The organism is Hymenobacter baengnokdamensis (assembly GCF_008728635.1).
GTDB classification, from domain to species: Bacteria; Bacteroidota; Bacteroidia; order Cytophagales; family Hymenobacteraceae; genus Hymenobacter; species Hymenobacter baengnokdamensis.
Genome location: NZ_CP044285.1, coordinates 1,947,599 through 2,175,311, shown reverse-complemented (window position 1 = coordinate 2,175,311; position 227,713 = coordinate 1,947,599). Strand labels below are relative to the sequence as shown.

201 protein-coding genes, 1 tRNA gene, 3 rRNA genes, 1 other RNA gene and 5 pseudogenes (1 of these 211 only partly in view) are annotated in these 227,713 nt (G+C 58.1%); 58 read left to right on the top strand and 153 right to left on the bottom strand.

Annotated features, from left to right (window positions below; all coding sequences use genetic code 11):
• Window positions 1-264: 264 nt before the first annotated feature.
• The 3 genes from F6X24_RS09310 to F6X24_RS09300 form a co-directional block, all read right to left on the bottom strand.
• Window positions 265-1,155 carry a T9SS type A sorting domain-containing protein gene (locus tag F6X24_RS09310; protein WP_151087732.1) on the bottom strand — a complete coding sequence of 297 codons (891 nt, stop codon included), beginning with the start codon at window positions 1,153-1,155 and terminating at the stop codon, window positions 265-267.
• Window positions 1,089-3,461, bottom strand: coding sequence for a beta strand repeat-containing protein (locus F6X24_RS09305; RefSeq protein WP_151087731.1), 2,373 nt, complete (start codon window positions 3,459-3,461; stop codon window positions 1,089-1,091). The genes F6X24_RS09310 and F6X24_RS09305 overlap by 67 nt, the downstream gene beginning before the upstream one ends.
• A gap of 559 nt (window positions 3,462-4,020) precedes the next feature.
• Window positions 4,021-7,410 carry a pectinesterase family protein gene (locus F6X24_RS09300; RefSeq protein ID WP_151087730.1) on the bottom strand — a complete coding sequence of 1,130 codons (3,390 nt, stop codon included), beginning with the start codon at window positions 7,408-7,410 and terminating at the stop codon, window positions 4,021-4,023.
• A gap of 433 nt (window positions 7,411-7,843) precedes the next feature.
• Between F6X24_RS09300 and F6X24_RS09295 the strand changes: the two genes are divergently transcribed.
• On the top strand, window positions 7,844-8,719 hold the full coding sequence (locus F6X24_RS09295; protein ID WP_151087729.1) for a hypothetical protein: 876 nt from the start codon (window positions 7,844-7,846) through the stop codon (window positions 8,717-8,719).
• On the opposite strand, the gene F6X24_RS09290 is transcribed toward F6X24_RS09295, so the two are convergent.
• The 4 genes and pseudogenes from F6X24_RS09290 to F6X24_RS09275 all read right to left on the bottom strand — a co-directional run.
• Window positions 8,702-8,926, bottom strand: a complete 225-nt coding sequence (locus F6X24_RS09290) for a ribonuclease HepT family protein (protein ID WP_151087728.1) — start codon at window positions 8,924-8,926, stop codon at window positions 8,702-8,704. The two genes, F6X24_RS09295 and F6X24_RS09290, sit on opposite strands and share 18 nt — an antisense overlap.
• Before the next feature lie 61 nt (window positions 8,927-8,987).
• Window positions 8,988-9,227, bottom strand: coding sequence for a nucleotidyltransferase family protein (locus tag F6X24_RS09285; RefSeq protein ID WP_229725470.1), 240 nt, complete (start codon window positions 9,225-9,227; stop codon window positions 8,988-8,990).
• A gap of 152 nt (window positions 9,228-9,379) precedes the next feature.
• A complete protein-coding gene (locus F6X24_RS09280) occupies window positions 9,380-9,775 on the bottom strand; it encodes a type II toxin-antitoxin system VapC family toxin (protein WP_151087727.1) in 396 nt (131 codons plus the stop codon).
• Between the two features lie 437 nt (window positions 9,776-10,212).
• Window positions 10,213-10,473: pseudogene (locus F6X24_RS09275) on the bottom strand (hypothetical protein); the annotation flags it as partial.
• A gap of 72 nt (window positions 10,474-10,545) precedes the next feature.
• On the opposite strand from F6X24_RS09275, the gene F6X24_RS09270 reads away from it, so the two are divergent.
• Both F6X24_RS09270 and F6X24_RS09265 read left to right on the top strand, forming a co-directional pair.
• The gene (locus F6X24_RS09270) at window positions 10,546-10,767 is read left to right on the top strand and encodes a hypothetical protein (RefSeq protein ID WP_151087725.1); all 222 of its coding nucleotides are present in this window, start codon (window positions 10,546-10,548) and stop codon (window positions 10,765-10,767) included.
• 32 nt (window positions 10,768-10,799) lie between these two features.
• A complete protein-coding gene (locus F6X24_RS09265) occupies window positions 10,800-11,174 on the top strand; it encodes a putative toxin-antitoxin system toxin component, PIN family (protein WP_229725468.1) in 375 nt (124 codons plus the stop codon).
• 67 nt (window positions 11,175-11,241) lie between these two features.
• Here the strand turns inward: F6X24_RS09265 and clpB are convergent.
• The 10 genes and pseudogenes from clpB to F6X24_RS09215 form a co-directional block, all read right to left on the bottom strand.
• Window positions 11,242-13,850: pseudogene (gene clpB / locus F6X24_RS09260) on the bottom strand (ATP-dependent chaperone ClpB).
• 161 nt (window positions 13,851-14,011) lie between these two features.
• Window positions 14,012-14,455 carry a hypothetical protein gene (locus F6X24_RS09255; RefSeq protein ID WP_151087723.1) on the bottom strand — a complete coding sequence of 148 codons (444 nt, stop codon included), beginning with the start codon at window positions 14,453-14,455 and terminating at the stop codon, window positions 14,012-14,014.
• Window positions 14,452-14,976 (bottom strand): hypothetical protein, encoded by a 525-nt coding sequence (locus F6X24_RS09250; RefSeq protein ID WP_151087722.1) that lies wholly within the window; start codon window positions 14,974-14,976, stop codon window positions 14,452-14,454. Before F6X24_RS09250 ends, F6X24_RS09255 begins: the two co-directional genes overlap by 4 nt.
• A 134-nt stretch (window positions 14,977-15,110) precedes the next feature.
• Window positions 15,111-15,440, bottom strand: a complete 330-nt coding sequence (locus F6X24_RS09245; RefSeq protein ID WP_394349946.1) for a PIN domain-containing protein — start codon at window positions 15,438-15,440, stop codon at window positions 15,111-15,113.
• Window positions 15,441-15,549: 109 nt separating this feature from the next.
• On the bottom strand, window positions 15,550-15,825 hold the full coding sequence (locus F6X24_RS09240) for a hypothetical protein (protein ID WP_151087720.1): 276 nt from the start codon (window positions 15,823-15,825) through the stop codon (window positions 15,550-15,552).
• Between the two features lie 84 nt (window positions 15,826-15,909).
• The gene (locus F6X24_RS09235) at window positions 15,910-16,164 is read right to left on the bottom strand and encodes a hypothetical protein (RefSeq protein WP_151087719.1); all 255 of its coding nucleotides are present in this window, start codon (window positions 16,162-16,164) and stop codon (window positions 15,910-15,912) included.
• Between the two features lie 178 nt (window positions 16,165-16,342).
• Entirely contained in the window at window positions 16,343-16,543 is a 201-nt protein-coding gene (locus F6X24_RS09230) for a hypothetical protein (RefSeq protein ID WP_151087718.1), read from the bottom strand.
• Between the two features lie 328 nt (window positions 16,544-16,871).
• Complete coding sequence (locus F6X24_RS09225) at window positions 16,872-17,186, bottom strand: hypothetical protein (protein ID WP_151087717.1); 315 nt, start codon at window positions 17,184-17,186, stop codon at window positions 16,872-16,874.
• 108 nt (window positions 17,187-17,294) lie between these two features.
• Window positions 17,295-18,230, bottom strand: a complete 936-nt coding sequence (locus F6X24_RS09220) for an aromatic alcohol reductase (RefSeq protein ID WP_229725466.1) — start codon at window positions 18,228-18,230, stop codon at window positions 17,295-17,297.
• 99 nt (window positions 18,231-18,329) lie between these two features.
• Window positions 18,330-18,779 (bottom strand): GNAT family N-acetyltransferase, encoded by a 450-nt coding sequence (locus tag F6X24_RS09215; RefSeq protein ID WP_151087716.1) that lies wholly within the window; start codon window positions 18,777-18,779, stop codon window positions 18,330-18,332.
• A 220-nt stretch (window positions 18,780-18,999) separates the two neighbouring features.
• Here F6X24_RS09215 and F6X24_RS09210 point away from each other — a divergent pair, with 220 nt between their 5' ends.
• Together F6X24_RS09210 and F6X24_RS09205 are read left to right on the top strand one after the other, a co-directional pair.
• On the top strand, window positions 19,000-20,595 hold the full coding sequence (locus F6X24_RS09210; protein WP_151087715.1) for a protein adenylyltransferase SelO: 1,596 nt from the start codon (window positions 19,000-19,002) through the stop codon (window positions 20,593-20,595).
• Between the two features lie 25 nt (window positions 20,596-20,620).
• Complete coding sequence (locus F6X24_RS09205) at window positions 20,621-21,364, top strand: DUF72 domain-containing protein (RefSeq protein WP_151087714.1); 744 nt, start codon at window positions 20,621-20,623, stop codon at window positions 21,362-21,364.
• A 210-nt stretch (window positions 21,365-21,574) separates the two neighbouring features.
• Here F6X24_RS09205 and F6X24_RS09200 read toward each other — a convergent pair whose 3' ends face one another.
• Both F6X24_RS09200 and F6X24_RS09195 read right to left on the bottom strand, forming a co-directional pair.
• Window positions 21,575-22,912 (bottom strand): DUF885 domain-containing protein, encoded by a 1,338-nt coding sequence (locus F6X24_RS09200; RefSeq protein WP_151087713.1) that lies wholly within the window; start codon window positions 22,910-22,912, stop codon window positions 21,575-21,577.
• Between the two features lie 42 nt (window positions 22,913-22,954).
• Window positions 22,955-23,398: a DMT family transporter gene (locus tag F6X24_RS09195; protein ID WP_151087712.1), complete on the bottom strand. Its 444-nt coding sequence runs from the start codon at window positions 23,396-23,398 to the stop codon at window positions 22,955-22,957.
• Window positions 23,399-23,493: 95 nt separating this feature from the next.
• Here F6X24_RS09195 and F6X24_RS09190 point away from each other — a divergent pair, with 95 nt between their 5' ends.
• Window positions 23,494-24,174, top strand: coding sequence for a hypothetical protein (locus F6X24_RS09190; protein ID WP_151087711.1), 681 nt, complete (start codon window positions 23,494-23,496; stop codon window positions 24,172-24,174).
• On the opposite strand, the gene F6X24_RS09185 is transcribed toward F6X24_RS09190, so the two are convergent.
• Window positions 24,175-25,257 carry a glycoside hydrolase 5 family protein gene (locus tag F6X24_RS09185; RefSeq protein ID WP_151087710.1) on the bottom strand — a complete coding sequence of 361 codons (1,083 nt, stop codon included), beginning with the start codon at window positions 25,255-25,257 and terminating at the stop codon, window positions 24,175-24,177.
• A 40-nt stretch (window positions 25,258-25,297) separates the two neighbouring features.
• Entirely contained in the window at window positions 25,298-26,743 is a 1,446-nt protein-coding gene (locus F6X24_RS09180) for an amidohydrolase family protein (RefSeq protein ID WP_151087709.1), read from the bottom strand.
• Window positions 26,744-26,825: 82 nt separating this feature from the next.
• Between F6X24_RS09180 and yiaK the strand changes: the two genes are divergently transcribed.
• Window positions 26,826-27,815, top strand: coding sequence for a 3-dehydro-L-gulonate 2-dehydrogenase (yiaK, locus tag F6X24_RS09175; protein WP_151087708.1), 990 nt, complete (start codon window positions 26,826-26,828; stop codon window positions 27,813-27,815).
• A gap of 46 nt (window positions 27,816-27,861) precedes the next feature.
• Window positions 27,862-28,584: a DUF72 domain-containing protein gene (locus tag F6X24_RS09170; protein ID WP_229725464.1), complete on the top strand. Its 723-nt coding sequence runs from the start codon at window positions 27,862-27,864 to the stop codon at window positions 28,582-28,584.
• A 118-nt stretch (window positions 28,585-28,702) separates the two neighbouring features.
• On the opposite strand, the gene F6X24_RS09165 is transcribed toward F6X24_RS09170, so the two are convergent.
• The 4 genes from F6X24_RS09165 to F6X24_RS09150 all read right to left on the bottom strand — a co-directional run bounded on the left by F6X24_RS09165 (window position 28,703) and on the right by F6X24_RS09150 (window position 33,729).
• Window positions 28,703-29,599, bottom strand: a complete 897-nt coding sequence (locus F6X24_RS09165; RefSeq protein ID WP_151087706.1) for a hypothetical protein — start codon at window positions 29,597-29,599, stop codon at window positions 28,703-28,705.
• A gap of 311 nt (window positions 29,600-29,910) precedes the next feature.
• Window positions 29,911-31,455, bottom strand: coding sequence for a M20/M25/M40 family metallo-hydrolase (locus F6X24_RS09160; protein WP_191906526.1), 1,545 nt, complete (start codon window positions 31,453-31,455; stop codon window positions 29,911-29,913).
• A gap of 265 nt (window positions 31,456-31,720) precedes the next feature.
• Window positions 31,721-33,349 carry an OmpA family protein gene (locus tag F6X24_RS09155; protein ID WP_151087705.1) on the bottom strand — a complete coding sequence of 543 codons (1,629 nt, stop codon included), beginning with the start codon at window positions 33,347-33,349 and terminating at the stop codon, window positions 31,721-31,723.
• A 185-nt stretch (window positions 33,350-33,534) separates the two neighbouring features.
• Window positions 33,535-33,729, bottom strand: a complete 195-nt coding sequence (locus tag F6X24_RS09150; RefSeq protein ID WP_151087704.1) for a hypothetical protein — start codon at window positions 33,727-33,729, stop codon at window positions 33,535-33,537.
• A 577-nt stretch (window positions 33,730-34,306) separates the two neighbouring features.
• Here F6X24_RS09150 and bglX point away from each other — a divergent pair.
• Window positions 34,307-36,625 carry a beta-glucosidase BglX gene (gene bglX / locus F6X24_RS09145; protein WP_151087703.1) on the top strand — a complete coding sequence of 773 codons (2,319 nt, stop codon included), beginning with the start codon at window positions 34,307-34,309 and terminating at the stop codon, window positions 36,623-36,625.
• Here the strand turns inward: bglX and F6X24_RS09140 are convergent.
• The 4 genes and pseudogenes from F6X24_RS09140 to nuoK form a co-directional block, all read right to left on the bottom strand.
• Window positions 36,609-37,036: pseudogene (locus F6X24_RS09140) on the bottom strand (alcohol dehydrogenase catalytic domain-containing protein). The gene bglX and the pseudogene F6X24_RS09140 sit on opposite strands and share 17 nt — an antisense overlap.
• 255 nt (window positions 37,037-37,291) lie before the next feature.
• The gene (locus F6X24_RS09135; protein WP_151087702.1) at window positions 37,292-39,745 is read right to left on the bottom strand and encodes a S9 family peptidase; all 2,454 of its coding nucleotides are present in this window, start codon (window positions 39,743-39,745) and stop codon (window positions 37,292-37,294) included.
• A 152-nt stretch (window positions 39,746-39,897) separates the two neighbouring features.
• Entirely contained in the window at window positions 39,898-41,847 is a 1,950-nt protein-coding gene (gene nuoL, locus F6X24_RS09130) for an NADH-quinone oxidoreductase subunit L (protein WP_151087701.1), read from the bottom strand.
• 61 nt (window positions 41,848-41,908) lie between these two features.
• Complete coding sequence (gene nuoK, locus F6X24_RS09125; protein ID WP_151087700.1) at window positions 41,909-42,247, bottom strand: NADH-quinone oxidoreductase subunit NuoK; 339 nt, start codon at window positions 42,245-42,247, stop codon at window positions 41,909-41,911.
• 278 nt (window positions 42,248-42,525) lie between these two features.
• Between nuoK and F6X24_RS09120 the strand changes: the two genes are divergently transcribed.
• Both F6X24_RS09120 and F6X24_RS09115 read left to right on the top strand, forming a co-directional pair.
• Window positions 42,526-43,104, top strand: coding sequence for an RNA polymerase sigma factor (locus F6X24_RS09120; protein ID WP_229725462.1), 579 nt, complete (start codon window positions 42,526-42,528; stop codon window positions 43,102-43,104).
• Window positions 43,105-43,204: 100 nt separating this feature from the next.
• Window positions 43,205-43,582 carry a hypothetical protein gene (locus F6X24_RS09115; protein ID WP_229725461.1) on the top strand — a complete coding sequence of 126 codons (378 nt, stop codon included), beginning with the start codon at window positions 43,205-43,207 and terminating at the stop codon, window positions 43,580-43,582.
• A gap of 82 nt (window positions 43,583-43,664) precedes the next feature.
• Here the strand turns inward: F6X24_RS09115 and F6X24_RS09110 are convergent, their stop codons facing one another.
• The 3 genes from F6X24_RS09110 to mutL are packed head-to-tail and all read right to left on the bottom strand — an operon-like array spanning window position 43,665 to window position 47,405.
• On the bottom strand, window positions 43,665-44,564 hold the full coding sequence (locus tag F6X24_RS09110) for a rhomboid family protein (protein WP_151087698.1): 900 nt from the start codon (window positions 44,562-44,564) through the stop codon (window positions 43,665-43,667).
• Window positions 44,565-44,576: 12 nt separating this feature from the next.
• Window positions 44,577-45,383: a rhomboid family intramembrane serine protease gene (locus F6X24_RS09105; RefSeq protein WP_151087697.1), complete on the bottom strand. Its 807-nt coding sequence runs from the start codon at window positions 45,381-45,383 to the stop codon at window positions 44,577-44,579.
• A gap of 48 nt (window positions 45,384-45,431) precedes the next feature.
• Entirely contained in the window at window positions 45,432-47,405 is a 1,974-nt protein-coding gene (mutL, locus tag F6X24_RS09100) for a DNA mismatch repair endonuclease MutL (RefSeq protein ID WP_151087696.1), read from the bottom strand.
• Window positions 47,406-47,674: 269 nt separating this feature from the next.
• On the opposite strand from mutL, the gene F6X24_RS09095 reads away from it, so the two are divergent.
• Window positions 47,675-50,671 carry a glycoside hydrolase family 3 N-terminal domain-containing protein gene (locus tag F6X24_RS09095; protein WP_151087695.1) on the top strand — a complete coding sequence of 999 codons (2,997 nt, stop codon included), beginning with the start codon at window positions 47,675-47,677 and terminating at the stop codon, window positions 50,669-50,671.
• Between the two features lie 266 nt (window positions 50,672-50,937).
• Here the strand turns inward: F6X24_RS09095 and F6X24_RS09090 are convergent, their stop codons facing one another.
• The 3 genes from F6X24_RS09090 to F6X24_RS09080 form a co-directional block, all read right to left on the bottom strand.
• Complete coding sequence (locus F6X24_RS09090; RefSeq protein ID WP_229725459.1) at window positions 50,938-52,830, bottom strand: M1 family metallopeptidase; 1,893 nt, start codon at window positions 52,828-52,830, stop codon at window positions 50,938-50,940.
• 239 nt (window positions 52,831-53,069) lie between these two features.
• Window positions 53,070-54,557 (bottom strand): M28 family peptidase, encoded by a 1,488-nt coding sequence (locus tag F6X24_RS09085; RefSeq protein ID WP_151087694.1) that lies wholly within the window; start codon window positions 54,555-54,557, stop codon window positions 53,070-53,072.
• Between the two features lie 135 nt (window positions 54,558-54,692).
• Window positions 54,693-56,486: a DUF885 domain-containing protein gene (locus F6X24_RS09080; RefSeq protein ID WP_151087693.1), complete on the bottom strand. Its 1,794-nt coding sequence runs from the start codon at window positions 56,484-56,486 to the stop codon at window positions 54,693-54,695.
• Between the two features lie 157 nt (window positions 56,487-56,643).
• On the opposite strand from F6X24_RS09080, the gene bshA reads away from it, so the two are divergent.
• Window positions 56,644-57,777, top strand: coding sequence for an N-acetyl-alpha-D-glucosaminyl L-malate synthase BshA (gene bshA, locus F6X24_RS09075; RefSeq protein WP_151087692.1), 1,134 nt, complete (start codon window positions 56,644-56,646; stop codon window positions 57,775-57,777).
• Between the two features lie 50 nt (window positions 57,778-57,827).
• Here bshA and F6X24_RS09070 read toward each other — a convergent pair whose 3' ends face one another.
• Entirely contained in the window at window positions 57,828-58,364 is a 537-nt protein-coding gene (locus F6X24_RS09070; RefSeq protein WP_151087691.1) for a DUF7935 family protein, read from the bottom strand.
• 221 nt (window positions 58,365-58,585) lie between these two features.
• Between F6X24_RS09070 and F6X24_RS09065 the strand changes: the two genes are divergently transcribed.
• Genes F6X24_RS09065 through F6X24_RS09050 form a run of 4 tightly spaced genes read left to right on the top strand, consistent with a single transcriptional unit; the run spans window position 58,586 to window position 59,766 of the window.
• On the top strand, window positions 58,586-58,933 hold the full coding sequence (locus F6X24_RS09065; RefSeq protein WP_151087690.1) for a HesB/IscA family protein: 348 nt from the start codon (window positions 58,586-58,588) through the stop codon (window positions 58,931-58,933).
• A 46-nt stretch (window positions 58,934-58,979) separates the two neighbouring features.
• A complete protein-coding gene (locus F6X24_RS09060; RefSeq protein WP_151087689.1) occupies window positions 58,980-59,237 on the top strand; it encodes a hypothetical protein in 258 nt (85 codons plus the stop codon).
• Between the two features lie 31 nt (window positions 59,238-59,268).
• Entirely contained in the window at window positions 59,269-59,565 is a 297-nt protein-coding gene (locus tag F6X24_RS09055; RefSeq protein ID WP_229725457.1) for a type II toxin-antitoxin system RelE/ParE family toxin, read from the top strand.
• Window positions 59,566-59,577: 12 nt separating this feature from the next.
• Window positions 59,578-59,766 (top strand): hypothetical protein, encoded by a 189-nt coding sequence (locus tag F6X24_RS09050; protein WP_151087687.1) that lies wholly within the window; start codon window positions 59,578-59,580, stop codon window positions 59,764-59,766.
• Window positions 59,767-59,827: 61 nt separating this feature from the next.
• On the opposite strand, the gene F6X24_RS09045 is transcribed toward F6X24_RS09050, so the two are convergent.
• Both F6X24_RS09045 and F6X24_RS09040 read right to left on the bottom strand, forming a co-directional pair.
• The gene (locus F6X24_RS09045) at window positions 59,828-60,868 is read right to left on the bottom strand and encodes an IS630 family transposase (RefSeq protein ID WP_151086484.1); all 1,041 of its coding nucleotides are present in this window, start codon (window positions 60,866-60,868) and stop codon (window positions 59,828-59,830) included.
• 69 nt (window positions 60,869-60,937) lie between these two features.
• Window positions 60,938-61,150, bottom strand: coding sequence for a heavy-metal-associated domain-containing protein (locus F6X24_RS09040; protein ID WP_151087686.1), 213 nt, complete (start codon window positions 61,148-61,150; stop codon window positions 60,938-60,940).
• 274 nt (window positions 61,151-61,424) lie between these two features.
• Between F6X24_RS09040 and F6X24_RS09035 the strand changes: the two genes are divergently transcribed.
• Window positions 61,425-63,719: a heavy metal translocating P-type ATPase gene (locus F6X24_RS09035; protein ID WP_229725455.1), complete on the top strand. Its 2,295-nt coding sequence runs from the start codon at window positions 61,425-61,427 to the stop codon at window positions 63,717-63,719.
• 194 nt (window positions 63,720-63,913) lie between these two features.
• Here the strand turns inward: F6X24_RS09035 and F6X24_RS09030 are convergent, their stop codons facing one another.
• Window positions 63,914-64,678 carry a phosphatase PAP2 family protein gene (locus tag F6X24_RS09030; protein ID WP_151087685.1) on the bottom strand — a complete coding sequence of 255 codons (765 nt, stop codon included), beginning with the start codon at window positions 64,676-64,678 and terminating at the stop codon, window positions 63,914-63,916.
• A 189-nt stretch (window positions 64,679-64,867) separates the two neighbouring features.
• Here F6X24_RS09030 and F6X24_RS09025 point away from each other — a divergent pair, with 189 nt between their 5' ends.
• On the top strand, window positions 64,868-65,632 hold the full coding sequence (locus tag F6X24_RS09025) for a COG4705 family protein (RefSeq protein ID WP_151087684.1): 765 nt from the start codon (window positions 64,868-64,870) through the stop codon (window positions 65,630-65,632).
• On the opposite strand, the gene F6X24_RS09020 is transcribed toward F6X24_RS09025, so the two are convergent.
• The 7 genes from F6X24_RS09020 to F6X24_RS08990 all read right to left on the bottom strand — a co-directional run bounded on the left by F6X24_RS09020 (window position 65,629) and on the right by F6X24_RS08990 (window position 72,436).
• Window positions 65,629-66,525 carry a ChaN family lipoprotein gene (locus tag F6X24_RS09020; protein ID WP_229725453.1) on the bottom strand — a complete coding sequence of 299 codons (897 nt, stop codon included), beginning with the start codon at window positions 66,523-66,525 and terminating at the stop codon, window positions 65,629-65,631. The two genes, F6X24_RS09025 and F6X24_RS09020, sit on opposite strands and share 4 nt — an antisense overlap.
• 69 nt (window positions 66,526-66,594) lie before the next feature.
• The gene (locus F6X24_RS09015; protein WP_151087683.1) at window positions 66,595-67,995 is read right to left on the bottom strand and encodes an ABC transporter permease; all 1,401 of its coding nucleotides are present in this window, start codon (window positions 67,993-67,995) and stop codon (window positions 66,595-66,597) included.
• A gap of 4 nt (window positions 67,996-67,999) precedes the next feature.
• The gene (locus F6X24_RS09010; protein ID WP_151087682.1) at window positions 68,000-68,962 is read right to left on the bottom strand and encodes an ABC transporter ATP-binding protein; all 963 of its coding nucleotides are present in this window, start codon (window positions 68,960-68,962) and stop codon (window positions 68,000-68,002) included.
• Between the two features lie 259 nt (window positions 68,963-69,221).
• Window positions 69,222-69,854, bottom strand: coding sequence for a hypothetical protein (locus F6X24_RS09005; RefSeq protein WP_151087681.1), 633 nt, complete (start codon window positions 69,852-69,854; stop codon window positions 69,222-69,224).
• Window positions 69,855-69,875: 21 nt separating this feature from the next.
• Window positions 69,876-70,382: an RNA polymerase sigma factor gene (locus F6X24_RS09000; protein WP_151087680.1), complete on the bottom strand. Its 507-nt coding sequence runs from the start codon at window positions 70,380-70,382 to the stop codon at window positions 69,876-69,878.
• A 274-nt stretch (window positions 70,383-70,656) separates the two neighbouring features.
• The gene (dnaJ, locus tag F6X24_RS08995; protein WP_151087679.1) at window positions 70,657-71,796 is read right to left on the bottom strand and encodes a molecular chaperone DnaJ; all 1,140 of its coding nucleotides are present in this window, start codon (window positions 71,794-71,796) and stop codon (window positions 70,657-70,659) included.
• Between the two features lie 70 nt (window positions 71,797-71,866).
• Window positions 71,867-72,436, bottom strand: a complete 570-nt coding sequence (locus tag F6X24_RS08990; protein ID WP_151087678.1) for a nucleotide exchange factor GrpE — start codon at window positions 72,434-72,436, stop codon at window positions 71,867-71,869.
• A gap of 137 nt (window positions 72,437-72,573) precedes the next feature.
• Between F6X24_RS08990 and F6X24_RS08985 the strand changes: the two genes are divergently transcribed.
• Complete coding sequence (locus tag F6X24_RS08985) at window positions 72,574-72,903, top strand: hypothetical protein (protein WP_151087677.1); 330 nt, start codon at window positions 72,574-72,576, stop codon at window positions 72,901-72,903.
• Window positions 72,904-72,992: 89 nt separating this feature from the next.
• On the opposite strand, the gene F6X24_RS08980 is transcribed toward F6X24_RS08985, so the two are convergent.
• From F6X24_RS08980 to F6X24_RS08970, 3 genes are all read right to left on the bottom strand, one after another.
• Window positions 72,993-74,100, bottom strand: a protein-coding gene (locus F6X24_RS08980; protein WP_394349945.1) for an IS3 family transposase whose coding sequence is annotated in 2 segments (ribosomal slippage) — window positions 72,993-73,836 and window positions 73,835-74,100 — 1,110 coding nt in all. Because the reading frame shifts where the segments join, the coding sequence is not laid out codon by codon here.
• Window positions 74,101-74,280: 180 nt separating this feature from the next.
• A complete protein-coding gene (locus F6X24_RS08975; RefSeq protein WP_151087676.1) occupies window positions 74,281-74,478 on the bottom strand; it encodes a PID-CTERM protein-sorting domain-containing protein in 198 nt (65 codons plus the stop codon).
• A gap of 58 nt (window positions 74,479-74,536) precedes the next feature.
• Entirely contained in the window at window positions 74,537-78,337 is a 3,801-nt protein-coding gene (locus F6X24_RS08970) for a beta strand repeat-containing protein (protein ID WP_151087675.1), read from the bottom strand.
• A gap of 267 nt (window positions 78,338-78,604) precedes the next feature.
• On the opposite strand from F6X24_RS08970, the gene F6X24_RS08965 reads away from it, so the two are divergent.
• From F6X24_RS08965 to F6X24_RS19445, 3 genes are all read left to right on the top strand, one after another.
• A complete protein-coding gene (locus tag F6X24_RS08965) occupies window positions 78,605-78,811 on the top strand; it encodes a transposase (RefSeq protein WP_229725452.1) in 207 nt (68 codons plus the stop codon).
• 740 nt (window positions 78,812-79,551) lie between these two features.
• Window positions 79,552-79,797 carry a DDE-type integrase/transposase/recombinase gene (locus F6X24_RS08960; protein WP_151087673.1) on the top strand — a complete coding sequence of 82 codons (246 nt, stop codon included), beginning with the start codon at window positions 79,552-79,554 and terminating at the stop codon, window positions 79,795-79,797.
• A 35-nt stretch (window positions 79,798-79,832) separates the two neighbouring features.
• The gene (locus tag F6X24_RS19445) at window positions 79,833-79,955 is read left to right on the top strand and encodes an integrase core domain-containing protein (protein WP_191906525.1); all 123 of its coding nucleotides are present in this window, start codon (window positions 79,833-79,835) and stop codon (window positions 79,953-79,955) included.
• A gap of 301 nt (window positions 79,956-80,256) precedes the next feature.
• On the opposite strand, the gene F6X24_RS19440 is transcribed toward F6X24_RS19445, so the two are convergent.
• The 7 genes from F6X24_RS19440 to F6X24_RS08930 all read right to left on the bottom strand — a co-directional run bounded on the left by F6X24_RS19440 (window position 80,257) and on the right by F6X24_RS08930 (window position 87,487).
• Window positions 80,257-80,856 carry a DUF6252 family protein gene (locus tag F6X24_RS19440; protein ID WP_394349939.1) on the bottom strand — a complete coding sequence of 200 codons (600 nt, stop codon included), beginning with the start codon at window positions 80,854-80,856 and terminating at the stop codon, window positions 80,257-80,259.
• 42 nt (window positions 80,857-80,898) lie between these two features.
• The gene (locus F6X24_RS18950) at window positions 80,899-81,252 is read right to left on the bottom strand and encodes a hypothetical protein (protein WP_191906524.1); all 354 of its coding nucleotides are present in this window, start codon (window positions 81,250-81,252) and stop codon (window positions 80,899-80,901) included.
• A 312-nt stretch (window positions 81,253-81,564) separates the two neighbouring features.
• Window positions 81,565-82,563, bottom strand: a complete 999-nt coding sequence (gene obgE / locus F6X24_RS08950) for a GTPase ObgE (protein ID WP_151087672.1) — start codon at window positions 82,561-82,563, stop codon at window positions 81,565-81,567.
• 149 nt (window positions 82,564-82,712) lie between these two features.
• The gene (locus F6X24_RS08945; RefSeq protein ID WP_151087671.1) at window positions 82,713-83,336 is read right to left on the bottom strand and encodes an adenylate kinase; all 624 of its coding nucleotides are present in this window, start codon (window positions 83,334-83,336) and stop codon (window positions 82,713-82,715) included.
• A gap of 67 nt (window positions 83,337-83,403) precedes the next feature.
• Window positions 83,404-83,982, bottom strand: a complete 579-nt coding sequence (locus tag F6X24_RS08940; protein WP_229725450.1) for a phosphoribosyltransferase — start codon at window positions 83,980-83,982, stop codon at window positions 83,404-83,406.
• 264 nt (window positions 83,983-84,246) lie between these two features.
• Window positions 84,247-86,481 carry a sodium-translocating pyrophosphatase gene (locus F6X24_RS08935; RefSeq protein ID WP_151087670.1) on the bottom strand — a complete coding sequence of 745 codons (2,235 nt, stop codon included), beginning with the start codon at window positions 86,479-86,481 and terminating at the stop codon, window positions 84,247-84,249.
• Between the two features lie 88 nt (window positions 86,482-86,569).
• Window positions 86,570-87,487, bottom strand: coding sequence for a zinc-binding metallopeptidase family protein (locus F6X24_RS08930; protein ID WP_151087669.1), 918 nt, complete (start codon window positions 87,485-87,487; stop codon window positions 86,570-86,572).
• A 118-nt stretch (window positions 87,488-87,605) separates the two neighbouring features.
• Here F6X24_RS08930 and F6X24_RS08925 point away from each other — a divergent pair, with 118 nt between their 5' ends.
• Window positions 87,606-88,886, top strand: a complete 1,281-nt coding sequence (locus F6X24_RS08925; protein ID WP_229725448.1) for a tol-pal system protein YbgF — start codon at window positions 87,606-87,608, stop codon at window positions 88,884-88,886.
• Window positions 88,887-88,904: 18 nt separating this feature from the next.
• Complete coding sequence (locus F6X24_RS08920) at window positions 88,905-90,251, top strand: hypothetical protein (protein ID WP_151087668.1); 1,347 nt, start codon at window positions 88,905-88,907, stop codon at window positions 90,249-90,251.
• Window positions 90,252-90,258: 7 nt separating this feature from the next.
• Here the strand turns inward: F6X24_RS08920 and F6X24_RS08915 are convergent, their stop codons facing one another.
• From F6X24_RS08915 to asnB, 24 genes are all read right to left on the bottom strand, one after another.
• On the bottom strand, window positions 90,259-91,335 hold the full coding sequence (locus tag F6X24_RS08915; RefSeq protein ID WP_151087667.1) for a glycosyltransferase family 4 protein: 1,077 nt from the start codon (window positions 91,333-91,335) through the stop codon (window positions 90,259-90,261).
• Between the two features lie 6 nt (window positions 91,336-91,341).
• Window positions 91,342-92,478: a dTDP-4-amino-4,6-dideoxygalactose transaminase gene (gene rffA / locus F6X24_RS08910; protein ID WP_151087666.1), complete on the bottom strand. Its 1,137-nt coding sequence runs from the start codon at window positions 92,476-92,478 to the stop codon at window positions 91,342-91,344.
• A gap of 46 nt (window positions 92,479-92,524) precedes the next feature.
• Complete coding sequence (locus F6X24_RS08905) at window positions 92,525-93,409, bottom strand: formyltransferase family protein (RefSeq protein ID WP_151087665.1); 885 nt, start codon at window positions 93,407-93,409, stop codon at window positions 92,525-92,527.
• A gap of 23 nt (window positions 93,410-93,432) precedes the next feature.
• Window positions 93,433-94,431 (bottom strand): glycosyltransferase family 2 protein, encoded by a 999-nt coding sequence (locus F6X24_RS08900; protein ID WP_229725446.1) that lies wholly within the window; start codon window positions 94,429-94,431, stop codon window positions 93,433-93,435.
• Between the two features lie 43 nt (window positions 94,432-94,474).
• A complete protein-coding gene (locus tag F6X24_RS08895) occupies window positions 94,475-95,971 on the bottom strand; it encodes a DUF6056 family protein (protein ID WP_151087664.1) in 1,497 nt (498 codons plus the stop codon).
• A gap of 102 nt (window positions 95,972-96,073) precedes the next feature.
• A complete protein-coding gene (locus tag F6X24_RS08890) occupies window positions 96,074-97,105 on the bottom strand; it encodes a glycosyltransferase family 4 protein (protein WP_191906523.1) in 1,032 nt (343 codons plus the stop codon).
• 121 nt (window positions 97,106-97,226) lie between these two features.
• Window positions 97,227-98,390 (bottom strand): acyltransferase family protein, encoded by a 1,164-nt coding sequence (locus F6X24_RS08885; RefSeq protein WP_151087662.1) that lies wholly within the window; start codon window positions 98,388-98,390, stop codon window positions 97,227-97,229.
• A 6-nt stretch (window positions 98,391-98,396) separates the two neighbouring features.
• On the bottom strand, window positions 98,397-99,659 hold the full coding sequence (locus F6X24_RS08880; protein WP_151087661.1) for a glycosyltransferase: 1,263 nt from the start codon (window positions 99,657-99,659) through the stop codon (window positions 98,397-98,399).
• Window positions 99,660-99,687: 28 nt separating this feature from the next.
• A complete protein-coding gene (locus F6X24_RS08875; protein WP_191906522.1) occupies window positions 99,688-100,713 on the bottom strand; it encodes an acyltransferase family protein in 1,026 nt (341 codons plus the stop codon).
• Between the two features lie 212 nt (window positions 100,714-100,925).
• Window positions 100,926-102,152 (bottom strand): glycosyltransferase family 4 protein, encoded by a 1,227-nt coding sequence (locus F6X24_RS08870; RefSeq protein ID WP_151087659.1) that lies wholly within the window; start codon window positions 102,150-102,152, stop codon window positions 100,926-100,928.
• A 132-nt stretch (window positions 102,153-102,284) separates the two neighbouring features.
• Window positions 102,285-103,247 carry a glycosyltransferase family 2 protein gene (locus F6X24_RS08865; protein ID WP_151087658.1) on the bottom strand — a complete coding sequence of 321 codons (963 nt, stop codon included), beginning with the start codon at window positions 103,245-103,247 and terminating at the stop codon, window positions 102,285-102,287.
• A 59-nt stretch (window positions 103,248-103,306) separates the two neighbouring features.
• Window positions 103,307-103,945, bottom strand: coding sequence for a PglD-related sugar-binding protein (locus F6X24_RS08860; RefSeq protein ID WP_151087657.1), 639 nt, complete (start codon window positions 103,943-103,945; stop codon window positions 103,307-103,309).
• A 4-nt stretch (window positions 103,946-103,949) separates the two neighbouring features.
• Window positions 103,950-105,026 carry a DegT/DnrJ/EryC1/StrS family aminotransferase gene (locus F6X24_RS08855; protein WP_151087656.1) on the bottom strand — a complete coding sequence of 359 codons (1,077 nt, stop codon included), beginning with the start codon at window positions 105,024-105,026 and terminating at the stop codon, window positions 103,950-103,952.
• 65 nt (window positions 105,027-105,091) lie between these two features.
• Window positions 105,092-106,870, bottom strand: a complete 1,779-nt coding sequence (locus F6X24_RS08850; RefSeq protein ID WP_191906521.1) for an ABC transporter ATP-binding protein — start codon at window positions 106,868-106,870, stop codon at window positions 105,092-105,094.
• Between the two features lie 350 nt (window positions 106,871-107,220).
• Entirely contained in the window at window positions 107,221-108,315 is a 1,095-nt protein-coding gene (locus F6X24_RS08845) for an acyltransferase family protein (protein WP_151087654.1), read from the bottom strand.
• An 18-nt stretch (window positions 108,316-108,333) separates the two neighbouring features.
• A complete protein-coding gene (locus F6X24_RS08840) occupies window positions 108,334-109,338 on the bottom strand; it encodes a glycosyltransferase family 2 protein (protein WP_151087653.1) in 1,005 nt (334 codons plus the stop codon).
• A 22-nt stretch (window positions 109,339-109,360) separates the two neighbouring features.
• Window positions 109,361-110,923 carry a lipopolysaccharide biosynthesis protein gene (locus F6X24_RS08835; RefSeq protein WP_151087652.1) on the bottom strand — a complete coding sequence of 521 codons (1,563 nt, stop codon included), beginning with the start codon at window positions 110,921-110,923 and terminating at the stop codon, window positions 109,361-109,363.
• Between the two features lie 33 nt (window positions 110,924-110,956).
• Window positions 110,957-111,898, bottom strand: coding sequence for a glycosyltransferase (locus F6X24_RS08830; protein WP_151087651.1), 942 nt, complete (start codon window positions 111,896-111,898; stop codon window positions 110,957-110,959).
• Between the two features lie 40 nt (window positions 111,899-111,938).
• Window positions 111,939-112,514, bottom strand: coding sequence for an N-acetyltransferase (locus F6X24_RS08825; RefSeq protein ID WP_151087650.1), 576 nt, complete (start codon window positions 112,512-112,514; stop codon window positions 111,939-111,941).
• Entirely contained in the window at window positions 112,504-112,914 is a 411-nt protein-coding gene (locus F6X24_RS19435; RefSeq protein WP_151087649.1) for a sugar 3,4-ketoisomerase, read from the bottom strand. Before F6X24_RS19435 ends, F6X24_RS08825 begins: the two co-directional genes overlap by 11 nt.
• A 42-nt stretch (window positions 112,915-112,956) precedes the next feature.
• Entirely contained in the window at window positions 112,957-114,063 is a 1,107-nt protein-coding gene (locus F6X24_RS08815) for a DegT/DnrJ/EryC1/StrS family aminotransferase (protein ID WP_151087648.1), read from the bottom strand.
• A 395-nt stretch (window positions 114,064-114,458) separates the two neighbouring features.
• Window positions 114,459-115,403: a UDP-glucuronic acid decarboxylase family protein gene (locus F6X24_RS08810; RefSeq protein WP_151087647.1), complete on the bottom strand. Its 945-nt coding sequence runs from the start codon at window positions 115,401-115,403 to the stop codon at window positions 114,459-114,461.
• Between the two features lie 54 nt (window positions 115,404-115,457).
• Window positions 115,458-116,798 (bottom strand): UDP-glucose dehydrogenase family protein, encoded by a 1,341-nt coding sequence (locus tag F6X24_RS08805; RefSeq protein ID WP_151087646.1) that lies wholly within the window; start codon window positions 116,796-116,798, stop codon window positions 115,458-115,460.
• Between the two features lie 92 nt (window positions 116,799-116,890).
• A complete protein-coding gene (gene asnB / locus F6X24_RS08800) occupies window positions 116,891-118,795 on the bottom strand; it encodes an asparagine synthase (glutamine-hydrolyzing) (RefSeq protein WP_151087645.1) in 1,905 nt (634 codons plus the stop codon).
• 153 nt (window positions 118,796-118,948) lie between these two features.
• Here asnB and F6X24_RS08795 point away from each other — a divergent pair, with 153 nt between their 5' ends.
• On the top strand, window positions 118,949-119,470 hold the full coding sequence (locus F6X24_RS08795) for an acyl-CoA-binding protein (protein WP_151087644.1): 522 nt from the start codon (window positions 118,949-118,951) through the stop codon (window positions 119,468-119,470).
• A gap of 61 nt (window positions 119,471-119,531) precedes the next feature.
• On the opposite strand, the gene F6X24_RS08790 is transcribed toward F6X24_RS08795, so the two are convergent.
• From F6X24_RS08790 to radC, 7 genes are all read right to left on the bottom strand, one after another.
• Complete coding sequence (locus F6X24_RS08790) at window positions 119,532-120,383, bottom strand: N-acetylmuramoyl-L-alanine amidase (RefSeq protein WP_151087643.1); 852 nt, start codon at window positions 120,381-120,383, stop codon at window positions 119,532-119,534.
• Window positions 120,384-120,456: 73 nt separating this feature from the next.
• Window positions 120,457-122,157: a ribonuclease Y gene (gene rny, locus F6X24_RS08785; RefSeq protein WP_151087642.1), complete on the bottom strand. Its 1,701-nt coding sequence runs from the start codon at window positions 122,155-122,157 to the stop codon at window positions 120,457-120,459.
• Window positions 122,158-122,287: 130 nt separating this feature from the next.
• Window positions 122,288-122,581: a cell division protein ZapA gene (locus F6X24_RS08780; RefSeq protein ID WP_151087641.1), complete on the bottom strand. Its 294-nt coding sequence runs from the start codon at window positions 122,579-122,581 to the stop codon at window positions 122,288-122,290.
• A gap of 37 nt (window positions 122,582-122,618) precedes the next feature.
• Window positions 122,619-122,918 (bottom strand): hypothetical protein, encoded by a 300-nt coding sequence (locus F6X24_RS08775; protein ID WP_151087640.1) that lies wholly within the window; start codon window positions 122,916-122,918, stop codon window positions 122,619-122,621.
• 121 nt (window positions 122,919-123,039) lie between these two features.
• On the bottom strand, window positions 123,040-125,472 hold the full coding sequence (pheT, locus tag F6X24_RS08770) for a phenylalanine--tRNA ligase subunit beta (RefSeq protein WP_151087639.1): 2,433 nt from the start codon (window positions 125,470-125,472) through the stop codon (window positions 123,040-123,042).
• A 124-nt stretch (window positions 125,473-125,596) separates the two neighbouring features.
• Window positions 125,597-126,229 (bottom strand): DUF1684 domain-containing protein, encoded by a 633-nt coding sequence (locus F6X24_RS08765; protein ID WP_151087638.1) that lies wholly within the window; start codon window positions 126,227-126,229, stop codon window positions 125,597-125,599.
• Window positions 126,230-126,307: 78 nt separating this feature from the next.
• Window positions 126,308-127,063, bottom strand: coding sequence for a RadC family protein (radC, locus tag F6X24_RS08760; protein WP_151087637.1), 756 nt, complete (start codon window positions 127,061-127,063; stop codon window positions 126,308-126,310).
• Between the two features lie 114 nt (window positions 127,064-127,177).
• On the opposite strand from radC, the gene F6X24_RS08755 reads away from it, so the two are divergent.
• The 5 genes from F6X24_RS08755 to F6X24_RS08735 all read left to right on the top strand — a co-directional run bounded on the left by F6X24_RS08755 (window position 127,178) and on the right by F6X24_RS08735 (window position 131,458).
• A complete protein-coding gene (locus F6X24_RS08755) occupies window positions 127,178-128,425 on the top strand; it encodes a metallophosphoesterase (protein WP_151087636.1) in 1,248 nt (415 codons plus the stop codon).
• Window positions 128,426-128,526: 101 nt separating this feature from the next.
• On the top strand, window positions 128,527-129,207 hold the full coding sequence (locus tag F6X24_RS08750) for a hypothetical protein (protein WP_151087635.1): 681 nt from the start codon (window positions 128,527-128,529) through the stop codon (window positions 129,205-129,207).
• 158 nt (window positions 129,208-129,365) lie between these two features.
• On the top strand, window positions 129,366-130,022 hold the full coding sequence (locus tag F6X24_RS08745; RefSeq protein ID WP_191906520.1) for a carboxypeptidase-like regulatory domain-containing protein: 657 nt from the start codon (window positions 129,366-129,368) through the stop codon (window positions 130,020-130,022).
• Window positions 130,023-130,085: 63 nt separating this feature from the next.
• Complete coding sequence (gene uvsE / locus F6X24_RS08740; RefSeq protein WP_151087633.1) at window positions 130,086-131,063, top strand: UV DNA damage repair endonuclease UvsE; 978 nt, start codon at window positions 130,086-130,088, stop codon at window positions 131,061-131,063.
• A 53-nt stretch (window positions 131,064-131,116) separates the two neighbouring features.
• Entirely contained in the window at window positions 131,117-131,458 is a 342-nt protein-coding gene (locus tag F6X24_RS08735; protein WP_151087632.1) for a hypothetical protein, read from the top strand.
• Between the two features lie 95 nt (window positions 131,459-131,553).
• Here F6X24_RS08735 and F6X24_RS08730 read toward each other — a convergent pair whose 3' ends face one another.
• The 4 genes from F6X24_RS08730 to ssrA form a co-directional block, all read right to left on the bottom strand.
• Window positions 131,554-131,967, bottom strand: coding sequence for a hypothetical protein (locus tag F6X24_RS08730; RefSeq protein ID WP_151087631.1), 414 nt, complete (start codon window positions 131,965-131,967; stop codon window positions 131,554-131,556).
• Between the two features lie 92 nt (window positions 131,968-132,059).
• A complete protein-coding gene (locus F6X24_RS08725) occupies window positions 132,060-132,335 on the bottom strand; it encodes a hypothetical protein (RefSeq protein ID WP_151087630.1) in 276 nt (91 codons plus the stop codon).
• A gap of 816 nt (window positions 132,336-133,151) precedes the next feature.
• A complete protein-coding gene (locus tag F6X24_RS08720; protein WP_151087629.1) occupies window positions 133,152-133,367 on the bottom strand; it encodes a hypothetical protein in 216 nt (71 codons plus the stop codon).
• A gap of 234 nt (window positions 133,368-133,601) precedes the next feature.
• Window positions 133,602-133,973, bottom strand: a transfer-messenger RNA (tmRNA) gene (gene ssrA / locus F6X24_RS08715).
• A gap of 157 nt (window positions 133,974-134,130) precedes the next feature.
• Here ssrA and F6X24_RS08710 point away from each other — a divergent pair.
• The 5 genes from F6X24_RS08710 (at window position 134,131) to F6X24_RS08690 (ending at window position 141,393) form a co-directional block, all read left to right on the top strand.
• Window positions 134,131-136,101: a DNA polymerase III subunit gamma/tau gene (locus F6X24_RS08710; protein ID WP_151087628.1), complete on the top strand. Its 1,971-nt coding sequence runs from the start codon at window positions 134,131-134,133 to the stop codon at window positions 136,099-136,101.
• The gene (locus F6X24_RS19430; protein ID WP_151087627.1) at window positions 136,088-136,450 is read left to right on the top strand and encodes a CapA family protein; all 363 of its coding nucleotides are present in this window, start codon (window positions 136,088-136,090) and stop codon (window positions 136,448-136,450) included. Before F6X24_RS08710 ends, F6X24_RS19430 begins: the two co-directional genes overlap by 14 nt.
• Window positions 136,451-136,480: 30 nt before the next feature.
• The gene (locus tag F6X24_RS08700) at window positions 136,481-137,521 is read left to right on the top strand and encodes an IS630 family transposase (RefSeq protein ID WP_151086484.1); all 1,041 of its coding nucleotides are present in this window, start codon (window positions 136,481-136,483) and stop codon (window positions 137,519-137,521) included.
• Window positions 137,522-137,588: 67 nt separating this feature from the next.
• Window positions 137,589-138,752, top strand: a complete 1,164-nt coding sequence (locus F6X24_RS08695; RefSeq protein ID WP_229725444.1) for a CapA family protein — start codon at window positions 137,589-137,591, stop codon at window positions 138,750-138,752.
• 193 nt (window positions 138,753-138,945) lie between these two features.
• Window positions 138,946-141,393, top strand: coding sequence for a DUF3160 domain-containing protein (locus tag F6X24_RS08690; RefSeq protein ID WP_191906518.1), 2,448 nt, complete (start codon window positions 138,946-138,948; stop codon window positions 141,391-141,393).
• A gap of 5 nt (window positions 141,394-141,398) precedes the next feature.
• Here F6X24_RS08690 and F6X24_RS08685 read toward each other — a convergent pair whose 3' ends face one another.
• The 3 genes from F6X24_RS08685 to F6X24_RS08675 form a co-directional block, all read right to left on the bottom strand.
• On the bottom strand, window positions 141,399-142,316 hold the full coding sequence (locus tag F6X24_RS08685; protein ID WP_151087624.1) for a 1,4-dihydroxy-2-naphthoate polyprenyltransferase: 918 nt from the start codon (window positions 142,314-142,316) through the stop codon (window positions 141,399-141,401).
• A 165-nt stretch (window positions 142,317-142,481) separates the two neighbouring features.
• Complete coding sequence (locus F6X24_RS08680) at window positions 142,482-143,057, bottom strand: glutathione peroxidase (RefSeq protein WP_151087623.1); 576 nt, start codon at window positions 143,055-143,057, stop codon at window positions 142,482-142,484.
• A 76-nt stretch (window positions 143,058-143,133) separates the two neighbouring features.
• Window positions 143,134-145,290: a transglycosylase domain-containing protein gene (locus tag F6X24_RS08675; RefSeq protein WP_151087622.1), complete on the bottom strand. Its 2,157-nt coding sequence runs from the start codon at window positions 145,288-145,290 to the stop codon at window positions 143,134-143,136.
• A 331-nt stretch (window positions 145,291-145,621) separates the two neighbouring features.
• Here F6X24_RS08675 and purB point away from each other — a divergent pair, with 331 nt between their 5' ends.
• The gene (purB, locus tag F6X24_RS08670; protein WP_151087621.1) at window positions 145,622-146,962 is read left to right on the top strand and encodes an adenylosuccinate lyase; all 1,341 of its coding nucleotides are present in this window, start codon (window positions 145,622-145,624) and stop codon (window positions 146,960-146,962) included.
• An 82-nt stretch (window positions 146,963-147,044) separates the two neighbouring features.
• Complete coding sequence (locus F6X24_RS08665) at window positions 147,045-148,151, top strand: glycosyltransferase family 9 protein (RefSeq protein WP_151087620.1); 1,107 nt, start codon at window positions 147,045-147,047, stop codon at window positions 148,149-148,151.
• A gap of 108 nt (window positions 148,152-148,259) precedes the next feature.
• On the opposite strand, the gene F6X24_RS08660 is transcribed toward F6X24_RS08665, so the two are convergent.
• The 15 genes and pseudogenes from F6X24_RS08660 to tsaB all read right to left on the bottom strand — a co-directional run bounded on the left by F6X24_RS08660 (window position 148,260) and on the right by tsaB (window position 165,241).
• A complete protein-coding gene (locus F6X24_RS08660; RefSeq protein WP_151087619.1) occupies window positions 148,260-149,393 on the bottom strand; it encodes a glycosyltransferase in 1,134 nt (377 codons plus the stop codon).
• Window positions 149,390-150,340 (bottom strand): glycosyltransferase family 2 protein, encoded by a 951-nt coding sequence (locus F6X24_RS08655; RefSeq protein ID WP_151087618.1) that lies wholly within the window; start codon window positions 150,338-150,340, stop codon window positions 149,390-149,392. Before F6X24_RS08655 ends, F6X24_RS08660 begins: the two co-directional genes overlap by 4 nt.
• Window positions 150,341-150,359: 19 nt before the next feature.
• Window positions 150,360-150,887 carry a DUF4199 domain-containing protein gene (locus F6X24_RS08650; protein ID WP_151087617.1) on the bottom strand — a complete coding sequence of 176 codons (528 nt, stop codon included), beginning with the start codon at window positions 150,885-150,887 and terminating at the stop codon, window positions 150,360-150,362.
• Window positions 150,888-150,918: 31 nt separating this feature from the next.
• Entirely contained in the window at window positions 150,919-151,476 is a 558-nt protein-coding gene (locus tag F6X24_RS08645) for a DUF4199 domain-containing protein (protein ID WP_151087616.1), read from the bottom strand.
• 55 nt (window positions 151,477-151,531) lie between these two features.
• Window positions 151,532-153,136, bottom strand: coding sequence for a hypothetical protein (locus F6X24_RS08640; protein ID WP_229725442.1), 1,605 nt, complete (start codon window positions 153,134-153,136; stop codon window positions 151,532-151,534).
• Between the two features lie 270 nt (window positions 153,137-153,406).
• Window positions 153,407-153,583 (bottom strand): annotated as a pseudogene (locus F6X24_RS19425) (BatA domain-containing protein); the annotation flags it as partial.
• Between the two features lie 416 nt (window positions 153,584-153,999).
• Window positions 154,000-154,111, bottom strand: a 5S ribosomal RNA gene (gene rrf / locus F6X24_RS08635).
• An 87-nt stretch (window positions 154,112-154,198) separates the two neighbouring features.
• Window positions 154,199-157,111, bottom strand: a 23S ribosomal RNA gene (locus F6X24_RS08630).
• A gap of 187 nt (window positions 157,112-157,298) precedes the next feature.
• Window positions 157,299-157,372, bottom strand: a tRNA-Ile gene (locus tag F6X24_RS08625).
• Between the two features lie 92 nt (window positions 157,373-157,464).
• Window positions 157,465-158,979: ribosomal RNA gene (locus F6X24_RS08620) — 16S ribosomal RNA — on the bottom strand.
• The 16S, 23S and 5S rRNA genes sit together here with 1 tRNA gene alongside, the layout of an rRNA operon.
• Before the next feature lie 827 nt (window positions 158,980-159,806).
• Entirely contained in the window at window positions 159,807-161,096 is a 1,290-nt protein-coding gene (locus F6X24_RS08615; RefSeq protein ID WP_151087614.1) for a serine hydrolase, read from the bottom strand.
• A gap of 145 nt (window positions 161,097-161,241) precedes the next feature.
• The gene (locus F6X24_RS08610) at window positions 161,242-162,468 is read right to left on the bottom strand and encodes a hypothetical protein (protein ID WP_151087613.1); all 1,227 of its coding nucleotides are present in this window, start codon (window positions 162,466-162,468) and stop codon (window positions 161,242-161,244) included.
• A 96-nt stretch (window positions 162,469-162,564) separates the two neighbouring features.
• Window positions 162,565-163,902, bottom strand: a complete 1,338-nt coding sequence (locus tag F6X24_RS08605) for an APC family permease (RefSeq protein ID WP_229725440.1) — start codon at window positions 163,900-163,902, stop codon at window positions 162,565-162,567.
• A 103-nt stretch (window positions 163,903-164,005) separates the two neighbouring features.
• Entirely contained in the window at window positions 164,006-164,527 is a 522-nt protein-coding gene (locus tag F6X24_RS08600) for a DUF2480 family protein (protein WP_151087612.1), read from the bottom strand.
• Between the two features lie 15 nt (window positions 164,528-164,542).
• On the bottom strand, window positions 164,543-165,241 hold the full coding sequence (gene tsaB / locus F6X24_RS08595; RefSeq protein WP_151087611.1) for a tRNA (adenosine(37)-N6)-threonylcarbamoyltransferase complex dimerization subunit type 1 TsaB: 699 nt from the start codon (window positions 165,239-165,241) through the stop codon (window positions 164,543-164,545).
• A 92-nt stretch (window positions 165,242-165,333) separates the two neighbouring features.
• On the opposite strand from tsaB, the gene F6X24_RS08590 reads away from it, so the two are divergent.
• Complete coding sequence (locus tag F6X24_RS08590) at window positions 165,334-166,746, top strand: FAD/NAD(P)-binding protein (protein WP_151087610.1); 1,413 nt, start codon at window positions 165,334-165,336, stop codon at window positions 166,744-166,746.
• A 65-nt stretch (window positions 166,747-166,811) separates the two neighbouring features.
• Here F6X24_RS08590 and F6X24_RS08585 read toward each other — a convergent pair whose 3' ends face one another.
• The gene (locus F6X24_RS08585) at window positions 166,812-167,081 is read right to left on the bottom strand and encodes a hypothetical protein (protein ID WP_151087609.1); all 270 of its coding nucleotides are present in this window, start codon (window positions 167,079-167,081) and stop codon (window positions 166,812-166,814) included.
• A gap of 293 nt (window positions 167,082-167,374) precedes the next feature.
• On the opposite strand from F6X24_RS08585, the gene F6X24_RS08580 reads away from it, so the two are divergent.
• Window positions 167,375-167,632: a hypothetical protein gene (locus F6X24_RS08580; protein WP_229725438.1), complete on the top strand. Its 258-nt coding sequence runs from the start codon at window positions 167,375-167,377 to the stop codon at window positions 167,630-167,632.
• 125 nt (window positions 167,633-167,757) lie between these two features.
• Window positions 167,758-168,039, top strand: coding sequence for a hypothetical protein (locus tag F6X24_RS08575; protein WP_229725437.1), 282 nt, complete (start codon window positions 167,758-167,760; stop codon window positions 168,037-168,039).
• 72 nt (window positions 168,040-168,111) lie between these two features.
• Here F6X24_RS08575 and F6X24_RS08570 read toward each other — a convergent pair whose 3' ends face one another.
• The 7 genes from F6X24_RS08570 to F6X24_RS08540 form a co-directional block, all read right to left on the bottom strand.
• Window positions 168,112-168,759 (bottom strand): NAD(P)H-binding protein, encoded by a 648-nt coding sequence (locus tag F6X24_RS08570; RefSeq protein ID WP_151087608.1) that lies wholly within the window; start codon window positions 168,757-168,759, stop codon window positions 168,112-168,114.
• A gap of 78 nt (window positions 168,760-168,837) precedes the next feature.
• Window positions 168,838-169,638, bottom strand: a complete 801-nt coding sequence (proC, locus tag F6X24_RS08565; protein WP_151087607.1) for a pyrroline-5-carboxylate reductase — start codon at window positions 169,636-169,638, stop codon at window positions 168,838-168,840.
• A 151-nt stretch (window positions 169,639-169,789) separates the two neighbouring features.
• The gene (locus F6X24_RS08560) at window positions 169,790-170,926 is read right to left on the bottom strand and encodes an acyltransferase family protein (protein WP_151087606.1); all 1,137 of its coding nucleotides are present in this window, start codon (window positions 170,924-170,926) and stop codon (window positions 169,790-169,792) included.
• 87 nt (window positions 170,927-171,013) lie between these two features.
• Window positions 171,014-172,879, bottom strand: a complete 1,866-nt coding sequence (locus F6X24_RS08555) for a glycoside hydrolase family 10 protein (RefSeq protein ID WP_229725435.1) — start codon at window positions 172,877-172,879, stop codon at window positions 171,014-171,016.
• 163 nt (window positions 172,880-173,042) lie between these two features.
• Window positions 173,043-173,462, bottom strand: coding sequence for a (R)-mandelonitrile lyase (locus F6X24_RS08550; protein WP_151087605.1), 420 nt, complete (start codon window positions 173,460-173,462; stop codon window positions 173,043-173,045).
• Between the two features lie 26 nt (window positions 173,463-173,488).
• Complete coding sequence (locus tag F6X24_RS08545; protein WP_151087604.1) at window positions 173,489-173,755, bottom strand: hypothetical protein; 267 nt, start codon at window positions 173,753-173,755, stop codon at window positions 173,489-173,491.
• Between the two features lie 100 nt (window positions 173,756-173,855).
• Entirely contained in the window at window positions 173,856-174,155 is a 300-nt protein-coding gene (locus F6X24_RS08540; protein WP_151087603.1) for a hypothetical protein, read from the bottom strand.
• A gap of 128 nt (window positions 174,156-174,283) precedes the next feature.
• Between F6X24_RS08540 and F6X24_RS08535 the strand changes: the two genes are divergently transcribed.
• From F6X24_RS08535 to F6X24_RS08525, 3 genes are all read left to right on the top strand, one after another.
• Window positions 174,284-175,105, top strand: a complete 822-nt coding sequence (locus F6X24_RS08535; RefSeq protein ID WP_151087602.1) for a hypothetical protein — start codon at window positions 174,284-174,286, stop codon at window positions 175,103-175,105.
• 34 nt (window positions 175,106-175,139) lie between these two features.
• Window positions 175,140-175,994, top strand: a complete 855-nt coding sequence (locus F6X24_RS08530; RefSeq protein WP_151087601.1) for a rhomboid family intramembrane serine protease — start codon at window positions 175,140-175,142, stop codon at window positions 175,992-175,994.
• An 82-nt stretch (window positions 175,995-176,076) separates the two neighbouring features.
• Window positions 176,077-177,078, top strand: a complete 1,002-nt coding sequence (locus F6X24_RS08525; protein ID WP_151087600.1) for a zinc-binding dehydrogenase — start codon at window positions 176,077-176,079, stop codon at window positions 177,076-177,078.
• A gap of 87 nt (window positions 177,079-177,165) precedes the next feature.
• Here the strand turns inward: F6X24_RS08525 and F6X24_RS08520 are convergent, their stop codons facing one another.
• The 7 genes from F6X24_RS08520 to F6X24_RS08490 all read right to left on the bottom strand — a co-directional run bounded on the left by F6X24_RS08520 (window position 177,166) and on the right by F6X24_RS08490 (window position 182,040).
• Window positions 177,166-177,684, bottom strand: coding sequence for a hypothetical protein (locus F6X24_RS08520; protein ID WP_151087599.1), 519 nt, complete (start codon window positions 177,682-177,684; stop codon window positions 177,166-177,168).
• A gap of 60 nt (window positions 177,685-177,744) precedes the next feature.
• A complete protein-coding gene (locus F6X24_RS08515) occupies window positions 177,745-178,434 on the bottom strand; it encodes an OmpH family outer membrane protein (protein ID WP_151087598.1) in 690 nt (229 codons plus the stop codon).
• Window positions 178,435-178,538: 104 nt separating this feature from the next.
• The gene (locus F6X24_RS08510) at window positions 178,539-179,495 is read right to left on the bottom strand and encodes a succinylglutamate desuccinylase/aspartoacylase family protein (protein WP_229725433.1); all 957 of its coding nucleotides are present in this window, start codon (window positions 179,493-179,495) and stop codon (window positions 178,539-178,541) included.
• A gap of 107 nt (window positions 179,496-179,602) precedes the next feature.
• Window positions 179,603-180,547, bottom strand: coding sequence for a 30S ribosomal protein S6--L-glutamate ligase (rimK, locus tag F6X24_RS08505; protein ID WP_151087597.1), 945 nt, complete (start codon window positions 180,545-180,547; stop codon window positions 179,603-179,605).
• A gap of 121 nt (window positions 180,548-180,668) precedes the next feature.
• Window positions 180,669-181,181, bottom strand: coding sequence for an ATP-dependent zinc protease family protein (locus F6X24_RS08500; RefSeq protein ID WP_229725432.1), 513 nt, complete (start codon window positions 181,179-181,181; stop codon window positions 180,669-180,671).
• A 90-nt stretch (window positions 181,182-181,271) separates the two neighbouring features.
• Window positions 181,272-181,586, bottom strand: coding sequence for a 2TM domain-containing protein (locus F6X24_RS08495; protein ID WP_151087595.1), 315 nt, complete (start codon window positions 181,584-181,586; stop codon window positions 181,272-181,274).
• Between the two features lie 136 nt (window positions 181,587-181,722).
• The gene (locus F6X24_RS08490; protein ID WP_151087594.1) at window positions 181,723-182,040 is read right to left on the bottom strand and encodes a 2TM domain-containing protein; all 318 of its coding nucleotides are present in this window, start codon (window positions 182,038-182,040) and stop codon (window positions 181,723-181,725) included.
• 170 nt (window positions 182,041-182,210) lie between these two features.
• On the opposite strand from F6X24_RS08490, the gene F6X24_RS08485 reads away from it, so the two are divergent.
• Window positions 182,211-182,756 carry an O-acetyl-ADP-ribose deacetylase gene (locus F6X24_RS08485; protein WP_151087593.1) on the top strand — a complete coding sequence of 182 codons (546 nt, stop codon included), beginning with the start codon at window positions 182,211-182,213 and terminating at the stop codon, window positions 182,754-182,756.
• Between the two features lie 9 nt (window positions 182,757-182,765).
• On the opposite strand, the gene F6X24_RS08480 is transcribed toward F6X24_RS08485, so the two are convergent.
• Together F6X24_RS08480 and F6X24_RS08475 are read right to left on the bottom strand one after the other, a co-directional pair.
• Window positions 182,766-183,461 (bottom strand): hypothetical protein, encoded by a 696-nt coding sequence (locus F6X24_RS08480; RefSeq protein ID WP_151087592.1) that lies wholly within the window; start codon window positions 183,459-183,461, stop codon window positions 182,766-182,768.
• 38 nt (window positions 183,462-183,499) lie between these two features.
• Entirely contained in the window at window positions 183,500-184,387 is an 888-nt protein-coding gene (locus F6X24_RS08475) for a 4-hydroxy-3-methylbut-2-enyl diphosphate reductase (protein ID WP_151087591.1), read from the bottom strand.
• A gap of 180 nt (window positions 184,388-184,567) precedes the next feature.
• Here F6X24_RS08475 and F6X24_RS08470 point away from each other — a divergent pair, with 180 nt between their 5' ends.
• Both F6X24_RS08470 and F6X24_RS08465 read left to right on the top strand, forming a co-directional pair.
• Entirely contained in the window at window positions 184,568-186,034 is a 1,467-nt protein-coding gene (locus F6X24_RS08470) for an MBOAT family O-acyltransferase (protein ID WP_151087590.1), read from the top strand.
• Window positions 186,035-186,038: 4 nt separating this feature from the next.
• The gene (locus F6X24_RS08465; protein ID WP_151087589.1) at window positions 186,039-186,980 is read left to right on the top strand and encodes a hypothetical protein; all 942 of its coding nucleotides are present in this window, start codon (window positions 186,039-186,041) and stop codon (window positions 186,978-186,980) included.
• Window positions 186,981-187,021: 41 nt separating this feature from the next.
• On the opposite strand, the gene cmk is transcribed toward F6X24_RS08465, so the two are convergent.
• The 4 genes from cmk to F6X24_RS18945 form a co-directional block, all read right to left on the bottom strand.
• Window positions 187,022-187,729, bottom strand: coding sequence for a (d)CMP kinase (gene cmk, locus F6X24_RS08460; RefSeq protein WP_151087588.1), 708 nt, complete (start codon window positions 187,727-187,729; stop codon window positions 187,022-187,024).
• Between the two features lie 33 nt (window positions 187,730-187,762).
• The gene (locus F6X24_RS08455) at window positions 187,763-188,170 is read right to left on the bottom strand and encodes a hypothetical protein (RefSeq protein ID WP_151087587.1); all 408 of its coding nucleotides are present in this window, start codon (window positions 188,168-188,170) and stop codon (window positions 187,763-187,765) included.
• A 58-nt stretch (window positions 188,171-188,228) separates the two neighbouring features.
• Entirely contained in the window at window positions 188,229-188,861 is a 633-nt protein-coding gene (locus F6X24_RS08450; RefSeq protein ID WP_151087586.1) for a hypothetical protein, read from the bottom strand.
• A 63-nt stretch (window positions 188,862-188,924) separates the two neighbouring features.
• Window positions 188,925-189,095 carry a hypothetical protein gene (locus F6X24_RS18945; RefSeq protein WP_191906517.1) on the bottom strand — a complete coding sequence of 57 codons (171 nt, stop codon included), beginning with the start codon at window positions 189,093-189,095 and terminating at the stop codon, window positions 188,925-188,927.
• Window positions 189,096-189,175: 80 nt separating this feature from the next.
• On the opposite strand from F6X24_RS18945, the gene ade reads away from it, so the two are divergent.
• Window positions 189,176-190,837, top strand: a complete 1,662-nt coding sequence (ade, locus tag F6X24_RS08445; RefSeq protein WP_151087585.1) for an adenine deaminase — start codon at window positions 189,176-189,178, stop codon at window positions 190,835-190,837.
• Window positions 190,838-190,953: 116 nt separating this feature from the next.
• Here the strand turns inward: ade and F6X24_RS08440 are convergent, their stop codons facing one another.
• Window positions 190,954-191,367 carry a response regulator gene (locus F6X24_RS08440; protein ID WP_151087584.1) on the bottom strand — a complete coding sequence of 138 codons (414 nt, stop codon included), beginning with the start codon at window positions 191,365-191,367 and terminating at the stop codon, window positions 190,954-190,956.
• Between the two features lie 69 nt (window positions 191,368-191,436).
• Window positions 191,437-192,411, bottom strand: a pseudogene (locus tag F6X24_RS08435) (PLP-dependent cysteine synthase family protein); the annotation flags it as partial.
• A gap of 140 nt (window positions 192,412-192,551) precedes the next feature.
• Here F6X24_RS08435 and sucD point away from each other — a divergent pair.
• Window positions 192,552-193,433, top strand: a complete 882-nt coding sequence (gene sucD / locus F6X24_RS08430) for a succinate--CoA ligase subunit alpha (RefSeq protein WP_151087582.1) — start codon at window positions 192,552-192,554, stop codon at window positions 193,431-193,433.
• Window positions 193,434-194,475: 1,042 nt separating this feature from the next.
• On the opposite strand, the gene F6X24_RS08425 is transcribed toward sucD, so the two are convergent.
• Window positions 194,476-195,360 carry a DUF2231 domain-containing protein gene (locus F6X24_RS08425; RefSeq protein ID WP_151087581.1) on the bottom strand — a complete coding sequence of 295 codons (885 nt, stop codon included), beginning with the start codon at window positions 195,358-195,360 and terminating at the stop codon, window positions 194,476-194,478.
• A 515-nt stretch (window positions 195,361-195,875) separates the two neighbouring features.
• Between F6X24_RS08425 and F6X24_RS08420 the strand changes: the two genes are divergently transcribed.
• The gene (locus F6X24_RS08420; RefSeq protein ID WP_151087580.1) at window positions 195,876-197,276 is read left to right on the top strand and encodes a mercuric reductase; all 1,401 of its coding nucleotides are present in this window, start codon (window positions 195,876-195,878) and stop codon (window positions 197,274-197,276) included.
• A gap of 57 nt (window positions 197,277-197,333) precedes the next feature.
• Here F6X24_RS08420 and F6X24_RS08415 read toward each other — a convergent pair whose 3' ends face one another.
• Together F6X24_RS08415 and F6X24_RS08410 are read right to left on the bottom strand one after the other, a co-directional pair.
• Window positions 197,334-197,861 carry a gliding motility lipoprotein GldH gene (locus F6X24_RS08415; protein WP_151087579.1) on the bottom strand — a complete coding sequence of 176 codons (528 nt, stop codon included), beginning with the start codon at window positions 197,859-197,861 and terminating at the stop codon, window positions 197,334-197,336.
• A gap of 6 nt (window positions 197,862-197,867) precedes the next feature.
• Window positions 197,868-199,517, bottom strand: coding sequence for a PSP1 domain-containing protein (locus tag F6X24_RS08410; protein ID WP_191906516.1), 1,650 nt, complete (start codon window positions 199,515-199,517; stop codon window positions 197,868-197,870).
• Between the two features lie 577 nt (window positions 199,518-200,094).
• Between F6X24_RS08410 and F6X24_RS08405 the strand changes: the two genes are divergently transcribed.
• The gene (locus tag F6X24_RS08405) at window positions 200,095-200,895 is read left to right on the top strand and encodes a M57 family metalloprotease (protein ID WP_151087578.1); all 801 of its coding nucleotides are present in this window, start codon (window positions 200,095-200,097) and stop codon (window positions 200,893-200,895) included.
• 356 nt (window positions 200,896-201,251) lie between these two features.
• On the opposite strand, the gene F6X24_RS08400 is transcribed toward F6X24_RS08405, so the two are convergent.
• The 7 genes from F6X24_RS08400 to rsfS all read right to left on the bottom strand — a co-directional run bounded on the left by F6X24_RS08400 (window position 201,252) and on the right by rsfS (window position 210,425).
• Window positions 201,252-203,834 (bottom strand): S8 family serine peptidase, encoded by a 2,583-nt coding sequence (locus F6X24_RS08400; protein ID WP_191906515.1) that lies wholly within the window; start codon window positions 203,832-203,834, stop codon window positions 201,252-201,254.
• Window positions 203,835-204,024: 190 nt separating this feature from the next.
• Complete coding sequence (locus tag F6X24_RS08395; protein WP_151087576.1) at window positions 204,025-205,188, bottom strand: zinc-dependent alcohol dehydrogenase; 1,164 nt, start codon at window positions 205,186-205,188, stop codon at window positions 204,025-204,027.
• Between the two features lie 189 nt (window positions 205,189-205,377).
• Window positions 205,378-206,244: a hypothetical protein gene (locus F6X24_RS08390; RefSeq protein WP_151087575.1), complete on the bottom strand. Its 867-nt coding sequence runs from the start codon at window positions 206,242-206,244 to the stop codon at window positions 205,378-205,380.
• A gap of 106 nt (window positions 206,245-206,350) precedes the next feature.
• Window positions 206,351-207,142: a UDP-2,3-diacylglucosamine diphosphatase gene (locus F6X24_RS08385; RefSeq protein WP_151087574.1), complete on the bottom strand. Its 792-nt coding sequence runs from the start codon at window positions 207,140-207,142 to the stop codon at window positions 206,351-206,353.
• A complete protein-coding gene (locus tag F6X24_RS08380) occupies window positions 207,120-207,782 on the bottom strand; it encodes a LutC/YkgG family protein (protein WP_151087573.1) in 663 nt (220 codons plus the stop codon). Before F6X24_RS08380 ends, F6X24_RS08385 begins: the two co-directional genes overlap by 23 nt.
• An 83-nt stretch (window positions 207,783-207,865) precedes the next feature.
• On the bottom strand, window positions 207,866-209,938 hold the full coding sequence (gene ftsH, locus F6X24_RS08375; RefSeq protein WP_151087572.1) for an ATP-dependent zinc metalloprotease FtsH: 2,073 nt from the start codon (window positions 209,936-209,938) through the stop codon (window positions 207,866-207,868).
• A gap of 94 nt (window positions 209,939-210,032) precedes the next feature.
• The gene (rsfS, locus tag F6X24_RS08370; protein WP_151087571.1) at window positions 210,033-210,425 is read right to left on the bottom strand and encodes a ribosome silencing factor; all 393 of its coding nucleotides are present in this window, start codon (window positions 210,423-210,425) and stop codon (window positions 210,033-210,035) included.
• 48 nt (window positions 210,426-210,473) lie between these two features.
• Here rsfS and F6X24_RS08365 point away from each other — a divergent pair, with 48 nt between their 5' ends.
• The 4 genes from F6X24_RS08365 to F6X24_RS08350 all read left to right on the top strand — a co-directional run bounded on the left by F6X24_RS08365 (window position 210,474) and on the right by F6X24_RS08350 (window position 215,004).
• Window positions 210,474-211,232, top strand: coding sequence for a biotin--[acetyl-CoA-carboxylase] ligase (locus F6X24_RS08365; RefSeq protein WP_317132524.1), 759 nt, complete (start codon window positions 210,474-210,476; stop codon window positions 211,230-211,232).
• Between the two features lie 31 nt (window positions 211,233-211,263).
• Entirely contained in the window at window positions 211,264-213,639 is a 2,376-nt protein-coding gene (pbpC, locus tag F6X24_RS08360) for a penicillin-binding protein 1C (protein ID WP_151087570.1), read from the top strand.
• A 143-nt stretch (window positions 213,640-213,782) separates the two neighbouring features.
• The gene (locus F6X24_RS08355; protein WP_151087569.1) at window positions 213,783-214,403 is read left to right on the top strand and encodes a hypothetical protein; all 621 of its coding nucleotides are present in this window, start codon (window positions 213,783-213,785) and stop codon (window positions 214,401-214,403) included.
• A 91-nt stretch (window positions 214,404-214,494) separates the two neighbouring features.
• On the top strand, window positions 214,495-215,004 hold the full coding sequence (locus F6X24_RS08350) for a YybH family protein (RefSeq protein ID WP_151087568.1): 510 nt from the start codon (window positions 214,495-214,497) through the stop codon (window positions 215,002-215,004).
• Window positions 215,005-215,102: 98 nt separating this feature from the next.
• On the opposite strand, the gene F6X24_RS08345 is transcribed toward F6X24_RS08350, so the two are convergent.
• The 3 genes from F6X24_RS08345 to F6X24_RS08335 all read right to left on the bottom strand — a co-directional run bounded on the left by F6X24_RS08345 (window position 215,103) and on the right by F6X24_RS08335 (window position 218,315).
• Window positions 215,103-215,495: a DUF779 domain-containing protein gene (locus F6X24_RS08345; protein WP_151087567.1), complete on the bottom strand. Its 393-nt coding sequence runs from the start codon at window positions 215,493-215,495 to the stop codon at window positions 215,103-215,105.
• A gap of 50 nt (window positions 215,496-215,545) precedes the next feature.
• Window positions 215,546-216,664, bottom strand: a complete 1,119-nt coding sequence (locus F6X24_RS08340; protein ID WP_151087566.1) for a serine hydrolase domain-containing protein — start codon at window positions 216,662-216,664, stop codon at window positions 215,546-215,548.
• A gap of 121 nt (window positions 216,665-216,785) precedes the next feature.
• Window positions 216,786-218,315 carry an aldehyde dehydrogenase family protein gene (locus F6X24_RS08335; protein ID WP_151087565.1) on the bottom strand — a complete coding sequence of 510 codons (1,530 nt, stop codon included), beginning with the start codon at window positions 218,313-218,315 and terminating at the stop codon, window positions 216,786-216,788.
• Between the two features lie 228 nt (window positions 218,316-218,543).
• On the opposite strand from F6X24_RS08335, the gene F6X24_RS08330 reads away from it, so the two are divergent.
• Both F6X24_RS08330 and F6X24_RS08325 read left to right on the top strand, forming a co-directional pair.
• Window positions 218,544-219,470 carry an AraC family transcriptional regulator gene (locus F6X24_RS08330; RefSeq protein WP_151087564.1) on the top strand — a complete coding sequence of 309 codons (927 nt, stop codon included), beginning with the start codon at window positions 218,544-218,546 and terminating at the stop codon, window positions 219,468-219,470.
• A 30-nt stretch (window positions 219,471-219,500) separates the two neighbouring features.
• Window positions 219,501-221,708 (top strand): glycoside hydrolase 5 family protein, encoded by a 2,208-nt coding sequence (locus tag F6X24_RS08325; protein ID WP_151087563.1) that lies wholly within the window; start codon window positions 219,501-219,503, stop codon window positions 221,706-221,708.
• Here F6X24_RS08325 and F6X24_RS08320 read toward each other — a convergent pair.
• On the bottom strand, window positions 221,702-222,217 hold the full coding sequence (locus F6X24_RS08320; RefSeq protein WP_151087562.1) for a GreA/GreB family elongation factor: 516 nt from the start codon (window positions 222,215-222,217) through the stop codon (window positions 221,702-221,704). The two genes, F6X24_RS08325 and F6X24_RS08320, sit on opposite strands and share 7 nt — an antisense overlap.
• 116 nt (window positions 222,218-222,333) lie before the next feature.
• On the opposite strand from F6X24_RS08320, the gene F6X24_RS08315 reads away from it, so the two are divergent.
• Window positions 222,334-223,533 carry an MFS transporter gene (locus F6X24_RS08315; RefSeq protein ID WP_151087561.1) on the top strand — a complete coding sequence of 400 codons (1,200 nt, stop codon included), beginning with the start codon at window positions 222,334-222,336 and terminating at the stop codon, window positions 223,531-223,533.
• Between the two features lie 9 nt (window positions 223,534-223,542).
• Here F6X24_RS08315 and F6X24_RS08310 read toward each other — a convergent pair whose 3' ends face one another.
• The 7 genes from F6X24_RS08310 to F6X24_RS08280 all read right to left on the bottom strand — a co-directional run.
• Window positions 223,543-223,983 (bottom strand): hypothetical protein, encoded by a 441-nt coding sequence (locus F6X24_RS08310; RefSeq protein WP_151087560.1) that lies wholly within the window; start codon window positions 223,981-223,983, stop codon window positions 223,543-223,545.
• 82 nt (window positions 223,984-224,065) lie between these two features.
• Window positions 224,066-224,947 (bottom strand): dTDP-4-dehydrorhamnose reductase, encoded by an 882-nt coding sequence (gene rfbD / locus F6X24_RS08305; protein ID WP_229725430.1) that lies wholly within the window; start codon window positions 224,945-224,947, stop codon window positions 224,066-224,068.
• A gap of 60 nt (window positions 224,948-225,007) precedes the next feature.
• A complete protein-coding gene (locus tag F6X24_RS08300; RefSeq protein WP_151087559.1) occupies window positions 225,008-225,910 on the bottom strand; it encodes a TIGR03915 family putative DNA repair protein in 903 nt (300 codons plus the stop codon).
• Between the two features lie 39 nt (window positions 225,911-225,949).
• Complete coding sequence (locus F6X24_RS08295; RefSeq protein WP_151087558.1) at window positions 225,950-226,813, bottom strand: alpha/beta fold hydrolase; 864 nt, start codon at window positions 226,811-226,813, stop codon at window positions 225,950-225,952.
• 33 nt (window positions 226,814-226,846) lie between these two features.
• Complete coding sequence (locus tag F6X24_RS08290) at window positions 226,847-227,065, bottom strand: hypothetical protein (RefSeq protein ID WP_151087557.1); 219 nt, start codon at window positions 227,063-227,065, stop codon at window positions 226,847-226,849.
• Window positions 227,066-227,122: 57 nt separating this feature from the next.
• Window positions 227,123-227,506, bottom strand: a complete 384-nt coding sequence (locus tag F6X24_RS08285) for a hypothetical protein (protein WP_151087556.1) — start codon at window positions 227,504-227,506, stop codon at window positions 227,123-227,125.
• A 31-nt stretch (window positions 227,507-227,537) separates the two neighbouring features.
• On the bottom strand, window positions 227,538-227,713 hold the final stretch of the coding sequence (locus tag F6X24_RS08280) for a putative DNA modification/repair radical SAM protein (RefSeq protein ID WP_151087555.1). The gene runs 1,093 nt beyond the window's last position; only the last 176 of its 1,269 coding nucleotides appear in the window; its start codon lies off the right edge, out of view — the gene reads right to left on this strand; the stop codon is at window positions 227,538-227,540.

Genomic DNA, 227,713 nt, shown 5'->3' with positions numbered 1-227,713 from the left:
AACCGGGATAACAGGCATTCATAGCTCAGGCAAGCTGCTATTCACTATTAGCTTAGCCGAGCTATGAGCAGGCAATATAGGGGTAACTTCATCTAATATTTACCTGTTCTTCAGGTATTCTTTAGAATCTTGTCTATTTTCTAAGCTGGCACGAACGCTGGCTGGTAGAAACGGTCCACGTCAAGCAGCTTATTCAGCAAAAAAGCTCCCCGACTTTGCAGTCGGGGAGCTTTCAGCAAAAGGCTTGGCTTTTAGCAGGCAGGCCTAGTATTTAGCGAAGCGCAGGGTCTGCAGGCCCTGGTCGGGGGCGCTCACGCGCAGCAAGTACACCCCGTTGGCCAGCTCGCTCAGGTCCACCTGCGTCGTGCCGTTGCCAGCTTGCGCCGGCAGCTGGCGCACCACCTGGCCCAGCGTATTGACCACGCTCAGCGTGGCCGCCTTGCGGTAGCCGCTCAGCTCTACGGAGAGCTGGCCGTCGGGCGTCGGGTTGGGATACAGGCGCACAGTGGCCGCGCTCTGGGCACTGGCCGTGGCCGTGACCGTAACGCTGACAGGGGCTGAGCTGGCCGAGGCGCAGCCGCCCGTGCTCGTCACGACCACCGTGTAGGAGCCGTTGCGCGTGCCCGAGTTTACCACGTACGTCTGGCCCGTGGCCCCGGCAATAGCCGTCCCGTTGAGGTAAAACTGGTTGCCCGTGGCCGCAGACGACGTCAGCACCAGCCCCGTGCTCGGCGTGCCCGTTACCGTCAGCGTCGGCGTAGCCGGCGTGGCGTTGATGGTGAACGTGCTCGTGCTCGACACGGCCGCGCACCCGCCCGAAGCGGCCACCGTGTTGGTGATGGCATAAGTGCCCGCCGTTGAGCCGGCCAGGCTGATGACACCAGTCGTCGCGTTAAGAGCCAGGCCCGTCGTTGAGGAGAAGGTACCGGCCGTAGCACCCGTAGCCAGCGCAGGAGCAAACGTGCCCGTGCTGCCAGCGCAGGCCCCGCCAATGCCCGGTGTGGCATAGCTAAAGCCCGCCGTGGCGGGAGTGGTGACGGTCACCGTTTGGGTAGAGCTGCTACCGCAGGCACCAGCTACCGTATACGTCACCGTGTACGTGCCGGCGGTGCTGGCAGCCAGGTTGATAGCCCCGGTCGTCGCGTTAATCGACAACCCGGCGGTCGAGCTGAATGCCCCCCGGTAGTACCGGTGATGGCCGGGGTGGGGTTAGCTCCGCTCTGGCAGAAGGGCGAGCCGCTGTAGCTGAACGTGGCCGTGGTCGGAGCCGAAATTATGATAGTAGCCGTGGCCGTTACCGCCGCGCAGCCGCCTGAGGCCGCCACCGTGTTGGTCACCGTATAAGTACCGGCTACGCTGCCGGATACATCTACTGCACCCGTAGTAGCATTCAGGCTCAGCCCGGTGCTGGAAGTAAAGGTACCAGCCGTGGCACCCGCTGCCAGGGTAGGCAGCACCATACCCGTGGTTCCGGCGCATACCGCAGTAGTTGGGTAGCTGAAAGCAGCCGTGGCGGGAGCGGTGATGGTGACAGTCTGAGTGCTGCTGCTGCCGCAGGCGCCGCTCACGGTGTACGTGACCACGTAGGTGCCGGGCGTGCTGGCAGCCAGATTAATCGTGCCGGTTGTGGCGTCAAGGCTTAGACCTGTAGTCGAAGAGAACACCCCGCCCGTAGTGCCCGTGATGGTGGGCACCGGATTGGTCGCGCTCTGGCAGAAGGGTGAGCCTGCGTAGCTGAAGGTGGCCGTGGTCGGGGCCGAAATCGTGATAGTAGCCGTGCTCGACACTGCCGCGCAGCCGCCCGAGGCCGCTACCGTATTGGTTACGGTATAAGTACCAGCAGTCGAAGTAGAGGGAGTGACTACGCCGGTGGTCGAGTTCAGCGTCAGGCCGGCCGTCGAAGTAAACGTGCCTGCCGTGGCCCCCGTAGCCAGCACAGGACTGACCGTGCCGCTCGTGCTGGTGCAGTTTGGGGCGGCCGGATACGAGAAAGCGGCCGTAGCCGGGGCCGTGATGGTTACCGTGGTTCCGCCAGTCACTGCGGCGCAGCCACCGCTGGCAGCTACCGTATTCGTGATGAAGTAGGTGCCCGGCGTCGAGGTGGAGGGCGTAATCGTACCCGACGCATCAATTGTGAGGCCCGCAGCCGGGTTTACCGTAATGGTGCCGCGCGTACTGCCCGTGCCAATACCCAGGGGTACGGTGCCGGCAGTGGTAGTGCAGTAGCTGGTAGCTCCGTAGCCAATATTGGCTTTCGGCGGAGCCGTAATTGTAACGGTGCTGGTAGCGGTAGCCGCCGAGCAGCTGCCGCTGGCGGCCACGGTATTGGTCACGGTATACGTGCCGGCGGCCGAGCTGCTCGGCGTAATAGTACCGGTAGCGGGGTCCAGGGTGAGGCCGGTGGGCGTAGCCGAAAAAGTACCCGCGCTGGCGCCGGTTGCCAGCGTTGCCGGGGCAGTAGCGGTGCTGCTGGTGCAGTAGCTGCTGGCGGCGTAGCTAAAGCTGGCCGATGAGCCCGCCGTGATGGTAACAGTCTGGGTACTGTTGCAGGTGCTGCTGGCCGTGTAGGTAACGGTGTAGGTGCCGGCCGTGCTGCTGCTCAGCGTAATGGTGCCGGTAGTTGCATCAATCGTCAGGCCGCTGGTCGAAGAGAAGGTGCCGCCCGTCGTACCCGTGATGGTGGGTGTAGGGTTGGCTCCGCTCTGGCAGAAGGAGCTGCTGGCGTAGGCGAAGGCGGCATTGCAGGCTACTGTGCTGGCTCCCTTGGCCGATACCGACTTAAGCTGGGCCTGGCGCGGAGTGCCCGAAGAGCCTACCCCGTAATATAAACGGATGCTCAGGGTTTTGCCGCTGGCTACGGTAACGCCCGTAGCGCCGTTGAGCGCCAGGCGAAACGTATTCGCATTCACTGTGGGGCCGGCAGTCTGATTGGGCAAAGTCACCGGATTCGGAAAGCCGCCGGTTGTACCCGTTGGCTGCGTCACCCCGGAAGCAGTAAAGTTGCCACCGCTTACCTCGTTGATGGTGGTAAAGCCGTCAGTCGAGTAAGAAACCCCCAGGTGCCCCGCTGCGGAGTTGTTGATAGCCGAAGTCAGAATCAACGAATCGACGCGTAGCGAGTAGCCAGAGGCCGCAAGCACCGTAAACTCTTCATAAAATGAGCGCGAGGGGTTAGTGCCAGGCCCCGGAGGCGTGGCCGTGCTGCTCCAGCCGCCACCCGTACTCAATGGTGCGAACGCCTGGCCTCGAGCTGCCGAATAGCCCGGAATAGTACCAGAGGCTGCCGAATTATCCGATAGAACGAGGCTCGTAAACGTAGGGGTAGTCGGCGTTATACCGGTAACTGCCACCGTGGCGACATTATCGGCCAATAGCGGCCACTGCTCCAGTACGGTACTCTGAGCCTGGCTTTTGGCAGCAAATCCCAGACTCAATAAACCAAGCACCAGGCCTGGCAGCATTCGAAAACTTCGGCGCGACCTGGAGGGAAGCGCCTGACTTGTGGAGGCCTGGTAACTGGATTTAGCTACCATACCGGGTATAGCTTGCTGCATATGGGGTGGGAAGGTGGAAAAGATGAAAAAATGAAAAACGGCTCAATACCTTATCACATAGCTGTCGGCAGCCTGTTGGCCATAAAAGTACTTGATTCCTATTGGCCGTAAGATGAAAAAATAATGTTTTTACTATCTTACTTTATTGAGAAACAAAATAGGTAAATTTTACCTGCTTTCACCCTGCCCGTAATGGGCATCAGACTAGCCAAAGAGTCAGAGGTTTACTTGCCTTTGGCTGGCGCCAGCTTATTTGCGCTCAGTAGTGCTGTGTCAGGGAAAATAATTACCTAAAGTATCGACTGGCTCCCCCTCTCCTTTTCGGAGAGGGGGCCGGGGGGTGAGGCGCCCACCAGAACGATTAGGTAAGGAACTTGCCTGACGCAGCACTAGTGCTAAAAAAAGCGTAAAAGCCCCCTGGCACTTATACCAAGGGGCTTTTTGACAGTGAGAGTGCTGGTGTATGCTAGTATTTAGCGAAGCGCAGGGTCTGCAGGCCCTGGTCGGGGGCGCTCACGCGCAGCAAGTACACCCCGTTGGCCAGCTCGCTCAGGTCCACCTGCGTCGTGCCGTTGCCAGCTTGCGCCGGCAGCTGGCGCACCACCTGGCCCAGCGTATTGACCACGCTCAGCGTGGCCGCCTTGCGGTAGCCGCTCAGCTCTACGGAGAGCTGGCCGTCGGGCGTCGGGTTGGGATACAGGCGCACAGTGGCCGCGCTCTGGGCACTGGCCGTGGCCGTGACCGTAACGCTGACAGGGGCTGAGCTGGCCGAGGCGCAGCCGCCCGTGCTCGTCACGACCACCGTGTAGGAGCCGTTGCGCGTGCCCGAGTTTACCACGTACGTCTGGCCCGTGGCCCCGGCAATAGCCGTCCCGTTGAGGTAAAACTGGTTGCCCGTGGCCGCAGACGACGTCAGCACCAGCCCCGTGCTCGGCGTGCCCGTTACCGTCAGCGTCGGCGTAGCCGGCGTGGCGTTGATGGTAACGGTCGTGCCGCCCGTCACGGCCGCGCACCCGCCCGAGGCGGCCACCGTGTTGGTGATGAAGTACGTGCCCGGCGTGGAGGTCGAAGGCGTCAGCGTGCCGTTGGCCGCGATGCTCAGGCCCGTGGCCGGGTTCACCGTGAGCGTGCCCAGCGTCGAGCCCGTGCCGAGGCCCAGCGCCACCGTGCCGCTCGTGCCCGTGCAGTAGCTGCTGGCCCCGTAGCCGATGTTCGCCAGCGGTGCCGCCGTGATGGTGACGCTCTGCGTGCTCGAGCAGCCGGTGCTGGCAGTGTAGGTTACTACGTACGTACCGGCCGTGCTGCTGCTGAGGGTAATAGCGCCCGTGGTGGCATTAATCGTGAGGCCGCTGGTTGAAGAGAAGGTGCCACCCGTAGTACCCGTGATGGTTGGGGTAGGGCTAGTGGTGCTGCTCTGGCAGAAGGGCGAGCCGCTGTAGCTGAAAGCCGCGTTGCAGACGGCCAAAGAAGCCCCTTTCACTACTACGTTTTTCAGCATCGCGTACCGGGGCGTGCCGGTGCTGCCGCAGGCAAAGTACACCCGGAAGGTCAGGGTCTGGCCGGCCGTCAGGCTTACGCCCGTGCTGCCATTGAGTACCAGATGATACACATTGGTGGGGCCGCCAGTCTGGTTGGGAAGGGCAATGGGCGCACCGAACGCCCCGTAGGCCGTGCTGGTCACGCCGTTGCCGGTGCCGCCGCTGACGTCGGTCGAGTCTGATACGAAGCCCGACTTCGAGTACACGACTGCCATCTTCGTGTTAGAAGAGGTATTGTAGAAAGCCGCCGATAGCAGGACCGAATCCAGGCGCACCGTGCCGGTGGCCGACGTGGTTACCGTAAACTGCTCGTAGTAATTACGCTTCAGCGTGCCGCCTACGGCCGTCCAGGTGCCGTCGCCGTTGGGGGTAGCGCCCAGCGCCTGTCCAAATTTGGTAGAATAAGCCGGAATGGTCGAAAGCGTCGTGCCGTTCGACAAATACAAAGCTTTGAGAGTGGGTGCGGTAGCCGTCAGCTGCGACGAGCGAATGGCCGTGCTGTCTTGGGCATTGCGCGTGAGCGGCCAGTAAATGAGTGGGTCCGATTTCGGGGCCACCGTGGTAAGGCGCGAGCCGGTTACGGCTACGTTGACCGTAGTGGCTCCCGAGCTGGTATGGGTGATATTGCCGCTGTACGAGCCGGGCGTAGCTGCGTTCAGGCGCACGCTCACCGTAGTGCTGGCAATGGTATTGGCCGTAGGCGTGAGTACTACCGGCGTGGTGGAGCCCGTCCAGGTGCTGCCGCCGTTGGTGGAAATCTCGAAGCCGGCGGGCGGCGTAATGGTCAGGTTATCGGTCATGTTCACCGCCGACACGGTGTAGTTCTGCGCGGCCGAGGTGCCCGTGTTATACTGGGTAAAAGCGGCCAGCGCCGTCGAAGAAGTGGTAATCGTGGGAATGCTCGATACCTGAATCGAGGGCGTAGTGTGGGTAGCCAGACCGGCTTTCGAAGCCACTACCTTGTAGTAGTAGGCCGAGCCGGCTACCGGCAGCGCGTCGGTCGCGCTAAAGTTGTAGAGCGAGTCGGTAGTAGCCGTCTGGGTGCTCAGCAAGGTAAAGTTGGTGTTGTCGGTCGAGCGCAGCAGGTCGTACTTGATGCCGGCCATCGCCCAGCTGATGTTCCACTGAATGGCAGTTTGGGTAGCGCCTTTCGTGGCTTGCAGGTTCGATACCGCAATGTCGGGGGTAGAGTAGCTGGCAAAGCCGGGGGCCACGGTGGTGGGGTCCCAGGCAGCCGCTACGGCCGAGGTGCCACCGGTGCCAGTGCCAGTACCAAACATAGTGTTTATTGAATATTGCACCGTATCGGCCGGGGCCAGCTGCTTCGCCCAGCTCACGCGCTGGCTGGTGTTTACCAGATTGCCACCGAAGTACCGGGTCTGAAACTCGCCGTCCGTAATCTTGGTCACGTCGGTGCCGGCATCCCAGGTCACCCAGCCGGCGGGCTGAATCTGGTTTGCGCCAACCTTGGTTTTCGAGAAGATAACCTTATTGTGCGCCAGCGTACCGGCCGCTTCCGAGAAGCCGGTCGAGTTCTGCCAGGGCCGGCCCAGGTAGTAGAGCGTAGTACCGTTGTTAGACGGAATGCGGGCGTTGCGAAACAGGTAGCCGTAGTTCTGGGTGGCGGGCGTATTGGCCGCCGTGATATACGACGTGGACGTAGAGCCGCTCACGACACGCGTCTTGGCATAAATGGTGCAGTTGTCGAAAATGGCGATGGCGTTGCCAAAGATAAAATCGACGTTGCCATCAATGTAGCAGTCCTTGAAGTAGTGGCGCGAAACGGCGCCCCCGCTTTCATAAGTCAGCAGCGTGTCCTGGTTGCCCATAAAGCGGCAGCCCTTAAAGGCGGCGCGGTCGGCATACAAGCTCACGGCCACGGCCTGCGAGCCATCGCCGAACGAGTTGACGAATGTCATGGTCAGGGCCGAGAAGTCGGTGCCCTGCACCACGAGGCTACCCGAGCCGCCGGTACCCAGCGTGCCGCCTTTGCCGTCGGGGGTCAGGTTGTTGTCGTTCCAGGTCAGGATGGTATTGGCCACGCTCTGGCCCACAAACTGAATAAAGGGCTTATTGGACGGAACAGTTACTTTTTCAGTATATATACCATCTTTAATATAAATAACATAAGCTGCCGTGCGGCCCGTCGGAGCGGCCGTTACGGCCGCCTGAATCGTGGTAAAGTTGCCCGTGCCATCTTTGGCTACCGTCACATCGTAGGCATATAGCTTGGAGCAGGCTAGCAGCAAAAAGCCCAGCAGCGCCCAAAAGCGGCCAGCCGGGCTCTTCCTGCCAACGCGGGTAGAGGTTGTAGTCATTAGTAGAAAGGGGAAAATAGGTGGGAATTCCTTTCAATATTACCTCTTTAGCCTATCTAACAAGGCTTAATTACCAGCCTTTTTTTATGCAATCGTTGCCGGCAACGTTGTCTGAAGCGGGGGCAGCCCTGGCCTTTACCACAGCGCTGGCCAGGCTGTTTTAAGCAGCTGCCTTGCCGCGCGGCCGGTAGCGTGCTTGAAACGGGGCGCCTAGCTTGCCAGCGCCAACCTAGCCCCGGCTCGCCACTGGGCGCCTTTAAGGCTATGGCATTGCTGCTGCTCATACTGCAAAACCTGAATATGAAGCAGCTTGAAATAGCGACTTTTAGAATCTAAGTTTGCCGGGCCGAAACCGCGTTTTGCGGAATTTTATAATCGCCGGCTGCTTTTCTTAAGCCAGGTGGCATTTTTGAGCAGCGTCTTACCAACCACCATGAGCTTTTTTATACGCCTATTTTACACTGCCTTATTGCTGGGAGCTGGCCTGTGTACCAGTGGCGGAGTGTGCGCGCAGGCCCTACCGGGCGCGTCCGTACCCGCAGCCAGAGCAGCAACATCGCTTGCACCCAACAACTTAACCCGCGCCGATACCGCCCGGGCCATTCGCAAGCTGTTTAAAAGCCGACGGGGCGGCGGTATTGGCTGGCTCTCGTTTGGTACTGCCGGCATATTGGCTTCTACCCTACCGGCCTTGCAAACCACCAGCGCCGGCGTCTGGACGCCGGGGGTGCTGGCCGGTTCCGCCTTTATGCTCATCGGGGTAAACAAGCGTATTCAGTTTCGGCCCGGCCGCGAGCGGCAAGTGCTGCGCGAGCTGGCGGCTACCGGCCACCTGCCCACGAGCGTAGCCCGGCGCCTGCGGGGCCGCTTTGTGCCGGTACACGGCGCGGCGACGGATTACGACCCACTTTCGGCCCCCGGCATCCGACCTGCCAATGTGGCTCTTCACCTCACACCGGCCCAGGTAGCGGAGGCCGCACACGCCGATACGCTGCGGGCCATCAACCGCCTGTTTGCGCGCCGCCGCAAGGGCGGCCGAGCCTGGAACTACCTTGGGCTGAGCGGGGTGTTGACCCTGACCCGCGCCCTCACCAGCGCTAGCAGTGAAGGAACCAGCGTAGATGGCAGCGGCATAGCCATCCTGACCGGGGCCTTCATCGTAGCCCCGGTAGCCATCGGTATAGTAAACCTTACGGCTTACAGTGAAACCCACGAAGCTGAGGTTGAGAGTTCCTACCGCTCCGGTAATCCGCTGCCGAAGAAAATTCGGCAGCGGATTAAAAAGAAGGACTTACAGCCATACGACTAAAAAAAGTCCCGCCAGCACAACGTCAGCGGGACTTTTCCATTTCAGACGCCGGTTGTTGGTAGCTTCGCCAATAATCTCAATGCTGTTAACGACGGCCCGGTACATTGCTTCAGCTGCCCCGAGCTCGGACAGCACCTGGCAGCACCGCTGCAAAAACTGAATCTCGTCGCGGATAGGCAGCAGTCGCTCAAGCGGCAGCAAGGACATACTCCGTAGTACTTAGAATATGTGGCCCGATGCAGGGCGACAGCCCTGGCCGCGTTAGCAGTTACACGTCGCGCCCTAGCAGTTCCGTTAAAAAGTCAACTACCTCCAAAAAGCCGTTGAACGTCTTGCGCTCCGGCTTAAAATCCACCAGCAAATCTACCTCACTATTCGGCCCGGCCTCATTGCGCACAAACGAGCCAAACAGCCCTAGTTGCGCCACATCCAGCGCCCGCAGCTGGCGCTCAATACTTCGGCTTTCATTTGAACGGGGGCAGCATTGGGCGAAGCTAACGCCCGCCACGAGCGCGAAGTTGCCGCTGCTATCTCGACCTTGCGGTGCCGGTTAGTTACGGCCAAGCCTGGCTCCGATTTGCCGCTAGGCGGCAGTGGAAGCGCAGCCTCCACGCCAAATTAGTCGTGAATTACGCTGCGTTAAACTCGCGCCAGTGGTAGCTATTGTAACACGTTCACCCCGTACAGGTGAAACTTGCCATCCGAGGTAAGAACGGGCAGATTTTCCGTCAGCGCCTGCGCGATGATGAGCAGGTCAAACGGGTCGCCGTGGTCCTTCACTTTCGGCAGCGTGGCGATGTAGAGCAGCTGGCTCTGCTTAATTGGCAGCAAGTGAATACCAAACTTGCGACGAATAACCGTAGCAAAGGTTTCCAGCGAAAGACCATTCAAGTCCAGCTTGCCCAGCCGCACCTTGATAGATATTTCCCACAAGCTGGCCGGGCTCAGTACGAAGTCATTGCGCTGGTCAGTCAGCACCGCTTGAACAGTCGGCGACAAGGCGCTAAAGTTGGTACCCAGCGCAATCAGCGCGTTAGTATCAAGCAGATACTTCATTCCGCACTCGGCCAGTTGGCCGGCCGGTCGTGCTCGTCAAAAAAGTCTGGATGCACGATAATCTTCCCTTTGAAGTAGTCAGGAATGATGTTAGATTTCTTCACTGGCTTCTTCGGCGCAGGCTTAGGGGCCGCTCCACCCTTGGCGGGCGCGGTCTTCCTCTTAGGGCTGGGGGCGGTGGCAGGCATGACACTACAGTTAAAGCTGAGTAAAGATAACGCCCGCCACAAGCGCGAAGTTGCTTACCCTCGCCCCCGCGGTGCTGGTTGGTCCATGTAGCTTCAGCTTGCCGCGAAGCGGCAGCGGAGGCGCAGCCTCCACGCTAAAATTGGTCACGAGTTACGCTGGGCTAAACTCGCGCCAGTTTAGGGGGTTAGCAAAAAAAAGCCCCGCTAGCACACTGCTACCGAGGCTTTTTTATTCAAATTAACCCTATGTTACACCGTCGGCAACTCCACATTCTCAAACCGGACGGCACCGTCTTCCAGCACGGCTTCTACCACCGCGTCCTTGCTGACTTTGCCGGAGAGTATCTCCTTGCTCAGCTCGTTGAGAATCACGCGCTGCAACACGCGCTTGAGGGGCCGGGCGCCGAACTGCGGGTCGAAGCCCTGCTCGCCGAGGTAGTCGAGCACCTCGTCGGTGGCTTCGAGGGCGATGCCGACTTCGTGCAGGCGCTGCTGAATCTGCTTGAACTGGCTGTACCGCAAACGGCACCCTTTTTTGAGGACGTGGCGTTAACTTGTTGCATCATTAGTTTCCTCACTGCCATGACTCCCGCTACTGAGCCTCAATCTACTAAACTAAACGGGCTACAAATCAGCCTACTCCGCTTATTCGACCGGGGCATGAGCGATGAAGAAGTATTGGAATTGCGGCGGGTACTGGTCGCGCATATGTCTCAAAAATTATTGACCGAAGTAGAGCGCGTGAATGAAGAGCGCGGCTATACAGCGGCTGACGTGGAGGAAATGCTCAACGACCCTTCCTGATGCAGCGTCTGGTAGTGGATACTAATTGCCTATTGGCTTCTATTAACCCTCGTGGCACTTATTTCCGCCTATACGAGCTATTTATCAACCAGCAATTTGAGTGGGTACTCAGCAACGAAATCCTGACCGAGTATGAGGAGCAAGTTACCCGTCGCTACTCCATCCGTACCGCGCAGCAGGTGCATGATGTGCTAACCACGGCCTCTAACACCCACTTCCAAGAAGCATATTATAAATGGCAACTCATCGAAGCCGACCCGGACGATAATAAGTTCGTTGATGTAGCCGTAGCCGCCAACGCCGACTTTCTTATTACGAACGACCGGCATTTTGATGTACTCAAGCAAATTGCATTTCCACGAGTACCAATTAGTAGCTTACAGCCATTTCTAAACAATTTTCGGTAGCCCGGTTCCAATAGCAAAGCCCCGCCAGCATACAGCTAGCGGAGCTTTGCTATTCGAACTGATTCATTTACACCGTCGGCAGCTCCACATTCTCAAACCGTACGGCACCGTCTTCCAGTACCGCCTCAACCACGGCGTCCTTGCTGACTTTGCCAGAGAGAATCTCCTTGCTCAACTCGTTGAGGATGACGCGCTGCAACACGCGCTTGAGCGGCCTAGCGCCGAACTGCGGGTCGAAGCCCTGCTCACCGAGGTAGTCGAGTACCTCGTCGGTGGCTTCGAGGCTGATGCCGGCTTCGTGCAGGCGCTGCTGAATCTGCTTGAACTGGATATCGACAATCTTGCGGATTTCCTTGCGCTTGAGCGGCTGGAACATCACGATTTCGTCGATGCGATTCAGGAACTCGGGGCGCATGTGCTGGCGCAGGCGCTCCACTACTTCATCGCGGGTGCGGTCCACTACTTCTTCGTGGTTGTACTCGTTCAGCTCCTTGAAATTGCGCTGAATAATGTCGGCCCCGTGTTTGAGGTCATGATGATGATGGTGTTCTTGAAGTTCGCCACCCGGCCTTTGTTGTCGGTGAGGCGACCATCGTCGAGCACTTGCAGCAGGATGTTGAACACATCGGGGTGCGCTTTCTCAATCTCGTCGAGCAGCACCACCGAGTAGGGCTTGCGGCGCACGGCCTCCGTGAGCTGGCCGCCCTCGTCGTAGCCCACGTAGCCGGGAGGCGCCCCGATGAGGCGCGATACGGCGTGGCGCTCCTGAAACTCGCTCATGTCGATACGCACCATCGCGTTCTCGTCGTTGAACAGGTACTCGGCTAGGGCCTTGGCCAGCTCGGTCTTGCCTACCCCGGTAGTACCCAGGAAGATAAACGAGCCGATGGGCCGCTTGGGGTCCTGCAAACCGGCGCGCGAGCGGCGCACGGCATCCGAGATGGCGGCGATAGCTTCGCTCTGGCCGGCCACGCGGCGGCCCAGCTCAGCTTCGAGGCCCAGGAGCTTGTCGCGCTCGGCTTGCAGCATCTTGCTAACCGGGATGCCGGTCCACTTGGCCACTACCTCGGCAATGTCCTCGCTGGTCACGACCTCTTGCAGCATGCCGCCGCCGTCTTTGTTGGCGTTGGCTTCGTCCTGCAAGGCCTTAAGCTTCTGCTCGGCCTCCTGGATTTTACCGTAGCGCAGCTCGGCCACGCGGCCGTAGTCGCCCTGGCGCTCGGCCTGCTCGGCCTCAGTCTTGAAGCGCTCGATGTTCTCTTTCTCGGTCTGAATGCCGGTGAGCACGGATTTTTCACCTTCCCACTTCGCCTTTAGCTCGTCGCGCTGGGTGCCCAGCTCGGCCAACTCCTTGCTCAGCACGGCCTCGCGGTCGTGGTTTTCCTCGCGCCGGATGGCCTCGCGCTCAATCTCCAGCTGCATGATGCGGCGCTGGATTTCGTCGAGCTCCACGGGCATGGAGTTCAGCTCGATGCGCAGCTTGGCGGCGGCCTCGTCCATGAGGTCGATGGCTTTGTCGGGCAGGAAGCGGTCGGTGATGTAGCGGCTGCTCAGCTCCACGGCCGCAATCACGGCGTCGTCGGTGATACGCACGCCGTGGTGCAGCTCGTACTTTTCCTTGATGCCGCGCAGGATGCTGATGGCGTCGGGCACGCTCGGCTCATCGACCATCACGGCTTGGAAGCGACGCTCCAGGGCCTTGTCTTTCTCGATGTATTTCTGGTATTCCTTGAGCGTGGTAGCCCCTATGGCGTGCAGCTCGCCGCGGGCCAGGGCGGGCTTGAGCAGGTTGGCGGCGTCCATCGCGCCTTCGCCCCCGCCGCCGGCCCCAATCAGGGTATGAATCTCGTCGATGAAGAGAATAATCTCGCCTTCGGCGTCGGTCACTTCCTTGATAACGGCCTTGAGGCGCTCCTCAAATTCGCCCTTGTACTTGGCGCCGGCCACGAGCAGGCCCAGGTCGAGACTCATCAGGGTTTTGTCTTTCAGGTTTTCGGGTACGTCGCCGGCCACGATGCGCTGGGCCAGGCCCTCGGCAATGGCGGTTTTACCTACGCCAGGCTCGCCGAGTAGCACGGGGTTGTTTTTGGTGCGGCGCGACAAAATCTGGAGCACGCGGCGGATTTCCTCATCGCGCCCGATTACGGGGTCCATCTTGCCGGTGCGCACGCGCTCATTCAGGTTGATGGCGTAGCGGTTCAGGCTCTGATACTGCTCCTCGGCCGTCTGGCTGGTCACCTTGCGCCCGCCGCGCAATTCCTGGATGGCGGCTTTCAGGTCTTTCTCCGTGAAGCCGCTGTCCTTCAGCAGCGTAGCCACGCTGTCTTTGCCGCCCAGGATACCCAGCAGCAGGTGCTCAACCGACACAAACTCGTCGCCCATGCTGCGCATCTGGTCGTTGGCGCGCTGCACGGCGGCGGCGGCATCATTAGCCAGGTAGGGCGAGCCGCCGCTTACCTTGGGGTAGGCCGCCACGATGGCATCAAGCCGCTGGCCGAGGTTGCCCATGTTGGCGCCCAGCTTCTTACCCAGAAAAGCCAGCGTGTTCTCGTCGTTCTGTAATAAAGCCTTCAGCAGGTGGCCGGTTTCGATGGCCTGCTGCTGGTTGGCTCCGGCAATCTCGGTGGCCTTCTGCACGGCCTCCTGTGCCTTGATGGTGAAGTTTTTAAAGTCCATTGGTTTGCTTGGTTCTCGGTAGGTGCTTCGGGTTAGGAAGAGTGTACGAGGGTACTAGCAAACGAGGTGCAGAAGTATGAAATCAGACTTTTTGGCTGATTATTTGGTATTTTTCAGCATCATATATGACACAATTACCAGAAAATTTTTACGGGCTAAACTCATCTGGTATAATAAAACGTGAGAATCCACTTTCCATGAGGCGCTGATTTATCATAATAATCTACTTTGTTTTCATTCACTGTAACTAACGTGTCTGTTGACACCTTTTTTATCAACATTGGCGAATATGGAGGCAAATAAATAGAATCACCTTTAACCTTGTACTGGTAAACCATATCTCCATTGGATTTATATAAACCGCCACTAAATACTAACTCACCATATTTTGTAAACTTTAGTAGTGCAGGGTTAGTAGTAGAACCAGCGTATCCACCATCTCCATCTTTAGCTGGAAATGATGTAACTTCTTTGCCGTTAAGGTAGCAAACAACTTTTTTCACTGTCCAAATTCCAGAGAGGTCTTTATCCTCCAATTTATGGTCTTTTGAACACGACATTACAAACAGTGCAAATAAGCTAATTAATGCTACATTAATTTTCATGACAAAACGAAGTGTTTTAAAGAAACAGAATTATTACAATTACCGCTTCTTGGTAAGAATAAAAGAAAAATCTTTTCAGAATCCGGCCACTCTCTATAGGCAATAAATAATGAGCCTAATACTCTTTTTATCACTTCAGTATCAATTCCAACAATAATTAGTCCCGCTGACATATAATGATAATTTCTCACAAACCGAAACAGCTTATCTAAATCACGTTGAATGTTTAATAGCTCAATTTCAACTTTTACCTCTAATGCGACAGCGTTATGGGCATCAGACCCAGGCTTATGAAATACAAAATCTGGTTTCTCATTATTGAAATCAGGATATCCGCTTTTATCAAGCTCGCCATGAATAATTATCTTTTTCGTGCGAAGTTTTTTCCGCGTTTGATGATACAACTCATAACAAAATACACGTTCCCGGCTCAGACCATCTACATTATGAATAGCTGGAACAAGAATATAATCTTGCTCAACTGAATTTAGCGCACCCTCTATAGAAGCTAGATATTTCATAAGTTTATTTACATCACCTGCTTTAATCTGCTTGTACTGTAGTACACATTGTGCGCAAGCTATTCAGGAAACTTCAAATATCCGCTGGCACCATGACGAGCCAGCAAATAGAGCCTCTCCCGGCGCAGCGGGCGCTAGGGGGTGGCGGTAGACTGCTGCCCGTCCTCATACTCCTGCACCCAATCTTCCAACACGATACTAACCATATCGGAAAAGTGACGGGTGCTACGCGTAACCAGCGTTAAGCCGTGCGCCACCGTTACGCTGCCAATTAGCATGTCGAACTCGCCTTGTAGGCGGCCAATTCGTTTCAAGTGGGCTTTCTGCTGGGCGTAGGTTTCCAACGAATCGGAGAGGGATAGAAGCCTCCCAGCAAACAGCCGCCGGAACTCCGCGAGGCGCTGCCGATTCGCCAATTGGTGCGTGGGAGAGCTATTGGCTACACCGTACAGTAACTCGGCCACCGTCAGTTCACTCAGGTAGCAATTGGCGATACCAGCGCGCTTCAAGCGAGCAGCCAAGTCAAACTTGCGATGATGTGAACGCAGCTGTTCGTATCGAGTAAGTAAGCCGTCATAGGTTCACCTCGCGGGGAGCGTCGTGCCGCCCACCGTAAATCTGGCTCAACAGGTCTTCTTCGCCTTCCTCCTGTTGCCAGGAGCCAAATACTTGGTCAAGCAGCGCGTGCTGCTCGGCTTCCGAGAGTTCTTCAGTTGCTGGGGTAGCTACTGCCTCCCGTTTCCTTCGGCCTTCAAAATGCGCCACTAGGCCGTCGGGCAGGCTCTGGAGCCATTCAAGTGCCACCGCGGCCTGCTCAGCGGGAAACTCTAATTGAACATCAATTTTCATCTGGCTAAACTAACGTTGAAGGCTGTATTTTTCATTCATGCACCTAAAGCCCGCAGCTACTATTATTGCGCAAGTAGCGCGGGCTCATAGCTCGATATCGCGTTGCTCAGTATAGCGGGCCGCCTGCAACAGGCGGTTGAGGTCGTCGCCGGTTTCACCCTCCGATTGCCAAGCCCCAAAAAGGGAGCGAAACAGCGCGGCGCGGCGGGCGACATCGGCTTGGCGATTAGTAGAAGCCGTCGTTTCCGACACCTTAACCCCTAGGCGGTGCGCCAGGCTCATCAGTTCCTGAATAGCCTGTTCATTACTGGTTTCGAAGGATAAGACGTGCGGCTGCATGGCGGATAAATTAAATCGGGATACTACGAAACACTACGGCGGGCTCGGCAATTTCCAAAATCAACGCAGTGGGTGCGAGTAAGTGAAGCCAAAACCGTGACAGGTAACTCAAGTTATGGCGAGCCGCTAGGGCCCCAACAAGTTACTACGGAATACTTTAAGCCTCCATTCGGAAACGCTACGCCTTACTGCCTTCCTCGGCCAGCGGGTCTTTGCCATAGCTGTGGTACAGCCGCTGGCGAAACTCGGCGATGCGCTGCCGCTCGGCGGCTTCGGCGGCGGTAGCGGGTGGCCGTATGCGGACACCGGGCATTCGTTCCAGCAGCTCCAGCATAAACACGGCATCCTCGTCAGGGAATTCTACTTCAATCAGCGTCATTGGCGGGTGTATTTATATACTATGGCAAGCTACGGCAAAACAGCTGCCCCTCAGCAACGGTATAGACTGCGTTAAGCCTAAGAGCGTAGTTGGATTTTGCTAAAAACGCATCTAGCGCAGTTTCGAACTGGCAGAATAGTAGCGCGGACTTTTAGTCCGCGAGCACGACATGTTAGCACTCGCGGACTAAAAGTCCGCGCTACTTGCTAGCCGTACACTGACTGTGAAACCGAATACCCTAGCCGCTTTTATCCGACGCGCCAGCCCCAGGCCCTGATTCCGCAGCTGGCCTGTTGTCGCTGCATACGGGGCGAGGCGGCGCTGGCCGCTATTTTTTCCCGCCCTGCTTCTCCGCATCGGATGTATAATGCATCTTACCCATTTTCCGCAGCTGCTTGCGGTCCTGGCGGTCCAGGCCAGGCACTTTCTCGTCGTGGCGCGGGGCGCGGGGGCTGCCGCCATCGCGCGTGGCGGGCGTGCTCAGGGGCTGGCTGCCCGGCACCGTAGCCGGCGATACGAGCACCCCGGATGGAGTCACCACGGAACCGGCGGGCGCCACGGCCCCCGATGGCAATACGGTTTGGGCCAGCGCGGCGCTGGTACCGCAGGCAAAGAGGCCGGCTAGAAACAGGAAGGATTTCATAAAAAATTACTGAAATGAGAAGTAGTTGTGCGCTGCGCAGCCGCGTTGGTGCGGGTAGCAAGCAGCTGGGGCTTGCGGTGGGTTTGGGGCCAGCGTACCGGCTGCAAACTACTTCCGCGCCGCCAGCACCTCGCGCACCGAAGTCCAGCGGATATCGGGATAGCGGCTGTTGTCCAGCGGCGTGAGCCTGGGCAGGCCGGTAAACATGTTGTGCAGGTACTGCATGCCCTGCCAGGGCGGAAATACTTCGTTGGGAGCCGGCACCAGGCGGCGCGTTACCCGAATCATCAGCTTCAGCAGCCACAGGCCACCGGCGCGCAGCCGGCGAAAGCGCTGGCCGGTGGCCTCGGTGGCCGCCCGCTGCAAGTCGCGGATGCTGGCCACTTCGCCGGCCACGCGCAGGTAGCGGGGCGTGGTGGGGTCGAGGGCAGCGGCGGCCGTGAAAGCGGCCGTATTGTCGATGGTGGTGAAGTCAAGCGGCTGGTCGGCCGAGCCCCAGTAAAGCACCCGCTTGATTTTGAACAGCACCACCGGAGCCTGCCCGGTGAGCAACTCCATAAACATGCCGTTGAGGACCGACGTGGCCCGGATGGGCGCCTGGTCGAGCCGGCGGCCGAACTCGCGGCGCAGGTCGAGGTTGCGGTTGGAGCCTTCGGGGAGCCTGGTGAAGTCGATGGCGAAATCGGACGGAATAAAGCGGGGCACGCCGGCCGCTACGGCTGCTTCGAGCAGCCGCGTCTGGGTGTCCACAATCACGTCGCGCAGGCCGGAGAGGGCCGATACTACGCAGGCGGCCCCCGCGCAGGCTTGCGTGAGGGCGGGAACGCTGGTGAAATCGACCTCCACGATGGTCACTCCCTGCGCGCGCAGAGCGGCAACTTCCGGCCTGGTATTGCCGGGGCGAACGAGGGCCCGCACGCGGGCTCCGTGGGCGAGCAGCGCCTGCGCGATGCGCTGACCCAGGTCGCCGGTAGCGCCAGCCAGCACAATGGTAGCGGGCCCGACTGGCGAGTCGAGGCGGGTAGCGGGGGTTGGCTTTATCAAGGGGAGAAGGTTGGCCGCCCGAGGTTTTGCGCGGCTTTCCGGCTGCTATACGCGCAATTGGCAGCGCCGGGCTACTTGTGCGCGTCGGAAGCGCTGAGCCTACGCCCGCAGCATATACTGGTGCGGAATACCATCTTCCAGGTAAGGCTCGCCCTGCTGCACAAAGCCCAGGCTCTCGTAAAAAGCCTGCAAGTAGCACTGCGCACCTATTTTGATGGGCTGCTCCCCAAACAGCGCGGCGCACTCGGCAATGGCCTGGCTCATCAGCTGCCGGCCCAGGCCAGCGCGGCGGTAGCGCGGCGCAGTCACGACCCGGCCGATGCTCACCTGCGCGTAGCTGCGGCCGGCGGCAAACAGCCGGGCATAGGCCGCCAGCTCGCCGGAGGCGGTGCGCCCGAGCAGGTGGTAAGCAGCCTGGTCGTGGCCATCAATATCGAGAAAAGGGCAGGTTTGCTCCACCACAAACACCTCGCTGCGAAGCTGGAGCAGCGCATAAAGCTCCGTCAGGGTGAGCGTATCGAAGGGCTTGGTAGTCCAGTGTACTGTCATGGGCTGCGAAGCTAGCGCCGGGCCGGGGTTACTGCCGCGGTTTGGCCGGCTGCGTACAAGCCAGTAAGCAGCCAGGACCTTATCCTTGTCAATTGGGGCCAGCCAAAAGGCGCAGCGAGCAAAAGGGCTGAAACAAGCCTTGCAGCGCCACGTTTGCAACCAGGCAGGCAACCCCAGGGCCGCCAATACATAGTACATTCACTATATAAACCCCGACCTTATGCCTGCTGTTCAGCTTGACGAAATAACCTTTGAAAACCCTTTTGTAGAGGAGCTGCGCGGCGAAGCCTCGGGCACCAGCGGCTCGCGGCAGGTGCCGGGGTATTGCTACTCGCGGGTAGCCCCTACGCCCGTGCGGGAGCCGCGCCTGCTGGCGTGGTCTGAGGAGCTGGCCGAGTACCTGGGCCTCGAAAAACCGGCTGAGCGCGGCGCGGCCGTGGCTATTCTGGCGGGTAATATTCTCACCCCGAGCATGAAGCCGTTTGCGGCGCGCTACGGCGGGCACCAGTTTGGCAACTGGGCGGGGCAGCTCGGCGATGGCCGGGCCATCTCGCTGGGCCAGGTGCCCGCCCTAGACGGCTCGCGCTGGGAAATTCAGCTGAAGGGCGCCGGGCCTACCCCCTACTCGCGCCGGGCCGACGGCCGGGCGGTGCTGCGCTCGTCGGTGCGCGAGTTTTTGTGCAGCGAAGCCATGCATTACCTGGGCGTGCCCACCACGCGGGCGCTGAGCCTGGTGAGCACTGGCGATGAGGTGATGCGCGACATATTTTACAACGGCAATGCGGCGCCCGAGCCGGGGGCCATTGTGGCGCGGGTAGCGCCTACTTTTATTCGCTTCGGCAGCTTTCAGCTGCTGGCGGCCCACGCCGAGGTCGATAACCTGCGGGCACTGGCCGATTATACTATCCGCCACCACTACCCCGAGCTGGGTGCGCCTTCGGAGGAGGTGTACGTACGCTGGTTTGAGGAAATAGCGCGGCGCACGGCCGTGATGGTGGCGCACTGGATGACGGTAGGCTTTGTGCACGGCGTGATGAACACCGATAATATGTCGGTGCTGGGGCTCACCATCGACTACGGCCCCTACGGCTGGCTGGAGCCCTACGACCCCGAGTGGACGCCCAACACCACCGACTTTGGCTCGCGCCGCTACGCCTTCGGGCAGCAGCCGCGCGTAGCGCTGTGGAACCTGATGGCGCTGGCCCAGGCCCTGGTGCCGCTCGTAGCCGACGCTCAGGCCTTGCGCCCCGCCCTTACGGTATATGCCGATACGCTGGCCGCCTCGCAACACGAGCTGCTGCTAGCGAAGCTCGGCCTCACGCCCCACAACCCGGCCCCCGACCGCGCCCTCACCGAAGCGCTGCCGGCCGCGCTGGCCGGGCCGGCGGTAGACATGACGATTTTCCTCCGCCAGCTTTCCCGGCTGGTGCCGGCGCTGCTAGCACCCGGCACCAACGAAGCCGAAGTTTTTTCCGAGCTGCTGGCAAAGGCAGCTTATTTGCCCGCGCCCGGCCCGGACCAGGGGCTGCTGGACTGGCTGGCCCGCTACGCCCAGCGCCTGCGGCAGGAAGCTGGTAGCCCCGAAGCCATTCAGCTCGGGATGCTGCGCGCCAACCCCAAGTATGTGCTGCGCAACTACCTCGCCCAGCAGGCTATTGAGGCGGCCGAAGCCGGTGACCTCACCCCGCTCGAAACGCTGTTTCGTGTGCTGAAAACGCCTTTCGACGAGCACCCCGAGCACGAAGCACTGGCAGCCCGGCGGCCCGACTGGGCCAGTAACAAGCCCGTCAGCGCTACGCTTTCGTGCAGCTCGTAAGTTGTTTGCTCTCATACGTTAGCACATGCCTGTTCCTGTCAATTACATCGGCTGCTCCGGGTTTTCGTTTCGCGACTGGAAAGGCGTGTTCTACCCGCCCGAGCTGCCGCCGCGCAAGTGGTTTGCCTACTACTGCTCGCAGTTTAATACCCTGGAGCTGAACGTTACTTTTTACCGGATGCCGACGCTCAAAGCGTTTGAAGCCTGGTATGACCAAAGTCCGGCCGATTACCGTTTCTCGGTAAAAGCGCCGCGCCTGGTTACGCACTATAAGAAGTTCAACGCCGATGCCCAGCCCATTCTGGCTGATTTTTACGGCACGGTGCGCGAAGGGCTGCGCGATAAGCTGGGACCAGTGCTGTTTCAGCTGCCGCCCAAAGCCGGGTACAGCGACGAGCTGGCCCAGCGCCTTGTCGAAAGCCTCGACCCGAGCTTTACCAACGTAGCGGAGTTTCGACATCCAAGCTGGTGGGAAGCCGAGCCGCAGCGCCTGCTTACCCGGCACGGTGTTGCCTTCGTGGGCCAAAGCTACCCCGCGCCGCTGGAGCTTCCTGATGAGGTGGTGGCCAACACGCCGGTGCTGTACTACCGCTTTCACGGCGTGCCCGAGCTATATAAATCGTCCTACAGCCCTGATTTTCTGGCCCGAATTGCGGCCGAGGTAAAAGCCGCCAAAAATGCGCAGCAGGTATACCTATTTTTTAATAATGGTATCGGCGGCGTGGGCGTGCAAAACGCCCGGCAAATGCAGGCGCTGCTGGCTCCTTAGAAGCAGTTTGAGTCGGCCAAAATAGGTCGGACGCAGCTTTGCGTCTCGGTGTCTGCGCCGTAAGAAAAGTATGCTCCAGGTATCGTTCAACGTCCAGACGCAAAGATGCGTCTCTACATCCGCCTGCTGACCTCAAAGTTTAACTCAAACAACTTCTTAACGACGGCGCGACGCTCGCAGTTGATAAGCCTTAAGATGGAAACTTCTGAATCAGCTTTTTATATTCAGCGAATCATATACTTCCTCGATATGGCGCTCGACTACCTCTAGCGGCAGGCGCGACAAGGCCAGGTACGCGGCATGAAACCGCTGGATAGCGAAGCCGGGCCGGCGCGCAAGCCGGCCTTTCATGTCCTCAATGCGCTGGGCCCCTACCTTATAGCTCAGGCACTGGCCGGGCCAGGTGGTGACGCGGTTGATTTCGCGCTCGGCGATATCGTCCTGACCCGGCACGTTGGCCTGCCAGTAAGCCAACGCCTGCGCATGGGTCCAGCCCCGGTCATGAATGCCCACGTCGAGCACCACGCGGGCCGAGCGCACGAGGTCCCACTCCCACTTACCCAGCTCAGCCTCGGGCTGCTGATAAAGCCCCAGCTGCTTGCCCAGGTACTCGACGTAGCAGCCCCAGCCTTCGGCATTACCCGAATAAAAGGTGCTGGCACTGAGCGGCGAATAGGGCCGGGTACGCCGCTGCATCGACGCCTGGTAGTGGTGGCCCGGAATACCTTCGTGCTCAAAAATCCACTCCATCGCCCGGATATTGTGGCGGCCGGTAGCAAAATTAAACTCGTAGCACCCCGGCTGATAGATGCCCGGCGGCATGGCTGCCGTAGCCCCCGGCCACGGGCGAATGCGCAGGTACGGCACGGCCGTATCGGCAAACAGCACCGGCAGGCGCCGCTTAATCTGGCGCTCGATAACGCGGTAGCGGGCCAGAATCTGCGTTGAATCGGTAAGCAAGAACTTTTCGGAGCTGAGGTAGCGGTAAAAGCCGGCGCTGTCCTGTGCGTAGCCCATCTGGCGGCGCAGGCGGCGAATTTCATCCTGCACCCGCTTCACCTGCTGCTGGCCAAAGGTGAACAGCGCATCGGCCGGCAGCGGCGTGCTGGTGTACTGGCGGGCATAGAGCGCATACCAGGCCGAATGATTGGGCAGCGCGGCCAGGCCCGTTGTCGGCACCCGGCCGCCCGCTTCCTGAAAAGCCATTTCGAGCGCCACTCGCCGCAGGTTTTGCGCCGTTTCGTAGCGGAGGTGGTCGAGGGTAATCCGCTCGGCGAGGCGCAGGCCGGCGGGCTTTATCCCGGCCAGGCGGTGCTGCACTGCCAGAAAGAAAGCCTGCTGGCGCTGCAGGTTGACCCTGGCCGGAATCTGCCGCAGATTTAGCTGGTAGTCAAAGTCCAGCGGCGGTATCCGGAGCTGCTGGTAGCCGGCCAGGTAGTCGGCGGCAAGCTTCTCCACTGCCTGCGCCCGGGCAACGCTGGCAAAAGCCAGCAGCAAAAACAGGTGTAGTATTCTTCTGCTCATGGCCGTCAGGCAAAACGTTTTCATGCTGGTTTAATGTCGGCTGGCAGTGGCGGCTGGCTGCGCTGACTACTTACGATTCAGCAGGTAAGCCCCCAGCACCAGCAAAGCTACGCCCGCTAGCTTGCTGCTTGATAACGGGCTGCGCGACAGATTAAGCACGCCAAGCTGGTCGTAGAGCAGCGCCGTCAGCAGCTGCCCGGCTACCACGAGGGCAAACAGACTGGCCGCGCCCACGCGCTGGAGCGAGAACGTAATAGTCAGCACGTAGCCCACTCCGAGCAGGCCGCCCGTCCAGTAATACCATTTCAGGCTACCTAGCTCGGCCAGGGCGGGCAGCGGCGTGCGCGTGAGCAGCAGGAGCGCCCCGGCCACCAGGCTGCCGCCCAGGTAAGAAATAAAAACTGCCCAGCCTACGCTGTGCAAAGCGCCGCGCAGCTGGCTGTTCACGGCCGATTGAGTGGTAATGGCCGCGCCGGCCAGCACGAGCAACAGTAACAGGAAAGGCTTCATGGTTTAAAGAGTAAATTTTTGGCGAGCTGAATTCCGGTTAGTAACGTGGCAGGCGCGTAAACAGCAACGGGCACCCTCTCATTTTCCATTTCCTGATGTCAACTTTCACTCTCGAACGACTTTCCTTTCAGCACCTTTCCGAATTGCCCCACGCCTGGCAGGCGGCCGACTACCTGGCCCTGCTTACCCAGCTCGATTTTGACAGCCCCGAGGCCATTGCGCCCGCCGAGCTGAAGGAGATGTGCCAGCTGGCGCTTACCGACCTGGAGCCCGCCGCCGCGGCCGAAACAGTGCTTACCTATCTCTTTGCCGACCAGCTCACCAAGGGCCAGTTTGACCAGCTCGCCCACCAGCTGCAAACCGAAAAGCTTTGGGAAGAAAATCCCAATTTTGCGCTGCACCAAGGCTTTTTCAACGCCACGCAACTGCTTTACGAGGCTTACAACGGTAAATTTCCGCATCCGCAGGCGGTGGAGTTTAAGGTAAAGGTCACCGCAGCCAACCCGGCCGATTTGGCCCTGCTCGACCATGAGCCCGCAGCTACTCTGCTGCGCCTGCTCGCGCCGGGCTTATCAGACCGCGCCCTGCTGCATCGCTTGTTCGGCGAACAGCTGGCGGGCGGCGAGTTTGCCGAAGCACCCGCCATTCTGTGGCAGCTCAGCGCCAGCGAAAAGACAGCCAGCAGCGTGGTATTTGACGTCATCAGCTCCGATTACTGGCTCGAAGAATTTAAGTTTGCCGATACGTACGAGGCCAGTCTGCCGGCCGCCGGTTAACTAGTTGCCAGTCATTTTTCGAATGAAGTCGGTTTCATCCCGGCGGTAAGGCGTGCCCTCGGGGCGGAACACCTCGTGAAACCACTCAGCGGGCTCGCTGCCATCGGCCAGGGGCGTATCCCAGGCATATTTGGTGTTGGTTTTGCCCGCCACCAGCCCCCAGCTGATGGCCGCCACGTGGTGGCTCTTGAGCAAGGGTAAAATGGTGGTAAAGCGCGAGTTGCGGGGCCGGGCCATGTACTCGGTGCACAGCAGCGGCCGGCCATGCGTGGCCAGCAGGTCGATAACGCGCTGGTGGGCGGGGGCCTCGTCGTAGTCATGGTAGGTGATAACGTCGGAATGCAGCGCCTGAAAAGCGTTAAGCGCCTCGAATTCCCAGTTCCACAGCCCCGCGCTCAGCGGCTGGTCGGGGCGCACGGCTGCGGCCCAGGCAAAGACATTGCGCAGCAGCGGCAGCGACGCCATCCCCTTGTTGCTATTGCCGGGCTCATTATACAAATCCCAGAGCAGCACGCGCTTATCGTGGGCAAAGCTGGTGAGCACATCCGTTACGTAGGGCCGCAGCTGCATAAAGGTGGCCGAGTCGCGCGAGGCGGGGTCGCCGGGGTCCTGCATCCAGCCCGAATTGTGAATGCCCGGCTTGGGTGCCGGTTGCCGGCCGGGTTGCGGGTCTTTGTTCCAGCAGTCGTCGAAAAACACGAAGATGGTCTGCATGTGGTGCCTATCGGCAATCGCCAGGTAGTCGCTCACCCGCTTTTTAAAGCCGGCCGGGTCCTGCTTCCAGGCCAGGCTGTGCAAAAATACCCGCATGGTATTGAAGCCAATACCTTCGGCCCAACCCAGCTCTTTATCAATGGTTTGCGGGTCAAAAGTAGCCGCCTGCCACATCTCCAGCTGATTGATAGCCGTGCTGGGAATGAAGTTGGCGCCGGCCAGCCATGCCTGGGTGCTATACCAGGTAGTGGCTTTGGCCGCCGGCCAGCGCGCCGGTGGCAGCTGGCCGTGAGTTTTTGCTTTCTGCGCCTGGGCAGCGGCTGCGCCAAGCAGTATCAGCGCCAGCAGTAAGGCAAGCAGTTTTTTCATTCGCAATAACCCAAAGCTATCCTGTTTTAAACCGGGATAGCTAGTTCAGACCAACCTTGCCCTTCATCGACTCAAACAGCTTGGGCGAGTCGAAGCCGACGCCCTGCTTGAACACGATTTCCATCTGGCGCAGCTGGCGAATATCCTTTTCGGGGTCGCCGTTGACCAGCACCAGGTCGGCCTGCTTGCCGGCTTCGATGGTGCCAATTTCGCGGTCGCGGCCCAGGTAGATGGCCCCATTCAGGGTGCATATCTTGATGGCTTGCAGCGGCGTGAAACCGCCCTCTACCAGCAGCTCAACCTGGCGGCGGTTGGCGTAGCCGGCAATGGTACGGCCCGCGCCGGTGGGGTCGGTGCCGGCCACGAGCAGGCCGCCGGCATCGTAAAACTGCTTTTCCCAGGCTTGCTCTTTTTTGAACAGCGACACGCTGGCCGAGTCTTTGCCCTGGCTGGCGTTCCAGGTGGCGGTTTCGCGCTCTTGCAGCTGGGGCACCAGCGCCGCCAGGCCGCCGCCCAGCACCACCTCGCGGCCGGTGTAGGGCTCAAACACGGGCAGCGTAGAGGTAAGCGCTACGTGCTTGCTAATGAGCAGCTTGATAAGGTCGGTCATGGCCGGGCTGTTCTGGGGCAGGCGCTGCAACGCCTGGTGGGCAGCCGGGTAGTCGCAGGCATCGGCCACTTTGCCGGTCAGAAAATCGGAGCTGGCCATAAAGCCGTGCTCCAGGTTGTCGATGCCCGTTTCGGCGGCCTCGCGGTAGGTAATGGCGCAGAGATGCCCGGTTACTTTGAGGTGGCGGGCGTGGGCCTCGCGCACCACGGCGGCCAGGTCGGCGCGGGTGGCGTGCATGTACATCTTAAATGATGTGCAGCCCTTATCGGCCCAGAACTTTGTGCTCGCGGCAGCATCTTCGGGGCCTTTCACGGTGTTCAGGGCCGGAATATCCATGCCCGGCTCCTCCATGTAGGGCGCAGTTACATCCATATCGGGGCCAATAAATTTCCCTTCGCTGATAAGGCGCTTCAGGGCCAAATCGGTTTGCGGCTCGATGCTGCCAGCCGTGCGAATGGTGGTAGCGCCCCCGGCCAGATACAGGCGCGGAAACGAATAGGGCATTTGGGCAATATTAAAAAACCCGCCCGCCGGCATGGTATAGTAGAGGTGCTCGTGCAGCATCACCAGGCCAGGAATCAGCGTTTTGCCGGTGCAATTGACGACCTCGGCCCCGGCCGGCACTTTCACCTTTTTGGCGCTGCCCACCTGCTCAATGCGGCCATTGCGCAGCACCACGGTTTGGTGCAGCAGCGCGGGCCGGCCGGTGCCATCCATAACCTTGGCATCGGTGAGGGCTACCACCGGGGCATTTACTTTGATAAAGGCCTGCACGGCCGGCGTAAAGGCGGGTGCAGTTTGCGCACGGCCGCTGATGGCTACTGCCACGCCGGCTAAAGCTCCGAGCAGGCAACGGGTAAGCTGTTGTTTTTTCATCACGGTGAAGAGCCCAGGGCCAAACCGAACGGGCAACTATAGCCGTCCATCGCTCAGCCGTATTTTCCGTAAAGCTACTCCTATGCGCATCCCTTACTTACAGCTTCGACAAGAATTTGAGCGTGTGCTGCTGGCGCTCGGCTTTGAGCCCACCAAGGCCGGGCAGTGCGCCACGCTGTTTGCCGACAATAGCCGCGATGGCGTGTACACGCACGGCCTCAACCGCTTTCCTACTTTCGTGGGCCACGTCCGGGCCGGCCTGGTACGGCCTGGGGCCGAGCCCGAACTACTGGAAGCCAACGGCCTGGTTGAGCGCTGGGACGGCCACTATGGCCCCGGCCCCACCAATGCCGCCGCCGGCATGGCCCGCGCCATCGAGCTGGCCCAGGCGCACGGCATCGGCTGCGTAGCGCTGCGCCATACCAACCACTGGATGCGCGGCGGCAGCTACGGCTGGCAGGCCGCCGAAGGCGGCTGCATCGGCCTCTGCTTTACCAACACCATTGCCAACGTAACGCCCTGGGGCGGCACCGACGCCCGGCTTGGCAACAACCCGCTGGTACTGGCCGTGCCGCGCCCCGGCGGCCACCTCGTGCTCGATATGGCCATTTCACAATATTCGTTCGGTAAGATGAGCACGTATGCGGCGGCCGGCGAGCCGCTGCCCGTGCCCGGCGGCTACGACCAGGCCGGCCACCTCACCACCGATGCCGGGGCCATTATGACCTCGCAGCGCGGCGCGCCCATCGGCTTCTGGAAAGGCTCGGGACTGGCGCTGATGCTTGACGTGGTGCTGGCCGCGCTCAGCGGGGGCCGCTCTACGGCCGATATCACCCAGGCCGGGCAGGAAAGCGGCGTATCGCAGTGCTTTATCGCCATCCGGCAACCAGCACTGCACCAAGAAGTTATCGAGCATATATTGCAGTTTACCAAAAGCAGCCCGTCCGGCCCCGGCAGCACCGGCATCTTTTACCCCGGCGAGCAGTCGCTGGCTACGCGCACGGCTAATCTGGCGCAGGGCATTCCGGTAAATGAGGCCATCTGGCAGCAGGTGTGCGCGCTGGAAAGGTAGCGGGCCAGCCAGGCAAAATATATTTTAAATATATCATATTATAATTATGACTTATCATATCGGCTGCTCGGGCTATCACTACCGGCACTGGCGCGGTGTTTTTTACCCTGAAAAGCTCCCCATGCGCCGCTGGTTTGAGTTTTATAGCCAGCATTTCAGCACGCTGGAGCTGAACGTTACTTTCTATCGGTTTCCGCAGCTGTCGTTTCTGGAAAACTGGTACGCGCAGAGTCCGGCCGGTTTTCAGTTTGCCCTGAAAGCTCCGCAGCTTATCACGCACTACAAGCAGTTTCACGGCGTAGGCCAGCTGCTCGGCGATTTTTACGCTACGGCGGGCCGGGGCCTGCTCGAAAAGCTGGGGCCGGTGCTGTTTCAGCTGCCGCCGCGCATGGCTTACGAGCCCGACCGCCTCACCCGCATTCTCGACTGCCTCGACCCATCTTTCGTCAACGTGCTGGAGTTTCGGCACGCCAGCTGGTGGCGCGAGGAGGTGTACGAAGCGCTGCGCCAGCGCGGCATCGGCTTTTCGGGCCAAAGCCACCCCCTGCTACCTGATACCGTACTTGCCACTACCCCTACGCTCTACTACCGCTTCCACGGCGTGCCCGACCTCTACGCCTCGCCCTACCCTACCGAGGCGCTTCGGCGCTATGCCAGCGCGGTAGCCGCTACGCCCGGCGTAGAGCAGGCGTATTTGTACTTTAATAATGATATCGGTGGCTCGGCCATTGGCAATGCGCAGGAAATGCGCCAGCTGCTGGGTGGCTGAAAGCGCTCTGTTTCCTTCTGGGTAATAACTACCGGGCGGTATTTGTCGGTAAAATGACCCGCTCGGGCTGGCGCTCCTGGCAGCTTAATTGCCCGCTACGCCTGGGTAAAGTGCTGCGTCAGAGCTGGGCCACCAGGGCATCCAGCGCCTCTTTCACGGTCGGTATCTGGGTGCAGCTGCGCGGGTCCATGTCGTTGCCGCCAAAGCCATTGCTTTGGGCCGAGGCTCCCTTGGCAATTTTGGCCAGCTCGTGCTTGAGTTCGGTAGGGTGATACGCGGCGAGGGTCCACACGGCCTGCACTTTTACAAAGTCGCGGTCGCTTTTGCGGGTAAGTACTTTGATAAGCTGCTGCTTGGCTTCGGGGGTAGCCGTGGCCGCCAGGGCCCGGGTAGCCGAAACCTGCGCGTGAAAATTGGTGGTATCGCGCAGAAATGGCAGAATGGCGGTGCAATAGGTCGTCAGGCCCAGGTGATACGTGGTTTCGAGGGCTACGTGCTGCAGAAAGAAGGTGGCCTGCTCGGCCGAGTTGCGCCGGGCCGGTGCCAGGGCCAGGGTGCTGCTTACAAACTTATTGATATAGTCCGCATCGTACGGCTGCCCGTGGTAATGCTGAAAAATAGCCGTCATGGTAGGCTCGTACACGCTTTGCGGCACCAGCGCCTGGTGGTAGCTGTGCCGGTAGGTAGCCGCTACCTTGCTGTGCTTTATCGCCGCAAAGCCCGAGGTGGGCGTGGCAATGGCATAGCCGGCCGCCGTTTTCTGCAAAAAGACATAGCAAGAGTCAATTCCTTCAAACCGGAACCCGGCCTCCTCTCCCGCTTCATTGCACAGGTGCAGGCTGTAAAAGCCCGAAACCTCGACCGGACCGGCCAGCGGCGCGCCGGCCAGGGTACGCAATACATTTATAATAGCGCCTTTTTTGGGGTCAAAGGTGGTTACGCGGGCCAGCACAAACGAGCCGGATTCTTTTATAACTGTTTCCTGCCAGGGCTCATCCCAGGTAGCAGCGTACACAAAATGGCTACTTAGCAGCGCTAAGGCAACCAGGAAAATCGCAGGCAAACGCATTGAGTAAAGGTCGTATCAGTATGTACTAGATTTAAGCGGGGTTAAAAGTACGACACAAACTGCCCCAGCTGCTAGTCGCTGATGCGCTAAGTGGCTATTACTGAATAATTATTGTGGATAGCCGCAGGGCAGGCGCTGGTGCTGGTCTGTGAGCAGATGCCAGCGCTGCCCAGTGTTCCCAGGTTAGCAGTGTGGAGCCACCTGCCGCAGGCCAGCTTCAAAAATTAAAAAACAGCTCCTCCTCCGTGGCCCGCTGCTTACTTCATCGTCATAAGCGCGGCCATTGTCTCAATGCCATCCCAAAGATTACCCAACCGGATATTTTCGTTTTCAGCGTGCTGATTGTTATCGTAATTGGCAACGGGCACGGTTAGCGTAGTTGTACCCAGCTCTTGTTTGAATACATAGAGCGGCAGGCTACCACCGGAGGTGGGCAATAGCACCACCGGCTCCGTTACGGTACTCTGCACCGCCTGCACCACGCGTCCGGCCAGGGGCGAATCCATAGGCGTGCGCTGGGCATTGTAGCCGGTAGCAGGCACCACCCGCACCAGGCGCGGGTACTGTGCCCGCTCGGCATCGGTAGGCTCGGCGTGCGTTACGAAAAAGCCTTGGTGCTCAATGTGCCGCACTACTTTCTGAATCTGCCGCTGGTAGTCGTTGCCCAGCACCAGACGTAAATCCAGCACTGCTTCGGCCGTGGTGGGAATAACGTTGGCTGCCTGCGGACCCACATTGGCGCTTCGCATCCCATTAATATTCAGCGAGGGTTGATTGAGTAGCTCGACCAGCGACTGCCCCTGGCCGTCGGGCCGGGCAAAGCCCAGCTCGCGCCGAATGTCATCGTCGATAATAGGGATACGGCGCAGGGCGGCCTGCTCGGTGGCAGTAAGCGGCACCACGTCGTCGTAGAAGCCCGCAATAGTGACGCGGCCGGTGCTATCTTTCATAGAGCCCAGCAGGCGGGCCAGCGCCATAGCCGGGTTGGGGGCCCAGTTGCCATAGTGCCCGCTGTGCAGCGGGCGCCGGGGCCCGTACACAGTGAGCGCCACATTCACATCGCCGTGGGCACCAAATACTACCTGCTTGCGGCCCGACTGGTGGACTGGCCCATCACAGATTATCCAGAGGTCGGATTGCAATAAGGCCCGGTGCCGGGCCAGCAGTTCGGCCAGGTGGGGCGAACCAGCCTCTTCCTCACCCTCAAAAAAGAACTTTAGGTTCACCGTAGGCCTGATGCCGCTCTGGGCCAGTGCCTGGTAGCCCGAAATGATGGCCATTACGCCGGCCTTATCGTCGGAGCTGCCGCGGGCGTAGAGACGCCAGTCGGAGTTAAGCGGCGTGCCCGGCGCAGGCATGGGCAGCAGGGCTCCTCCTTTCGCCAGTGAGCCACTGGCCAACACAGGTTGAAAAGGACTGAGGCCCGCCGCCCATTGCGACGGGTTGACCGGCTGACCGTCGTAGTGCGCATAAAACACGATGGTGCGGGTGGCACCAGGAACCCGAACCTCGCCATACACGGCGGGTGGCACAGCAGGTGAAGCAGCTTTAAGCAGCTGCACATCGGCAATGCCGCGCTGGCGCATCATGGCCGCGATGGTGGCGGCAGTGCGGTGCATCCCCGCCGTATCGGCCGCTACGTTGGGGATGGCCAGCAGCCGCGAGTATTCGGCCAGCAGTTCGTGCTCGTGCTGCTGGCGATACTGTCGCACTTTTCTCAGCACTGTAGCTGGCGGGGCCGCCGCCAGTAGCATCACAGCAACCACGGGCAGCAGCCCACTCAGCAAATGGCGTTTTTTCATGCCACAAGTAAGGTGCTAGCCAGCAATAAAAGGTGACCATAGGCAGCGTTCACCACGGATTATTACTCAATAGCAGTCAAAAAAGTGGCTACTAACCCGCTGATAACGGCGTTGCTCATCACATAATTTTTATAAATTATCAACGTATTGAATATATTAAAAAATTAATTCAATAAGTGCCTTTGCGAAGTACCCACAAAAAAGCAGCCCGCTCAAGCTGAGCGGGCTGCTTTTCAGGGTAGCCGCACGGGCGGCGGGTGGGCGCTTACTTCTTGCGCTTCACCGGGGCCTTATGGGCGGGGGCTTTGCGGGCCGGAGCCTTTTTGGTGGCCGCCTTTTTCACCTCGGCCTCCGTGGGCTCGGCCGGGGCCGGGCCGTACTTCACTTCGGCCGCGTTGGGCTCGCCGGTCAGGAAGGGGTCGAAGTCCACCCGGCGGTTCAGGGCCTGGCCGGCGGCCGTCTTGTTGTCGGCAATGGGCTTGGTTTCGCCATAGCCCCGGCTCTCGATGCGGGCGGCCGGAATGCCTTTGCTCAGCATGTAAGCGCGGGCCGAGGCGGCGCGCTCGTAGCTCAGGCGCAGGTTGTAGGCATCATCGCCCTTGCTGTCGGTGTGGCCGGCAATGCTGAGGCTATAATCCGGGTAGTCGTTCATGATTTGCACCATCTGCTGCAGCTTCGGATACGAGGACGGCTTCAGGGTAGCCTTGTCGAAGTCGAACTGGATGTACTTGGTGGCCTCATTGAGGATTTTCTTGGCCTCGGCCTTAATCTCGGGGCAGCCTTTGTTGGAGGCCGGGCCGGCGCGGTCGGGGCAGCGGTCCTGGTAGTCGGGTACGCCGTCGCCGTCGCGGTCGAGCGGGCAGCCAGTGGCATCCACCTTCACGCCCGAGGGAGTGCCGGGGCACTTGTCGAGGTAGTCGGGCACGCCATCGCCATCAGCATCGAGCGGGCAGCCCGTGGCGTCGACGCGCACGCCGGCCGGGGTGTTGGGGCACTTGTCGTCGTTGTCGGCCACGCCGTCGCCGTCAGCATCGGGGCAGCCCTGCAGGGCCGGCAGCCCTTTCACGGTGGGGCACTTATCCTGGTAGTCGGCTACGCCATCGCCGTCGGTGTCAACCGGGCAGCCGTTGACGTCCACCTTCACCCCGGCGGGCGTATTGGGGCACTTGTCCTTGCGGTCGGGCACGCCATCGCCGTCCGTATCCTTGGCTTTGCCCAATGCTACCGTCAGGCCAGCACCATACACCAGAAAGCGGTCATAATACTTGCCGCTGCTCGAGTTGTCGACATCGATATTATCGCCGGTAAAGGCGTAGTGCTGGCTGGCGGTTACATCAAGCCCCACTGCGGGCGAGAGACGGAAACGCAGGCCTGCCTGGCCAAACACTTCGGGGCGCCGCACCTGGTTGAAAAAGGTGCCGCTCGTGGTCGTCAGGTTTTGGTTGAAGGTAAGGTAGTTGCCCCGGCTGTTGGCGACAAAGAAGCCGCCGCCGCCCATCAGGTAAGGCTGAATGAATGATTCCTCCTTCAGAATCTTACCATTGTTGAGCTTTAGCTTCAAGCCCAGGTCAAACATGGCAATGCGGGCGTTGAACTCATCCTTCGGCGCTGCATCTGCGACGTAACGAAAGTTCTGGAAATTGCCGAGCAAGCTTACATCGAACGACGGCGACAGGTAGCGAGTGATATGCGCGCCCACACCTACCTGCTCAGGGAAGTGCATCACCCCAAAATCACCACCGAGGTTGCCTTGGTATTGCAGCAGGCTAACATTAGCCCCAATGGCCGTTTTACGGTCGGGCGTCTGGGCTTGGGTTGCCGTGGCACTCAGCCCGGCGGCCAGCAGCACCGCTCCTGGCAGTAGCCGGCGGAGGGAGGAAGAGAATTCGCTCATATATGAAAAGAAGTGTGTAAAAGGTGGGGCAGCTAGCCCGTAGTAATTATTGGCCTGCTTACGAAGGAATCGATATTTTGGTAATAAAAAAGCAGCCCGCTACCTCACATTTTTTACTTTTCAAAGGAAAACAAGGATTTACACCTGGCCTGTTTTCTACGCTATTTTACGTTTTCATTCTCCCTTTAACGCTGGGTTAGCACGGCCACGCTCTGGAAATACCCATTCCGGACGTTGTTGACATTGCCATTGGCAGAGGTAGCCGTGAGCTTGCCGATATTTTTAGCCTCGCCGTAATCGTCGGGCAAGCTGCCTTTGTCGGCATAGCTGGAGGCGATGCCAGTCAGGATATTATCCTGACTGGCAGTTACATCAGGCAATAAAGCATTGAATTATAGTGTTTTATACATCACATAGACCAGCTTGTAAACCACGGCCAGGTCGCTCTTGATGGCATCCGGCCGCAGGGAAGGATTTTGTGGTGCTGCGTACCGCTGCCGATAAGTGCAGCGCCTGGCTGAGGCAGGCACTTAAAAATTTAAAATATATTTATTATCTTAAATTTTTTATTATAAAATCTTTAAAGATATAGCCAAAACCCGGCCGTATTATTTTACCATCGAAGCCATCAACGAAAACGGCGTATTGAGCCGTACTGCCATCAGCAAAGCCGACTGAGGACTGCGGCCGGGGGCCGGGCGCTTTTTTTACTTTTTCTTTCTGTTTAAATTCTGACCGGGCTACTCCACAATGGGAAGCACGGTTAAGGCACACGCCGGCCACATTGCGGCAACGGCATTGCCCAAAGGCTGCGGTCGGCAAGCAGCTACTGCACACGCCCCAATGCCGTACGAGGGTACTAACCAGCGTAAAATGGCCGTAGCTACCACTAAACGCAGTTTTATCAACCCAACTACTGCTCTAACTTTCCGCTTAGTATTTCCTAACTACCCTTTCATGAAACACCGCAAGTCGCTCTTCGGGGTCACGCTGCTCGTGGCCCTGAGCCTGGCCAGCGCCCACGCCCAAGCTCCCTCCAAACCCACCCTTCCCCTCTCCGACGCCAAAATGCAGCAGTTCGTAACGAGCCTGATGCAAAAAATGACGCTCGAGGAAAAAATTGGGCAACTCAACCTCGTTTCGGTGGGCTTCGACGTGACCGGGCCGGTGGTGAGCAAGGACGTGGACGCCAACATCAAGAAGGGCCTGGTGGGCGCGGTACTCAATACCTATACTCCGGTGGCGGCCCGCAAGCTGCAAGCCCTGGCCGTGCAGGAATCGCGGCTGCATATTCCGCTTATATTAGGCTACGACGTTATTCACGGGCACCGCACCATCTTCCCGATTCCGCTGGGGCTGGCCGCCAGCTGGGACATGGGCGCCCTGGAGCGCAGCGCCCGCATTGCGGCCGAAGAATCGGCCGCCGATGGCATCAACTGGGTGTACTCGCCGATGGTAGACATTGCCCGCGACCCGCGCTGGGGCCGCGTGGCCGAAGGGGCCGGCGAAGACCCCTACCTGGGCTCGCGCGTTGCCGAGGCCATGATTCGCGGCTACCAGGGCCCCACCAACGACCTGACCCGCCCCGAGAATGTGATGGCCTGCCTCAAGCACTTTGCGCTCTATGGCGCGGCCGAGGCCGGGCGCGACTACAACACTACCGACATGAGCCGGCAGCGTATGTACAACGAGTACCTGCCGCCCTACCGCGCCGCCGTAAAAGCCGGCGTGGGCTCGGTAATGTCTTCGTTTAATGACGTTAACGGCATCCCGGCCACGGCCAACCACTGGCTGCTGACGGATTTGCTGCGCAACCAGTGGGGCTTCAGCGGCTTCGTGGCTACCGATTACACCGCCATCAACGAGATGGAAGCCCACGGCATGGGCGATGAGAAAAAGGTGTCGGAGCTGGCCCTGAAAGCGGGCGTCGATATGGACATGGTGGGCGAAGTATTTTTAAAGCAGCTGGCTACCAACCTGAAAGAAGGCACCGTACGCCAGGCCGATATCGACCAGGCCTGCCGCCGCGTGCTGGAAGCCAAGTATAAGCTCGGCCTCTTTCAGGACCCGTACCGGGGCGTGACGGAGGAGCGCGCCAAGGCCACGATGATGAAGCCGGCTTATATCGAGGAAGCCCGCTCCATTACGCGGCGCACGCTGGTGCTGCTTAAGAACGAACGGCAAACGCTGCCGCTAAAAAACACCGTTAATATTGCCGTAGTAGGGCCGCTGGCCGACCGCGCCCGCGACATGATTGGCAACTGGAGCGGAGCCGGCGATGGCAAGCAGGCTGTTTCTATCCTGCAGGGAATCAAGAATGTGGGCGGGTCCGGTATCCGGGTGACGTATACGCAGGGCGTAAACGTGACCGACGACGACCAGCTGATTCGGCGCCTTAATGCCTACGGCGGCGAGCTGAGCATCGACGCCCGCCCCGCTGAAACCACCATTGCCGAGGCCGTGCGCGCGGCCCAGGCGGCCGACGTGGTCGTGGCCGTGGTGGGCGAAAGCCAGGGCATGACCGGCGAAGCTGCCAGCCGCTCCGACATTGGCCTGCCCGGCCGCCAGCTCGACCTGCTCAAAGCCCTGAAAGCCACTGGCAAGCCCCTCGTGCTTGTACTCGTAAACGGCCGCCCGCTGGCCCTGCCCTGGGAAAACCAAAACGCCGATGCCATTCTGGAAACGTGGTTTGGCGGTACGCAAGCCGGCAACGCCGTGGCCGATGCCCTCTTCGGGGCCTACAACCCATCGGGCAAGCTCACCATGACTTTTCCGCAGTCGGTGGGGCAGATTCCGATTTACTATAATCATAAGAGTACCGGCCGCCCTTACGCCGGCGTGTTGCTCGATAAGTACAAGTCGCGCTACCTCGATATCTCCAACGACCCGCTCTATCCTTTTGGCTTCGGCCTGAGCTACACCACGTTTAGCTACTCCAAGCCAACCATCAGCAAAAATATCCTGCGCCCCGGCGAAGGCCTTGCCGTGAACGTAACGGTGCAGAATACCGGCCAATACGATGGCGAAGAAATAGCCCAGCTCTATATTCGCGACCTCGTGGGCTCCAGCACTCGCCCGGTGAAAGAATTGAAGGGCTTCCAGAAAATCCTGCTTAAAAAGGGCGAAAGCCGCCAGCTGACCTTTCACCTCACGGCCGACGACCTCAAGTTTTACAACGACGACCTCAAGTTTGTGGCCGAGCCCGGCGACTTCCAGGTATTCGTGGGCGGCAACTCGCGCGACGTGCAGGCGGCCAGCTTCACGCTGGCGAAGTAATGATATCCAATACCTTCGGGATACGCAGCACAAACGATTCTTTCACCGTGATGTTGGTAGAGTAGCCACCGAAGGTAGTGAACTCCTCGTTTTCGGGCTTCATGTACCCGTTGTAGGTGGCTGTCCAGCTCACGGGGCCTTCGCAGTAGTTTTCCTCCTTTTCCCGGCACGCCGGGCACACGCCGCATGAGTCAATCATGCAGCCGACACCCACGATGTCGCCTACCTTGAACCTGGTAACGCCGCTGCCGATTTCATCAATGCGCCGATAATCTCGTGCCCCGGCACGCCGGGATAAATTGTGTTGTGCCAGTCGTTCCTGACCTGGTGCAGGCCGGAGTGGCACACGCCGCAGTACAGAATGTTGAGGTGAACCTCGTCGGCTTTGGGTGCCTGGCGCTCAATTTCCATCAGTTTGAGGCCATTGAAGACGGAGCCGCTGGCCCCATAGCCTTTAGTGGGAATGGCTTGCATTAGTGGAAAAGGGAGTTGGAAAAGAGAAAAGCGACGTTTCCCAACGGCCAGACCAGCGTGGGAGCTATGGTTCAGGCTCCTTCAGCAGGAAGGAAACCTGCCATAACTGCCATAACCGGTCATAAAAAGAGGGGCATGCCTCCTCTCGTCGGCAATGCCCCTCTTGCTTGTTCGTCAATACCCTGCCTGCTCCTAGTTCACTGCCGGAGCCGGGGCCTTCACGTACTTGTTCAGCCACGAATCCATTTCCCAGAGCATGTGAAGCAGGTTTTCGCGGGCGGCGTAGCTATGAGCTTCCGCCGGCAGCACCACGTAGCGCACGGTAGCGCCCTGGCCTTTCAGCGCTGCATAAAAGCGCTCGCTCTGAATGGGAAAGGTGCCCGAGTTGTTATCAGCCTCGCCGTGAATAAGCAGGATGGGGGTCTTGATTTTATCGGCAAAGTTGAAGGGTGACATGGCGTCGTATACACCCTTGGCCTGCCAGTAAGTACGCTCTTCCCCCTGAAAGCCAAAGGGTGTAAGCGTGCGGTTGTACGCGCCGCTGCGTGCAATACCAGCCTTAAATAAGTTGGAGTGGGCCAGCAGGTTGGCGGTCATAAACGCGCCGTAGCTGTGGCCCATTACGGCTACGCGGGCCGGGTCAACCACGCCCAGGCGGGCGCCTTCGTCAATGGCTGCCTTGGCGCTGCTCACCAGCTGCTCGGTGTAGGTATCGTTGGGCTCGGCGCTGCCTTCCCCCACGATGGGTACGGTGGCGTTTTCGAGCACGGCATAGCCCTGCGTTACCCAGTACACGGGCGAGGCCCAACTAATGCGCGTAAACGTGTAGGGCGAGCCATTCACCTGGCCCGCGTTGGCTTTATCCTTAAACTCGACGGGGTACGCCTCCATCAGGGTGGGCAGCGGGCCGTCGGTCTTTTTGTAGTTCGGGGGCAGGTAGAGGTTGGCTGTGAGGTCTACGCCATCGGCCCGCTTGTAGTGCAGCACCTGCTTGCGGAAGCTGCCGCCAAACTTAGCGTACGGGTTGGCAAAGTGCGTGAGAGCCAGCGGCTGGCCTTTTTTACCCAGCTCGCGCAGGTAGTAGTTCGGGTTCTGGTCGATGGATTCGCGGCGGGTCAGCAGCTCCAGCTGGCCTTTTTTACCGTCGAAAATAGTTACCGGCACTTCGTAGTACGGCGCTTCGGAGCGCCACAGGCGGGCGGTTTTTCTGGTCTGAAGGTTCAGCTCGTCCACAAAGGGCCGGTCGCCCTCGGGCGAAGCACCCTGCCCCGACAGGTAAATTGCCTGGCCACCCTGGCTCAGGCGCAGCACGTAGCGGCCCTGGGCGTTGCGGCGCGTAACCGGCGTGCCGGGGTTGTGGTACGTATCCTGCGACGAGCCATCGAACAGCACTTTCAGGGGCTGGCCAGGGGCAGCGGGGTCGAGCTGCCAGGTGGTTTCGTGGCGGTCGGCCCAGCGGTAGCCATCTACCAGCGCCAGGTGGTCGGTGCCCCAGGTAAGGCCAGCGTAGCGCAGCGGCAGGGCCGCCAGTTCCTGCGCCGGACCACTAAAGGGCGCGGGCAGCAGATATACCTTTTCCCTGATGGCAGTCTTTACCTTGGGGTCGCCGCCATCCTGCGCCTCCGCATAGGAGAGCGTGGCCGGCACGTCGGTGCGCCAGGCGTGGTCGCGCGGGCCGGTGGGCACGGCATCGAAGTTGGTAGGCACGTTGTCGGCCAGCGGCAGGTCGGCAATGGTTTTGACCAGGCTGCCCGTAGCCACGTCGAGCACGTCAATCCGCTGCGGAAAGCTGCTGATGGGCAAGGTGTACGAATAGGGCTTGTGCGCCGTCCGCACCAGCACGTAGCGCCCGTCGGGCGAGGGCGACACCGACCGCAGAACGCCCGGCTCGCCGAGCGGCTGGGCCGAGCCGTCGGCCAGCTTTACTTTCACCAGCTGTGCGGTAGCATAATAATCGAAAAGGTGCTCGTCGGCCGGATTTTTTAGCAAATCCTGGTAAGTGCGGGCTCCCGACTTTTTGCCGCTGCCGGCTTCCTGCACGGCCGGGCCGGTGGGCGTAGCATCGGCGGCCGGGGCCGGCCCACGGCCGGCGGGCACCACGCGCGCCAGCAGTGTCTGGCTATCCGACAGCCATTCGAAGGCCGTCCCGAAGGTTTCGTTGAGCGGCGTGGTCAGCAGGCGGCGCGCCGAGTTCGTGGCTACGTCGGCCACCCACAGCTCCACGCGGCCCGCGGTGCCTTCGCTGGCGGGCGTGGTCAGGCTGAAAGCCAGGTATTTATTATCCGGCGACCAGCTCGGGTTGCTGATGCGGGCCTGGGCGGGCAGGCCCTGCACCGGCATTTCGGCCCCACCGGGCAGGCGCTTAAACTGCAGCCCTACGGCGTAGCTTACCCGGCTCGGGCCATTGGTGCGCGGGTTGAGCCGCAGGCCAGCCAGACGCAGCTCGGGCTGCGATAGCTCGGCAATAGTCGGAAAGTCCTGCACCGCCAGGATGGCCAGCACGCTGCCATCGCTCGATAGGCTGACGCGGGGCGTGGGTGGCGCCAGCAGCAGGTCGCGGATGGCTGCCGGGGGCTCGTGGTACTGGGTTTCCTGGGCCATAGCCGGGGCAGCAAGGAGAAGAAGGACAGGGAAGAGTTTTTTCATGGGCAGATAGGTTGGAAAACGAAAGAACGTCAGGCTGCATGAGCCAAGCATCAGGCTCACATTGCCGGGCCAATGACCCAGTCAACAAAAGCAAGATGCTTCGCTCACGCAGCCTGACGTTCAATAGTACGCCAGAACGCTCTATTTATCGCTTACAAGCGGCCAAAATTCAGACCCAGAATCAGCACAATACCGAGCACCATCAAAATCAGGTAGGTTTCGACCGAGCCCGTCTGCACGTTGCGCAGCAGCTGGCCGCCGGCCAGCGTTACGCGGCCCACGCCGTTGGCGATGGGGTCGATAATGCCGTTTTCGACAAACTTATACAAGCCGGTCGAGAGCGCCATTACCGGCTTCACGATGAGGCTGTCGTAGAGCTCGTCAATATAGTATTTATGGTATATTAAGCTTTCGGGAGCCGAACGCTGGGCATCGTCTTCGGCCGGGCGCTGGGCGCGGGCCACGTACTGCACGTAGGCCAGCACGATGCCTACCACGGCCACCAGCACCGAGATGCCCATCAGCATCAGTTCGGTGCTGTGCTCGGGCTCGGTAGTGAAGGCGGCGGGTAGAATCTGCCTGGAATAGGTGAAAATCGGGGCCAGGTAATCGGCCAGGTAGTGCTTGCCCACAAACATCGGCGCGCCCATGAAGCCGCCCACGGCCGAAAGAATAGCCAGTACAATCAGCGGCAGCGTCATGCTGGCCGGCGACTCGTGCAAATGGTGGCGCTGCTCCTCAGTGCCCCGAAACTCGCCGAAGAACGTCAGGAACAGCAGCCGGAACATGTAGAAGGCGGTCAGAAACGAGGTGAAGACGCCGATGGCCCACATCACCTTGCTGTGCTCGTACACGTGGCTCAGAATCTCATCTTTCGAGAAAAAGCCCGCGAACGGCGGAATACCAGAGATGGCCAGGCAGCCGATGAGCATGGTTAAAAACGTAATGGGCAAAGCCTTGCGCAGGCCACCCATGCGGCGCATGTCCTGCTCGTTGCTCATGGCATGAATGACCGAGCCGGCTCCCAGGAAGAGCAGGGCCTTGAAGAAGGCGTGGGTGAGCACGTGGAAAAACGACGAGGTGTAGCCCATCACGCCCAGCGCCAGAAACATATAGCCCAGCTGCGATACCGTGGAGTAAGCCAGCACTTTTTTGATGTCGTTCTGCGCCAGGCCGATAGTGGCCGCAAACAGCGCCGTGGCCAGCCCAATAATGCCGACCACCTCCAGCGTTTGCGGGGCCAGGGTAAACAGCACGTTGGCGCGCAGCACGAGGTAGATACCGGCCGTGACCATGGTAGCGGCGTGGATGAGCGCCGAAACGGGCGTGGGTCCGGCCATGGCGTCGGGCAGCCAGGTGTAGAGCGGCAGCTGCGCCGACTTACCCATCGCGCCCACGAAGAGCAGCAGCGTGATGGCCGTGCAGACGCCTACTCCATAATTACCAAACTGGCTCAGGTGCGCCTTCTGGAACACTTCGCCGTATTGTACTGAGTTAAAAGTCAGATAAATAAGGAAGATACCGAGCAGAAAGCCCAGGTCGCCCACCCGGTTGATGATGAAGGCTTTTTTAGCGGCGTTGTTGTAGCTGGTATGCTTGTTCCAGAAGCCAATGAGCAGGTACGAGCACAGTCCCACGCCTTCCCAGCCGATGAAGAGGATAACGAAGTTGGCCCCCAGCACCAGAATCAGCATACTGAACACGAACAGGTTGAGGAAGCTAAAGAACTTCCCCACGTTCTCGTCGTGGTGCATGTAGCCGATGCTGTAGAGGTGGATAAGCGTACCCACGCCCGTTATCAGCAGCAGCATGAGCAGGCTCAGCTGGTCAATCTGGTAGCTGAACGGGATTTGCAGCGAGCCTACCGAAATCCAGTCGAACAGGCTGACGGTGTACTGATACTTGAAATTGACAAACAAGAATACCGAGAGCAGGAACGACCCCAGCACGGTAAGCGTGCCCAGCGCCCCGGCCACGGTGCCCGACAACCGCTTGTTCAGCAAGCCATTAACCAGGAAGCCCAGAAAGGGCAGCCCCGGAATGAGCAGGTACAGCAGCGTAGAAAAAGGTGCCGTAGCACCAGGAAGAACAGTTTCTTGCATAGTAAACTAACTAAACTAGACGCTTGTCATTGGGAGCTTGCGCAGCAATGACAGGCAGTTTTTATCCTTTAAGCCGGTTGAGCAGGTTGACGTCGGTATTCTGGAAATTGCGGTAAATCATGACGATAATGCCCAACCCAACGGCAACTTCGGCAGCCGCCACGGCCATGATAAAGAACACGAATATCTGGCCGTTGGGGTCGGCCCGGTAGGCGGCAAAGGCCGTCAGCAGGATATTCACGGCGTTGAGCATCAGCTCGATGCACATGAAGATGATGATGGCGTTGCGCCGGATGAGTACCCCCGTAACGCCGATGCAGAAGAGTGCGGTGGCGAAAAACACGTAGTACTGCAAGGGTACTTCGTGAATGACGGCGGGAACGATGGAAGCGTTGGTCATGGCAAGTATGCTGCGGAATAGCCGGCCGGGGCCGGCTTAGCGGGCAAAGTTACACCGCAGATTTAACGGATTCAACGGATTTCGCAGATACGCCCACTGCGTAGGCTGACTATACCAGGGGCAAGCACATATTTGCCGGACAATTTCTATAGCAGAGGGGCGGCGCGACGTATCCGCGAAATCCGTTGAATCCGTTAAATCTGCGGTTAAAATATTGGCGAGTGTGCCACGTCTGCTTAGCCACAATGGAAGCACTTGCCCTCCCCCTTTCCGCGCTTATGACCACCGCCGCCGGCCAGGACCAGCAGATACAGACGGCGGTGCGCGAGCAGCGCGGCCGTTTGCTGCGGTTTATCGAGCGGCGCGTGCCCGACCCGGCCGAGGCCGAAGACATTCTGCAGGATGTGTTTGCCGAGCTGGTGGAAAGCTACCGGCTGCTCAAGCCCGTGGAGCAGGCGGCGGCCTGGCTTTTCCGGGTGGCCCGCAACCGCATTATTGACCGCTACCGCCGTGTGCCGGCCCAGCGCACGGTATCGCTGGACGCGCCGCTGGGCGTGGCCGATGGCGACGAGCCGGCCCGCCTGCTGCAAGACGTGCTGCCCGCGCCCGACGACTCGCCCGAAAACCGGCTGCTGCGCGAAACCATCATGGACGCCCTCACCGACGCCCTGGCCGAGCTGCCCGCCGAGCAGCGCCAGGTGTTCGTGTGGCACGAGCTGGAAGACAAGTCGTTTAATGAGATGGTGGCCGAAACCGGCGTGCCGCTCAAAACCCTCATCTCGCGCAAGCACTACGCCGTGAAGCACCTGCGCAAGCGCCTGCAAAAGCTCTACGACGAGCTGTTTGATAATGGGTAATTTATTATTGGTCAATGGTTAATGGTTATTTTTTTGAAAAAGCCCATTTCATTGACTACTGACAATTAACCATTAACCATTAAAAAATTTATCTATTACTATGAACCGCTCCTTCTGGCTGCAAAAAGCCGTTAAATTCGTTTTTGCGGCGGCCCTTTTTATGGCTGTGGCCGTGTACGTTACCATGAGCCTGTGGAACTGGCTCGTGCCGATGATTTTCCACCTGCCGCTGCTCAGTTTCTGGCAGACACTGGGCTTACTGGTACTTAGCCGTATCCTGTTTGGCGGCTTTGGGCGCGGGGGCCGGGGTGGCTGGGCGCGCGGCCGCGCCTGGAAGCGCCAGATGGTGCAGCGCATGGAAGCTTTTTCGCCCGAAGAGCGCGAAAAGTTCCGCCAGCAGATGCGCAGCCGCTGCGCAGGCTCGTGGGGCCGCCCACCGGCGCCGGCGGAGACTACTGCCGGCCCGGCGGCCTACTAGCTGATTTTTCCACGTGTTCCAGCAAAAAGGCCGTCGGTTCGACGGCCTTTTTCTTTAACTATAGCTAGCGCTGCTTATTGGCTTACTGCTGACTGGCCCGGAACAGCTTCTGCTTTTCCTCTTTCGACAGGCTTTCATAGCCCGAGCGCGATATCTTATCCAGAATAAGGTCGACTTCCTCGGGCGGAGTAGCACCGGGGCCGCCGGCCTTGGCAGCCGCGGCCGGGCGGCCCACGGTGGCCGGGCTGCGGTGTGTCACTTTCATGGCGGGGCGGGTTTGAAATAACCGACTTAACCACTCGCCGGTAGCCACTACCGGCCGGCCCATATCGCGTCCGGCCTTCAGCTGCTTTACAAACAGGAAGCCCAGCAGCGCCCCGCCCAGGTGCGTGATTTCGCCGCCGGGATTGCCACCGTTGATGCCGGCCAGCGAAATCAGAATAACGGCTACCGCTATCCACTTGATTTTGACCGCACCCAGTATAAAAAGCATGAACGTGTAATCGGGCAGCAGCGTAGCCGCCGCCACAATAATGGCCGTAACCGAGGCCGAGGCCCCGATGACGGGCAGCCCGAGCGCCGGCTGAAAAACGGGCAGAAAATTAAAGGCCAGCAGAAAAAAGATGGCTCCGGCCAACGCCCCCAGTATGTAAAGGCTTACCAGGCGACGGTCGCCCAGATACTCCCGAATAATCTGGCCAAACCAATAGAGGTTCAGCATATTAAACAGAATGTGAAAGAAGTCCTGGTGCATAAATGCATAGGTCAGCAGCGTCCAGGGGTGGCGGAGCAAAACCGGAATGCTGGAAGACAGCTCCAGCTGCCTTCTGAGGAGCTCGTACGTGCCGTCGGCCTGCGATATGTGCAAGACGGCCCGGATGATAATCATGACGGCGAATAGCAGCCCATTGATGATAATGAGCTGGTTTAGCGCGTTATCACGGCGCGAAAAAGCATCGCGGATATCCTGGGTCAAATTCATAGAAGCACAGATTTAGTAGAAGCGGCTCCGGCCGCTTTCCCAGAATTTAAGAATAATAAACCCAATCAGCAGCCCGCCGATGTGGGCAAAATGCGCCACGTTGTCGCCACTTGCCTGGTGCACGCCGCTGTACAGCTCGTACAAGCCGTAGAAGAACACGAAGTACTTGGCTTTGATAGGAAACGGGAAAAACAGCAGCATCAGCTCGGTGTTCGGAAACAGATAGGCAAAGGCAAACAGCACGCCGAACAATGCCCCCGAAGCCCCCAGCATCCCGTTGCGGGGCGAATTGTGCACTGCCTCATACACTTCCCGTACGTGCTGCACGATAGCCTGCCGCAGCTCTTGGTCGTTGGGGTTGCGCTCAAATGCCGCCGCAGCCGTGGCATCCTCTTCCTGCCTGAAGCCGCTTTGCTCCATAAACTGGTCGTAGTCGCCGGCAGTGGGGCTGCGCACAAAATCGGTGTATGCCACTTCCAGCTTGTGCAGCTCGTAGGTTCGCACACCTTCGTAGAGAACACCAGCGCCGACCCCGCACATCAGCCAGAAAGCCAGGAAACGCTGCCCGCCCCAGCGCTGCTCCAGCATGGGCCCGAAGGAGATAAGGCCAAACATGTTCGTAATGATATGCCCCCAGCTCAGTGGGTCGTGCAGAAACATGTAGCTAAAGAACTGCCAGAAATGAAAATACGGCGACCCCAGCGGATACAGGCTTCCCAGCTCGGTAATCGACGGATTGAGCCGCAGATTTACCTGAAGCAGGTAAATCACAAGGTTAGCCAGCAACAGGTTGCGGACGGTAGGCGTGAGATTGAACATAGAGTGAGTGCAGGGCGACCGGAAGCCGCAAAGTTCGCACGGCGCTGCTTACGCGCCTGCTTTGCGGAAAAAGCCAGCCAGCTGCTCGCCGTCGAGCAGCACCACAGTGGGGCGTCCATCGGGGGTATAGTTGGGCACCTGGCAGGCAAAAAGCTTATCAACTAGGGCATTCAGCTCCACGTCGGGCAGGCGGGGCTGGCTGCTGGCCTGGGCCACGCGGCGGGCCAGGGCCCGGGCCAGGGCCTCGCGCCGGTCGAGGCGCAGCGGGGCCGCTCCGCTGCGAAACTGCTCGATAAGGCCTTCGAGCAGCTCCTTTTCGCCCTGCGCAGGCAGGTCGGCGGGCACCGCCTCCACGGCGATGGTAAGCGGCCCAAACTCGGCAAAGCGAAAGCCCAGCAGGTGCAGCGAGGGCGTCAGCTCGCTGAGCACGGCGTAGTCGGCGGGCGAGAACGTGAGCGGGCGCGGAAACAGCAGCGTTTGCGAGTACCCGCCGCCCTGTTGCTGCCCGGCCGCGTACTGCTCGTAGAGAATGCGCTCACGGGCGGCCTCCTGGTCGATGAGCATCAGCCCCGACTTCACGGCCAGCAGCACGTAGCGGGCCAGCACCTGCGTGGCGCGCGGGTTGTGGCCGCTGCCAGGGCCGGGGGGGGCCACCGGCTGCGGGCGCGGGTTTTCGGCCGGGACCGGATGCGTAAAAGGCAGCTCGGGCAGCGGGGTAACTGCCGGCTCGGTCGGCAGCTCGGCTTCGGGTGGGCGCACGGGCTGGCCCAGCTCGCGATAAAATGCCTCCAGCTCGCGCCGGGCCTGCTCGGTGGGCCGCGGGGGCAGCGGGCGCTCTTCGGGGCTGCGCTTAGGGCCCCGCGCGGCGGCCGCTACGGAAGCCGCCAGCGCATCGGGGTTGAACTCGACGCTGCGCGCGGGCGCGGGCAGGGCGGCCCCTCCACTCCCAAACGAATTGCCGCCGGCCGAGGTGCGCAGCGGGCGAATAGGCGCAAAGTTCACGTCGCCCTCAAAGTCGAGCGAGGGCGTGAGGCTGTGCAGCCCCAGGGCCTGCCGCACGGCGGCGCGCACCACGGCATACACCGTTTTTTCGTCCTCAAACTTTATCTCCGTCTTGGTCGGGTGCACGTTGATGTCGATGGCCTTGGGGTCGAGCTCCAGAAACAGCACGTAAAACGGGTGCGTATCGCGGGCCAGCAGGCCCTCGTAAGCCGACAGCACCGCGTGGTTGAGGTAAGCCGAGCGAATAAAGCGGTTGTTGACGAAGAAGAACTGGTCGCCCCGGCTTTTTTTAGACGATTCCGGTTTTCCTATATAACCCTTTACTGTTATGAAAGGCGTCACCTCTTCGCAGCCGGCCAGCTGCTCTTTATAGGTATTGCCCAGCAGCGCCACAATGCGCTGGCTCAGCTTAGCGGCGGGCAGGTTGAATACCTCCAGGTCGTTTTGATATAGCGAAAATGCTATGTGAGGATTAGCCAGCGCCAGGTGCTGAAACTCATCCAGGATGTGCCGCATCTCGACGGCATTGCTTTTCAGGAAATTGCGGCGGGCCGGCACGTTAAAAAAAAGATTCTTAACTGCGATGCTCGTGCCGTCGGGGCAGGCTGTCGGCGTCTGGCTCGTCACCTGTGAGCCTTCTACCAGCAGCAGCGTGCCGGTTTCCTGGCCGCGCTGCCGGGTGCGGATTTCGACCTGCGCCACGGCCGCGATGCTGGCCAGCGCCTCACCCCGAAAGCCCAGCGTGCGAATCCGAAATAAATCTTCAGTCGAGCGAATTTTACTGGTGGCGTGGCGCTCCAGGCTCATGCGGGCGTCGGTAGCCGACATGCCCGAGCCGTTGTCTACCACCTGCACGAGCTGCTTACCGGCCTCCTTCACAATCAGCTGCACCGACGTAGCACCCGCGTCTACGGCGTTTTCGAGCAGTTCCTTCACCACCGAGGCGGGGCGCTGCACTACCTCGCCAGCGGCAATCTGGTTGGCGAGGTACTCGGGCAGAAGTTGAATGATATCGGGCATAAGAGGGTTGGCGAACCGGATAATCCGCCAGTTTTAACTTCGGCGACAGGCAACCGAGCAGCCGAACAGACGGATTTCATCTGGCGCTACTGGGCTTATGCCTACCTTTGCGGCCAATTTGGGCAAGCCGTCCAGCTCCTCTACAGTCAGCAAGGAGTTCCTTTTCTAAGGAACCGCCAAGGCTGGCCGGGGGTTCCGGGTGAGTTCACCGACAAAAGTAGGCCGGTAGGGCTACCCTTTCCACCTTTAAAATTTCCCATCCTGGGCTGATGCGCGTCGATTTCCGGTTTCTGTTTCTGGGATTGCTGCTGGGTATCACCGGGTTGCTGCTGGGTTTTTCGGAGCCCCGAAAAGCGCTGCCCGACCCGCTGCCCAACAGCCCGGCCGAGCAGCAATGGGTGGACAGCGTGTTTAACGCGCTCACGCCCGACCAGCGCCTGGGCCAGTTTTTCATGGTGGCCGCGTATTCTAACCGCGAAAAAGCCCACGCCGACCGCATCGAGCGGCTCGTGCGCAACCAGGGCATTGGCGGGGTGATGTTTTTGCAGGGGGGCCCCAAGCGCCAGGTCATTATGACCAATCGCCTGCAGGCAGCCGCTAAAGTGCCGCTGCTCATTGCCACCGACGCCGAGTGGGGCCTCGACATGCGCCTCGACTCTACCACGCACTTTGCCAAGCAGATGACGCTGGGCGCGATGGACGACGATAAGCTGGTGTACCAGATGGGCCGCAACCTGGCCCGCAAGCTGCGGGCGCTGGGCGTGCATATCAACTTCGCGCCGGTGGTCGACGTAAACTCCAACCCCGGAAACCCGGTCATCGGTAACCGCTCGTTTGGCGAAAACCAGGACCGCGTGGCGGCGCTGGGCGTGCAGTACGTCAAGGGCTTGCAAGACCAGCGGGTGATTGCCGTGGCCAAGCACTTTCCCGGCCACGGCGATACCGATACCGACTCGCACGTAGCCCTGCCGGTAATCAATATCGACCTGGCCCGGCTGGAGAAAGTTGATTTAGTGCCCTTTCAGAAGTCGTTTGAGGCGGGCGTGCTGGGCGTGATGGTGGCGCACCTCTACATGCCGCTCTTCGACACTACCAACGCCAAAACCACTACGCTTTCCAAGGCGCTGGTGACGGGCCTGCTACAAGAGAAGATGGGCTTTAAAGGCCTCATTTTCACCGATGCGCTGAATATGCGCAGCGTGAGCAGGCTCTACAAAGACGGGGAGCTGGACGCCCTGGCCCTGGCCGCCGGCAACGACGTGCTGCTGTTTTCGGAAGACGTACCCGCCGCGCTTGTTCGCATTAAAGAGGCCGTGGCGGCGGGCAAGCTGCAGCAGGCCGACCTCGACCTGCGGGTGAAAAAGATTCTGCGCGCCAAATACTGGGCGGGGCTTAATCACTACAAGCCAGCCAACGCCCTGACCCTGCGCGACAGCCTGAACCTGCCGGAGACGCGGGTGCTGTCGCAGACGATTTTCGAGCACGCCGTGACGGTGGTGAAAAACGACGACAAGCTCCTCCCCTTCCAGCGGCTCGATACCCTGCGGATTGCGGCTATTACCATCGGTACGCAGCCGGAAGGGCCCTACGCCACCATCTTCAACAAATATCAACCAGGCCCTATATACGCCGTACCCGACCGCTACGCGCCCGATTCGACATTCAATCGTATTGAGGCCCGGCTCGGCGACGCCAACGTGGTGGTAGTGAGCCTGCATCAGATGAATAACACGCCCAGCCATAGCTATGGCCTGGGCGAGGGAGCACTGAAATTTTTGAAAAACCTGCAGGCCGACAAGCGCCGCAAAACGGTGGTAGTGGCCATGGGCAATGCCTACGGCCTCAAATACCTGGAGAGCGCCCGCACGCTCGTTTGTGGCTACGAAGACCACTACGCTGCTCAGATTGTAGTGCCACAGATTTTGTTTGGGGCGCTGCCGGCGCGGGGCAAGCTGCCCGTTACGGTGTCAGAAACGCTGAAAATCGGGACCGGCCTGGCTACGCCCGAGCTGCACCGCCTGCGCTACGGCGCGCCCGAGCGCGAGGGCCTCGACTCTAAAATCATGGCGCAGATTGACCACATTGCCCTCGAAAGCATTGTGACTGCTGCTACGCCCGGCTGCCAGGTGCTCATCGCCAAAAACGGCACCGTGGTATTTGACCAGAGCTACGGCTACGGCACCTACGACCAAAGCCAACCCGTAACCAACAGCACGCTCTACGACCTGGCCTCGGTAACGAAAGTGGCCGGCACCCTGCAGGCCGTAATGTACCTCAAAGACCAGGGCCGCCTCAACCTCGACGAGCGGGTAGCTACCTACCTGCCCGAGATGCAGCGCACCAATAAGCGCGAAATGACCGTGCGCGAGGTACTGCTGCACCAGGCCGGCCTCAAGCCCGGTATCCCGACCTGGGAGCGCACCGTGCACGATGGCACCCTCAAGCCAAGCTACTACGCGCCCCTGCGCACCGACGATTTCCCCAACGAGGTGGCGCCCGGCGAATACTCCATTAAAACCGCCGACGACTCGGTATGGACCTGGATGCTGCGCTCGCCGCTGCTGCCCAAGGTAAAAGGCAAGTACCCGGTGGAGTACTCCGACCTCAGCTTCATCATTATGAAGCGGCTGTGCGAAAAGATATTAGGTGAGCCGTTGGCCGAGTTTTTGCCCAAGGAGTTTTATAAGCCGCTGGGCCTGGGCAGCATGACGTATAATCCGCTCACGCGCTTTCCCAAGAGCTGCATCGCGCCCACGGAGAACGACACGTACTACCGCCACAAGCAGCTGCAAGGTACCGTGCACGACCAGACTGCCGCGCTGGTAGGTGGCGTGGGTGGCCACGCCGGCCTGTTTGCCACCGCCAACGACCTGGCCGTGCTCATGCAGATGGACCTGCAAAATGGCAGCTACGGGGGCAATAAGTACTTCCAGAACGCGGTGGTGAGCGAGTTTTCGCGCCCGCAGGTGGCGGGCAACAAGCGCGGGCTCGGCTGGGACCGCGGCGACCCCAGTAAGCCCGAGGGCCCGACCAGCCGGCTGGCACCGGCCAGCACGTTTGGCCACACCGGCTTCACGGGCACCTGCGTGTGGCTCGACCCGGATAATCAGATTCTCTACGTCTTCCTCTCCAACCGCGTATATCCCGACGCAGGTAATATTAAGCTGCGTACGTATAATATTCGTACTCGCATTCAGGAAGTTATCTACAAGGCAATGGCCCAGAACCAGGCCGAGCATGTGGGTAGCACCGCAGGTGGGCAGTAGTACTACTCAAAAAAATTGTACCCAGACCGGCCTACGCTGGCGCGCATTTAGTGCAACATACCGAGCGTCAGGAAAGGAAACAGTATCCCGTGGGCACGTATATAGTGTGCCCTGATATAGTGTGCCCTGACCGCTCGTCTGGTTGTCCCGCACGGCTTCTACTACCCTGAGATAAGTCAAGCCCCTCCGGATTTACGGCTTACTTATAGGCTACTCGGATAAGGGCTGCCTCGACGGAGGCACACCAAATTCCGTCCTTACTGCCCTTACTGCGTGGCCATCCACACATTATCAGCGGGGTAGCTATCGGGCACGTAAAGGCTGCCAAGCACGACTTTACTAATGGCGTGGTCGTTGGTTACGGGTATGGTGACACTGCGGGCGCCATTTTGCCACACTTCTATCGTGCGGTGAATAGCCTCCGTACTGCCGTTGTCGAAGGTTATGGTAAGGTCAACGGGAACCGGCTTGGTGCCTTTGGCCGTAATTACGATTTCGGCGGGGCTGCCGGCCGGGTCCTTCACACTCGTGATAGCCAGGTCGGGATAGCCGCCATCAAAAAACCAGCGCTGCCAGAACCAGTTGAGGTTCTGGCCCGCGCCGGTGTTCATCGAATAAAAGAAATCATAGGGCATCGGGTGCTTGCCGTGCCAGTTGCGGATGTAGGTGTGCAGGGCTTTCGTAAACAGCTCCTCACCAAGCAGGTCCTTGACGTACAGGTAACCCAGCGCCGGCTTTGGGTAGGAGTTCAGGAAGAAGGACACCCCGGCCTGCTGGGTAGTCAGCGTAACGATAGGTAGGTCGTCCTCGGTATCGGCGGCCCGGCTGTAAGCCTGCATGCCGTAGTCGTCGACAAAGCCGGGCTTGATAATGGGCGAAATCAGCCACTCGCCGATAGTTGCCCAGCCTTCATCCATCCAGCCATACTTGGTTTCATTGATGCCCATATAAAACGGAAACATCGTGTGAAAAATCTCGTGGTCGGTGAGGGTAATGCCCGCTTCGCGGGTCGAGGTGGGGTTATCGTTGGCCATCATCGGGTACTCCATCTGGTCGAGGCCTTCGAATACCGTTTCGTGATTGTAGGGGAAAGGCCACTTGGGGAAGGTGTAGCTCATGGCCTCCACCGTTTTGCGGCCAAACTTGGCCACTTCCTCAAAATCGTCGTGCTTTGGGTTGTACACCGCGTCGATGCGGGTCCGGCGCTTGGTAGCGGGGTCTACTACGAGGCTGGTCGCGTCCCACACGTAGTGGTCGGAAGTAGCAAAAACGAAGTCCGTGACGTTGCGCGCATCAAAGTGCCAGGTGTTGTAGCCGTTAGAAGCCGTGGCATCGTGCAGGCGCACTTCGGCGCTATCGATAATGCTGGTAATGCCGTCCTTTTTCTCGGCAGTGCGCAGGCGGGTCAGGTACTTTTTGGTCAGCACCTGCTCGGCATTGGTGAGGTCGCCGGTGGCCCAGACCAGAAAGTTGCGCGGCACCGTAATATCGGCCGCAAAGTGGCAAAAGTCGTTGTAGAATTCCTGCGCGCCCGTGTAAGGTATCTTATTCCAGCCGTCTATATCATCATATACGGCTATTCTAGGAAAAAAGTACGCCACGAATGCTACCCCCGGCGCCACCTCGCCCGTGCGCTGGTGCGAGCCTTTATTCAGAATATAGGAATAGCTGATGGCCACCTGCGCCGTTTGCTTCGGACCGATAGCCCGGCGTAGCGGCACGGTCAGGTTGGTATTATCGAAGACGAGGCGACTGGGGTCCACTGCCTGGCCATTGATAGTCATCTGCTCTATTTTGACGCCGTCGCCCAGGTCTTCCGGCGCAAAGTGCCCGGTGCGGGGCGAGCCGTGCTGGTAGAGATTGGGGTAGAGCTTGAACCAGAGCTGCCGCAGCGAGTCGGGGCTGTTGTTTTGATAGGCGATGGCCACTGTGCCGGCCAGCAGCCGGGTAGCGGGGTCAAAATTTACTTTGATAGTATAATTAGCGGCATTCTGCCAATACTTCGGGCCCGGCTGGCCGGTTGGCGTGCGGGTACCTTTATCGTAAGTCGCCCGCAGGTTGCGGGGCATTGGCAGCGGAGCCTGCGCCATGCCGGCCAAATACGTCAGGGCCAGCAGCAGCACCAGCGGCAGGCGAAAGAATACGCAAATCGTTTTCAAAAAAGCAAGCTAAAGTGTAGCGATAATGAAGCCTCTGGCGGTTTTCCAGCGAAAATCGCCTGTAGGAGGTATTAACGCAAAAAGCAGAGTCGCTGCTGCAAACTCAGCCGCAAAAATAGACAGAATGCCACGCTCACTTGGTGGAAGCTATCAATTGCCGTCTGAACTCCCTTTTACCGGAACGTTCCCTACCGCTGGCTAAGGCTCGCCAGCGGTAGGGAACGTTCCGGTGCTATGGCCTAGCGTTCCAGCTTGAAGCCGGGGTCACGGGCGGGCGGCGCGGTACGGTTGGCCACGGCCCAGCCGGTGAGGTACATCCAACGGGTCATGTTGGTGAGTTTGGGGTAGTCGATGCGCTTAGGCTCGTCGCGGGGCGTGTGGTAGTCCACGTGCAGCAGCGAGGTGTACATCACCGACGGAATACCCAGGCGGGCATACGGCAGGTGGTCGGACCGGAAATACCAGCCCTCGGGGTGGTCGGCGCGGTCCCAAAGCGTATCGAGCTTGAATTTCGGGCCGGCCTGGTTGGCCGCCAGCGCTGTCTTCACGAGGTCGAGCGAGTTGCGGTGCGGGCGCTGGCGGCCGAGCAGCGCGGCACTGTCGGGCGAGTTGCGGCCCATCATCTCGGCATTGAGCACTGCCACGATAGATGACTGCGGCACGGTGGGGTGCTCCGAGTAGTAGCGCGAGCCCAGCAAGCCGCGCTCCTCGGCCCCGTGGTACACAAACAGCGCCGTGCGCCGGCCGGGCTTAGCCTTGAAAGCCCGCATAATGGCCAGCAGCGCCGCGCAGCCGGTGGCATTGTCATCGGCGCCGTTGTAGATAGAGTCGCCGGCCACGGCCTCGCGCACGCCATCGTGGTCCTGGTGCGTGCTGAAGAGTACGTTCTGGCTTTTCAGCTGCGGGTCGGTACCCGGAATTTTGGCCACGATATTAACCGACGGGTAGGCAAAGCTTTCGAGCTGAAGATTGGCCACGAACTGCTGGCCGGGCTGCTGGGCCCAGCCGGCGGCGCTGGCCGGCAGCCAGATGGTAGGCGCGCCGCTGTTGACGCGCACATTGGGGCCGCCGGGCAGGTCGTAGCGCCCGCGCTCGTACGTGTGGCCCCAGTGGTCGAACACCGCCTGGGCGCGCGCATCGCTCACAATCACCACGGCTACTGCACCGGCCTTCATCAGCTCGGCCGAGCGGTCGCGCATGGTGGCCATCTGGTAGCGCCGGAAGCTCAGGCCGGGCGTTACTTCGCCGCCAAACTGCATGGCGACGGCTTTGCCTTTTACATCTACCTTGGCCAGCTCGGCGGGGGTGGCGTTGCCCACCCACACCATCGGCGCGTTCACGCTGGCATTTACCGGCGCAAACAGCAGGGCATCGTGGTTGACTTTCAGCGAATGGCTACCAATAGTGAGCGTGCTGCTCTTGGTAATACGGGTGCGCTGAATCTGGAAAAACTGAAAGTACGTGCCGTCGTCGCCGGCCGGCAGCGCGCCGGTGGCCCGAATCTGGTCTTCCAGCCAGGCCGAGGCTTTCAGCTCGTCGAGCGAGCCCGCCTCACGGCCGCGGAAGTGGTCGCCGCCCAGCGCAAACAGGTCGCGCTTGATATCAGCCTCGCGAATGGCGCTTTCGGCATTGGCAGCAGCAGCAGTGGGGGCCGCTTTCTTCTGAGCCCGGCCGGCCAGCGGCAGGGTCAGACTGAGAGCAGCTAACAAAAGGGTTTTATGGTTCATAAGCGCGGGTTTTCGCAGGGTTAAATGGAGTTTCGCAAAGTCTGCTTCAAAAGTCGGTTTTTTTACGTGTAGGTGCAAGATTTTTAAGAGAGCGCAAAAATTGCGAAGCCTCCTTTAACCTTGCCAGACCTCGCGCTATTTCTGCCCGGCGGCCCAGGCATCCATGCGCCGCTCCAATACGGCCAGCGGCATTGCGCCGTCCAACAATAATTCGTCGTGGAAAGCCTTGAGCGAAAACTTCGCGCCCAGCTGCTTTTCGTAGCGGGTGCGTAGCTCCCTGATTTTAAGCTGACCTGTTTTATAGGCCAGTGCCTGGCCGGGCCAGGCCATGTAGCGCTCTATTTCGGCGGTAGCTCCTTGTTCAGTGGTTGCTTCGTTAGCAAGCATATATTCAATAGCCTGCTCACGAGTCAGGCCCTTGGCGTGCATGCCTACGTCAACTACGAGCCGAATGGCGCGGTGCATCTCGGCGCTGAGCGCCCCCAGGTACTGATACGGGTCGGTGTACATACCCAGCTCTTTGCCCAGGCTTTCGGTATAGAGCGCCCAGCCTTCGCTGAAAGCCGAGTAGAAGGCAAACCGCTGGAACTTGGGCAGGGCCGTATTCTCTTGCTGCAACGACACCTGGTAGTGGTGGCCCGGAATGGCCTCGTGCAGAAACAGCGACTCCATACCCGGCGTCTTAAACTTGGTGGCATCCAGAATCGGCACGTAAAAAATGCCCGGCCGCGAGCCATCGGCCGAGCCGCGGGTGTAGGCGGCGCTGGCGGAAGCCGCGCGGAAGGCTTCCGTCTGCCGAATCTCAAACGCTGTTTTGGGCGTGCGCCCAAACAAGCGGGGCAACCCAGGCTCTACCCTGGCCAGGATAGACCGGAAGCCGTTGAGCACGTCTTCGGGTGTTTGGTAAGGATGAAATTTGGGGTCCGTATTGACGTAGGCAAATAGCGCCTTCAGGTCGCCCTGGAAGCCTAGCTGCTGGCGCACCTGCTCCATCTCCGCCTTAATGCGGGCTACTTCGGAGAGGCCGGTCTGGTAAATCTCCTCCGGCGTGCGGGTGGTAGTGGTCCAGTAGCCAACGGCGTAGGTATACATATCGGCCCCGCCCGGCACGGCCGCAATGCCGGTGCTGGTGCGGGCCGCCGGCAGGTACTCATCTTTCAAAAAAGCCGCCAGCTTGCGGTAAGTAGGCACCAGCTCGCCGCGAATGGCGGCCGCATAAGCCGTAGTAAACCGCTGCTTATCAGCCGCCGAAAACGTAGCCGGCAGCTGCTTGACGGGGCCGTAGAACACACTCTGCTCGGGGTCGGCTACGGCCAGGGCTTCCAGCTGAGGTATCATTTTTTGAACCAGCACTTTGGGCAATACCACGCCGGTGCGCATACCCTGCCGAAAGTCGGCTATTGCCGTATCGGCCCACACCGGAAACTGCCGCACGCGGCTCAGCCAGTTGTCGTAGTCCTTCACAGTTTTAAAGGGTTGGGAGCCGGTGCCCGCGCCCAGCTGCGCCAGCTCGATGGGCAGGCCGCTAAACTGCGTAAACGGCATCGTCCAGGTGGGCTGCGCGAGTCCCTTAAGCCGCGACGTCATCTCGTACTGAAACACGTCGTAGCTGGTTTGGTCGGCGGCCGAGAGCCGGCTGCGGTCAATGCGCGCCAGCTGGTCGCGGTAGCGCTCGTACAGCCGCTGCTGGCTGAGCCGGAAGGCGCGGGTGCCGGAGTTGGGCAGCTGGTCGTTGAAGCGGTTATCGCCCTGACTCGTCGCCTGCAGCGGGTAAAGCTTCGTCTGCTCTTCCCAATAATTGGTAAACAGGGCCGCCAGCGGCGCCGACGTCTGGGCTGTCGGTGCCGTTGCTTTGCTGCGCGTGGGCTGCGCCAGCGTCGGAGCAGCCAGGCCGGCTACCAAGCAACCAGCGAGTAAAAAATGTCTCATTAGCAAATCACTAGTAAAATGTTGGCCCGAAGCTACGGAGCAGCTCCTAGTGCGCCGCCCAGCGCCGGGCTTACGTAAAGTCACTGCCAGCCGCCCAGGGTTGCGGCCAACATCTGGCGGGTTATCCGGTTAGCCCCTCGCCCCCAACCCTTCCCCCATGAATATCGGTATTGTCTGTTACCCCACTTTTGGCGGCTCCGGCGTGGTTGCCACCGAGCTAGGCAAAGCCCTGGCCCAGCGGGGCCACCGCGTGCATTTTATCACCTACAGCCAGCCGGTGCGGCTCGATTTCTTCAACGAGAATCTTTTCTACCACGAGGTGTACGTGCCTACCTATCCGCTGTTCCAGTTTCCGCCCTACGAGTCGGCGCTGGCCAGTAAGATGGTCGATATTGTGCAGAACGAAAAGCTCGACGTACTGCACGTTCACTATGCCATTCCGCACGCTTCGGCTGCGTATTTAGCCAAGCAGATTCTGCGCTCGCGGGGCATTACGGTGCCCGTGGTCACGACGCTGCACGGCACCGATATTACCCTCGTGGGCAAGGATGCCAGCTACGAGCCGGTGGTTACGTTCAGCATCAATGAGAGCGACGGCGTAACGGCCGTATCGGCCGATTTGCGCCGCGAAACTTACGAGTATTTCCCCGTCGAGCACAAGATTGAGGTTATCCCCAACTTCATCGACCTGCACCGCTTTCGTAAGCAGGAAAAAACCCATTTCCGCACCGCTATTGCCCCCGAGGGCGAGAAGCTGCTCATTCATACCAGCAACTTCCGCACCGTGAAGCGGGTCGAAGACGTGCTGCGCATCTTCTGCGGCGTGCGCAAAGCCATTCCGGCCAAGCTGCTGCTCGTGGGCGATGGCCCCGACCGCTCGCGCATGGAAAAGCTGGCCCGCGACCTAGACTGCCAGCGCGACATTCGCTTTCTGGGTAAGCTAGAAGCGGTAGAGGAAGTCCTCAGCGTCAGCGACTTATTTCTAATGCCTTCTGAAAACGAAAGCTTTGGCCTGGCGGCCCTCGAAGCAATGGCCTGCGAAGTGCCCGTTATCAGCACCAACGCTGGCGGCATTCCCGAACTGAACGTGCATAACGTAACCGGCATGCTTAGCAACATCGGCGACGTGGAAGACATGGTAAAAAACGCGCTCTACGTGCTCGACGACGATAATTTACCCCGCTTCAAAGCCGCCGCCCGCGCCCGTGCTGAGGAGTTTGCGGTGAGCAACATCGTGCCGCTGTATGAGCAATGCTACGAGCGGGCGGCCGTGCTGGCGGAAAGCCACTAAACGCCTGGCAAGCTCAGCAAAGCGCGCTAAGCCGCAGCCTGACTGCCTCGCTAAAACAGCCCCGCTGCCTCGCGCTTTATCACGGCCAGCGCCTGGGCAGTGGGGTCAGCCGCGTCGGTCATCAGGCTTTCCAGAATGCGCTTGGCCAGCTCGGTGCCGCGCAGCTGCGCCGGATTGCTAAGCCCATGAAAGGCACGGTTTATCATCGTCAGCACGTCTTCTTTGGCCTGCTTTACCTGACCCCAGGCCTCGGGGCTCATGTAGAGCTGCTGCGAGAAATTATGCTCAAACTCGCTTCTGATTTCCTGTTGCAGCAGGCGATGGTACTCCACAGCGTTCTGCCCGGCGCTGCTCAGGCGCACCAGAATATTATTGGGTGAGATGCGCTCCAGCAGCAGCGTTACGCGCTCGTAGGCTTGCAGGCGCAGCGGCAGCGTGGTTTTGCTGCTATCGAGACGCAGCTCGATGAGGCGGCGCTGCTGCTCCTTTTCCAGGTACTGGCGAAACAGAAAGAAGATGGCCCCCGCCACTATCAGCGCGGGCAAAATAGTTTTGAGCAGGTCAAAGAGATAGGTAGTGCTGTCCATAAAATGCGGGGCGCGCCCACTGCCAAAGCGGCTTTTCTTGTACGCAATGAGTTAGTAGCCGGCGAGCGGGCCGCCGGCTGGCATCAGTCAAAGTTACCGCCCAAACCAGCCAAATCAACGCCGTGAACCGCAGCCCCGCCCGCGCTGTTTAGCTGCCAGGGCCACTCAATGGCCGCCGTATATTTGCTTTACTATCCCTTCCATTTAACCGCAGCAACGCCATGGCTACTTCCACTCTCGCGCCGCCTATCGGCCTCACGGCCCGCGCCCTCGTCGAAGTTAAAAATATTATCCAGGAAAAGAACGTACCCGCCGACTATGGCCTGCGCATTGGGGTGCAGGGCGGGGGCTGCTCGGGCATGAGCTACCTGCTGGGCTTCGACAAAGCCAAGGACAACGACGAAATATATGACCTTGATGGCGTGCAGCTTATCATGGATAAAAAGCACGCCATGTACGTACTGGGTATGGAGGTTGACTTCCAGGATGGACTCAACGCCCGCGGCTTTACCTTCAATAACCCCCAGGCCAAAAGCACCTGCGGCTGCGGCTCGTCGTTCTCGGCGTAGGCGCGGCCGAATTGCTTTTTTGCGCGGTTTTTAAATCCCACTCCTGATGAATGTACAGTTTGTTTCGGATGCTGCCGGCAAGCCTACGGCAGTTCTGGTGCCCATAAAAGAGTGGGAGCGCATTCAGCAGTACCTGCCTGGGCCGGCAGCCCCAGCCGCCGCACACAAAAAGCCGGGCAAAAAAGAACAGTTTAAGGAAGATTTTCGCGAAGCCGTACGGGAAATGCAGCTGATGCAGGAGGGTAAGCTACCTAAATATCCTGTCCGTCAATTCCTGGCTGAGCTTGATGATGAGCAACTATAGTATTGAATCAATAGCTCCTTTCCGGCGGGAGTTGAAGCGCCTGCTTAAGAAGTACCCATCGCTACGGCAGGAAATGGATGGCCTACTCGATTCGCTGGAACTCAACCCCACCCAAGGCACCAGCCTGGGCCGGAACTGCTATAAGATTCGTCTGCGCATTGCCAGCAAGGGCCGGGGCAAAAGCGGCGGGGCGCGGGTTATTACCTGCGTAGTGGCCGTCAGCACCGAGGTATATCTGCTGGCTGTTTACGATAAGTCGGAGCAGGATTCCATCACTGATGCCGACCTGCTGGCGCTGGTGCAGGAGATTCCGACCGGTCAGTCTTAACCATTTTTTGCCATGGACATCAAGTATTTATCCGACGCAAAAGGCACCATAACCGGCGTCTTTATTCCGATTGAGGAATGGCAGCGCCTGCAAAAGCACTACAACATCAACGAGGAGGCCGCCGCCGACTCGGGCAAGCAGCTGCGCCAGGAGCTGGCCGGAGCGCTCCAGAAGCTAAAGCGCGACGATTCAGAAGATTAGGCCTCGGTACGCGCACACTAAAAAAGCCCGGCAGAGCCGGGCTTTTTTAGTGTTATACCCGTCACGAAGTGGGTTGCGAATCCAGGAGGTGAAAGTTGAGGGTAAGTAAGGACGCGAGTTCTTGGCCGAACTCGTTGAGTCGGGAGAAGAAGCCGAGCACGGCTTGTCGGAAGTGGCCCTTGGTGCGGTAAAAGGTGGCGTTGATGATTTTCTGGCGCAGGAACTTCCACAGGCGCTCAATCAGGTTCAGGTTGGGCGAATAGGGCGGCAGAAAGACCTGCACCAGGGGCTTATCGGCCAGCCACTGGGTCAGTTCCTGGTTTTTGTAGTAGCGGGCGTTGTCGCAGACCACGTAAATCGGTTGGCTGGGATGGGCGGCCAGCAGCTGTTCGTATAAGGCTTTTGTGCTCTGGGCGTTGACGCAGGCCGTTTCGTGCACGTACACCTGCGTAGGGCAGTGCGCGTTGAGGGCCGCGTTCAGATTCACCCGTTCGCGTCCGCTGACCGTAGGCAGGGGCCGCTGTGCGCCTTTTTCGGTCCAGGCCCGGGTGCAGCGGGTGTTGTGGGTGGGGTGGGCCGCGTCGGCAAAATACACCACGGCGTCGCCGGCCGCAGCCCGTTCCAGCAGGGGCTGCAACCGGTTGGCCAGAAAAGCGGCCTGCGCGTCGGCGTCCGCTTCGCAAGGCATGGGCGTGGTGAGCTTGTACACAAAGCCCAACCGGTGTAGCAGGTCCGTCAGGCCCGAAACCGAGTAGCGCACGCCGGTGGCCTGTGTCAGCCAGGCCTGCAACGGGCGGCAGTCGGTGTACAGGGTCCGGCGCAGCTCCTGGCACAAGCCGGCGAGTTGGGTGCTGGTCAGCAGCCCCCAGTAGCCGCGCTGCTCGTGGGCCAGGTACTTCTCCAAGCCCAACCGGGCAAAGGCCTCGGCGTAGCGGTACACCGTGCCATCATCCAGCCCCAAATCGTCGGCAATGCTTCCCGCCGAGCGCCCCTTGTCCAGCAACAGCACCACCGTCACTTTTACGTAGCCCTCGTCATCGCGCCGTTGCTTTTGCAACGCACGCAACCGTTGGCGCTCCGGGTCGGTGAGGGAAACCTGCATGCCGCAAGTTTAATCAACGGCTTTCGCTTTTTACTTCGCGACGAGTTTAACAGGGTAGCTAACTAACGACTAGCTGAGGGGTGAAATCTCAAAGCCTGCCTGCTCAACGGCCACCAGAATCCGGGCAGCTGTAGTCTGGGCTGAGTTCACGGTCAATATTTTATCCGGATTGGCAGTGTCGACCTGCCAGTTGTTGGCCCCTACCTCGTGGTTGAGGGCCGGCGTTACAGCCTTGATGCAGCCGCCGCAGTTGATAGTAGTTTTAAAACGAAGCGTTGACATAAAAGCGCGATTAGACGGGAAGTGAAAACCGGTATTTTCCGGGCGGAAAGCCAGTTGTTGCTCTACTACAAAATTCGGGCTGGTATTGTGCTTTTTCAACATAAAATTCGGCCGGGAGCTTGCGTAATTATGCCTGGTCGGCCAGCTGGAAAGCGAGGATATAGCGTCAAATTATGCAACTATAACTCCGGATTTCGTACCAAAGCTAGCCCGGCTGGTGCGGTCATTTGCATCTTCACCGGCTGCCCTGGCAGCCCAAACAACTTACCAGCTTATGCGCTGGTCGCCAATGCCTTCTGTTATTTCTCCTGCTACCCAAACCACTACCCTCGACATTGAGGGCATGAGCTGCGCGGCCTGCGCCGCCGCCGTGGAAAAATCGCTGAGCCGCACTCCTGGCGTGCAAGCCGCACGGGTCAACTACGCCACCGAAAAGGCATCTGTTACCTACGCTCCCTCGCAGACCAGCCCCGCCGACCTGCGCGCCGCTGTCGAAAACGCTGGCTACGCCGTGGCAGCGCGGGCCCCCGATATCAGTCCCGCCGACCGCCAGGCCGCAATCGACCGCCAGAAGGCGGCCGACTACCAGGCTCTCAGGCAGCGCTTTGGGGTGGCGGCGGCGCTCGCACTGAGTATTATGACCTTGAGCATGCCGATGCTGTGGCCAGCGCTGCTGCATGCAGCCGGGTTATATTCAGTAAATTATATATTATTAATGCTTACCTGCCCGGTACTCTTTTATAGCGGGCGCGAGTTTTACGTTTCGGCCTGGCAGAGCTTCCGGCACCGCTCGGCCACTATGGACACGCTGGTGGCAGTGGGCACCGGAGCGGCATTTTTGTATAGCGTGGCCGCTACCATCTTGCCCGGTTTTTTTGAGCAGCACGGCGTGCCACCCGAGGTGTATTATGACACCACGGCCACCATTATCGCCCTTATTCTGCTGGGCAAGCTGCTGGAGCTACGCGCCAAGACCCGCACTTCGGCCGCTATGCGGGCCCTGTTGAGCCTGCAAGCCCGCACGGCCCGCCTGGTGCGCCCCGACGGCCAGGAAACGGACGTGCCTATCGAAGCAGTGCTACCCGGCGACCTGGTAGCCGTGCGGCCTGGCGAAAAAATAGCAACTGACGGAGTGGTCGAAACCGGCCGCTCGGCCGTAGACGAGGCCATGCTTACCGGCGAAAGCCTGCCTGTGGAAAAGCAGCCGGGCGATGCCGTATTTGGCGCTACGCTCAACAAAGCCGGGGCTTTTCGCTTCCGGGTGCACAAGGTAGGAGCCGATACCCTGCTGGCGCAGATTGTGCGGCTCGTGGAAGATGCCCAAGGCAGCCGCGCGCCCATTCAGCGGCTGGCCGATAAGGTGAGCGCCGTTTTTGTGCCCACGGTGGTAATTATCGCCATCCTCACGTTTGTGCTGTGGTTTGACTTGTCGCCGGTGGCCACGCGGCTACCGCTGGCCCTGGTCAGCTTCGTGGCGGTGCTAATCATTGCCTGCCCCTGCGCCCTCGGGCTGGCCACCCCCACGGCCATTATGGTGGGCACTGGCAAAGGTGCCGAGCACGGCGTGCTGTTTCGCAGCGCCGAAGCATTAGAAAGAACCTATAAAGCCGATACCATTCTGCTGGATAAAACCGGCACCATTACGCGCGGTGAGCCCGCCGTAACCGATTTTAGTACCGCCGCCGGCTACCCCGCCGCCGAGCTGCTGGCCCTGGTAGCCGCCGTGGAGCGGCAGAGTGAGCACCCATTGGCCGAGGCAATCGTTCGCTACGCCGCTGCCCGGCAGGGCGCTCCGGTACCGGCAGTCACGGAGTTTCGGGCCGTGCCGGGCCAGGGCGCCCTGGCCCGCGTGGCAAGCCAGGCAGTGGTTATTGGCAATCGCCAGCTGCTGGCCACTGCAGCTATCGTGCTGCCCGCTGAGCTGGCACAACAAGCCGAGGAGCTGCTGGCGCAGGCCAAAACCGTGCTGTACGTAGCCGTGGCGGGCCGGGCGGTAGCGCTTTTTGGTCTGGCCGACACCGTGCGCGATACGTCAGCCGCTGCTATTCGGCACTTGCAGCAGCTCGGGCTGGAAGTAATTATGATGACCGGCGACAATCCTCAGACCGCCGCCCGGGTAGCCGCCCAGGTGGGCATCCGGCGCTACGTGGCCGAGGTAATGCCAGCCGGTAAAGCCGCTTTGGTAAAGCAGCTACAGGCCGAAGGGCGCACCGTGGCGATGGTTGGCGACGGCATCAACGATGCCCCAGCGCTGGCGCAGGCTGACAGTAGCCTGGCAATGGGTACGGGTACCGACGTAGCCATCGAAGCCGCCGGCATCACGCTCATGCGCAACGACTTGCAGAGCGTAGTTACGGCCATTTCCTTATCGCGCCAAACGATGCGTACCATCAGGCAGAATCTGTTTTTCGCCTTTATCTACAATCTGCTGGGCATTCCCGTCGCGGCAGGGCTGCTGTACCCGGTTTTTGGCGTCCGGCTTTCGCCCATGCTGGCGGCCGGGGCAATGGCGCTCAGCTCGGTTTCGGTACTTACCAACTCGCTGCGGCTGCGGCGAGCCCGCTTTTAACGGCCTCATAAAATGGATACTACCGCTATTCTGGTAACGCTCGGCGGCCTGGCCCTCACTGGCTTTGTGCTCTGGTATTTTTTCTTTTCGACCCGCCCGGTCAGCCCGGCCCGCTGACCCATGCGGTGTGCGGCAGGGCGACGGCACTGCATAAGCAGTGGTTACCTAGTTGATTATAGGCAATAAAGCAAAGGCTACAGCTGCTGCGGAGCTATGCTGGCCGCCGCATCATCGCGTGCTAATGTCTGCGCTGCCGCCCCGTGCCAATATAGCCGGGCCTCTCCCCAGGCGGCCCGCAGCTCGCGGTATTGGCGGGCAAACAGCAGGTGCAGCCCACCCACCCAGCCCACCGAACCCACCCAGCCGGCCAGTACATCGGAGGGATAGTGCACGCCCAAATACAGGCGCGACCAGCCCATAACCAGTGCCCACAGGCAGCCCAGCCCCACCGCCAGCCAGCGCACCCGCGTGCGCCAGAGCATAAACCCCAGCGCGGCCGATAGCGCAGCCGCGGCCATCGAGTGCCCACTGGGGAAGCTGTAGGAGGTAAGGGGAGTTAACGATACCCAAAGGTCGGGCCGGGCACGAGCCACCAGGTATTTCGCAGCGATGTTGAGCCCTTCGGACCCGATTACGGCCAGGCTGAAAAAGGCAAACGCCCGGCGCTGATGCGCCAGCCCCATCCCCAGCATTAGGCTACCCGCCAGCACTGAGGCTCCGATTGGCCCGCCCAGCTGCGCCAGCAGGAGGGCCAGCTTATCCTGGGTATGGCCGCTGTGGGCGTGCAGAAACTCCAGAATAAAATGGTCGCCGGGCAACCCCTCCCCTTCCCAAACCTCGCGGGCCAGCCGGATAAATACCAGCCACGGCAGCAGTACGCCCAGTACCAACCCCAGCACCAATGAGCGGAGCCGGGGCCAGAGCTGACGACCTACGGATAGAAAGCGGTCGGAAATCATGGCGCGCGAATAAATGCCCGCATACGCGCCGGGCAGCACCGATGTTGGCCTCCGTGCCGGAAAGCTGGCTTTACTCAGATTGCATTCAGAATCAGTCACTATACTTGCCTGCTTATCACCTTATCCGTGTGAGCCCAGGCAGCTCCTGAAAGGGCGCTTTTGCCACCGAACGGCTGTTTCCTGCTACCCATGAAAAAAATACCTGAGGTCACCCTGCTGTTCTGGATAATGAAAATCTGCGCCACTACGCTCGGCGAAACGGGCGGCGACCTGCTGGCGCAGACGCTGAATGTGGGCTATGCCATCAGCTCGCTGCTGTTTATCGGGTTCTTTCTGGTCACGCTAGTGGGCCAGCTGGCCGCCAGGCGCTACATTCCGGCGCTGTACTGGGCCGTGATTCTGGCTACCAGCACGGCGGGCACTACCATGTCTGACTACATGGACCGCACCCTCGGGCTCGGCTACGCCACCGGCACGGCCATTCTGATTACTATTCTGATAGTAGTGCTCGGCACGTGGCGAATGACGGAGAAGTCGCTGTCGGTGAGTGACATTACCAGCCGCCGGGGCGAGTTGTTTTACTGGACGGCCATCCTGTTTTCCAATACGCTGGGCACGGCGCTGGGCGATTTCCTGGCCGACGACTCGGGCCTGGGCTTTGGGGGCGGTGCCTTGCTTATCGGCAGTCTTATTGGCCTGGTAATTCTGGCTCATTACTTTACCAAAATATCGTCGGTACTGCTCTTCTGGATTGCCTTCGTGCTCACGCGGCCCTTTGGGGCCACTTTTGGCGACCTGCTCACCAAGCCGGTAGAAAAGCACGGCCTGGGCTTCGGCACCAAAGGCTCGTCGCTGATTCTGCTCGCCATTCTGGTGGGGCTGATTATCTACACCACCAGTGCGCACAACCGCCGCCCCGCCGCGACCAGCACCGAGCCCGAGCGCTTTAGTTAATACGGTTTGGTCATGTCTTCGGGCACCACCACTACGTAGTCGGCTACGGCTACATTGTTCTTATCCAGCTGCTGCAACTGGCTTTGCGTCACTACGCTTAGCGTTTTGATGCGCAATTCAGGCGCATACTGGCGCAGGTATGCCACGATGCCATCGTGGTGGTCAGAATGGTACGAGCCGTTGAGATGCAGCATGGTTTGGCCCGGTGCCAGGCTGCGCCAAATAAAATAGGCCATCGTGGCGTCCTTCAGTGCCTGCGCCTGAATAATATTGGCGGCCCCACCGCCGTGGGCCTTGCTGTCGCCGCCAAACATGGCGGCCATGTTCTTATAGCCCGGCAGCTCATAATTAACCTGCAGCGGCAGCGGCGCGAGCAGCGTGCGGTCGATTACAAGCAGCTTATCGAGCGCTTTGAGGCTGCCCTGCGCCACGGCGTGGGCAAACGGCCGCGGGGCATTGGTACCAATAACAGGGATATGCCCGCCCTGCGCAAACTGCAGCAGCGGGCGGTAATCGGTGGCGTAGTTGGGCCAGGGTCGACTCTGGCGCTCAAAGGCCGAGTCGGACAGCGTGCCGGCGACGTATTGCGTCACCAGCGGCTGCACATCGCGCTCAAACATTTCGAGGCCGAGCACCAGCTTGCCAGCCCCTTTGGCTTTGGCTAAGTCTTTGGCTAGCTGCAATTCCAGCCAGTGCGCAATGGGGTCATTGTGCTGCTCGCCAAATAACACCACATCCGCCTGCACCAATTGGGCCACCAGCTGGTCATAATCAGCACCCTGGCCCTGACTGGTGAACAAGCGGTAGGCCGGGCGGTCGCCGGCCGGCGCGAAGGCCAGCAGCGGCAGCAGAAGCAGCAGGAAAGTGCAGCGCATCGAGAAGGCAGGAAACATTATACAAAAGAACGACATGCTTTACTTGGTTCAGCATGTCGTTCTTTTTCCCGCGCTAGCTCGACTTACCTACCCCTTATAAAACATCCACTTCGACAGCTCTTTATACGTTACCTTTTTGCCGTACATCAGAATGCCCACGCGGTAGATGCGCGCCGCCAGCCACACCGTGCCGATAAAGCCCAGAATGAGCAGCCCGATTGACAAGGCCAGCTGCCAGGCCGGCACCCCAAACGGCAGCCGAATTACCATTGCGATGGGCGAGGTAAAAGGTATCATCGACATCCAGAAGGCCACCGGCCCGTCGGGGTTACGCAGGATAACTGCAAAACCTACTATATAGCTTAAAATCAACGGCATTGTTATCGGGAACATGAATTGCTGAGTGTCCGTCTGGTCATCGACGGCCGCGCCTACGGCCCCAAACAGTGCGCTGTACAACAGATAGCCACCCAGGAAATACACGATAAAGCCAAATATTATCGTTCCCACCGGAATATTGGATTTTTTCAGAAAATCGGATAATTTCTCGAAAACGCCCATGCGATTGGCCGGATTCATCTGCTCGGCCGAGGCCGCAGCGCCGTTGGCAATGGGCGACTCGGTGGGACTGGAGGTGACATGTGCCGGGGTTGCCGGCCCGGCAGGAGCGGCGGCAACTTCGGTTTTAGCGGGCGGGCTGCTTCCCATCATCAGTGGCACAACTACACTGGTAGCGCCCCACGAAAGGAGCCCCCAGAGCAGGAACTGCGTGAGCCCGACCGCCGCGATACCCACAATTTTGCCCATCATCAGGTCAAATGGCTTTACCGCCGACAGCATTACTTCCATCACGCGGCTCGACTTCTCCTCCCCTACTCCGCGCATCACCTGCACGCCATAGAGGAAGATGAAAAAGTAAATGAGCACAGCCAGCGCCGAGGCAATGCCGGTCGTCACGCTTGAATTGCTATCTTTCTCTTTGCCAGTTTCATCCACACTCACCGAGTTGAGCGGCACCCGCGCCCGCAGCTGGTCGAGCTGGGTTTGAGTGAGGCCCGACTTCTGCATTTTCAGCTCGGCAAAAGCGTTTGTAAGAGCGGTTCGCACCCGGTCTTCCTTGCTCAGGCTGATGTTGCCTTTGCCGAAAAACTGCACGCCCTGCGGGTCGGTTTCGCTCAGGCCGGCGGGCAGGTACAGCAGGCCGGCGTGCTTTTGCTGCTGAAAGCCTTGCTTGGCCTCGGCCAGCGAGCCACTCACATTCTGAAACTTGAGCTGCGGCGTCGATACCAGCCGACTGGCAATACCGAGGCCGCTTTCATCACGCACATCTACAATCTCGGAGGTTTCATCCGACTGCGCAATTTTGCCAATGAAGAGCCCGAAACCGGCAATAAGCAGCGGCACGAGCAGCGTGAGCACGATGAACGCACGCTTACGCACCCGCGTAACGTATTCGCGCTGGGCAACGAGTAAAAATTTAGAAGTCATAGGATTACAGAAGCGAGTTAGCGGTTTCGGTCAAGGTTTCGGGCATCGTCTCGCGTACCCGCCGAATAAATATTTCGTTGATGCTCGGTATCTGCTCCCGAAACGTATGCACCTGCACCTGCCCGATGAGAAAGCGCAGCAGGTCGTTGGGCGTCGTGCCCGTATGCAGCTGAATACGAGCGTAGAAGTGGTCGTTTTCGCGCTCCTTCTGCTCCACCACCTCAAAGTCGGGGTGCAGCACCAGTAGACGGCCCTGACCTTCAATCTCGTACGTATTGGTTTTGAACTGATTACGAATCGCGTCCACCGGACCGTCGAGGACCTTGTGCGAGCGGTTGATGAGCGCAATACTATCGCACATCTCCTCCACCGATTCCATGCGGTGGGTCGAGAAGATAATGGCTGCCCCTTCCTCCTTCAACCGAATAATCTCATCCTTAATCAGGTTAGCATTAATTGGGTCAAAGCCTGAAAACGGCTCGTCGAGAATAATCAGGCTGGGCTCATGCAGTACCGTAGCAATAAACTGCACTTTCTGCTGCATGCCTTTGCTCAGGTCCTCCACATTCTTCTCGGCCCACTCTTTGACTTCAAAGCGATTAAGCCAGTTTTTGATGCGCTGCACGGCATCGGCACGACTCATTCCGCGCAGCCGGGCCAGGTAAAGCAGCTGCTCGCCCACCTTCATTTTTTTGTACAGCCCGCGCTCCTCGGGCAGGTAGCCAATCTGGCCGATGTGGCTGGGATTGAGCCGCTCGCCCCGAAACAGGATTTCGCCCGAGTCGGCCCCTGTTATCTGGGTAATGATGCGGATAAGCGAGGTTTTGCCGGCGCCATTAGGGCCGAGCAGCCCAAAGATGCTGCGCTCGGGCACCGACAGGCTCACCCCGTCGAGGGCCGTGTGAGCGGCATAGTGCTTGTGCACGTCGCGCGCTTCCAGAATAGGCCGGGAGTTGACTTGTTGCATAAGTGAAAAATGGTGAAAGAAGTAGTGTGCAGGTAAATGTAGCAGCCAGCCGCGCTGGCTCGTTGCGAATGCCCGCCAAACGGTTAGGAACAGTACCCAGACGGTAAAATTCGGCGCCGAATGGTGACTGGTCTAGTGCTGTGTCAGGGAAATTTATTACCTAAAGAATCGACTGGCTCCCCCTCTCCTTTTCGGAGAGGGGGCCGGGGGGTGAGGCGCCCACCAGAACGATTAGGTAAGGAACTTGCCTGACGCAGCACTAGCCTGGGCCGGGCCAGGTATCTTCGTCCAACTCACGCAGCTGGCTTTCCAGCCGGTCGAGGTGCTGGCCGTAGAGCCGCTGCAAGTACCAGCGCGTGGCCCGCGCCACCGGCCAGTAGCAGACGGCAATGGTGCCGACAATCACGCCTAGCACCACCGCCAGCCGGCTGGGCGTCGCATGTACGCCAGCCCGGGCCAGCGCCAACGCCCCAACCACGAGGGCCGATACCGGCAGCATCGCCAACGTAAAGCGGTAGTAAAACCGGATAAGCGTGCGCAGCCCGGCCGCCAAGCGGCGCAAATGGGCGCGCAGGTCACCCGCCGGGTCGTCCAGGCTGCGCAGCAGACCCAGCTTACGCAGTAAATAATAGATACATACCACGGCGACCAGCACCAGCAGGCCACCAAATAGCCGAAGCCAAATCGCCGGCGCCAGAGCCGTCAGCCCCAGCGAAATCAGCAGCATGCCATAGTTAAAACCCAGCTCAAGGCGGGCGTTGCGGCGTAGCTGGTCCACAATACTACCCGACCGCTGAGCCAGTAGCTGCCTCAGCTCGCTGGCACCGAGTGGTTGCGCATTTGTCACCGGTTCAGGCTGTCGCCATTGGCGGCGCAGGTCGTCGAGTTCCATAACTAATTACGAAAGAATAGATTAAACCCGTACCAGCTGCCGGCGCAGCTTTTCCTGCACACGGTGCATTTTTACACGCACATTATTTTGAGTAATACCCAGAATGTCAGCCATTTCCTCATAAGTCCGGTCTTCCAGGTACAGCAGCACAAACGCCTTATCTACTTCCGAAAGCCGGTCGATGGCGCGGTAGAGCGCCACCGTTTCCTCCGGCTCGTAGGCGCTACCCTCCGTGGGCTGAGCCAGGTGCCAGGCCTCATTTTCCACAGCTACTACCGCCGGCCGGCGTGTGCGCTGCCGCAAGCTACTGATAGCCACATTCAACGCAATGCGGTAGAGCCAGGTGCTGAGCTTGGCGTCGGGTTGCGGCACGTAGCGCGGCCAGGCCCGCCACAGCTGCAGCACTATTTCCTGGAATAAATCCTGCCGGTCATCGGCATCTTGGCAGTAGAGCCGGCACACCCGCCGCACCAGCGGCTGGTAGTCGTGCAGGGCAACCAGAAAATCGGCAGACGGGGCAGCGCTCATGCTCGGGGTAGCGGTTTCGGAAAGGTATATCGCCGAAGGCCCCCTTTCATTACAGACCGCAGATTTAACGGATTTAACTGATTTCGTGGATACGCCCGCTAAAGCGGACTGACTGGGGTGGTGACCTCGTTCAATTCAGCAATATCTATCAGTTACTGAGGTATCTATACCATGAAAAAAGGCCGCCCACATGGGCGGCATCATCGCATTCAAAACCATTCGCTTAGTCAGCCCGCTTTAGCGGGCGTATCCACGAAATCCGTTAAATCCGCGGTTATGCGAAATACTCCTTTACTTTCTCAAAGAAGCCTTTCTCGTTCTTGCCGGGGTGCGGCGTAAAGTTGTCCGAGTCGCGCAGCTTCTCCAGTAGCTCGCGCTCCTGATTGCTCACGCTCTTGGGCGTCCACACATTGAGGTGAATAAGCTGGTCGCCCCGGCCATAGCCGTTCAGGTCTTTGATGCCCTTGCCGCGCAGGCGCAGGATTTTGCCGGGCTGGGTGCCGGGGTCTACCTTGATTTTCACCTTGCCCTCAATGGTCGGCACCTCCAGGCTCGCGCCCAGCGCCGCATCCACGAACGATATATATTGCTCAAACATGATATTGTTGCCATCGCGCTTGAGGAATTCGTGCGGCTCCTCCTCAATCTGAATAAGCAGGTCGCCGGGTACGCCACCACGCTCGGGGAAGTTACCTTTCCCGCTCATGCTCAGCTGCATATCATTGGCAACGCCGGCCGGAATATTAATCGGAATCACTTCCTCATTCAGCTGGCGGCCTTCGCCCTTGCACACGTCGCAGGTAGCCGAAATAGTTTTGCCTTCGCCATTACAGGTAGGGCAAGTGCTGGCGCTCACCATCTGGCCGAGCATGGTATTCACCACGCGCTTGGTCTGGCCGCTGCCCTGGCAGGTGGCGCAGGTTTTTAGCTCGGTGCCGTTTTTGGCGCCGGTGCCGCTGCACGGCTGGCAGGCTACGTAGCGCTTCACCTTGATTTTCTTCTCCACGCCGTTGGCAATTTCCTCCAGGTCAAGCTTGAGCTTGATGCGTAGATTGGAGCCCTTCTTGACGCGCCGGCTCTGGCCGCGCCCGCCCCCGAAGAACCCCTCGAAGCCCCCGCCCCCGCCGAAAATGTCGCCGAACTGCGAGAAAATATCCTCCATATTCTGGGCGTGGCCGCCTCCGCCGCCCACGCCCTGGTGGCCAAACCGGTCGTAGCGCGCCCGCTTATCGGCGTCCGACAGCACTTCGTAAGCCTCAGCAGCTTCCTTAAACTTGTCCTCGGCCGAAGGGTCGTCGGGGTTTTTATCAGGATGATATTTAATAGCCATCTTGCGGTAGGCCGACTTTATGACGTCGCCCTCCGCATTCTTGGCTATTCCTAATACTTCGTAATAATCGCGCTTGGTTGCCATTGCTGCTTAATATATTTTGACCGCAATGCGGCGGCAAGCGTCGCATTACGGTCTTTTTAATTGCTCTCTGCTATTGACCTAATACCACTTTGGCGTGGCGGATAACCTTATCGCCCAGATAATAGCCTTTTTCAATCTCGTCAACAATCTTGCCGCGCAAATCGTCGCTCGGTGCCGGAATTTGCGTGATGGCCTCGTGCAGCTCGGCGTCAAAGTCGCCACCCTTCACATCCATCGCAGCCAAGCCCTTCTGCTGCAAGGTTTTGCTGAGTTTGTTATAGGTAATGTCGAGCGCATTTTGCAGCGCAGCCGGGTCTTGGGTACCCTGCGTATGCTGGCGGGCCCGGTCAAAATCGTCGAGCACGGGCAGCAGCGCTACCATCAGCTCCTGGTTGGCGGTTTTGAAGAGGTCGGCGCGCTCCTTGGCGGTGCGGCGCTTGTAGTTCTCAAACTCGGCCGCCAGGCGCAAGTACTTATCTTTAAGGTCGGCCAGCTCATTTTCGGCACGGCTGGCCCCGGCCGAAGCACCCGCTTCGGGCGTAGCGGCATCGGTAGTCAGGTCTGGCTCACCGGCAGTATGCTCGGCGGTGGTCTCGTTCAGCGGCTGGTCGTCAGGACTCATATTTTTATCGTCGGTCATTTTCTTCTGGAAAAAATGGCGGATTCGGCTAGTGAAAGGCTTTCCCATACGGGTACCGGGGCGGGCGCAAGGAGTTTGCCAAAGCTGGCGAGGCTGCCAAGTTGGCACAGAGAACAAGTTTTTTTACTTTCGCAAGTATGACAACTCGTATCTCAGTTCACGAGCAAGTGATAGCATTGCTCGTCATCATCAATACCCTCTTGGAAAATGGCGACCGTATTAATAGCTACCAGTTTTGCAGGCAACTATCAAGAGTCTTTAACCTTATCAACTGCGTTGAAATTAGAGAATCATTAGTAGCAATGGGCTATGTCACCACAGAGCTGTCAGGAGCCTTTCACCTTTATCAAATTACAGATTTAGGGCGCAAGCTTATCGAAGATAATCAAGTAACCGTTTTGCAAACCCTAATGAAAAACGCATACACACAAAGTGACTTTCAGCAGGAAATGATTAAGTATTATTGATCGAAAATTTGAATAACTATTTGTGCAATGCGCCCCAAATTATGCCCATTGACCTGCTCCCGTTTTCTAGACCGCTTAAAAGTAGAGCATCAGGCGTTCTGAAGCTCGACAGTAAGGGCGGCAGCCATTACCTCGTCGGGCGTTAAGTTCTGCAACGAACTGTGTGGTCGGAAGCCATTGTATTCCTGCCGCCAACGCTCGATTTTTTCCTGCGCGTCAGTCAGCGACAAAAACCAGTGGGTGTTCAAGCACTCATCTCGGCAGCTACCATTAAACGATTCAATGTACGGATTATCCGTCGGTTTGCCCGGTCGGGAGAAGTCGAGCGTGACCTGCTGGTCGTAGGCCCAGCGGTCCAATGCCTTGCTGATAAACGCACTGCCATTATCGACCTGAATACGGGCAGGCACTACCCCGAGTTCCTGCTGCAAGCGGGTCATGACGGCCACGACATCCTCGCCTTTGAGCGATTGCCCGACGTGAATAGCCAGGCACTGGCGACTAAAGTTGTCGACTATCGTTAAGGCCCGAATTTTACGCCCGTCGAAGAGATTATCAGCCACAAAATCCATGCTCCAACTCTGGTGCGGCTGCGTCAAGGCCACGCGCTCCAACCGGTGCGCCGCGGCCCGATTACGTCGCGGACGCTTGCTGCGTAAGTTCAAGCCTTCCAGGCAGTAAAGTCGGTGCACTCGCTTGTGGTTATCTGCCCAGCCCTCGCGGCGCAGCAGCGTGTGCAGGCGGCGACAGCCGTAACGGACCCGCACCTGAGCCAACTCGCGTAAACGATGACGTAGCACGGTATCGTCCCGACTATGCGCTTTATAGGACCAGCTGGAACGCGGCAAGCCGATTACCTGGCAAGCCCGTCTGGCGGAGATGCGGTAGGCGTCGATAAGGTGTTGAGCCGCGTGCCTAGCGGCCCGGGCTTCAGAGCTTTTTTTTGAGCACATCCTGCAGCATCTGCTTGTCGAGGCTTAAGTCGGCTACCAGCTGTTTAAGCTGCTGATTTTCTTCTTCCAACTGCTTGAGCCGGCGTAGCTCCGGCACGCCCAGGCCCCCGTATTTCTTTTTCCAATTGTAGTAGGTAGCCTCACTGATGCCCATCTTCCGGCATACTTCCGCCACGGCCACACCCGTGTCGGCCTGGCGTAAGGCGAACACGATTTGAGCCTCGGTAAACTTGGTTTTTTTCAGGGCAAGTGTCTGGGGTTTTAAGGTACGACAAGTGCCTGATTTCTCTACTTTAGCATGGTCCGGTTTTATGGGAGCAGGTCAGCACCCGCCGCCCCCAAAGCTCCCGCCACCCCGGTACTTGACCCCGCAAAAAGCCCCGCACGATTGCTCGGGCGGGGCTTTTTGCGGCACCCTATCAGCTTACGCCGTCACCGGGCGCTTCTTCGGCAGGCGGCGCAGGCCGTAGGCCACGCCCGAGAGCAGCAGCAGCGAAGCGCCCCCGTCCAGGGGCACGGCGGTCACCGCCGCCGGGGCGGGGCCGGTGCTGATGGGCGCCTGGGCCTGGGCTCCCCCGGCCAAAGCCAGCAGCACGCCGGCCGTGATAAAGAATTTTATCATAACTAAGAAGGAAAAAGGCCAGCCCCGCACCGGGGCCGGCTTGATGAAAAAGAATAGGTTAGTCGAGCACCACGCGCTTGACCAGGGTGGCGCCGCCGGCCTGCAGGCGCAGCACGTACACCCCGGCCGCCAGGCCTTCGGTGCCCATGCTCAGCGTGGTCCCACTGGCGGGCAGCGCCGCCGAGCGCCGAGCTACTACCTGCCCTATCGCATTGCGCAGCTCGGCCTGCACGGCCGCCGCTCCCAATACGCCGGGCACTTCCACCGTGAAGCGCCCGTGGGCTGGGTTCGGATACACCTGCACTGCGGCCGCCGTCAGGGCCGGCGTACTGGCCAGCACGGAAGAGCGGAACACCAGGGCAAAGCGCCCCCGCACCAGGGCCGACGCCTGGGCCGCGCTAACACTAAAGGCGTAGTTCGTGCCCGCGCTCAGGGCCGTGAGCGTGCCGGTCTGCGCGTCGCGCAGGTAGGGCACCAGCCCGGCAGGCAGGTTGCTGAGCGCGGCCGCCGTCAGCGTATAGGCCCCTGCGGCGGGTACGCCCACGCTCAGCGGCAGCATCGTGGCGCTGGTGAAGGCCCCCTGCCCGTCAATGGCCAAGTCATCCACTCCCGCCGCGCTGCTCAAATTCAGCCCCGTCGAGTTGGGCAGCTTGCCCGCATCGTACTGACTATCGAAGGCAGAACTAGCCCCCGCCTCGGCGTACGTCACCCACGCATCGCGCAGGCCCGCGCCGCTGAGCTCGAGCCGAAGCGCTGGCCGCGCATCCGCCGGCTGGCGCTGGAAGGCGGCCTGGCTGGCGTAGGTGGTCACGCGCTGAGCGTCGCGGAAAGTGAGCGAGCCGCTGGTCTGGCCCGTACTCACCCGCACCCAGAAGCCCTGGCTGCTGGCGATGAGCGGGTTGTTGGTGCCACTCGTGCTCTGGCCGTTCACATATGCGCGGTAGCCCCCCGAATACGGGCCCGTGCTCTGCACCACGTACATGGCCGCATCCAGGTTCGCGCGGTCAGCGGGGGCTACCAGCGAGTAGTCCAGGGGGGAGGGGTAGGGGTTGCCCACCAGCTGCCAGCCAGCGTCGGCGGTATTCGTTGTGCCAGCCGCGTTGCGCGAGAGGGCCAGCGGATTCAGGTCGCCCGTGGTGGGAGTGCCCACAAAGTCTACGAGCTGGGCCGCGCCAATCTGCACCACGTAGCCCTTGCCCACTACCATCTGGCCCCCCGTGGCCTGGGTCAGGCCCAGGGGTACCTTGAAGCCGATGTCGAAGGGGGCGTAGTTGCTGGTCACTGTGGCCAGGCGGCTCTGGTCGTACTCAAATAAGGTCGGGAAGGGCGAAGTCGTGCCCGGCGTAGCACTGCCGTTATACTCCACAGCCTTGCTAATCTCGGGCGTGTAGCCCGTGGTCGTCAGGTCAGCTAGCGTCGTGTTGCTCACCGGGGCGCTGTAGTGGCGGTAGCCGCTGGCCGCGTTCAGACTAGGGTCGATGTAGCGCTGCATCGTAAAGCCTGTGCCCGTCACCACGCCCGAGCCCGAGTTCACCACCAAGGCCGTGCCGCTGGCGCTGCTAAGCAGCGTCAGCCCGTTGCTGCCCGTGGCCAGGTTGCCGGCCCCACCCATCGTGAGCACCTGCGCTACACTGGTGGGCGCACTCAGCGTAAGAGTATTGGCGTTGGTCGTGCTCAGGTTGCGCACCTGCGATGGCAAGGCGTTGCCCGTGCTCTGCGCCACCGTGCCGTTATACACGTAAGAAGCGTCGGTGGAGAAGCTGCGCGTACCCGTGGTTTGCACCGCCCCCGTGCTGCCCGTGCTGCTGATGCCTGCCGGGTCGCACACGCCCAGTGTGGCGCCGGCCGCCACCGTGAAGCTGGCCGCCCCCGTCAGACCCTGGCAGTTAGTGAGCAGCGTGGCGCCCGCGTTTACCGTCACGCTGGTGTTGACCACCACCGCCCCGCTGAGCTGGGCCACGCCGGGACTGTTCACGGTGATGGTGTTGTAGGTGCCCGCCGGAATACTCGTCGGATTGGCTGTAGTGCCGGTGCTAACGGTCAAATCAACCAGGGGCACCGTGAAGGTAGGACCGGTGGCCGTGCCCCCTGGCGTGGTAAAGCTCACCGGGCCGGTGCTGGCCCCGGCCGGCACGGTCACGGTGTACTGGTACGGGCCGGTTTGGGTGAAGGCGGAGGCTGCCGTGCCGTTAAAGGCAAAGCTGACCTGGCCGCTGGTCAGGTTGTAGTTGCCGCTCACGTTCACCACTACTGCGGTGCCTGCCGAACCCGTACTAGGCGAGATGGAGGTAATGGCCGGGGCCACCGTGAACGTAGCGCTGGTGGGGCCGTTGATGCCGCCGTAGTTCACCGGGCCGGAGCAGGACATGGTCGAGACCACGGCCGTGGCCTGCGTGGGCGAGAGCACCGTCAGGTTGTCGGCCGGGTTGCAGTTGCCTAGCCGCAGCGTGTTCAGGCTGGGCACTGTGAAGCCCGTGCCGGTGAGCGTGACGGTGCTGCCTACCGTGGCCGTAGCCGGCGAGAAGCCCGTGATGCGCGGATAGATGTTGTAGGTCAGGCTGCTGGTGGTGGTCGAGCCGCCGGGCGTGGTGATGCTCACCGTGGCCCCGCCCGAAGCCGGGTTCACGGCTGTAGCCGGCACCGTGAACGTGATGCTGGTGCCCGTGTTGGCCGTGATGGTGGCCGCCGCTCCGCCCACAATCAGGCTGCTGGCGTTGTCGAAGTTGATGCCACTGAAAGTGCGACTGTCGCCGGCCGTGGCCGAAGATATTCCATTAAAGGTCTGGATGACGGGTACGGCCACATAGGTCTGGCTGCCGGTAGCCTGCATACCGCTGTTGAGCCTTACCGTGAGCGGCCCGCTCTGGGCGTTGGTGGGTACCGTGAAGGTAAGCGTGGTGCCGGTACTGTTTACTTGTAGGTTGTTGCCAGTGAGGCTACTGGCCGGGTAGTTAAACAACACTATGTAGGCGCTGCTCAGGCCTGTGCCCGTGAGGGTCACGGTAGTGCCGGGGCCGCCCGTCAGCGGCGACACGTTGCTGATGGTAGGCACCACGTTGAAGGGCGCGAAGTTGGCCGTGCCGCCGGGCGTGGTCACGCTCAGGTTGCCGGAGGTGGCTCCGCCGGGCACCACTACACCCGTAATCTGGGTGCCGGCTGCGTTCACAGTGTAGCCCGACGTTACGGTATTGGTACTGGTGCCGGGGAAGGTGATAAGGGAAGTGCCTTGTAGGTTGGTGCCGTTGAGGGTAATGGAGCTGCCCACCGTGGCATTGCCCGGCGAAATGCCGGACAGCGTGGGCACGGGCATGGTCACTGTAAAGCTCACCCCGTTGCTGGTGCCGCCGGCCGTGGTCACCGTCACGTTACCCGTGGTGGCGCCGGCGGGCACGGTGGCCGTCACGGTGGTGGCGTTCACCACGGCGAAGGTGACGGCCGCCGTTCCGTTGAAACTTACGCCGGTGGCGCCCGTCAGGCCGGTGCCCGTCAGTGTCACGCTCGTGCCCACCGGCCCGCTCGTCGGACTCAAGCTGCTGAGGGTCGCCGTCGTCCCGCCCAAAGTGATTTTGCGAATCGGGTTGTTGTTCTGGTCGGCCACGTACACGTTGCCGCTGCCGTCCACGCCGGGCGGAAAGTCAAACCGGGCGCTGGTGCCCGTCCTGTCGGCTCTGCCGGGATTGTTCGCCAGGCCAGCCAGGGTCGTGACGGTGTAGCTCTGGGCGCGGGCGCCGAGCGGGCGCAGCAGCCCCCCGGTCATGGTCAGTAGCAGGGCTGCCCACGCCAGCGGGCTTGCCAATAGGGTGAGTAAATACGCCCGGCAGGGATGCTGAACGCGGAGCAAAGGGGAGAAATGCGACATGTAATAAAGAAAAAAAGGGAAATACGCTAACAAGCCACCCAACCGTGTTGGGGCAAAGTGCTTTAGCACTAAATCGGATTAGAGCGGCAAAAATAATTTGGCCGATATCGTTCTTACAAGAGCCTCAACATACCTGGCGAATCGTTTTGCCCTTTTTGACTAAAGCCAGTCCTAGCAGGGGATAGACGCCGGACAGCCGGGTATTTCGCCCAAGCGAGGCGCCGGGGCCAGCGCCTACGCCGGGTCCGGCAAAGCACGTTGGAGCCGGTGTTTGGCAATTTGGCTCACCATTATGGCCTGCGGCGCGTCAATGTGCGGGGTCAAGCAGGCGCACACAAAACCATGCTGCTCACGGCCGTGGCCTACAACCTCAAAAAGCTGCTCAGGTATCGCCCCCAACAGGCCATCCACCTCGCCGTGGCCTTGCCACTGCCTCCACAACGTGTCCCTGACAAGCGATTTTGGCCGCTGTAGGCCCAGCTGAGTTCCCAAACCGGATAGGTAAGCGGGAAAGAATCGGCGGAAGAATCAACTACGCCGAGTTCTGCAACAGCCACGACCGTTTTTCTGTACGGCCAGAGGCCTACTTCATCGCACTTTCCAAATAAATCCAGTCAGGCATTGCGTAGGGCTTGGCGTTCTTCCCCTAACAAGAGCACCCGCTCGTCGTAGCGCAGGCGGTCGTGCACACGATAGAACTGGATTCTAAAAATCGAATATCCTAATGGTTTATCGTATTGGGCGGCAGTGGGGCCTCTCTATTATAGACCATGACATCGGCAACGTCCTGAGCAATTGTAGCACCTCATCGTGAGGTGGTCGGGTAAATCTGGACAGAATAGGGTCTTAACTTTCGCACGTCATGAAAGACAGCCCCCCACGTACCAAACGCCGACGCTATGATGCCGCCTTCCGGGCCGAGACCCTGCGCCTGGCCGCTGAAAGCCGCTCGACCCAGGCTGCCGCGCGCCCTCAACATCGACCCCAAGCGAATTCAGCGCCTGCGCACCGCGATGCGCCGCCGGGGCCTGTATGCGCTGCAACCCAAGGCATTTACCCCGCGCACGACGGACTCCACCCATGGACTGCGTTGCGCGCCGAACCGGCTGCTCAACCAACCTAAGCCCACCCAAGCTAATCGAGTATGGGTCAGTGACAGTACGTAGTTACCGCTGGCCAACGGCAACTGGGCTTATCTGTGCGCCTTTCAGGATATGACCAGCAAACAGGTGGTGGGCTGGTACGTGATGGCCACCATACCCGAGGAGCTGATTACCACCGCCTTGCAGCGCGCTTTTTGGGCCCAGCCGCCTATCCCCGCCCTGCTCGTGCACTCCGACCGCGGCGGGCAGTACTGCGCAAACGCCTACCGCAAACTACTCCACGACCACGAGGCCCTGCGCTCGCAGAGCCGCCGGGGCGATTGCTACGATAATGCGCAGGCTGAAAACCGGCTATAGGTTTTGGGAGCCTCTGGTCGCGCCTCAAAACCGAAGTGCTCGAAGTCCGCGAACGACCCGTTTTTGCCAACTTGGCTGATGCCCAAGCCAGCGTGGCCGACTATTTTGACTACTATAATCACGAGCGCCTGCACGCCAGTATTACAGCGGTTTCATAGTCAGAGTACGGGGCGTAGCGACGCGACCCTTCGCGACTCGCCGACAGAACAGCCTAATTCAATGAAGAAACGCGAAGGGTCGCGTCGCTACGCCCCGTACATCAACCTCGAATTTGCTCTAATGAAAAACGTATACACAAAGTGACTTTCAGCAGGAAATGATTAAGTATTATTGGTCGAAAATTTGAATAACTATTTGTGCAATGCAACCCAAATTATGCCCATCAGCTTTTGGATATTCTTGCTGGTGAGGCTAGAGATGAAGACTATAACCAGCTTCCAGCTCTTTTAAAGTAAGTCTTCACGGGCCCACTACTAAATCGAAGCTGCCGGCCGTCAACGCTACCTGCTGCTTTCCGGAGTCAGCAATAGCCAGGACCTGGAAAGTGCCCTGCAAATGTCGGGTAGTCGAATCCCAGGCGGTAATGGTCACCTCTCCAGGCGCGGCTTTATCGAGACTGTATGATACAAACTGGTTAGACAGGTAAGGGATAATATACTCCTGGTAGCTCGAGAAAGCGGTGTTTAGCTGATATGTTCCTACCCCCTTAAAATTAAGAAAATGTAGCACTAACTGATGTTCTTTTGCTCCGGTTGCCCGGTCACTCGGCTCATCAGCACCGTAAATATCGCATGAGGTATCAGCGTTCAGTTCCCCTTCTACGGGGCGAGAGTGACTACTACCGCTAAAGATACCCCCTAAGACAGTGCCCAAGTCGGTGTGATTGTTAGCTACTACCGGTAGTCCATTGGCATAGTAAACCAGCGTATCACTATCATCGATGCGGCCCACGGGCAGCGCGGGCTCTATCTCCTTACTTGTGAGGGAGCAGCCTGTGAGCAGCAGTAGCAAGCTCCCTATTATCAAGCGTTGACCTGTGCCAGGCTTCGGTAAAATCATGACTCTACAAGTAGGTGAAACTCTTTATTTCCATGTCTATCACTACCGGTTCGATTTGCCAGAAACGCCTAGCCAATAGCTTACCAATGCACAGTACACCGTTTGCTCAGGGTTGAAATTGGCTTGAAACGTAAGTCCCCAGCGGCCGCCTGCTCGATTTTTGGGGCTAAGAATACCTACTTCTGCAGGTAGGCCCAGCGCCTGGTAGCTGCGATATGAATAGAAGTACGTTTCACTGCCTAGTAAGCCGCTGTAATGCGCTGTGTACCGATACTCGCCAAGTTGCCGACCGTTGAGATAACCCACCCCCGCTGCTCCGTACACCAGGCTGCGGCCCAACGGTAAGCCATACCCGACCAGGGCAGCTAGCTCTAGCTGTCGATTGCGGGTATTCATACTTTCGAAAAGCACCGACCCTGGCCCGGTGGCCGGTCCCCACCACGTATAGCGGCTACGCCCCACTAGCAGCCAGCCCTGCTGCTGGGCCGCGACATGCAGCTCCAAGCCATTACCTATCCCTGCTCCCACGCTCCAGGTCGGGGCAAGTGGGTCGGTAATAGTTTGGGCCAACGCGGCTGCGGGCAGCAAAAGCGAACTGAGTAAGGCAACTTTTAGCATAGCCGGCTAGCTATTCGTGTTTTATTATTCAGGCATAGGAGGCATTTGCCTCGCCCATAGGTTGCACGAGAACACGGCCGCTAGCTGGCGCTACCCTTCATGCAGCGCACCCCATATCATGTCCTTCAGCTTCTGAATATTCTTGTTTGTCAGACTGGAAATAAACACCGTAGGCGGCAAGTCGGCGGGTAGGGAGGTCAGAATATCAGCTTCCAGCTCCTCATCCAGCATGTCGGACTTGGTAATAGCCAGCAGGCGCTTTTTGTCCAAAAGGTCGGGGTTAAACTGCTCTAGCTCGCCCAGCAGCACCTTGTATTCGGCGGCAATGTCCTTGCTGTCGCAGCTTATCATAAAGAGCAGCATGGAGTTGCGCTCGATATGGCGCAGGAAGCGCGTGCCCAGGCCCCGGCCCTCGGCCGCCCCCTCGATGATGCCCGGAATGTCGGCCATCACAAACGACTGATAGTCACGGTAGGCCACCACGCCCAGGTTGGGCACCAGGGTGGTGAAGGCATAATCCGCAATCTTCGGCTTGGCCGCCGACACGACCGAAAGCAGCGTGCTTTTGCCGGCATTAGGGAAGCCAACCAGGCCCACGTCGGCCAGCAGCTTCAGCTCCAGAATCACCTGTTCCTCGATGGCCGGCTCGCCGGGCTGCGCGTATTGCGGTGCCTGGTTGGTGGAGGTTTTGAAGTGGTCGTTGCCGAGGCCGCCGCGCCCACCGGGCGTGAGGATGCGGCGCTCACCGTCCTTGGTAATCTCCAGCTTCACTTCGCCGGTTTCGGCATCGCGGGCCACGGTACCCAGCGGCACCTGAATCACGATATCCTCACCCTGCGCACCCGAGCGCAGGTTTTCGCCACCGTTTTGGCCATCCTGGGCGAAGAGGTGCTTGCGGTACTGCAGGTGCAGCAGCGTCCAGAGCTGCGAGCTGCCTTCGAGGATGATGTGGCCGCCCCGCCCGCCGTCGCCGCCGTCGGGGCCACCGTTGGGTAGGCCCTTGGCCCGGAAAAAGTGGTGCGAGCCCGCGCCGCCCTTGCCCGAGCGGCAGGTGATTTTGACGTAGTCGATGAAGTTGTTGTTAGCCACGGCTTATTGCTGTTATAAGGTAAAATAGAACGTCATGCTGAGCTTGCCGACGCAGCTCGCTCGCGCCGCCGGGGTCAGTAACCCGACGATGCGAGCGAGCTGTTTCGGCAAGCTCAGCATGACGTTCTTGCAGGTATTTTCGCGGTAGCCTAGGCTTTCACCTCGTTGGTAGCAGCAGCAGGCGCTTCGGCCTGCGCCGCCTTATGCTGGTCGATAAGGGCGCTAATCTGCTGAAAAATCGTTTCAATCTCCCCAATACCGTTGAGGGCGTGAAATTTATGCTGGGCCGCGTAGTAGCCCGCTACCTGCGCCGTTTCGGTGTTGTACACCGTTACGCGGCGGCGAATCTTGGTTTCGTCCTGGTCGTCGGGGCGGCCGCTAGTCTTGCCGCGCTCCAGCAGGCGCTTCACCAGCTCCTCCTCTCCTACTTCGAGAGCAATCATGCAGGCCACCGTAGTATGATGCCTGGCCAGTAGCCGGTCGAGGCTTTCGGCCTGCGCCGTAGTGCGCGGAAAGCCATCGAAGATGAAGCCGGAAGCCTGGGTATTAGTAGCCAGAGCGCTGCCAATCATGCCGATAACTACTTCGTCGGGCACGAGCAGGCCTTCATCCATCAGCTTTTTGGCTTTCAGGCCCAACTCAGTGCCTTCAGCAATCTGAGCGCGCAGCAAATCGCCGGTACTCAGGTGAACGAGGTTGTACTTGGCAATGAGCTTCTGGCTTTGGGTGCCTTTGCCCGCACCGGGTGGGCCGAAGAGGACGATGTTGTGCATAGAGAAAACTGGAGTTAGGCGCGGACGCCGGAGCGGAAACTGATAAGGTGGCCTACGAAAAATAGCGCTAGGCGGCCACGTACACATCGGGCAGGTTGCGCCCCAGGCCATCGTAGTCGAGACCATAGCCCACCACGAAGTCATTTGGAATCTCCAACGCGATATACTTCAGATTCAGCGGATAGCGCAGGCTATCGGGCTTAAAAAACATAGCCGCAATCTCGATAGAAGCGGGGTGGTTGGCTTGCAGGGTGGGCAGCAAGTGGCTGAGCGTGGTGCCAGTATCAACAATATCTTCGACCAGCACAATGTCGCGGCCACTCACATCTTCGCGCAGGCCCATTATCTCCTGCACCTGCCCCGTGCTGCCGGTGCCTTCGTAAGAAGCCACCCGAATAAACACTATCTCACACTCGCCGGCGTAGCGCTTGAGCAGGTCGGTGGCAAACATGAAGCCGCCCGTAAGCACTACTACAAACAGCGGCCGGCGGCCGGCGTAGTCCGCATTGAGGCGAGCCGCCACCCGGTCGATGGCCGTGGCAATCTCAGCAGCAGAGAGATAAGGCCGGAAAGCCTTGTTATGGAGCGTAATAGAGGGTTGACCCATGCAGGAATGAGCGGCCAGCGTGGCCGTTTCGGACTGCAAAGGTAAGGGCTGCAACACAACCCCTTCCCGACCGGCGCAAATTGCCGGTTTTAGCAGCGTCCAACCAGGCAATTAGCCCAGCCTTTAAAGAGAAGACAATATAGTAAATTTTTAATAGTATTAATAATTTACTATATTAGCCAAACAGCTTATATTGCTGCTGCTTTAACCTCGCACTCAGGGAGGATATTCGCTTAAAAAGAACGTCCTGCGCTCAGCAGGACGTTCTTTCCCAGGTGCTTCGCCAGGTAAGCCGGGGTACGCTTAGCGCAGCTGCCGCAGGGTTGTCAGCAAAGCTGCCTCAACAGCGGGGGCGGCATTTTGCACGAAGCGAACATGAGGCTGCGTTAGCTCCACCCGGTCGTGGATGGGCGTCGGCGCCATACTGCGCTCGCCCCCGTGGCGGGCAATGTGCGGAGCAATTACCAGTGAGACGATACTCATGAGCTTAATAAGGATGTTCATGCTCGGGCCGCTGGTATCCTTAAAGGGGTCGCCTACCGTGTCGCCGGTTACCGAAGCCTTATGGGCATCGGAGCCTTTGAACTCCATCTTGCCATTTACCATTACTCCTTTCTCAAACGACTTCTTCGCGTTGTCCCAGGCGCCGCCGGCGTTGCTCTGAAACATGGCCATCAGCACGCCGCTTACCGTGACACCAGCCAGCGTGCCGCCCAGCACCTCCGGCCCGAACAAAAAGCCGATGAGAATGGGCGTGAGCAGCGCAATGGCCCCTGGCGCCACCATCTTGCGAATAGCGGCCTCCGTGCTGATGGCCACGCACTTTTCATACTCGGGCCGGCCCGTGCCCTCCATAATGCCGGGTATCTCGCGGAACTGACGCCGTACTTCCTGCACCATTGCCATGGCCGCCTGCCCTACCGCCGTAATAGCCAGGGCCGAGAAAATAAACGGTATCATAGCCCCGACAAACAAGCCGGCCAGCACATTAGCATTCGAGATATCGATGGTATCGATGTGCGCCGTTCCCATAAAAGCAGCAAACAGCGCCAGCGACGTGAGGGCCGCCGAGGCAATGGCAAAGCCTTTGCCCGTGGCGGCCGTAGTATTGCCCACGGCATCCAGAATATCGGTGCGCTCGCGTACTTCCTTGGGCAGCTCGCTCATTTCGGCAATGCCGCCGGCATTGTCGGCAATGGGGCCGAAAGCGTCGATGGCCAGCTGCATGGCCGTGGTGGCCATCATGCCCGCCGCCGCAATAGCTACTCCGTAGAGGCCGGCGGCCTTGTAGCTCAGCACGATACCCGCTGCCAGCACCAGAATGGGCAGCACCGTGCTCTCCATGCCCACGGCCAGCCCACCGATAACGGTAGTGGCGTGCCCGGTGCTGCTTTGCTGCACAATACTCATTACCGGGCGCTTGCCCATGGCCGTATAATACTCGGTAATAATGCTCATAAGCGTGCCCACCGCCAGGCCTACCAGCACCGCGTAAAAAACGTGCATGGCATCGAAGGTGAAGCCGCGAATGGTGATATCACCGGCCGGCAACAGCCACTCAATCAGAAAGTAAGAAAAAACGGCCGATACCACCACCGAAGCATAGTTGCCAAAATTGAGGGCCCCTTGCACGCTACCGCCTTCCTTCACGCGCACCAGCAGTATACCAACGAGCGAGGCCACGATTCCTAGCCCGGCAATCGCCATCGGCAGGAAAATCGGCGAGAGGCCACCAAAAGCATCGGCATTGCTTAGCCGCACCTCACGGCCCAGCACCATGGTTGCCAGGATAGTGGCCACGTACGAGCCAAACAAGTCGGCACCCATGCCGGCCACATCGCCCACGTTGTCGCCCACGTTATCGGCAATGGTAGCCGGGTTGCGCGGGTCGTCTTCCGGAATCCCGGCCTCTACCTTGCCCACGAGGTCGGCCCCTACGTCGGCGGCCTTGGTATAAATACCGCCGCCCACGCGGGCAAACAAGGCGATGCTTTCGGCCCCCAGCGAGAAGCCGGTAAGCACTTCGAGCGCCTTTTCCATTTCGACCCCGCTGGCCGTGCCACCCTTGCTAACCACAAACAGCTGGTAAAAAACAATAAACAGGGAGCCCAGGCCCAGCACCGCCAGTCCGGCCACGCCCATGCCCATTACCGACCCACCCGAAAACGAGACTTTCAACGCCTGGCTCAGGGAAGTACGGGCCGCCTGGGCCGTGCGCACATTGGCCTTGGTGGCAATTTTCATCCCGATGTAGCCGGCTGTAGCCGAAAACACGGCCCCAATCAGAAAGGCAATGATGATAATGGGGCTGGACCGCTCCCCCGTAAAGCCCAGGTAACCCAAGAAAACGGATGCGATAAGGGCAAATAGTGCCAGTACCCGGTACTCGGCCTTCAGGAAGGCGATGGCCCCATCGGCGATGTAGCCGGCAATGGTAGTCATCTTTTCGTCGCCGGCATCCTGCCGCGCCACCCAGCCCGAGCGCAGCCAAGTATAGAGTAAGGCTAATATACCTAAAGCAGGAACCAGGTAAAGTATGGGGGCATAAGCAGCGAATGAAGGATGGGAGAAAAGGAAAGCTAAGCTCGTGAAGATGAACCCAGATGGGCAAATGTAGGCAATTGGCCTATAATTCGCGCATCAACTCAGTATAAAGCGCTACCATACTCAGTATGTCGACTTTAGCTACTATCTCGTCGGGCGTATGCACCTCATCTTCGGGTGCGCCCACGAAGCACCAGTCCCAGGGCACGTCACTACGCTGCAGGTCTTTGGCATCAGACCCACCCGTTTCCTCCACTTCCAGCTGATGAGCTAGGCCGGCGGCCCGCGCAATAGCCCGGATGCGCTCGACGTAACGGCGGCGCGGGATGAGCGAGTCGCGCAGCGAGATAACGCAGCCATTACCCGCTTTTACGCCCTGCGTCACCCAGGTTATGTCCGCAATTAGCGCCTGGCGCACGCCGTAGGTTTCGTAGATAAACCGCGCCAGGTACGGCACTGAGCCACCACCATGCTCCTCCCAGCACGAAAAGGCGATAATGCCGTGCTCCAGAGTTTCGGCTACTTGTAGCGCGGCCCATACCCCCAGGCGGTTGTCGAGGTAGCAGCTCTGCACGGTAGTATCAGTTTCGCGGAAGTCGCAGGCAAAGGTGAGGCTGGTGCCCGTCTCGATAAGACGACTGAACTCATAGCTCAGGGCCTCGGTTTCTTCCTCAACTACCAACGTACAAGTTATTTCGCCTTGCGAGTCTTTTCCTACCAGCCGATAGCCCGTCTTTACTTCTGGCCCGCCAATAGGTATCAGTTCGTGCCCGTAGCGCACGGTAAAACCAATACTGTCAAGATGAGCAAATATGGCCGTTCGTGGCTGCCCGAATACTAGCAGCAGGCAGTCCTGGAAGCGGTTTTCGTCGTGCACTAGCAGCGGTGGCTGCCGCCAGCTAGGGCCATGTTCTTGCACGTAGTTGAGAAGAAAGGTAGTGAGCTTGGCCTCTTCGCCGGCAGGTGCCGGCAGCTGGCAAAGGGTCTTCAGAAGCTGCATATCCTAAAAGTCTAACGTAATACTACCGCCAAAGCTAGAGCCGCTGCCGTACTTTCGTTGGGCTGAAGCCCGACTAAACCACGCCGGGCCAACGCTTCTATTCGCTTCATCTGCCAGTATGTCTGTTTTTCCCTGGTTTTCACGTGGTTTGCTGTTGCTGACTTGCCTGTTGGGTGCGGTGCTGACGAGCTACGCGCAGAAAACACCGCCTGACACTACCAGATTGCGCATGGGGCAGGTACCGGAGATGCGCACCATTGCGGTCGATACCGTTAACGTGCTGCCTACCGCCGCCGATACGAAGGGCTGGCTGCTGCTCGATAAAGATATTCAGCTGGAGCTGGATGGAGCGGTGCAGAACCTGTATAATTTTAAATATGACAAAGCGGAAAAGCAGTTTCGCTCGCTGCGCCGCCGCTATCCGCACCACCCCATGCCCTATTTTCTGCTGGGGCTGAGCACCTGGTGGAAGATTTTGCCCACCAACTTCAACTCCACGCAGTACGACAAGCTGTTTTTCGCCTACATGGACACAGCCAATACGTACAGCGAGCAAATGGTGAAGGCTGACCCGCACAACTATGAAGGCTACTTTTTCCTGTCGGCTGCCAACGGCTTCGATGCCCGCCTCAACGCGGAGCGCCACAACTGGCGCAAAGCTACCTTCAGCAGCAAGCGGGCCCTCAACTATCTGCAGAAAAGCAGCGAGGCCAACGGACTGAGCCCCGAATTTCTCTTTGGCGAGGCACTGTTTAACTACTATGCTGTCTGGATTCCGGATAATTACCCGCTGCTCAAGCCAGTGTTGCTATTTTTCCCTAAAGGCAACAAACAGCTTGGCCTCAGCCAGTTGCGCACCGTAGCTAATACCGCTTTCTATACTGGTGTCGAAGCAAAGGTGTTCCTGATGAAGCTCCTTCACAACGATGAGCATCAGACGGCGGCAGCCATGCCCATCGCCCGTGGTCTGGCCCTCAAATATCCCGATAATGGTTATTTCGCCCGCTTCTACGCCTTGCTCTGCTTCGACCAGGCCGACTTTGGTGAATGTGAGCGCGTGAGCCGCGATATGATTGACAAAATCAACGTAGGCATGCCGGGCTACGAGGCCAGCAGTGGCCGTTACGCGACTTATTTTATGGGCTACCTCATGCAGTACAAGTACCGCGACCTGCCCAAAGCCAAGGACTACTACCAGCGCTGCATCGTATTCGCTGAGAGCAATGGCGAAACCGACGGCGGCTTCTACCTCTTCGCTAATGCCAACCTTGCCCGCATGGCCGACCGGGAGCATGACCTCGTTACGGCCAAGCGCTATTACCAGGTCGTAGCTGACAAAGCCGACCGTAAATCGGACCAGTATAAAGAGGCTAAAAGCTGGCTGAAGAAAAATTCTTAATAATAGCAGTTTTTATAAATGAAGGATTTCATTCTTACGCCTATCTATCTAGGAGTATTTTACGCGTTAGCGTTTATTATCAGGTCGTCAGTTACAAATAGATACACAAAACCCTACTTTATTCCTGCTCTCTCTATTAAGCTTCTTGGAGCCATTGCTCTTGGCATTCTATATCATACTATCTATTCTGGCGACACACTCTACTATTTCAAGTACGGTTCCATTATTTATCACGCCTTCGGCGACTCTTTTAGTGCCGGGCTGCACTTGATAACTACTGACGGCCACATGACGCCTGATATTGAGCCCTACGCCAGCCAGATGGTCTGGTTTGGGCCTGATAGCAAAGAGTATTTTGTCATTCGGGTAGCAGCTGTATGCGCCTTGGTTGGCTTCGATAGCTATTTTGTTACCAGCCTGTGTTTCGCAGTGCTCAGTTTCAGCGGCATGTGGGTTATGTATATCACATTTGCCAAAATTCGACCACAGACATATAGAGAGCTTACTATAGCAATATTTTTTCTGCCTTCCGTCTTTTTCTGGGGGTCTGGACTGCTCAAAGACTCGTTGTGCATCGGAGCACTGGGATGGCTTTTTTATGCTTTCTATCGAGGAGCTATCGAGAAGAAGAAAATCCTGAGCAGCTTACTTATCGGCCTAATGATGATGAAAGTAATTGCTTCTATGAAAGTTTATATTCTGCTCGCTTTTATACCTCCAGCTGCTCTATGGATACTTAATGAAAACACTGGCCGTATTAAATCCCCGGTTGTGCGCTGGATAGCTAAGCCCTTTTTTCTACTTGTTGGCTTATCGGTGGCAGCATACGCGATGAGTGCCATTACTGCTTCTGATGCTCGCTTTAACCTGGATAAGATTGGGGAGCAGAGTAAGTTGACGGCCGACTTTTTACAGGGCGTTAGTCAGCAGGAAAACGGCTCGGGCTATAATATTGGCGCACAGGATGGTACTGTCAGTGGCATGTTGAAACTAGCTCCTCAAGCAGCAGTAGTAGCTTTATTCCGGCCATTTATCTGGGAATCCCGCAATATAACAATGGCGCTTTCAGCTTTGGAAGCCACTTACTTTTTGGTGCTTACAATCCGTATATTCTACCGGGTAGGCTTTTTTAAAACGCTAAAAGCTATTTCCAGCTTACCCGTGCTCAATTTATGCTTTCTTTTTAGCTTGGTTTTTGCTATTTCAGTAGGTATTTCCAGCGGCAATTTTGGTACGCTAGTACGCTATAAAATCCCACTTATGCCTTTCTATCTGGCTGGGCTCTATATTTTGCAGAGTATCACGTTGCCCGAGACGGCGAAATCCAGAAATCCCTCTGTAGCCAGACAACCGCAGTTTGCCTAAGCAGGTATCAAGAAAATAAGGCCAAAAAGTTTGGTGTGTTAGCTATCACTGAATACCGTTGTTCGATTGTAATCCTGGCAGCTTGCCCCAATTGCTGCCGGTGCAAGCCATCGGTCAGTAGCTGCCTTAAGCGCTGGTGCCACTCAGCTGGCTCGCGACATATATAACCATTATGTCCATCGGTCACTACCTCAGTATTCATACCTACCGGAGATACCAGAGCAGGTATACCCAGCGCCATGTATTGCAACGCTTTGAAAGCACATTTCCCCTGAGCCCACTTGTCGTCTTCCAGCGGCATAAGGCCCACGTGAAAAGTCAGTAAATCAGGGATTTCAGTTGCTTTCTGCCAAGGAATGAATCGCAGGCAGCGCAGAGGCTGGCTGAACTCAGGCGGTTGGTTGGAAATAACGTGAAACTCAAAATCAAGACCTTCCGCTTCCAATTGGGCCAACACGGGCACTAGCGGCACCAGATATTTAAGGGTAGAATGCGTACCCGTCCAACCGATAACCAGCGGCCCGGGCGCTAGTTGGTTACGGACCTGATTGTGCAAATGCACCGTATCGATAGTGGTAGGATTTATCACCACACTGGAGTTAAACTGCCGGGCGTAGGCAGCTAAGTAAGCATTGCCACAGCTGTTTTTATAGGCCCAGTGGCAGATGCTATCCACTTTATGGTGCCACTTAAGGCCAGCCGCTATCCGATTAGCCTCAGAAGTATTAGCCAACCAAATAGCGTCGTCGAAATCGTAAACAATTCGCTTACGCAAGACCTTGGCTAGCAGCCATTCTGCTATAGGAGGTCCCAGAGGTGCGGCCTCACGGTGAATAAATACGTAATCGTAAGCCGGCGCGGCCAGTAGTACAGCCAGCCGACGGCCAAAGCCCGCCAGAATACCCAATGCCTTACGCTTTGCTTGTCCCGGCTTGTACAAAATCCGCCAAGTAGCCTCGTTTAAAAATGGAGCCAGCCGGTACGTGTGGCCATGGCTCTGCAAACTATCCAAGTACTGCTCAAAACGGAAGCGCTGGGAAGGTGCCTGGCCCGTAGGATAGGGGACGAGAAATAAGACGCGCATTATAGCTTACCGCTTCACGTAGAATTCGAGCACCCCGTCTATCACGCGCTGCTGCAACTCGGGGGTGAGTTCGTAGTAAAGCGGAAGCCGCACTAAGCAGTCGGTATAATGGTCGGCCCAGTGGAGTTCACGGCCATCGTGCTGCGCCGCATAGAAGGGGCTTTTATGCAGCGACAAATAGTGAAATACAGGCAGTATCTGCTGTTGCTTTAAGTGGTCAATTAAAGCACTTCGCTCTGCCAGACTACGGGTTACGAGGTAAAACATATGCCCATTATTAGTAGCATAGGCTGGTATTACAGGTAAGGCCACTCCTTGCGCTGGCAATGCGCTGAAGGCCTTAAAATACCGGGTCCAGATAGCTTTCCGTTGGGTCTGAATATCATCCAAGTGCTCGAGCTGAGCCCATAAAAAAGCCGCGATAATATCGGATGGCAAAAAGCTGGAACCAATATCTACCCACCCGTATTTATCTACCTCACCCCGAAAGAAAGAGGAACGATTAGTACCTTTTTCCCGAATAATTTCAGCCCGCTGGGCATATTTCGTGTTGTTTATGGCTAGCATTCCACCTTCGCCCGAGATGATATTCTTAGTCTCATGGAAGGAAAAAGCTGCTAAATCGCTCAGCGTGCCAAGCGGCTTGCCTTTATAGTAGCTATCAATGGCTTGGGCAGCGTCTTCAACTATAGCTATTCCGTGTCGGCTGGCTACCTCTTGGATAGTGTCCATATCGCAGGCAATGCCTGCGTAGTGAACTGGCACGATGGCGCGGGTACGGGAGGTTATCAGGCTTTCGAGCAAAGCCGTATCTAGGTTTGGATTTTGTGCGGTGCTATCAGCAAACATAATCTTGGCCCCACGCAACACAAATGCGTTAGGGGTACTCACAAACGTATAGGAAGGTACGATGACCTCATCACCAGGCTGCAAGTCTAGCAAGATGGCCGCCATTTCGAGCGCATCGGTGCAACTGGTGGTTAGCAAGACCTTCTGGAAGCCTAATTGCTGCTCGAAAAACTGGTGGCAGCGTTTTGTAAACAGACCATCGCCGGATATTTTTCCTGAGCGTACTGCTTCTTCAATATAGCGCGTTTCGGGCCCTGAGAGGTAAGGCTTGTTAAAGGGAATAGCAGGCAGCATGGAAACAAATAAAATAAGGTCACAAAGGTACGGCAGGTGGGCAGTACTAGCAGAAGCGCACTCGGAACTTTGGTAGTGGCAGTGCAGACTGTCCCTGCTCGGTCACCACCTCCAGCAAGCGCAATAACCCGTGGCCACACACCACCACCGGGCCCTGTGCGTCGCTAAACAATACCTTGCCAGGAGCGCGGTTTTCGATGATTACATCGGGTAGTTCTTCAACTCGCAACACCCGTAGTAGCACGCCGTCCAATAGCACGGCTGCACCCTTGTAAGGCCAACCTAGTGCGTCCACGGTGCGACGCAGGCGGGAAGCATCGAGTTGCCAGTCGAGGCGATAATCTTCGTCGTCGCGCCAAAGGCTGTAAGTGGCTAGGGTCTCTTTCTGCGGCTCTGCAGCGAGGCGGCCGGCTGCTGCCATACTTTGCCATAGCTGTGACACTAGTTCAATATAGCACTCTGACACTGTTTCTATAGCGGTTGCGATAGTTAGTGGGTACACTACCGACCGGCGTGCCTGCGCTATTATATCACCACGGTCAAAATCTCGGTCAGCATAGAGGGCGGTCACGCCAATCTCCGGCTCGCCATTGATGAGGTAGTTAACCAGTGGAGCAAACCCTCTATATCGGGGTAGCAGGCTATCGTGCAACACCACCAGCGTACTGTTTGGTTCGTTAATAAGCCAGCGCCAAGAAATAGCAAGTGCCAGAGAAGATGCTACCGGCCGGGCCGCCAGCCGGCTAATGCAGGCAATACCTGCCTCGTGGCACAGGGCTACGATTTCATCGTAGTAATCGCGAGCCAGATTCTTGTCGCGGGCGCTTACCACTTGGGCAATCAAAGAAGTATCGAGGTGCCTCACAATGTGCTCAAGCACCCGATATCCCTTCTCTGTCATCAAATACAGTGTAACCTTGCTTGGGCTCATATAAACAATAAAGTGCCATGTATCTATAAATTGATATTTATCCTGCCCGTATAGGGTTGCGGCGCGCCGGATGCCGTCACTTGATCAAGCAGATAAATAGGCCGATTCTTTACTTGTTCAAACGTTTTACCGATATAAAGACCTACCATTCCTAACACTGACAAAAGTAACCCCGCGAAAAACCAAATAGAAATGATAAGACTGGCGTAGCCTGGCTCCCATATATAACCCAGGAAATATCGGACTAAGGTGAGGAAGACCATCAAAAAGGCACTGACCGAAATCAGGAGGCCTATCTTGACCGTCAGCCGCAACGGCTTATCGGAATACGCCAGAATGATGTCAAGAGCCAAGTTGAGCAAACGGCGCAGGTTATAGCTACTCGTGCCTTCAGGACGTTCGGCGTGAGCTACAGCCAGCCCACCAGCCCGGAAGCCCACCCAGCGCACCATGGTAGGGAAATACCTGATATTTTCGCGCATGGCCAGCACTGCATCAATCACTTTGCGATGATAGATACCAAAGTTGGCGATAGTCGGGTCTTGTTTGGTTTCGGTGAGGTAAGACAGGACGCGGTAAAAAGCACGGGAACCCGCCCGTTTCAGCCACGAATCCTGCCGCTCAACCCGGCGCGCAAATACCAAGTCATACCCCTTCTGTGCCTGCTGATAAAGCGCCGGAATTTCTTCTGGCTGGTCCTGCAAATCACAGTCCATCACGACAATCCATTGACCGCGGCATTGCTCCAGGCCTGCGGTGATGGCGCGGTGCTGCCCAAAGTTACGAGACAACCTGAAGCCACGTACCCGCTCGTCTTGAGCCTGCTGCACAATAGCCTCCCACGAGTTATCAGGGCTTCGGTCATCAACAAGAATAATCTCGAAGGGCCTGTTCAGTGGCTCCACCGCTGCTTTTATGCGGCTCACCAACTCCCCTACCAGCTTATCAGCCCTGTATACCGGACTCACGATGGATAAGTAAATTTCTCCGTCCGGATTATCGTCCATTGGTTTTATCTGCATACTACCTGACTTACGGTAGGCAGCTTCCTGCCTTTATACCCCCTTATTTACCTCTTCTGTTCACTCTCACGTAAGCTTTGCCAAAAAACTTGGCATAGGCTCTATTTGCCCAATGAGTCGAATCTGGGTGCAAGTCATCCAGATAAATAGTTCTGGGTACTGCTGTCAGGGAGTCCAACACTACTCCCTCGTGTCCAGGCACCATCATAAGTTGGTAGCGCTTCTTATGTTGCGCATCGAACTGCTTAGCCGCTCCACTCAGCCAATCCTTATAAGCTAGTGCTATATTATTGGAGCTTTGCCCTTTATTACTATATGCAAGCGAGTAGTTGGAGTCGGTGAGTAAGGCTATCACTAGGAAGGTAGCCATTGCAAAAGTTATATAAGCCGGCTGCCGATGAGAAGTGGAAGCTACGCGCCGCCACCACGTAACAGCCGCGTAAAGCATAGATAGCCAGACCATGATAAAAACGAAGTAAATTACGTTGGTAACCCGCCCTGCGGGTGGCACACCTTCTGCCAAGTACGTCGGAAAAAAAGGCAACATTACCATTACTCCGCCCGCCAGCAAGGGTACAAACCGCTTTTTAAAAAAGATGGTCAGGGGGGCCTCCGTATTCTTGCTAACCGCAGACAGTATAGGTGCTAACACTACAGAGAGTGCTAAAATCACACCGTTACCCAGCCAGTTTACCAAACTATATACCAGAAACAAAGTACCTCGTACAACCCCAGTAATGAGCTTTGAGGCAGTCCTTGCTTGGTTGGTCAAAGCCGCTGTAGCACTCGACGCAGCTTCCGTCTTTATTCGCACAGTATTGCCCGGAGCTAAGACAACTATCGCCAGCGCAACACAAGCTATCAGCAACAGGGCCATCCACCACAAGCGGGTATTTTTATTACGCAGGTTAAGGAGCATACCTACTCCTATTGCAAATGCGGTGAGCATCGCGGCAATAAAATTGGTGCCTATTAGTATTATGGTCAGTATGGCTGCAGCTACCCAATAGCCTAGGCTTACCTGTTTGTTCTGAAAGGCTTGCAGCAGTACCAATATTAATAATAAGCCAATACTTATGCTCATCTGGTAAGCCCAGTTAGCATTCAGCCAAAATAGTCCTTCTGCCGGACTAGGGGTTTGATATAAGTAGGCAAACAGAACAGCCGATGTAATTACCAGCGTTGCCAGCCTATCTCTCGTTAGATACCGCATCAGTAGCCATAGGCTGGCAACTATACTCCCTATACCTAACCAACAGGGTATCCAGTATAGGTCAAATCTATCGTGTGCAACCGGATTCAAAGGGCTGCACATCACGGCATTGGTAGTATATAAACCCTGCCAATTAAGATAAAACACCTTTTGAAAGGCCAGCCAGCCAATCCGCTTGTAAAAGCCGGAAAAAACGTAATCATCCGCCACCGGATGACTATAAAATGATAGAACTAAAAAAGGAAGGACACTTACTAGGGCCAGCGTTAAAAAAAACACTTTGTAGAGTGTAGTACTACCAGAAGCAACTTCAGTCGAACGTTCCATTAATATTGACAAGCATTAATTCATTGCAAAAGCAATTCGTGCCAAATGTACAACATACTTCATACTGTCTACAATAATAATTTTTTGTTTATATATAAATATTTATGTAATTACTGCGGATTCTGCATTTTGATAACATGCTTGCAAAAGCTGGTATGTGTGAATAGGCGCAAATTTTTCCCGTACGTATTGCCGCCCAGCTACGGCAAACTCCGCTCGCAGAGACGCATCGTCCGCTAGCCAGACGATGGCCGCAGTCATAGCAGATACGTCGCGGTTAGGAACTAACAGTCCTGACTGCTCGTGCTCGAATAGTTCGGCCGGGCCGCCGCAGTCGGTAGCAATTAGCGGGGTGCCATAAAAAAGAGCATCGAGGCAAGTGAGAGAAAATGACTCTGACTCTGAGAAGTTGAGCACAATGTCGGCAGTTTTGATAGCGGCTTCCACATCGGTAGCAAAACCTTCAAAATGCACTACTGCTGTCAGGCCTTGCCGTTGCACAGCCGCTTCGAGCTGCTGCCGAAACTGTCGATTTTTTTCCAGACCCATATCGCCGCCCACGAAGTGCAGGCGCAGGCGCGGGTTTCGGACATAAGCCTGTCTAAAAGCTGCTAGCGCCAAGTCTTGACCTTTACCCTGAATATAATTACTCAAATAAAGCAGCTGTATTGTGCCGTCGGAACGAGGAGGGTGAGTAGGAATAGGGTGATACTCCGGACCAGGTAAGGGGTCATAAATTACGAGGGCAGTAGTACTCCCAGCGAAATATCGTCCTACTGCCTGCGATACGCATACAGTACGATAGGCAAACCGGTTACTTAACCAGCGCCAGGTGCGGGCCAGTGGCTGCACCAAGCTTTGGGGCAGAAAGCGAACGTGCGTTATTACTTGCAGCCGCCCTAAGCTTAGCAGCCGGGCCACGTAGCCCGTAAGATTGTAAAAGTCGTTGAGGTGGATAATGCTGGCGCCGGTGTGCTGAGCCAGTTGGTAGAGTCGCCAGCCATTGAGTAGCAGCATTGGTCCATAGCGCAGCAAGTCGGCTTTGCGCCGGCTTATCTCTACGAAAGGCAATTCATATACCACATAGCCGTCAGCTTCGAGTACCGAACGGGCGGTACTGCCAGTCGGCAACACGTAAGCAAACTCGAGCCCTACGGCGCGTAGTGGTGTGGTAGCGTTGCGTATGGCATTAAGCGCCCCGGTTACTGCTCGCGAATTATCTACTACCAGCACTCGGCCAGCGGTGGCAGGGGCATCAGTGGGTTTTGATGAAGGCAAAGCGGTTTTTCAGCTTTAAAAAGGGTTTTTCATAGTACGTAAAACTCACCCAACTCAGCAGCATAGCTAGGGTCAGGCCCACGGCATTGTCGCCAAGCAGCACGCCTGTCACGGTCTTGTTCAGCCCCAAGCGATGCAACAACTGGTAGGCCGCCAGCAAGGTCATAAAGTGTAGGCAATATAGACCATAAGTATAGGTCCCCCAGTAGCTTAGCCAACGCATTTTCGCCATTTTCACGAAAGAATGGCGAGCGTAGTTCTGTTCCAGTAGTACGAAAGCAAAGAAAATTGCAAGCACCAGTCGGTCGAACACAACGTAGCTCGGCAGCATTATACTCAATCGATTACGCCCGAGTAGTATAACAACTCCCAGCACATATCCTAACCCTATACCCCAACGCGGCAAACCTGCCACTGCTGTAGTTAGCCGTTTGTCACGAAAGCACATCCAAGCCACTAGGCCCCCCAAAGCCATATCGCCGATAACGCTAAGTGTATGCAGCCCTAGCACCAAATGCTCAGTTTGATGTCCGGCCCGGAACAGTAGGTTACCCACCAGCACAGCACTAAACAACCAACCGAGGTACCGGCTGGGCACGGCGGCTATCAACAGGGGCCACACAAGGTAAAACTGCTCTTCTACGCATACCGACCACAGTACAGTAAGCGCAGGTGTCTGGCTGCCATAGTAGATATCGCTAAAATTAGCCAGAAACAGTACGTAGTATTCTAGCCGGGCCGTTTCATGAATAACGTGCTGCCCGAACTTGGCCCGCGCAATAGGTAGTATAAAAAACCCTAGGAGCACCACCACAAAGTAGAGGGGCCAGATGCGTAAAATTCGTCGCACGTAGAAGGCTCCTATTGCAATACGGCCGGTCAATTCTCGTTCACTTAGCAGTAGATACGTAATAAGAAAGCCACTGAGTACGAAGAAAAAATTCACCCCTAAGTCTCCCGAGCGGGTCAGACCCCGCACCCACTGGTATGTCCCATTGCCCAAGATAGCAGGTTCAGCAGTGTAAAAGGAGTGAAATAGAAATACGGCAAAGAAAGCCAGGAAGCGGAGGCCATCCAGGTTCGGGAAGTAGATGCGGCGGGGGGACTGCATCGCGACGGGTTCTGGAGCAGCAGGTTGCATACGTAACTACTTACTCGCTAGAGTAGCATCAATGAGTTGACGCCAGCGCCGAAAGGTATTGGCATGCGAAAAATCGAGGGCTCGCTCGTAAGCCTGCTGCCCTAGCCGGGCCTGCTCGGCCGTATCGCCGAGTAGCTGCGCTAGGGTGGCTACCCATACCGCCTGGTCGGCGGCTAGGGTAGCCGCACTGGTGAGCATGGGCATCAGCACGCCATAGGGTGTCCACTCTGCCTGCCGGATGGGTTTGGTTGGAATAGATGAGTCAGGAGCCAGCATTTCGCGAGGGCCAGTGGGGCAGTCCGCCGTTACGCAGGCTACGCCACAGGTCATAGCTTCTCCCAATGCTAGCGGAAACCCTTCCCAGGCAGAGGGGAAAACGAATATTTGGGCGGGCCGGATAAATTGAAAAGGGTTACTTTGCAAGCCTACGAAGTATACCTGATAATCGGCTGCCAGGGGGGCATTTTCCCAGGCCAGCCAAGTACGTAAGCCCAGTGCGCGCGCCTGTTCGCTCAACTCGTCACGCAACTCTCCATCGCCAATGAATACCAGCTTTGCAGGCTGCTGCTTTAGCAAAATGGCAAAAACTTCGAGCAGCGGAGCCTGGTTTTTTTGAACAGCCAGCCGTCCTGAAGTGACCAGCACTGGCCCCGTATCATAGATAGCAGTTTGTATAGCTGGGGCCAGTGGTTCTTGGCTGCGCTCCCGCACCTGCTCTACTTCAAACGAGTTGTTAATGGCCATAAGCCGCTCGGCTGGCACGCCAAACGCTTCTGTCATCTCCGGGATAATGTCGCGGCTAACCGTTACTACGCGGTCGGCCCGGTGGTAAAGCCAGGGCATCAGTAAGCGCTTACGCAACCAGCCCAACCCGCCTTTAATTTCACCATCATGGACTTTAGATCCTTGGATGAGTAGAATGACTTTTTCTCGGCCCTTACTGAGCAGGTTGACGTAATCAGCACCCTCCAGGTGACTTATAGCCACATCGCAGTTTAATTCGCGCTTCAAGGCCTGTAGCTTGGCTACCCGCGCATAAAAGTTCTTTAACTTAGCTACCGGGCCGCCACCGCCAGGTACTCCCAAACTCCGCACAGCATTGCCACTTGGGTAAAGGTCAGGTTCATCTTCATTAAAAATGACTTCCGTTACGTCGTAAAACTCCCGCAAGGCTACTCCGTGGTCGTGAAATGCTCGTTGGGCTCCACCCAGACCCCGATTTGGGATTATCATCAGCAGATGCGGGCGGGCTGCAGCAGAAGTTAGCATAGCAGAATTAACTTAAAGTGAGCGACACTTAATGCTGGCGCGATGCCAAACGCATGAATGGCTGCTCAACCAAGCGGTAAAAAATGTAAGCCCCCGTTACGGCAGCTATTAGCGAAAGCGCCAGAATAAGAAGCTTGTGCGCGTCGGAAGTAGGAGCGATTAACTTTACCAGAATAAATTCGCTGGTATTGCCGATGAAAACATGCAGTAAGTAAAATGAATAGGATATTTTTCCAATAAACCCTAACCCTGGAATATTAACATTCATTAAATTAATAACTATTGCGGTAGCTAGTGCTGTACCGGCTACATAAGCTCCTAGTTGCCAATAGGCAAGCCCCGAAAACAATAGTAGGCAGCCTGCATACAAAAGCAGAGTTAGCCGCTTTTGCTGCCACAGCAAGGTAGCCCCACCCAACGCAAATATGGTGCTGTACTGGCAAAAGCTTCCTACTGCTAATACAGGCACCACGTACTGCAAGGCATTAACTAGCAAGTAACATCCGATAAAAAAGCCGATATGGCGACGCTCAAATAAGAAGCTAAATAAAATTCCGATAAACAGGTAAAACTCGAACTCAATAGCTAGCGTCCAGAAAACCCCGATAACCCATTTGTAGGAAGTAAATGGCACCACAAACAGCAGATTACTGATAATTTGCCCAGCACTCAGGCCGCTTGTATAAGAGGTAGTATGCCGGATAAATTGGTCGATAATAAACCATTGAGCCAGCACTAGAATAATAGCTACATAAGCCGGAGGATTTATCCGAATAATACGCTTTTTAATGTATACTAAAAACCCACTTAATTGATAGTTTTTACCTAACAGACTATAGGGAATAATAAAGCCCGATATCACAAAAAATATATCTACTCCTAATGCCCCTTTTGAAAATGTCTGTTTCACTACCGGCACAATTGCTTTAGGGAGCGCGCCATTGGTAAAATGAAACAAACAGACACTTAACGCCGCTATAGCCCGCAGACTATCGAGCCCAGGTAGGTAACGTTTATGCACGGCCTGCCCATTAGCAGTTAGTAATTCAGACACAGTAGCTATAATATTTATTGGAAATATAGATTCAGATAGGGAAGAAATCTTAGTCCGCAATGCGCAGCAGCTCACTGTCAGTTTCTCATCTACCCTACAGACAAATTTTGCCCAGCGCTGATTAACAGTCATTTAACTTTCCACTCGGTTTGGAGTAGAATAAGACACTCCGCAAAATTAACACTAATCGCAAGCTTAAGCTACGTAATGCACTAGGGTGCTACCTTACGAGCATCTAAAAGCACTTGTGCAAACAGTGCCTCATAAGCTGCTACACATCGCTCCATACGAAACTTATCAAAGCACTGTCGGGCTAACTCCCGATGCGTTTTTAGTAATTCAGGGTCGGTACAATAGGCTCGCAGAGCGGCTGTCAGGGTATCTGGCTGGGTAAGGCCTAAGCCGTTTTGTTCCAGCAATACCCCCGCTAGCCCTTGTCCAGGCACTTCCAGCATCCGTGGTATCTCGCCAATACGGGTAGCAATTACCGGAACTTCGCAAAACAGATATTCTGCAATACTATTAGGCAAACTTTCAGACGCAAAATAACTTGGTAGCAGGCCCACGTCGAAAAGTCTGACCCAATCGATAGGATTCGGTGCAAAACCCAAGAAATGCACGTTAGGCGTCGTATTAGCAGTGTGCAACCTGTCTAGGTAGTCGCTACTACCTATCAATACCAAGTGCACCGTTGGAAATTCAGTCTGCAATTCTGCAAAGCTATTGAGGGCATATTGCCAACCTTTTTCGACAATTCCTCGAGCTACCATTCCTACCACAAAATCATGCTCGCCAATGCCGAGTTGTGCCCGGGTGGGCAATTGGGCGAAAGGCGAGAAATGACCATCGAAGCCATTATAAATCTGAGCGTGAGGCAGGTCAGCTAACGGCCGCACACCTGGTACGGAGAATATTTCTAGATTTTTCTCTGTCAGATAGACTACCCCAGCGGCCTGTTGTAGCGCCCGACGCGAGTGTAGTGTCACTTTAGGCTCGGTTGTCTTATGCAAAAATTCTTCGTAACAACCATGCATAGTTATGACTAAAGGGACTGCCGGCTCAGCCGTGGTAGCTGCTGCTGCTGCTACATAATCCGACTTTATCATATGCGAGTTAATAACGTCTATTCGCAGGCGCTCTAAAGTCTGGCGCAAGTGACGTTCTACCAAGCGCTCGCGCCCGGCGAAAGGCAGTCCTAGCCGGCGCAACCCACCCTGAATTTTCCGCGTGAGCCAGTCTACTCCCGGTATGGCAGGGTGGAAGGCTAACACTGGTACTCCGGTTGCTACCTGCTTCACCAGTGAATAGTTGATATAAGATGCATAGTGACTATACAGGTATACTTGGTGACCGCGTTGGTGTAGTGCATACGCCAGACGCATGCCGAAAACTTGTGCGCCACCTGTACGCAAGTCCTCAATGGCGATAAGAATGTTCATAATCTATCAACTTAGTTTATATATCTTCTTCTAAAAAGTATTTTTTTTCGGTCAACAGTAATATTGACCAGCGCATTAGCAGTTGGCTACCTGATTTTTTATGCAATTTTTTATAGCTAATTGCTCAATGCATTACTGCTCTTTGTACAATCTTCTATACAAACCTGGCATCAAACTAATAGCTAACACCTTAAACATATCTTTTCGGGGCATGGCCCGCGCGGCTAAACGGCTCCTCAAAGCTTGTAATAAATAGGGCCGGGCTTCACTATAACGCTCCTGAGTATTGAGCGAACTAGCTAATGCTTGGTAAGCATCAGCAATTTTAATCATAAAATTACGGTGCTGTATAAAGGCTAGGTGCTGGTCTAAGTTTTTATACATACGGATTAGGCCCAACAAGAAAGCTTCTTTTTTCGCGGTTTGAGTTACGCCGCCTGAATTAACTCGGTAAATGCTCATTTCTTCGTTTAGAAAGCCTATTCTACCTTTATTACCCAGTATAGCAAACAGTGGTAAGTCGACTACTACCGACTGATGAATCCACTCAGGCAACTCAAGCATTAAGGCCCGGCGATATACAACGGAACCAGTGGCAATATGCCATTCGCCGGTTACGTCAAACAAAGTAAATTCTGGTTTCTGCTCTTGCGTCATCTGGTGGCTGGCTGGCGGAGCCCCGCCACCTTCATAGAGAACGCGGGCATTATGAAAGCAAAAACTAAAGTCAGGATTAGCCTCCAAGAAGTCAACTTGCTTTTGCAGTTTATGCGGATTAGTCCAATAATCATCGCCTTCTAGGAGCGCTACGTAGGTGCCTCGGCACTGGTGCATAGTTGCATCCCAATTACGTGAAACTCCCAGATTTTTTTCGCGCCACAGTACCCGGATTCGGTCAGCATGCGACTGTTCATAGCGTCGTAGTATCGCCCGAGTCTGGTCTGTAGAGTAATCTTCCCCAACTACTATTTCATAGTTGAAATCGACCTGCTGAACCAGAACGCTGTCCAGGGCAGCTTCTATATAAGCTTCCTGATTATATGTTACCATCATTACGCTCACGAGTGGAATCGTAGCATCTGGCTGTTTCGGCATGATAGCTAATAACTAAAATTCGAGCGTTTAGTAATTTAATCTGTAATCGGGCGCATTAATTAGCTATCAGCTGCTTGCTTGCGGATAGCACGAGCTGGAATGCCAACTACTATCTCATAGGGGCCGACATGGCGCGTAACCACTGCCCCTGCGCCGACTACCGCTCCCACGCCTATTGTAACCCGTGGCAGTATAATTGCGCCTGCTCCTACTTGCGCAAAGTCGCCTACCCGAACATGGCCCAGCAACTGAGCACCGGGTGAAATCTCACAGTAGCGCCCTACAACTACATTATGGTGAAGAGCAGCCCGGGCATTCACCAAGCTCCCTTCCCCCACTATCACCTCATTGCTAATTAAAGCACCATCCATCACGTTGAGCCCCGGCTCTAATACTACCTCGTGGCGGCCAACTTGTGCCGTGGCAGCAACCACAGTGTGTAGTACGCCGCCCCAATCCATTGCTTGCCGAGCCAAGCGCTCACGCAGGTACCCTCCACCTATGCCAATAACAACACGTACATCCTGATGCAGTTGGGCTATAGCTTCCGAAGCCGAATGTAAAACCGGATACTTCCCATACAAATGAGTAGGCGCATCATTATTCACATTATCGAAAAAGCAAAGCTTTTTTACTGCAAGGCTCTCCAGTACTTGTAGCAACTCAATGGCGTGTCCGCGGGCACCAAGTATAAGCATATATCTATATTACTTCATTGACAAATTGCGCAATTTTTTCTACCTGGCTCACTTCCAAATCATAATATAAGGGCAGGCATAGTACGCGGTGCGAAATATCTTCGGAGACCGGAGCAGGCTGCGGCTTCACATAGTTTAGGGTATTGAGCGAGGGATAGAAGTAACGGCGTGGGGTTATTTCATGTCTGTTTAGGTTGTCGCGCACACGCAGCAAAACTTCTTCCGAAGGCAGCACGATAGGATAATAGGAATAGTTGTAGGCCGTATGAGGCTGGAGCATTGGCCGCACGCACTGGGTACTGTTCAAGAGAAAATCGTACCGTTCGCTTAGCATTCGGCGCTTCGCAATAAGTTCAGGCACTTTGGGCAGTACGCATAGTCCGATTGCAGCGTGAAGCTCCGAGCTTTTACCATTTACCCCCACCCCCCAGAATGCCTCGGGGCCATTATGCCCAAAATTGCGCATATAGGAAATGCGGTGGGCTAGCTCGTCATCATTGGTAATAATGCCCCCACCCTCGCCTGTATGGAACAGTTTGGTTGCATGAAAACTTAACGTCGAGATATCCCCAAAATTGAGCACCGAACTACCCTTATAAGTAACTCCGAAGGCATGAGCCGCGTCATAAATTACTCGCAGATTATGCCGCTTGGCAATAGCTTCGATAGTTTCTACGTCGCAGGGATTGCCATACACGTGCGTTGCCATTATACCTACCGTACGGGGCGTAATGTGCGCTTCCAATAAATCGGGGTCGATGCAAAGAGTGTGGGGATTAATATCCACAAAAACTGGCGTACAGCCTTCCCAAACTAAGCTAGAGGTGGTAGCAACATAGGAAAAGGGAGTAGTCAGCACTTCTCCGGCCAGTTGCAGCGCCTTGATGGCAATCTGAAGCGCAATGGTGCCATTATTTACGAAAAAGCAGTGCTTAACTCCTAGGGTGTCTTTCAAGCGTTGTTCCAGTTCTACTACCAATGGCCCAGCATTAGTTAAATACACTCGCTCCCATATTCCGGTGAGGTAGCGAACATAATCTTCCAGAGGCGGCAGATAAGACTGAGTGACGTTAATGGGCATTTTTATTCTGATTTAAAACACTGACCAGCCTGTCGGCGGGCATGTTACTACTGAACAATGAGATTCTAAGCAGCAATAATTTGCTGTATTAAGCTATCATATTGGTGCTCCGCAATAATTTCCCCCTTATTTAACTCGTAAATACGGTCGCACTCCCTTAGCGTAGTAATGCGGTGTGCTATAATAAGGATAGTGATATCGGTTTCGGCTAACTTGTTAATCGCTTCATTTACCTCTCGCTCCGTTTCATTATCTAAGGCACTGGTCGCTTCGTCTAACACCAGTACTTTAGTCTTTTTATACAGCGCCCGCGCAATACCGAGACGCTGCCGCTGTCCACCCGATAACTTGGAGCCGCGCTCTCCTATATGCGTATGCACGCCTTCGGGTAGCGACGCTACCAGCCCACTCAGAGAAGCCATCTCGATGGCATAGCTTAGCCGCGCTTCATCAATAGTAGTGTCGCCTAACGTAATATTATCTTGAATAGACGCCTGCATCAGGAACGTATCCTGCTTAACATACCCTATCAGGCGATGCCAGGCTTCGAGATACTGCGAAGTAAGTGGCTGGCCATCGATAAGCACATGGCCTTTTTGTTCCACGTAAAACCGTAGAAGCACATTCATGAGGGTAGTTTTTCCCGAACCGGAACTACCAATAAATCCTATCTTCTCGCCTTTGTGAATAGTAAGATTGATATTCTTCAAAGTAGGTGCATCCTCACTGCCAGGGAAAGTAAACTGTACTTGGTCGAACACAATACTGCGCTCAAAATGCAAGGGCAGTTGCTGCGGGTGCGGAGCCTCATTATACACTGGCTCGCGGTACATCTCCAAGTTCTCAATACTAGACTGACTTTGCTTAATCTGTAGCAGCGCGGTGAGCATGCGGTTTACCGAAGGCATTAGTCGATAGGCAGCAGCAGCAAATAACCCAACCAATGCAATAAGATTATTGGATGGGTCCGGCAGAAAAATAGCATATAAAAAAATAGTCAGCACGCCCAGAATAGCAACCATCTCAATTACCTTGAGTGGTAGCATGGAATATAAATGGCTCTGTGCTTCGAGTTCCTGAAGCTCTGCTTCATTAAGAAGAAGTTTATCCCTAAACTTATGCTGCTTGCCGGCTAATTTCAACTCTACAAATCCAGTGAACAGCTCAGCGGTGATGCCATATGAAATAGGGCGCACAACATTGATTCTGTTGCCGATAGCATGAGAGCGCCCCCGCAGGAAGCGGTAAGTAAGCAAAGTAGCCGGAACCAGAACAAACCCTAAAAGACCTAATAGCAAAGGCTTATAAAGCAAAATGCTTACTATAATAACCAATACAATTGCTATATCAGAAAATAAAATAAACAGCGGCCGCATCATCATACTCACATAATATGCTGGTACAGCAATAGCACTGTTTATGAGATTTGCGGAGCCTAACTGGTTAAAGCTCAGAAAAGGGAAATTTAAGTATTTGTTGAATTGAGATTCGATAATTTTCAATCCTACTGCTGCTGTGAACTTCGTTTGAAGGTGACTGACCCAGGTAGAAAAAAGATTTTTAAACAAAAAGAATACAAATACAACCAGTATTAGTGCCAAAAGGAAATAGCGCTCCGATTGAAAATGCAAAGCGCTGTATAAAAACCCAAAAAACTTATTAGTTTTTATGCCGCCAGGCTCCGCCGCTATCATCATTACAGGAATGAGCGAAGCCAACCCTATTACATCCAAAAAGGCAGTAACGAGTAGCAGGACGAACATCCAGCTGGCTCTACGCTTCTGCGAAGGGTCCAGATAGTAACGAATGCTATTAAGTGAGTATTTTATAATATTATTATTCATAACCATATACTTTTACTAAATAAGTCATTCGATTGACTTCTAGCTAAGCAATAACTTCTATTTACTGAAGCTGTTTGGGAAGTCGGAGCTGAAGTGGGCTGTCGGCTTTTTTGCCGGCTGTCCACTCGTTAACCGAACAATCTTGGGCGCACGATGAGCAGACAGCCAGCGATACCGCCCAACTCGACTTTCTAAACAGCTTCGCTATCCGTTTGGCAAAGGTAAGTCACAAACAGAAGCAGGAAAGGTTGGTTCTCTTGTGCTAATCTGGGCTGTTAGCTACTATACTGTGGCCCAACTGCTATGAATGCTGTTCATACTTACGACAGCCGGCTGCTATTTTATAGCCTTTAATCCAGCTTAGCTAGCCGAGCAGTTAACCAAGCTCCAAACTGGCGACTGTACCGCTTCTCCACAGCCACATGAATGAGGTAAGCCAGTGCGAGCATCAGGGCTAATGTGCCTAAAACCATCACATACTTATTAATGCCACTACCAGAATGAAAAAATAAAACAAACGCAATATCGCTATGAATTAAATAAAGAGGATAGGTTAAGGCTCCTAGCCAGGTAAGCCAAGTAAAGCGCGAGAGGTTCAACCATCTGAATGATATCAGGGCAAACAATAGAAAGAAACCCGTAACCACAACAGTAACTATGAAGGGGCTTACCAGAGAATGGTATACGCCCGTAAGCTCCAGTGCATTTTGCCGGCAACTCCTGATGGCCAGCACGTATGCCCCTGATAGCATCAGGTAGCGCCCCCAGGTACGCCCCTGGGGCTGCTGCATCAAGTAAAACAGCATCCCGGCAATAAAATAAGGGGCATAGCCCCGAATAAACAGCGTGGTAAACAGTGGGCCGGAGTAAGCCAGATGGGGCAGACCAGCATAAAGCAGCCACCCAGCTAAAAACCAATCGATGCGGGGCAGCAGCTTATAACCTATCAGCACCGAAATGAGGAAGTAGAAGGTAATCTCGATTGCTAGTGACCAATAAGGACCATCCATATCGCGCACCCCAATTAAGTCTTGCAGCATAGTCAGGTTATACACGTACTGGCCCACGGTAGCCTGCAAGTCGGCAGCCATACCCGCACCCGGGTATGCTGCGCTACCCCACATTATTTTTACTAAAAAAGTCAACGTGCAGGCGGCCCAGTAAGCGGGGTAGAGCCGCATCACCCTGGACACAAAAAATTGACGCACAGTTTTACCTTGTGCGCTAAGCAGTACTACGTAGCCAGATATAATAAAAAACAGCTCCACCCCCAGGTACCCGTAGCGGGTAATACCACTTATTTCTCTGAAAACAAGAGGGTTGTAGGAAGGCCGACCCTGCCCAAGAAAGGTATAGTGGTAAACGACAACTGCAAGTGCTGCCAAAAAACGCAGCAGGTCAATCTCATAAAAGCGGATGGGCGCGCGATGCGGTTCTGGCTCCATTATTCAGTACAGCTAAGATTATTCTACCACGCAGCCAACCCGCTCGTAGTCATTCTTGAAGCGCGCGGTCCAGGTCAACCAATCATGGTATAGCTCCTGTCCATTGGGGGTAGCCAGCAAAAAAGGGGCAAGGTAAGCAACCGCGAAATCCTTGGGGTACTGCTGCATGCTATCCAACTCACCGCCTAGCCATGCCTCATTCAGCAGGTGGTTGATGAGCAACATATCGCACCTGGTTTCCTGATAACCGTTGGTTGTCGAGGTAAGGTAGGATGTCTGAGCACTTTCTACCAGCACTTTTGCGTAACGGCTTTGCTGCTGCTGATACCAGTAGAGCGCCTTTTTTAATTGCGCTTCTTCCAGTACGCGGGTACCGGCACCTTGCCAGAGAAATAGCCAGTAGTGCTTTTCAAAAAAAGCCGCTGCTACTGCATACAGCACATACAGCGGCAATTGATAGGGCATAATATCCCGGAAAAACCCTAATTTATAGCCCACCGAGCGCACCTTAAACCGATTAGTGAAGACCAGGCTTCGCCACTGCGGAATAGTTGGCTTTATTTCTTCGATGCTCGCATCCAGCTTATGCAACTGGCCAGCTACTAGCTGTGGATTACCCTGCCACGACAGCCGCACCATCGCCAGCCGCTCGCGGCGGATGGTGGCTTCAATAGCGGAGACATCAACTGGCTGCGTAAGCCAGATATCGTCTTCAAGCAGTAAAAAGTAGTCGGTACCTGCTGCAATCGACTCTATCCAGAACTGCGTAGGAATGCCCAACGATTGATATGCCTGGCCTTGCTGGAGGTAGCCAGCGAGGATCGCAACCTTCGCTCCATAGAGTGGAGAGCGCAACATCTGTACGTCTGGATACTGTTGCGCAATGCGTGCCAGGTATTGTGGCGGGGTACCGTCGTCCAGGATTTTAATTGTGAACTCGCCAGTTACCAGTTTGTAGATGCTTTGTAAGCATCGGTCCAGATAATAGGCTCGGTTACAAGATTTAATAAAGATATCTATCATACTCCAGCAAAAGGGCGAATTATTAAACCGGAATGACGGGCATAGGCGGTACCAGCAACACCCGGCGCAGGCGCTGGGGCACGTAGTGACCTAGTGGGCCGCGCAGGTATAGTATCCAGACAAAAGCGCTTAATGTGCCTCCTACTACCGAAGCTACCACCAGAAAGCTTGACCAGTTAGTTGGCAGGTATTCGCGCACTACGTGCACTGCCTCGTATAGAAATATTCCTATTAGGCTCACCCCCAGCACGGGCTTGGCTAGTCCGTGCCAGAAATATTGAATAAGTGAAACGCCTAAGTGTTTGTGTAGCAGGTATGGCACATACCATGACGATGTAACCAGAGCTGCCAGAATGGTACCCAGCAAAATACCATTAAGCCCTAGTACCCGGCCCAGTGCGACTGAAATGGTGATATTCAGCACCGCTTCGATAATAGCGGCTAGGCTCGAAGCCTGGACTATTCCCCTGGCATCCAAAAACTGTACACCAGTACGGGTGATAGTTTGCTGCACCATCACGATGAGCGCCAGAATCAGCGTAGAAATCCCAGCAAAAAATGAGCTACCTACCCATAGGTGAATAAACCAGTCGTCAAGCAACAGCATAGACCAGCACGCCAGCATACTCAAGCTGACCATCAGTACCATCATACGCTCGAAGTTCAGACGAATACGCTCCTCTCCTTCGTGCACGGCTATTTCTGCTAAAGCCGGTACAGCATTCCCTAAGATACTGGTGAGCAGGTTCATACCCACCTCCGGAATGCGTACCGTGATGGAAAAAATAGTTACTAAGCTTAGAGTCAATATCTTACCAATAACCAGCCGATCTGTAAATAAAATAACTTGAGCTGCCAAACCATGCAAGAACATGAAAAACCCGTATCCCATCATGGTATGAACCAGTTCCTTATCGAAGAAACGCCAGTGTACCCGCAGATACGGATAATATCTACGCACCATCCCAATCTGCAGGATAAGCGTGAGGGAAAACTGGAATAGGTTGGCATACATAAACGACCACAGTCCATAGCCATTAGCCAATAATCCTATGGTCACGCCAGTAGTCAGAATACTAACAATGAACAGGGGCGTACCTATCAATGCCTGTCGGTGGTGGGCGTAAAAAATGCTACCTAGCCCACGCTGCATAAACTGCCCGGCTATTACCAGACTCAAGGTCATCACGATAGGCACTGCCGGAGCCGCCAAGTCGGGGCGCAGGTGGTAAAACCCTGGTAAATAAGGTGCGAACAAGCAACCACCTAAAATGGTAATTAATCCGAATACTCCACCCGTTACCATTGCAGTACTAATGATGCGGTTAAGCATTAGGCGATTTTGCTCGTTATCGGCCCGGTGCAGGGCTAACTGACGGTTGACTGCCGTTGATAAGCCAAAATCGAAAAGAGACAGGTAGTTGATAATCTGGTAGAAAATGATAGAAAGACCATACGCCTCTTTATCAAGATACCGTATCATCAGCGGGGTGCTGACGATTGACACTGCCATAGAAATAATAGTATAGGCTTGCGTAGAAATGGTTCCCCAAAATGCTGCCTTACTACGCGATACATTAGTCATAATTTATATCATCACGAAGCTGTTATCTACTACTCAGCCTTGAGGCTTTCGCCCCAGTAATTGCCGCACTGTTTTATATCTGACACCAACTTTGGCTAGCAACCAAAAAATCAGAAGCTTTATCCGCTTTGTTTCCTGAAAGGCGTACCATAACCTACTTGCTGCATCTTGGCCATTATCTGCATAGTAGTGTTCCGCTTGGTCGGCAAGATTGTGCCGAGCCGCAGCCCATTCGACAGGGCCTACGAAATTACTTTTGCGGTAAATTCGAAAGTACGTCTCGTTGAGTGACAGACGGTTAGCATGAATAGCGGAAGTATTATGTACTCGATAAGCCCCTAAATTTTCGGGTAAGTAAACAAAGTGAAACTTTCGCGACAGCCGTATCCACATGTCCAGGTCTTCGGAAAAGAGATTCAGGTCATACTCACCAGTTTGGTCAAGCGCAGCACGCCGCATGGTAGTAGTAAGTGCCGGCAGATAGAACCCTGTAAGGAGCGGCACGATGATATTACCCTGGGGCGGGTTATCAGCAAACCCTGCATCGAAAAGCCGCAAAAAACTAGGCGCTACCTCTTTACCTTGCGAATCAATAATTTGGCAATCAGTATATACAGCCCCACACTCTGGGCCATGACGCTCAAACTCAGCAATAGTAGCCGCTAGCAGGTTGGGTGCTAGCACATCGTCGGAGCCAACAAGCGAAAGGTATTCACCCTTAGCATGAGCCCGACAGTCACTAAAGGTTTGGACAATGCCCTGATTGCGTTCGTGCTGAATAAAAGTAGCTGGGTAACCAGTAAGGGCCAGCCAGTTAGTAATAATTGCGGCAGAGTTATCAGTAGAGCAATCATCAACAATAATTAACTCAACAGCGGGGTAAGTCTGCTGTCGAACACTTTCCAACAATTCCTCCAAGTAAGGACCATTATTATAGGAGGCTATTCCAACGCTCACCAAAGGGATAGTAGACATAGTATGCAAGAGTGTGAGCTAGGATGAATAAGTAGGCATACTACTCAGGTTTTAATCCCTGGTCGATTTCCTGATAGTAGCGGCTTCCATCAACTGAAACCCAGCGGCCGGCACCAGCAGCCACTAGTTTTTGCCCCATTTCATCTACCCATCCATGCTGTCGGGCCGGGCTACCATATACTAATGCATAGTCGGGTACGTTGCGGGTTACTACTGAACCGATACCTGTAAGCGCATAGCGGCCTACGGTAATTCCGGCCAGAATGGTACTGTTGGCGCCAAGAGAAGCTCCTTGTTTTACCAAAGTATTTAATAAGCTATATGAGTTATTTTTACTACGCGGGCGCACATCGTTGGTGAATACTACACTCGGCCCTACAAAAACGTTGTCTTCCAGGGTAATGCCATCCCAGAGATAAACTCCACACTTAATAGTTACATTGTCGCCCAAGCGTACCTGTCCCTCAATAAAGCAGTGGTCGCAAATATTACAGTGCTTTCCGATAAGGGCGCCAGGTAGTACATGAGCAAAGGCCCATATGCGGGTTCCTTCACCAATGGCCTGTGTTTCGACCAGTGCCTGCGGATGAGAATAATAAGATGCCTCAGGAATCATAGGTAACAGCCAAAGCCCTAAAAGTACTATAGTCGCGAATGTATTCATCTTCTTGGTATTCCATAGAAGCCAAGCACATCAACACAGCATTGTGAGAAAACTTGATAGTGCGCCAATAGTGACGTGGTATATATAGCCCTATATTTGGCGAATCGAGCAGAAAGGTTTGGACCTTCCCATTCAAGCCTTCCAGGGTAAACTCAATATGGCCACTGACAGCGAAAATCAACTGCTCTAACTCGTGGTGTGCATGATGACCCCGAATAACGGAGTCGGGTGTGAAATACGTCCAGTATACTCGCTGGATAGTGAAGGGCAAGTTACTATTCTGCCCTACCGTGATGTATCCGAGAGAAGGTGAACCTATTTTAGCCAACTCAATGAAATGTGGAACAGCCATACTATCTTTTACCCAAATCGGGTGGCGGGCGTAAGTGAAACGTTATGCCTGTAAGAAGTTGCGTACCGCAGTAGCTACCTCAATTACTTGGGCTTCGGTTATCCCAGGCCACATAGGTAGGCTAAGGCTGGTAGCAGCTAGTTCTTCGGCAAGAGGATAAGCCCCAGAGGGTGCGTGCAAATGCGCATAAGCTTGCTGGCGATGCGGCGGTACCGGATAGTGAATAAGCGTGCCGATATTGGCCTGCGTCAAGTGCTGCTGCAAGGCATCGCGCCGGGCCGTGCGCACGACGTATAGGTGGTAAACGTGCGTAGCACCGTCGGCTACTTTGGGAAGTGAAAGGCCCTCCACAGCGGATAAGTACTGGTGATAGTAAGCCGCTACCTGCTGGCGCTGGGCCGTCCATTCTGGCAGTTGGCGTAGCTTCACACGTAATACAGCAGCTTGCAGCTCATCGAGGCGAGAATTATACCCTATTACTTCATTATAGTATTTCTGCTGCGAACCGTAATTACGTAGTGTCCGAATTTTGGCTGCTAGCAGGTCGCCGTTGGTAGTTACGGCCCCGGCATCGCCAATGGCACCTAAATTTTTACCAGGGTAAAAGCTAGTTCCATTCACTTGGCCAAAGCTGCCAGTGAGTTGACCATTGAAGCTTGCGCCCTGCGCCTGAGCGTTATCTTCGACTACCCACAGGCCATGCTTGCGAGCCACCTCCATTATAAGACTCATCTCACACGCCTGCCCGTACAAATGAACAGGCATAATTCCTTTAGTGCGCGCCGTAATCGCAGCCTCAAGGCGAGTTGGGTCCAGATTATAGGTCAGTGGGTCAGGCTCGACTGGCACCGGCACTGCTCCCAGATAAGAGACCGCGAGCCAGGTGGCGATGTACGTGTTACTAGGTACGATTACTTCATCGCCCGCTTGCACCCCTAGCGCTGCCAAAGACAAGTGCAGCGCGTCCAATCCATTCGCAACCCCTATTGTATAATTCGTATGGTTAAATATACTGTACTCCCTTTCAAAGGCCTCAACCTGTTCGCCCAGTACATACCATTGTTTGTCATACACTTCAGCTATCGCAGATAGCACTTCTGACCTAACTGCGGTATGCTGTGAATTCAGCGATAAAAATGGTATTGCCATGAAACCTAAGATAGAGTACAAAAATTTACTTAGAACAAAAGTAACGCTGAAGAGCTGATTTAGGCCCTTCCTACTTGAACTGTTTGCTCTAAACTGAGGTAGTAGGGCGTCGCTGCCTGCCCATCCTACATTACCCGGCAGACTGCCTCGGTCCGAAAGGCCGCATCATACTTAGTTCGCTGCCGTTTACCGGCTAGTTTTGCTGCTTCAATGAGAGGGAAGTTACTATATTCGTATTCGTCTTTATATTAGGATTTAAATATATATAAATAATAATTTATTTATCAATCATTGACAGGCTCCGATGCGCATCCAGACAGCTACAGAACTGGTCAAAAAATAGCCCGCCGCCGAGTTACTCCAGCGGCAGGCTGTTACCCAATAGTGCAGTAGCGCTACCCCACGTGTTCTTTAAAATACTCCAGCGTCCGGCGTAGCCCCTCGGCTCGGCCTACTTTTGGCTCCCAGCCCAGAATCTCCTTAGCCAGAGTAATATCGGGCTTGCGCTTCATCGGGTCGTTTTCGGGCAAAGCTTGATACGTTGGCTTAAACTCGACGCCGGTAAGACGGGCGATTTCTTCGCCGAATTCCTTGATAGTTATTTCGTCGGGGTTACCAATGTTTACCGGCAGTGCATAATCGCTGAGCAGCAGGCGGTAGATACCCTCCACCAAATCATCGACGTAGCAGAAGGAGCGAGTTTGGGAGCCGTCGCCGAATACCGTCAGGTTTTCCCCGCGCAGGGCTTGCGAGAGGAAAGCCGGCAGCACGCGGCCATCGTCGAGGCGCATGCGGGGGCCGTAGGTGTTGAAGATGCGGATAATACGCGTTTCCAGGCCGTGGTGCGTGTGGTAAGCCATGGTGATGGCTTCCTGAAAGCGCTTGGCTTCGTCGTAGCAGCCGCGCGGACCGACGGGGTTCACGTTGCCGAAGTAGGTTTCTACCTGCGGGTGGACTTCCGGGTCACCATACACCTCGGAGGTGCTGGCAATCAGCATTCGGGCGCCTTTCACGCGGGCCAGCCCCAACAGATTATGGGTGCCCAGCGAACCAACTTTCAGGGTTTGAATCGGGATTTTGAGGTAGTCAATCGGCGAGGCTGGCGAGGCGAAGTGCAGAATGTAGTCCAGTTTCCCCGGCACGAACACAAACTTGCTCACGTCGTGGTGGTGAAACTCGAAGTCCTCGCGCTTGAAAAGATGCTCGATGTTGGACAAATCCCCGGTAATCAGGTTGTCCATTGCTATCACATGATAACCTTCAGCCAAAAACCGGTCGCATAGGTGTGAGCCCAGGAAACCAGCGCCGCCGGTGATAAGAACGCGTTTTTTGTCAGACATAGAAAAAGCTGGATGCCATACTGCACGGGCAACGCATGACTAAGAATTGATAAACTAGGAGGCGGGCTCTTTATGGTAGGTTTTTACGCCAATGCAGTGGTAAGCGAAGCCGGCTTCTTTCATCTCGACCGGGTCGTAGATATTGCGGCCGTCGAAAATCACTTTTTGCTTCAGCAGCCGACCTACTACTTCAAAGGAGGGAGAGCGGAACTCGGGCCATTCCGTCACAACCAGCAGGGCATCGGCGTCTACCAGGGCCTCAAACTGGTCTTTAGCGTACGTGATGGTGTCGCCCAGCGTATGCTTGGCTTCGTTGACAGCCACCGGGTCATAGGCCGAAACTGTGGCGCCTTCGGCCAGCAGCTTTTCAATAATCACCAGCGACGGCGCTTCGCGCATGTCATCGGTTTTTGGCTTGAATGATAAGCCCCAGATGGCGAACTTCTTTCCTTTCAGGTTTCCACCGAAGTGCTTCTTTACTTTATTGAACAGCACTTCTTTTTGCGCTTCATTAACGCCTTCTACCGCTTGCAGCACCTGCATCTGGTAGCCGTTTTCCTGGGCTGTTTTGATGAGAGCCTTTACATCTTTCGGGAAGCAGGAGCCACCGTAACCGATGCCCGGATAGATAAACTTGGTGCCGATGCGGGCATCGGAGCCAATACCCTGGCGCACTTTGTTTACGTCGGCCCCCATAATTTCGCAGAGGTTGGCAATATCGTTCATAAACGATATTTTGGTCGCCAACATAGAGTTTGCCGCATATTTAGTCATCTCAGCCGACGGGATATCCATGAAGATAATCGGGTGGCCGTTGAGCAGGAAGGGCTTGTAGAGGCGGCGCATTACCTCCTCGGCTCGCTCAGAGCTGACGCCGACCACGATGCGGTCGGGCTTGAGAAAGTCGTCGATGGCAGCGCCTTCCTTCAGAAACTCAGGGTTGGAAGCTACGTCAAATTCTATATCGACACCGCGCTTACCTAGTGCCTGCTCAATCTCGGCGCGCACCTTGGCCGCTGTACCAACGGGCACTGTGCTCTTCGTCACAATAACACCGTAATTATTCATGCTTTCACCAATGCCCCGCGCTACCGCCAGCACGTATTTCAGGTCGGCCGAACCATCTTCACCAGGAGGCGTGCCCACTGCAATAAACGCTACATCAGCCCCTTTAATGGCCTCACTCAACTTAGTGGAAAAGTGCAAGCGGTCGGCCTTTACATTGCGCGCCACCATTTCCTCCAGGCCGGGCTCATAGATGGGTAGAATGCCATCACGCAGGTTAGCAATCTTTTTCTCGTCGATGTCAATACAAGTAACATCGATACCAACTTCGGCAAAACAGGTACCCGTAACCAGCCCAACATAGCCGGTGCCTACTACTGCGATTTTCATAAATAGAAATTGGAACGGAGTGCTAAGCCGTTAGGTACTAATAGGAACAACTGGTAAAAAGCCAAAAACACTGTTCACAAGGCCCCAATGACCTATGCCATATAATGTTTCCACCAGTACTGGAACACGATAAGGGCCCAGATGCGGGCGTGCGCGTCGCCCGGATTATTTGAAAACAGCTGTTTTTTTAGCTTTTGCACGGCCGCCACATCGAAAATGCCCTGGCCGGCCACGAACTCATCCGCCAGCAGGTCCTGCTCGATGAGGGGGCGCAGCTCGCCGCGCATCCACTTTAGCAGCGGTACCTCGAAGCCGTGCTTGGGGCGGTCGTAGAGCTCGGGGGGCAGCATGGGCCGGAAGGCATCCTGCACGATTTTCTTCTTCATCGTGCCATCAACCTTGCTGCTGACGGGCAGCGAGAAGGCGAAGTTAACCACCTTATAGTCCAGAAACGGAGTTCTGACTTCCAGCGAATTAGCCATGCTCATCAGGTCGACCTTGGTGAGCATGTCGTAGGGTAGCACCAGCTGCGTATCGGTGAGCAGCACCTCGTTGAGGTCGCCATCGGCGTGAATGTTCTCCAGGATGTCCTTACGGCGCTTGGCGGCCAGCTTCTTGCCTACTTTCTGGCGGCTGGCGGGGCTGAGCAGGCTGGTAGCTTCCTTTTCAGAGGCAAAGCTGGCCCAGTCCCAGTACCGGTCTTTGGGGCCGCTGAGCATGCCGCGCGAGAAGCGCTGGAACTGCCGGATTTTATTGCCGAAGTACGAGTTGCGCGACTTGGGCAGAATATCCCAGAGCAAGTTCAGGCCGGTAACGGCTTCGGCCTTAAAGCCGCCCTGCCGCACCCGGAAATCGCCCATGTGCTTGTTGTAGCCGCCAAAAATCTCGTCGGCGCCGTCGCCGCTCAGCGCCACCGTTACGTGCTGGCGGGTGCGCTGGCTGAGAATATGAACGGCCAGGGCCGAGGAATCGGCAAACGGCTCGTCGAAGTAGTCGAGCATCTGAAAGATGTGCTCGTACAAGTCGTTGTTGCTCAGTGAGAACACCGTATGATTGGTGTTGTGCATCTTCGCTACCAGGTTGGCGTACTTGGTTTCATCGAAGAAAGGCTCGTCGCGGAAGCCGATGCTGAACGTGTTGAGGTGCGGCGTGTGGCGGGTAGCCAGGGCCGTTACCACGCTCGAGTCGATGCCCCCGCTCAGGAAGGAGCCCAGCGGCACGTCGGCCACGAGCCGGCGCTCCACGGCTTCGTCCATGAGCGTCACCAGCTTTTTCTGCTGCTCGTCGTAAGTAAGCTTGTTTTTAGCGACCTTTTTGGGGTCGTAGGGTATCTTATACCAGCGCTTGCGCACTACTTTATCACCCTGGATAAAGAGATAGTGGCCGGGCAGCAGCTTCTTCACTCCCTTAAAAATGGTAGCCGGCCCCGGAATATAGTTGAGCTGCAGGTACTGGCTGAGCGCTACGTAATCGAGCTTGCGCGGCACGCCCAGCGCCAGCAGCGACTTCAGCTCGGAGCCAAACAGCAGCTGGTCTTCGTCGCGGTACACGTGTAGCGGCTTTACGCCGTAGCGGTCGCGGGCGATGAACAGCGAGTTCTCTTCCTTATCATAAATCGCGAAGCCAAAAAAGCCATTAAGCTTTTTGATGAATCCCCGGCCTTCGCTGATATAGAGATTAAGAATTACTTCGGTATCGGTCTGTGAATGAAACTGATAGCCTTTTCTAACCAGCTTTTCGCGCAGCTCACGAAAGTTAAATATCTCCCCGTTAAATACAATAGTGTAGCGACCCGAGGCATCGGTCATCGGCTGGTTGCCATCGGCCGAGAGGTCGAGAATGGCCAGCCGCCGAAAACCCAGGCCACACTGGTCGTACACGAAATGCCCCTGCGAGTCGGGCCCGCGGCGCACAATGGCGTCGGTGGCCGCCTGCAAGCGGGTCAGGGCCGAACGGCCGGAATCGGAGAAGGCGTAGGCGCCGGTTATTCCACACATAGCTAGGCCGCAAAGATAGGGCTCAACCAAGGCTCATGGGTGCGCTATAGGAAGAGTACCCTCGTTTATGGAAGTGAGAAGCGTAACCTGAGGCCTCTTCTACTAGTAAAGCCAGCTGGGAAAAGGCGCTGACTCTTTTCCGTTTTACCCACTATGTCTCCCCTCCCCTTTTCCATGAGCTTACAACAGGAATTTGAAGCTGCCGTGCAGCAAGTCAACAACTTACCGGCCGATACTGCCTCGCAGCACATGACAGCGCTTTATGGCCTCTACAAACAGGCCACGGAAGGCGATGTCAATATGAAGCATAATGAAGTGGATGCCGAGGGAGCCAACCAAGCCAGTGGGCCGGCGGGCCTTTCGCAAGCGCAGTGGGACTCGTGGGATAAGTACAAAGGCCTGCCCGAGGACGAAGCCAAGCGCCAGTATGTAGCCCAGGTAGCTGAGCTGACTGGCAGCAACCCGAACGGCGGCTCCGACGCCGGCGCTGTGCCCACCGATGCGCTTACTAATGCGCCCTTAGCCCCCGATGCGCCGCTGCCAACCGGCAAAGAGAACGATACGGTTTCGCGGCAGGCCGACTTCGGTCCCGGCGAAAGCACGGGCGGCCTGCGGGGCGACATTACCGCCGGCGCGCCCTACGGCGGTGAGGATAAGCTAAAAGGCAATCAGTAGATAGGGCAAAGCCGCTTTGACAAAGAGCTTACTCCAGGTCAGAGCGGCTTTTAGCCTGCTATCACAAGGATTTTCGATATATATTATAAATAATACGTCGGTCCAGCTCGGTCAGGGTCGGGCGGGTATCGGTTTGGACAAAATGGCGCTTGAAGGCGCTGATGGCGGCGGGCAAATCCTGGGTGTCGTAGCCGATAATGCGCAGGGCTTCGCGGGGGGTAAGGCCCGGCAGCGGCCGGCCCAGCGAGTCGGAAGCGAAGGGCGCGGCAGTAGTATCGCTAAGCACCGCCGCATCGTACCAGAGGCCAAAGCCGCGCGCCGCCAGCTTTTGCCAGGGAAACAGGGCGCTCGGGTCGCTTTTGCGCGTGGGGGCAATATCGCCGTGGCCGATAAAATTGGCTACCGGAATATTGTATGCCCGCTTCAGGCTGCCCAGCACTTTCAGCAGGCTGGCCAGCTGCGCGGCCTGAAACGGCTCGGTGCCGTCGTTATCCAGCTCAATACCAATCGAAACAGAGTTGATATCGGTGATGCTGCCCCAGCGCGCCACCCCGCCATGCCAGGCACGCAGGTAGTCGCTGAGCAGATGGTACACCTGGCCATCACGGCCGATTACGTAGTGCGCACTTACCTGCGTCTTCGTCTGAGCAAACGTTTTGAGAGTCTGCTCGGTACTTTTCTGCGCCGTGTGGTGGATGATGACGTAGTTGGGCTTGCGCAGATTAAAATTGACGGTACCTACCCAATACGGAGTGGCGGGCAGGCTGTCGGCCGGCGCGGCCGGCTGGGCTTGCAGCTGCCGGGCAAAGGCTTTGGCCTGCCGACGGTACACTTTGTTGGTCGCGGCGTAGGGATTACGAACGCAGGCAGTAGCCACCCCCGCCAGCGCTAGTAGCATAGTCATTTTTTTCATAAGACCAGTACTTAAAACAGAACGTCATGCTGCGCAAGCTCAGCATGACGTTCTGTTTTGTCATTTGGAAAGGTTACTTGGCATACGCCACCGAGCGCATTTCCCGGATAACCGTCACTTTAATCTGGCCGGGGTACTGCATTTCCTTTTCGATTTTTTGCGAAATCTCGAAGCTCAGCTCACCGGCCCGCTCATCGCTCACGTTCTCGGCATCGACAATCACCCGCAGCTCGCGGCCGGCCTGAATGGCGTAGGTCTGGTTGACCCCCTTGAAGGCACTGGCCGTTTCTTCCAACTGCTTGAGCCGCTTGATGTAGCTTTCCATCATCTCGCGGCGGGCGCCGGGGCGCGAGCCCGAAATAGCGTCGCAGGCCTGCACAATGGGTGAAATCAGGGCCGTCATCTCAATCTCATCGTGGTGAGCGCCGATGGCGTTTACCACGTCGGGGTGCTCCTTGTATTTTTTGGCCATTTCCATGCCCAGAATGGCGTGGGGCAGCTCGGGCTCCTCGGTAGTCACCTTGCCGATATCGTGGAGCAGGCCGGCGCGGCGGGCGTGCTTCACGTTGAGGCCCAGCTCGGCGGCCATCGTGGCACAGAGGTTGGCCACCTCGCGGCTGTGCTGAAGCAGGTTCTGGCCGTAGCTGGAGCGGAAGCGCATCCGGCCCACCATTCGGATAAGCTCGGGGTGCAGGCCGTGAATGCCAAGGTCGATAACCGTGCGCTCGCCGATTTCGATGATTTCCTCCTCGATTTTCTTGGTCGTCTTGGCCACAATCTCTTCCACCCTGGCCGGGTGAATACGACCATCCTTCACCAGCAGGTGCAGTGAGAGGCGGGCTATTTCGCGGCGCACCGGGTCGAAGCCCGAGATGATGATGGCCTCGGGCGTATCGTCCACAATCACCTCAACGCCCGTGGCAGCTTCCAGGGCGCGAATGTTGCGGCCCTCGCGGCCGATGATTTTGCCTTTTACGTCGTCGCTTTCAATATTGAAGACCGACACGCAGTTTTCAATCGCGTGTTCCGAAGCCGTGCGCTGAATGGTTTCGAGCACTACTTTCTTGGCGTCTTTGGTAGCCGTGAGCTTGGCTTGCGCCACGGTGTCCTTGATGTAGGAGCTGGCTTGCAGCTGCGCCTCGTTGCGCAGGCTTTCCACGAGCTGCTCGCGGGCTTCGGCAGCCGTGAGGCCGGCTACCTTTTCGAGCTGGCTTTGCACCTCGTGCAGCTGCTCGTCGGCCTGCTGTTGGCGGGCTTGCAGGTCGGCCAGCGCCGTTTCGTGCTTCTGCTGGCGCTTTTCTTCCTGCTGTTCGAAGCGGGTGCGGTGGTGCTCGGCATCAGCCTGCAGCTTTTCGCGGGTGGCTTCCAGCTCCTTTTCCTTGTGCTGCAGCTGTTCCAGCTGCTTCTGGGTAGTATCGGTGAGGTGCTTGATGCTCTGCTCCTGGGCCAGCACGCCCTGCCGGCGCTCGGTCAGCTCCTGCTCCAGCGCGGCTTTGAGGCGCTGGGTTTCCTGCTCAAACTCGCGCCGCTGGCGCTTCTGCTCCTGGTCGTATTCGTTCTTGAGGCTACGAAACTTGTCTTTCGACTGCTGGATACGCTCATCGCGGGTGCGGTTGGCCTGCGCTTCGGCTTCTTCGAGAATCTGACGGGCTTTGGCCTGCGCCTGCCCTTCCAGGTCTTGGCGGGCTTTGCCCGCTAGCTGGCGGCCCACCACCACGCCCGCCACCAGGGCGACGATGGCGGCTACCGCACAATATAAAAGTATAAGAGACATGAAGTTATGGAAATGAAGTGAATCAAAACCATAGCTACGGCAAAAACCCGGAACCGAAACGCAGTAGAAGGCCACTCGCCTTCGGTGCGCCCGGCCGGGCCAACGAAACAGTATGGGTGCAGCTCGGTCGCTAGGCCGCCAGCACCACGCCAGTGAGCAGCTCGTCGAGGCGCGCCAGGCGCTCGGTCAGGGCTGCATCGGTTCCATCCTTTTCTTTGCTAACTTTCAATGAGTCAGCCATTGTGGCGAGGGCTACCATCGCCAGCAGGTCTTGTTTGTCCTGAATGCCGTACTGCTCCCGAAACTCGCGCAGCTTTTCGCTGAGCTGCCGGCCGGCCAGGCGCAGGCGCTCTTCGTCGGCCACGGCCACCCGCATGGGATAGTCGCGCTCGGCAATGCGAATTTTAATAGCTAAGTCGTTCATTTAGAGAGCAAATAAGGATTTCATATGAGAAGGCAGGTTATTCCCTCAAATAGGCAAGGCACTTATCTAGTTCGCGGATGTATTCGTTGAGGCGTTGTTTCAGCTCGTTGGCCTGGGTGGGTTCCCCGCCGGCTATAGTCTGGACAAGTTTAACAATGTTTTCCTGGTTTTGATACTCGCGCAGCTGTTTTTCTCGCTCGCGCTCGTCGGCCCGCAGGTGTTCAATGGTGGTATGGGCATCGGCCAGCTCCTCGCGCAGCTGCTGGTAGGCAGCCACTAAGGTGGTTACCTGTCGCTCCAGGCGGTCAAGCTGTGCAAGTTGTTGAGACGAGGCCACAAAAAGAGATGGTTTAGCCCGCGAAGGTAGTGCCCGAACGCACGCAGCCCTAACCAGGCCGCGGAAAAGCCCGCTAAAGCAGCGGGCTTTTCACGCATTATTTACCCGTTGAGGTTATCGGCTACTTCCGAATGAGAGCCCCGGCCTGCTTTTCGAACTGCTGAATAAGGCGCTGCATGGTCTGGTCGATAGCCTGCTCGGTCAGCGTCTGGGTGGGGTCGAGCAGGGTAAAGCTCACCGAGTATGATTTTTTGCCCGCGCCCAGGTTGGGGCCTTCGTACACATCAAATACGTTGAGGTCTTGCAGCAGCTTCTTCTCGGTGCGCTGAGCAATGGTGCGCAGCTGCTCGAACGTCACGCCCTGGTCGACTACCAGCGACAAGTCGCGGCGCACCTCCGGAAACCGGGGCAGCTCGCGGGCGGTGAGGCTCGCCTTGTACTTTTTGAGCAGCCAATCCCAGTCCAGCTCGGCGTACCACACGGGCTGGCTTACGTCGAGGCGCTTGAGCACGGCCGGCGATACGGCCCCGACGCTGCCTACCGGCTGGTTTTGCGCCAGCAGCGTGAGGCCCCCGGCCAGGTAGGCATGCGGAGTAGGCTGCGGTGTGGCCTGCGCGTGGCCCAGCGCCGCCAGTACCTGCTGCACGGCCCCGGCCGCATCGTGAAAGGTAGTCTTCCGGGTCGGGTGCTGCCAGGTTTCGGCCGAAGCCGCGCCGGTCAGCCACAGGCCTAATATAGTTTTTTCTGCATATTTGCCAGCGGCCGTGCGCTGGTAGGTTTTGCCAAACTCATAGAGCTTGAGGTCGCGCTGCCGGCGGTTGAGGTTGTGGCGCACCACTTCGAGGCCCGAGTGCAGCAGCGTGGGCCGCATCACGTTCAGGTCCTGGCTGTTGTAGTTCAGAATCCGCACCAGCGCCTCATCGGGCGCGGTGGCCTGCTCGAAGTACTGCGCGTTGGTGAGCGAGTTGGTAATGATTTCTGAAAAGCCCTGGCCGCTAAGCAGGCTGGCTACTTTCTGGCGCACCACCTCGGGGTCGGGGTTAGGGAAGGGCGAGAGGAACGAGGCTGCGTTGTGGGGCCGCAGCGCCACGTTGTTGAAGCCGTAGATGCGCAGTATTTCCTCGATTACGTCGGCTTCGCGGGTCACGTCCACCTTATAAGGCGGTACGGCAAGCAGCCAGGTTGGCGCCTGGCCGTGGGTCGAAATTTCCTGCTCAATTTTAATACCCAGCCCGGTCAGGATTTCCCGGATGCGCTCCGGCCCTATTTCCTGGCCGATAAGCCGGGCTACGCGGTCGAGGCGCAAACGCACCTGGCTGTTGGGGATGGCGTGCGGAAACTCGTCGACCACCGGCGCGGCAACCCTGGCGCCGGCTACCTCTTGCAGCAGCAGCGCAGCGCGGCGCAGGGCCGTGGGCACCATGTAGGGGTCGGTACCGCGCTCGTAGCGGAACGACGCATCGGTTTTGAGGCCGTGCGTCTGGCTGGTGCGGCGCACCACGGCCGGCGCGAAATAGGCACTTTCCAGAAATACGCGGGTGGTACCGGCACTCACACCCGAGGTTTTGCCCCCAAACACGCCGGCCAGGGCCATCGGGGTACCCTGGGCATTGGCGATGACGAGGTCATCGGCCTGCAGGCTGCGCTCAACGCCGTCGAGGGTTATAAACTTCTCGCCCGCTTCGGCGCGCTTCACGCGAATCTGGCCGCCGGCAAGCTGGTCGGCATCAAAGGCGTGCAGGGGCTGGCCCAGCTCGTGGAGCACGAAATTGGTGACATCCACCACGTTATTAATCGGCGAGAGGCCAATGCTGCGTAGCCGGTGCTGGAGCCACTCGGGCGAGGGGCCTACCTGCACGTTATCGAGCAGCAGGCCGGCGTAGCGCGGGCAGGCCTGGTCGTCCTCAAGCGTAACACCGATATTCTCGCCGGTGGCGGGAGCCGCGAAGGCGCTCACGTCGGGCAGGTGCGCGGGCTGGCCCAGCAGGGCGCGCAGCTCGCGGGCCACCCCGTAGTGCGAAGCCGCGTCGGCCCGGTTGGGCGTGAGACCAATTTCAAACACGGTATCGGAGCCGAGGCCGAAATACGTGGCGGCCGGCGTGCCATCTGGCAGGTCGGTATCGAGCACCAGGATGCCGGCGTGCGACTGCCCCAGGCCGATTTCGTCTTCGGCACAAAGCATGCCCTCGGAAGCTGCCCCGCGGATTTTCGACTTTTTAATTTTGAATGGCTCGCCCTGGCTGGGATGCAGCATGGCACCTTCCAGCGCCACGACTACGCGCTGCCCGGCTGCCACGTTGGGGGCTCCACACACAATCTGACGGGGCGTTTCGTCGCCCACGCTTACGGTCGTAAGGCTGAGCTTATCGGCGTCGGGGTGGCGCTCGCAGGTGAGCACGGTGCCCAGCACCACGCCGCGCAGGCCGCCCGGAATGCTTTCCAGCTCGTGCAGGCTCTCGACTTCGAGGCCCGAGCCGGTGAGCAAAGCGCCTACTTCGGCCGCGGGCAACGAAGTGGGGAATAAGGTTTTAAGCCAGTCGAAGGAGATAGTCATGCGGGAAAGCGCCGGCCCTGAAGCGGCCGCACGCAGGCTACAAAGTTACTGGCCGCCGACAAGTAGGCTGTTTATTTCTATAATCCCGTAAATTTCCAGGCTAACCAGCAAAGCGCCAGGCGCGCTACTGCGGCACCAGCTGCTCGCCGGCCAGCACGGGCACCGTCAGGCGGTTATCGGCGGGCGGCCGGGGGCAGCTGTAGTCGTGGTTGTAGGCACAAAACGGGCTGTACGCGGCGTTGAAGTCGAGTACGATTTCGCTAGCCTCGGGCGCGGGCAGCGGCAGGTCGAGGTAGCGGCCGCCGGCGTAGGTCTGGCGGCCATTGGTGGGGTCGGTGAAGGGCACGAACAGCTCCTGGCTGTCGCCCTGCTTTTGCAGCAGTACTAGCTTCTGGGGCTGGCCGTTCAGCTCAAACCCGGCGGTGCCCCAGCGGGTGTAGGCATCGGCCGAGCCGCCGGTGAGGGCCAGCGGCAGCGGTACCAGCCCGGCCGACCGGCTGAGGCGGGCCGTTACGCGGTAGGCCGCATCGGGCCTGAAGTAGCGCAGGCCCCCGAATGCCGCCCGCCGGGCCGGCGGAATGGGGGAAGTAGGGGCCGTGCGAAAGGCGTTGTCCTTTTGCTGCCGCGCCTGGCGCAGCTGGGCAGCGTAGCCGGCATCCGTTTTAGAGGCCGGCTCGGTATCCGAAAAGTTATATATTAACAAGCCGATAGCAGCCAGCAGGCCGGCCAGAAGCGGAATCTTGCGCATGAGCAGCATAATTTAGCCAATCCTCCCACCGGGAAGCCTGCCGGCAAAAGTCCGACCGAAAAAGCGGAGTTCCGCGCTCCTCTTCTCCTACAGCATGCCTTCATCGGCGAAGCTGTAGTAGCCATTATCGGTATAAATAAGGTGGTCGAGAATGGGCAAATCGAGAAAATTGCCGGCTTCCCTGAGCTTTTTGGTCAGCGAAATATCGGCGGCGCTGGGGTTGCGGTTGCCGCTGGGGTGGTTATGCACTAGGATAATGCTGCTGGCCAGGTTTTCGAGTGCCTGCTTGAAAATCAGCTTGGGGTCGGCCACGGTACCGGCCACGCCGCCGCTGCTGATTTTTTCCTGGCGCATCACCACATTGGCCCGGTTGAGCAGAATTACCCAAAACTCCTCGTGCGGCAGGTCCTGCAAGCCAGGCCGCACCAGCTGGTAGATATCGCGTGAGCTGCTGATGGTGGTGCGGCGGCCCGCGCCCTGCTCCTTGCGGCGGCGGCCCAGCTCCAGTGCGGCCACTACTGTAATGGCTTTGGCCGGCCCCACGCCGGGGTGGCGGCATAGCTGCTTGATGCTGAGGCGCGCCAACTCATTTAAATCATTATCAACTGCCTGCAGCATCAGCATCCCTACATCAACAGCCGTGAGCTTGGTGGTGCCGGAGCCAAGCAGGATGGCCAGCAGCTCGGCATCGGAGAGCGCGGCACGCCCTTTCTGCACCATTTTTTCGCGGGGCCGGTCTTCCTCAGCCCAGCTTTTAATGCCGAAGCTGGTGGGCGGCACATAGGGCGCGGGGGCAAGCAGGTCGTCGGGCTCATCGGCCGCAGAGGAAGCAGTTGGAAGCATAGTAAAATGGCGCTATAAGCGCAAAGTAAAATAAATTTCCGGGCCGTGCGTCAATCCGGCCGGTGGCCGCTTTCGCCTCAACCAAAATAGCGGCCGGCCGTTTGGCCTTTCTATATGCAAAATCGACTTGTTTTCTGGGCACTATTTTTCCTCATCCTCGTAGCTGAAGCTTATGGCTACGTGGCCGTGCGCACGGCTTTCGCGCCGGCCACGGCCGCAGGCCGGCGCGGCTTCGCCATCAGCTATTGGGCGCTTACCTTGGGGCTGTGGGCGCTGTGCTTCTGGGCAGCGGCTACCCGCCACGATGGGGCTGTGGCCGTTAAAAGCTACCTGCTGGCTGCGCCGCTCCTGCTGCTGGCGGCCAAGCTGGTTGTCATTTTTCCGCTGCTGCTCGAAGACCTGACCCGGCTGGGCCGCTGGGCCGCGCGCGGCTTTGGCGAAGCCACGCCTGGCGACCCTGGCGCAACGCCGCTCACGCGCAGCCAGTTTATCAGCCGGCTGGCGCTGGGTCTCGGGGCCATACCGCTGCTGGCACTTATCTGGGGCATGGTGAAGGGTAAAACCGACTATCAGGTGCGCCGCGTGGTGCTGCGCTATCCCAACCTGCCGGCGTCGTTCGATGGGTTTAAAATTCTGCAAATCTCCGACTTGCACACCGGCTCTTTTAATGGCAATACCGAGCCGATGCGCCGGGCCGTGCGCCTCATCAATGCCCAGCACGCCGACTTGGTTGTAATGACCGGCGACCTCGTGAACGACCGCTCGGAAGAAGTGCTGCCGCATATTGAGGCGCTGGCAGGCATTAAATCGGACCTGCCTATCTTTTCCATTCTGGGCAACCACGACTATGGCGACTACGTGGCCTGGCCCAGCGCCGAAGCCAAGCGCCAAAACTTACAGCAGCTGGCCGGCTACCACGCCAAAATCGGCTGGCGCCTGCTGCTCGATGAAAGCCACACTATTCGGCGCGGGGCAGATGAGCTGGCGGTGCTGGGCGTACAAAACTGGAGCTCCCACCCCAATTTTCCCAAGCATGGCAACCTAGCCCAGGCACACGCGGCCAGCGGCCAGGCGCCGTTTAAGCTGCTGCTCTCGCACGACCCCTCGCACTGGGAAGCCCAGGTATTAGGCTACCCCGATATTGACCTCACCCTCAGCGGCCACACCCACGGTATGCAGTTTGGGGTAAATCTGCCGGGCTTTAAATGGAGCCCGGTGCAGTATTCTTACCCGCAGTGGGTGGGCCTTTATGAGCAGGGTCGGCAAAAGCTCTACGTCAATGTGGGCCTGGGCTACCTGGGCTTTCCCGGTCGGGTAGGCTTTCTGCCCGAGATAACCCTGCTCGAGCTGCGCCGGGCCTAGCTGCCGGTAGGCGCTGATAAACAGGGCCTACTGGCAACCCCACCGCCCCGGACTGCGTTAAAGCGCCCACCCAAGCACCTATGCTCTTAAAATCCTTTCCCATGAAAAACGTTCTGTTGCTGCTAGCCAGCGCCACGGCCATCTCCCTGGCCTCCTGCTCGCAGGAAAAAACTACTGATACCGCCACGACGACCACTACCGCGCCCGGCGACTCGACGGCTACCAAGACCACCACAACTACCTCCGATGTTGTATACAAAACGCGGGGCGCGCGCATGGCCGACAAATTTGCTTCGCGCATGAAAATCAGCGATGCCGCTACGAAGGAGAAGCTGCAGCAGGCGTTCTACAACCGCTCGAAGCGTTATGACGCGCTGATGGCCAAGTACAAAGCCGACACGGCTGGCCTGGGTGCCGCCCGCCGCCAGTACTACAAGGATACCGACGCCGAATTCCGCACCATTCTGGTAGTGCCGGCCCAGTACCAGGCCTACGAGTCGGACCGCTCGACTTACGATGAGTCAAACAACCTCGACACGACCGACCAGTCGGCTGCGGCCTCCAGCAGCACGACGCCCTCGGCCGATAGCAGCGCGGCGATGCCTTCGTCGTCTACGTCGACCACTACTACGACCAACACGACCACCGAAGAAGCCCCTGATGCCACCGGCCCTATGGTAGCAAAAGGCAAATCGAAGATGACCGATGGCTCGAAAGTGAAAGTGAAAGACAACGGCAAAGTGAAGGTGAAAGATGCCGAGGGCAATAAAGCCAAGATGTAGCCAGTAGAGCGGTGAAAACTGCTTATCTGACCCTAAAAAACCCGCGTCTGCAACGACGCGGGTTTTTTTTGCCTCATTTGGTGGCAGCTTTGCAAGAAAGTTGCGTTAAAGAATTCGTGTTTTTGCTGGCAGTCCTTCTATTGTTTAAGCGCAGGCTCTTGACTATCAGCCTGGTGCTTGGTGCTGCCCTTTCAGCTACCAGCGGGTGGGCGCAGGCCGGCAGCCCGCTGCCTACCGTACGCGTCAGCGGCACCGTATCGGCGGGCTCGACTAAACAGCCTATTCCGGGGGCTACCGTGCAGGTGCAGCGCACGCACCGCGGCGTGGTGGCCGATGCGCAGGGCGATTTTTTTCTGACTGCGCTCTCGTCCGACACCCTGCTTTTTCGGGCAATAGGCTACAAGCCGCACCGCCTGGTGCTGGGCAACACCACGCTCTCGCAGCTGGTAGTGCAGGTAAAGCTGGTGCGCGACTCTATTCAGCTCGGCGAAGTGCGTATCACCGCCGACCGCCCCGACCGGGCTATCATCAACCGGGCCCTGCGCAATATGAAGCGCCCCAGTCCGCCCGTGGTAAAAGTGCCCAAGCGCGCGCCCAAGCCCAAGCCGCTGTTTCCTGTCGACTCTACCGCCCCGCGCCCCGAAGCCCCAACCATCAGCGGCTCGAACGTAGACTGGCTCTACGACCAGTTTTCGCGCCAGGGCAAAGAGCGCCGCAAGATGGAGGAGATAAAAGCCCGCGAAGCCGCCGAAAAAGCCCAGCAGAAGCGAGCCGAATACAACAAAGCCTTCCGCGACAACCGGGGGTATGAGTAGCCAGCGGCACGGAGCGGCTGATTGCTGATAACGCGCGGCCCCGGTTTGGCGTAAGCCCAGGAGATGAAAATTGGCTATCCCTGCGTAAATGAAACGCTGCCGTGCAGCGCGGCGGGCACCTTCCGGCTCGCCTCCTACTCGGCCGAGCGCCTGGTGCCGACTGTAGCAGCCAACCTGGCCTGCCTGCAGCAGATACTGGAATGGAATGTAGCGCACGGGCTGCTCTTTTTTCGCATTGGCTCGGGTATCGTCCCATTCGGCTCGCACGAAATCAACACCTTTCCGTGGCAGCAGCACTTTAAAAGCGAGTTTCGGGCCATCGGGGAGTACGTGCGGCGGCATGGACTGCGCATCTCGTTTCACCCCGACCAATTTGTGGTGCTCAACTCGCCCGACCCCGGTATTGTGCAGCGCAGTATTGCCGAACTGGTTTATCAGGGCTCCATGCTCGATTTAATGGAGCTGGACTCGACGGCCAAGCTGCAGATTCACGCCGGCGGCGCCTACGGCGACAAAGGCGCGGCCCTGGCCCGCTGGACCGACACTTTCCATACCCGCCTGCCCGCAGCCGTGAAGGCACGCCTGGTAGTCGAAAACGATGACCGCCTCTACAGCCTGCGCGAGTGCCTGAGCCTGCACGACCTGACGGGCGTACCCATTCTATTCGACAATTTTCACCACGAATGCCTCAACCACGGCGAGCCCATGCGCGAGGCCCTGCGCCTGGCCGCCGCTACCTGGCACCCCACCCGCGACGGCGTACTGATGATGGACTATAGCTCGCAGGCCCCTGGCGAGCGCAAAGGCAAGCATACTGATACGCTGGTGCCCGAGCTATTTCGCAGCTTTCTCACCGACCTCGACGGGCTTGACGTGGATATAATGCTTGAAATCAAAGACAAGGAGGCCAGTGCAGTGCGTGCAGCACAGCTCCTCCGCGAGCTTGGGCTGCTGCCCCGTATGGCAGCAGGCTACGTGCCACCCACTTTCTCGGAGCGCACAGCAGCCAGGCAGCCAGCCGTTAAAGCCCGGCCTGCGTAAAGGGTCTCTGTCTCCACCCACCCTTTTATTTACCCTCTCCCAATTTCTTTTTTATGAATGACCTCCTGCACGCTACCCTGTCGGGGTTGCAGAATGGCCTGACCAGCTTACCCCTGGGCTCAGCTATGGATAATACCGAAACCTGGCAGCAGCAGTTTCTGCAAAGCGGCCAGCCCGAGCTGCAGGACATTGCCCGCGAAATGGGCAACCTGCAATCGCTGCTCACCAGCGGCAGCCTGAGCGCAACGGCCATCGGCAATTCGCTGACCATGCTCGGCGACCAAACCAGCCAGGTCAGCCACCTCGCCAATCCCGACCTCAAAGCCAACCTGCTGAAACTGGCCGATACGCTGCGCCGCCACGGCCACGAGCTACTGGCGCACGCCGCCAAATAAATCGCGCCTGCTAACCGACAAAAGGCTGGGGCTTCTCTTTCGAGGTCCTGGCCTTTTGTCGGTTAGCAAGCGCTGGTAGAGCGTATTCATTTCTGTCAGGGCCGCGTGGAAGCGGGCGACGACTGGGGCGCCGGATGCGGCCGCTGATTGATAGTACTGGAGCTGGCGCCACGGCTGGGCACAATATCACTCGACTGCGTAGACCGCCGCTGGGGAATGAGTGGCTGCTCGCGCACGTCGGGCACAGACGTAGGCGACATCTCTGGGGTGCCCGCTACCGGTGCCGTGCCAACCGCTTGGCGGCTGGGCTGCGCATCGTAGCTGCTGGTGGTGCGCTGCACCTGCGAAGGCCCCTGAATAGTACTCTGGTTGAGCGCAGGGTTCACGGGCGGCACCGAAGTCTGGTTTTGGGCGCCGCCCCGCATGGGGGCTGTGGCATCGAAGGGTACTGTTTGGGCGTGGGCAGTGCCCGCAGTCACGCCGAGTAATAGTAATAACAACGTTTTCATAGTCAATATAGAAAAAATGAATTAACCAAAAGAGCCGGCTGGTCTGCAACGACCAACCGGCTCATTATACGGCAGAAACAGCCGTCGGACTACTACATTTTGGTTTTTGTAGTGGTGCCGTTAGTCGATTTCATGCTTTTATGCTTCATATGCTTGCCTTTGTGCATCGAGCTACCGCTCATGCTACCGTCGCTCATTGAGCCCGACGACATAGTGCCGCTGGTCGAGCCCGACTGCATGGTGCCGCTGGTAGAGCCGCTAGTGCCCGAGGTAGAGCCGGTGCCAGTAGTGCCAGGCGTAGTCTGGGCAAAAGCAGCCGTTGAACAAATTGCAAGAGCAGCGGCAAGGAAACTGGTGGTGAATTTCATGGCAATGTGGAAATAAGAAAAGAATTGAAGAATGCGACTGGCAATAAGCTTAGCCAAGCTGCCAGCCTTATACGGCGCAGCAGGCAGGTTGTTAGCTAATTATCCCGACATTTATTTCTACCAGCTTTTTAGCCCAACCTTGTATACATAATAATAGATTGTTTTACAATAAGTTATCCCATAAGCTAAAAAGCCTCTCCCTACGCGCCTGTCAGGCCAGCTATGGGGTTATAACTCAGCTTACTAACTTAAAAAACATGCATAACGCAACTACAAGGAAAGTTAGGCACTTCTGCACCTGTAGGCTGAAAAAGGCGGTTTCCATCGGTGTTTTCCTCAAACCACACTGGTATTTTATAAAAGTTATATATTTAAAATATAAACTCCTTCTTGCCAGCGTAATAGCCTTTTGGAAGGCAGAGCCGTTTTTTACCCCGGCAAAGCTATCCAAAGTCACAATCTACTCTGTTTCATGCACTGATAACTCAACCGTTAACCACTTCTTAACCAATAATAGCACAAAGGCAGGAGGTTTATTTGACTTATTCAATTAGTAATTTGACTTTTATTAACCTAAAGAGAAAATATACTATGTCACAAATACGGCTGTTGTGTCCTTTTTAGCAGCTCAAAAGCTAGTAAATTTGTCAACACTCCCACTGACCTGGGTATCCTTTCCAACCTGTTCCTTTTCCAAACCAGAGTTAAGCAAAAGCCTCCCCAAACAAGGGGAGGCTTTTCGCTGCCTGGTAGCATAGGAGTTGAGCAGCCTGCATTTGGCGGGCAAAGGTTGCTGGCCGTAGTAGTTTGGCAGCCTTACTGGCTCAACAGCAGCCCTTCCTTACTTACCCACATACCAGGCTGGGAGCCGGCGGCCAGGCGGGGTTTGGTAGGCGTGCGCCTGTCGAAAAACACGAGATACAGCACCCCTACTATGGGCCCCAGCAACAGCGTGCAAAGCAGGCGCAAATGCCAGTAGTCGTCGGTAGTCAGATGCCAGTGCTGGGCGAGGAGTTTGAGTAGCTGTTCCATTTAGGAAGCTACACGTTTTTCGTGACTTTTGCAAGTCGTAAAAGTAGCCTGCCCGCTTCTTATAAGTGCTGTGCGTGCTGGGCTCTTTTACGACCTGCCAACTCTTCTTTGCCCAGACGCGGCCTCGCCTTACAGTGGATGAACTGGGCAGACTGTTGCTGCGGTTTTTGGGTTGATGCGTATTTATCTCGCACAAAAACAAAAACCCCGCTTCCAAGTCGGAAGCGGGGTTTTCAGTGGAGCTGCAGGGATTCGAACCCTGGTCCAGACAAGGAAACTAACGTGCTTTCTACGTGCGTAGCTATGCTTGGATTTTCGAAGAACTTCAGGCACATAGCAGGCCCTTGAAATTCCCTTATCTGCAGTTGGGTTTCACCTCCGAATCACAGCTCTTCGAAAGCTAGTTTCTACTTACGACGCTCCGTGCTCCCAGGTGTAAAAACTTACCCGGGCGGAACGATGGCGGTGCGTAGTTCTAAACTAGGCAGCCATGGCGTACGAATAGTCGCCGATTGTTGTTTGATAGATTTTTTGGCGGGAGAGCTTCCATCAACTCCCGGCACGCTTACCCGCAGCTTGCGCAAGCTGTCAATTCCGGTCAGCCCCAAATTAGAAAGAACAAAGCCCGCGTCCCAAGAGAAGCGGAGCGTAAAGATACGCTGCTTGTAGCGTAAATGTTTTGGGATGATATTTTGTTGCGGTCAGGTGGCAAGCCCACGCTTACCCTACCCTGGCGGCTAGGTATCTTTGTGAAGTATCGCGTATGGAAAATTTTGTTGTTTCGGCCCGTAAGTATCGTCCGGCCACGTTCCGTAGCGTGGTGGGGCAGCAGCACGTCACTACCACCCTGCAAAACGCTATTCAAAGCCAGCACCTGGCCCAGGCCTTTCTGTTTTGCGGGCCGCGGGGCGTAGGCAAAACCACCTGCGCCCGCATTCTGGCCAAAACCATCAACTGCACCAACCTCACGCCCGAAGCTGAGGCCTGCGGGCAGTGCACCTCGTGCGTGGCTTTCCAGGAAAATGCCTCGTTCAATGTGCACGAGCTGGATGCGGCGTCGAATAACTCGGTCGAGGACATTCGCTCGCTGGTAGAGCAGGTGCGCTATGCCCCACAGCAGGGCCGGTATAAAATCTATATAATCGACGAGGTGCACATGCTCTCGAACGCGGCCTTCAACGCCTTTTTGAAGACGCTGGAGGAGCCGCCGGGCTACGCCATCTTTATCCTGGCCACTACCGAGCGCCACAAGATTATCCCTACTATTCTCTCGCGCTGCCAGATATTCGACTTTAACCGGATTCGGGTCGAAGATATTCGGGAGCACCTGCGCTACGTGGCCACCAGTGAGGGCGTAACGGCCGACGACGACGCCCTGCACCTGCTGGCCCAGAAGGCCGACGGCGGGCTGCGCGACGCGCTGTCGATGTTTGACCAGCAGGTCACATTTGCCGGCAACAACCTGACGTACAAAGAGGTAGTGCAGAACCTGCATATTCTGGACTACGACTACTATTTTCGGCTGGTGGAGGCGCTGCTGCGCGAAAATCTGTCGGCCGCGCTGCTACTGCTCGATTCGGTAATGCAGCAGGGCTTCGACCTGCACAACTTTGTGGTGGGCACGGCCGAGCACCTGCGCGGGCTGCTGGTGTGCAAAGACCCCGTGACAGTGCAGCTGCTGGAGGTGTCGGAAAATATCCGGCAGCAGTACGTGCGGCAGGCCCAGGCCGCGCCGCTGCCCTTCTTGCTGTCGGCCCTGAACCTGATAAGCCAGTGCGACCGCGAGTTTAAGCAGGCCAAGAATCAGCGCCTGCACGTCGAGCTGGCGCTTATGAAGCTGGCTTACCTCAACGGCGCCGTGCAATTTGTGCGCGACCTGACGCCGGCCGGCAACGGCGAGGCTAAAAAAAAAACTAGCAGCTTAGCCGAAGCCGCCCCGGCCCGGCCGGCGGCCCTGGGTCAGCAACCCGTAACGAGCACCGAAGAACCCCAGACCAACGCCCCGGCTGACGGTCCAGAGCCGCTGCCGGTCGAAAACGGCGTAGCCGAGCTGCATGCCACGCCCAGCATCGAGCCAGCCCCGGCCGAGCCCGTGACAATGCGCCACCAGGTGCGCGACACCCTGCCACACGTCGAAACCGGCCGGCCGAGTATGCAGGGCCTGGAGCCCAACCACCGGCCCACCGATGTGCGCCCTGCTCCCATCCCGGCGCCCGCTGGCTCGTCCATTCCCAGGATGCCCGGTTTGGGTAGTCTGCCCAATCGCCTGCCAGGCCTGCGCGATGTGGGCACGCCAGCCGCACCGGCCGCCCGCCCGGCGACCACGCTTGCTGAACCAACGCCCGCCACACCTACCGGCCCGCTGCCGCCCATTGCCCCCGAGCTGCTGCGCAGTGTTTGGCAGCAGCTGGCCGACGAGCGCCGCGCCCAGGAAAAGATGAGCGACTATATGGTGCTCAACCGCGCCGTAGCGGCCGATGCGGGCCACGTTATCACGCTCACCGTGGATAACCCGGTGCAGGTGGTGCAGTTCAACGAGTTCCGGGCCGAGTTTATGGCCGAGCTACGGCGGCGCACCGGCCACCCCGGCCTTACGGTGCAGACGGAGGTTGCTACCGCCGTGCCCACCGGCCGCAAGCTCTATACCTCGAATGATAAATTTGCCTACCTGGCCGAGAAGTATCCGGCCTTGCAGGAAATGAAGCAGCGGCTGGGGCTAGATGCAGATTTTTAATCTATTAGCAAATAGCACGTATCAGGTAATAGTACCTATGCTACTGTTGCTAAGGGGATGTCGGCCACAATTGGCTACTCCACTGTTGCGGGTGAGCATCGTGGGTGATGTACTATTGGCCCGCACCGTACCGGCTGCGCTGGCCCGCGATAGTGCTGCTTTACGGCGCACTACCCAAGCGCTGTGGGCCAGCAGCTGTTACGTAGTTGGCAATCTGGAATGTCCCCTCACTGACTCGGCTTGGCCAGCGAGCAAAACGTTTGTATTTCAGGGCCAGCCGTGCTGGGCTGCTTGGCTGCGCAGCCTGGGGCTTACTCACCTTTCGCTAGCTAAACTCGTCGCGAAGTAAAAAGCGAAAGCCGTTGATTAAACTTGCGGCATGCAGGTTTCCCTCACCGACCCGGAGCGCCAACGGTTGCGTGCGTTGCAAAAGCAACGGCGCGATGACGAGGGCTACGTAAAAGTGACGGTGGTGCTGTTGCTGGACAAGGGGCGCTCGGCGGGAAGCATTGCCGACGATTTGGGGCTGGATGATGGCACGGTGTACCGCTACGCCGAGGCCTTTGCCCGGTTGGGCTTGGAGAAGTACCTGGCCCACGAGCAGCGCGGCTACTGGGGGCTGCTGACCAGCACCCAACTCGCCGGCTTGTGCCAGGAGCTGCGCCGGACCCTGTACACCGACTGCCGCCCGTTGCAGGCCTGGCTGACACAGGCCACCGGCGTGCGCTACTCGGTTTCGGGCCTGACGGACCTGCTACACCGGTTGGGCTTTGTGTACAAGCTCACCACGCCCATGCCTTGCGAAGCGGACGCCGACGCGCAGGCCGCTTTTCTGGCCAACCGGTTGCAGCCCCTGCTGGAACGGGCTGCGGCCGGCGACGCCGTGGTGTATTTTGCCGACGCGGCCCACCCCACCCACAACACCCGCTGCACCCGGGCCTGGACCGAAAAAGGCGCACAGCGGCCCCTGCCTACGGTCAGCGGACGCGAACGGGTGAATCTGAACGCGGCCCTCAACGCGCACTGCCCTACGCAGGTGTACGTGCACGAAACGGCCTGCGTCAACGCCCAGAGCACAAAAGCCTTATACGAACAGCTGCTGGCCGCCCATCCCAGCCAACCGATTTACGTGGTCTGCGACAACGCCCGCTACTACAAAAACCAGGAACTGACCCAGTGGCTGGCCGATAAGCCCCTGGTGCAGGTCTTTCTGCCGCCCTATTCGCCCAACCTGAACCTGATTGAGCGCCTGTGGAAGTTCCTGCGCCAGAAAATCATCAACGCCACCTTTTACCGCACCAAGGGCCACTTCCGACAAGCCGTGCTCGGCTTCTTCTCCCGACTCAACGAGTTCGGCCAAGAACTCGCGTCCTTACTTACCCTCAACTTTCACCTCCTGGATTCGCAACCCACTTCGTGACGGGTATAATAACCACACCCTCGACCAACATCTGCCTGGCCTGAGCGCCACGGCCCGCGCCGGGAAGGTGGCGCAGTTGGGAATGCTTGGCTACCAGTCCGACTCGCTGGCGGGCTGCCTGCCTACGGTGCTGGGAGCCGATAGCAGCGTAGTAATCTTTGCCTACTCAGCCTTGACACAGCAGATTGCTGGCGAAGGCTGCGTATGTGGCCACGACTTTGCCACTCTCTGCGAGCGGGTGGCGACTTACAAAACGCTGTTTCCTGAGCGAGCAGTGCTGGTATATCTGCACTGGGGCACTGAGTACGCTGCTCAGCCCAGCACCGAGCAGCGTCAACAGGCCCACGACCTCGTCGACGCGGGCGCAGCGGCTGTGATAGGTGCGCACCCCCACGTGGTGCAACCGGTAGAGTTTTATCGGGGCCGACCCATTGTATATAGTCTGGGCAACTTTCTGTTTGACCGGCGCGGCTCAGCTACTGAGCTGGCCACACAGGTCGATTTTGACCTGCACAATGGTTGGGTCAACGCCACGTATCTACGGCCTCTGCGCTTGGCCGGAGCGGTGCCGCAGCTCGCTACCGATGCATCAACTGCTCAGGCCCTAGTCCGGCGTCTCAACCCTACCGATACCAGCGCCTCTTTTATCGCCACCAATGCGGCCGGTTGGCAGGCGCGTCCCACCGTGCCGGCTACGGCGACCGACTCACTACCCGCCTATCTTGTAAAGCACCTCACGCTGACCGGGCCGAGTGGCAGGCGCACCACTGTGCGCCTGCATTATTTACCTCATATGCGCCAATACCAAGTACGCGCCCGCTCCGGCGATGCCGAAACGGTATTGTCACTAGGTTTTCCGGTGTACCGGTTTGCGCAAGGCGATGTGGATAACGATGGTCAGCCCGATTTGCTCATCGGACCGGTGAAGCGCACGCCGCTCGATGGCGTGGTGCGACGGCGGCTATTCGTGTATAGCCTCGACAGCAGTGGGCAGTTGCACCCACGCTGGCGCGGGTCGCGACTGATGTTCGATATCGTTTTTTTTAAAGCTGTATATACGCACGGCCTCACTTATGTGCAAACTATTGAGCAGGAAACAGCTGGTCGCTATTGCATTGGGAACTATCATTGGCAAGGGTTTGGACTGGTACTCGATAAATTTCTGGCGCGGCGACTGTCGCGGACGGCAGTATATCGGGCCTTTGTGCAGCCAAGCGGCCCAACACATTAGTTGATATATAAATTCACATATGAACCGCAGACCTCTATTCGTGGCGCTGAGTGTACTGGCGCTGGTGTCAGCCGCCTTGAGCATTTATTGGCGGCAGCGTTCGGCTGCGCTGCCTACCCCAGTTGGCCAAAAAAACCCTGCCATTGTTGCAACGCCTGGGGCAAGGCAGTCAATAGCACCCGTCTTTTCTGATATGATGCAGGATAACGGGTTTGGAGAGTTGGTACCAGTACAACTGACCGAGAATAAAGCCCGGTTGACTACCCTGTACCGCAGTCCCGAGATTAAAGAATTTTATGAAACCGGGGAAGGCTACAATGAATTTGCCACCACCGAGGGAGGACATCATGCCACTCCGCCTCCACTTAACTTCAACCAGAACCTGGCCGGCAAGTCATACCTCGACCTGCTTTTATTGCGCAATGAGTTATACGCCCGCAATGGCTACTGCTTTATGAACAGTACAGTACGCAACTATTTTGACCAGCGCAAATGGTATCGACCGGTGTGGGACACCAACGCAAAGTTTATAGGTGAGGTCTACAGCCCACAGCCAATACCAGTCCCGCTGAATAAGCAGGAAGCAGCTTTTGCCAAAAGAATCCACGCCCAGGAGTTGGTGTTGCTGGAGCACAGAGTAACCTCGCAGGCCGGCTACCCGATGATAGGCATCGACTTTGTGGTAAACCAACGGGAATATCCCCTGACGCCGGCCTGGCGGGCGGCGCTGGTCCGTCAAAACTTTGCCATCGTGCCCACCCGAGAGGAGCAGTTATTCTACCTCTACGACCAGAATGAGTACACCTATACGCCCAACTTCGTCACTACCGACCTGCTCCTACAACTGCTGCACAAGTACCTGAATGGCATTCTGAGCGATGTGGAGGAAGAGCGCCTCGCCCCCATCGTAGCCCAAATGCTGAGCCAGGGCACTATCCAGGCCCAAGCCCTAGCCAGCCAGTGCCAGAATCCACAGGCCCGCGACGCAGCCGAGTGGGCTACTGCTTACTACGCTATCAGCCGCAATCTGCTCACCGGCAGCGTACAGCCGGTAACTGGAGCCTACGCCGGGCAGGTAGCCAGCGAGGTAGCGCTCGGCACGGCGGCTCAAGCTAAAAGCTCGTTGTTTTTGCAGGATTCGCTGTTTCAGTATCAGGCCATGAAGCCGCGCGGCATGTACACCCGCAACGACACCACACGGCGTTACTTCCGCACGGTGAAATGGTTGAACACAGCCCCGGTTTTTCTCGATTCGGATGCCGGGCTGCTGCACGCTGCGGCCCTAGCTAAAGCATTGGCTGCTAGCCCGCAGGCGACCCAGGGCTTTACCGACCTCACCCACGTGCTCGATGTATTGGTGGGTGATGAGGACAACCGCTCGCTCACCCACCTGCTGCACTTGCTCAAAACCGATTACGCTGGGCGAACGCTCGACCAGCTGGCCACGCCCACCACACTGGCTCGACTGCGCCATCAGCTGGTGGCCGCCGGTACCGACCGCATCCGCCCGAAAGGCGCTACTTCAAAAGCAGTTACGGCCCTGGCGCGGCCCATACTATTATTCACGGCCGGGCGCTACACGTTTGACGGAGAAATATTGTCGCGGCTCACAGAGGTGCTGAAGCCTAACCCCAAGCGGCCTTTTCCTAAAGGGCTGGATGCCTTTGCCGCCTTCGGCAACCACACAGCGGAAGACATCTTGTTGAATCAATTTAAGGAAGCTACCGCTTGGCCAGCTTATCCCGACACGTTACGTGCGGTGCAGAAACGCTTTGCCCGCGACCGCAACTGGGACCAGAACCTGTATACCAAAACCATGCAGGTATTGCTGAGCCTGAACGCGCCCTCGGCCGATCCTACGCCACCGTTATTTACCCGTACGCCGGCCTGGCAGCGGCGTAATCTCAGCACTGCTCTTGGCGGCTGGACCGAGCTGAAGCACGACTTACTGCTGTATTCAGAGCAGCCAATGGGAGCAGAAATGGGTGGCGGCGGTGGTGGCCCACCCCCACCCCACCACCTTGGGTATGTCGAGCCTACTATACCCTTCTGGAAAAATGCGCTGGCGCTGCTCGATTTCCAAGCTCAGGCCCTGCACCGCCTGCACGCCAATACGCCCCACCTAGACAGCCTGAACAAAGACCTGCGTAAGCTGACGGCCAAGCTGTACCGCTTGGCCAGTAAGGAGGTCGCGCACCAAGCGCTAAGCCTAGAGGAAATGAAAGACCTTTCGCATATTGGTGGCGAAGTGGAAAGTTTAACGCTTCGCACCCTAAAGCTCAATGGAGGTGACCCGTTACCCGAGCGCGAGCGCCGTGTGGCACTGGCCGCCGATGTATACGCCTATAACAGCGATGTGCTGGAAGAGGCCGTTGGCGCGGCTGATGCACTATATGTAGTAGTCGAAGTCAACGGCACCCCCGTGCTGATGCGGGGTGCGGTATTCAGCTACTACGAGTTTGTAAGTACCAAGCGTTATACCGATGAGGAGTGGCAGGCGCAGTTAGCCAAATCGCCACCTCCCCGCCCTATTTGGCTCCACGACTTAATCGTGCCCGTACCCGCCCTGAACAAGAATAGCCTCAAAAATGAGAAGGGCAGTGTTGGAATAGGCTTTGGACTACCCGCTAACAGCGAGTAGTTCCTCTACAGCACCTGCCCCAGCCCGAACAGCACCGTAAATACGAGCGTGCTCAATGCCATTTGCTTAAGCAACGGGTCGAGATGCTGCGACTCCTGGCGGCTCCATACCTGAAGGCCGTTGAAGGCAAACAGGGGCAGGCTCAGCACGAAGAGCCACTGCCAGGGCGAGTGATAGGTAAGGGCCACGTACAGCACTGCGCAAGCCACGCCCAGTAGCAGCAGCAGCCAGTGGTAGCGGCGCGCGTGCTGCGGTCCCAGCCGCACGGGTACCGTGATTTTACCGGCCAGCTTATCCGAAGCAATATCGCGGATGTTGTTGACGTTCAGCACGGCCGTAGCAAAGCAGCCCAGGGCAGCCGCCGGTAGCAGCACGGCCAGCGGCAGCGACTGCGCCACCTCATGCTTCCACGAATAGGCTTGCAGGAAGTAGGTGCCGCACACGCCCACGATACCAAAGAATATAAAAACCGATATATCTCCCAGGCCGGCGTAGCCGTATGGCCGCGCGCCCGCCGTGTAGTTTACCGCCGCCCAGATAGCCGCCAGCCCCAGCACAAAAAACGCCAGCAGTACCCACGCCCCGGCCAAACCCAAGGCCAGCAGCAGCAGCGCCACGCCACTTACCAAAGCCGCCGCGCCAAATCCCCACATGGCCCGCTTCATTTCGGCTGGCGTGATGGCCCCGCTCTGCACGGCCCGCAGCGGGCCCTGGCGGTGCACGCTGTCGGCTCCGTTCTGCGAGTCGCCGTAGTCGTTGGCCAGGTTGCTAAGTATTTGAAGCAGAATGGTAGTAAAGGCCGCCAGCGCTACTACAGGGCCATTGAACTGCCCGGTTGCCTTAGCCAGAAAGCCCCCCGTAAGAATACTGGCCAACGCCAAGGGCAGGGTGCGCGGACGAAATGCAGAAATCCAGGGAGACATCAGAAATAGTTGGTTACCAAAGGGTTATTTTAGCTCAAACAGAACGTCATGCTGAACGAAAGGAAGCAGCTCGACCGAATCGTTGGGTTATTACCCTTAACGGCGCGAGCGGGCTGCTTCCTTTCGTTCAGCATGACGTTCTGTTTCTGGCGAAGTCGACGCAATCTACTTCGTGATAGCCGCCACCAGCTCGTCGCTCAGGGGCTTCACCTTAGAAGGGTAGAAGGCTACTACGTGGCCTTTCTCATCGACCAGGTACTTGCAGAAATTCCAGGTAGGCACGTCGCTCACGGCGCCGTTCTTCTCCTTGTCGGCCAAAAACTTATAGAGCGGCGTGGCATCGTCGCCTTTTACCGCAACGGTGGAAAACAGCGGGAAGGTTACGCCGTAGTTCTTCTCACAGAAAGCTGATACTTCTTCATTCGAAGCCAGTTCCTGGTTGAAGCTGTTGGAAGGAAAGCCGAGCACCGTCACCTTGCCCGCGTACTTTTTCGACAGCTCTTCCAGCTCCTTGTACTGGGGCGTGAAGCCGCACTTGGAAGCGGTGTTCACAATAAGGATTTTCTTGCCTTTATACTTGCTCAGCTTCACTTCTTTACCGTCGATAGTCTTCACGGTAAAGTCGTACACGGTGCCGGGCGCGGCGGCAGTTTCGGCGGGGTGCATAGGCGTGGGCTGGTGAGTGGTGAACGCCAGGCTGAGCGTGGCAGCAGCAGCCATGGCAAGTACGGTGATTTTCATAATGAAGTCAGCAATTGTGATGTAAAAGCGACTGATAACCAACAGCCGGGCTAAATGTTAAAAAGAAGCTGCCTTGCTAAGGCCGGGGGCCGGGCGGCGGGGCCGGGCTACCGCCGGGGGCGGGCGGGGCGGGCTGCGCGCCGGTATTCAACAGGTCTACGAGGTTGAGGGGAGCCAGCTCGGCCGTGTCGCCGGGCTGCACCGTGCGCACTGTATCACGTATAGCGCGAACTATATATTTGTTGGCCGGCCCTTTCAGGCTCACTGAATAACTCAGGTTGTCGCGCTGGCTGGCTGTTATCAGGTTCTTATTCTGCATGATGTCGGCAATGAAGCGGAAATACCAGCGCGTGGTGCCCCGCAGCTCGCCATATACATTAAATGATTCCTTATAATACTTTGGCTTGGGAATGATGCTGGCCAGGTAGATGCACTCGCCCAGATTCAGCTCGCTGGGGCGCTTGGCGTAGTAAAAAAGCGCGGCCTCCCGAATGCCGTACACCCCGCGCTTGCCGCTGGGCCAGCGGTAGGCCGTGGGCCCCCACTCCACAATGTTGAGGTAAATCTCAAACATGCGCTGCTTGGTAAGCGTGTGGGTGCGGTCGACGAGCCAGTTTTCAATCAGCCATACCATGAGCATTTCCTCCGCCTTGCGGCCCACGGTTTTTTCGCGGCTCAGAAATACGTTCTTCACCAGCTGCATACTCAGCGTGCTGCCACCGCGGGCAAAGCGCTTCTCCTTAATGTCTTCGATAGCCGCATTCACGAAAGCTTTTTCCATGAAGCCGTGATGCCGGAAAAACTGCGGGTCTTCGGTGGTTTGGATTACGGCGGGCATAAAAGGCGAGACTTCGGCAAACGGCGTGAAGTCGGGGTTGCTCGGCCCAACCATAAACGTGCGCAGCGAGTCGCCCCGGTCGTTGTAGGCCGTAAAGGGAAACTCTCCTTCCAGCATGCGTAAATCTTCAGCCCCGAAGTGCGTGATACTAAAATCCTTGCTGGGCTGCAGCGACGAGTCGAGGTGCAGGCTGTCGACGCGCGCCATATCCACGTCAGCTTTGAGGTGATACGCCAGCGTGCCGGTGCCGGCCGTCCCGGTCACCACATCAAACATGCCTTCGGGCAGTGAGTTGAAGAAGGCGTTGGTGGGCGTGGGGTCCGAATCTACCTTAATCTTAACGGCCAGCCGGGGCTTGAGGCGCACCGCTATTTCGGGGTGAAACACCAGCTGATTGAGCACGGCCCGCGTGCCGGGGTCGAGCGAGAACATACCCCGCCCCAGCGTAGCCACAAAATCGAGCTGCCCCTGGTGCACCACGATATCTTCGGAAGAGAGGCGCTTATGAAAAAAGCTGAAGTTGCGCGCCGCCACCGAGCCATGCACGGTTAGCTGGCCGCCGGTTTGCTCATCGGCAGTAAACTCTTTGCCCGTCAATTGCACCCGCACGGTATCGAACGACACCAGCGCCCCGAAGCGCTGCGCCACGTAAGGTACCTGGACCGAGCCATTTACCCCAAACAGCCGCAGGTTCAGGGCGTAGTCGCTGGGGTCAATGCTGCCGCTCATACCCAGCTCGTTCACTACCTCATCTACGCTGGCCGTGAGCCGCCCCTGCACCTGCCCATCGTCGATGGTAAGGCGCGGCATGGTGAGCTGCACCCGGTGGTCGGGGCTGTGGTAGCTCACTACAAACTGGGTGAAATCGGCCGCACCCGGCACATTACCGAAGCCCGCATCAAGCACCTGGTTGAGCAGCAAGCCATAATTAGTACCGTGTACGGTATCGCGGGCCACCGGCGCCGGTCCCTTTTTCTTTAGCAGAAAAGAGAAATTGTTACCCCCTCGCGCATCCTTGTGCGCCGTCAGGTGGGCCCGCTCAATCTGCAAGTCGCTAAACACCGGCCGCCCGGCAAAAAGCGACCGTAAGCTCAGGCTGACTTGCAGGCGGCGAGCGGTGAGCAGCGTATCGCCGACTGCCGCTGGTCCGGCCGCGGCGGTCGGCACCAGGCGCATGCCCCCGATTTCTACAGTTTTGAGGTTCGTAAAATGCGCGGGGCCCAAGGTGAGCACTACTGGGTACTTCTGCTCAATCCGGGTTTTGACTCTGCCCAACGCGTAGTTCAGCAGCTGCTGGCGCTTCCATAGAAACACGCCGAGCGCTAGTAGCAGCACCACTGTCAGGCCGGCCAGGCCGTAAAGAATTCGTTTTTTGGCAACAACTGATAGAGGCATTAGCGCAAAGGTAGGATTTGTGCTCGGGCTTTTAGTGCGTAGCGACCTGCCTTATTCATGCGAAAATGACAGCTGTCGCTTCCTGGCGGGCTTGCCTGGCAGCTAACTACGCCGGACTGCTTTGTTTGATGCCAGGCATTTTGCTGCCATTCCATTTGCATATAGTAGAGCGCCCCTAGCGTTTTTCCGGCGGAGAGTGCTGGCTAGCTGCTTGCCGAGGGCTACCGTTCACAGACTGGGCGCAGCGGTCTTATTCGCAATAACACTGCTCATAGCGCCATTACCTGCGTGAAAAGCTACGGCTGGTCACTGCCGGGCCTACTTTTGCACTATGCTTTCGCCCCTTACTGCGCTCTCTCCGCTCGATGGCCGTTACCAGCGCCAAACGGCTACCCTCAGTCCTTATTTTTCGGAGCTGGCGCTGATGCGCTACCGCGTTCGCATCGAGGTAGAGTATTTCATTGCCCTCTGCGAGCTGCCGCTGCCCCAGCTGGCAGCCGTGCCCGCCAGCGTGTTTCCGGCTTTACGCCGCCTCTACGAGCAGTTTACCGAAGCGCAGGCGCAGGCCATTAAGGCCCATGAGGCCGTCACTAACCACGATGTAAAAGCCGTGGAGTATTACCTGCGCGATGAATTTACCAAGCTGAGCCTGGGCAGCTACCTGGAGTTCATCCATTTCGGCCTGACCTCGCAGGATGTTAACAACACGGCCATTCCGCTCAGCCTGCTGGACGCCATGCAGCAGGTGCTGCTGCCCCGCTTCGGGCAGGTGCGCACGCAGCTGGCCGACCTCGCCGACGGCTGGGACGCCGTGCCCATGCTGGCCCGCACCCACGGCCAACCGGCCTCCCCTACCCGCCTGGGTAAAGAGCTGGCGGTGTTTGTGGCCCGGCTCGACGGGCAGCTGGCCTTGCTGAGCCAAGTGCCCTACGCGGCCAAGTTTGGGGGGGCCACCGGCGGCTTCAACGCGCATTTTGTGGCCTACCCGGCCATCGACTGGCACGCTTTTGCCCAGGGGTTTGTGGAGAATACCTTGGGGCTGCACCGCACTTTCCCCACCACCCAGATTGAGCCCTACGACAACCTGGCCGCTTTTTGCGACGGCTGGAAGCGCCTCAATACCATCCTCATCGACCTGTGCCGCGACGTGTGGCAGTATATCTCGCTGGGCTATTTTAAGCAGACATTGAAAGCCGGCGAAGTCGGCTCATCGGCTATGCCGCACAAGGTCAACCCCATTGACTTTGAAAATGCGGAAGGTAACCTGGGCATTGCCAACGCCCTGCTCGAGCACTTTGCCGCCAAGCTGCCCATCTCCCGCCTGCAGCGCGACCTCACCGACTCTACGGTGCTGCGCAACCTGGGCGTGCCGCTGGGCCACCTGCTCATCGCGCTCGGGGCCATTGCCCGCGGACTGGGTAAGCTGGCCCTCGACGAAAGCGCGCTGGCCCGTGACCTCGATGCCAACTGGGCCGTGCTGGCCGAGCCCATTCAGACCATCCTGCGCCGCGAAAACTACCCCGACCCGTACAATGCGCTCAAGCAGCTCACCCGTACCGGCGGCGCTATTTCGGCCGCTACCATCGCCGACTTTGTAGAAGAGCTGGACGTGCCCGAACGCGTGAAAGCTGAGCTGCGGGCGCTGACGCCCGGCGGCTACGTGGGCAGGTAGGGCACTTCAGCTGCTTTGTGGCTTGTGGCTTGGGTAAGCTACAAGCCGCTACTTTTATCTTTTCATCCAGCCTGCCCTTCGCGTGCCCGAGCTTCTTCACGATATCCCCGTTTGCCCCGACTGCCGCCATTTTCGCGGCGACCTGCCCTGCCGCCCTAATAAAGAGCACGGCTATATGTGCGGCGACTGCCCCGTGTATGCGCCCGTTGGCAAGCGGATTCTGCTTATCAAGCTCGGGGCTATTGGTGATGTCATTCGGACTACGCCGCTGCTGCGGCGGCTGCGGCAAGAATATCCCGACTGCTATATTACCTGGCTCACGCTTACGCCGGCTATTTTGCCGCAGCAGGAAATCGAGGAGATTTTGAAGTTCGATTATGCCAGTTCGCTGCACCTGCAGGCCCGGCGCTTCGATATTGCCATCAACCTTGACAAGGAAAAAGAGGCCGCCGCGTTGCTGCTGAATGTGCAGGCCGAAACTAAGTTTGGCTACACCCTCCGGCCCTACGACGGCGTGCCCTGGCCTATCAACGCGCTAGCCGACCACAAGTACCTCACCGGCGTGTTCGACCAGCTCAGCCTGGGCAATACCAAGCCCTACGTGCAAGAGATATTTGAGCTTTGCGGCTTCGATTTTCGGGGCGAGGAGTACGTGTTCGATACCCACGACGACAAAGGCTACGACTGGTCGGCCCTCCCACCCGCCAGTGCCGGCCCCCGCATTGGCCTCAATACCGGCTGCGGCGACCGCTGGACTACCCGCCTCTGGAGCACCGAAAAGTGGATTCAGCTTATCCATAAGCTGCAGGCGGCCGGCTACGCGCCGGTGCTGCTGGGCGGCGAAGCCGAGCACCCGCGCAACCTGGAGCTGCAAGCAGCTACCGGCGCGGCTTACCTGGGCACCTTCCCCCTGCCCCGTTTTATCAACCTCATGAACCAGATGGCCGGCATCGTGACGCAGGTAACAATGGGGATGCACATCAGCATTGCGCTGCGCAAACCGACCATCCTGATGAACAATATCTTCAACCCCCACGAATTTGACCTCTACGGCCGCGGCCAAATCGTAGGCCCTGACAAGCAATGTGTATGCTTCTACCGCGGCACCTGCCGCCTGGGCACTAGCTGCATGGAAGACCTGCCGGCTGAGAAGGTATTTCAGGCCGTAGCGGAAAGCGTGCCGCAGTAGCGCAGACTTTCGTACACAACGGGCATATAGCGCAATTTTCCAGCCGGTGTAGGGCTTGGGGCGGCCGGCACAACAACTTGGAAACTACGCTAAAAGAGGTAGCCCGGACTACAAAGCCCGCGCTACTTCCTTCAGCGCCGCTACCATCACCTCCCACGAGAATTTCTTAGCTTCCTGCCGCACGCCGGCCGCAAAGGCTTCTTCCCGGTTGTTTTCATAAAAATCGGCCAGGGCATCGGCAATGGCGCTGGGCGTAGGTGGCACCACGTAGCCTACTACGCCGGCCGGTATCAGCTCGGCCAGCCCACCCACGTCGGTCACCAGCATAGGGCGGCCAAAGTGATAGGCTACCTGCGACACACCGCTTTGAGTAGCATTTTTGTAAGGCTGCATCACCATATCGGCGGCGCAGAAATAATCGGCTACGCGCTCATTCGGGATAAAGTCGGTGGCCCGCACCAGTCGGTTTTCCAGCCCGTATTGCTGAATAAGCTGCTCGTACGGCGCGGCCTCCTCGTAAAACTCGCCGGCAATAATGAGCTTCACCGGCAAGGCGGCCACCCGCGCATCGGCCAGCGCTTCGAGCAGAATGTCCAGCCCCTTATAGGCCCTGATAAAGCCGAAAAACAAGATATAGGCAAACTCCGTAGCTAGTCCCAGGGCCTTCACTGCTTCGGCCTTTGGCCTGGGCGGCCCAAAGTTGTCGTAGAGCGGGTGAGGCCGGTACAGCGCCGGCTTGCTGCCAAAACCCAGGCGCTGCAAATCGGCCAGCACACTCCGGCTCATGGTCACGAAACCATCGCAGGCACTCAGAAAATAGCGCATCAGCGGGCCATCGCCCGGCCGCTTCTCGTGCGGAATCACGTTGTCGGTAATCGCTACTACGCGGGTGTGGCCATTGCCGCGCACCAGCCGCGCCACCGTGCCCAGCGCCGGCCCCATAAACGGCAGCCAAAACCGAAATACTACCAAATCGGGACGCTCGCGCCGTAGCCGCCGCCCCACTGCCAGCCACGAAAGCGGGTTCATCGAGTTCAGGCTGACTTCAATCGCCAAATCAGTCGGCCCCGCTTCAGTGCTGAGCTGCGTTTGCCCCGGAAACAGAAAACCAGGGTATTGCAGTGAAAACGTGACGATTCGCACCTCATCGCCGGCTTGCTTAAATGCCCGCGCGAGCCGCTCATTGTACGTTGCCAGTCCGCCGCGCAGCGGATAAGCCGGGCCGATAATCACAACTTTCATCGTAGCGTTTCGCGCACCAGGTAATCGTTGCGACGGGGGCCGTTAAGCTGCACCATTTCCGCCAGAAAACCAGCTAAAAACAGCTGTACGCCAATAATTACGGCCACCAGCGACAGAAAAAACAGCGGCTGCTCGGTTACGTTGCGCGCGCGCAGGTTGTGCAGCGACAGCCACACTTTCTCGCCCGTCAGCCACAGCGTCAGCAGCATTCCCACAAAAAACGAAAGCGAGCCCAGCGTTCCAAAAAAGTGCATGGGCCGCCGCCGAAACCGGCTCACGAACGTGATACTGGCTAAATCGAGAAAACCATATATAAAACGCTCCAGGCCGAACTTGGTCACGCCATACTTGCGCTCCTGATGCTGCACCACCTTTTCGCCAATTTTGCGAAAGCCGTTCCACTTGGCTATCACCGGAATGTAGCGGTGCATTTCGCCGTATACTTCAATGGCCTTCACCACGCGCTGGTCATAGGCCTTTAGCCCACAGTTGAAATCGTGCAGCTGAATGCCCGAAATAGCCCGCGTCGCGCCGTTAAACAGCTTGGTCGGAATGGTTTTCGAGAGCGGGTCAAACCGCTTTTGCTTCCAGCCGCTCACCAGGTCGTAGTGGTCCTCAGTAATCATGCGGTACAGCTCGGGCAGCTCCTCGGGCGAGTCCTGCAGGTCGGCGTCCATGGTGCACACCACCCGGCCGCGTGCAGCCTCAAACCCCACATTGAGCGCCGCCGACTTACCATAGTTGCGATTGAAGCGGATACCGCGCAGCGCCATATCCTGCCCGGCCAGTGCCTCAATTACCGTCCACGAGTCGTCGGTCGAGCCGTCGTCGATAAGAATAATTTCGTACGAAAGCCCCCTCGCTGTAAGCACGCGCGCAATCCAGCGCGTAAGCTCGGGCAGCGACTCGGCCTCATTAAGCAGGGGAATAACGATGGATAGCTCCACCGGAAAGCTAACAGCTGGCTTATTCAAATTCGGGTTTCGGGTTTTTGGTGATAGCAGCTATCACCAACGAGGTAAGTAAGCCAAACAGTACTGAAACCACCAGGCCGATTATCAGCATAATAGGCCCCGATGAGAACTTGCTGGCCATTGCCATTGCCTGGTCTATCTGCGCATCGCTCATAGTACCAGCGGCTTCCATTTTAGCACGGGCTGCCTCAACGGTTCGGGTGGTCACATCCGGGTCGATAATCGTCCGATAAACATAGTTAAAAACCGATGATAGCACGCCGCTTACCACCGATAGCAGCACGCCAATACCTACTCCCTGCCCATAAGACATAAAGCCCCCGTTGAGCTGCTTAAATGCTTTGTGCGCCAGGTATACTCCGGTAATTGGAATGACAAGACTAAACCAACTTACTGGTTGATTAGACTCCTGGCCGGTAGCAAACGTTACAAACATGTAAATAATGCCAACCAAGCCTGTTAGCAGGCCATAGCGTAGCGCTACTGAGGAAGTAGAAGCGGAAGGAGTAGCCGTTTGCATGGGAAAGAGGGAAAAGTGAAAAGCTGATGACTCACTTGCGCAAAAATAACCCACTTGGCACTCCGCCCAGCATCCCCAGAATTAATACATAGGCAAATGTTCCGCGGGCCAGCGTAGCCACCGATATTGTTGCCGCCTGCCGCAGCTCATCCTGCTCAAACTGTTGGTTGCGCTTCTCCTTTGCCCGCATTTCCTGCTGCACCCGTACTATCTCTATCTGCTCAGCCCTATTACGCGCCAGCGCCGGCTCGCCCGCCCCATGCGCCAGGCTCCACATGCTGGCCGCGGCAATCGTAGCCGCCAGGAGCACCGTCAGTCCACCTACTGCCAGCGACCGGCCTACACCCGGTTTTTCGGGCGCGAGCTTGCGACGCAACACCCATTGGCTACCAGCGGCGAACATAGGCACCAGCAGCTCACCCAGTAGCTGCTTAGGTCCCAGGGCATTGTTGCCGGATAGCTGCAAAAACAAGAGCCAGGCGGCGCACGCTATACCAGCCCCTACCCCAAAGCGCAGCGCCAGACGCCGGACCAATCCCGCAGCATCAGTAGCGGCTTCCTTTCTGCTTATCGAATCTTCTGGCTGCATATACTACAAATCGACCCGCAAGATACAACTCGCTGTACGGGCTACCTGCTTTGAGCTAGGCCACTGCTACCTTGGCCGCCCGTGGTCGCCCAAAGCGCAACAGGAGTCCTTCTGCCAATAAAGCAGCCAGCACCAGTAGCAGGCAGTAGCGCCACAAAGGCCGGCTCATCTGCTCGGCACGATAACGCGCTAAGACTTCGGGCTTTGCACCATCCTCCAGCACATGTACGTTCGGATGGGTAGAACCCAGCAGCTGGCGAAGCTCAGTGGCTGAGTAAGCCGCAAGCTCCGATTCCCGCTTGGCCGCGTTAAAAGCCAAGGTCGTAACAGCTTGTCCATTCTTCCTCAGCTCATAAAATCCCGGTGCACGCAGGCCAGCCGGCACTTCTAGGTGCAGCTGCCCGCCCTGCATGCGCTGTGTCGGAATGTACGTGAGGCTGTCATGCACCAGGCGATAGCTTGTTTCGCCGTTGCCAGCGCCGGTTGCCGAGGGCGGCACCGTCAGCGCCACCGCCGGCGTACTAAGCCGATAGGCTGGCTGTTGGTCGCTGTGATAGCTAAGCATCGCGAGCCGATACAGTACCGGCACAAAGAGCGAGTGCGCAGGAAAGTCGGAGTACTCTTTTGCAAATGGCGCTGCGAATACATAAGTCCGGCCTGCCCCATTGCCAAACTCGGTTAGGTAGCCCTCACCGTCGCGCAGCCGCAGGATATCAGTGCCTGCTCGCCCTATTCGTAGCACGGGCGCCACTTGCGGCATCACCACGCTCCGAGGCTGCGCTCCAAATACATCTCTGAAAAACGGGTCGTGCGGACTGGGCATAGCAACCTCCTGCCGTACTGGTACACCCACAGCAGGAGCTTCCCACTGCTCACCTCCCACTCCTAATGCCTTAAACAACTCGTGGTAAGAAGTATGCGCCGCTACATCAGCCGGTGGCACTATCACCACGCTTCCACCCCGGCGCACTACATTTAGCATGGCCTCCCGCAAGCCGGCATCCACCTGAGGCACTTCGCGCAGCAGCACTAGATTGGCCCGCCGCATATCCTCAAAATTCAGTTTCTGCGGCTTGGCAAATGTGTAGGTAAACAGCGGCTCCGCGGCATAAGCCTGTTGAGTAGCCGCCTCCGGTCCTATCTCCAGTATTCGAATAGCCGCTGCAGGCTGTACGGTAAAGTAATAAGTATTGTCAAAACTCACCGAAGCGTCTCCCGTTATCACCTGCCCCAGCGTTAGCTTACTATCCGCTAGCTGAACCTGCGCCGTAGTCTCGCTGGCCTGCCCTGCTCCTACTGTTACCCGGAAGGCAGCGACCTGGCGTATACCGAGAAACACCTTCACAGGGCAGTCGGTTACTGCCACTGCTCCGCCATTGCGTAGTCGTATGTGCAATCCGATAGCCGTACCGGTCCGTACAAAAGCATCGTTCAGCCACACACTGTCAACATAAATATTGCCGGCTGGCTGGGCTACCTGCGGCACGAGCACGACCTCACCCTTATGCCGTATGTGCTGCCAGATAGCCGGTGCAGCCTCGTTTTTTTGAAAATCGCTGAATAAATAGAGCGGCCCCTGCTGCTCATCCTGCAAGGCATCGCGCACTTTTGCATCCCCCCAGCTCACTGCACTGTTCGTCGCCTCTTGATTAAGTGACAATAGATAGGCTGCTTCGCTCAAGCTGCCTCCCTGCTGTCCTAGCAGTCTGAAGTGGGTCCCTGCGCCGTAGCTTTTACCTAACGCCGCAGCCCCGGCAGTTGCCTCCTGCACCAGTTTAGACTGCGATAGCCCGGCTGCCTGCATACTGCCCGAATTATCAATCAATACCCCAACAGTTGCATTAGTCACCCGAGCTGCACTATTGCCAACCGGCAGAAAAGGCTGACAAAACAGTAGTACCAGAAACACGATGGCCGCTACTCGCGCCAGCAACACTAGCAACTCTTGCAGCCGTCGCCGACGCATAGTAGTCAACTCAACCTCACGAATAAAACCCGTATTGGTAAAAAGCACCCGTTGCGGTCGTCGCAGCTGCAGCAAATGGATTACCACAGGTACTCCTGCTGCTAGCAGCCCCCACAAAAAGCCTGGATATAATAACTGCATTTTTTGTACGCTCACTCGCACTAGTACTCCATGCGATAACGACAAAACTACCCATTCTATTCATGCAAACGCGCAGAATCAGGTAATGCAATTATACCAAGTAGCAAACCAAGGCAAAATATCTATTTAACAATCAGCTGTTTAATCAATTATAGTATAGCTTCGTGAAGGGGGAACTGACTAGACAAATTACTGTAGTACGCTTAAAGTGTGGCCCACAAAATCGCATTCTAGCCCTCAATCAATGTATATTCTCTTATAGAGAAATAATAAATAACACATTAATACTTTTACTGGCAGAGTTTAAACTCTAATCGGGGAAGCCTACAGCCAGGGCGGGCTGTAGTAAAGGGTACACACGCAAAAGCCCTGCTTACGCGCTGGGGAAAGCGGGGTAAGCAGGGCTTGGGTTATAAAGTTGGCGGCGACCGACTCTCCCACCGGTGAAGGCAGTACCATAGGCGCACCGGGGCTTAACGACTCTGTTCGGAATGGGAAGAGGTGAACACCCGGGCTAAAGCCACCATTGCTGGCGTTGCCTGTCGGGTTCAGGGACAGGCAGCAATACCGTTGACATAAGGGAAAAGAGAAAGAAGTAGAAAGACTGAGTGGGCCAAGCGTAAGTTCTCGGTTCCTTAGTACCGCTCAGCTGTGCTGTTTCCAGCTTTACACCTGCGGCCTATTGACGTGGTCGTCTACCACGAACCTTTCATTGGGATGACTCATCTGGAGGTGAGTTTCGCACTTAGATGCTTTCAGCGCTTATCTGCTCCCAGCGTAGCTACCCGGCGCTGCCCCTGGCGGGACAACCGGCGCACCAGCGGCTGGTCCAACTCGGTCCTCTCGTACTAAAGTCAGGTCCTCTCAATCATCCAACGCCCACCACAGATAGGGACCGAACTGTCTCACGACGTTCTGAACCCAGCTCGCGTGCCACTTTAATCGGCGAACAGCCGAACCCTTGGGACCTTCTCCAGCCCCAGGACGTGACGAGCCGACATCGAGGTGCCAAACCTCCCCGTCGATATGAGCTCTTGGGGGAGATCAGCCTGTTATCCCCGGCGTACCTTTTATCCTTTGAGCGATGGCCCTTCCATGCGGAACCACCGGATCACTATATCCGTCTTTCGACCCTGCTCGACTAGTCAGTCTCACAGTCAAGCCCGCTTCTACTATTGCGCTCTACGTACGGTTACCAAGCGTACTGAGCGGACCTTTGAAAGCCTCCGATACTCTTTTGGAGGCGACCACCCCAGTCAAACTACCCAGCAGCCACTGTTCTCTAAGAAACCTAGAGTTAGGCAACAGGCACAGTAAGGGCGGTATTTCAACGTTGGCTCCACGAGAGCTAGCGCCCCCGCTTCGACGCCTCCCGCCTATGCTACACATACTGAACCCATCACCAATGGCAACCTATAGTAAAGGTGCACGGGGTCTTTCCGTCCCGTGGCGGGTACTCGGCATCTTCACCGAGACTACAATTTCACCGAGCTCACGGCTGAGACAGCACCCAAATCGTTACACCATTCGTGCAGGTCGGAACTTACCCGACAAGGAATTTCGCTACCTTAGGACCGTTATAGTTACGGCCGCCGTTTACTGGGGCTTCGATTCAAGCCTTCGCCTTGCGACTAAGCTCCCCTCTTAACCTTCCAGCACCGGGCAGGTGTCAGGCCTTATACGTCCGCTTACGCGTTAGCAAAGCCATGTGTTTTTGTTAAACAGTCGCTTGGGTCTTTTCACTGCGGCTTCTCTATTACTAGAGGAAGCGTCCCTTCTCCCGAAGTTACAGGACCATTTTGCCGAGTTCCTTGGCCGTGATTCACTCGAGCGCCTCAGGATACTCTCCTTGACTACCTGTGTCGGTTTGCGGTACGGGCCGAGCTAGGATACAACGTTTAGCAGCTTTTCTTGGCAGTCCTTAGGCAGACTATCCACGTGGCCCGAAGGCCGTGTGGTACTATCACCTTTCCCCTAACTGAGCGTACTTCACTACTCTGTCATTAGGTACGGGCTTTAACGAGCACTTCCGTCCGCTCGCGCTGCTTTCATTCCTGCGTCCCTGCATCACTTCCTAGTCCGGGGGCCAGAATATCAACTGGCTTGCCATCGGGTACACCTCTCGGCTCTCCCTTAGGTCCCGCCTAACCCAATTCCGATTAGCGTTGAATTGGAAACCTTAGTCTATCGGCGAATAGGTTTCGCACCTATTTTATCGTTACTCATGCCTACATGTGCTTTTCTGGACGCTCCACCATGCCCTGACAGGACGGCTTCTCCGCAACCAGAATGCTCCCCTACCACTTACACAAAGTGTAAATCCCGCGCTTCGGTGCCTAGCTTGATGCCCGCGTATTATCGATGCCCGGTCGCTCGACCAGTGAGCTGTTACGCACTCTTTAAAGGAATGGCTGCTTCCAAGCCAACCTCCTGGCTGTCAAAGCAACTGGACCTCCTTTGTTCAACTTAGCTAGAACTTAGGGACCTTAGCGGCGGGTCTGGGTTCTTTCCCTCTCGGCCGGGGACCTTAGCACCCCAGGCCTCACTGCCGTGTATGAATTTGCTGGCATTCGGAGTTCATCAGGATTCGGTAGGCTCTGACACCCCCTAGTCCTATTGGTAGCTCTACCTCCAACAAACCTAACCACGACGCTGTACCTCAATACATTTCGGGGAGTACGAGCTATTTCCTAGTTTGATTGGCCTTTCACCCCTACCCTCAAGTCATCCAAATCCTTTTCAACGGAAACTGGTTCGGACCTCCACAGCGTGTTACCGCTCCTTCATCCTGCTCAAGGGTAGCTCACTAGGTTTCGCGTCTACCCCCCTGACTACGCGCCCTGTTCAGACTCGCTTTCGCTGCGGCTGCGCGCCTTCAAGCGCTTAACCTTGCCAGGGAGGAGTAACTCGTAGGCTCATTATGCAAAAGGCACGCTATCAGACTACAAAAGTCCTCTAACTGCTTGTAAGCACACGGTTTCAGGTTCTTTTCACTCCGCTATCCGCGGTTCTTTTCACCTTTCCCTCACGGTACTGGTTCACTATCGGTGTCTCAGGAGTATGTAGCCTTAGCGGATGGTGCCGCTGGATTCAGACGGGGTTTCTCCGGCCCCGCCCTACTCAGGATACCACTAGCGTAAATCAGAATTGTCGCTTACCGGGCTCTCACCGTCTCTGGCGTGTTTTCCCACACACTTCAGCTAACTCGATTTAATCACATGGCGTGGTCCTACAACCCCAGAGCGGCCGTAACCGCCCTGGTTTGGGCTCCTCCCCGTTCGCTCGCCACTACTTGGGGAATCATTGTTATTTTCTGTTCCTGTCGGTACTGAGATGTTTCAGTTCCCAACGTTTGCCCTCTTCTCCGAAAAGAAGAGTCACTGGTCTTCAACCAGTGGGGTTGCCCCATTCGGACATCTCGGGATATAACGGGTATGTGCCCCTCCCCCGAGCTTATCGCAGCTTATCGCGTCCTTCTTCGCCTCTGAGACCCTAGGCATCCCCCGTGTGCTCTTACTTACTTCTCGCTTGCGATTCTCTACACTCGACGTGTAGAAGAACTGCTGCTAGTCTGTGACTAACAGCCCGCTTTGTACTTCTCTCTCTTGTTTTCCCTTACGTCAAAGAACGTTTATCATCCACTTGATGATAAATGCGGAATAGCTGAACTGCTTCAAGCTAAACCAAAGTCTTACTTAGTATTATGATGGCAGAGTGGGCCTGCCTGGACTCGAACCAGGGACCTCTACATTATCAGTGTAGCGCTCTAACCACCTGAGCTACAAGCCCAACATACCAAGCTTTATTATTTGAATGATGGAAAAGACGCGTAGTATAGCACCACGTAACATTTAGTAAACTCACGAGTCGAACTGCTCCAGAAAGGAGGTGATCCAGCCGCACCTTCCGGTACGGCTACCTTGTTACGACTTAGCCCTAATTACCTGTTCTACCCTAACTGGCTTCGTTGCGGAGCACCAGCTTCAGGTCTACCAGACTTTCATGGCTTGACGGGCGGTGTGTACAAGGCCCGGGAACGTATTCACCGCGCCATGGCTGATGCGCGATTACTAGTGATTCCAGCTTCACGGAGTCGAGTTGCAGACTCCGATCCGAACTGAGAACGGCTTTTCGAGATTGGCATCTGGTCGCCCAGTAGCTACCCGCTGTACCGTCCATTGTAGCACGTGTGTCGCCCTAGGCGTAAGGGCCATGATGACCTGACGTCGTCCCCGCCTTCCTCACTGCTTGCGCAGGCAGTCTGGCTAGAGTCCCCACCATTACGTGCTGGCAACTAACCATAGGGGTTGCGCTCGTTGCGGGACTTAACCCAACACCTCACGGCACGAGCTGACGACGGCCATGCAGCACCTTGCTTTGTGTCCCGAAGGAAAGGCTCATCTCTGAGCCGGTCACGCGCATTCTAGCCTAGGTAAGGTTCCTCGCGTATCATCGAATTAAACCACATGCTCCACCACTTGTGCGGGCCCCCGTCAATTCCTTTGAGTTTCACTCTTGCGAGCGTACTCCCCAGGTGGGATACTTATCGGTTTCCCTAAGCCACGGACAATCTTTAGCCCGCAGCGAGTATCCATCGTTTACGGCGTGGACTACCAGGGTATCTAATCCTGTTCGCTCCCCACGCTGTCGTGCCTCAGCGTCAGTAACAGCCTAGTCAGCTGCCTTCGCAATCGGGGTTCTGGACCGTATCTATGCATTTCACCGCTACTCGGTCCATTCCGCCAACCTCGTCTGTACTCAAGCTCTCCAGTATCCAGGGCAGTTCCGCTGTTGAGCAGCGGGCTTTCACCCCGGACTTAAAGAGCCGCCTACGCACCCTTTAAACCCAATAAATCCGGACAACGCTCGCACCCTCCGTATTACCGCGGCTGCTGGCACGGAGTTAGCCGGTGCTTATTCTGCAGGTACCGTCATCACACTACACGTAGTGCTTATTCTTCCCTGTCAAAAGCAGTTTACGACTCAGAAAGCCTTCGTCCTGCACGCGGCATGGCTGGGTCAGGCTCTCGCCCATTGCCCAATATTCCCTACTGCTGCCTCCCGTAGGAGTCGGGCCCGTATCTCAGTGCCCGTGTGGGGGACCAGCCTCTCAGCTCCCCTAGTCATCGTCGCCTTGGGCAGCCGTTACCCACCCAACTAGCTAATGACCCGCAACCCCATCCAACACCAATAAATCTTTAACAACTAAGTGATGCCACTCTATTGTCTTATGCGGTATTAATCCGCCTTTCGGCGGGCTATCCCCAGTGCTGGGTAGGTTAGTTACGTGTTACGCACCCGTGCGCCACTAGATGTATTGCTACACCCCGTTCGACTTGCATGTATTAGGCCTGCCGCTAGCGTTCATCCTGAGCCAGGATCAAACTCTCCATTGTAAAATATTCCTAATCCACTACCTAAATAGGGACGTTGTCGAGTGCTAATCCGACTCGTATTGACGAGTTTAATTTTAATGTTACGTTTCTGCTTACTTGCGTAAGCATACCTACCATTTGTCTTTTCCAGTCATTCAAAGAACGTTTGCTGCTTCCAATTGAAGCAGCATTGTTGGGTTGCTAATGAACCCTTTCGCTATCTGCAGCGCCCCGTTTTAGTTGGGACTGCAAAGGTACGATAAATTTCTTACCTTGCAAGTTGCCGAGTGAAAAGATTTTTAATCTTGTTAGCTGCGACTTTATTACTATTACGGCTTTCGCTTAGAGCGAAATGCAAAAGCAAGATTTTTTAATTTTCAAAAAGACAGAAGCCTTTTTAAGGCTTTTTTGAAAATTTAATCAACTTCGATTAAGTTGATTTTAAAACTTAACTGCTTATTAAGCAGTAGTTTAGTTTGCTGAGCCCTAAACCATTGTTCCGTTTGGGAGTGCAAAGGTAGGGGAATTTTTTGACTTTTCAAATTTAGGGCGAAAATATTTTCATTTTTCTACCACTTCTTCGGCACTTCCGATGAGCCGTTTCTGGAACGGGGTGCAAAGGTACGCTTAGAAATTTGGAATCAGCAAGCGGGCTGGCATTTTCTTTCGTAGTCAGCTTTCCTGGCTGCCCGCGTCCGTTCGATTTGGGAGTGCAAAAGTACCAGGAAAATCGGCGATAGCCAACAGTAGCCGGGCTTTTTCCATTAGAGTGCGGTTTGTGCTGGCGGCGGGGAAGCGGGGTGGTGTAGCACTCAGGCGGTTAGCAAACCGGGGGCTGGAGAAAAAAATCAGGGTTGCGGGTCTTTTTGGAAGAAGAGGGTCAGGTCGGGGTGGTATTGACGGGGGCGACGAGCTTCGTATTGATAAAAAAGCTGGCCTAACTGGGCCAGGAAGGGCTCGCCTATGGTATCGTATTCGTAGTTGGCGTCGTTGATAATGCCGTCTTGATTGACGTAGAGGATGGCGCTGAGTAAGAATTCGGACTGGTGGAGGGAATCGGCGAAGTAGGCGACATCGGCCAGGTAGCCGTGCGACATACCCACGATATTGAAGATTCGCAGGCCAGCCTGGGGTTGGGCTTCTGGCTGGCGACCATAATAGAGGTACTTTTTGTAGGCGTCGAAATACTTCGGCGCGGCATAAGTGCTGAAGCAGCTGGCGTGCGGAGTAAGATGCAGGTACTGGCGCAGGAAGGCATAATCGGCCGACGCTAGATTCAGGCGCTGGGTGCCGGGCACGGCATCGGGGAAAAGGGCACTTTGGAGGAGCGCAGTAATATCGGGCAGCGGCAGATTGTTGGCAGTGGTAAAATCGTAGGGGTGGTGGATGAGGCGGCTGCCCACTTTGTAAGCGCGGCCCGCGAAGACTGGCCCAAGCGGGGGCGCGGGCGTGCGCGGATTGACTTTAGCCAGCTCTTTATATAAGGTATCGCCGGCAGCACTGTGAAAGGCAATCGGATTGGTGTGGCGATTGGCGGCCGTGTCGCAGGGCGCAAATCGGCGGACGATGCGGCTCCCCGGATAGCCGAGTTGCTGAAGGCGGTCGTTGAGCGGCTTTTGGCCAAGAAACTCGTAGAGGCGGTTGTAAGCGAGGTTGTCGCTGACGAGCAGCATCCGCTTGATGTAATTGCCGACGGTAGCCTGGCGGTCAGAGTCGGCGGGGGCAGCAAAGGGTACGGGCGTCTGGCAGCGCCAAGCGGCGCCGGTAGACATAATTGTACTCCTATTAATAGGACTCGGGAGCGTGTGGAGCTTTTCGAGAGACAGCAGGGCAACGGGCAGCTTAACCAGGCTGGCGGGGTTGAAGTACTGCTGGGGGTTGAGGTGATAGGTGTGGCGCGTGAAGTGCGGGATGTTGTGGGAGTCGCGATTTATTTGGGTGTAGATGATTTGAAGCTGGTACTGGTCGGTATGGGCGAGCACCTGGCTTAGCTGGGGAGCAGTTCGCAGCAGGCTATCGAGCAGCCGGGAGTCCTCTCCTACTGCGGCAGTTACCGTTTTTATTTGGGGAGCAGCGGCCGACTGGGCCAGCACGGCAGTCGTAGCCAGCATACTTATACTGAAGAGAATAGCTTTCATATCAGATAGCTTAACAGGAATAAAGAAGGCCGTGATGTTGCCATCACGGCCTTGTAGCTCATTTAGTAAGAGCAGGTTACTACCTGGGCTACCTGGCGGCAAATTCTTTCCTTAGTATTAAGAAGTAAGGCTCGCGGCTTATGGCTCACTTTTTACGGCGAGCCAGGAGGAGGTTGCTGTCGGTTTGGCGCCAGTTGTAGCCGGTGCCAAATGGCAGTGGGCGGGCGCGGTGCAGGCTATCGTGGTAGGCAGTGGTCAGCTCGGGCTGGTATTGCTTGGCAAACAGGTTGATAGGACGCTTATAGGTACCGTAGTAAGTAAACTGCCAGTCGGTTTTGGGAAAATACTTCATGGCGATACCCGAGTCGTCTTGCAGAATGTACTGGCTTTGCGCTAAAATCAGGTTGCGGATTTTAGAGAAGTAAGACTTGTGCATGAGGTAAGTGGCCGACTTGACGTAGGTAGTAAGCGGGCCGAGGCTGCGCACGTAGCGCAAGGGGGCATCCTTGGAAGTCAGCTTCCAGTCGCTGAGGTCGGCCGAAAAGTAGTAGATGGTCTTTGCAGAGCCATCGGCCGCTTGCAGCTTTAGCTCAGCGCCCTGAATGGCCTTGGAGCCCGGCGCACGAGTGGTATCGGCTACAGCGTGGAGCTGGCCCTGCGCATCGAGCTGCACGGGGCGCACCGACTGGAGATGATTGCCGGTGCGGGCGGCAAAGAGCATAATAAGCGGCACGGCCCCGTCGAGATTAACCGACTTGAGGTCTACGGCCATATCGTTGGTGCGGAAGAAGCTGAAATTCAGCACCGACCACAACGACTTCTTAACGGCGCTCAGCAACACCGGGTTATCAAGGTTGGCCTGGGTTGGCACGCTGCCTACGGGCTCCAGCCCGACCAGTACATAGGTCCGGCTGTCGGGAAATAGGGTAAAGGCATTCAGAAAGTCGGGGCCGCTGAACGGATAAAACAGCGTCGGCGTGGCCTGGCGCACCGAGTCCAGCTCGGTAGCGGCCCAGCGGCTCATGCGGTTGGTGTGGGTAGCGCGGTATTTGGCCCAGCTTTTATTCTGGTCTTTGGCGAAAGCCTGCCACGCGGGCTGGGCGGAGAGCGTAGCCAGCGGCGAGCCGGCTGCGGGGGGCAGGCCAGCCAGGTAGTTGGCTATATTCTGCACGTTTGCCGTGTCGGCTACAGCAGCGGTGGCCTTGGTGGCGTGGGCAGTGCTATCGCGGGGCGGCGGGGCGTGGTGGGGAGCTACCTTTTGGGCCGTATCGGCCATTGTCTCGGTTTTGGCAGCTTGTTGCTCGGTAGAGGTTTGGGAGCACGCGGCCAGCAAAACGAGCGCCGGTAGCAGAGATAGCAGAGAAAAGCGCATGAGCAGGAAAAAAATAACCAGCTCCTATATAGCTGCCGGCTATTTTTATAAAGGTGTAAGAACGGTGGGAAGGATTAGTAGCGCTGGAAAATAAACTCAGGCAGGCTGCGAGCGGCCGAGCATTTGCGCCACAAAGTAAACCAGCAAGCCGCTAGCCACGGTAGCCAGGCCGTAGAGCGACTCCGTGGGCTTGTCTTTAATAATGAAAACCAGGGTCCAGGCACTCAAGGCCAAAAAAATAAGCGGCGTAATGGGATAGCCCCAGGCCCGATACGGGCGCGGCAAGACCGGCTGCCGCCAGCGTAGCACAAACAAGCCCAGCACTGTGAGAAACGTAAACAGATTGAGCACGAAACCGGCGTAAACGAGGACGGCCTTAAAGTCGGGCTTCAGGATAAACACCAGCGTAATAGCCACTTGCAGCACCAGGGCCCGCACCGGAATACCCGCCCGGCTGCGCTGGGCCAGCCAGCCCAGGGCCGGCAGGTCTTCGCCCATTGCCTGCACAATGCGAGGACCGGCGAAAATCATGGCACTGATGGTAGATACGAGCAGCGCCGCAATAACGCCCCCCGTGAGGCGGCCCAGCGCCGGGCCGAAAAGCCAGCTGGCCGCCAGGTAGCCCACTTCGACCTGCCCCTTGAGCACGCCTAACGGCGTGGCCCGCAGAAAAACGTAGTTCAGGCCTACATATAAGAGAAGTACCATGGTGGTGCCCGTGAGCAGAATACGGGAGAGGTTACGCTGCGGGTTTTTGATTTCGCCGGTAACGTACACGGCGGCATTCCAGCCCGAATAGGCGTAGCTGACGTACACCAGCGACACGGCGAAAACCGGACTCAGCAGCGAGCGCCAGCTAGCGGTATCGGGTGCAAAACTGAGCGGCTGCGCGTTGCCCAGAAACAGCCCGGCCCCAATAAAGCCCACCAGCACAATCACTTTGACTGCAGTAATTACTACCTGCAAGCGGCTGCCGGCGCGCGTGCTGCGGCCATGCACCAGGGCCAGCGCCAGCACTACGCTCACGGCCAGCACCGTGCCACCAGTGCCGCCGGTTGCCAGCGGAGCCGCCAGCGCGGGCCACACACTTTGGGCATATTGGGCGAGGGCCAGTGCCGCCAGCGCGGTAGGGGCCGCAAAGCCCACCGTGGCCGATACCCAGCCGGAGAGAAAGCCCAGCGCCGGATGATATATCTGGCTTAAATAATGGTACTCGCCGCCCGAGCGGGGCATGGCGGCGGCCAGCTCACCGTAGCTTACGGCCCCGCACAGCGCGATAAGGCCGCCTACTACCCACAGCATCAGCAGCGCGAAACCGCTTTGAATGCCTAGTATCTGGAAGCCGAGGCTGGTAAAAACGCCCGTCCCGACCATATTGGCGATGACAATGGCGGCCCCGGTGCGGAAGTTTATCTGGTAAGGTTGAGCTTGCACGCTGGCAAAGGTCGGGACTGCGCGCGTTGCGGCACCTACGGCGCAGACAACGATTGCAGCCCGGCAAGCTTCACAGGGGCTGCAATATTAATTATTCACTATATTAACTCAGCGCAGCTTTGGCCTTTTTGTAGAGTGGCACGGTGCTGCACGGCTCGCCATACATGATGCTGGCCGCCACGGGCAGCAGGTGCTGCATAATCGCCACGTAGGCAAAAGTAGGTACCGGCTTATCGCCACAGCCTTTGATGACGAGCTTGGCATCTTGATAATCAGCGGGATTGATGCTGGCGATGGCTTCTTCGAAAAGCGATTGCTCCAGGGCTTCGGGACTGCCAAACACGTAGCGATGGGCGTGGCCCTGCAGCTTGCTGGCCAGCAGCATATAGGCCCAGGTGGGCACAATGGCATCGGCCGAGCAAATGATGGCGACGTTCTGCCCGTTGTACTGCGCCCAATCGTGGGTTTTGACGAATTCGCGAAAATCCTTTTCGCGCAGCATCAAGCCGTGAAAGAGATTGTCTTTGATATCGTACACCACGCGAGGGCCGGGATGGATATATTCTTCCAGATTGAGGGTAACGAGGCCCGAGGCAGCCACCCGGTTAACAAATAGCGGTTCCATAGTATAAATTGAATATTAGGCGGACTTTGGGGTAGTTGTGTAAACTTCTTTCAAGTAAAAAGGCTCATAATACGCTACATCCTGAAATTGCTGGCGCTGAAAAGCAGTGAAAGCCAGCTCGCCAATGCTGATGGCGGTGGGCTGCACGTCAGGCAGGAAAACCGCGTTCGGGTTGCCGGCCACCAGCGCCTGGAATTTAGCGGCCCCCGAGCCAAAGAATAACACGGAGCGGTGGGCTAAATGTTCGGCCAGCGAACTGGCGTCGAGCACCAGGTTGGTGGGCAGCAGCAGCGGCTGCGCATCGGCCTGATAAAGCGCCGTGTAGACTTCCAGCCGGCGGGCATCAAGCATTGGGCAAAACAGATAGTCGGCGGCGCGGGGCGTGCGCCCGGCTACCTGATGCGCCAGCGCGGGCAGCGTGCCGACGGCCAGCAGCGGAATATCGAGCGCAAAGCATAGCCCTTTGGCGGCAGCGGCCCCGATGCGCAGCCCGGTGTAAGAGCCGGGGCCATCGCTCACGGCCACAGCGCCAAGGTCGGCCAGCCGGTGGCCGGTGTTGGCGATGAGCTGCTCGATAAGTACGGTAAGGTGCGTAGAATGAGACTTTTCGAGCCGCAATTCGGTCTGGCCGAGCAGGCGGCCATCGGAAAGGTAGTGCAGAGCCACGGCGCAGATAGGCGACGAGGTTTCGAGCGAAAGCAGGAGGGTAGACATAAGCAACCGGCAAGTTCCGGCCAGATGAGAGTTATTTGCAAACCAACCTGGTGCGCGTTTGTCCGTTTTACGTTGCCCAACCTTCCGCTCCTATGACATTTTCTACGCCGCGCTTTGCTGTTACCATTGTGGGCGGTGGCTTTGCGGGCACGGCATTGGCCCTGCACCTGACCCGGCTGGCCGGGCCGCTGCCGCTCGATGTGGCCTTGGCCGAGCCGCGTGCGCAGCCGGGGCTGGGGCTGGCTTATTCGTCATCCCTGCCCGAGCTGTTGCTGAATGTGCGCCCCCGCAACCTGAGTGTGTGGGCCGAAGACCCAGGCCATTTTGCCGACTGGCTGGCCCGGCAACCCGAGGCCGCCGATGGCATACCCGAATTTGCTTCCCGAGCAGTTTATGGCCGCTACTTGCAGCAGGAGCTGGCTCAGGCACTAGCCAGGCCCGCCGCCAATGGCGTGTGCATCAGTCACTACACCAGTTCGGCAGTAGCGGCCCCACTCCTACCCGATGGCCGCCGTGCCGTACGGCTGGCCAGTGGCCAGGTGCTGCCGAGCCACGCCACCGTGCTGGCGCTGGGTAATTTTCCGCCCCCGCCGCCCACTGGCCCCGACCAGCGCTACCTGACTCACTCGGGCTACCACGCCGACCCGTGGGCACCCGATACCCTAAGCAGCATTGGCCCCGAGGAGCCCGTGCTGCTGATTGGAGCCGGCCTTACGGCGCTAGATATGCTAGTGGCGCTACGAGCACAGGGGCACCAGAGCACGGTACAGGTAGTGGCCCGGCGCGGGCGCTGGCCGGCGGTGCACGGCCCGGCCGATGCCCCGGCTTACCTAAATTTTTATGCTGAGCTGGCTGGTGAGCATACGGTGGCCGGCGTGCTACGGCAGGTGCGCCACCAGGTGGCGGCAGCCGCCGCGCAGGGCATCGACTGGCGCCTAGTGCTTGATGCGCTGCGGCCCGACCTGAGCCGCATCTGGGCGGGCTGGCCACTGGCCGAGCAGGCGCGGTTTCTGCGGCATCTGGCGGGGCGCTGGGCACAATTACGCCACCGCATTGCCCCCAGCGGGGCCGCTTTATTGGCTGACATGGAAGCGAGCGGGCAGTTGCAAACCTGCGCTGGCCGGGCCGTGGAGATTTTGCCCGCTGGTGAAAAGCTGCGCGTAGGCATTGCGCAGCCGGGCCGGGCCCGGCAGTGGCAAACGGCCCGGCACGTCATCTGCTGTACCGGGCCCCTGCTCGATTACAGCCGCATCGGCACGCCGCTGGTGCAGCAGCTACGCGCTGACGGCTGCCTCACCCCTGACCCGCTGCGGCTAGGGATTATGACCAATGCAATGGGGGAATTGCTGGGCTCCGATGGGCAACCGAGCGCGGGCAGCCTTTTTACCCTGGGGGCCAGCCGCCGGCCAACCTATTTTGAATCGACAGCCGTGCCCGAACTACGCCAGCAAGCTGCCAGGCTAGCCACAGTTTTAGCCCAGCGCTACCAGCGGACACTACCTTAAACAAGTGTGCCCCAGCGAAAGCTGAGGCACGCTTGTCTTCCGTTATCATCGCACACATAGTATGCTTAGGCTGCCAATGGCAGCCGGGCCGGATACATCGGCAGCACGGGCGTTTCGGTGGCGTATGGTACGGGCTGGGGGCCAGTTGCACCACTCAACTCGTCGGCGTGGCGCCGCAGGGCGCGCATCAACAAATATTTGTACTTTTCCGCATCGGCCAAGGCCTGGGTAATAGCTGCCACCGCATCGGCGTAGGCTACTACCGGCTGCAAGTCGCGCCGCGGCCGACGAGCTTCGAATACGTGGTTGGCCAGGTAATCAGCAGGATTTTTCATGAGCGTAGCAAAGCGGGTGATAGTAGGCTTTTAAAACAGCTGCCCAAGGCGATTAATTCCCAGAATTTCTTTTTCATGGCTTTGGTTATCAGAGCTTAATCAATTTATTATTCAGCCTCGCCAACGGCTAAAGTTTGGCAAGGTTTTGGTAATATCATCTCCGTCATTGACTGGGTTTGTCCTTCTGGCTTGCTTCTGAAGCCGGCTCGGAAATTAAACCTACTGGTACTTGTGTTATCTAACCAAACGTTGTTCCAACAACTTTAATGCGGGAGCCTCGGCCCCGGTTTATTATGCGTCGCAATCTGTTTTTTTCCCTGTTTCTGGTACTTGGCCTGGGCTTAGGGCTGAGCAGCTGTGCTCCCGGTGTTTATGCCGGTGCTAGTATTGGCGCACCTTATCCTTATTACGGCTATGGCTACGGCCCCCGCTACTATGCGCCACGCCCGGTTATTGTAGCTCCGGTTTATCGGGGCGGCTGGCATGGTGGTGACCGCGGCTGGCATGGTGGTGGGGGATACCGCGGTGGCTGGCACGGCGGCCGCCACTAAAAACCAGCTCTGCTTTTACAGTAGCTTTTTTCGCGCTATTTTCGTATAGTTTAGCCGGGCAGTTGCCCAAGCTCTTTTCTTCTCTTTCATCAACTTCAAATTGCGTGCTTCGGCACGAATAAGCTATGCGTTTCCGCCCTTTGTTGCTCGTGTTTCTGCTGACGTTGGCTAGTGCAAGTGCCGCTTCGGCACAGGTTGTTATTAGTGCACGCATCGGCAATCCCTACTATGCTCCGCGCCCTTACTATGGCCCAGGCTACTACCCACCGGTAGCGCCGGTGGTGGTAGCGCCTCCCGTATACTACGCACCGGCTCCGGTTTATTACGCTCCCCGGCCCATTTATTATGCTCCTCGCCCTTACTACGGCCGGGGCTACTATGGCCGCGGTTATGGCCGGCGCTGGTAGTTTCGGCGCTTGTTAGCCGCACTTCAGTATAGTGGCAAAGTCCTCGCAGCCAATTGGCTGCGAGGACTTTTTTTAGGGCAGATTTTCGGAACTGTGCACGCGCAGGCCGCCGCCGTCTTCCTGGGCGGCACGCAGCATGGCCTGGGCCACCGTAGCCGCCGCTACTGGCCGGTACTTGCGCCAACCGCCACGCAGCAAGGGCTTAACCAACGACAGCACTACGGCCCCCAGCCGCTCGCCGAGCCGGGGCTGCGCCCGCTCGCCCAGCAATAACGAGGGACGAAAAATATGGATGGCCCGGAATGGCGTCTGGCGTACGGCTGCTTCCATCTCGCCTTTCACGCGGCTGTAGTAAAAGCGGGAATCCACGTCAGCTCCCAGCGACGAAACTACCAGAAACTGTGCCGCGAAGTTGGCCGCGGTGAGCGCCGCCAGCTTCACCACATACAGAAAATCAACTTTATAGAAAGCCGACTGAGAGCCCGCCTGGCGGATGGTAGTACCCAGGCAGCAGTACACATCGTCGGCAATAAGACGCAGGCGCACGTCTTCGAGCTGGTCCAGCTCAGTAGTTACCTGGGTAAGCTTGGGGTGCTCGAAGCTTACCGGGCGGCGGCCCACTACAATAACTTTAGCATAGCGTTCCGAGGCCAGCAGCAGGGGCAGCAATTCGCTGCCAACAAGCCCGGTAGCGCCGGCGAGTAGCGCTGTTTTTTTCATATACTCCAGATAAGGACCAAGGCACGCCCCTTGGTCAGGGTGCTTACGCAAGAGCCCGGCCGGCGTTGGCGATGCCGGCTAGCGGCCCAGCTCTTCGGCGCGGTTGCGGGCCGCCTCGGCGCCGGCCATCAGGCCCTCGCGCACTGCCCCGCCCCCGAAAGCCCGGAGAGCGGCCTCGGTGGTGCCACCTTTGGAAGCTACGCGGGTAATCCAGTCCTGGCAGCTCAGGCCGGCCTGGCTATAGAGCTCCACCGCCCCGCGAAAGGTTTGGCCGACAAGCAGCTCCGCTTCGGCGGGGGTAAAGCCCATTTGGGCGGCGGCGGCCATCAGAGCATCCATGCAGTAATACACGTAGGCCGGGCCACTGCCCGAGATGGCCGTGCTGGCATCGATGGCATGCTCGGCTTCTACATAAACCGTCTTGCCGGTGGTGCTGAGCAGGTTTTGCACCTGCACCAGCTCGGCGCGGGTTACTTCGTCGGTACTGGTGAAGGCGGTCATTCCCATCCCAATCTGAGCCGGCAGGTTGGGCATGGCCCGAATAATTTTGGGCGTTCCCAAAGCCTCGCGCAAAGTGCTGATGCGCACGCCGGCCATAATGCTGAGCACCACCTGCTGCGGCTGTACCAGGCCGCGCAGCCGCTCGAACAACTCGGCCGAATCCTGCGGCTTCACCGCCAGAATAATAATATCGACTCCGGGCACGCAGTCGGCCGGCTGACCCCATACCGTACCGATTTCGTGGGCCGCCAGAGCAGCAACCCGCTCGGGCGAGCGGGCCAGCAGCCGCAAGTCGAGGCGCGAAGTGATATGTGCCCGCACAAAGCTGCGGGCATACGTCAGGCCCATGTTGCCACCCCCAATAATCAGTATTTTCATTATAGTAAAAACAACTTATTTAACCTGTCTTACTGCCTAACCCTTTTCCAAAACGCCAGTTAATGCATTACAAAACAGTTTATTATAAATATGCATCATAGTTGCATTTGTATTTTGATTAAAAATGCAACTATGATGCAATAAAGCTTGGTTAGACTTTCCACACCCAGTTTTGGCGGCGAAGCAGGCTAAGAACACCCAGCCAGATGAGCAAACATACTACTGCTCCGGCCAGTGATGCAGCGCGGGGGTCGCTGAACCAGAGAGCGATGCCCCAGCCATAAAGCCATTCCTTCAGGCCGACGGGCTGCCCGGCCGGCCCCGGCAGGCGTAGCAGGGCGAAGGTGCGGGAAAGGATGGCTGAAAAAAAGAATACGGCAATGGCATTTACTCCAAATGCCAGCGCCGGTGCTACGCGGCGGTAGCGCCGCACATCGCAAAGCCAGTAGAGTGCCGCCAGCAGGCCCAGCGCCAGCCCACCCGTGAAGAGCACGTAGGAGCTGGTCCACAAGGCTTTATTGAGCGGAAACCAAGTCTCCCAAAGCAGTCCGCCAGTTGTGGCAGCGACGGCAGCGATGCTCAGGCCCGCCGTTTTGCCGAAGGGGGCCGGGCCGGACCAGCGCAGCCATTGGCCGGCTAAGGCGCCGAGCAGGCCGGTAGCCAGCGCGGGCAGCGTACCCAGCAAGCCCTCGGGGTCCCAGGTGCGCGACTGTGCCCACAGGTGCGGCTCGGTGAGCAGGGTGCGGTCGAGCCAGGCCCCAAGGTTGGTAGCGGGCTCCAGGTTGGCGGGGCCGATGCCGGGCACCGGCACGAGCTGCATGAGTGCGGCGTAGCCGATTACTATCCCCAGCAAGATGATGGCTTGCGTGCGCCAGCTGGTTTTCAAATAGATACAGCTGCACGCCAGGTACACCAGCGCAATGCGCTGCAACACCCCCATGAGGCGCACCGTGCCAAAATCGAAGTGCGGATAAAGCGAGGTGAGCACGCCCAGCGCAAACAGGATGGCCGCCCGCCGCGCCACCCGGCCCAGTACCGGCCCCCAGGGCGCACAGCTGCTTTTGGCCCCGGCCAGCGCATAGGCCAGGCTCACGCCCACAATGAACAGAAAGAAGGGAAAAACCAGGTCGGTGGGCGTGCAGCCGTTCCACTCGGCGTGCTCAAAGGGCGGGTAGATGTGGCCCCAGTCGCCGGGATTATTCACTACTACCATCGCCATTACGGTGAGGCCCCGGAATACATCGAGCGAAACCAGGCGGGCAGGCAAAACAGAATCGGCAGGGCGCATGCGGCAAAAGGCTAGGTGCAAGCGCAAAGGTGCCCGGCCGCCTCCAGAAAAGCAACCAGCCGCGTTGGGTAAGGATATGAAGCCGCTTTACTTCAGCCCAAACAGCCGGGCGAAGAAGCCGCGGCGCCGGGGCTTCTCCTTGATTTTGACTTTGGCGGCGGTTTCCTCAGCAGCTGGCAGGGCAGGGCGCGGCTGGGGGCGCGCCGCCACGGCCGCTGGCGGGTGCGGGCGCGCCGCCGGCCGGGCTACCGCCACGGGCGCAGCCGGAGCGGGCGGCGCGGCTACCAGGGTTTCGACGGGCAGCTTGCCTTCGGTGAAGATGCGCACCGGCAGGCTTTCGTTGTGCAGGCGGTCGACGGCCGTGAGGTAATAGGCGTAGGCCACGCCGGGCTGGGCTGTAGAGTCGGCGAAAGTGGCGGGCTGGGCCAGCCTGGTGGGCCGGATGATACTCAGGATGCGGCGCGGGTCGTTGGGGCCCATTACCTGGCCGCGCTCGAAGCGATAGAGCACGTAGTAGGCGGCCAGGTCGCCATCGGCGGCGGGCACGAGGTCGGGCTGCCAGGTGAGGCTGGCGGTATGGCCCTGCCGCCGCAGAGCCAGCTCGCGTACGGGGCGCGGGGCCAGGCTATCGAGCCAGGGCATAACGGGTACCAGCGCCGGGGCGCGGTAAAAATCGGTGCGCAGCGAGTCGGAGGTATGCAGCGGGTTGGTAGCTAACGACCGGGCCGAGAAAAACACGCTGCCCTGCACATCATCGGGATAGTCGCGGTTGAGGCGCAGCTGACGCGGCAGCTCACGCGGGTTGCGCCAGGCCGTGTCGGAGCGGGTGCTTTCGAGCATGCGGTACGTGCCGTGGCCGATGTAGAGGTGGCGCTGAAAGTGGTTGCGCGTCCACCATTCGAGCAGGGTGGCGTATGGCACGAGCCGGAATTTGGTGCTCCAATATAGCTGCGGCAATATATAATCAACCCATCCTTCCTTCAGCCAGAGGCGCGAGTCGGCGTAGAGGTTGGAATAGCTAGGCTGGCCGGCGCGGGTGTCGGAGCCGAGCGGGTCGGCGCTTTTATTCATCCAGACGCCGAACGGCGAAATGCCGAATTTCACCCAGCGCTTGGCCAAGCGAATGCTGTCGTGCAGGTCGTGGATGAGAATATTGACATTTTGCCGCCGCCAGTCGCCCAGGGAAAGGTTGTCCGGGTTTTGGGTCTGGAAGGCCTGCTCATCGTGAAATACCTGGCCTACTTCGGGATAAGGGTAGAAATAATCGTCGAAATGCACGCCGTCGATATCGTAGCGCCGCACCACATCCATTATCACGCGCTTGATGTGGTCGCGCACGGCCGGCAGGCCAGGGTTGTAGAGGTATTGGCTGGAATACTTGATAAACCAATCGGGGTGCTTTTTATAGGGATGCAGCGGGGCCAGCGCCCGCGTCACGGTATCCATGGTAGCGCGGTAGGGGTTAAACCACGCGTGAAACTCCATATTGTGGCGGTGCGCCTCAGCGATGAGGAAGGGCAGCGGGTCGTCGTTTTCGCCGGGCGGCTTGCCTTGGCGGCCGGTAAGGTACTTGCTCCAGGGCTCTAAATCAGACTTATAAAAAGCGTCCGAAACGGGCCTAATTTGCACAAACACCGCATTGAGGCCGGCTCGCTGGCCGGCATCGAGCAGACGGCGGTATTCGCGGCGGTAGTGCTCGGGCGCTTCGCCGCGCTGGTTGGGCCAGTCGATGTTGGCCACGGTGGCCACCCAGAAGCCGCGCAGCTCGCGCTTGGGCGGGGCGGGGCGAAGGTCTTCTTCGCCGGCAATGGCACCGAGCGTAGGGGGCACCTGCGCCCGCAAGGCAAGCGGCAGCAGGCAAAGAAGGTAACAGAAGAAACGGCGGGGGTAGGAAAACCAGGTACTCAACACAAACACAAAGTACGGGCGGGCAGCCCGGTTGGGAGGCAGCAAGCAAGCAAAAAGCTCGTCTTGCGGAGCAAAACGAGCTTTACGAAGGATTACGGGCTTGCGTAGTGCCTCAGAAAAGAGAAAAGCCGAGCCTTAAGCTATAGCGCGCTGGTTTATAGTTTCTTAACTAATTCGGTAGCAGGCAGTCAGCTTGTGCGCCTGCCTGTTACGCATAGGCGGCCTGATAGTCGGCGTCCGTTACGCGCTCCAGCCACACGACCACGCCTTGGCTGGCAGCCGGGTTAATGGCAATATGCGTAAAGCGGCTATCGGCGGTAGCGCCGTGCCAGTGCACTACGTTGGGCGCAATGCTCACGGCTTCGCCGGGGTGCAGCAGTAGAGCGGGCTTGCCTTTTTCCTGGTAGTAGCCAGTACCGGCCGTGGCCACCAGCACTTGGCCATGAGGGTGCGTGTGCCAGTTGTTGCGGGCACCAGGCTCAAAGGTCACCTCCCCTACCACGCAATCCGTAGAGTCATTGGCCGGTACAAGCGGCTTTACCCAGGCTATGCCCGTGAAGTAGTCGGCGGGAGCCCGCGTTGCCCCAGCCGGGGCCGCGGGGCTTTTTTCCTGGTCGCTCATGCTCATAAGGTAGAATTGTGTTGCGTGACAGGTTAGCTGGCTGCGCCCCCGGCTGCCTTATTGGGGTCTTGGCCGGCATCAGGCAGCTCTTCTCCGCCTTCGAGGCCATTGGTTTGTTCGGCATCGCCGTAGCCGCCCCGGATGCCGGCACCATCGCTGCCCGCCAGCTCATCCTGAGTAGTTTCGGGGGTGTCCTGGGCGGGCGGGCGGGCAGTAGTATTTGAAGCGGAGCCAGCCGTTTTGCTTTCTTCGATGCCGGCGGGCCGGCCGGAATCAGGGGCAGGATTGGGAGTTATCATAATCAGGAAGTAAGCAAAAGTAGAAGGGTGAAGAAGTAGAAAACAGACAGCGTGCTTATAGAAAAGCCATCTATGATAACGCTAGCTGCTAGCAAATAAGCTAAAGAGTTACCTGACCGATAGCGGTACCGCTGGTGCCCGTGCCGCTGCTAACACCGGCCCCGGGAATCGCCCTGCTTGCGCCTTCGTCGGCTTTCTCCTCAGTCTCGATTTTAGCGGCGCGCTGGTCTTGGGCACTGCTGGAAGGGCGGGCATTGCCCCCACTGCCCGAGTTATCGTCGGCATTGCCACCATACAGGGCATCAGAATTGGTGGGGGCTTCCTGCCGGCCAATGGGCTGGTAATCGTCGGCTTGCACGGGCTGGGTTGCCTGGTCTTTTTCGGAGCGGGTGGTAGACATGAGGTTGACTGAAAAAGGATGTAGTAGCTGTACGCAGGCGGGCGTGGCTGGTTTGCGCGAGTATCTGAAGATTTATACGCATCTTACCCGCGTCAAACGCGGAACTGACCGCGCATTCTGCTTTTTCTATGTCTTCTGCCACCGATGTGCTGCGCGCTAAAACCGACGCGGAGCTCCAGTTTTTTGTCGATAACCCCAACTTCTACCACGCCGACCTTGTAACTACCGCCCGGCAGGAGCTGCGCCGCCGCGGCATTGCCCCGCCACGACCGGCAGCCGGCGAGGCAAGCGTAGCCACTGTCTACGACGAAGCCCCGGCTTCGAATCGGCGCCCGTTGGTACTGGGGCTTGTGCTGCTACTCCTCGTTGCGGGAGCAGCTGGCCTTTTCTGGAAAACCCACGCGCCTGCTTCCCCGCGCAGCCTGGGTAGGCAGCCCGATAAGCTGTCGCCCGAATCACTCAAGCTCGAATCAGTTGTGGCTACGCCTATTCCGACTTTCGACAATGACAGGAACGTAGCGCAGCAGCTGGCGCTGGTACCCACTGCCGAGCGCAGCAGCGCTTCGGCGCAGGCGCTGCGCCAGTATAAAGGCCTTTGTCTGCGCTTCTGGCGGGCCCAAAACCCCACCGTCTTTTTAATCAACCAGGCGGGTCGGCAGCAGTCGTACCAGGTGTATACTGCCCAGCTCAAGCTGGTGCAGGGGCAGTGGAACGACCTATATAAGGGTTTGGTGTACAGCTACAAGCTCACGCCAACCATGATGGACCACCTCGCCCGGATGCGCGTCATTGCCCGCATTCAGCGCATGACCCTCACCAAGCTGGAGGCCGCCGCCAGCAACAATATGCCGCTGGTGCTGGACGGCCGGACTCAGCTAGCCCAGGATACGGCCCGACACCTGCTGGCCCCCCTGCAACAGCGCGTTGCTCCCCTATCCATACACCTGTAAAACCTAATGGGCCCGTTTGGCGGTTAAGCAGGCAATGGACGTTTCCACCCCCGAGGCGGCCGCCGCGCACTTCGCCGAGCGCCCCGACGCCGAGCTGCTTTACCTGGCTCGCCACGCCAGTCGCTACCCGCCCGCCGTGGGGGCTGCTGCCGTGACCGAGCTTCAGCGCCGGGGGCTGGTGCCCGATGCCGCCGCACTGGCAGTAGCTGAGGTAGCCGCGCCGGCCATGCCCACCCCCGAAACCTGGGGCCAGGTGCTGCTACCCGTGCTGCGGAGCCTGTTCTGGCCTACCCGGCAGTACTGGGCCGTGCCGCTGCTGCTCAACCTCAACTTACTCGTGTGGCTGGCCATGACCCTGAGCGGGGTGTCGGCAACGGCCCCTTCCGGGCACGAGCTGGTTCGCTGGGGCTCCAACGTCTCGGGCCTCACCTGGCCCCACCAGCCGTGGCGGCTGCTCACCAGCCTGTTTGTGCACGCTGGCCTCACTCATTTGCTACTTAATGCCGCCAGCTTATGGCTGCTCGGGGTGCTGCTGGAGGCCCGCACGGGTGGCAGGCGCCTGCTGGCCGCCTATCTGCTTAGTGGCCTTGCAGCATCGGCGGCTACGCTGTGGTATCATAGCGGCGGCGTAAACTCGACCGGAGCCAGTGGCGCTATCTTCGGGCTTTATGGCTTGCTGCTGATGCTACTGCTCAGCAAAAAGATTGTGCTCGATAAATGGGACCGGCGCGGCATGCTGGGCCTGGTACTATACCTGGTACTTAGCAACTTGATTTCAGGTCTCACGGGTAATATCGACAATATTGCTCACCTGGGAGGCCTGCTAATGGGAATGCTGGTTGCGCTACCTATGCAGTTGACGATGACCAGCAGCCAGCATGGTAAATAGTTTATTTTTAATATATATTAATTTATTTATTATATAACTTTAACCTCTCCTGCAAAGCTTTTCTATCCATCTTTCTTAAACAATGCGCGCTCTTCAGCAAGATACACCACACCAGCCTGCCGTTGTGCGGGAAATTCCGACTCCGCAGCCCGCCACCGGCGAGGTATTGGTTAAGCTACGGGCAGCGGCACTCAATCACCGCGATGTCTGGATTCAGAAGGGTCAGTATGCCGGCATCAAGCTCCCCTGCACCTTAGGAGCCGATGGCAGCGGCGAAGTAGCGGCGCTGGGCGCGGGCGTTGAAGGCTGGACCGTGGGTGCGCCGGTAATTTTATACCCTGGGCTGGAATGGGGCGACAGCCAGCTGGCGCAAGGCCGCAGCTTTCGGGTACTTGGTATGCCCGACCCCGGCACCTTTGCCGAATATATTGTTTTACCTGCCCACTGCCTGCGGCCCAAGCCCGCGCACCTGAACTGGGAGCAGGCCGCCGCCCTGCCGCTGGCCGGCCTTACCGCCTACCGGGCGGCCTTTGTGCGCGCACAAGTGCAGCCCGGCGAGCGGGTGCTCGTAACCGGCGTGGGGGGCGGCGTGGCGCAGGTAGCCGCGCAGCTCTGTGCCGCCCGCGGGGCGCAGGTGTGGGTTACCTCGGGTGAGGAGGAAAAGATAACGCGTGCCCTGGCCCTGCCGCTGGGCCTGCGTGGAGGCATCAGCTACAAGCAGGCCAACTGGGGCCGCACGCTCACGCAGAGCACAGGAGGCTTCGATGTTATTATCGACAGCGCGGGCGGCGAAGCATTTGGGGCACTGCTCGACAGTGCGGCACCGGGCGGGCGCATCGTGTTCTACGGTGCTACGCTGGGCAATATTCCGCAATTGCCGTCCGCCAAGGTTTTCTGGAAGCAACTCAGTATTCTGGGCTCTACGATGGGCTCGGAGCAGGACTTTGACGCTATGCTTGCCCTGGTAAACGAGCAGCAGCTCGTGCCGATAGTTGATAAGGTATTTCCGCTGGCCGAAGGCGAGGCGGCGCTACGCTACCTCGAAGCCGGCCAGCAGTTGGGCAAGGTAGTGCTCACCTGCTAGTGCCCCGCACTGCTACGCCCAAACAGGGAAGTCCCGGCCAGTAAAGGCCGGGACTTCCCTGTTTCACAAGGCTTTTTCGCAAACAACTTACGTAGTGGAACCGCCTTTTTGGCTAAGCAGCAGGTCCAGCTTGGTATCTACGCCAGCCAGCTTTGTATCTACGCCGGCCAGCTTTGTGTCCATGTCGGCCAGCTTTGTATCCATGCCGACCAGCTTTGTGTCCATGTCGGCCAGTTTAATGTCTACGTCGGCCAGTTTAATGTCTACGTCGGCCAGTTTAATGTCTACGTCGGCCAGCTTTGTGTCTACATCAGACAGTCTCATAGTCACATCGGCCAGCTTCGTATTAACCTCTGCAAACTGGCCGCGCACCTCAAGCTTAAAATCTGCCAAGTCCGTTTTTACTTCGGCCATGTCAGTCTTTATTTCAATAACCTCGTGGAGCACGTAGCTCAGGCTGTCGCTATGTTGGGTAGCTACACTAATTAGCTGCTTAAGCTGAGCTGTGTGGCGGTTGAGCTGGGCCGTATGCTGGTCCAGGATAGCCATGCTCTCAGACATGAGTGGCTCGAGCTGGTCGAGGCGCTGGTCGGCGTTCATAGGCATGAGAAAGGAGTTAAAAGCAATAAACCACTATTCGCCAGCTAATATACAGTACCGCAGCTATTATTTCTTGTGGTACTCACTGTTCAAATAAGCCAGCACCGGCGCCGTGACGTCGAGGCCTTTCTCGCCGTAGGCAATGGTGCCGCTCGGGGCGGCTACTAGTATCATCTTGTAGCCGTGAGCCTTGCCATAGGCTTCTACTTTCTTATTTACGCTTTCGAGCACGGTCTGGGTTAGCTTACCTTCGGCTTCCTGGGCCTGGGCCTGAATTTTCTGCTGCTCGGCGGCCCCCTGCTGCTGCTGCTGCTGCAGCTTCTGCTCGGCGGCGGCCCGCTGTTCGGGCGTGAGGCCGGCGGCCGTTTTCTGGTACTGCTCTACGGCCGTGCGGAAGCTGCTGACGAGGGCTTGGTTCTGACGCTCCCAGCCTTTGGCCTTGCCTTCAAATGAGCGGCGGGCGTCCTTCATACCCTGGTAGCCATCGAGCAGTTTGGCCGACTCTACGTACACAATGGCCCCGGCCGCCGGGGCCGGGCCGGTGGGCACTGCGGCTACTGCCGGCGCAGCAGCCGGGGCCGACTCGGCGACGGGCGCGCTGGCAGTGGTATCGGCCACGGGGGCAGTCGTTTCGGTAGCGGCCACCGGTGCCACGGCGGGGGCCGCGGCTGGCCGCTGGTTGAAATGCAAAAAGTACAGCACCGCCACTGCAAGCAGCAGTACGGCATTAAAAGCTAGTTGGGCAGGATTTTTCATGTTCGCAAAGGTAGCATCATGCGCGAAGAACAAGCAGCAGCGCGCGATTTTTGCCAGGCAGCACCCCACACGGCTTCTTATTCTTATTAGTCAGGACCTATTCCCTAGGCTGGCATGGCCAGGTGCAGCAGGGCATCGCCCTGGTTTACTACCGGCATGTAGTTGAGGCCGATAACGTAGCCGCTCATTGTCGATTCGAGGCGTACGGCCTGCCCACCGTACGGGTCGGCGATGGAGCCGTATATCTGGCCCTCCTCCACATAGTCGCCCAGCCCCACATGCGCCCGAAACAGGCCGGCGTAGCGCGCCCGCAGCCAGCGGTGGCGGTGGCATAGTACGTTGGGCCGCGCCGGCGCCGGGCCTTCGGCCCCCATGCCCAGGTGGTGGAGCACCCGCAAGGTGCCCGCAATTGCTTCTTCAATACCTGGCTCGTCGAAACGCAGGCTCTCGCCGGTTTCGTATACAATAATGGGCTTACCCAGGGCGTGCGCCGTGGCCCGCAGCGAGCCCGGACGCAGGCGCGCGTGCAGCGTAAAGGGGGCCGCAAACGCTGCCGCCAGCGCATCAGTGACCGTATCCTGCCCCAGCACACAGCGCAGCTGCGGGTGGTTGGCCCGCGCCGCGCCCCCGGTATGGAAGTCAATGCCGTAATCTACGAGCGGCATAATCTCGCGCATGAACCGGTGCGCCACGCGGCTGGCGACCGAGCCGCGGGGATGGCCGGGAAAAGACCGGTTCACGTCCTTACCATCGGGCACTTCACGACTAAAATTCAGAAAACCATATATATTTAAAATCGGAATGGCGATAACCGTGCCATGCGTGGGTTGCAGCAGGTTGCGGCGAATAAGCCGCCGGATGGTCTCAATGCCGTTTACCTCGTCGCCGTGCATACCGGCCATCAGCAGCAGCACCGGGCCGGGCTCGGTAGAGCGGATAACGTGCACCGGCACGTCAATCACGGCCCCGGAGGGCAGGCGCGAGATAGCCAGCCGGGTAAGTATCTGCTCGCCGGGCTGAATCCGCAGCCTGTTCAGCAACAAAGTATTATCAATTGCCATCACCAAAGGCAGCCAGCGCCCCACCTGGGCCAGCCGTTAAGAATTACCGGAAAGCCGGGCGCGGCTCAAGAATCCGGCCAACTCTGGCGCGAGCCCGGCAGCGCTGCTTACTGGCCCTGTCCGTCGGCTTCGGGGCCAGCTTTCTTGTGTTTGGGCTTGCTCTTGCCGCCACGCTTACGCAGGGTGAGGGCGGCCGTGTAGTCGATAATACGGCCGGCAATGTCGAGCCCGGTGGCCTTCTCAATGCCTTCGAGACCGGGCGACGAGTTAACTTCGAGCACCAGCGGCCCGCGCTTGCTTTGCAGCATATCGACGCCGGCCACGCCCAGGCCCAGGGCCTTGGCAGCCAGCAGGGCCGCGGCTTTCTCGGCGCGGCTTAGCTTCACGAGCGTACCGGTGCCGCCGCGGTGCAGGTTCGAGCGAAACTCGCCTTCCTTCCCCTGACGGCGCATAGCGCCCACCACTTCGCCATCGACTACGAAGGCGCGCACGTCGGCCCCCTTGGCTTCGCCGATAAACTCCTGCACCAGAATGCGGGCCTTCAGGTTATGAAAAGCTTCGATAACCGACTGCGCGGCCTTGGCACTTTCGGCCAATACCACACCAAGGCCCTGCGTTCCTTCTAATAGCTTGATAATCACGGGCGCGCCGCCAACGAGCTCGATAAGAGCGGGCAGCTCGTCGGTGTCGTTGGTAAAGGCCGTTTTGGGCATTCCAACACCGGCGCGGCTCAAAATCTGCATTGAGCGCAGCTTATCGCGCGAGCGCACAATGGCCTGGCTTTCCACGGCGGTGCGCACCTTCATCATCTCAAACTGCCGCACCACGGCCGTGCCGTAGAACGTGACCGAGGCCCCGATGCGCGGAATAATCGCATCGGGCTTAACCAGCGCCTGCCCCCGGTAGAGAATGCTGGGCTGGCCTTTTTCGAGCACCAGGTTGCAGCGCAGGTGGTCGAGCACCTGCGCTTCGTGGCCGCGCTCGATAGCCGCTGCAACCAGCCGCTTGGTAGAGTACGACTGCGGCTCACGCGAAAGAATAGCCAGTTTCATAACAATTGGTAGGCAGGGCTCAGAGCAGCGTTTGGGTAGGCGGGCAGGAAACCCAAGGTCGGCCATAGGCAAGTGCTATGCGCCACGCAAGGGCCGTTTTTGGCTGGATTTCGCTACCAAACTACGTCTGAACCGCTTCATCGGTGGTTGGCACAGCTCCGGGCAATGGCTCAGCAGCCGGGTGCTCAGCCTTATACGACATATCGCGGCGGGCAACATCGACCACAAACCGACCCTGCCGGAGCAGCGAGCGCCCCAGCAGCACCGGGTGCTTGAGGTCGGAGCGGTCGGCCAATGAAAACTCGGTATCGAAGCGCTGCCCGTAGAGCTGCACCACCGTCCGGATGACATAGCGCGTCTGCACTTCACCGTTAGAGGAGCGGATGCTGCGCTGCGTAAACTCCCGAAACGCCAGCGGCCGGCCATCGGTGAGCGGGTGCTCGGGGTCGAGCAGGCGCACATGCAGCACGGGCTGGCCGGTTTCGGCGTCGGCTTCGAGGTGCAGGTCGGCGCAATGAATGGCGCTGGTATAAGCCCCGGTATCGACTTTGGCCACCACGCCGCGTAAAGCCAGGGCCGGCAGGTCAATCAGCTCGCGGCGACCGAGCAGGCGTTTGGGGGGGCGCTTCTTCATGATTGGAGCAAAAGGAAAAGAAGCAGGGAGCAGCTGCCTTGCTTCTGCCGGGCAAGTTCGCGTTAATTCCCCGTTTCTCCTTGCAGCTTTTTAATTCTCCCTGGCCAGCAGGCGCTCGTACTCGCGCTGGGTACGCTCGCCGCAGTTGAGACGGCTATAAACAGCTACTCCCTGCAAAGCCAGGCCAATGCCCCAGAAAAGGCTCGTCCATACGGGCCAGGGCAACTCGTGGCGCTCGTGGGCCTCGGGCACCAGTGCCCACAGCAGCCACAGGCCAGCATTAATGACGAGGTAGGTAAACAGGTGGCTCTGAAACTTGGTGCGGGCGCGGGCAATCTGCCACAGGCGCTGCTCGCGCAACGTGGTGGGGGCCGGGTTGTGGGCGGCGGGGCGGTTGGGCTGCATAGCTGAAAGCGTTTAAATGTTTGATAATGATAGTCAAAACTACATTTTTACCCTGCCCTCCCGCAAGTTGCCATTACCCAAGCGGCAAGCAATCGCACCCAAGCCGCTCAAACGTCTTCCGAAGTGACGCAGCGGGCTAAACCCCACGCTGCCTGGTCTGCTCCTGCGCCAGCAGGCGCTCGTACTCGCGCTGCGTCTGGCCCCGAAAGTACGGCCAGGCATACGTCCTGATTCCTTGCTGCACGAGGCCAATTCCCCAGAACACGGTCGGCCAAACCGGCCAGGGCAATAAGCCCGCCGTGCCAGGCGGCGATGGCAGCGCGGCCCACATCACCCACAGCCCGGCGTTCATAAACAAGTAGGTGAGCAGGTGGCACTGAAAGCTGATGCGGGCCTGCGCCAGCTGCCACAAACGTTGATTAGGGAAAGAATCGGAGGGCGGGGCAAGCTGCATAGTACGTTGGGGTAGGGTAGCAGAAAAAAGATAGCCAAAAATAGTTTTTTGCGTAACCCTACTGCAAGGCGCTACCCGCCGAGCAGTTAGTAGAGCCGCTAAACGGCTCGATACGGCTGGCGAACGGCTACCAGCAGCTTTACTTTCTATATCTGTTCTGTCATCAATGAATGCTGCGCCTCTTTCCCCTGAACACGCGCCTGCGCACCGAGCAGGCTGATATTACCAAGCTGGCTACCACGGCCATTGTCAATGCCGCCAACTCGTCGCTGCTGGGCGGAGGTGGGGTCGATGGAGCTATTCACCGGGCCGGTGGACCCGAGATTCTGGAAGAATGCCGGAAAATTCGGGCCCGGCAAGGCGGCTGCAAAACCGGCGAGGCCGTTATCACCACCGGCGGACGGCTGCCGGCCCGGTACGTCATTCACACCGTTGGGCCCGTGTGGAATAGCGGCCACAAGGGCGAGCCCGAATTGTTAGCCAACTGCTACCGCAACAGCCTGCGCATTGCCGCCGAGCATAAGCTCGACTCGGTGGGCTTTCCGGGTATCAGCATGGGCATTTATGGCTATCCCAAAGTGGCGGCGGCCGCTATTGCCCTGCGCGAGGTACAACAGTGGCTCGCGGCGCACGAATGGCCAAAGGAGGTTGTGCTGGTCGCGTTTGACGAGCAGACCAGGCAGCTGTATGAGAGTGAGCTGGAAAATATAGGATAATCCCAATTCTTACTTGTCAGCACGGGGGCCAGCAGTGCCGGTCTGGTGCGCATTATAGAGCATTACCAGGCCCAGCAAGTCGCGGTAATGAAACCGGGGGTCGGTGAGAACGGCGACGGCAGCCGGGTCGCTCTGAAAAAACGGAGTAAGCTGAGCCACAAGGTCGTGGCGCGCTATTTCTACCAGCTCACCCTGCCGCCGCAGATACCAGTGCCGCTTAGGATACACGAGGTAGCCCACGCTTACGCCGCCCAGCGGGGTAGTCCCAGCGAGAGGCACCTGTTTGGTTTGGGTGTAGTTGAATAGCTCCAGCGGGCCTTCGGCTACGCGGGTAGCCAGCACATGCAGCCGCTTACCTTTTACTACCATGTGCTCCAGATACAGCTCATTCACCTTGATAGTCTGCACCTTATCAACACTAATATTGAGCGGCTCGCTGCCAAACCGGCCAATTTCTTCGGGGTGGCGATAAAAGGGCAGCAGCCCGGCAAAGCCGACGGGGCTCAGGGGCACGTAGGCCGTATGCGTCTTGCCGTCGGCACCCAGAATTTCGGCCTTGCCGAAACCGAAGCTTTGGGTAGCCGCCTCGCCTTCATCAGTGGCTGCGCGCGTAGTATCGGCGGCAACCGGCAGCTGCTGCGCGGCAACCGGAACTCTGGTAGCGAACGACCCTATAAATCCCAACAAGAGTAGGTGTTTCTTCATAAGGCGCTACTCAACACATATATTTTTAAATATATTGCTTACGCAGCCACCGCCCGGCCCTCAACCCGGGCAGCTACCTGGCGCATGAGCCACAAGGGTGTGCTGGTAGCCCCGCAAATGCCCACCGACGACATTCCGGCAAACCACTCATCCTGAACATCGCCCTCGTTCTCAATAAAATAACTGTGCGGATTTACCGCGTTTACTACCGAGAACAACGCCTTACCGTTCGAGCTTTTGCGGCCGCTTACAAATAGAATAACGTCTTGCTCCTGAGCAAACCGGGCCAGCTGCGGCTCCCGATTGCTTACCTGGCGGCAAATGCTGTCGTTGGCGTCGAAGCTTTCCAGCGCGCCCCCGGCCGCGGCAATGCGCGCCTCTATCAGCGCCTTCATCTTATAGAAGCCCGCCGTGCTTTTGGTAGTCTGGCTGAAGAGCGTAACGGGCCGCCTGAAATCAATCTGGTCGAGGTCGGCCTCCGTCATCACAATAAGGGCCTGGTTACGCGTTTGGCCGGTGAGGCCGATAACCTCGGCGTGGCCCGGCTGGCCATAAATAACTACCTGGCCATTTTCGCGGGTGGTGGCATCGAAAGCGTGCTTCACCCGGTTTTGGAGCTTCAGCACTACCGGGCAGCTGGCGTCAATCAGCTCCAGGTTATTTTGCAGGGCCAGCTGGTAGGTTTCGGGCGGCTCGCCGTGCGCCCGGATAAGCACCTTGCAGTCGTGCAGGGTCCCGAGCTGCTCACGGTCAATCACGCGCAGGCCCTGCTGGTGCAGGCGCTCTACCTCCATGCGGTTGTGCACAATATCGCCGAGGCAGTACAGCGTATGACCTTCGCCGTGGCTCAGCTCATCTTCCGCCATCTGAATGGCGAACTCAACCCCAAAGCAATACCCTGAGTTTTTATCGATGGTTACCTGCATGATAGCTACCAAACCCCCCGATAAGCCCTTGGGTTCGCTGGGGCAAAGGTACGCCGGCCGCCGCTGGTTGTGCATAACCCTGCTGGCGAGGGCACGACAGCCGACGCTACTGCCTGCCGGGTAGGCAGGCTGCCCGGACATAGCCCTTTCCGACGAACTTTGCGGCCCCACTTCTGGCCGATGCTATTCAACTCGCTTCATTTTCTTGTCTTTTTTCCGCTGGTCGTCGGGCTGTACTTTGGCCTGCCGGCCCGTTGGCGGGGGCCGCTGCTGCTGGTAGCCAGCTACTACTTCTACCTAAGCTGGCGCCCCATTTATGGCGCGCTGCTGGCCGCTACTACGCTGCTCGACTACTTTAGCGGGGTGCGCATGAGCCGGCTGGCAACCAGGCCGCAGCGCCGGCCGTGGCTCTACCTCAGCCTGGCCAGTAACCTGGGTACCCTATTCGTTTTCAAGTACTTTAATTTTTTTCGCGATGCTGCCGTGGAGCTGGCCGCCGCCGCGCACCTGCCGCTGGTGGCGCCCACGCTGGCCCTGGCCCTGCCGGTAGGCGTGTCGTTCTACACGTTTCAGTCGGTAGGCTATATAGTAGATGTTTACCAGGGGCGGCTGGAAGCCGAGCAAAACCTGGGGCGCTTTGCGCTATTCGTGGCTTTCTTTCCGCAGCTGGTGGCCGGCCCCATTGAGCGGGGCGGGCAGATGCTGCCGCAGTTTCGCCAGGCCCATGCTTTCGACTACGGCCGAGTGGCCAGCGGACTGCGCCTCATGGCCTGGGGCATGTTTAAAAAAGTAGTTATCGCCGACCGCCTGGCCCAGATGGTGACGCCCATCTTCGACCACCCGCGGCAGTACCAGGGGCTGCCGCTGGTGCTGGCCGTGGCGGGCTTCACCATCCAGATTTACACCGATTTTTCGGGCTACACCGACCTGGCGCGCGGCGCAGCACGGGTGCTGGGCTACCAGCTGGTGCTCAATTTCCGGCAGCCCTATTTTGCGGCCTCGGTGGGCGATTTCTGGCGGCGCTGGCACATGTCGCTTTCCAACTGGTTTCGCGACTACGTATATATTCAGCTGGGTGGAAATCGCCGGGGTCAGGCCCGTACGTACGCCAACTTATTCACGGTTTTTCTGCTGAGCGGCCTCTGGCACGGAGCCAGCTGGACGTTTGTGGCATGGGGAGCCCTCCACGGCCTGTACCTGGTGGCCGAAGGCTATACCAAGCCCGCCCGCGCGGCCCTGGCCCGTACGCTGGGCCTGGCGGCTCGCCCGCGGCTGTTGCACGGCCTGGGCGTGGCTTCCACCCTGGCGCTGGTAGCCTACGCCTGGATTTTTTTCCGGGCCAATACTCTTCCCGACGCGCTTTACATCAGCACGCACCTGTTCCGGGGCTGGGGGCAGCTTACGCTCCACGAGGCCGTGCTCACCACTGGTCACTTTTTACTAAACTACCCGCCTGAGGCGGCCGTGACGCTGGGCGCCGTAGCCCTGCTGCTGGCCGTAGACCTGCGCAACGAATACCCGGCCTGGGCCGCCCGCTGGCGCCGGCCGGCCGCGCCGGTGCGGTGGGTTGGCTACGCAGCGCTGTTATTGGCTACGCTGCTGCTGGGCTTTTTCAATAGCACCCAGTTTATCTATTTCCAATTCTGAGGCTATGCGCAAGCTCCTTTTTCAGCTGCTGCTGCTGCTGGGCAGCGTCGGGCTGGTAGCTGGCCTGCTGCTGCTGCCGGCGCTGCGGCGGCCCTACCTCGATGCGTTTTACACGCGCTTTACCACGCCGCCGGCCGCCTCGCTGGTGATAGGTACTTCGCGGGCGGCGCAGGCTGTGCTGCCCACCGTGCTGCAGGCCCGGCTGGGTCAGCGCTTCGAAGGGCCGTGGCTCAACTACGCCTTTACCCTTTACCAGTCGCCCTACGGCCCGAGCTACCTGGCTAGTATTCAGCGCAAACTAGCCCCCAACACGCACAATGGCCTGTTTGTAGTAGCCGTCGACCCGTGGTCGCTCTCGGTAGCGCGGCCTACCAGGGCCCGGCCGCCGGCGGGCTTTCCCGAAGATAAGCTGATGATAGGCCAGCTCCGCAACGTCAGCCAGAACCCTAATCTGGACTACCTCGTCCATTATATTAATTTTTCACTATATCGATTATTACTTCACGATACGGCCAAGGTCGTGGAGCGCCTGCACCCCGATGGCTGGCTGGAAATCGCCCTGCCCTCGCCCCTTACCACTCCGGCCCGCACCCGGCAGCGCGAAACCGAGCGTCTTGCTACTTACCACCAGCTGGCGGCGGCCAGCCAGCCTTCGGCGGCGCGGCTCGCCAGCCTGCATCAGCTTATCACCTTTTTAAAAGGGCACGGCCGCGTAGTGCTGGTGCGGGTGCCCACCGGCCAGGCCATGACTGCCCTGGAAGCCGCTTACCAGCCCGATTTCGACCAGCAGATGCAGCAAACCAGTCAGGCGCTGGGCGTACCTTATCTCAACTACGCGGGCCAGCCCTACCTTACCACCGACGGTAACCACCTCTGGCGCGGCGCGGCGCACGCGTTCAGCCTACGCTTGGCTGAAGATATTGATTCACTGACTACTAAGCGGTAAGAACAGGGATTCGTTGTTGCAAAGTACCCATTGCCCGTAACCTACCCATTCACCTTGTGGGCATAGGCGGCAAAAAGCGCCGATGATACTTTATCCAACACAAAATCGACCTGCTCGGTAATGGTAATGTGGGTGGTATCGAGCAGCACGGCATCGTGGGCGCGGCGCAGGGGGCTTTCGGCGCGGGTCGAGTCGATGTGGTCGCGCTTGCGCAGGTTTTCGATGATGTCGGCCAGCGCTACGTGCTCGCCTTTGGCTGCCAGCTCTTCCTGGCGGCGGTGGGCACGCACTTCCACATCGGCCGTCATAAAGATTTTGACTTCCGCATCGGGAAAAACGGTGGTGCCGATGTCACGGCCGTCCATTACCACGCCGCGCTTACGGCCCATGCGCTGCTGCTGGGCTACCATGGCATGGCGCACCTGCGCTATTACCGACACCTCGCTCACGGAGTTGGAAATCCGCATCTGGCGAATGTCATCCTCCCTTATTTTATCGTTCAGGCACAGCTCGTTGCGGCCCGTGCGGCGGTTGCGCTTAAAGCTGATGTGAATATCATCGCGCAACGCCTGTTCCACCCGCGACATATCGTTGAAGGCAATGCCGTTTTCCAGTAAAAAGAGCGTAACGCCCCGGTACATGGCCCCGGTATCGAGGTAGGCATAGTGCAACTCGGTAGCAACTGCCTTCGCAGTAGTGCTTTTACCGCACGAAGAATAGCCATCAATGGCGATAACGAGGTTTTTCATAAACACGCGAAAACGGCCATTGGCCCCGCAAGATTACGAAATCCAGCGCTTTTTTGCCCCGGCGGCGCCCGCCAGCCGCTGCGGCACCGACCTGAAAAAGGCCGCTACCGAAGCCTGCGGGCCCTTATCCAGCTGCTCATTAACCAAATAAAAAGGATTAAAAAAAAGCCGATTAGCCAGCCCAACGCCGGTGCTGCCGTCGGGGCCGGCGGCCCACTCGGCCTGGTAGGCCTGCACGAGGCACTGGCCAAAAAAACAGCCCAGTGCCGTGACTACCCCCGCACGGTCGGGCGATGAGGGTGCCAACTCGGTACGCTGCACCTCAATAAAGTGGTCGAGCTCCAGCACGGCGGCGGCATCAAAGGCTGGCAGGCCCAATTGCTGGCGCACCTGCTCGGCGGCAGCTTGCAGGGCGGTTACTTCAGGGGCGTTTTCGGGCATCGGGCGAAGGTAGGCAGAAGCTGGGCTGCTGAGCGCGACGGGCAGCCGTGCAAAGCGGCTATTTGGTGCCGCTGGTGGCCTTCCAGCGCCCATAGGCGGTGAGCAGCTCGGGCAGCTGCTCGGGTATGATATTGGGGTCCAGCTCGAGCTGCTGGGAGAGCGCCGGGTAATCGTGCAGCACCTTCGCCAGGGCCATCCGGAACTGCACCTTACTGGGCGGCAGCACGGCCAGAGCCTGGGGCTGGGCCGGGCGCGTGAGCAGGGTATACACCACAGGCGGCTGCGGGGCCGGCAGCACAGCCACGTATTCAGTTACATAGAAACCAGCCTGGTGGTACAGGTTGCGGGTAATAAGGCTCGGGTAATGCTGGGCCGGCCGCGGAATATCCACCTCCTGCACTATTGAGAAAGTATCGCGCCCAATCGTGAAGGCTCGTACGCTATCGGCCGGATAAACCAGGGCATATTGCGGCTTATGGTCGGCATCGCTCACGCTCAGGCTGCGGGCATCGTAGAGCAGCTTGGCGCGCTTCCAGTCGCTTCCTCTTTTTAGCTGGTAGGTTCCGGTCTTAAAGCTGGTGGGCGGCGTATGTATCACTACGACCGGAGCCATTGGGGGCACATCTGTCTGCTGGGCAGCCACCGGGCCAGCAACTAACAGCAGAGCACTGAGCTTGTAGAGATGTTTCATCGGGTAAATAGCTGTGTAAGGCAAAACAGCGGCTAACATACCGGATAAAATCAATAGTTGCAACTAATGTCCACAAGGACAGGGCACCGACTTGCCGCCGCTATGGTGGCGGTACCAGCGGGTTTTCTGCTGCAAGGAGCCGTGGCCGGCGCAGCCGCTGGTAGCCAGCAGGGCTGCCAGGGCCAGAAACAGGGCTGGCCGAGCCAGTAAACGGTCATTTGTCGATAGCTTCACGGCGCGTTTTTTTACAAAAATACTTTTTTCTGACCCAATTCGCTACGCGGCCTGGGCCCAACTTCTTTTCCCTGAACCGTATGCCGGCTGATTTGGTGCTCTCTGTTAATCTGGTTGATATTGCGGCGCGCACAGTGGGCCCGGCAACGCTGCGCGTGGTAGCGGGCCGGGTGGCGGCGGTGGAGCCCGTGGCCGGAGCAACGCACCCCAACCCTGCCCTGCCCTACGCGCTGCCGGGCTTTGTCGATGCGCATGTACACGTCGAGAGCTCGCTGCTGGTACCCAGCGAGTTTGCCCGGCTGGCTCTCACCCACGGAACCGTAGCCACGGTATCAGACCCCCACGAAATCGGCAATGTGCTCGGCGTAGCCGGCGTGCAGTATATGCTCGACAATGCGGCAGCCGGGCCGTTTAAGTTCTGCTTTGGCGCGCCCAGCTGCGTGCCGGCCACGCCCTTCGAAACGGCCGGCGCTACCATTTCGGCCGCCGATATTGAGCAGCTTTTCCAAAACCCCGCCATCGGCTACCTGGCCGAGATGATGAACTGGCCCGGCGTGTTGCAGCGCGACCCCGGGGTGCTGGAAAAAATAGCGCTGGCGCACCGCTACGGCCGCCCTGTCGATGGCCATGCGCCGGGCCTGCAAGGGGCCGATGCCGAGTGCTACGCCAGCGCCGGCATCAGCACCGACCACGAGTGCTTTACGGCCGCCGAAGCCCAGGATAAGCTGGCAGCCGGCATGAAAATCCTGATTCGGGAAGGCTCGGCGGCCCGCAACTTCGATGCCCTCATCGAACTGCTGCCTCAGCACTACGAGAATATCATGTTCTGCTCCGACGACAAGCACCCCGATACTCTGTTGCTGGGCCATATCAACCAGCTGGTGCAGCGGGCCGTGGCCCTCGGTTACTCGGTGTTCGATGTGCTGCAAGCCGCCTGCCTCAATCCGGTTGCGCATTATGGCCTGCCCGTGGGCCAGCTGCGCATCGGCGACCATGCCGACTTTATTCTGGTTGATAATCTGACTGATTTTACGGTTCAAAAAACCTTCCTGAATGGCGAGCTGGTGGCCGAAAACGGCCAATGCCTGCTGCCCGCCACGCCAGTTGCAGTGGTCAACAATTTTCACGCCGCCCCGATTGCCCCGGCTGCCCTGACCTTACCAGCACCTCGGGCAAGCCAGGAGCAGGCAACTTACCCGGTTATCGAATGCTTTGATGGGCAGCTTATTACCGCGCGGCGCAACCTGGAGCTGCCGGTCGTCGACGGCCAGCTTCAGCCCGACCCGGCCCAGGATGTGCTCAAGCTGGTGGTCCTCAATCGCTACACGCCGGGGGCCGCGCCGGCCGTGGCCTTCATCAAAGGCTTTGGGCTGAAGCAGGGCGCCCTGGCCAGCAGTGTTGGCCACGACTCGCACAACATTACGGCCGTAGGCTACGACGACGCCCGCCTGGCGCGCGCCATCAACCTGGTAGTGGCGGCGCGGGGAGGCCTGGCGGCGGTCGATGCCGCTGGTAACGAGCACGTAGTGCAGCTACCCGTAGCCGGCCTCATGTCGGACCGCCCCGGCCCGGAGGTGGCGGCAGCCTACTCAGCGCTCGATAATTTTGCTAAGACGCAGCTTGGCTCAGGCCTGCAAGCCCCGTTTATGACCCTTTCGTTTATGGCCCTGCTGGTTATTCCCAGCCTTAAGCTCAGTGATAAAGGCTTATTTGACGGCGAGCGGTTTGAGTTTGTGTCGTAAAACACAGTGCATTTACTATATTTTACCCTATACCAATCAAGCCGGTAGCCTCCACCAAAAAGGCCGTTCTGCCAAGCAGAACGGCCTTTTTTTTGTGGGCAGTGAAGTTTCTATACTTAGCTTACGCTGTTTGCAAAGCGCTTGGCGAGCAGGCGCTGCATTTTTTCTTCGGTCAGGGGTTTGGTGAGGTACTCCACGTTGGGGTACTGGGCCACGCGGGCGGTGTCGGCGGCGTGCATCGAAGTAGTCAGCACCGCTACCACCGTGCGCTCCTGCGTTTCGGCGGGCAGCTGGCTGTAGCGCTCCAGAAAATCGAAGCCACTCATGCCCGGCATTTTCAGGTCGACAAAAACCAGGTCGGGGGTAATTTCGGGGTGCTTATCGCCCCACAAAAAATGCGAGGCTTCGTCAGCCTTTGTGAAGGAGCTGACCTGCCGGGCCACACCCAAGCGACTTAGCAATCTATTATTCAGAAAGCTCGTCGTCTCGTTATCCTCTATCAGCACAATATGATTGAGTGCGTCGGTCATACAGCATCTTAAATTTAAGTCTACGAAGATACCCCGGCCCTTCGCTTTAGCAAGCCAAGCGCGGGGCTAGAGCCAGCCCTGCGCCGCCATCCACTCGTCGTTATATATCTTACCCAGGTAGCGCGTGCCGTGGTCGGGCAGGATAATCACCATCGTGTCGGCTTCGGTAAGATGCTCACGGGCATACGCTAAAGCCCCAAATACAGCCGAGCCACAGCTCCAGCCCACAAACAAGCCTTCTTCCTTGGCCAAGCGGCGCGTCATTAGGGCCGCGTCTTTATCCGATACTTTAATAAATTGGTCGATAACGTCGAAGTCCACGTTTTTGGGCAGAATATCTTCGCCGATACCCTCCGTTTTATAGGGATATATCTCATTCTGGTCAAATATTCCGGTTTCTTTATATTTCTTGAATACCGAGCCGTAGGTATCGAGGCCCAGCGTAAAAATGCGGGGATTCTGCTCTTTCAGGTACTTGCTGGTGCCGCAGATGGTGCCGCCCGTGCCCACGCCGGCCGCAAAGTGGGTGATTTTACCCTCGGTACCGGCCCATATTTCGGGGCCGGTAGCCTCGTAATGCGCCGCAGTGTTCGAAAGGTTGTCGTACTGGTTGGGGTAGAACGAGTTGGGCGTTTCCTTATTCAGGCGCCGGGCCACTGAGTAATAGCTGCGTGGGTCGTCGGGGGCTACATCGACGGGGCAGACGACCACCTCGGCGCCCACGGCCCGCAGGATATCCTGCTTTTCCTTGCTTTGCTTATCGCTCATCACAAACACCGTTTTGTAGCCTTTGGCGATGGCGGCCAGCGCCAGGCCCATGCCGGTGTTGCCGCTCGTGCCCTCGATAATGGTGCCGCCGGGCTTCAGCAGGCCCGCCTTTTCGGCATCTTCAATCATGCGCAGCGCCATGCGGTCTTTTACCGAGTTGCCGGGGTTAAAATACTCTACCTTAGCCAGTATAGTACCTTTTATCCCTTCCGTGACTTTGTTAAGCTTCACAAGCGGCGTATTGCCGAGGGTATCAATAATATGGTTGAAATACATGCTAGGTGGTGGGAGGGGAAATAAAGAGGCAATGAGCCCACAAAGGTAAGAAGCCGGGCGGCCGGGCCCGACCGTGTGCGTAATGCCCGCCCCGGCCCTACTTTTGCCCCAATTAATTCCTCCCAACAAGTTAGCCGCCCATGAGCGTTCTCGTCAACAAAGATTCCAAGGTTATCGTGCAGGGCTTCACCGGCTCCGAAGGCTCGTTCCACGCCCAGCAAATGATGGATTACGGCACCCAGGTAGTCGGCGGCGTAACGCCCGGCAAGGGCGGCACCGAGCACCTCGGCCGGCCCGTGTTCAACACCGTGGCCGATGCCGTAGCCGCTACCCAGGCCGATACCAGCATCATTTTCGTGCCCCCGGCTTTTGCGGCCGATGCCATTCTGGAGGCTGCCCAGGCCGGTATTAAAGTAATCGTGACCATCACCGAGGGCATTCCGACCAAGGACATGATTGCCGTGAAGCACTACCTCAAGGACCGCCCCGGCATTACGATGGTGGGCCCCAACTGCCCCGGCGTTATCACGGCCGGCGAGTGCAAAGTGGGCATCATGCCCGGCTTTATTTTCCAGAAAGGCCGCGTGGGCATCGTCTCGAAGTCGGGCACGCTGACCTACGAGGCGGTTGACCAGCTCACCAAAGCCGGCCTGGGCCAGACCACGGCCATCGGCATCGGCGGCGACCCCATCATCGGTACCACCACCAAGCAAGCCGTGGAATTGCTGATGAATGACCCCGAAACCGAAGGTATCGTGATGATTGGCGAAATCGGCGGCGGCATGGAAGCCGAAGCCGCCCGCTGGATTAAGGAAACCGGCAACAAGAAGCCCGTCGTGGGCTTCATCGCCGGCCAGACGGCTCCTCCCGGCCGCCGCATGGGCCACGCCGGTGCCATCGTGGGCGGGGCAGATGACACGGCCGCCGCTAAAATGGCTATCATGCGCGAGTGCGGCATCCACGTCGTGGATTCGCCCGCCGAGATTGGCGATACCATGCTGCGCGTGCTGGGCAGCAAGTAATATTTGCCTTTAAGAAGCTGAAGAAGCCGCTGCTTACCTTAGCAGCGGCTTTTTTATCTACTTATGCTTAAAGTCAGCTTACTAGCGCTAGGGCTAGGCAGTTTTACTGTCCCTCTGCGGGCCCAGGTAGTATCCGCTTCGTTACCAGTTGATAGTTTACGCAACCAATTAGCAAAGCCATCGGGCAAACTCAGGCGCGGCTTTTTTTGGGCGGCAAGCCCAGGAGCAAGCTATGCTTTACACTTTTATGCTCCTGTAGATGGCCAGCGCGTTCTTACTGGGGTTAGGGTCTACTTACAGGCTTTTGGACGTGATACTGCCAGGGGTAAAATACGGGTACGCCTAGCCAGCGTAACCGATACTGGCGCGCCAGCTGATGATGACCTAGCACCTACCCAACTGGTCTTAACTGAGCCCGTACTACAGGCAGCAACAAAGCCGCTGCTACTTACTTGGGCAAGCAAGTCGGTGCCGGTGCCTAATAAAGGTTTTTTTATCGTGCTCGAAGGCTTGGGTAACACGCCCGATGAATACACTACCGACTCACCGGCAACTGCTCATTCCATTTGCGCGGACTGCTATACAATAGGCCAGCGTAATGCTCCTAACGCCCCCTTGCGTATACTGCCAGCATCGAGTGTCCCTAAAATACTGGCGGCAAAACCATCGGCTCTTCCGGTTAACTACTGGATGCGGGGCGGCCACCTTGCCACTTGGCAGCCCTTCCCAACTAGTAAGGAAGTGCCCTTAGTGGAGGTACTATTTGAATAGCATAACGCGGATTTTACCAACGAGCGGGGATTCTTATCGAAAATCTATCGCCCGCCGTGCGTTTCGCATGGTATCGTTACCAACAGTATATCTACTATGCGGTGGCTAATGCCCGGTCAGCAAGTTTTTTGAAAGCAAGTAATAGCGAGCAATGCTTTTTACCGCAGACTATGTACACAAAAAAGCTCCGACTTATATCGGAGCTTTTTTGTACTACAGAACTTAGTCCGTAAATTATATGCACCAGCCAGCGCTAAGTACTTCAGGCGCTTTACGCACGGGCCAGGCGCACTTCGATTTGCCCGTTTTGCACGCGCACCTCGAAGCTGGGCTGCGGCTCGGTGGCGGGGCCGGCCAGCACGCAGCCATCTTTTAGGGAGAATACCGAGCCGTGCCACGGGCAGCGCACGCTGCAATCGGGCAGCAGCGTGCCTTCGGAAAGCGGGCCGCCCAGGTGCGAGCAGGTGTGCGCGATGGCAAAAATCTCCCCGTTCTTGCGGGCCAGCAGCACCGGCACGCTGCCGGCTTCAACGCGCCGCATGGTATTTTCGGCCAAGTCGGCATCGGGCAGCACGCCGACGAACTCACTCGGGTATTCGACTGAGGTGGCCGTGTGGTCTACGCCTACCTGCTCACCATAGACCAGGTGCCCGCCGAGGTAAGCCGAAGCCGACACCACACCATAGCCCAGCAGCGACAAGCCAATGGCCGCGCCGCGCGAATTTTGCTGCCGCCGCAATAGATAGGAAGTAGTATAAAGCGCCGTAGCCCCAATGTTCAGCAGGCCGTGCATCAAGCCAAGCTTGCGCTTTTTCTTGGTGGTGCCCGTCCAGTCGGTCAGGCCGGTTATGGCTGCCCCTACTGCGCCAACCAGGCCGATAATAATTGCCGCATCGGCACCCGGCGCCAGCTTGCGCTGGCCGCACAGCGACAAGCCATCCAGTACGGCAGCCGTCGTCCAGGCCCCAATGGGCACATCCGTAATTATTGGGTGCAGTGGATGGCCGAGCCAGGTACCATGCAGAAAATTCTTGATTTTCTGCCCTGCTTCGCCACCAGCTTCAAATGCCTGTATCACAGCGGGCTGAATAGCATCGCCGGCCGTGCCCAGCCAGTCTTGCCGGGTTATGGTATTCAGTATGGTTTCCTGCGTCATGGAGTGCTGGTCTAGGTTAGTGAACTATGAAATGAGGCGGTGAGGAAGCCGGCTTCTGCACCAGAAAGCTGAAGTACCGACTGGCTACGCCTCACGCCGAACCGTCATATTCCTGTACGCCGTACCTTCCGGCAGGTTGTGCCGGCCGCCTGGCTCCTGCTGAAGAGCCGCAAGACTATTCTTCACAGGTGTTTTCTAAGGTTGTGTTGGAAAGAATGAGCTAACAATTGCCGCAGACTAATGGGTCAGCTATTTATATGGCACTGCGTACCAGCAGGTGATTCAGCGGCCCGGCTATTACCAGGAGTAAGCTGGTGCGGCAGTCATTTCCTGTAAAATTGAAACTCATACGCAATAGTATAATCAGGTTTCCGGAAGCTTAGCTGGTAAGTGAGAGGCCCTGCAATATTAGCCAGATGCTATTTATGAGCGAAGCATTGCAGGCAGCCCGTTCACCTCCTCACGTTTTGCGTAACAGCGGCGGTAATACTCTACCGATACTCTCGCCTTTTCCTATGTCCGATTACTCATGTGATGCGCTTATTATTGGTTCGGGCCAGGCCGGCAATCCGCTGGCCCGCGCACTGGCCGAAGCCGGCCGCACCGTAGTGCTGGTAGAAGAAGCACAGCTGGGCGGCTCCTGCCTCAACTACGGCTGCGTACCAACCAAAACCCTGATAGCCTCGGCCAGGCGAATGCACGATGTGCGCACGGCCGCCGGGCTGGGCGTGCAGCTGGATGGCAGCGCCCGGCTGGATATGCCGGCCGTTATCGCCCGCAAGAATGCCTTGTTAGCCACGTCACGCCACAGCCTGCGCGAGTCGCTGGCACCGACGCACGACAACATTCGGGTGCTGCACGGGCACGCTGCCTTCACCGCGCCGCACCGGGTGCGGGTGCAGGAAACCCCGGAGAAAGTCAGTACTATTAGCGCCCGGCAGATTTTTATCAATACCGGTACCCGCGCCGCCGTCCCCGACATTGCGGGCCTGGCCGAAGCCGGCTTTCTGACGACCACCGAGCTGCTCGACTTGCAGGAGCTACCCGAGCACCTGCTTATAGTGGGCGGGGGCTATATCGGCCTGGAATTCGGGCAAATGTTTCGGCGCTTCGGTAGCCGCGTGAGCATTATCGAAACCGGTGGGCAGGTGCTGGAGCACGAAGACGGCGACGTATGCGAGGCGTTGCAGCAAGCGCTCACCCACGAAGGCGTGGAGTTTAGTATGCACGCCGATACCCGGCACGTTTCGCGCAACGCGGCCGGGCAGTACACCCTGACAATCAGCACCGCGCACGGCGAGCGCCGGCTGCATGGCACCCACCTGCTGGTAGCTACCGGCCGCCAGCCCAACTCCGACCACCTCGGCCTGGAGCTGGCCGGCGTCAAGACCGACAAGGACGGGTATATTCAGGTAAACAGCCGGCTCGAAACCAATGTGCGCGGTATTTTTGCGCTGGGCGATGTGCACGGCGGGCCGCAGTTTACGCACCTGAGCTACGACGATTTTCGGGTGGTGCGCAACAACCTGCTGCACCAGGGCCCGCACCGCTCGGCCCGGCAGCGCCCCCTGCCCTACTGCGTGTTTACCGACCCCGCCCTCGGGCGCATTGGCCTGAGCGAGAAGCAGGCCAGGGAACAAGGCATTGCCTACCGACTGGGCAAGCTGCCCGTGCGCCACATCAGCCGCGCCCAGCAAACGGGCCAGCTCACGGGCTTTTGGAAGGTGCTGGTAGGCCCCGACGACCGCCTGCTCGGGGCCGCCATCGTAGGGCCCGAAGCCGGCGAAATAATGACCATGCTGCAAATTGCCATGATGGGCCGCCTCCGTTATCAGCAGCTGGAGGAGATGGTCATCGCGCACCCCGTATGGGCCGAGGGGCTAAATGTGCTGTGGAAGGAAATGAAAGCCGTTTGAGTAAGGAAAGTGCTGTCGCTTTGCTTGTTCTATCGAACAGTGCTCTCACTATTCCCGCTATTTTATTTTCGCTACGCGCACGCCTACGGCCATAATACCCGGCAGCTGGTTTTGGCGCATATACTGCTCCAGGGTTAGCTTGTAGGCTCCCGGCCTGGCAAAGTGCTGCTGCTTTAGGGCCAGAAACTGGTGGTCGAAGATATCGCCGGTGCCCGCGCCCAGCGGCTCGCCGGTTTTGGGGTTCATCAGGATAAGCTGGTGCAATAGCGCGGGGCCGACGGGCCGGCCATCGGGGCCGGTGAGCGTATGCTTGAGGTAGAGGTTATAAAACCCATAGCCGGCGGCATTACGCACGTTAAAAAAAACATTGTAGCGCGCTGTGGTATCGGCTATGGTGAATGTGAAGGCCGGGCGCTGCTGCACGTCCCACACATACGCGTCGCCGGTGGGCGATTTCAGGTCCACGTTTTCCTCATACACGCGGTTGGGGTCGCAGGCGCTAAGGCTGGCCAGGCCGGCCAATGCCAGCAGGGCCCACCCATTGCGGCGGCCTCTGCTGGTGGCAGAAGCAAGAGAGAGCTGCATAAAAGCTTAAGAGGCGCTTGGGGGAGTAGAAGAAGCTGAAGTACTACCTGCTTCGCCTCGCCGGCCGCTGCCACCCCGTCGGCCCCGGCTACGGCCACCCTGCCCGCCTTCGGGGCGGGGCTGGTCGCTGCCTTCGCGGGGCGGGCGCGGGCTTTGCTGGCCCGCGGAGGGGTCGTTGCGGCGCGGGCGAGGCTCCTGCTCAAGGCGAGAGCCAGCGCCTTCGCCACCTTCCCGATTGCGGCCGCCCCGGCGGTTGAGTGGCCTAGCCGCCGCCCCGCGCCGACCCCGCGGCTCGGGCTGGGACTCGGCCGGCAGCGGAGCGGCGCCGGGGGCTGCGTCGACCCGAGGCGTGGGGGTTGGGCTCTCGGGTCGTGGCGGCCGCGGGCTGCCTTCAGCGCGCGCCGAGCGGCTGCCTTCAGGACGCTCGCGACGGCGCGGCTCGCGGCTTTCGCGGGGTTCCCGGGGCTCAGCCGCCGTAGCAGCGGCGCTGGCTTCGGGAGTGCTGGTGGGGCGCTCGCTGCGGTCTTTGCGCTTGCGCTTGCCACGCTTGCTGCCAGCTTTTATCTGGTCGTCGAGGCGGTCGAGCTCGCCTTCCATCAGAGTCGAAACGGCGGGAGCAACCTCCTCTTCCTGGCGCGGAGCCAGCAGGGTATCGGGCTTTTCGCCGCGCTTGTTCATTTCCAGCACTTCGCGCACGCGCTCAGCGCTCAGCATCACCCAGTTGTTGTCGCCTTTAAAGGCAAACCACATGCGCTTGCGAAAGATGTCGGTTTTCTGTAAAAACGCCTCGCCCGTAGCCACTTGCAGCGGGCGCTGCACCTGCGGAATATCTTTTAGCGCATCGAGGTAGGCATCCAGCTCATAATTGAGGCAGCACTTGAGGCGACCGCACTGGCCGGCCAGCTTTTGGGGGTTGAGACTCAGGTTCTGGTAGCGGGCGGCAGTGGTGCTCACCGCTTTAAAGTCGGTAAGCCAGGTAGAGCAGCATAGCTCGCGCCCGCACACCCCGATGCCGCCGATGCGGCCGGCTTCCTGGCGCAGCGATATCTGGCGCATCTCTACCCGCACCCGAAACTCATCGGCCAGCCGCCGGATAAGCTCCCGAAAGTCAACCCGGTCTTCGGCCGAATAATAGAAGAGCGCCCGCGTACGGTCGGCCTGGTACTCAACGTCGGAGAGCTTCATCTTGAGGCGCAGCTCGTCCACAACCGCGCGGGCCCGGAACATGGTACCGTTTTCGAGGTCGCGCACGGCCTGCCAGCGCTCCTCATCATCGGGGGTAGCCACGCGCAGAATGGGGCGAATGTCGCGCGAGTCGGTCGGCACTTTCTTCTTGCGCATTTGCAGGCGCACCAGCTCGCCCTTGAGCGAGACGTGGCCCAGGTGCCAGCCCGAGCCGGCGGCCTCTACTACCACCGCATCGCCGGTAACCAGCGGCAGAAATTTATCGTTGCGAAAAAACTCTTTGCGCCCGCCCTTAAAGCGAACTTCCACGCAGTCGAACCCGCGAAAGTCGCTGGGCATATCTACGTCGGCGAGCCAGTCGAATACATTAAGCCGGGTACAGCCGCCCGAAGAGCAGCCGCCTTTGGAGCCGCAGCCACCCACCTTACTGGTAGAGCAGCCGCCGCCGGATGAACAAGTAGCACAAGCCATGAGGCTGAATTATCTATAGATGAGGCGGCCACGCCAGGGAGGCCGCACGAAAGGGGGAACTTAGCAAAGATAACCCATTCGGCAAGGCGAAAAGTTTGGAAAGAAACCACCGCTCGCTGTTCAACACGGCTGCTTAGGGCCAGATACGGCGGCTGTCGGCGCCCACCTACGCTCAGTTTCGAGCAATTCGTACCCAGAGCCGCTTCCAAATCCGGGCACTGGGCGGCCGACCGGCAGCCCACCCCAGCCAAGCTGTACCCGGACCTGAAATTTGCACTCGTTGTTGCCCAGAGTGGCCAGCTCTTCCCGGCCGAACGTGAAACGGCGGCTACTCTGGGCAAGCTGGGCGGGGACGTTAATTATTGGTATTTATTAACTGTTTTATATACAAAAAATTTCTTTTATTTCAACTGAATGCGCAATGTTATAAAAAATCTTCTTATAGCATATTAGCAACAATGTTACGCAAACGTGTAACATTTAGGCATTTGTTTAGCTACCAATTGCGGAATAAAAAATCCTTTTCACATTTGGGCACAATTTTCATTTTCTTTTCACCCTTTTCCAAACCAAACCAATGTTCAAATTTTCCGCACTACTGGTCATGGGCGCTGCTCTCACGCTCGCCGGCTGCCAGAAATCACAGGATGTGGCTACCCAGCCCACTCAAATTACCCCTGAGGTAACTGCCCAGGTAAAAGCCCTGGGCTTTGGTACCGGCGACCTCCGGGCTGTCGAAGGTGGCTATGTGGTAGAAGGCGATATCCTGCTCACGCCCCAGGTGCTGGCTGGCGGGACCGACTATAAGATGCTACGCGTGGGCGCTGATGAGCAGTACCGCACCACCAACCTGGTTACCGGCCTGCCCCGTACCCTCACCGTGAGTTTGTCGACCCAGTTCCCGTCGGCCTACGTAACGGCCGTTGACGAGGCCATCCGTCGCTACAACGCAGCTAATCTGCAGTTGCACTTTACCCGGATTACCTCGGGCACGGCCGACCTGCCCGTTAAGTACTCTTCGAACCTGGGACCGGGCGTTCTGGGCCAGTCGGGCGGCTTCCCAAGCGGCGGCAATCCTGCACCGGGCTTCACGCTGGTACCCAGCGTGATTAACAGTACGAATACTAACTACATCGCCACCATCATGGCGCACGAGATGGGGCACTGCATCGGTTTCCGCCACACCGACTACATGAACCGGGCGTACAGTTGCGGGGGCAGCGCCTCGAATGAAGGAGCCAGCGGCGTAGGAGCCATTCTTATTCCCGGCACGCCCTCGGCCGCCGACCCCAATTCCTGGATGCTGGCCTGCGTAGGCAACGGCGTAAACCGGCCATTCAACACCAACGACGTAACGGCGCTGAACTACTTGTACTAAGCTTCCCCGCTTAGGCTGCTAAAGCCCCGGCCTGCTCAGCAGGCCGGGGCTTTACTTTTACCAGTAGCTGGTATAAGCATTCACTCAATAATGCATAATATTTATATTAAACAATAATATTATTATTTACCAGCGTGATTTCCAAGTCAGTGTAGGGGGCGGGCTGCTGGTTTTTAGCCGGCTGTCCGCTCGTCGTTCACGCTATTTGTTCATCTAACGAGCGGACAGCCGGCAGCCCGCCCAGAATACTGCCCAATTCGACTTCCTAAATAGCTTCAATTAAAATAAGGTCGTCATGACGACCTTATTTTAAAATTCTTGACAAGTATAATAATATATTCTCTCATAATTAACTGTTATTCAACAAGTATCACCCGCCGGGTGAGCGCGGTGCTACCGGCTGGAGCAGCCCGTAGCAGATACACGCCCGGACGCAGGCCGGCCGTAGCCACCAGGTTGAGGGCCCCGTTGACGGTGGCCGTGCGTACCAGGCGGCCCAGGGCATCGTAGAGGCTGATTTGCAGCTCCGCACCGGGCTCGCCGGCCACCTGCAGGTCTTGCCCTACCAGGGCTGGTATCGGAAACACCAGCAGCTCGTGGCGGCGCACCAGCTGCACCGTTACCGTATCGCTGTAAAACTGCTGCCCGCTTGCATCCTGCCCCAGAATACGGTATTGATTGAGGCCCGTGGAGGCGCCGAGGTCGGTAAAAAGGGTAGTGAGCCGCGTCACGGGCAGCAGCGTCTGGACTGGCTGAAAGCCGCCCGGCCCAAGGCGCTGGAGCTGCACCGACTGCAAGTGATAAAGACTACCCAGCACCAGCGATAAGCGCGCGGTATCCGCAATGGGCTGCTGTGCCAGAAACGAGCGGATGTAGCAGCTAATTCCTGCTTCGAACAGGTTGGCAGTGGCTCCGCGCTCGGCTAGTTTGCCACCTAGCACGGGGGCCACTGCAAAATAAGGGCCCGCATTCTGGCTGGGCACTATACTCAACAGGGTATCGGCTATGAGCCTGAAGGGCTCCAGAGCCGTCGCACCCAGCCGATACACCTGGTACTGCGCAGCCCCCGGCGTAGCGGGCCACGTCAGGAGCGTAGCGGCGGGGCAGATGTAGCCGACGTGTAGCGGCAGCGGCCGGGCCAGCGCAAAAGTATCAGACACAACTACCTGGCTGCCAAACACCCAGCGAACCTGCGCCAGTGTGGCAGTATCAGGCGCAACCCAGCTGTAGGTGCGCTGGCTCAGGTCGACGCCCGCCGCCAGGGTGCGCCAGCTGGCCTGCCCTACTGGGCGGTAGTCGAGGCGACCAGCAGCGGGCGGGCCGGCCCAGGCCCAGCGCAATAGCGTGGGCTGGTCCGGCCGCACATCAAGCAAGCTGCTGGGTACCACCCATTCCAGGCCGGGAGCTGTCACTTCGTAGGCCAGGCTGAACGCCTGCGGACTGCTGGGCACGGCGTAGCCACGCACCCGTAGCTGATAGGTACCCGCCGTGGGCTGCTCGATAGTTACCTGCTCTACATTGTTGAGGTGGTCGGCGCCCCGGCGGGCGGGCATCGCCAGCGAGTCGAGGCTGGGATAAGCGCTAAGCGTCCAGGGCAGCCACTGCGTGCTGCCCGGCCCCTGCACCGCCAGGTCGAGGTCGTTGACGAGTGCCTTAGTGGCGTTGGCTGCTGCCTCAGGGTCGGTCCAGACCAGCGTCACTTTCAGCTGCGCCGTACCTGGCGGTACAGGAAGGCTAATGACCTGCTCCTGGCTTTGCGCCACGGTGCCAAAGCGGTAGCGGCCTTCCAACACCGTTCGCACGGCCCCCAAGGCATCAAGCTGGCCAAAGCCCGACACAAAATCGACTTGCGGCCGGCCCACATCGTCGGCACTGTTGATGAGCGCCGCCTTTACCAAAGCGGCGGGTGGCAAGGTGCCACCCTGGCTATCGCGGTACGCCTGCTGCACGAGCAAGGCGGCCCCCGACCCCAACGCGGACGCATCGGACGAGCCCGCGTCGCCATACGCCACCAGCTCGGGCTTGATGCGGCCATCGTAGGCCGGCCCGCGCGAGCTGAGCGCCGCCACCTGGCCCAGCGCATCGGTAGCGCCAACGGCCAGCGAATTTTTCGACATCTTAAACTGGCCGGTAAGATTGTCCACGGCCACCAACCCCTTGTACAAGCCGTCGGAACTGGCGGCGGTGCCTGAATTTCCCGACGAAAAAACGTGTAGCAGCGTGGGCAGCTGGCGCGTCTGCTGGTCGTAGCCCAGGGCTTCGAGGCCGTAATAATTTTCGATACCCGTACCGTAGGAATGATTTTGCACGCTCACGCCCAGCTTGATAAGCTCATCGTTGGCATCGGGCAGCAGGTTGGAATAGGACGACGACGCAATAGCCGCCTGCCGGGCGGCTCCCTCCCCCGCCGGCCCCGAGTTGCCGCCGCCCGCAATAAGCGTGGCCATAATGCTGGCGTGCGCCGAGGCGATAACCGTGCCGGCCGGTGTATTCAACAAGCGCCCCCGAAAGTCGAGGTCAGTAGCATCCAAGGGGTTTTCCTTGATGCTTACCGTCAGGCCCTGGCCGGTCAGCGCCGGGTAGTGACGCTGCACGGCTCGCAGGCCGTTCACGGTCAGGTCGGCCCCATTGAGCAGGCGCTCGTCGTGGGCCACGCGGTCGGGCACATCTATAAACTCAACCAACGGCGAGGCGGCCAAAGCAGCCAACTGCTTCACCGTTATATGCCTGACTGTTAGCGTAGTTTCGCCAATCGGGCCCCAACCAAGCTGCATTTCAGGCTGCGACTGCTTTGCCCACTGCCAGAAGGCCGCCGCATCGCGCACCCGCAGGCGTACCGCCTGGTGGCCAGGGCTACGCTGAATGGCAGCCGCCACCCTGGGAGCCAGCTTACTGTCGGCAACCTGCCCCAGCACTGGCGAGGTACTTAGCAAAATCACCCTAGCCAGCGCAAGAAGCCAGACAACGCTACGCTGAACGTATTTTTTCGGCATTAATGCAAGTAAAACGTATCTTCTGTACTCTAGTATCTATTCGCACTAACAAGATACGCAAGAGCTGAAAAAAAGCCCGGCTGCTTACTTCATTTTCAGTGTAAGCAACCGGGCTAAATAGTATCAATTACCTATATTACTCGCCGGGCTTGAGCACTACTTTCACGCAGTTATCCTTTTTGTGACGGAAGATGTCGTAGCCGTGCGCAGCTTGGCTTAGGGGCAGGCGGTGCGAGATAATATCATCAAGCACTACTTCGCCTTTAATAATGTGCTGCAACAGCTTGTCGATGTGCCGATGGGCCGGAGCCTGACCACCTACCAGCTTAATGCCTTTATCAAAAAACTGCCCGACCGGGAAGTTATCGTTGGTCGTCACGTACACGCCCAGCACCGACACTACGCCGCCGCGCCGCACCGCGCTCATGCAGGTTTCCAGCACCTTAGGCGAGCCTTTTTCAAGATTGATAACGGCCTTGGCGCGGTCGATTAGGTCGCGGTCGGGCTCAAAGCCCACGCAATCGACGCAGACGTCGGCCCCCCGACCTTCGCTCATGTCGCGAATCAGCTGCACTACCTGGTCGTGGCTTTCCCACAGAATGGTTTCGCAGCGCGTGGTTTCTTTGGCCTTATCGAGTCGATACTGCTGCGTATCAATGATAACCACGCGGGCGGCACCGCGCAGCCAGGCGCTTTTAGCAGCCATAATACCTACCGGACCAGCGCCGAAAATAGCAATAAACTCGCCGCCCCGCACCTCGGCCCAGTCGATACCGGAATAGCCGGTGGGGAAGATATCAGTCAGGAACAATACCTGCTCATCGCTCAGGAAATCAGGCACTTTACGCGGCCCAAAGTCGGCGTAGGGCACCCGCACGTACTCGGCCTGGCCGCCGTCGTAGCCACCGTAGAGGTCGGTATAGCCGAAAAGCGCGCCGCCTTTCTGGGTCATCAGGCCCCCCTCGGGGCCATAGTGCTCGGGGTTAGAGTTTTCGCAGTGGCCGGGCAGCGCGTGGTTGCAAAAAAAACAGGTGCCGCAGGCCACCGGAAAGGGTACTACCACGCGGTCGCCCCGCTTGAGGTTGCCCACGCCGCGGCCTACTTCTTCCACAATGCCCATGAACTCGTGCCCAAGCACCATGGGCGAGGTAGGCAGGCTGCCGTTGTAGATGTGCAGGTCGGACCCGCAGATGGCCGTGCTGGTTACGCGAATGATGGCATCGCGCGAGTCTTTCAGCTTGGGGTCGTCAACTGTATCGACGCTAACGTTGCGCGGGCCGTGAAACACTAAGGCTTTCATGTGGAAAAGGGAAAAGGAATGGATTACTTGCCTGGATTAACGGCCGGCCGCCCACCTGGTTACATGCTCCCTGCCCTTTCTTCACTTCTGCAACGTGGCTACAACCGCGCGGCCCGCGAGCCACATTAGCCCGATAATCTGCACTATTTTTTAGCGCTACTGTCTCATTATGAACGGACTCTTACGCTATCATAGCTGATAGATACTAATGCCCTTACTGGTGATGAAATAAGCAAACTGGTCACCAAGCAGTATCTGGCGCACGCTTGTTGCATCAAGGCCGGCCGGCAGCGGCTGGGTGCGTTCAGTAAGGCTGTAAAGGTGAAAGAAGTGTAGTTCTCCGCCGCTGATGTATACCAGCTCATCGCCCCGAAACGTGATAAAATCGAGGCCGGTAAAGGGCAGCTTCTTGCGATAGTTGCCGAGGTTATCGAACACGAAGATGCCGCTGGTGTGGTCCACGAGGTACACGTTGTTCTGGTACTGGCGCAGAAAGCGGAAGTCAGGCCGGCTATGGCCGATAATGAGGTCGAGCGGTGTATTCTGCACCACGCGCAGCGCCTGAGGGTCAAACTCGCGGAGTGTCAGCGTACTTTCATCGAGCAGCCAGAGCAAGCCGTCGGGGGCCAGCGTAGCCGTGCGGATGGTGCCGTCGATATAGTCGGCCAGTCGTATCTCGCTAAGCGGCGCCAGAAAGCGGTCGAGCAGCAGCACCTGCTGGCGGTCGTCGTAAAAAACCAGCAGGCTATTCTGGTTCCAGGCTTCTACCACGGCCACATGGCCGGGTTGCGTGGGCGAATAGGTATTGAGCGGCTGCCCGTCGCGGGCCAGCTGCCGAAGATTATTGTCCTGGTCGGCCAGGTAAAGCGTGCCGCGCCGGTCGAGTGAGGCCGCGCCGGGGCCGGGCAGCGTCAGGGTTTTCACGAGCGTCCAGGTGCCCGGCGCGGGAGCCAGTACGCTGGCAGCCGGAGCTTTGGTAGCGGGAGCTGTTTCAACCGGCGCCACGCGGCCGGCCGGAGCCACCGAGGCAGCCCCAGGCACGGTTTGCGCCTGCACGAACCCGGAAGGCAGAACCAGCAATGAAGAGGCCGCAGCCACGAGGCGCGTCAATGCTCCAAGCCTGCTCTCCTTTATTGCTGCCGGGGTCTTCCACATGCTTACTTCAACCCGTAAACTCCTGCAAAACCATCGTACTGCCATCATACACGCCATACGAGCAATAATTGACCCATTCGCCGAGGTTAATATAGCGGCTGCCCGGGCCTACGGCCACATCGAGCGGCAGGTGGCGATGGCCAAACACGTAATAGTCGTGGTGCTGGCGCTTTTCGAGCTCGCGGCAATGCACGAGCAGCCATTCATCTTCCCCAAAATAGGTAGCGTCGGCCGCGCCGTTCTGGATGCGCGAATGCCGGCTCCAGCTATTGGCAATGCCAATGCCAAGGTTGGGGTGCAGGCGGGCAAACAGCCACTGCGTAAAGCGCGAGTTAAATACGGGCTTCATGAGGCGCTTGTAGGCAAAGTCGCCCGGCCCCAGGCCGTCGCCGTGGCCAATGTGAAACAGCTGCGTACCCATGCGCTGCGACACCGGCTCGCGCAGAATGGGAATGCCCATTTCCTGGGTAAAATAGCCAAACATCCACATGTCGTGGTTGCCGGTAAAGAGGGTAATGGGCAGCCCGGCATCCGTCAGCTCGGCCAGCTTGCCCTGCAAGCGGCTAAACCCCCGGGGAATAGCGTGTCTGTACTCAAACCAAAAGTCGAATATATCTCCCAAAAGGTATATTGCTGCGGCATCCTGGGCGGCCATATCGAGCCAGCGTACAATGCGGCGCTCCCGCTCGCGGGAAGTGGCGGCATCGGGCGCACCCAGATGAAAATCGGAGGCGAAATACACGCGCTGCCCCGGTGCCATTGCCAGCGGTGGCAGCTCAGGCAATGTTTTCGGCGTCATCTTCCAGTAAGAATAAGCTGAGCCGACGCGGACCGTGGGCCCCCAGCACCAGGGTTTTTTCAATGTCGGCCGTGCGGCTGGGGCCCGTAGTGAGCGATAACATAGAGGGCAGCGCAGCGCCGTAGCGAGCCTGCACGGTACGCAGCGCGTCGCCGATTTCGGCCACTACCTGGCTTGGGCGGGCCACTACAATATGCTGGTCGGGGTAGATGCTAAGGCGCCGGCCGCTGGCTGAAGCGGGTGTTACGACCAGGCTGCCCGTGCGGGCTACCAGCGCCTCACAGGACGTAAGGCCCACGGCGGCCTGCGCTTTAAAATCAGTTTCTGTGGCCTGAAACGGCACCTGGGCGGTGCTAAGCAGTGCCTGCATAGCTGGCTCCCACACGTAAAACTGCTGGCCGGCCGGCAGGTGCCCGGCCAGCCAGGTACGCAACTCACTGCCGAGCTGCGCCAGGCTTTCGCAGTAAAAAAACTCGCCCCCGATACGCCGAAAATTGTTCGCAAACGTCACGGCCAGGTCGGCGGCCGGCAGCGGCGGATGCACCGGCGCGGCCCAATCGGGCACCGGTGGCGCCGGGGCCGGCCCGGCGGCCAGGGCCGCACGGATACGGCTCAGCAATTTATCGCGCGATGAAAGCATAAGGCAAAGGTAACAGCCACCAAAAAGGCCAGCCTTGCGGCTGGCCTTTTTAACACGGATATTGAATAAATATAGATAAAAACCTATACTATTTCGGGCTCATTGAGGCCGGGCAGGTGCGGCTCGGGCGTGTCTTGGCCTAAGGGCAGGCCGGGATGCTCCTGCTTGAGGTCGCTCAGGGTTTCGGAGCGGTCGGTGCCGGCCATGTGCGCCTGATAGGTGGTCTGCTCATCGAAGGGGCGCTTGCCCACGAGGCGCTCCAGGTCGTCTTGCAGCAGCACCTCTTTTTCCAGCAGCTCCTTGGCTACTACTTCCAGCTCGTGGCGGCGCTCTATCAGCAATTCCTTGGTGCGGATATACGCCTGCTCGATAATGTGGCGGATTTCTTCGTCCATGAGCTGCGCCGTAGCTTCCGAGTAAGGCTTCGAGAAGCCATACTCATTCTGGCCCTTCGAGTCGTAGTACGACACATTGCCGAGCTTCGAGTTCATACCGTAGATAGCCACCATCGACTGCGCCGTTTTGGTAATGCGCTCGAGGTCGCTGAGCGCGCCGGTCGAGATTTTGCCAAATACGATTTCTTCCGCAGCGCGCCCGCCCAGCGTCATGCACATCTCGTCGGTCATCTGCTCTACGTTGTACAGAAACTGCTCGCGGGGCAGGTATTGGGCATAGCCCAGCGCCGCTACGCCGCGCGGCACAATGCTTACTTTCACCAGCGGGTCGGCGTGCTCCAGAAACCAGCCGGCAATGGCGTGGCCGGCTTCGTGGTAGGCCACAATCCGCTTTTCCTGGGGGCTGATAATCTTATTCTTCTTCTCAAGGCCCCCGATTACGCGGTCAATGGCATCGGTAAAGTCCTGATTCGTAATAAATTTTTTATCACGGCGCGCCGCAATTAGGGCGGCTTCGTTGCAGACGTTGGCAATTTCGGCGCCCGCAAAGCCCGGCGTTTGGGCCGATAGTCGCTTGGCATCCACATCGGGGCCCAGGGTGAGGGGCTTGAGGTGCACGTTGAAAATCTCCGTGCGGCCGTTGATATCGGGCTTGTCAATACTAATCTGCCGGTCGAAGCGGCCGGGGCGCAGCAGGGCTGAGTCCAAGGTATCGGGCCGGTTGGTAGCCGCCAGAATGATAACGCCCGAGTCGGTGCCGAAACCATCCATTTCTACCAGCAGCGAGTTCAGGGTATTTTCGCGCTCGTCGTTGCCGCCGGGCATCGAGCCCTTGCTCCGCGAGCGGCCCACGGCGTCAATCTCATCAATAAAGATGATGCACGGCGCTTTGGCCTTGGCTTGCTTGAACAGGTCGCGCACCCGGGCCGCGCCCACGCCCACAAACATCTCGACGAAGTCGGAGCCCGAGAGCGAGAAGAACGGCACATCGGCCTCGCCGGCTACGGCTTTGGCCAGCAGGGTTTTGCCAGTACCGGGAGGTCCGACGAGCAAAGCGCCTTTTGGAATCTTACCGCCTAATATAGTGAATTTACTAGGGTTCTTCAGAAACTCCACAATCTCCTGCACTTCTTCTTTTGCTTCTTCCAGACCGGCTACGTCCTTAAACGTAATCTTCACTTTATCACCGCCTTCAAAAAGCGCCGCGCGGCTCTTGCCAATGTTAAAAATCTGGCCGCCGGGGCCACCCGCGCTGCTCATGCGGCGCATGAGGAACACGAACAGGATAATGCTGAGAATAATCAGCCCGTAGCTGCTCACAATGTCGAGCAGGCCTACGCGGTCCACGGGGTCGAGGCGCAGGCGCTGCTCGGCCGGCTTGTTGGCCTGCAGCTTATCGAGCTGCTCCTGGAAATACTTCGCGTCGAAAATCGGGAAGTAGTACTGCGCGCCCCGGTCGGCAAACGGCCCGCGGTGCGCCGTAAGCTCGCGCTGATACTCAGGCTTCTGCAGAGCAGCCGGCGTGAGGCCAACCTCTACGGTTTTCGAGTTGACGAGCGACACATCGTGTACATCGCCCGCGGCCAGCATCTGCTCAAACTTCTGCTGATTGATTTTAATAGCGGCGTTCTGATTGTTAAACCAGAACATCCCGATAAAGAGCACCAGTAGCCCCGCCATCACCCAGAGCTGTACTCCCGGCCGGGGCGTGGGATTAGGCAGCGTGGGCTTGCGGCGTTTAGTGGGCGTCGTATCAGACATAAAAATTAACTTAGTTTAATGGACTTGAAAGCAACCGCGCCAGACCAGCGTTGTTGGCAACGCTACCCGCAGACGCGGCTGGCAGCCCGATACTTTAGTGCCGGGCCACGTCGGCCGTATCTTCGATATGCGTAATCTCGGCATCGCCCCACAGCTCTTCCAGGGCGTAAAACTGCCGGCGGTCGCGCAGGAAAACGTGAACGACAACGTCGACGTAATCCAACAATATCCACTCGCGATTGGTGCGGCCTTCGCTTTGCCAGGGGGCCTGGCCGGTCACTTTCTCTACTTCCTCTTCTACGGAGCGAGCCAGGGCGTCGAGCTGGGTATCGGAAGAAGCCGAGCAGATGATAAAATAATCGGCCACCGCATTTTTCAACTCTTTTAGGTTGAGAACTACAATGTCCATTCCTTTGCGGTCCTGGAGGCCGCGAACGGCTACGTCTGCCAATGTGTCCGAATCCTGTCGAACCAAGGTGCTCTTCATAGAGTAAGTTTACGTTTTTACCTAGCTAATATACGACTGCTAACCTCCGTGGTCATCAGCCCAACTACCTTATTCACGGGTCAGCAGCTTATCTGGCTGCCCGCCTGCCCTTCCACTAACTCCGAAGCGCAGCAACTGCTGCGCGAAAACCGGGCCAGTGAAGGATGTACCGTCATAACGGACGACCAGTTTGCCGGCCGCGGCCAACGTGGCAACCAGTGGCTGGCCGCGCCGGGCGAAAACCTGACGCTTTCCATCGTGTGGCTGCCCACGTTTCTCGACGCCAGCCAGCAGTTTTTGCTGAGCCAGGCCGTGGCGCTGGGCGTGTACGACTGGGCCGCAACGCTGCTTCAGCCCTCGCCGCAGCTGCGGCTGAAGTGGCCCAACGACCTGTATTTCGGAACCCAGAAGTTTGGGGGAATTCTCATTGAGAACAGCCTGAGCGGCGCAAAGATTCAGTCCAGCGTTGTCGGGATTGGGTTAAATGTGAATCAGCGGCACTTCGCCGTGCCCACGGCTACCTCGCTGGGCGTGCTCACGGGCCGCTACTTTCAGCGCGAGCAGTTGGCGGCCCGCCTGCTTGAGTGCCTGGAGCGGCGCTACTTGCAGCTGCGGGCCGGCCAGGTGGGTGAGGTGCGGCGGGCCTACCTGGCGGCGCTCTACCGCTATCAGGAATGGCACGACTACGAGGTGGCTGGCCGCCGCGTGCGGGGCCGGATTGTGGGCGTGGATACCGATGGCCGGCTGGCTGTGGAAATAGGTGGCGAGGTGCAGCGCTTTGCCTTACAAGAAATCAAGTACCTGTAAGACACAGCACGAACTGCGCTACATTCGCTGCATGAGGCATCGGCAGAGGCTTTTTCGGGTTGCGCTGGGGCTGGCCTTTCTGGTGCTGCTGGCCGGGCTGGCCGACCGCCACTGGCCGCTGCCACCCGTGCCGCAGTACTCGCCGCTGGTACTGGCCGCCGACGGCAGTGTGCTGCACGCCTACCTCAACCCCACCCAGAAGTGGCGCATGAAAACCGAGCTGCCGGAGATAACGCCGGTGCTGCAAACCGCAATTATTGAGAAAGAAGACCGGTATTTTCGCTATCATTTCGGCGTTAATCCGGTGGCGATAGTGCAGGCTGCCGGGCGCAACCTGCTGGGCCGGGGCCGCACTACCGGGGCCAGCACCATTACCATGCAGGTGGCGCGGCTACTGGAGCCCAAAGCGCGCACCTTCGGCAATAAGCTGCTGGAGATGCTGCGCGCCGTGCAGCTGGAGGCTCACTATAGCAAATCCGAGCTATTGCAGCTCTACCTCAACCTGGTGCCTTACGGCTCTAATATTGAAGGCGTGAAGTCGGCGGCTTTGCTTTATTTTCAGCAGCCCCCCGATTATCTGTCGCTGGCCCAGACGGTTACGCTGGCCATTATTCCCAACCGGCCGGGCGGGCTGGTGCTCGGAAAAAACAATGCGCAGATTGTGCAGGAGCGCAATCGCTGGCTCCGCTATTTCGGGCGCAAAAAGCTCTTTCCGGCTCAGGATATTGCCGATGCGCTGCTGGAGCCGCTGGCCGTGCATCGGCACCCCGCTCCGGCCCTGGCCCCGCACCTGGCCCGGCGGCTGGTGCTGAGCCAGTCAGCCGAGGCACTTATTCACAGCAGCTTGCTGCCGGCAACCCAGGCCAAGGCCGAAGACCTAGCCCGCAACTACGTGCGCCGCCTGGCCACGCTGGGCATTTCGCAGGCCGCCGTGCTGGTAGTAAATAACCAGACCCGTGCCGTAGAAGCCTACGTAGGCGCTATCGATTTTCAGGATGCGGCCGCGCTGGGGCAGGTCGATGGCGTGCGGGCGGTGCGCTCGCCGGGCAGCACGCTCAAGCCCCTGCTCTATGGGCTGGCGCTCGACCAGGGCCTGCTGACGCCCAAAACCGTGCTGCCCGATGTGCCCACCAATTTCCAGGGCTTCCGGCCCGAAAACTTCGACAAGCACTGCCAGGGCGAGGTGACGATGGAGCGGGCGCTGACTTACTCGCTCAATATCCCGGCCGTGCGCGTGCTCTCGGCGATGGGGGTTGATAATTTTACCGGCAAGCTGCGGCAGGCGGGCTTTCGGCAGGTGGCGCGCGATGCGCCTCAGCTGGGCCTGAGCACCATTCTGGGCGGCTGCGGTGCCACGCTGGAAGAGCTGACGGGCCTGTACGCAGCCCTGGCAAATGGCGGGCGCTGGCAGGAACTAGAATTTTTAACTGATAAATCAAAATTTAACGAAGCCGCGCTAAAGGCCCGAGGAGCTTCTGGCAGCTCGTTGAATCCATTGTTGATTTCTGAAGCGGCCGCCTACCTCATCACCGACATCCTGGCCCAGCGCACGCGGCCCGACCTGCCCGTCGATGCCGCGGCCAGCCGGCACCTGCCGCGCATTGCCTGGAAAACCGGCACCAGCTACGGCCGCCGCGATGCCTGGAGCATCGGCTACAACCGCCGCTACACCATTGGGGTGTGGGTGGGCAATTTTAATGGGCAGGGGAGCCCGGCACTGACGGGGGCCGACGTTGCCTCACCTCTACTATTCGATTTATTCAACGCGCTGGCCTACAATGACTACAACGAATGGTTTACGCCGCCGGCCAGCCTCGACTTTCGGCTGGTATGCGCCGAAACCGGCCAGGTACCGGGCGAGCACTGCCCAAATCAGCTGCTCGATTATTACCTGCCGGGCGTGTCGGGGGGCCAGCGCTGCCAGCATATGCAGGAAGTATTGCTCTCGGCCGATGGCCGGTATTGCTACTGCCGGGCCTGTGCCCCGGCTAGTGGCTACCGTCGCGAGCTGTTTGCCAACCTGAAGCCCGAGGTGCTGGCCTTTCGCGAGAGCCAGGGCTTGCCCACGCGCCGCCTGCCGCCGCACAATCCGGCCTGCCGCCTGGTGCGCGGCCCCGACGAGGCCGGCAACACCGGCCCGGATGCCGCGCCGCTGCTAGCTATTACCTCGCCGGCGGCCCATGCCGAATACGTGCTCGATGCGGCCGAAAAACAGCAGCTACGCCTCAGCTGCGCGGCTCCGGCCGAAGTACGCCGCGTGTATTGGTACATCAATGACCGGTATCTGCAAGCAGCACCCGCCACGGCGCCGGTATTTTTCAGTCCGCCCCAGGGTGAGGTTAAGATATCGTGTGCCGACGACCGCGGGCGGACGGTGGAGGTACGGGTGCTGGTAAGGAAGCAGTAATAGCTACCAGCTTAGCGCTTATTTCGCATCAGAACGTTGGCTTCGGCTTTAACTACCAGCCCGCTACCTGCGTACCTGGCACAGTGCTTGCCACCTCCTCCGTACTACTTGCTTAGCTTAGCCATTCTCACTTACCTACTCCCATGAAACGCATTAGTTGGTTATTCCTGCTTCCGGCCCTGCTGGGTCTTTTTCCGGGCTACCAGGCCCAGGCCCAAACCCTGCCGCAGCCCCGCAAAGGCTGGAGCCCCGAAACAAAAGACGCCGCCATTGGCGGAGCGGCCGGCGTGTTGGGTGGCTTGCTCATCAATGGCCGCAACCGGAAAGTAGGTGGCCTGATTGGCGGCCTGGCCGGTGCCGGTGCCGGCTTTGCGCTCGGCAAATACACTGATAACAAGCGCAAAGCAGCCGACGCAGCGGCGGCGCAGCAAGCTGCCGCTCAGGAGCAGGCGGCCGCCGATGCCCAGGCAGCTGCTTCACAGCAGGCCGCCGCTGCCGAGCCTACCCCCGTTGCCCAGGCAACTGCCCACGCGGCTACCGAGCGGGCCACCGCCGCCCACGCCAAAGCTGCGCACGCTGCTGCCATCCGAATGGCTGCCGAGCGTCGCCTCGCAGCCGAGCGCCGGGCCGAAGCCAGCCAGGCTCGCGGAGCGGCCCCGGCCGTAGCCGATGTGGCTGTAGCAGCGGGCTTCTTCCCCAACCCTGGCTTCGACCAGGCGGGCACGCCGTATCCCGACTCGGCGGTGCTGCGCAAAAGCTGGTAGCCTCGCTTGCTGCCCGGTAAGCCAGCCAACCGGGCCTCGCCTGAGTGGCTGGCAATATTTTATTCTGTTGCCTAACTTACCCAAAACCTTCATGAAACTTTACTTACTCGCGTGCTGCACAGCCACGCTGCTCACCGCCTGCTCGGGCAATACCCACAACGCGGCCACCCCGACAGCGGCCACTACTTCCCCTGCCGATGCTACCAGCACGACGGCCAGCGTAGCCGACCTCGACCAGCAGTTTGTGAGCGCCTGGAACAATAAGGATGCGAGCAAGGTGACGGCGATGCTGGCCGATGACGTGCAGTTCCTGCAGGGAGCTACGCACTTTGTGGGCAAAGATGAAGTGACCAATAAATGGATTACCCCTACCATCAACACCATTGCCAACTTAAAAACCTACAGCGTAAGCACGGGCACCGAAGGCAGCCTGGCGTACGAGGCCGGCACCTTCTCAGTAGACGTACTGCCAACTCCGACCGAGAAAGTAATGGGTAACGGAACCGGCAACTACGTGTTTGTGTGGAAGAAAGCCGGTGATGGCAGCTGGAAAATCAGCATGGCGCACCTGGAAGACCTGCCCGTACAGGAGAAAAAATAGCTAAACAGGGGCTGCCTAATAAAGATTATTTAATATATATTAAATAATCTTTATTAGGCAGCCCCTGTTTAGCTAGCGCTATTGCCCGGTTCCGCGCCTCAAACCTGCTCCAGGTATTCTTCGCCATTGAGCACCGGGGCCATATCCTGCGCTTCTTCTGCCGTAAATAGCCGCGAGCGAATCAGAAACCGCACGCCCAGCGGAATTTCCAGTGAAAAGCTGGCGCCCCGGCCCTTCGTAACATCGATGGTAAGCTGCGTGTGCTGCCAGTATTCAAACTGACTGGAACTCATAAAAAAGTCGCAGCCGTGAATCTGGCCCAGCCATACGTCGCTGCCGCCGATGCGAAACTCACCTTTCTCAAAGCACATGGGCGACGAGCCATCGCAGCAGCCGCCGCTCTGGTGAAACATGAGCGGGCCGTGCTCCTCGCGCAGCAGGTCGATAGTGGCTTCGGCGGCCTGAGTAGCGAGCACACGGAAAGTAGACATGGGTGAGTGAAAAATACTGTCTGAATATAGAATCTATATTCTAAAATTACTTATTTACACGATAGAAATAAATCTCCTATCGCCTTCGCATTCAACGTAGCTCCCTGCCTGGAGTTGGCCAGAATAGCTACTACCAAGTCGTCGTCGGGATATAAGAGCAGGCTGGCGCTTCCTCCATTTACCACGCCATCGTGCCAGTATAGCTTATGGCCACTGCGGGTAGTTTCCAGGCGCCAGCCCATGCCGTAGTGCGTTGAGCGTCCATCGTGGGTGGCCTGGGAAGTGAATAACAGCCGCTTCTGGGCGGGTGTTAGAAAGGCTTTGCCTAGCAGGGCATTGCCATATTTCACTAGGTCTTCGGCAGTTGAGAGCATTCCGCCGCTCGGGTACTTATAGCTCACATCGTCGGCAATAGCTAGTTGACTGCCTTTACTATAGAGCCGACTGCGGTCGGACGATACGCTGTCGGCGCGGTCGCCGCTGGTGTACACCATGCCGAGTGGCTGCCACACGGCGCGCTGCATATAGTGCAGAAAAGGCTCGCCAGAGGCACCTTCGATAACTGCGCCTAACAGGTTCCACCCGAATGAGGAGTAAAAAAACCGGGTGCCCGGCTCCGCCACCAACGGGTCGTTCTGAAATACGGCCAGGGCCTGCGTGGCCGTTTGATAATGCTCGGTGCGCAGGGCATCATGCCCATCGCCGGGGCGGTAGTGGCGAATGCCGGCTAGGTGCCCGGCTAGCGCTCGCGCGGTAATTGGAGAGCCCGAGGCCGGAAACCCAGGCACGTAGCGCTGCACCGGCGCATCGAGTTCAAGGCGATGAGTAGCGGCCAATTGCACTAATGCTACGGAAGTCAAGGATTTGGATACGCTGCCCACCCGAAATCGGGTAGTGGTTGTGACGGGCAGCTGTCGGGCCACATCGGCATATCCCAGGCCTTCTGACAAGAGCATCTGCCCCCGCAGGCTGGCGGCTACCTGCATACCCGGAATAGCCTGGGTTTGCTGATATTCCTGTAGCAGGTGCAATGCCTGGGGCACCGCTTCGCAGCCGGGAGCCGACTGGCGCGCCAAATGCCGCCTGGCATCAAGCTGCCGGCCACCAGGACCACCGACGGTGAGACTAATCCCTAACAGCCAGCTTACTCCTTTTACTTTCCAAGTCATTTTTACTGATTGAAGCCAGTTCTACAGGGAGCAAAGCGCCATGCTGAACTTACGAATTGTTTCGTGAAGCTAGCATGACGCTGCCCTGAGCTGCAATCAGTTAGCGAAACCAGCCGCTTGCCTAAAAGAAGCCCAGCTTCTGCTGGCTGTAGCTGATGAGCATGTTTTTGGTCTGGCGGTAGTGGGCCAGCATCATTTTATGGTTTTCGCGGCCGAAGCCTGAAGCTTTGTAGCCACCAAAAGGCGCCCCGGCGGGGTAGTCGTGGTAGCAGTTGACCCACACGCGGCCGGCCTGAATGGCGCGGGGCATCTGGTACAGCTCGTGGGCATCGCGGCTCCAGAGGCCGGCTCCGAGGCCGTAGAGCGTGTCATTGGCCAGCTCAATGGCTTCGGCGCTGTCTTTAAAAGTAGTAACCGACAGCACCGGGCCGAAGATTTCCTCCTGGAAAATCCGCATCTTGTTGTGCCCCCTAAATATGGTTGGCTGAATATAGTAGCCCTCTGCTAAGGCACCGTCCTGCTGCTGGTAGGCTTCGCCGCCCACGAGCACTTCGGCCCCTTCGGCCTTGCCGATTTCCAGGTAGCTCAGGATTTTCTCAAACTGGTCGTTCGAGGCCTGCGCCCCCATCATCGTTTCGGTATCCATTGGATTGCCGAGCTTGATGGCCTTCACGCGCTCGATGACGCGGGCAATAAACTTATCGTAGATGTCTTCGTGCACCAGCAGGCGCGAGGGGCAGGTGCAGATTTCGCCCTGGTTCAGGGCAAACATCACCGCGCCTTCGATGCACTTGTCGAGGAAGTCATCGTCGTGGTCCATCACACTCTTGCAGAAGATGTTGGGTGACTTGCCTCCCAGCTCCATCGTAACGGGAATGATGTTTTCGGCGGCGTATTGCAGGATGAGGCGGCCGGTCGTGGTTTCGCCCGTAAACGACACTTTCTGCACGCGCTTGTTGCTGGCCAGCGGCTTGCCGGCTTCCAGGCCGAAGCCATTGACCACGTTGAGCACGCCAGCGGGCACCACGTCCTGAATCAGCTCCATGAGTACCATGATGCTGGCGGGCGTTTGCTCGGCGGGCTTCACTACCACGCAGCAGCCGGCGGCCAGGGCGGGCGCAATTTTCCAGGTGGCCATCAGCAGCGGGAAATTCCAGGGGATAATCTGGCCGATAACGCCCAGCGGCTCCTGAATTACCAGCGACAAAGTATTCTCATTCAGCTCGGTAGCCGAGCCTTCTTCGGCCCGGATAACCCCCGCGAAGTAGCGGAAGTGGTCGATGCACAGCGGCAGGTCGGCCGCCATCGTTTCGCGGATAGCCTTGCCGTTTTCCACCGTCTCGACGGCCGCCAGGTAAGGCAGGTTGGCCTCCATGATGTCGGCGATTTTCAGCAGCACGCCGCTACGGGTGGCCGGCGAAGTCTTGCTCCAGGTTTTGAATGCGTCGTGGGCCGCGTCGAGCGCCAGCTCAATATCCTCCTTGCTGCTGCGGGCTACTTTACAGAAGGCTTTGCCATCGATGGGCGACGGATTATCGAAGTACTGGCCTTTAACCGGCGCTACCCATTTGCCGCCGATGAAGTTATCGTAGTGCGACTTAAACTGGGGACGAGCCACCACGGTGGTGGGCTTTTCAAGGGTTTCAACCATAACTAGGTGGGAATTTTAAGGCGGTGAGGGAACAGGACAAAGGTTGTTGCCGGCCCAGCCTGGCTAGCTGTGGTATTGTCGCAAAAAATGTTGAAATTGCCGCAACTTGCGTTAGTAAGTCATCACTTACTGCAAAGCAGTTAGAAGAGAAATAGCCTAGATTGAGCTATTCCTCTTAACCAGCTCGTGATTTTAAGCTTTTAAGTTATCCCCCTTTACTTCTCACCCATGCCCGCCCGCGTTCATTTGCCTGCTGCCGTGCCGCTGCTTGCGCTGGGACAGCTGCATTCTTTGGTTGAGAACCGTACGGTTTTTGCGCTCGACTCATTTGAGCTGAGCATTTTTGAGACGCATCAGGCAGCGCACCGGGTGGCGCTGCGGCTCGATGGCCTGGCCCTTACGACCATGCTGCGCGGCAAAAAAGTAATGCACCTGCCCGGCCGCCCGGCTTTCGACTACCTGCCCGGCGAATCGGTAGTAGTGGGCGAAGATGAGCTAATGGAGATTGACTTTCCCGAGGCCTGCCTGGGCCAGCCCACGCAATGCCTGGCGGTGGCCATTGCCCCCGATACGATTCGCCAGACTATCGACTTGCTGAACGAGCGCTACCCGCGGGTTGAAGCTCACGCGCCCTGGGCCCTGGCCGGCCCCGAGTTCGCGCACCTCATTAATACGCCCGAGCTGACCGGCACGCTGGAACGCCTGGTAGCCGTGTCGCGCACTACCGATGCTGCCAAGGATGTGCTGGCCGGCTTCACGCTGCAAGAGCTGCTGGTGCGCCTGTTGCAGACGCAGGCCCGTGAGCTGATTTTTCAGGATTATGCCCGGCACCTGACTACGCACCGCTTCGCGGCCGTAGTACATTATATAAAAGAGCACTTAACTGATAACCTGTCGGTTGACAAGCTTAGTGAGCTGGCCTGCATGAGCAAGGCAACGTTTTTCCGGGTATTCAAGCGCGAGTTTGGCCTGACGCCGGTCGAGTTCATTGTACGTGAGCGACTGGCCGAAGCCAAGCGCCTGCTGCGCCAGCCGCTGACCAGCGTAGCCGAGGTGTGCCTGCGCGCCGGCTTCAACAACCTCTCCTACTTCCAGGCCTTGTTTAAGAAGCACGAGGGCCTGACGCCGGGCGCTTATAAAAAGCAGCTCGGCTAGCTTGTTTCGACCCTGTCCCATCTTTGCAGCATGATGCAGATACGGATGGTGGGGCTGCTGTGGCTGCTGGCACGCGTAGCAACGGCCCAGGTGCACGAGGTAGTGGTACTAGCCCCGGCCATCAAAAATGGCGTGGTCCAGACGCGCTGCTACCAGAAGATTGAGCTGGCGGTGGCCCTGCAGCCGGCCGTGCAGGCCGCCATTGCCGCCGGCACGCTAAACCCGTACGACCCGCAGGCCGTGGACCTTACGGCCGAGCTGACCGAGCTGGCCACCGGCCGCCCGGTGCAGGCGCCGGTGCTGGGCTACTATACCGAGCGCTTTCGGGTTGATGCGGATGGGCAGGCTATTGGGGCGGCTTTGGCAAGTGCCCATCCGTGGCGGCTGCGCTTTGTGCTGGAACGGCCGGGACGCTACCGCCTGCGCCTGCACTGCCACCGGCCCGCTGACCCGGCACCCGAGGCAACTGATTCGGGCTTTGAGTTTGTGGCCGGGCCGGCACTGGCCGGGCAGCACGGGCCGCTGCGCTTTCCAGCCGGGCAGCCATTTCTGGAATTTGCCGATGGGCACAGCTTTTTTGCCGTGGGCGAAAATCTGACGGGTTATTCGGGGGCCAGCCAGTTTGTGCCGGCGGGTGTCAAAGCCACCGGGCGCAATGCTTACCCCCCTTATGCCATTAAAGCTTACCGCCAGGTATTTAGCGACTTGCAGGCCGTTGGCGGCAATTTTGCCCGCGTAATGCTGCTGCCTTCCTCCTTTGAGTTTGAGTGGCAGCAGGCAGGTAATTATGAGGCTGGGCAAAACCGGGCCCAGGACCTCGACGCCCTGTTGGCCCTGGCCGAGCAAAAGGGGATTTACCTTCAAGTATCAGCTTTTATTAATATTGCTTTCAACCTCAAAATCGAGCGTGACTCAAGCCAGGATGCCTACGTGTGGGCACACAATCCCTACCACCGGCTGCCGGGCGTGAGCCAGCCCATCGACGTGTTTCGCAACCCTGCCGACAGCTGCAGCCTGAACCTGGCGGCTAAGCAGCTTTTTGCCAACAAATTGCGCTATATAGTAGCCCGCTGGGGATACTCCTCGCACCTGGCGGCAGTAGAGCTTTTTAATGAGTTTGACAATCTGGGCAGCGACCAGGGGCCGAAACCCCAAAGCGTTTACTGGGGCCGGCAGTCGGCCTGCCGTCACCCCAACTCCTATTATATCGACCAGATGCAGGTACTGCTGGCGCGCCGGCTGCAGGCGTGGTGCCCCCGGCTGCTCGTCACCAGCAGTCCGGCGGCCTACGTAGCGGGCGGCGGCTTCTTTGCCGACTCGGCGGTGTCGTTTGTCAGCTATCACTTTTACAACGACTTACAGAATTATAGCCAGCTTAATAGCTACATAGCTGCCTGCGAGCAGGCTCGCTACCACAAGCCCGTGCAGTGGGGCGAGTATGGATTTAACCAGAGCTGGTACCACGCCCGCAACATGGCTGAGATTCGCAATCCACTGTGGTCGTCGGCGTTTAGTGGCAGCTTCGGGGCGGGCTTGTTTTTCTGGAGCTGGGGCATCACGCACCACAACTGGCGCGGCGTACAGCAGGGGTTTTTGTCCTTCCAGGCGCTGGCCAGCTTTTTTGCGGCCGAAGACCTGGCCTGCCAGCCCTACCAGCCCCTACGCACCGCGCTGGTGCCCGAGCGGGCGGCCCCGCGCCCCTGTACCCCCCAAGGCATTGGCCCGCCCGAGTGCCTGAACCCTGCTCAGGCTAATCGCGCCTGGCCGGACCCATATAACGACTCTACGCTGGTGGTGCCGGCATCGCTGCTGCCCTCCGACCCACGCCTGGAAGCATTTGCCCTGCACAATACAGAGCGTGTGCTGGGCTGGGTGCATCAGCGGGAGGAATACTGGTACAACCTGCCGCACAACAATGAACTGGCGCAGCAGGCCCATTTTTCGCATCCCGACTCCTTGGGCCGCCTGCCGGCCGGCGACCAGCTGCACCGCTACGTGAGTGACCTGTGCGGGGCGAGCCTGCGCGTGCCCGGCCTGCGCCCACTCGCCCGCTACCGCCTCGACTGGTGGCAAACGCTGGGCGCGGGGGGGCCGCGACCCGGCTATTCGCGCCTTATCCGGACCGATGCGGCCGGCGTGGCGCTGCTGCCGGTGCCCGACCTCATTGCCCCCGACGCGGCAGGCAACGCCCCCGATTATGCCTTTAAGCTTTATTGGCTCTCCGGGCCGGCTCAGTAGCTGAGCGCCGCTATTTCTACCGTTTCAGCCTGCCCGCCCAGGCTTACGACTACTTGCGCGCCCAGGCGGGCCCCGATAATAGCGCGGGCCAGCGGCGCCACAAAGCCGACCTTGCCCGCGGCTACGCTGGCCTCGTCGACGCCCACAATCGTAAACTTTCGCTCAAAGCCAGCTTTGCCGCCGCTCAGCGTCCGCAGCGTGACGGTAGCCCCGAAGCGCACTTCGCCCGGCGGCTGGGTGCGGGGGTCTACCACTTTGGCACTGGCTATACGCTCGGTTAGCAAGGCCAGTCGGCCGTTGAGGAGCGACAGGCGATGCGTACGGTCAGTATCGTTGTCGCGGTCGGCCTCGGCCGCGGCGCGCTCGGCTTCGAGCCCGACCAGCTCGGTGCGCAGCAGCTCCAGCCCGGTGGGAGTAACATAGTTTGGACTGCCCGGCGGCAATGCGGCGCGGGGCGGCACAATGGGTGGGGTCTGGGCATCGTCTTCCTTTACAAATCCTCGGCTCATACCCTGGGCAAACGCAGGCAGCGCGACGGAGTTGTGCCCTGGCCCGAAACCCCAGCGGTGAGTTAAGAGTTGAGTGCCTTATTCACTATTGCGAGGCGTACGCTTCGCACTATCCGATGTCAGAGCTGCTCACCGAGCCTAGTATTTTGCCCCCCAAGCCAGTTGCCCGCCTCGATACGGCCCTGGTCTGGCTGATGGCCCTCACCTGCGGGCTGGTGGTCGCCAATATTTATTATAACCAACCGCTGCTGGCCGCCATTGGCCGTACGTTTCACATCCGCGATAGCCAGGCTAGCCTGGTAGCCACGGCTACGCAGGTAGGCTACACGCTGGGCATGCTGCTGGTGGTGCCGCTGGGCGATATGCTGGAGCGCAAGCGCCTCATGCTATGGATGCTGCTCGGCGCCGCAGCCTGCCTGGGCGCGGCGGCGCTGGCTCCCTCGTTCGGGCTGCTCGCCCTTGCCAGCGTGCTTATCGGCATCTGCTCGGCGGTGCCGCAGTTGCTGCTGCCGATGGCGGCTCACCTCGCCCCCGAGGCCGACCGGGGCCGCATTGTAGGGCGCATTATGAGTGGCTTGCTTATCGGCATTCTGCTTTCGCGCACCGTAAGCGGCTACGTGGGGGCGCACCTGGGCTGGCGCGTGGTATTTGAAGGCGCTGCCGGCCTGATGCTGGCCCTGGCCGGCCTGCTGGCCTGGCGGCTGCCTGCCGACCGCCCCACTTTCCAGGGCACGTATGCTTCGCTGATGAAGTCGCTGCTTACCCTCACGACCGAGCTGGCCCCCTTGCGGCGCTCGGCGCTGGTCGGGGCCAGTGTGTTTGCTGCCTTCAGCGTGTTCTGGACTACCCTGGTTTTTTACCTCGAAAGCCCGGTTTACCACTATGGCAGCGCCGTAGCAGGCTTTTTCGGGCTGGTGGGGGCCGTGGGTGCGCTGGCTGCCCCACTGGCCGGCAAGATGGCCGACACCCGCGGCCCGCGCTACGCCATCACGGCGGGCCTGGGGCTGGCGCTGGCTTCGTATGTGCTGCTGGGGCTGGGCGGCGGCTACCTGGCCGGGCTGGTACTGGGCGTTATTCTACTCGACGTGGGCGTGCAGTCGGCCCATATTTCCAACCAGACGCTCGTGTTCTCGCTCCGCCCCGAGGCCCGCAGCCGCCTCAACACGGTGTACATGACGGGGTATTTCACGGGGGGCTCCATCGGCTCCATCGTCGGCGGTATCGCCTGGACGCACTTCGGCTGGCCGGGCGTGTGTATTGTGGGTAGCGCGTTTGTAGCACTGGCGCTGGTGATTCACCGCAGCTACGGGCGGTAGCAATGACCCCTACTGTCTTTTAGCTAATTGCACATTAGTGAGAGTAAGTTCAGGTAAACGGTCGCCCCAAGCTATTTGCATTGCCGTGTTATCATACTCATACAACGTGCGCCACGGCGTATGTTGCGCCTGCGGCACGAGCTGATAGTTAAACTGAATAGTGCTGCCTACTTTATAAGTGACAGTATCTAGCAAAGTGACAGTATCTAGCAAATTGAATGTCTTTATTTCCTGGTAGGCTACCCCATTTAAGCCAGCAAAAAATAAGGGGGTAACATCCACTTCCCAGCGGGGTCGGGGATTGTTGCCAGCATCGTCAATCGTGCTCTCAATCCGCACTACCCGGCCAGTCGTTAAAGAAACTGCAGGCTCGGCCGCGTCTTTCTCGCAGCTATTGCTCATAGCCAGCAAACTAATTCCAGTAAGTGCGAGGAGGCGAAGTGCTTTCATGACAGATTTGGTTAGCAGTGAAGAAACGTCTTTTGCGAGAGAGTACGTTGCCTTTCATTTAGTTGCAGCACACCACAAATAGTTAATCCCCTTCACCCAACTTCCCCAAACAAGTCTGCAAACTCACTCGCCAATGCGGAATTTCTACACCTAACACCTTTTTTGCCTTGCTCTTATCCAGCACGGAGTAAGTTGGGCGAGTGGCTTTAGTAGGATACTCGGCCGTGCGGATGGGCACCGTTCTTACGGTAGTGCCGCTTAGCTCAAAAATGGCCGTGGCGAAGTCGTACCACGACGTCACGCCTTCGTTGCTGTAGTGGTAAATGCCGTAGGCCTGGCTCTCCGTTTCAATAAGATGCAAAATGCAGCCGGCCAGGTCGATGGCGTAGGTGGGCGTGCCCAGCTGGTCCCAGATAACGCGTAGCTCAGCGCGCTCACGGCCCAGCCTGAGCATGGTTTTCACGAAGTTGTTGGCAAACTCGGAGTAGAGCCAGCTGGTGCGCAGAATAAAATACTGGCTGGTGAGCGTCGGAATTACCCGCTCGCCTGCCAGCTTGGTGAGGCCGTAGACGCTGATGGGCGCGGCCTCGTCGGTTTCGACGAGCGGCTGATTGCCGGTACCGGCAAAGACAAAATCGGTCGAAATCTGGATGAGCGTCGTGCCAAACTCGCCGCACAGGCGGGCCAGGTTTTCGACGCCGTCGCGGTTCACCTGGCGGGCCAGCTCCGGCTCATCCTCGGCTTTGTCTACCGCCGTGTAGGCCGCGCAGTTGATGGCGTAGGCCGGGCGATGCTGCTCAAACAGCTCGCGCAAGCCCGCCGGGTTCAGGATGTTGGCGTGCGACTCGGGCGGAAAAACCAGGCCCGGCAGGCTGCGCTCCTGTGCCACCTGCGCCAAACATTGCCCTAATTGGCCCGAGGCCCCAAAAACCAGCGTATTCTTCATCAAAACAGGGTGCGCCATAGTATTCAGGCTGCAAGTTAGAAGGCGGTAGCCCCAGTAGCGCAAAATACCCAGCCCGCGCTACTGCGAGCGCTTGTTTTTGATGGGTTCAAAGCGGCGCTCGCGGGGCTGCTTCTCACTCAGGTATTTCCAGTAGCGCTTCGGAATGTGGCGCTGGTGCAGCCTGAGGTTCTTGCGCTCGGGAATGTTGACGTGGTCGAAATACGCCTGCCACAAAATTTTAAACAGTGGCTCGCGCTCATCGAGCACCGTGGCTGCCACCTCGCCGCGCCGGCTGGGCTGCCCGGCAGCCTCAAACTCCACAATGGTCGTGCGGGTCAGGTCGTAGTACAAGCCGTAGCGGCGTTTGCGGTCAAAAATCAGCCAGCGCTGGTCGGCGTAGCGCTTCGTAAAATGACTGGCAATAAGCGGCAACACATCGAAATCGGGCTCGATAGTAGCGTGAAACAGCCCGTCCTGGGCCTTCTCAAATCGCACAAACGCTTCCATGCGGTGCTTTTCGCGGAAAAGCTGCTGGGCCAGGCGCTGCATCCGGCGCACGGTTGCATCGGCATAGTTGTCGGAAATATCGCGGCCGGCCCGCAGCGCCATATCCGCGTAGCGGAATAGTAAGAGCTCCCGCTCAGGGTCTTCGCTCAAAAAAACGTGGTAGAGCCGCGCCCGCGCCGGTTCGGGCATAAAGCGCAGCAGGCCATCCCAGGTGCGGGTAGCCAGTACCTCGTCGGTGTCGATGGCGACCGGCTGGGCAAACAAGCCACCCTGCGCCGTACCTGCCGCCTGAATACTATTGGGGGCCGACTTGCGGTCGTATACCCGAAACAGCACCGTAAGCAGGCCCTCAAATGAGCCGTCGTAGGTATAGTCGGCGGGCGGGTTGCGCAGCTCGGGTGCGACCGGGCGGGCAGCGACCGGGCCAACGCCGGTGCTGCCACCGCCAGAAATCAGACGCAGAGAAGAAGCCACAGAATATAGCAAAAAGTTAATAAATACCGCGTCGCCGAATTAAGCTAAAAAACCAGTTAATAAAGAATTTACGGCGTCAGCTTCTTCCAACTGCACCCAGTGGCTGGCCTGCAGAAAGTAATGTAGCTGACCCTGAGCGCACAACGCTATGCTAAGCTCGGCCAGTCGGGCCGCCAGAAAAACATCTTGCCTGCCCCAGATAAGCTGCACCGGCACGCGCACCCGAACGGGGCGCTGCCGTGGCATACCCGCTCCGTAGCGCAGGGCGCGGTACCAGTTTAGCATACTGGTTAGTGCCTGCGGCTGCGCCCAGGCTTGCTTATACTGTTCGAGGTCGGCCGCGCTAAACGTGCCGGGGCGGCTGGTACGCAGCAGACTCTGCACCCCAAAATGCCAGCTGCGCCTGCGAAACAGCTTTTCAGGTAGCCAGGGTAGTTGAAAAAAGAGCATGTACCAGCTCCGCAGCAGCTGGCCGGGCACGCGCCACAAAGCCCTGGGCAGCACGGCCGGGTGCGGTACATTCAGAATCGCCACGCGCCGCACTCGGTCGGCGTGATAGGTGGCCAGGTACCAGGCCACCAGGCCGCCCCAGTCGTGGCCCACAACGGCAGCCTGCGGCCGGCCGGCCGCATCCAGCAGGCCGATAATATCGGCTGCCAGCGTGGGCAGCCGGTAAGCCCAACTACCGGCGGGCTTATCGCTCAGGTTATAGCCCCGCTGGTCGGGTGCCCACACCCGGCAGCCCGCCGTGGCCAGGGCTGGCAGCTGCCGGCGCCAGCTGTACCAGAATTCGGGAAAGCTATGCAGGAGGATAACCAGTGGCCCCGCAACGGGGCCGCACTGCACTACGTGCAGCTGCTGGCCATTGGTGTGCACAGTATGGTGTTCCAGGGGATAGTCCATCTGCTTACCGTACTGCTTGACCGAGCCGCAAGGTTACGCGGCCACATCGGGCCGCTCAGTGGCAAGCTGAGCCGCGCGGGCGGCATCATGCACCTGCCTGACGAGGGGCAGCAGCTCGGAAATACGGCAGCAGCACGACAGCCGCGGGGCTTTGTCAAAGCCAGCGCCCGGCGAAGCCAGCGCAAGTAAAGGTTCGGCAGCAAGGGAGCCAGCGGCCGACGCGACGGCCGCAGCGCGGTGAGAGATTTTCATGGCAACAAACTGTGAGCGACGCAGCCCTACCGGGGCTGGCCGGGTGAGCACCGATGGCTATTTTACCACCAGCGTATCGGTGATGTAGCCGCTGGCGGCCACAAAGTTCAGGTAGTAGGTACCCACCACTGTGGGCTGGAACGTGTAGGTGGCCTGAAGCGTGCTGCCTGGCGTGGCGCAAGAACAGGAGCTATAGTTGATGTTGACGCCTACCGTGCGTGCGAGCCCGGTAGAGCTAGCCTGCACCGGCATGTTTACCAGCGTACCGCAGCCATTGGCCAGCTGGCAGGTAAGCTGGAAAGCAGCCGGCTGGTTAACTGCCCCGGCGCGGGGCCCGGCAGCACTGACAATGGGGGTAGGCAAAGTCACATTACAGGTGTCGGCACTGTTTTTCTGACAGCTAGTGAGGATAAGCGCAGCAGCCAGCAGATAGTAGCGCATAGCATTGACAAACAACTTGCTGAGTTAAGCTTTACGATGCCTGGGCAAATAAATCGAGCTGCTGCGTAACCAGGGCCGAGCGCGTAGCCTTGCCTCCGAACAGAATCTGGCGGCGCACCTGCTGCTCGCTCAGCTCGCCGAGCCTGGCGGGGGCCATGCCGCGCGCCGTCAGAAAGTGCTTGGCCCGCTTCATCACCACCCCAAACT

What these genes read in the sequence shown, in the direction of transcription:
- F6X24_RS09305 (WP_151087731.1), bottom strand. Translation starts at nt 3,461, where the DNA reads ATGCTGCCAGGCCTGGTGCTTGGTTTATTGAGTCTGGGATTTGCTGCC.
- F6X24_RS09300 (WP_151087730.1), bottom strand. Translation starts at nt 7,410, where the DNA reads ATGACTACAACCTCTACCCGCGTTGGCAGGAAGAGCCCGGCTGGCCGC.
- F6X24_RS09295 (WP_151087729.1), top strand. Translation starts at nt 7,844, where the DNA reads ATGAGCTTTTTTATACGCCTATTTTACACTGCCTTATTGCTGGGAGCT.
- F6X24_RS09290 (WP_151087728.1), bottom strand. Translation starts at nt 8,926, where the DNA reads ATGTCCTTGCTGCCGCTTGAGCGACTGCTGCCTATCCGCGACGAGATT.
- F6X24_RS09280 (WP_151087727.1), bottom strand. Translation starts at nt 9,775, where the DNA reads ATGAAGTATCTGCTTGATACTAACGCGCTGATTGCGCTGGGTACCAAC.
- F6X24_RS09270 (WP_151087725.1), top strand. Translation starts at nt 10,546, where the DNA reads ATGACTCCCGCTACTGAGCCTCAATCTACTAAACTAAACGGGCTACAA.
- F6X24_RS09255 (WP_151087723.1), bottom strand. Translation starts at nt 14,455, where the DNA reads ATGAAAATTAATGTAGCATTAATTAGCTTATTTGCACTGTTTGTAATG.
- F6X24_RS09250 (WP_151087722.1), bottom strand. Translation starts at nt 14,976, where the DNA reads ATGAAATATCTAGCTTCTATAGAGGGTGCGCTAAATTCAGTTGAGCAA.
- F6X24_RS09240 (WP_151087720.1), bottom strand. Translation starts at nt 15,825, where the DNA reads ATGAAAATTGATGTTCAATTAGAGTTTCCCGCTGAGCAGGCCGCGGTG.
- F6X24_RS09235 (WP_151087719.1), bottom strand. Translation starts at nt 16,164, where the DNA reads ATGCAGCCGCACGTCTTATCCTTCGAAACCAGTAATGAACAGGCTATT.
- F6X24_RS09230 (WP_151087718.1), bottom strand. Translation starts at nt 16,543, where the DNA reads ATGACGCTGATTGAAGTAGAATTCCCTGACGAGGATGCCGTGTTTATG.
- F6X24_RS09225 (WP_151087717.1), bottom strand. Translation starts at nt 17,186, where the DNA reads ATGAAATCCTTCCTGTTTCTAGCCGGCCTCTTTGCCTGCGGTACCAGC.
- F6X24_RS09215 (WP_151087716.1), bottom strand. Translation starts at nt 18,779, where the DNA reads ATGACAGTACACTGGACTACCAAGCCCTTCGATACGCTCACCCTGACG.
- F6X24_RS09210 (WP_151087715.1), top strand. Translation starts at nt 19,000, where the DNA reads ATGCCTGCTGTTCAGCTTGACGAAATAACCTTTGAAAACCCTTTTGTA.
- F6X24_RS09205 (WP_151087714.1), top strand. Translation starts at nt 20,621, where the DNA reads ATGCCTGTTCCTGTCAATTACATCGGCTGCTCCGGGTTTTCGTTTCGC.
- F6X24_RS09200 (WP_151087713.1), bottom strand. Translation starts at nt 22,912, where the DNA reads ATGAAAACGTTTTGCCTGACGGCCATGAGCAGAAGAATACTACACCTG.
- F6X24_RS09195 (WP_151087712.1), bottom strand. Translation starts at nt 23,398, where the DNA reads ATGAAGCCTTTCCTGTTACTGTTGCTCGTGCTGGCCGGCGCGGCCATT.
- F6X24_RS09190 (WP_151087711.1), top strand. Translation starts at nt 23,494, where the DNA reads ATGTCAACTTTCACTCTCGAACGACTTTCCTTTCAGCACCTTTCCGAA.
- F6X24_RS09185 (WP_151087710.1), bottom strand. Translation starts at nt 25,257, where the DNA reads ATGAAAAAACTGCTTGCCTTACTGCTGGCGCTGATACTGCTTGGCGCA.
- F6X24_RS09180 (WP_151087709.1), bottom strand. Translation starts at nt 26,743, where the DNA reads ATGAAAAAACAACAGCTTACCCGTTGCCTGCTCGGAGCTTTAGCCGGC.
- yiaK (WP_151087708.1), top strand. Translation starts at nt 26,826, where the DNA reads ATGCGCATCCCTTACTTACAGCTTCGACAAGAATTTGAGCGTGTGCTG.
- F6X24_RS09170 (WP_229725464.1), top strand. Translation starts at nt 27,862, where the DNA reads ATGACTTATCATATCGGCTGCTCGGGCTATCACTACCGGCACTGGCGC.
- F6X24_RS09160 (WP_191906526.1), bottom strand. Translation starts at nt 31,455, where the DNA reads ATGAAAAAACGCCATTTGCTGAGTGGGCTGCTGCCCGTGGTTGCTGTG.
- F6X24_RS09155 (WP_151087705.1), bottom strand. Translation starts at nt 33,349, where the DNA reads ATGAGCGAATTCTCTTCCTCCCTCCGCCGGCTACTGCCAGGAGCGGTG.
- bglX (WP_151087703.1), top strand. Translation starts at nt 34,307, where the DNA reads ATGAAACACCGCAAGTCGCTCTTCGGGGTCACGCTGCTCGTGGCCCTG.
- F6X24_RS09135 (WP_151087702.1), bottom strand. Translation starts at nt 39,745, where the DNA reads ATGAAAAAACTCTTCCCTGTCCTTCTTCTCCTTGCTGCCCCGGCTATG.
- nuoL (WP_151087701.1), bottom strand. Translation starts at nt 41,847, where the DNA reads ATGCAAGAAACTGTTCTTCCTGGTGCTACGGCACCTTTTTCTACGCTG.
- nuoK (WP_151087700.1), bottom strand. Translation starts at nt 42,247, where the DNA reads ATGACCAACGCTTCCATCGTTCCCGCCGTCATTCACGAAGTACCCTTG.
- F6X24_RS09120 (WP_229725462.1), top strand. Translation starts at nt 42,526, where the DNA reads ATGACCACCGCCGCCGGCCAGGACCAGCAGATACAGACGGCGGTGCGC.
- F6X24_RS09115 (WP_229725461.1), top strand. Translation starts at nt 43,205, where the DNA reads ATGAACCGCTCCTTCTGGCTGCAAAAAGCCGTTAAATTCGTTTTTGCG.
- F6X24_RS09110 (WP_151087698.1), bottom strand. Translation starts at nt 44,564, where the DNA reads ATGAATTTGACCCAGGATATCCGCGATGCTTTTTCGCGCCGTGATAAC.
- F6X24_RS09105 (WP_151087697.1), bottom strand. Translation starts at nt 45,383, where the DNA reads ATGTTCAATCTCACGCCTACCGTCCGCAACCTGTTGCTGGCTAACCTT.
- mutL (WP_151087696.1), bottom strand. Translation starts at nt 47,405, where the DNA reads ATGCCCGATATCATTCAACTTCTGCCCGAGTACCTCGCCAACCAGATT.
- F6X24_RS09095 (WP_151087695.1), top strand. Translation starts at nt 47,675, where the DNA reads ATGCGCGTCGATTTCCGGTTTCTGTTTCTGGGATTGCTGCTGGGTATC.
- F6X24_RS09085 (WP_151087694.1), bottom strand. Translation starts at nt 54,557, where the DNA reads ATGAACCATAAAACCCTTTTGTTAGCTGCTCTCAGTCTGACCCTGCCG.
- F6X24_RS09080 (WP_151087693.1), bottom strand. Translation starts at nt 56,486, where the DNA reads ATGAGACATTTTTTACTCGCTGGTTGCTTGGTAGCCGGCCTGGCTGCT.
- bshA (WP_151087692.1), top strand. Translation starts at nt 56,644, where the DNA reads ATGAATATCGGTATTGTCTGTTACCCCACTTTTGGCGGCTCCGGCGTG.
- F6X24_RS09070 (WP_151087691.1), bottom strand. Translation starts at nt 58,364, where the DNA reads ATGGACAGCACTACCTATCTCTTTGACCTGCTCAAAACTATTTTGCCC.
- F6X24_RS09065 (WP_151087690.1), top strand. Translation starts at nt 58,586, where the DNA reads ATGGCTACTTCCACTCTCGCGCCGCCTATCGGCCTCACGGCCCGCGCC.
- F6X24_RS09060 (WP_151087689.1), top strand. Translation starts at nt 58,980, where the DNA reads ATGAATGTACAGTTTGTTTCGGATGCTGCCGGCAAGCCTACGGCAGTT.
- F6X24_RS09050 (WP_151087687.1), top strand. Translation starts at nt 59,578, where the DNA reads ATGGACATCAAGTATTTATCCGACGCAAAAGGCACCATAACCGGCGTC.
- F6X24_RS09045 (WP_151086484.1), bottom strand. Translation starts at nt 60,868, where the DNA reads ATGCAGGTTTCCCTCACCGACCCGGAGCGCCAACGGTTGCGTGCGTTG.
- F6X24_RS09040 (WP_151087686.1), bottom strand. Translation starts at nt 61,150, where the DNA reads ATGTCAACGCTTCGTTTTAAAACTACTATCAACTGCGGCGGCTGCATC.
- F6X24_RS09035 (WP_229725455.1), top strand. Translation starts at nt 61,425, where the DNA reads ATGCGCTGGTCGCCAATGCCTTCTGTTATTTCTCCTGCTACCCAAACC.
- F6X24_RS09030 (WP_151087685.1), bottom strand. Translation starts at nt 64,678, where the DNA reads ATGATTTCCGACCGCTTTCTATCCGTAGGTCGTCAGCTCTGGCCCCGG.
- F6X24_RS09025 (WP_151087684.1), top strand. Translation starts at nt 64,868, where the DNA reads ATGAAAAAAATACCTGAGGTCACCCTGCTGTTCTGGATAATGAAAATC.
- F6X24_RS09020 (WP_229725453.1), bottom strand. Translation starts at nt 66,525, where the DNA reads ATGTTTCCTGCCTTCTCGATGCGCTGCACTTTCCTGCTGCTTCTGCTG.
- F6X24_RS09015 (WP_151087683.1), bottom strand. Translation starts at nt 67,995, where the DNA reads ATGACTTCTAAATTTTTACTCGTTGCCCAGCGCGAATACGTTACGCGG.
- F6X24_RS09010 (WP_151087682.1), bottom strand. Translation starts at nt 68,962, where the DNA reads ATGCAACAAGTCAACTCCCGGCCTATTCTGGAAGCGCGCGACGTGCAC.
- F6X24_RS09005 (WP_151087681.1), bottom strand. Translation starts at nt 69,854, where the DNA reads ATGGAACTCGACGACCTGCGCCGCCAATGGCGACAGCCTGAACCGGTG.
- F6X24_RS09000 (WP_151087680.1), bottom strand. Translation starts at nt 70,382, where the DNA reads ATGAGCGCTGCCCCGTCTGCCGATTTTCTGGTTGCCCTGCACGACTAC.
- dnaJ (WP_151087679.1), bottom strand. Translation starts at nt 71,796, where the DNA reads ATGGCAACCAAGCGCGATTATTACGAAGTATTAGGAATAGCCAAGAAT.
- F6X24_RS08990 (WP_151087678.1), bottom strand. Translation starts at nt 72,436, where the DNA reads ATGACCGACGATAAAAATATGAGTCCTGACGACCAGCCGCTGAACGAG.
- F6X24_RS08985 (WP_151087677.1), top strand. Translation starts at nt 72,574, where the DNA reads ATGACAACTCGTATCTCAGTTCACGAGCAAGTGATAGCATTGCTCGTC.
- F6X24_RS08975 (WP_151087676.1), bottom strand. Translation starts at nt 74,478, where the DNA reads ATGATAAAATTCTTTATCACGGCCGGCGTGCTGCTGGCTTTGGCCGGG.
- F6X24_RS08970 (WP_151087675.1), bottom strand. Translation starts at nt 78,337, where the DNA reads ATGTCGCATTTCTCCCCTTTGCTCCGCGTTCAGCATCCCTGCCGGGCG.
- F6X24_RS08960 (WP_151087673.1), top strand. Translation starts at nt 79,552, where the DNA reads ATGACCAGCAAACAGGTGGTGGGCTGGTACGTGATGGCCACCATACCC.
- F6X24_RS19440 (WP_394349939.1), bottom strand. Translation starts at nt 80,856, where the DNA reads ATGATTTTACCGAAGCCTGGCACAGGTCAACGCTTGATAATAGGGAGC.
- F6X24_RS18950 (WP_191906524.1), bottom strand. Translation starts at nt 81,252, where the DNA reads ATGAATACCCGCAATCGACAGCTAGAGCTAGCTGCCCTGGTCGGGTAT.
- F6X24_RS08945 (WP_151087671.1), bottom strand. Translation starts at nt 83,336, where the DNA reads ATGCACAACATCGTCCTCTTCGGCCCACCCGGTGCGGGCAAAGGCACC.
- F6X24_RS08930 (WP_151087669.1), bottom strand. Translation starts at nt 87,487, where the DNA reads ATGCAGCTTCTGAAGACCCTTTGCCAGCTGCCGGCACCTGCCGGCGAA.
- F6X24_RS08925 (WP_229725448.1), top strand. Translation starts at nt 87,606, where the DNA reads ATGTCTGTTTTTCCCTGGTTTTCACGTGGTTTGCTGTTGCTGACTTGC.
- F6X24_RS08920 (WP_151087668.1), top strand. Translation starts at nt 88,905, where the DNA reads ATGAAGGATTTCATTCTTACGCCTATCTATCTAGGAGTATTTTACGCG.
- F6X24_RS08915 (WP_151087667.1), bottom strand. Translation starts at nt 91,335, where the DNA reads ATGCGCGTCTTATTTCTCGTCCCCTATCCTACGGGCCAGGCACCTTCC.
- rffA (WP_151087666.1), bottom strand. Translation starts at nt 92,478, where the DNA reads ATGCTGCCTGCTATTCCCTTTAACAAGCCTTACCTCTCAGGGCCCGAA.
- F6X24_RS08905 (WP_151087665.1), bottom strand. Translation starts at nt 93,409, where the DNA reads ATGAGCCCAAGCAAGGTTACACTGTATTTGATGACAGAGAAGGGATAT.
- F6X24_RS08900 (WP_229725446.1), bottom strand. Translation starts at nt 94,431, where the DNA reads ATGCAGATAAAACCAATGGACGATAATCCGGACGGAGAAATTTACTTA.
- F6X24_RS08895 (WP_151087664.1), bottom strand. Translation starts at nt 95,971, where the DNA reads ATGGAACGTTCGACTGAAGTTGCTTCTGGTAGTACTACACTCTACAAA.
- F6X24_RS08885 (WP_151087662.1), bottom strand. Translation starts at nt 98,390, where the DNA reads ATGCAACCTGCTGCTCCAGAACCCGTCGCGATGCAGTCCCCCCGCCGC.
- F6X24_RS08880 (WP_151087661.1), bottom strand. Translation starts at nt 99,659, where the DNA reads ATGCTAACTTCTGCTGCAGCCCGCCCGCATCTGCTGATGATAATCCCA.
- F6X24_RS08870 (WP_151087659.1), bottom strand. Translation starts at nt 102,152, where the DNA reads ATGAACATTCTTATCGCCATTGAGGACTTGCGTACAGGTGGCGCACAA.
- F6X24_RS08865 (WP_151087658.1), bottom strand. Translation starts at nt 103,247, where the DNA reads ATGCCGAAACAGCCAGATGCTACGATTCCACTCGTGAGCGTAATGATG.
- F6X24_RS08860 (WP_151087657.1), bottom strand. Translation starts at nt 103,945, where the DNA reads ATGCTTATACTTGGTGCCCGCGGACACGCCATTGAGTTGCTACAAGTA.
- F6X24_RS08855 (WP_151087656.1), bottom strand. Translation starts at nt 105,026, where the DNA reads ATGCCCATTAACGTCACTCAGTCTTATCTGCCGCCTCTGGAAGATTAT.
- F6X24_RS08850 (WP_191906521.1), bottom strand. Translation starts at nt 106,870, where the DNA reads ATGAATAATAATATTATAAAATACTCACTTAATAGCATTCGTTACTAT.
- F6X24_RS08845 (WP_151087654.1), bottom strand. Translation starts at nt 108,315, where the DNA reads ATGGAGCCAGAACCGCATCGCGCGCCCATCCGCTTTTATGAGATTGAC.
- F6X24_RS08840 (WP_151087653.1), bottom strand. Translation starts at nt 109,338, where the DNA reads ATGATAGATATCTTTATTAAATCTTGTAACCGAGCCTATTATCTGGAC.
- F6X24_RS08835 (WP_151087652.1), bottom strand. Translation starts at nt 110,923, where the DNA reads ATGACTAATGTATCGCGTAGTAAGGCAGCATTTTGGGGAACCATTTCT.
- F6X24_RS08830 (WP_151087651.1), bottom strand. Translation starts at nt 111,898, where the DNA reads ATGTCTACTATCCCTTTGGTGAGCGTTGGAATAGCCTCCTATAATAAT.
- F6X24_RS08825 (WP_151087650.1), bottom strand. Translation starts at nt 112,514, where the DNA reads ATGATTCCTGAGGCATCTTATTATTCTCATCCGCAGGCACTGGTCGAA.
- F6X24_RS19435 (WP_151087649.1), bottom strand. Translation starts at nt 112,914, where the DNA reads ATGGCTGTTCCACATTTCATTGAGTTGGCTAAAATAGGTTCACCTTCT.
- F6X24_RS08815 (WP_151087648.1), bottom strand. Translation starts at nt 114,063, where the DNA reads ATGGCAATACCATTTTTATCGCTGAATTCACAGCATACCGCAGTTAGG.
- F6X24_RS08810 (WP_151087647.1), bottom strand. Translation starts at nt 115,403, where the DNA reads ATGTCTGACAAAAAACGCGTTCTTATCACCGGCGGCGCTGGTTTCCTG.
- F6X24_RS08805 (WP_151087646.1), bottom strand. Translation starts at nt 116,798, where the DNA reads ATGAAAATCGCAGTAGTAGGCACCGGCTATGTTGGGCTGGTTACGGGT.
- asnB (WP_151087645.1), bottom strand. Translation starts at nt 118,795, where the DNA reads ATGTGTGGAATAACCGGCGCCTACGCCTTCTCCGATTCCGGCCGTTCG.
- F6X24_RS08795 (WP_151087644.1), top strand. Translation starts at nt 118,949, where the DNA reads ATGTCTCCCCTCCCCTTTTCCATGAGCTTACAACAGGAATTTGAAGCT.
- F6X24_RS08790 (WP_151087643.1), bottom strand. Translation starts at nt 120,383, where the DNA reads ATGAAAAAAATGACTATGCTACTAGCGCTGGCGGGGGTGGCTACTGCC.
- rny (WP_151087642.1), bottom strand. Translation starts at nt 122,157, where the DNA reads ATGTCTCTTATACTTTTATATTGTGCGGTAGCCGCCATCGTCGCCCTG.
- F6X24_RS08780 (WP_151087641.1), bottom strand. Translation starts at nt 122,581, where the DNA reads ATGAACGACTTAGCTATTAAAATTCGCATTGCCGAGCGCGACTATCCC.
- pheT (WP_151087639.1), bottom strand. Translation starts at nt 125,472, where the DNA reads ATGACTATCTCCTTCGACTGGCTTAAAACCTTATTCCCCACTTCGTTG.
- F6X24_RS08765 (WP_151087638.1), bottom strand. Translation starts at nt 126,229, where the DNA reads ATGCTGCTCATGCGCAAGATTCCGCTTCTGGCCGGCCTGCTGGCTGCT.
- radC (WP_151087637.1), bottom strand. Translation starts at nt 127,063, where the DNA reads ATGCTTCCAACTGCTTCCTCTGCGGCCGATGAGCCCGACGACCTGCTT.
- F6X24_RS08755 (WP_151087636.1), top strand. Translation starts at nt 127,178, where the DNA reads ATGCAAAATCGACTTGTTTTCTGGGCACTATTTTTCCTCATCCTCGTA.
- F6X24_RS08750 (WP_151087635.1), top strand. Translation starts at nt 128,527, where the DNA reads ATGAAAAACGTTCTGTTGCTGCTAGCCAGCGCCACGGCCATCTCCCTG.
- uvsE (WP_151087633.1), top strand. Translation starts at nt 130,086, where the DNA reads ATGAAAATTGGCTATCCCTGCGTAAATGAAACGCTGCCGTGCAGCGCG.
- F6X24_RS08735 (WP_151087632.1), top strand. Translation starts at nt 131,117, where the DNA reads ATGAATGACCTCCTGCACGCTACCCTGTCGGGGTTGCAGAATGGCCTG.
- F6X24_RS08730 (WP_151087631.1), bottom strand. Translation starts at nt 131,967, where the DNA reads ATGAAAACGTTGTTATTACTATTACTCGGCGTGACTGCGGGCACTGCC.
- F6X24_RS08725 (WP_151087630.1), bottom strand. Translation starts at nt 132,335, where the DNA reads ATGAAATTCACCACCAGTTTCCTTGCCGCTGCTCTTGCAATTTGTTCA.
- F6X24_RS08720 (WP_151087629.1), bottom strand. Translation starts at nt 133,367, where the DNA reads ATGGAACAGCTACTCAAACTCCTCGCCCAGCACTGGCATCTGACTACC.
- F6X24_RS08710 (WP_151087628.1), top strand. Translation starts at nt 134,131, where the DNA reads ATGGAAAATTTTGTTGTTTCGGCCCGTAAGTATCGTCCGGCCACGTTC.
- F6X24_RS19430 (WP_151087627.1), top strand. Translation starts at nt 136,088, where the DNA reads ATGCAGATTTTTAATCTATTAGCAAATAGCACGTATCAGGTAATAGTA.
- F6X24_RS08700 (WP_151086484.1), top strand. Translation starts at nt 136,481, where the DNA reads ATGCAGGTTTCCCTCACCGACCCGGAGCGCCAACGGTTGCGTGCGTTG.
- F6X24_RS08690 (WP_191906518.1), top strand. Translation starts at nt 138,946, where the DNA reads ATGATGCAGGATAACGGGTTTGGAGAGTTGGTACCAGTACAACTGACC.
- F6X24_RS08685 (WP_151087624.1), bottom strand. Translation starts at nt 142,316, where the DNA reads ATGTCTCCCTGGATTTCTGCATTTCGTCCGCGCACCCTGCCCTTGGCG.
- F6X24_RS08680 (WP_151087623.1), bottom strand. Translation starts at nt 143,057, where the DNA reads ATGAAAATCACCGTACTTGCCATGGCTGCTGCTGCCACGCTCAGCCTG.
- F6X24_RS08675 (WP_151087622.1), bottom strand. Translation starts at nt 145,290, where the DNA reads ATGCCTCTATCAGTTGTTGCCAAAAAACGAATTCTTTACGGCCTGGCC.
- purB (WP_151087621.1), top strand. Translation starts at nt 145,622, where the DNA reads ATGCTTTCGCCCCTTACTGCGCTCTCTCCGCTCGATGGCCGTTACCAG.
- F6X24_RS08660 (WP_151087619.1), bottom strand. Translation starts at nt 149,393, where the DNA reads ATGAAAGTTGTGATTATCGGCCCGGCTTATCCGCTGCGCGGCGGACTG.
- F6X24_RS08650 (WP_151087617.1), bottom strand. Translation starts at nt 150,887, where the DNA reads ATGCAAACGGCTACTCCTTCCGCTTCTACTTCCTCAGTAGCGCTACGC.
- F6X24_RS08645 (WP_151087616.1), bottom strand. Translation starts at nt 151,476, where the DNA reads ATGCAGCCAGAAGATTCGATAAGCAGAAAGGAAGCCGCTACTGATGCT.
- F6X24_RS08615 (WP_151087614.1), bottom strand. Translation starts at nt 161,096, where the DNA reads ATGAAAGCTATTCTCTTCAGTATAAGTATGCTGGCTACGACTGCCGTG.
- F6X24_RS08610 (WP_151087613.1), bottom strand. Translation starts at nt 162,468, where the DNA reads ATGCGCTTTTCTCTGCTATCTCTGCTACCGGCGCTCGTTTTGCTGGCC.
- F6X24_RS08600 (WP_151087612.1), bottom strand. Translation starts at nt 164,527, where the DNA reads ATGGAACCGCTATTTGTTAACCGGGTGGCTGCCTCGGGCCTCGTTACC.
- tsaB (WP_151087611.1), bottom strand. Translation starts at nt 165,241, where the DNA reads ATGTCTACCCTCCTGCTTTCGCTCGAAACCTCGTCGCCTATCTGCGCC.
- F6X24_RS08590 (WP_151087610.1), top strand. Translation starts at nt 165,334, where the DNA reads ATGACATTTTCTACGCCGCGCTTTGCTGTTACCATTGTGGGCGGTGGC.
- F6X24_RS08585 (WP_151087609.1), bottom strand. Translation starts at nt 167,081, where the DNA reads ATGAAAAATCCTGCTGATTACCTGGCCAACCACGTATTCGAAGCTCGT.
- F6X24_RS08580 (WP_229725438.1), top strand. Translation starts at nt 167,375, where the DNA reads ATGCGTCGCAATCTGTTTTTTTCCCTGTTTCTGGTACTTGGCCTGGGC.
- F6X24_RS08575 (WP_229725437.1), top strand. Translation starts at nt 167,758, where the DNA reads ATGCGTTTCCGCCCTTTGTTGCTCGTGTTTCTGCTGACGTTGGCTAGT.
- F6X24_RS08570 (WP_151087608.1), bottom strand. Translation starts at nt 168,759, where the DNA reads ATGAAAAAAACAGCGCTACTCGCCGGCGCTACCGGGCTTGTTGGCAGC.
- proC (WP_151087607.1), bottom strand. Translation starts at nt 169,638, where the DNA reads ATGAAAATACTGATTATTGGGGGTGGCAACATGGGCCTGACGTATGCC.
- F6X24_RS08560 (WP_151087606.1), bottom strand. Translation starts at nt 170,926, where the DNA reads ATGCGCCCTGCCGATTCTGTTTTGCCTGCCCGCCTGGTTTCGCTCGAT.
- F6X24_RS08550 (WP_151087605.1), bottom strand. Translation starts at nt 173,462, where the DNA reads ATGAGCATGAGCGACCAGGAAAAAAGCCCCGCGGCCCCGGCTGGGGCA.
- F6X24_RS08545 (WP_151087604.1), bottom strand. Translation starts at nt 173,755, where the DNA reads ATGATAACTCCCAATCCTGCCCCTGATTCCGGCCGGCCCGCCGGCATC.
- F6X24_RS08540 (WP_151087603.1), bottom strand. Translation starts at nt 174,155, where the DNA reads ATGTCTACCACCCGCTCCGAAAAAGACCAGGCAACCCAGCCCGTGCAA.
- F6X24_RS08535 (WP_151087602.1), top strand. Translation starts at nt 174,284, where the DNA reads ATGTCTTCTGCCACCGATGTGCTGCGCGCTAAAACCGACGCGGAGCTC.
- F6X24_RS08530 (WP_151087601.1), top strand. Translation starts at nt 175,140, where the DNA reads ATGGACGTTTCCACCCCCGAGGCGGCCGCCGCGCACTTCGCCGAGCGC.
- F6X24_RS08525 (WP_151087600.1), top strand. Translation starts at nt 176,077, where the DNA reads ATGCGCGCTCTTCAGCAAGATACACCACACCAGCCTGCCGTTGTGCGG.
- F6X24_RS08520 (WP_151087599.1), bottom strand. Translation starts at nt 177,684, where the DNA reads ATGCCTATGAACGCCGACCAGCGCCTCGACCAGCTCGAGCCACTCATG.
- F6X24_RS08515 (WP_151087598.1), bottom strand. Translation starts at nt 178,434, where the DNA reads ATGAAAAATCCTGCCCAACTAGCTTTTAATGCCGTACTGCTGCTTGCA.
- F6X24_RS08510 (WP_229725433.1), bottom strand. Translation starts at nt 179,495, where the DNA reads ATGGCAATTGATAATACTTTGTTGCTGAACAGGCTGCGGATTCAGCCC.
- rimK (WP_151087597.1), bottom strand. Translation starts at nt 180,547, where the DNA reads ATGAAACTGGCTATTCTTTCGCGTGAGCCGCAGTCGTACTCTACCAAG.
- F6X24_RS08500 (WP_229725432.1), bottom strand. Translation starts at nt 181,181, where the DNA reads ATGAAGAAGCGCCCCCCCAAACGCCTGCTCGGTCGCCGCGAGCTGATT.
- F6X24_RS08495 (WP_151087595.1), bottom strand. Translation starts at nt 181,586, where the DNA reads ATGCAGCCCAACCGCCCCGCCGCCCACAACCCGGCCCCCACCACGTTG.
- F6X24_RS08490 (WP_151087594.1), bottom strand. Translation starts at nt 182,040, where the DNA reads ATGCAGCTTGCCCCGCCCTCCGATTCTTTCCCTAATCAACGTTTGTGG.
- F6X24_RS08485 (WP_151087593.1), top strand. Translation starts at nt 182,211, where the DNA reads ATGCTGCGCCTCTTTCCCCTGAACACGCGCCTGCGCACCGAGCAGGCT.
- F6X24_RS08480 (WP_151087592.1), bottom strand. Translation starts at nt 183,461, where the DNA reads ATGAAGAAACACCTACTCTTGTTGGGATTTATAGGGTCGTTCGCTACC.
- F6X24_RS08475 (WP_151087591.1), bottom strand. Translation starts at nt 184,387, where the DNA reads ATGCAGGTAACCATCGATAAAAACTCAGGGTATTGCTTTGGGGTTGAG.
- F6X24_RS08470 (WP_151087590.1), top strand. Translation starts at nt 184,568, where the DNA reads ATGCTATTCAACTCGCTTCATTTTCTTGTCTTTTTTCCGCTGGTCGTC.
- F6X24_RS08465 (WP_151087589.1), top strand. Translation starts at nt 186,039, where the DNA reads ATGCGCAAGCTCCTTTTTCAGCTGCTGCTGCTGCTGGGCAGCGTCGGG.
- cmk (WP_151087588.1), bottom strand. Translation starts at nt 187,729, where the DNA reads ATGAAAAACCTCGTTATCGCCATTGATGGCTATTCTTCGTGCGGTAAA.
- F6X24_RS08455 (WP_151087587.1), bottom strand. Translation starts at nt 188,170, where the DNA reads ATGCCCGAAAACGCCCCTGAAGTAACCGCCCTGCAAGCTGCCGCCGAG.
- F6X24_RS08450 (WP_151087586.1), bottom strand. Translation starts at nt 188,861, where the DNA reads ATGAAACATCTCTACAAGCTCAGTGCTCTGCTGTTAGTTGCTGGCCCG.
- ade (WP_151087585.1), top strand. Translation starts at nt 189,176, where the DNA reads ATGCCGGCTGATTTGGTGCTCTCTGTTAATCTGGTTGATATTGCGGCG.
- F6X24_RS08440 (WP_151087584.1), bottom strand. Translation starts at nt 191,367, where the DNA reads ATGACCGACGCACTCAATCATATTGTGCTGATAGAGGATAACGAGACG.
- sucD (WP_151087582.1), top strand. Translation starts at nt 192,552, where the DNA reads ATGAGCGTTCTCGTCAACAAAGATTCCAAGGTTATCGTGCAGGGCTTC.
- F6X24_RS08425 (WP_151087581.1), bottom strand. Translation starts at nt 195,360, where the DNA reads ATGACGCAGGAAACCATACTGAATACCATAACCCGGCAAGACTGGCTG.
- F6X24_RS08420 (WP_151087580.1), top strand. Translation starts at nt 195,876, where the DNA reads ATGTCCGATTACTCATGTGATGCGCTTATTATTGGTTCGGGCCAGGCC.
- F6X24_RS08415 (WP_151087579.1), bottom strand. Translation starts at nt 197,861, where the DNA reads ATGCAGCTCTCTCTTGCTTCTGCCACCAGCAGAGGCCGCCGCAATGGG.
- F6X24_RS08410 (WP_191906516.1), bottom strand. Translation starts at nt 199,517, where the DNA reads ATGGCTTGTGCTACTTGTTCATCCGGCGGCGGCTGCTCTACCAGTAAG.
- F6X24_RS08405 (WP_151087578.1), top strand. Translation starts at nt 200,095, where the DNA reads ATGTTCAAATTTTCCGCACTACTGGTCATGGGCGCTGCTCTCACGCTC.
- F6X24_RS08395 (WP_151087576.1), bottom strand. Translation starts at nt 205,188, where the DNA reads ATGAAAGCCTTAGTGTTTCACGGCCCGCGCAACGTTAGCGTCGATACA.
- F6X24_RS08385 (WP_151087574.1), bottom strand. Translation starts at nt 207,142, where the DNA reads ATGACGCCGAAAACATTGCCTGAGCTGCCACCGCTGGCAATGGCACCG.
- F6X24_RS08380 (WP_151087573.1), bottom strand. Translation starts at nt 207,782, where the DNA reads ATGCTTTCATCGCGCGATAAATTGCTGAGCCGTATCCGTGCGGCCCTG.
- ftsH (WP_151087572.1), bottom strand. Translation starts at nt 209,938, where the DNA reads ATGTCTGATACGACGCCCACTAAACGCCGCAAGCCCACGCTGCCTAAT.
- rsfS (WP_151087571.1), bottom strand. Translation starts at nt 210,425, where the DNA reads ATGAAGAGCACCTTGGTTCGACAGGATTCGGACACATTGGCAGACGTA.
- pbpC (WP_151087570.1), top strand. Translation starts at nt 211,264, where the DNA reads ATGAGGCATCGGCAGAGGCTTTTTCGGGTTGCGCTGGGGCTGGCCTTT.
- F6X24_RS08355 (WP_151087569.1), top strand. Translation starts at nt 213,783, where the DNA reads ATGAAACGCATTAGTTGGTTATTCCTGCTTCCGGCCCTGCTGGGTCTT.
- F6X24_RS08350 (WP_151087568.1), top strand. Translation starts at nt 214,495, where the DNA reads ATGAAACTTTACTTACTCGCGTGCTGCACAGCCACGCTGCTCACCGCC.
- F6X24_RS08345 (WP_151087567.1), bottom strand. Translation starts at nt 215,495, where the DNA reads ATGTCTACTTTCCGTGTGCTCGCTACTCAGGCCGCCGAAGCCACTATC.
- F6X24_RS08340 (WP_151087566.1), bottom strand. Translation starts at nt 216,664, where the DNA reads ATGACTTGGAAAGTAAAAGGAGTAAGCTGGCTGTTAGGGATTAGTCTC.
- F6X24_RS08335 (WP_151087565.1), bottom strand. Translation starts at nt 218,315, where the DNA reads ATGGTTGAAACCCTTGAAAAGCCCACCACCGTGGTGGCTCGTCCCCAG.
- F6X24_RS08330 (WP_151087564.1), top strand. Translation starts at nt 218,544, where the DNA reads ATGCCCGCCCGCGTTCATTTGCCTGCTGCCGTGCCGCTGCTTGCGCTG.
- F6X24_RS08325 (WP_151087563.1), top strand. Translation starts at nt 219,501, where the DNA reads ATGATGCAGATACGGATGGTGGGGCTGCTGTGGCTGCTGGCACGCGTA.
- F6X24_RS08320 (WP_151087562.1), bottom strand. Translation starts at nt 222,217, where the DNA reads ATGAGCCGAGGATTTGTAAAGGAAGACGATGCCCAGACCCCACCCATT.
- F6X24_RS08315 (WP_151087561.1), top strand. Translation starts at nt 222,334, where the DNA reads ATGTCAGAGCTGCTCACCGAGCCTAGTATTTTGCCCCCCAAGCCAGTT.
- F6X24_RS08310 (WP_151087560.1), bottom strand. Translation starts at nt 223,983, where the DNA reads ATGAAAGCACTTCGCCTCCTCGCACTTACTGGAATTAGTTTGCTGGCT.
- rfbD (WP_229725430.1), bottom strand. Translation starts at nt 224,947, where the DNA reads ATGGCGCACCCTGTTTTGATGAAGAATACGCTGGTTTTTGGGGCCTCG.
- F6X24_RS08295 (WP_151087558.1), bottom strand. Translation starts at nt 226,813, where the DNA reads ATGGACTATCCCCTGGAACACCATACTGTGCACACCAATGGCCAGCAG.
- F6X24_RS08290 (WP_151087557.1), bottom strand. Translation starts at nt 227,065, where the DNA reads ATGAAAATCTCTCACCGCGCTGCGGCCGTCGCGTCGGCCGCTGGCTCC.
- F6X24_RS08285 (WP_151087556.1), bottom strand. Translation starts at nt 227,506, where the DNA reads ATGCGCTACTATCTGCTGGCTGCTGCGCTTATCCTCACTAGCTGTCAG.